This is a genomic window from Bradyrhizobium guangdongense (assembly GCF_004114975.1).
GTDB classification, from domain to species: domain Bacteria; phylum Pseudomonadota; class Alphaproteobacteria; order Rhizobiales; family Xanthobacteraceae; genus Bradyrhizobium; species Bradyrhizobium guangdongense.
Map to the genome: position 1 here is coordinate 230,686 of NZ_CP030052.1, position 230,686 is coordinate 461,371.

Genomic DNA, 230,686 nt, shown 5'->3' on the forward strand with positions numbered 1-230,686 from the left:
GCGAGCTGCCAGAGCACGATCGCAGCTATTTGGAAGGACGCTTGTCTGAAGAATGCCGCGCGCTTAGACGCCTGACAGACGCCGTTTTTCCCATCGCGCTTGGACTCCCGCGCAGAATTACTCTTTCCGTACGGTCAGCCGAGTAGAGTAGGCGGCTAGCACGTGGCTAAAATCCAGGTCACGCTGCCCGACTGTGCCATACCGTAAACCCAACGGCTCGCCACTCGTAAGCTAGTCCCCCGTGAAGTAACGCGAACAGCCTGAAGTTACGGGCTAGTTCGAGGAATGCCGGCGATTGATTTTGCCGGCAATCGCGATGGCGAGGCCGATTTCCTTGCAAGATCGAATGAGGTATTCCGTCGAATTCAATCGTGATCCTCTGCTCGTCGGAGTGCATGAGCGGAGGTTTTGATGCGGCCACGGGAGCGGCGCGAGACCGGCGAGCAGGATCTGTTTCGCTCCCTGCTCGATCAGATCATCGATAGAAAGCATTCGCTGGCGACGCTGGCGCGCACGGTGGATTGGGGCTTCCTGGAGCAGGCGTTCGGAATGGTCTACACGGACGGTCCTAGCCAGTCGCCGCTGCCGACGCGCTTGATCGCAGGGCTCGGGATCCTTAAGCACACCTATGACCTGTCCGACGAGGTCCTGTGCGAGCGCTGGGTGGAGAACCCCTATTACCAGTTCTTCTGCGGCGAGGAGTTCTTCCAGCACCGGCTACTGGTGTTCGATCACTCGTCGTTGAGGCGCTAGCGCAACCGTATGGGCGAGGAGCGGCTTCAGGCCCTGCTAAGAGAGCCTGTCGGTTGCCGTCAGGACCAAGGCGATCGAACCGTCGGAGTTCTCCCGGGTGATGGTCGACACGACGGTGCAGCCCAAGAATGTGATGTTTCGGACTGATGCCAAGCTTCTGAACCGAGCGCGCGAGAAGCTGGTGCGGCTGGCGCAGCTCACCCGGGTGCGTTTACTCCAGTCCTATGCGAGGGTGGGCAAGTTCGCCCAGATAAAACATTAGCGCTACGCCCATGCCAAGCGGTTCAAGCGTGCCAGGCGGGCGCTGAGACGATGCGTACCTATTTCGGCCGGGTAATGTGTCATTGTCAAGCTCACATTTTTGAACTCTCCAACGGCAAGGTGGTAGCGCTCGTGCCGTCGCAGCTGGTCAGGGTTGCGGAGACGGCACGGGCGCGGGTGATACATGGTTTGCCGGCCAGGCTTGGGATCGCTCGGACCGGTTGACGTCGTCGCTGGGGTCATGGTCCTTTCCGAGGTCGCGCAGCGCCTCATGATGATGTCCGGGTCGGGTGCCTCAACGTCTGCAGCGGAGTACGGTCAAGCCGCCACCAGCCGAATGAACGAGGTCGCCACAACACCGTCCCAGCTGGACATCGCCAGTCCGGCGGACCGGACCAGGAACTTCACAAATCGGATCAGGCTTCCTTCGCCTGGCCCCAGTCGAACGATGTGCCGTCTACCCAGATACAGTGAAGAACTAGGGCGATCTTCCGCGCGATAGCAACCTTTGCCTTTCTCATGCCAATCCGCTTGGCAAGCTTCATTCCCCAAGCCTTGAGAGAAGACCATTTCTTCGTCCGATAAAGCAGAACTGTCGCCGCTTCGAACAGGTAAGTTCGGAGAAGACGGTCGCCCCATCGGGATATCTTGCCATTGATATCCGTTTCGCCAGACTGACTGCGCCGCGGTGTAAGACCCAGATAGGCGCCGACGCTCGATGCTGATCGGAATCGCGATGGGTCATCGATCGTATGCCGGAACGTCAAGGCAGTCACCACACCAACACCAGGAACCGTCATTAAGCGACGCGTCGTCTCATCCGACCTCGCAAGCTGTCGGACTTCATCGTCGAACTTGCTTTGCTGCTTGCAGATCTGCTCATGGATCGACAGAAGCGGCGCGATCACACCGAGGAGCTGATGACCGTCAGCCAACAGGTCACGGACCAGATTGCGGAACTGCAGGCCTATCGCGCGTGGAAACAGCAGCCCGGATTCTTTGATCAGGCTGCGGACCTGGTTTTCGATATCTCGACGAATGGCCACGAGCCGGGATCTCGCGACGAGTATCGCGCGAATCTTCTGACTTTCCTCGCTCTTGACTTTGACTTCTCGATACCAGCCAACTCGCACCAGTTCGGCCAGACCTCGAGCATCATTCTGATCGCTCTTGTTCATGCGTACCGACAAGGCCGCGTGGGCATGCCGAGCGTCGATGCAAACCACCGGAAGATCGACCCTGCGAAGTTCATGCCACAGCCAACTCGCCATCGCGCCGGTCTCAAAGCCGATGCGCTCCGCCTGTGGCGCCCGCTTGCGAAGCAGTGCCGTGAGCGCCCCCGGGTCGGACTTGGCCTTCCCCTCGAACAAGACCTCGCCCTCTTCATTGACCACGCACATCGAAGTTTCTTTTTGCGATACATCGAGTCCGACATATTGCTTCATGACAGGTTCTCCGAATCGGTTGATTGCGAGAGCTCGATTCTAATGGAGCTTTTCGTGCCCACGAGCGCTGACCGCAATTACGTCATCGTTTGCAATATTGACCCCCCGTATTGCCTCACCTGAGGATGTTACTTTCGCTTGACGGATGTAGACCCCACTGTCAGCCGGTCCGAGGTTGCGTCATTGCTCGCAGGATCGGAGGGACTGGGGGACGTCGCGGAATGCCCATCACACGCAGCGGCGGCCCCAGTCCCGGGATCACCGGCCAGTGCCGCACCCTCAGCCGTGCGCGGGATGATCGTCTCGGCTGCTTTGCGTCTGAGCGATCGCAACAATCGCTGCACGATGGTGTGCTGCGGCGGACCGAATTGTTCGGGGCGTTGTTCAGCGAGGCGACCGAGAATTGCCAGCGCGGTTAGACGGGGCTCGGCCGCCAGCCAGCGCTCGATGTCGGCGAGGTGCGGATCGAGCATTGATGGCATTCTCATGCGCTTTTTGTATGGCTTGTGCAGACGCCGATGGATGATGCGCTGCTCCCCCAAATGCACATCATTGCCGAGCCTCTTCGCGAACGCTGCTGCGTTCGTTGTCGGTACCGGTGGGCTGGCTGCTGCCACGAGCTTGCCCGCTCGGGCGTCGACGCGCGTGCCGAGCTCCGCCTGGGCGTCTCTCATCTCGGCCAGCAGGGCCACAGGATCGAGCGTGCGATAAAGCTCTCGAAGACGCCGTTTGACGACCTTGCTCAACCTCGGATGCGCCAGTGCGCGTTCATAGGGCGTGGCTGGAACATGATAGCGCTTGATCACTTTGGCGCCCTCGCGTCGCTTGTCCTTCAGCTTGGGGAATGTCCGAAGTTTTGTGTAAGCGATCGACGACGGCAATCAGGATAGAAGGCAAAGGTAGCCGTTGCCCGGAAGATCGCCGTAATCCTGCACTGTATCTGGGTCGACGGCACATCGTTCGACTGGGCCAGGCGAAGGAGGCCTAACCCTATTTTTTAAGTTCCTGGTCCGGCCTGCCGGACTGGCGATGTCCGCTGGGACGGTGGTCGTGGCGACGGCTCCAGCATCTGCTGGTGGGCTTCGATCGGAATGCTGCTGTATGTTGGAGGGCTCTCGAAAAGATCCCCCTGACGACGCAGTTGCCCAGTGTCGCCCGATCAAGCCGCAGGCCCTGGCGCGCATAGATCTCGGACTGGCGGTAGAACGGCGTATGGTCGCCAAACTTGGAGACGATGTAGCGCGGCAATCTGGGTAGGAGGTGCGCGGCGATCAGGATGGCGAGGCAGTGTCGCGGCCTGATGATGATTGCCGCGATGATTGTCGCGCGCAAGAGTTTTGTTGAACTCTGATTGTCGCGCAGCGTCAATCAGCGACGGTTTTAGGTGTCGCGTGCGATGGCGGCCGTCCTGGACCGCGTTTTCGTTCGAGGGCGGTCCGTCTGCGATAGCTCTCGACGTTCATCTCGACGATGGTTGCGTGGTGAACGAGGCGATCGATAGGCGAGGGTCATGGCGGGATCCGGGAAGACCCTGTTCCATTCGCCGAATGGCTGATTGGCGGTGATCAGCATCGAGCGGCGCTCGTAGCGTGCACTGATGAGCTCGAACAGCACGCTGGTCTCGGCCTGATCCTTGGTGACGTAAGCGAGATCATCAAGGATCAGGAGATCGAAGCGATCGAGACGATTGATGGCCGCCTCGAGGGTGAGCTCGCGTCGCGCCAGCTGGAGCTTCTGCACGAGATCGGTGGTGCGGGTGAAGAGGACGCGCCATCCGTTCTCGATGAGGGCCAGGCCAATCGCTGCCGCCAAGTGGCTCTTTCCGCCGCCGGGCGGGCCGAACAACAGCAAATTGGCGCCCTTGCCCAGCCAGCTGTCACCGGCGGCGAGCGCCATCACTTGCGCCTTCGAGATCATCGGCACGGCTTCGAAGTCGAAGCTATCGAAGGTCTTTCCGGCGGGCAAACGTGCTTCGACAAGGTGTCGTTCGATCCGACGGCGTCCGCGTTCGGCGATCTCGTGCTCGGCGATGGTCGCGAGGAAGCGGCCGGCCGGCCAGCCTTCCTTGTCGGACTGTTCGGCAAATTGCGCCCACAGCACCTTGATGGCAGGCAGACGGAGCTCATTGAGCAACAGATTGAGGCGCGCGGCATCAACCGTGTTCGTTACGCTCATGCGGCACCTCCGGTCTCGGCGGTACCGATGAGGCATTTGTAGGTCGCAAGCGGCACGAGCTGCACCACGACGTTCGGCAGGTTGGCGGGATCGGGGGCGAAGTGAGCACCTAGCCGGTTGAGGTCGGGCAGTCGGCCGGCCTCGAGGTCGGCGGTGAGCTGACCGGCGAGTTCGGTCTCGCAGCCGCGTTCATGAGCGAGCGCGAGGAGATCGACCATGATCCGGCAGGCTTTTTTGTCCGGCAAGCGTTCGCGCAACCGATCGAAGGTCTTCCGATAGGCATCGCGCGGGAACAGCCGATCTCGGTAGACCAGATTGAGAAGCGCCATCGGCTTGCGCCGCAGGGAATGGATCACGTGCCGATAATCGACGACCTGGTCGTACTTGCCATTGGGATGCGGCCGCCCACGCGGCAGGGTGACGAGATGGGTGCCGCCGACGAACACGTCGAGACGATCATCGTAAAGGCGCACCCGCAGCCGGTGACCGATCAGGCGCGATGGCACCGTGTAGAACACCTTGCGCAGGGTGAAGCCGCCGGACGATGTCACGCGGACGATCACCTCTTCGTAGTCGGAGGTGCGGCGATCGGGCAGCTCCTGCAACACCATGCGCTCGCTATCGATCCGCTTGGCGTTGCGGGCATTGCGGCGGCTGACGATCTCGTCGATGAAGCCGCGATAGGTGGCAAGATCGTCGAAGTCGACAGTTCCGCGCAGCAGCAAGGCGTCCGCGATTGCTCGCTTGAGATGACCGTGGGGCCCTTCGATCGAGCCATTCTCGTGGGCGACGCCTCGATTGTTGCGGGAAGGCCTCATGCCGTAGTGGGCACAAAGGGCCTCGTATCGCTGCGTCAGATCGTCCCGTGCATCACGATCGAGATTGCAGAATGCGGCCGACAGACTGTCGGTCCGATGCTCCCGCGGCGCCCCACCGAGCGACCAGAGGGCATTCTGCAGGCCTTCGGCCAAGGCAACGAAGCTCTCACCGCCAAGCACGACGTGGGCGTGCTCGAACCCGCAATAGGCCAAACGGAAGTGACAGAGACGATGATCGAGCGGGACCCCCGCGATCGTCACACCCAACTCGCCCATGTCTGTGAAGTCGGAGAGCCCTAGTTGGCCAGGCTCGTGGGTTTGGCGGAAGATCACCTGCTGCTCCTCGCCGTGGATCGCCCGCCAGGCACGGATACGGCGTTCCAGGGTACGACGGATACCGCTGCCGAGATCCGGATGACGTCGGAGCATCTCCTTGAACACCGCCACCGGGCGTAAGCCAGGGGCCGCCTTCAGGATCGGGACGATCTCGGTCTCGAACACCTCGCTCAACGGGTCCGGTCGTCGCCGGCCGCGGGGCGCCTTCCTTTGCGATGGAAGTCGGGGGTCTCTCTCGATCCGATAGGCGGTCGACGTACTGAATGACGCCTTGGCCGCCGCCACTGGCGGGCTATCGGTCTGACGGTACTTCATGTAGAGCCTTCTGTGGTTGCCGCCCGCAATGCAAGAAGTTTCTGACCCTTTGGCGTGTGATCGAGTGCGGTCTTCTGTCAGGCCTTCCTTTACGGCATTTTCAGAAGCCGCTGGCCGGTATGGTGATCCGCGGACCAGGTCCAATTCTCATCTCCGAGCACGTCGGCTCTTTGGCTCTAGCTGGTTTCCTGATCCAGATCTGTTCGATCGTTGCGCCCATTCGGGTCGTCGCCTTCTCACACCCCCTTCGCCAACGTCAGGCTATTTCGTGCTGCATGCAGTCATGCCGTCACTGCCTGCGCTGGGTTCCGATAATCCTCCTTCCGGGTGAGCATGGCCCAAATCGTCCGAGCCATCTTGTTCGCCAAGGCGATCGCCACAAGCATGCGCGGCTTCCTCGCCAGCATCTGCGCCAGCCAGGATCCGCTAGGGATCGACTTGCGCCCGAGCCAGTTCAGCCGCGACATCGCCCCAACGATGAGCAACTGGCGAATGTCCGCCTGTCCTTCCTTCGAAACGCGTCCGAGCCTTTCCTTTCCCCCTGAGGAATGTTGCCGTGGGACCAAGCCGAGCCAAGCCGCGAAGTCTCGGCCACGTCGAAAGGCCGCCATGTCGGGCGCGAAAGCCTCGATCGCGAGTGCGGTCAGCGGGCCGACCCCCGGCATTGTCTGCAGCCGCTGCGCCGTGACCGTCCGCGTCGCCAACTTCTTGAGCTGCTCTGCCTTGGCATCGATCCGCTCCGTCTTGTAGGCGATCTGATCAATGAGACTCCGACATTCCTCGCGGACCAGTTCTGGTAGATCGCTGTTCGGATCTTCGAGGATTGCGTCAATGCGTTTAAGTTGTTCGATTCCTTGCGGGATGATATGGCCGAATTCGTAGAGAACAGAACGCAGCGCATTCACCAGATCGGTGCGCTGATGAACAAGGCGCTTCCGAGCCCGAAAGAGCACTGCCCTGGCCTGCTGTTCTTCCGATTTCGGCTCGACGAAGCGCATCTCGGGGCGCTGTGCCGCGATCACGATTGCTTCGGCATCAGCCGCGTCGTTCTTTTGGCGTTTCACAAAAGGCTTCACATATTGCGGAGCGATCAGTTTCACTTCATGGCCGAGCTTGACCATCTCCCGTGCCCAATAGTGGGCGCTGCCACAGGCTTCCATCACCACCACTGCCGATGGGTGGCCCGCCATGAACTTCCGAAACTGAAGCCGCGACAGTTTCTTTCGAAATTTCAAGTGTCCCGCCATTGACGCCCCGTGGAGCTGAAACACATTCTTGGCTAGATCCACTCCGATCACCGTATCCATCAATTTGCCGTCCTCTTCGCTTCGGGGTTCAAACACTGCGTTCTTGGCACATTACGATGCCGTCTGGGGAGGGCGGCAACCATCCCATCTCATCTGGTGATCTGTGATGTGTCGGCCGGGCACGCGAGTGATTCCTCTTGGCGGAAGAACCACTTGCATAATCCCGACCGGCCGCGATCACCAGTCGGCGCGGTCCTCCTAGGGATCGCGCCGACGCTGGGCTCGTAACTCCGGTCGGGCTACGCCCTCCCTACGTCACGAGCCCAGCGAAACTCTCTCACCTTGATTGACGCTGCCTTCCATCCTGATCGCCGCGCGACAAGACGATCACGTGCGCAATGGCCGCTTCGGTCGGCGGCCCGCTGAGTACGACGTGCTCCGGCGCATGCGCCTGCACGACAGTGCCGGAGTAGCGGCGGCAGATGTATTTCGGGCGGCGTGTGACCAGCACGCGCCATTGCGCCGGGATCACGTCAAGGCGCTTGCTGACGTCCTCGCCGATCTTCGTCATGGTCCGCAACCGCACGGGCAGAGCGTGCTCGCAGGCTCGATGATCCGTTCCACGCGCGGCAAATGGGCAGGCAAGCAGCCGCGATTGCGATGAGAACCTTGATCCGGTACGCTCCGCGATCGGCCCTTGATCACAGCCTCGGCTCTCTCCTGCGCCGCGTCCAGGATGCCTTGCGCGATCTCCACGTCTTCCAACGGTAAATGATACTGATCTGGCCGCAGCTTCTCGGATTTCGCGCCGAACCTGTCGCGCCGCAATTCGCCGAGGATGACCTCCAGCCGACGCTGCGCTTCCTCCGACGCCGCCAGCGCCCCCTGATGCTCGCTCAAGGCCGCCCGCGTTTGCGCCAAAAGGGCTTTCAGTTGTTCATTTTCGTCGCGCAGCGCCGCGATGCTCATGCGCTATTTCGAGCACATCGCCGCCGCGCGTGCCACGCTCAAAATAGCTGCCGAGTCATTCTGCCGCAGTTATCCCGCCGCCTGGGGGCGCCGTGCTTCTTCCGGGCGGACCAACCTCCAATCCAGCCCCTCGAACAGTGCCGCGAACATCGCCGGTGATATCCGCATCACGCCGTCTGCGATCGTTGGCCAAACGAACTTGCAACCTTCAAGACGCTTGTGCACCAACACCAGGCCCGTTCGATCCCAGACAAAAGTCTTGATCCGGTCCGCTCGTTTCGATCGGAACGCGAAGGCGCCTCCGCTGAATGGATCAAGACGAAGTATCTCCTGCACTTCGCCGTAAGCCCATCGTGGCGACAGTGGAAGTCGATCGGCCGGTTGCAATGTAACTCTTATCAGCAGCGGCCGCGATCATCGTGACGCTCGCACCTTGCGGATCACCCCGGACAGCTGCTCGCCATCTGTCGCCGTATCCGTCTGCAACACGACATCGTCGATTGCGGCGTCTCAAGCTTGATCGCGGAACTTGACACTCCTCCGACGCATCTCCCACGATCAGCGGCGCGAATGTCGGATGCGACTCGGATAAGTCGCCGAGAGTCTGTTATCCCGTGTCGCGGTGGCCGAGGGGCGCGCAAGCACGGAGCGACGCGCTAGCAGATCTACGATTGGCGACGGCAGTTTCGGGAGCGAGGCGTGTTGCCGCCGTGCGAGGCGGCTCTCAGCCTCCGAACGCACGCGGCGCCCCGAAGGTCCTCCAAGAACCTCCAGCCGGCTCACCGACCTCGCCGATGAGACGTCCAAATGGACATCCTTTTTGCCGTCTAATCCCATCTAAACCTCGATCCAAGCCGGACGCTTCTTCGCACAGCTATCCGCTCTCGCTAAGCGCTTACGCGCTCTCGTTCCGCATTCAACAAAAGCCTATAACGGCGTATACATCCGGGCCGCAGCCGGCACGCACTGTCAGCTATCATTTGCTACACGAGCCAACACGCAACATCGAGCGCCGCAGGCGCCTTCGTTCGCCTCGAATTCCGACGCCTGCGCGCCATGCTCGCACTATCTCTTCACAACCTGACACTACGTCAGGTTCGGCTCTGCTATCGTCGAGCTCTGTTGCACTTCAGGTACAGCAATTCGCGTAAGCGCTGATACAACGGCCACACTGGGGGCCATTAAAGAGAGTAACAACCGAAATGAAAAAGCAGTCACTCGTTTGCGCGAGCATTCTTGCGATGGCCGCTGCGACGTCCGCGTCTGCCGCAGATCTCGCCGCGCGTCCCGCATTTCCGAATACGCCGACGCCCAGCCCGGCTGTCATCGCGCTCTACGACTGGAGCGGCTTCTATGCCGGCGTCAATGGCGGCTGGGGCTCGAGCCATAACTCCTGGGATTTTCTCGGCTCTATCCCCGAGGGCTCTCACGACGCAACCGGCGGCACAGTAGGGGGCCAGATTGGATATCGTTGGCAATTCGGCAATACCGTGCTCGGACTCGAAGGGCTGGGCAACTGGGCCGATCTCAGCGGCTCAAACGTTAGCATTGCCAACCCGGGCACCACCAATCACACAAACATCGACGGTTTCGGCTTGCTGACCGGCCAGATTGGCTATTCGGCCGGCAACGTACTGCTCTACGCCAAAGCGGGCGCGGCTGTGGTAGGGAGCACTTATCGGATCACTAATTCGGCTGGCTTTCTGGGCGACGCGGATACCACACGTTGGGGAGGTACGGCCGGTGCCGGTCTTGAGATTAGCCTAACACCGAACTGGTCAGCTGGCATCGAGTACGACCACGTGTTCATGCCGGCTAGTGACGTTAGCTTCGCAACAGGACTAGGAAACGACCGCATTCGTCAGGACTTTGATCTCGTCACCGCCCGCCTCAACTACAAGTTTGGCTGGCCACTCGCGAGCAAATAAGGATCTCAGTTTCTCAATCAATGATCGAGGGCCCCGGCGCCTGCCGGGGCTCTTTGTCCAGGGTCATCGTCCTGTATCGCCGTCGGCCTTTCAATAGGTGTTATCAGCTCTCTTGATCCATGAGGGCTGCGTATAATTAGGCTCGCTTCGCCCGGCGATCACGGTCTGGCCTCCGACGAGTCCCTATATCGCCGCCTCAAGCTCGATGTTGGAAGCTTGATATTGCCACGGCGAGCCGTCCGGCATCGGCAACAGTGCGCATGCCAGCCGTATTCAAGCCGCGCTTAGTGAATGGCCTCCTGACCAAACCGCAACAGCGTCGCACCGGCTCGACGATTCTCCCTCGCTCGACGAGGGACTACCAACGCTGAGAGGTTTAATATTCCGCATGGTGGAGTATGTCACGTGCACCAGCCATATTCATGGACAAAGTGAAGGTGCGATCATGAATAACTCTGCCGACCCCTCACGTACTCTTCGAACGTTAGAAACGTTGGAATCCAACGTTCGCCTGTACTCGCGTCTCTTCCCAGCGTGCTTTAGTCATGCGCGCGGGCCCTTTCTGCTAAGCGAGACGGGCGAACGGTTCATCGACTTCTTTTCCGGGGCTGGAGCGCTCAATTACGGCCACAACAATCATCAGCTAAAGGCAGCTATTACAGAATATCTGGGATCTGATGCTGTCGTTCACGGCCTCGATATGGCCACTCCGGCCAAGGTCGACTTTATGGAGACTTTCAACTCAGTTATTCTTCGTGAGCGGGGCTTGGATTATCGATTTCAATTTACTGGACCTACAGGTGCCAATGGCGTTGAGGCGGCATTGAAGCTGGCGCGTAAAGTAACCGGGCGCCACAACATCATTTCATTCACACGTGGTTATCATGGCCTCAGTCTCGGCGCCGCGGCTGCGACCAGCAGTCGCTTTCTTCGCGAAGCCAGTGGAGTCCCCCTGTCCGGCGTCACGATAATGCCCTATGATGGTTATCTTGGAGATGAGATTGATACGGCGGAGCACCTGCGGAACATATTGCTGGACTCTAGCAGCGGCATCGATGCGCCAGCCGCCATTCTCCTTGAAACAGTACAGGGGGAGGGCGGCATCAACGTCGCTCAAAAGGAATGGCTACGATCCGTACAAGCCCTAGCGGCAGAGATTGGAGCCATATTTATCGTCGACGATATTCAGATGGGTTGCGGCCGTACTGGCGATTTCTTCAGCTTTGAGTTCGCCGAGTTGTCACCAGATGTCGTAATATTGTCGAAGTCCTTAAGTGGATATGGTCTGCCGTTATCCATGTTGTTGATCAAAGAGGCAATTGATATATGGGAACCGGGAGAGCACACGGGCACCTTTCGAGGAAATAACCTAGCGCTTGTCTCTGCAACTGCAGCTTTGAATATCTACTGGCGCACTGAGATCTTTTCGCAAAGCATTTATCGACTGGGAACGCTGATGCGTCACCGGCTTAATGCTATTGCGCGCGCGCATGGAGACCACTTCACTGTCCGCGGCCGCGGAATGGCGCTCGGCTTTGATTGCCGAAATACTCACCTCGCTGAGACTGCAGCACGCAAGGCGTACGATAGGGGCCTCATCATTGAACGATGCGGCCCGGCGGACGAGGTCATCAAATTCTTTCCTCCGCTAACGATCGACCCGGAGACGCTGACTAAGGGTTTGGACATCTTTGAAGATAGCTTAGCGGAAGCAGCCCCGCTCTGACATGACATCTGCATCGGGCCTCGCTGCCTCGGCGAGGCCTCACGCCAGACGCTTGATCACCGCGGCAGGCTAGCACCTGTTCCGCATCTCGCTGGTGCTACACTTCGAGTACCACGACCGTCTAACTCTTGTTTCTCCCTGAACATGTTCCAGCTTCAGTCGACTAGCTCCCTGGGGACGGGCCTAGTCGTCGGGCAGGTCGCCTACCCGCATCACACTGCGGCCCAGGTCAACCTGGACTCGGATACGGATACGCTAACCGCCCGCACTCACGGTGAGCCCGGCTACAGAACCAGTAGGCTAACGAAGGCCGTTTGCATGTTGGGCGCGCGGTAATTGGTTGCGCATCACTTGCCTGGCAGGCACCTGGCAGATCGTGCGTTCTGGCGTTGCGTAACTCAACTGCCCAGTAGCGGAATGCACTTATCGAAGGATCGGTCCGCTCGGCGATGGTCATCGTGACAAGCCATCTCAAGACTTCTACAAGGGAGGTGAAGTTGCCGCTGACGACTCATTTCCGCGGTGAGTAGCCGGCTCTCCCGACCTGCAGCGCGGTATATCGCCAATCAGGAGGTGATGGCTAGTGAGGTGCTTCCACCCCACTAGTGCGGAGCTCTGCATGGACCCTCTGAGCACAGTAAGAAGCGGCCTCAAGATCTCGCAATTCGTATGTCTTTGGCTTGGACCCGGTGAGCGCTAAAACAACAATCTTCTGCGCACTCCTCACGGGGTGGATGCCTTCCCGATGCAGAGCGGTAAGCGCGGCCTCCGCGTCATGCGTCAAATACCCCTCGGGGCTTTCATCCTGCTCGAGATCGATCCACATGATACCAAGCCTTCGTAAAACGTCTTCAGCATTACGTTTTTCGAAGACGCTTTGAAATGCAACCCGTGTTGCTGACGGGTTGATGACCACGCAAACCCCGCCTCCTGCGTCAGTCACCAAAGTACCGGCCATCTCATTCGGCAGTAACGATTTGCAGGAGATGGCTATTCTCCGGCCGGCAGCATAGTCGATTGCGCCATGGTGAAGCACTTTCGCCCCGCAGCGTGCTATCCGACTTGCGTTGGCATAGGAGACTGTCGGGAGCAGCCTTGCTTGCCTCACAATCCTCGGATCGGCGGAGTAGATGCCACAGACATCCGAGTAGACTTCGCAAACGCCACTTCCCACCATATCGGCGGCTATTACCGCAGTCAAATCCGAGCTATTGCGGCCGAGCATTGAGACCCGTCCACCTTCATCCAGACCCTGCGCTCCGGCAAGGATTACCACGCGGCCATAATCGAGCGCCTTTAGCAGCGGTTTGTTGTCGACCTCCTCGATGACCGTCCTACCTAGAACCAAGGATGTCTTGATTCCAATCGAATAGCCAAAGAGCGATGATGTCGGCACCGAGTGTCTTTGCAATGCTGCCTCAAGAAGTCCAGCGGAAATCATTTCTCCCGCTGTCAGGACGGTGTCCAAGGCAACGGTGCTGCAGATTTCATTCACAGAGAGCGCTAGAGACTTCAGTACGTCCGTCTGGCCGTGCATCGCGCTAACGACGACCACGACTTGCCGCGCGTCATTTGCAAGCCTATCTACTATATGTCTGGAGACAGCGCGGTACGCCTCCGCATCACGAAAGCTCGATCCCCCAAACTTCATTACTTTGATTGACATGCGCCGTGGCCCAACGTGCGAGATCACTTGCTTTAACTCACCCGGCGCCGCATTAGATCAGACGACGAGCCGCTTCGCGCGCTCGACATCCGGCTGCTTCTTGAGAGCTGCTCCTCGCGCTAGGCTTGTCATCGTCGCAGCAATAGCTGTACCACGAGATAGCTCACGATTAGCGCCGCCCGGCATCTCGCTGGCGGCTTGGGCGTGTTGCGGCAGCACAGGACGATGCACCTAAACAATGGCGCGCTAGTTGCCTGAGACCTCCATCCCGCGTTGTTCGATGTCGCCCATCTTGATTGTTGCGGTTGCCACAAAGGTCGATCGGGCCGCTAGTTCACACACCGCAGCGAGCTCCGTCGTACTGCATCACTACCTGAGATCATCAACAAGGGACATGAGCGGCATCCGGCGTACTGGCTTGGCACACCTCTTGCTGATGCTTCCACTGAACAGATCTCGGGAGGCCTCTTGCTCAGTCCGTTGAATGATGTCCGGCACGCCGCGTTGTTGCTGCCCGGTCTCCGGCACTTGCCGCCCCAGACCTGCGATGGAGCGACGTGTTTCGCCCGGTTCACTCGAACGGGCGACCCACTGCGCCGAGCCAGAATTTGGCCAAATACGGCCTTGCACGGAAGAGCTCGCCTCTGGGAACGCGTTCCCAAGATGGTGCTGCGACCGCAGCGGCAAGCGGAGCGTTGCAAAAAGCGCTCCGGACCCTATGCCACCCTCGGCGGGGACAGCACCAAGCGATTATATGCGCTCTACCTCAGCCCGGGCCCCGCCGGGACACAAAGCCCTCGCTTTTTTTCAGCTGGAGCGACCACCGCCGGTAAGCAGTCCGGTCCTGCGCCTGTTAACAATCGAGGCGCGCCAATCGTGTCAGGCCAAGAACGTATTGTGTGGAAAGGCCGGACGATGACACACGCCTGCGGCGTAGGTCGCCGCGACAACTTCGATGCGAAACCCGGCAAAAACTATGGCCTCTGGCAATCAGAACGCAGATTCTATTTGCCAACTGGACAGTTCATTGTCGTGGCGCCCTCGTCTCGGTTCACCAGAACCAGACTATCAACAGCAGGCCGCATCCTTGGCCTCCCCACAGGCGGCCATCAAACATTCTATGAAGATAGAGCGAGAGGGGACTCTGCGCCTGTAGGGCGGGAGATCGCCTTGCGCTTCCATATCCACAACCGTCTGCGTGCCGAACATCAATTGGTAACTCGCATACAGACGCCGTACATCAGCCGGGGAGAGACCTTACAATGAGCCTGGGATATCAGCAGAATGTTCGGCAATCGCAATCAGCCGTACTATCGCCGCGCCTGGCGAAGGCGATAAAGCTGCTGAAATTGTCTAATCTCGATCTGGCTGATTTCGTGGAGGAGGAGCTCGAGTGCAATCCATTGCTGGAGCGCGACATAGACATGCTGACGCAAGAGGATGCCGGAACAACGACCGACCTCTTCAGCGAAGCCAGCGGTCCGGACGACGCTAGTGATCTTGACAGCGACGCGTTCGACAATAGCCAACAAGACGGCTTGAGCGTAGACCCTGGCACTCGCCCCGAGCTCGACGCGGCGCCCAGCCCGGAGCTTGACGATCTTCATTCCGAGCCATTTGATGAGGACATTCCTCAGAATTCGGACCAAGATCGGCTGGACGTCGGCACAGAGGCGTCCCGCAGCCGATCTTGTCAGGAAGACTATAATCTAGAGGCGTGCGTACCGAAAGAGATCACCCTCCGCGATCATTTGACCGAGCAGCTCGGACTCGCGCTGACGTCGCCCACAAAGCGACTCATGGGACGCTATCTAATCGACCTCGTCGATGACGCCGGATACTTGCCGCAAGACCTAGGAAATGCCGCCAAACGGCTGGGGGCCTCGCAAACAGATGTTGATCTCGTTCTGGCAACATTGCAGACGTTTGACCCTCCTGGCGTCTTCGCTCGTTCTTTGAAAGAATGTTTCGCGATCCAGCTGCGCGAGCGCAACCGCTATGACCCAGCGATGCAGGCACTGGTTGAGAACCTCGCTCTTGTACCTGAGGGGGTTCCTGCCCTGCGCAGCGTTTGCGGAGAGAGCGATGAGGACATCGCCGATATGATTGCGGAACTTCGGTCACTCGACTCGAAGCCGGGACATAAGTTTGGTTCGGTGCGCCTGGAACTTTTGATCCCAGATGTCTTTGTTCGCCGGGGTCATCACCACAATTGGGTAGTCGAGCTGAACAGTGAAGCGTTTCCCAGCATTTCGCTGAATCAGGTTTATTATCGCGATTTCAAGGGCAAAATGCGCAACCGTAATGACAAGGCCTACCTGGCCAATAAGTGGTCTGATGCACGCTGGCTGGTAAGTTCACTTGAGAGACGTGCGAACACAATCTTGAAAGTTGCGAGCGAAATTGTGCGTCAGCAACATGACTTTTTCTCCTACGGCGTAGAGCATCTACGACCCCTCAATCTGAAAGCAGTGGCCGACGCCGCGGGGGTGCATGAGTCCACCGTTTCACGCGTAACGAACAACAAGTACATGGCCTCCAATCGTGGACGGTTCGAGCTCAAATACTTCTTCAAACCATCCATTGCTTCAGCCGTCGGCGAGACGGCTCACTCGGCAGAGGCTGTTCGCCACCGCATTAAGAGGCTCATCGACTCCGAGGCCCAAGCATCAGTGCTCTCAGATGACGCAATCGTCGAGCTATTGCGTTCCTCTGGGATCGATATAGCGCGCCGGACGGTCGCAAAATACCGTGGCAAAATGGGCATCCCTCCGTCCGTGGAGCGACGGCGCCAGAAGCAAGCTGCTCTCGGCTATGTTTCCTCAACGACTCCGCTCAATTCCCCAGACCGTACGGAGGCGGCTTGATCCTATTGAAGGATTTCGTTCACAGCGGCGGAGAAACGCATAGTTGAGCTGTCAGGCAGGACCATCAAGCTTGCTAGGCGCCGGGGATTGCCCCCAACCGCCTAAAGCCCTTAGATTGAAGACGGCCAATTGGGGCGTTAAGTCGCCCCGACGGCCGTTCTGCTAGGCTCAGGGGCAACGGCTGCATCCTTTCGCAGCCCCGATGGCCCCGCGTGAGCGTGATCCTCTCTCAGGCTGCTACGCGATTTTCATAAGCAAGAAATGGGTTGACTGGTTTAAGCAGGGCATCCGAAGCATCGATTGGAGCTCTGCCGCTAAATTGCTTGGTCAACCCTGCACTGATGAACCATAAGATGCCATCGGCGAGCATCCTGTGGGACGCTTGAACACTTCGTCTCACAAGATCGCCGTGTTGATGCCTAGGCCGCTCCTCGACGGGTAGATACCGCGCCTCAAATGCTGAGAAACGAAGAGACGTTCGATCCAATTGACGCAAGCTCCGCTGCCAGCACCCTGCCGGGGCATGGTGTAGCTGACGGTAGGTTACCTGCGATTTTCCGGCAGGCGGGTCGGAAGGCATCAGCCTGCCACGTCGGGCAGACCGACGATGAATTCATCGCTTAATGGCGCGATGCTTTCCGGCGTCATGTAGCGGGCGCCTGGACCGCACATTCGTCGTTCTGCTCGACAGGGTCGCATCGATTAGGTCGGCGATTGCGTCTCCGTTAGGGAAGATGCCGACGACCTCGGATCGCCGCTTGATCTTGCCGTTGAGGCGCTCGATCGGATTGGTAACCGGTATTTGAGTTTCTCGGTGCCGATGTCCCGCTGCGATATTCAAGATAGTGGCGTATGGTGCAACCATCGGGAGAGAGGCACCGGGAGCACCAAGGTGCGGGCAGGCCGATGCATACGATCAGCCACGAGCTCGGGTTAGTAGCTGGCCGCCTCTGCGACCAGCCCGGTTGCGCTGAGAGCGCGCATCCGTAGTTGTCGTGTCGCCCGTAGCTCCCGTCATGTGGTCTGATTTGGCAGGAGGTGCAAGTGCGACGGGTGATTGACATCGACGTCCGAACCTCGGAGAGGTGGTGGTTTGGGAGGATGGCAGCCTCCGACATGCGGGCCGTATTGATATAGACGCGGACTGCGTTGGACGGTTTTGGCAAGACCCTGCTGGCCAGTGATGCGGTGGTGGTCGAAGCGACCGCGAACAGAGTGGCGGTGTCGCCGGTTCTGGCGTCGTTCGTGGCACGCGTGATTGTCGCCAATTCGCATCAGGTGAAGGCGATCGCCCAGGCTCAAGTCGAGACCGACAAGATCGATGCCGGCACACTCGCGTGTCTGCAGGCGCCCGCGGCACCTGCCGCAGATCCGGACGCCTGACGCAGAGACGGAACGCAAGCGTCGGCTAGCGGCGCGGCGCTACCAGGTCGTGCGGCATCGCGCGGCTCAAGAACGAGGTGCAATCGATCCTGCACGCGCACCTGATCCCGAAGTGCTCCAGGCCTGCTCGCGGTCCCCGAGATCGTCCGCGCCACTTGTCGGGCCAAGCGCGCGTCCGCCGGGTTTCAGCAACGGTGCGCTTGATCTAACACCAGGCAGTACGATTATTGTTAGTTTTGCGCCAGCTGCCCATGTTAGATGTCCAACGATGGCAGCATGGGCGCTGCAACTGCTGCCGCGCATACCGTCATGGACCGCCTACATGCGGCAAGAGCCTCTCCCTCATAGCGCCAGGACCTATCTCAGGAGATTGAGCGTCACTCTCAAGCTTCTGGGCAACGGCCCAAATGTTCTGCGGCCGAGGCAATGCTGCGAGCAGGAGCATAGTCTCTCCCACACTCCTACATCACCAGAACCAAAACGGCAGAGCAACCTAGTCGGCAGTTGGTCCCGTTGTCATAAGGCGCGGCACGCTACTTGCTTAACGGCCAATGAGAATAGATGCATTGGTCTCTCGCGAGAACAGGTGCTCGATGACTTTTGTCAGGATACTTCTGCCAACACTTTGGCGCCGAGGCGCTGCAATCGCAAGCGGCGGTGCATCTTATATCCGAAGTAGCGACATGAGCTCTCGCTTGGATTCCATGCGAGCGGCCACAGCTGCCCCCACTAGCGCCGTGTCCGCTTTCACCGCCGTAGATCTCATCCAAACCGACCGGCGCACTTGCTCGACCGCTTTGCGCCGAGCGGTGCGCCTGACGGCGAATGACGGTCACCACCACCTTTCACTCTTCTTCCAACCTGCGTCGCTCGGACATGCGATAATGACGCCTTGCGTTGAGCAACGGCAAGCTGACAGTGCACCAAAGTCCGCAATCTTGTCGCGCCGCGATCGCACTTTTCATGGAGCACAAGCGAGCGCATCAAGTGAGATACGCAATTGTATGGCATACCGACGGCTTTTTACCTTCTTTCGCAATCTTACATTGTTCTACAGCGCCCTTGCGTGCGGCATGAGCTTCGCTGGCTGAGTGCGTACTTTTTGTTAGCTTTTGAAGACGCCGGAGTTCGACACATGGCAACAGGTATCGTGAAATGGTTCAACGCAAGAAAGGGATATGGCTTCATCAGACCGGATGACGGAGGTCCGGACGTATTCGTACACGCCAGCGCGGTCGCAAAAGCCGGAAGAAGCGACTTAGCCGAAGGCATACGAATTTGCTACGAGCTCAGGACCAGTGCGGCAGGCCGAACCTTTGCAGAGGACCTCAGCATCCCCTAGACCCTTTGTCCGCCCTGTGAGGTGACGGGCGGCCCCGCGGCAAGCTCCTATCGAGGGTTGCGCCGGATGGTCCGGCGCCGAACCCCAAGCATGGGGAGCGGGCCTGATGAACCATAGCATTTTCGTAGGGCTGGATGTACACAAGGCAACGATTTCGGTTGCGATGGCCCAAGGAGTGCGCGGCGAGGAAGTTCGCAACTTAGGGATCATCCTAATCGCGCCGACCAATCAACAAGCGGGCAAAGAGCCCAGGTCAAGCTGTGCATCCTCTATCACCCCTTGTCGGCGGCCAGCAAAGCCGGGGTGATCGTCACCACCGCCATTGCACGCGAGATGGTCGGCTGCCTGTGGGCGACGCTCTTCAAGTAAGAACTCGGCCCGGCCGCGTGTGAAGAGCGCTGGTCGAGCGTATCGGTGCCAGGGCGGGAGGCAGGGCGCGGTGGGGACTCCTCGTATGAGCCGGCATTGTCGACGCTCGCTCGCAGATCTCGCCGCAAGTCCAGCACGGGACCTATTTGACGCTGGATCGAACGAAGCCACGTCTTGTGAGCGTGTAACTATGGGGGCTTGATCTAGGCTGTAGCGCGGCAATCTGGGTAGGAAGTGCGCGGCAATCAGGATGGCGAGGCGTGTCGCGGCCTGATGATGATTGCCGCGATGATTGTCGCGCGCAAGAGTTTTGTTGAACTCTGATTGTCGCGCAGCGTCAATCAGCGACGGTTTTGGGTGTCGCGTGCGATGGCGGCCGTCCGGGACCGCGTTTTCGTTCGAGGGCGGTCCGTCTGCGATAGCTCTCGACGTTCATCTCGACGATGGTGGCGTGATGAACGAGGCGATCGATAGCGGCCAGGGTCATGGCGGGGTCCGGGAAGACCCTGTTCCATTCGCCGAATGGCTGATTGGCGGTGATCAGCATCGAGCGGCGCTCGTAGCGTGCACTGATGAGCTCGAACAGCACGCTGGTCTCGGCCTGATCCTTGGTGACGTAAGCGAGATCATCAAGAATCAGGAGATCGAAGCGATCGAGACGATTGATGGCCGCCTCGAGGTTAAGCTCGCGTCGCGCTAGCTGGAGCTTCTGCACGAGATCGGTGGTCCGGGTGAAGAGGACGCGCCATCCGTTCTCGATGAGGGCCAGGCCGATCGCTGCCGCCAAGTGGCTCTTTCCGCCGCCGGGCGGGCCGAACAACAGCAAATTGGCGCCCTTGCCCAGCCAGCTGTCACCGGCGGCGAGCGCCATCACCTGCGCCTTTGAGATCATCGGCACGGCTTCGAAGTCGAAGCTGTCGAAGGTCTTTCCGGTGGGCAAACGTGCTTCGACAAGGTGTCGTTCGGTCCGACGGCGGCCGCGTTCGGCAATCTCGTGCTCGGCGATGGTCGCGAGGAAGCGGCCGGCCGGCCAGCCTTCCTTGTCGGACTGTTCGGCAAATTGCGCCCACAGCACCTTGATGGCAGGCAGACGGAGCTCATTGAGCAGCAGATTGAGGCGCGCGGCATCAACCGTGTTCGTTACGCTCATGCGGCACCTCCGGTCTCGGCGGCACCGATGAGGCATTCGTAGGTCGCAAGCGGCACGAGCTGCACCACGACGTTCGGCAGGTTGGCGGGATCGGGGGCGAAGTAAGCACGTAGCCGGTTGAGGTCGGGCAGTTGGCCGGCCTCGAGATCGGCGGTGAGCTGATCGGCGAGTTCGGCCTCGCAGCCGCGTTCATGAGCGAGCGCGAGGAGATCGACCATGATCCGGCTGGCTTTTTTGTCCGGCAAGCGTTCGCGCAAGCGATCGAAGGTCTTCCGATAGGCATCCCGCGGGAACAGCTGATCTCGGTAGACCAGATTGAGAAGTGCCATCGGCTTGCGCCGCAGGGAATGGATCACGTGCCGATAATCGACGACCTGGTCGTACTTGCCATTGGGATGCGGCCGCCCACGCGGCAAGGTGACGAGATGGGTGCCCCCGACGAACACGTCGAGACGATCGTCGTAAAGGCGCACCCGCAGTCGGTGACCGATCAGGCGCGATGGCACCGTGTAGAACACCTTGCGCAGGGTGAAGCCGCCGGACGAGGTCACGCGGACGATCACCTCTTCGTAGTCGGAGGTGCGCCGATCGGGCAGCTCCTGCAACACCACGCGCTCGCTATCGATCCGCTTGGCGTTGCGGGCATTGCGGCGGCTGACGATCTCGTCGATGAAGCCGCGATAGGTGGCAAGATCGTCGAAGTCGATAGTTCCGCGCAGCAGCAAGGCATCCGCGATTGCTCGCTTGAGATGACCGTGGGGCCCTTCGATCGAACCATTCTCGTGAGCAACGCCTCGATTGTTGCGGGAAGGCCGCATGCCGTAATGGGCACAAAGGGCCTCGTATCGCTGCGTCAGATCGTCCCGTGCATCACGATTGAGATTGCAGAATGCGGCCGACAGACTGTCGGTCCGATGCTCCCGCGGCGCCCCACCGAGCGACCAGAGGGCATTCTGCAGGCCTTCCGCCAGGGCGACGAAGCTCTCGCCGCCAAGCACGACGTGGGCGTGCTCGAACCCGCAATAGGCCAAACGGAAGTGATAGAGACGATGATCCAACGGAGCACCCGCGATCGTAACACCCAACTCGTCCATGTCTGTGAAGTCGGAGAGGCCGAGTTGGCCAGGCTCGTGGGTTTGGCGGAAGATCACCTCCTGCTCCTCGCCGTGGACCGCCCGCCATGCACGGATCCGACGTTCCAGGGTACGACGGATACCGATGCCGAGATCCGGATGACGCCGTAGCATCTCCTCGAACACCGCCACCGGGCGTAAGCCAGGTGCCGCCTTCAGGATCGGGACGATCTCGGTCTCGAACACCTCGCTCAACGGGTCCGGTCGTTGCCGGCCGCGGGGCGCCTTCCTTTGCGATGGAAATCGGGGATCTCTCTCGATCCGATAGGCGGTCGACGCACTGAATGACGCCTTGGCCGCCGCCACTGGCGGGCTATCGGTCTGACGGTACTTCATGTAGAGCCTTCTGTGGTTGCCGCCCGCAATGCAAGAAGTTTCTGACCCTTTGGCGTGTGATCGAGTGCGGTCTTCTGTCAGGCCTTCCTTTACGGCATTTTCAGAAGCCGCTGGCCGGTATGGTGATCCGCGGACCAGGTCCAATTCTCATCTCCGAGCACGTCGGCTCTTTGGCTCTAGCTGGTTTCCTGATCCAGATCTGTTCGATCGTTGCGCCCATTCGGGTCGTCGCCTTCTCACACCCCCTTCGCCAACGTCAGGCTATTTCGTGCTGCATGCAGTCATGCCGTCACTGCCTGCGCTGGGTTCCGATAATCCTCCTTCCGGGTGAGCATGGCCCAAATCGTCCGAGCCATCTTGTTCGCCAAGGCGATCGCCACAAGCATGCGCGGCTTCCTCGCCAGCATCTGCGCCAGCCAGGATCCGCTAGGGATCGACTTGCGCCCGAGCCAGTTCAGCCGCGACATCGCCCCAACGATGAGCAACTGGCGAATGTCCGCCTGTCCTTCCTTCGAAACGCGTCCGAGCCTTTCCTTTCCCCCTGAGGAATGTTGCCGTGGGACCAAGCCGAGCCAAGCCGCGAAGTCTCGGCCACGTCGAAAGGCCGCCATGTCGGGCGCGAAAGCCTCGATCGCGAGTGCGGTCAGCGGGCCGACCCCCGGCATTGTCTGCAGCCGCTGCGCCGTGACCGTCCGCGTCGCCAACTTCTTGAGCTGCTCTGCCTTGGCATCGATCCGCTCCGTCTTGTAGGCGATCTGATCAATGAGACTCCGACATTCCTCGCGGACCAGTTCTGGTAGATCGCTGTTCGGATCTTCGAGGATTGCGTCAATGCGTTTAAGTTGTTCGATTCCTTGCGGGATGATATGGCCGAATTCGTAGAGAACAGAACGCAGCGCATTCACCAGATCGGTGCGCTGATGAACAAGGCGCTTCCGAGCCCGAAAGAGCACTGCCCTGGCCTGCTGTTCTTCCGATTTCGGCTCGACGAAGCGCATCTCGGGGCGCTGTGCCGCGATCACGATTGCTTCGGCATCAGCCGCGTCGTTCTTTTGGCGTTTCACAAAAGGCTTCACATATTGCGGAGCGATCAGTTTCACTTCATGGCCGAGCTTGACCATCTCCCGTGCCCAATAGTGGGCGCTGCCACAGGCTTCCATCACCACCACTGCCGATGGGTGGCCCGCCATGAACTTCCGAAACTGAAGCCGCGACAGTTTCTTTCGAAATTTCAAGTGTCCCGCCATTGACGCCCCGTGGAGCTGAAACACATTCTTGGCTAGATCCACTCCGATCACCGTATCCATCAATTTGCCGTCCTCTTCGCTTCGGGGTTCAAACACTGCGTTCTTGGCACATTACGATGCCGTCTGGGGAGGGCGGCAACCATCCCATCTCATCTGGTGATCTGTGATGTGTCGGCCGGGCAAGCGAGTGATTCCTCTTGGCGGAAGAACCACTTGCATAACCCCGCCGGCCGCGATCACCAGTCGGCGCGGTCCTCCTCGGGATCGCGCCGACGCTGGGCTCGTAACTCCGGTCGGGCTACGCCCTCCCTCCGTCACGAGCCCAGCGAAACTCTCTCACCTTGATTGACGCTGCCTTCCATCCTGATCGTCGCGCGACACTAGGCGCCCGTCGGCGCGATTGACTCGATGTCCGCGAGCGAGTGTGGCCGCCGGTTGTCGCTGAACTGGCAGCAAAGAACGCTGCCTATACCGGGACGCGACTTGCACGAGCGGCTCAGGCGCCACAGTTTGCTCGTTTTGACCGATGGCGGCGACGGTGCGAGGAACGCGATGCTCCAGCTGAAGCGGCAGGCCTGCTGTAGAGTGAGGGCAGCTGTGCTACGTCTGATTATGGGATCAACACCAGAACGCAACTGACGTCCCCGTCTGTCAGACTCGGGACAGTTGTCGCACTAACATGGCGTCGCGACGCTCTCGCAATGGTGCTCAGAATCCCCTAACTCATTTATACGTGTCAGAACTGTCATGCTCCCGCCGATGGCATCGGACTTGCTGATCCTCTCCTTGAGAGGCTTGCCCGGAGCTACTCCGGGGAGGTTTATTTGGCCCTGGAGGGGAATTGTAAATGGCGGAGAAGGCGTGCTCGAGATGCGGTCGATATCAATAAGATCAGGCTACGCGCTGACCAATACGTCCATTATCCAAGATACTGTTCGACCGATCCCACCTTCGGGCGCTCACGACCGCCTAAAACGGTAAAGCATGGAGCGCGCGGTGATCTTGGCACTCTGCGTGGCCGCTCTCGCAGCCGGTGGAGTGCTGCTTTCGTTCGCCAAGCAAGCGCTATACGTCTTGGCATTGGGGTAGGAAAGTAGCGTAGCGATCATGTGGCTGTGGCACTTGATTGGCGGCAGCCAATATTTGGATCAGCAGCACTGGCTGCGCAGGCCGCCAGGCGGGAGCTTTTTGACGACATCTTGGAGCCGACTGTCGAAACGACCGTGATAAGGAGTCGAACGATGAGCAGCTGGAAGTCCCTATTGAGCTGTACGGTGGTGGGAGTCCTGATGGTTGTCCAGTTGGAGCTGGCGACGGCAGCGCCGATGCCGAGGAGTGTCGGAGTCGTGCAGGCCTTTCCTGGAGGCACGACCACGATGTCCCCTGTCTCTCACTGCAACTGCGAACGGAGGATCTCCAGTCTTGCAAGAGCCGAACTCTTCCGTGGCGCAAGTACGAGCGGCGGCTGTTATGGCCCTTATTGCGTATATGCGGAGCCGCCTTATGGATACCCTCCGGTCAGTTATGGCTGCAGTCCGTACCATACCGGCCCGCGGTCGTACCCGTTCCGCGCATATCCCTGCCACGGTTATAGGCACGGTTGTTACGGACGCCACTGTTGTTATCGCCAGTACGACTGCCCGGATTTGTGACCGACCGGCGAGACGAAACTGTCGGCTACTGGTGAAGCGGATCTATAGCAAGGAGCAATATAAATGACCCCGATGTATGGTCCGGCCGTGCGTTGCAAGTGGTTTCGCCGAGCTGGCGGTGAGCGGTCTTGCATCAATGTATCCGGCCTTTGATTGGAGCATTTGCTCCGGCCACCATGGATATCAGCGCGCGTGCGTTCTCGTTAGCGGACAGGCCTCGATTGGACCATTCGGGTCACCAGTGTTCGCATGCGCCGGGAAGACCGAACCTCCATCTCGTCTCATCCTCTCGCAGACCTCGGCTGGAAATTATTGATAGGGGCTTACGTCATCGCTTGCTCCTCATTTTGCTCAGTTCCTTTGTTCGAGCCAAGGGCCGTTCCTTCGTCCCGGCCCGCAGAACGTCGATCGCGTCGCGCGCAGGGGCGGTCAAGGCCAGCCGTCGCGCTTGGCTTGCGGCTGGCTCCGGCGTTGCCAGGCTGCGCCTTGACCGCGCCCAGCACGGCGCGAGGATCAAGCGGGTCGGACGCCTGCATCGTCAGTCCTCGTCAGCTCGAAGGCGCGTCCTTTGGCCAGCACCGCCCAGGCGATGCGGGCAAGCTTGTTGGCGAGCGCGATCGCGAGCACGTTGTGGTGCAACCGCCTTTTGGCGGCTTCGATCCAGGACTTGAGCCCATAACTTTCCCAGTTCTTTATCCTGACCAGCACAACGCACGCCGCCTGCACGAACAGAACGCGCAGGTAGCGATTGCCGCGCCTCGAGATTTTGCCGAGGATCGTGCGGTCTCCCGTCGAGATCTGCTTGGGCAAGCCAAGCGCCGAAGTCGCGGCCTTTGGAGAATACGTCTCCGGTGCCGATCGCGGCCACCATGGCGCTCGAAATGATCGGCCCGATGCCAGGCACCGTCATTAGGCGCGAGCATGCCTGATCTTGACGGGCCAATGCTTCAATCTCGCCGGAGAGGCCATCGATGCGCTGATCCAGCCGGTGCCAGTCGCCTGCCAGCTCCTCGATGACACGCAACATGCGTGGCGACAGGGCATCGGCGCGCGTCGCAAGGATGGTGGGCAGTTCGGTGCGCAAGAAGCCGATACCTTGGCGCACGGCGATCCCGCGCTCCAACATGAAGGCGCGAATCTGGTTGATGATGCCGGTGCGTTGCGATACCAGCCGCTCGCGCACCCGGTGCAGCGCCTGCAGATCCAGTTGCTCCGCGGTCTTGGTCGCCACGAACTTCATCGTCGGGCGCTGCACGGCTTCGGCAATCGCTTCGGCGTCATTGAAGTCGTTCTCCTGTCCCCTGCTATAGGGGCGGACATATTTGGCCGGCATCAACCTCGCATCGTGACCAAGCGATGCGAGTTTGCGGCTCAGGTGATGTGCGCCGACGCAGGCTTCCATACCGATCAGGCAACGCGGCAGATTTGCGAGCCGCGCCTCCACTTGCCCACGCGGTCACTTTTGACGCAGAACGATGGCGCCGCGCGCATCGTGGCCGACGACGTTGAACGAGTTCTTGCCGATATCGATGCCGATCACGGCGATCGCGGTATTGGGTGTCTGAGACATGGTGTGCTCCTTGTCTTTGCCGCCCCTTACCAGCTTCGCTTGCTGGCGGGGGCAGGAGGCCCATTAGCGGAGCTCGGAAGAGGAGGCGAACATGCCGTCGATATCGGGAGAATCAGGCTCCGCGATGACCAATATGTCCGTGAGTTTATTCGAACCTGATAACGACGTTCCAGGCGGCAAGCAATTGTAAAAGAGAACGCATGGAACACGTGGCGTCTAGGCACTCCGGGGCGTCGCTCTGTCGAGGAATGTCTTGGCCATCTCGCTGTCAGTCATGCAGGTATACGTCGGCATTCATCTCCAGTGCCGGATCGAGGTCTGCATCCAGGTGCATCTCCGGCGCCGACATGCTCCGGCAACACTATCCATGCCTGTTGCGAGTGACTGTCGAGTTACGAAGAACTCATGACCGCACATGGACGCATGGAGCACGCAGAGCATGCTTTGCTGATCGCCGTGCTGGCGCTATTCCGGTATCCTGGGCGATCTCGGACAAGCTCGGTAAGAGTGCACAAACCGAAGCGATCAGCAAACCTGTGGACGCCGTCATCGACTGGGCCTTGTTCATGGCCAAGACCAGCCGCCGCACAATGGTGGAGATGGTAGCTGAGCTGGAATCTCCTGCGGCGTCTATGTCACGCGTTCGCCGAGCTTCGACAAGCCAGGCCGATCGCCAGGACGGGCACTACGTTGGGGCCGGCAGCAATCACGCCCTCCCGCTCGATGCCGTCGGGAGCGCTGACCTAAGCGATGTGAGGTTGATACTTTGTGCCTCCGTTATGAAAAGGCTTGAATCGCACCTAGCGTCACATTGTACGATCCTGGAATGAAGTCGAGACCTCTGGTGAACCAACGCCGGCTACTCCTTAGCACCTGGGATGGCATACTTGGCTGTGGAGTTCTCGTATCTGTTCTAGTGGAAACCGGATGAAACGCGCGCTTTTGACTACGGCCGCACTGCTTTTGTTGGTAGGCACTGCTTCAGCCCGCACGCAAGAGGGCCCACCGGAAGGCGCGCAGGAGCCCCCCGCCCGGGAGACTCCCTGGGACCCTGATGACCCGGGTGCGGCGTGCCGCCGGGTGCCGGTTCCTTGTTCTGAGGAAGAGAGAATTAAACATCCAGGCCGGCTGATTTGCGGCCATCAACGGCGCGGCAACTGCCGCACCTGACAAAGAGAGCCCGCCGACGACCGTGCAACTTGATCGATCGGCCGCTATTTGGACTTGTGTTAGTTACCGCCGTCCACATCGAGCCTCGACGTCAGCACACCGAGGCCTACTCACCGCGCCGCAACCTAATCTCGGCAGAGGCTACACTTATCGATGCGGAGATTCCGTTCCGGACAGCAGGGACCATAAGAGCCCGTCGATGGGGATAGTGCTCTAGGGTTGGGTGATGGCTCCGCGACAGCTGCAATGTCGCGGTCGATCTCTTGCGCAAGCGAGGCCAGTTCGCTCCTCGCAGTATCCACGATCCATTGATCGAGACCGAAAGCATCTTTGCCCCCATAACAAAGCCGTGAGCCGTCGAGCGAGCTCGCCGGCGGTGACGAACTTGCATTCCAGATGACTACTGTCCTGACTCACAAGTTCGCAATCGTAAAATCGCATTGGATTCGCTTGGTTGTGCCAGAGCTGGGTGCTGGAATAGCGACGAAGGATTTGATGTCGGTCCAGCTACTTGCGCCCCTGATATTGAGCGATGATGAGCGTGCCGCACTGACGTCACTGACGAAGCGGCGGAACACGGCGCAGGCGCTGGCTCTGAAAGCCCGGATTGTGTTGACCTGCGCGGAGGGAGGACAGAACAAGAAAGTGGCGGCCAAGCTGCGCCTGGAGCGGCGGGACGGTAGGCAAGTCGCGCCACCGTTTTTGTAGAGCAGCGCGTGGCCGGGCTTCACGACGAGCCGCGTTCCGGGGCTCCGCGCACGGTTGATGATGTCCGAATCGAAGTCGTGACCGTGCGAACGCTGGAGAACTGCCCCGCCACGCATTGGAGCTCCCGCAGCATGGCAAAGGCGAGCGGTCTGTTGGTGTCGACGGTTCAACGCATCTGGCGGGCCTTCGGGCCAGCCGCATCGGATGGAGACGTTCAAGCTCTCGACAGACCCGTACCTACTGGCCAAGGTCCGCGACGTCGTCGGCTTTACGTCTCGCCGCCGCAGCACGCCATCGTCCCGTGTGTGAGCGACAAATCCCAAATCCAGGCTCTGGATCGCAGCCAGCCGATGTGGCCGATGCGACCTGGCCAGCCGGCCCGAAGGAGCCATGACTACAAAAGGCATGGCACCACCTCGCTGGTCGCGCCCTCGATATTGCGACCGGACGGGTCATCGGCAAGTGCTACCGACTTCACCGCGCCGCCGAATTTTGCAAGCTCCTCGACGAGACCCAGCCCGCGCCGGCTCGACGTCCATCTCGTCATGGACAACTACGCCACGCACACGACCCCGCTGATCCGGCGATGGCTAGTTAAAAGGCCGCGTTGGCATGTGCACCTGACCCCGACCAGCTCGTCATGGCTCAATCAGGAGCGCTTCTTCGAGCTCCTGACCGACAAGAACATCAGGCGCAGCGTCTATCGGAGCATTGCCGCCGTCAGGGCCGACATCGCTTCATTCATCGAACGGCACAACGCCGATCCAAAACCATTTCCATGGACCAATTCAATCGAGCGCTTCTGCCGATCCAATGCTCTGGTTCAGGACACTAGACTTGCAGCAGCACCCAGTGTGGGGCTCTGCGCATTTGGCCATAACGTTAATCATGGGCATGTACTCGAAGAGCGACCAAACACAGTTCGGCCCGCCGAACGGAATCGAGGCAAGAATGTGTCGACCCACGATCACGAGGATAAGTCTGGCCAGACCGCCCAACTGCTCGCAACGGCCAGGCCACTGAATGCCGAAGTGATACTTCATTGAAAACAAGAACGCCGCGGCATTGCTTGGTCGATTTCGGACAAGTCTGTCGAATTAGCCACACATCGGTGTCGCAACGGGTGAATACATAAGCCTTCCCTTCACCAGCCACGTGACTGCCGCCGGTCAGGATCGCGGTCGCTATACGGACCTCGTTTGCGATGGCACAACTATTGCTACCCCTTTACTCTGACACTCCATCTAACAATCGAGGAAGTACATGAAAGAGGCCTTCTCCGTAAACGAGAACAAGGACGAGTGCGTGGACGAGTGCGTCGACGAGTGCGTGGACCAGTACATGGATCACGAATTCCATCTTAATGCTGCGCTGTGGGCGCGGAGCGGCACGACCTTCCTCCCAGTCTCTGACGCTTCCTTGGAATTGCCAGCAGGTGCTTATCGCTGCCGCGAAAATAGTTGCACCGTTTTTTTCGAAAAGGTGCCGACTGTAACTGACACGCTCTTGAACTTGCCGGACACCGCCGCGGAGAGGCTTTTGGTCGAGTTCGACAAGTTCTGGGCTCTGCGCGAGAAGTACGTCGAGTACGGCTTCACGCACAAGCGCGGCATGCTCCTGTGGGGCCCTCCCGGTAGTGGCAAGACCTGCGCAATCGGACAAATGACACAGGTCGTTGTCCGAGATCATAATGGCGTAGTTGTCTTTATCGATCGCCCGCAACTGGCTAGCGCGTGTGTCGGTCTGCTGCGTCGCATTGAGCCCGAGCGGCCCGTGGTCATGGTTATGGAGGATCTGGACGAGCTCGTGGAAAGATGGGGCGCTGAGCACTTTCTTGCGTTGCTCGATGGCAACGCGCAAACTGCGAACGTGCTGCACGTTGCGACCACCAACCACCCTGACCGTCTGGACAGGCGCTTTGTCGATCGCCCTTCTCGCTTTGACACCATCATGGAAGTTGGTATGTCGTCCGCCCAGACCCGCCGCGCCTACTTCAAAGCCAAGGAGCCATCGCTTGACGATGCTACGCTCGACCGCTGGGTCGAGCAAACCAAACGCTACAATATAGCACATCTGCGAGAAGTCATCATTGGCATTAAGCTCTATGGCCAGAATGAGCGATCAGTGTTCGAAAGGTTGAATAGCATGCGTCAGAATCGCTTCGACTGCGAGAGCGAGGACAAAGAATGATGTCTTACTCCTAAGCTATGGCGACGCTGATCCTGTTTTAGGACCCGAATAGCTCGGCCGGAAGGTGGTGGCTCGGCACGCGTCATCCGGGTGTCAACTCGGGGGACGGACAATGGAGCCCTGCCGCCTGAGGCAAACGTACGCTACGCTCCATTGATCCTGACGAACCTCTGGCGGGGGTACGGTCACCCTGCGGCACGTTTCGTCGGGCCTTCCGCTGGCGCTACCGAAGCACGGACGCGTCGATCAAAACAGCGGTCTTCGAGCTTTGAATACCCGGGAAGGAGTACGTAGCTTGATCGTTCCCGTCATTAGTGTGACCGTCGCACTTCAAACATGATGCGGAGCCGAACCATGGCGGATGAGCAGCGAGCTTCTGTCCAAACTGCACGCAGGATACTCTATTTTACAAGGTCCTACTAACCCTTCAGCGTCGCCTTAACTCTTCGCGAAACGAGCAGGCGAACGCGCTGCTGCTTGCATCGGCCGTCAGCACAGCACGAACTGACGACGTCGCAAATGCCTAGTAACGAAAGGAGCCGGTCATTGCGCAACCCCGGCCAGCTCCACGGCCGGCCTTCTCCTCCGTTCCCCCCGGGGGCGAATTTGCACGGGGCAACCACCGCACGTTCGGGAGCCTCCACATACGCTCTCACCCTGACCGTCGCGCTAGGTCGTTCTCGATCCGATCATGAGAGACCGTGAGATATCGTATGGAAGAGTTCACTCCTGCGCGCCTTTTGCTTCGTGGTCTCAATCCAGGAGTGTATAACGATGCCTGCCCTGCGGGCCAGCCGAGAGGCCTCAATCAAAACCACGGCGCCAACTCGCCCTTCGCAAATGCGGCGAGCAGCTTCTCGAACCCGCGACGCGCGGTGCCACCACCAAAGCGACCGAGATCATGGTCGATCACGCTCACCTCGCTCCAGCCAAGCTGCCGCGCACCGTCACCTAAGCCTTACTGCCGGCGCGGTCCACTCGGTTGTTGATAACCTGGTCGTCCGCCGACTGACGAACGTGCACGATGGCCCGGCGAGGAGCGTGCTCAGGCGTGTTCTTGCTCACCGCTGTCCTCCTCATGTCGTTTGCGTCGGTCACCCCGTCGGTGAGCGATTCGGTAGGAAGCTCCTTCAACAGCTCCAGCGTTGCTGGCAAGTTTCAATCGGAATGCTGCTGCATCTTGGAGGGCTCTCGAACCGATCTCCCTGTGAGGTGACGCGCTCGCCACGACGACGTCCCCACAAATGGGACGAATAACCCTAAGAGGAGGATAAAACCGCGTCGACAAGAGCGCGCACCTCCAGCGACCGTCCACCGCAAGCCGCGGAGCAGGGATCAATCGGAAGGACGCGGTGGTGCACCGTCCATGCCGGCAGGAGCGTTAACATCCCATCAGGTTGCCTGATAACTAAATCGGTCTCACCCTCAAGCCGCTTGCAAGGTGACAACGACGACTAACGCTGCGCATTGCGGATGGAACGGGGAGGATCTCAATCGGGCTCCTAGACATCGGCCAACGCTGGTTGCCCCGGGGACTGGCAAGACTAACCTCGCGATCGCAATTGCCCGCAGCTGTGTCCGCGCTGGCGCCCGTGGCCGCTTCTACAAGGACGTCCACCTCCTCAACAGGCTAGGAGCCGAGGTCCGCGATGGCCGCCAAAGACGGCTCGCCGATCACCTGACCCGGTTGGACTTCGTTGTTCTCGACGAGCTCGGCAATCTGCCATTCGCCCAATCCGGTAATCAGCTCCCTGTTCCACCTCATCGGTCGCCTACGAGCGCACTCGTGCTGGTGACCACCAATCTGGTAGTCGGGAATGGCCGAGCGTCCTTGCGGACACACCAAGATGACCACCGCGCCGCTCGACCACCTGAACCTTCATTAGGATATTATCGAAAGCGGAATCGACAGTTGGCGCTTCAACAGTCGGGAAGAAGATCACGCCCGAACGCGCGCTCCCCGCGTCTCCGCAACCCCGAAATTGTGAACGTTAATCGACATTCCGACATTCCGAACTTGACGGCCACTTCTCGCCTTAGGGGGAAAACCATCGCATTCGCGTTCAAGACGCACCGCCCACCGAATCTCCCTTATTCGGCAATAGTCAGGAAGCGGACGCCGGAAGCGTACGACTCGCCCACGCTCAGCCTTTAGGGACCAGGGCCGAGAGTTAAACCCGCCGAAGATGTTCGGCGACCGCTTCATGATCAACGATGTGCGACTTCGCCCGAGCGCCTCAACTGGAAACAGCTTTCACTTGAAACTGCGCAGTAAGATGAGCGCGTCGGCAGGATTTGGCCGCCAAGATTAACTGCACTGAACATCAAGGAGCCTCCGTCAACGCACGCGTGCATCGCAATTGCAAGAGTTCCGATTAGGACGTAACGTGTACCGCGAGTGCAGGCGATTATCTCAGACTCACCAATTCCGTTGAGGTGCTTTCCGCAAAGAGTGGTCGCTTTCATTTCCTTGTGTCGTCAAGTCCTTCGAGCGCTGCAATGAGGCAGTTGATCAATGTCATTGTGGTAAATGGTTTAGCGAGAAGGCAAATACCGCCAGCTTCGATTGCGCGGGCGCGAACTGATCTCTCTGCATTGGCCGTAATGAAGATAAACGGCGTTTGACGACCGTCGTTTCGCATTTGCCGTAGCAGCTCAAGCCCGTTCATGAAAGGCATCTGGATGTCGGCGATTACACACGACGTGGCAGCCAGCACCTCCGAGCGTAGAAACTCTGGGGCGGATGCAAACACTTGAACGTCGTAGCCGCGAGAGGACAGAAGGTTGTTCGTGGCGGCACGAACGGACGGATCATCGTCAATGATCGAGATGAGATGAGGCATTATAAGCGGAAAGCCTTTAGCTGCAGCGCTATCCAACCGAGAGCCGCCGCTCGTACTCAGGTTTGCACGTTTCCATTTGAGCGGGACAGGCCCAGCAACTCAATCATTCTTATGAGATCGGCGAGCGACTTAGCGCCGACTTTGCGCATGGCTTGGCCACGGTGGACTTTGACGGTGATCTCGGCGAGGCCGAGCTCACCCGCTACTTGCTTGTTCAAGAGCCCTGACGCAACCAGCGTCAGAATATCACGCTCTCGCTGCGTCAGACCTTCAAAGCGTGAGCGCACGCCGGCTCGCATCTTCTCAAGCTCTCGCCTTTGTCGATCTCTTTCGATTGCAATCTGGACTGCGCGAAGCAAATCCCGATCGCGGAAAGGCTTTGTCAGGAAATCAACCGCCCCCCCTTTCATTGCCTGTACCGTCATTGGAACATCCGCATGACCCGTTATGAAAACAATTGGCGTATGCATATTCGCGCTAGCGAGACCGGATTGCAGCTCGAGACCGCTCAATCCAGGCAACCGAACATCGAGCACAAGGCAGCTCGGCCCCTCGGGGCGGTCCGCTTTTAATATCTCCGCGGCGGAGGCAAAGTCCTTCACTTTCAAACCCGCCGATTGGAAAAGGTTCGTAAGAGCCTTCCGTATCGAGGCATCGTCGTCGACAATCAGCACCACTGCTTCGTTGTGATCCGGCACCAATTGCGATGCTTGCAAGCGCTCGTTCACGTGCCATCCTTTCAAACAGAACCATGGCAAATCCAAAAAACCTAGATTCTCGGCCTTATAACGGCTCTGCTTGGTCCGGGATGAGGGCCGATTACTGCTCTCGCCCAAAACCTACGGACTTCCGATTATAGGCCCGCTCCGGTATACACAAGTATGACCCGGGCCCTCACTGCTTTCTTCTCGAGCTACCCCTCCGAATTCGGCAATTCAACCTGACGTAGAGAACAAAGCCGCAAACGAGCGCGACCAGCCCAGACTTCCCGCTCAGGACTTCGCCTGCCCGAAGATCACCGTGCTCCGATATTCCTGGCACACCTCGATCGACAGTACCACGTTCCAACATACCAGCAAAATCAACAACCTGAATCCTTGCCGCATGAGGTGGCAAGGTACCTTGCAGCCGCCACTTGGGTTGTACAGGTCGAGGCAACTTGTTTCAGCTGAAACGGCCTGATTGAGGCAGATAGGGCAAGCCGGCGCTCCTGCGACTACCCGCTGAGAGGCGAGCATTTACACCATCTTTGCTTGCATTGCGCATACGTCACACCTTTTGGCGTTGGATTCCGACGCGGTACTCGCAACTGGCTTACCTCCTTAATCTCGGAGTGACGAGAGTGGGGTCGTGTCCCAGGGAGTGGTGTAGCTCATTAGCAAAGCCGCTCGCGACGCGCGCTCCCCCATAGCGCTGTAGCGAGCGAGCGGCTTTGCGAGTGGTCACCGATGATTCGTCGGTAAGGTTTGGATTGCGACAGCCAACCTGACTCGAGGAACCACCGATGACCGACGACATGATGAACCTGCGCACGCTCGTAGAGAAGATCCCCGATGCTGATCTGTTGCGCGAGATGATCGGCTTTGCTGCCCACCGGCTGATGGAGCTGGAGGTCGAGGGCCTGACCGGAGCCGCGTACGGCGAGAAGAGCCAAGAGCGGCAGGTCCAGCGTAACGGCTACCGCGATCGGAGCTGGGAGACCCGCGCCGGCACCGTCGAGCTGCGCATTCCCAAGCTGCGCAAAGGCTCCTACTTCCCCGGCTTCCTGGAGCCGCGGCGGATGGCCGAGAAGGCGCTCACCGCGGTGGTGCAGGAGGCCTATGTCCACGGCGTCTCGACTCGCTCGGTCGACGACCAGATGCAGGCGAAGGGCATGAGCGGCATCTCCAAGAGCCAGGTGTCGCGGCTGTGCGGTGAGATCGACGACAAGGTGAAGGCCTTCCTCAACCGCCCGATCGAGGGCAATTGGCCCTATCTGTGGATCGACGCCACCTATGTGAAGGTGCGCCAGAACGGGCGCATCATCTCGGTCGCGGTGATCATCGCGGTCGGCGTCAACAGCGACGGAAGGCGCGAGGTGCTCGGCATGGACATCGGCCCGTCCGAGGCCGAGACGTTCTGGACCGCGTTCCTGCACAAGCTGGCGCGGCGGGGATTGCGCGGCGTCAAGCTGGTGGTCTCCGACGCCCACGAGGGGATCAAGGCGACCGTGGCCAAGGTGCTCAACGCCTCCTGGCAGCGCTGCCGCGTGGGGTCGTTGAAGAAGTGGCCCATAGATTCGCGCGATGCAGCGACCGGCCTATCATGGCCCTCGCGTCAAAGCCCGCGCTACGGCGCGATCTGAAGCCGCAAACGCATTTTGAGGGACAATCCAAGACAGAATAAGCGCAAGGAGAGCGGTTGCCAGCCGCTTGAGGTTGATGGCGGCGGCCGTCAGGTAGGCCTGGATCTTCATATTCGGTAGACCGCGCCGTACGGCGCGCGCCAGCCCATGCCAAGTTTTGGCTTCGCCGTGGAATCCCTCTGAGCGCCAGCGATGGCGTTGATAGAGATGTCGATCCTGCTTACTCCATCGCTCGCGACGGCGGCGGGCGCGCAGCAGTGCCGGATAATGGTCACCGACAACGACCGCTTTGTTAACCCGCCCTTTGGATAGGCAATCCCGCTTGAGCGGACACCGGGTGCAATCCTTCGCCTTCGCGTAAAAGAAACGGCCGTGCTTGATGGGCCGCGCGGGGCGCAAGATACGTCCTCGCGGGCACTTCAAGATGTCGTTCTTGGCATCGTACCGGAAGCGTCTGAGCGGTACGCGACTCTTGATTGGTTCGGCTTTAGCTGGGATGAGGGCATCAATGCCGCGCCGCTCGAGCGCGCCGTAGACTTTAGCGTAGGCATAGCCCGCATCGGCGGTGACGACCTTGATGTCGATGCCCGTAATCGCTTCGATCTCATCGACTTGCGGCTCGATCATCTCTCCTTCGTTCGTTTGTTCAGTCGTGACCGCGACATCCAGAATGACACCGACCTTGTCATCGACGGCAGTGTGCTGCTTGTAAGCGGGTTCCAGCCGCCGGTTTCGGGCATTCGTAGCCATTGTCGCATCGGGATCAGTCGTGCAGACCTTTTTGTACTTCCCGCTTTGCCGGCCCTTTCTCTCATCCTCGCTTTCATCTTCGCTTTGATTTTCGCTCAGCACATCCACCGCATGCTGCTCGGTGAGGCTATCCCAACTCACGTTGGCGCGGATTAGCGACGCATCGATGTGAACCACTTCGGCTGTTGCGATCTTGGCCTTCAGACAGGCCTGGACCGTGCGTTTAAAGATCCTACGGAATCGCTCTTCGCCCCAGCGCTGGCGGATGCGCGTCAGGCTGGAATGGTGCGGTAGCCGCTCATGCAGGCCATAACCAGCAAACCAGCGAATGGCGATGTTAACCTGAGCCTCTCGGATCAGCTTGCGATCGTGTACGATGCCGGTGAGCAGACCCGCGAGCATCAGGCGGACCGCGGCCTCCGGATCGACGCCCGGCCGACCGTCGTTCGCGCTATAGCGGTCGGAGACCTCTTCCCTTAGCCAAGATAGGTCGAGCACACGATCGACCCGTGCCAGCACGTGCTCATCTGGGACGAGCTGTCTGAGCGAGCCAGTGATGAAGAGCTCCAACTGATCCCGCTCCTTGCGCCCCAGCATCTCGTTTGCTCCGCCAATCGCGAATCGCCGACGAGAACGGAATCAGCCAATTGCAGCTTTTTCAACGACCCCCGCGTGCACTTCATGCGCAACGCGCTGGCGCATGCCGGCAAGAGCGGCCGGCGCGTCGTCTCCTCCTTCATCGCCACCGCCTTTGCCCAGGACCATGCCGAGGAGGCGCGGGCGCAATGGCGGCGCATCACCGACCAGCTCCGCCCCAAGCTCCCGAAGCTCGCCGCCTTCCTCGACGAGGCCGAAACCGACGTGCTCGCCTACATGAGCTTCCCAGCCGCGCATCGCGCCAAGCTGCACTCGACGGATGAGATGGACAAGCGATTTCTTCAGACCGAGACGACGACTGCGAAAATCGCTGTAAGTCCATTCTTTTGTTCGGTCGCGCGGGTCATTCTTCCGTCCCGGCCACCGATCACGCAGCCGCCGCGCGCAGGGGCGGTCAAGGCTGGCCGCATTTGCGGCTACCGCAAGGCTTGGCCATGATCCGCCCGAGCACGGCGGCTGCGTGGAACGGGACTGGCCCGGCTGGAAGTTGCCGTCAGCTGCGATTATGATTGTTGGGCGCGGGCGACCTCGTGGCGAAGCGTGACGCGTCGGCTGCAAGCGTCACCGGACTGCCCTATTTTGTCTTGCCGAACTGAGGCGCCCGCGCGCCGGTTTTTGGCCGCCGCGCTTTCCATTGCGACATGAACCGTTCGTAGCTTCGCTCCGCCTGGGCGGCAATCGACATCTCGCCATCGCGCAGCGCCTTGATGTTGCAGGTATAGGCTGGTCCACGCCGGTTGCCTTTCTGTTGCGGATGTCCGGCTTGAAGTTGCATCGCGCGGGTCTTATTGGCGACCATCGCTGGGCGGGCCCACAGGTAATCTTCGCCCCTTGTCAACAAATGCCAGCAGAGCACAGTGAGCTTCCGAGCCACGGCGACCGCGGCGATCTGGTGGCCACGCCGCGCACGGATGCGCACGAAAAACGCATGCAGTGGACCGGGCGCCTTGGCCGCTGCCCAGGCCGCCTCAACCAGTATGGCGCATGCGTGACTGCGGCCGATCTTGCTGATTCGACCGTGATGGGCGGCTCCCAGTCCCGACTGCCGCACCCTCGGGTTCAGCCCGAAATAGCTCACCAGCTTCTGCGGGCTGCTGAACCGGCTGATGTCGCCGATCGCCGCCACGATCCCGGTAGCGACTGTCACATTCACGCTGGTGATCGTCATCACTCTGTTGACCGCGGAATCGTCGATGGCGTCCTGCGCGATCTCGCGGTCGAGCAGGGCCAAGTCCTCCGCCAGCCGGTCGAGCTCACGAACGTGCCGATCGATCGCCGCGCGCTCATCGTCCGGAAACTGTTGAGCGGCCAGCCACGCCCGGCCGCGGGCATTGAAAAGATCGGCATGCGAGCACTTTGGGATCAGGTGCGCATTCAGGATCGAATGCACTTCGTTCTTGAGCCGCGTGCGATGCCGCACGACCTGGTAGCGCCGCGCCACCAGCCTGCGCTTGCGTTCGGTCTCCGCATCAGGCGTCCAGATCTGCGGCAGGGAGCCCGCCGCCTGCAGGCTGGCGAGTGTACCGGCGTCGATCTTGTCAGTCTTGACGTGCGCCTGAGCGATCGCCTTCACCTGCAACGGATTGGCGATAGTCACCCGCGCCACGAATGGCGTCAGCACCCGCGACACCGCCATGCTATTTCCAGTCGCCTCGATCACCACTTCGTCGGTCGACCGCAGACTCTTGCCCATCCTTCAAGGGCGGCCCGGGTCATGTCGACCCGGCCCGCATGTCGAAGGATGCCGTCTTTCCAGATTACCACCTCGCCGAAGGTTCGGTGAACATCGATACCAATCACGCGTCGCATCTGCGCGTCCTCCCTTCCGTTGATTATTGCGGGAGCGGCGGGCGACACGACAACTACGGACTCGCGCTCACGGCGCAACCGGGCAAGTCGCAGAGGCGGCCAGCTACTAACACGAGCTCTCGGCTCATCGTGTGTATCGGCCTGCCCGCACCTTCGTGCTCCCGGTGCCTCTGTCCCGATGGTCGCACCATACGCCACGATGTCGAACACCGCAGCGGAACGTTGGCACCGAGAACTCTCATACCGGTTACCAATCCGCTCGAACGGGTCAATGGCGAGATCAAGCGCCGCACCGAAGTGGTCGGCATCTTCCCCAATGAAGACGCCATCGACGCCTCGTCGGTGCGATCCTGCTCGACCAGAACGACGAGTGGGCGGTCCAGCGCGGCCGCTACATGACACTGGAAACCATCGCCCCGTTGGGCGATGATCCCGCCGTCAGCTTCCCGGCAATCGCCAGCGACCGATCCGGCCCATGCCGGCGAACGCGGTGACCCGCACTCAGCTACACCACGCCACGGAACACGATCTCGAATTGGTCGCAAATCATAAGAGTTTGTCGCTGATCTCGTAGCTGCAGAACTCCAAGGCCGGCCCCAATTAGACTCGAGCCAGGCTGAGTGTCAGCGCTTTTGGGTTGAGGCGCAAGGGAGAGCATCAATTTTGCCCCACGCATCGTCGCGCGGCTCTGGGCTCTTACATCATCACGCGCCCAATCGAGACCGTAACTCCACGTCCCACTGATTGGGCCGCACGAACGAGTACGGTCCATCAGGAACTTGCTGCGAGGTCCTCGAAGCAGCACAGTTCTTCGAGTAACAGAACGTAACAGCTACTCGTTGCACTACAAGCTTCTACTCTGTTGAAGCGAACCAGCGGACACTTCGCTTCTGATCGAGGCAATCAAAGGCAGCCGCGAGGATGAGCGACGGCATGCCACAATACCCATGCTCCTACCTAACACAACGGCAGACAGCGCTTCGAGATCGCCGAGAGAACAAGTCGATTCGGCTCCATCAACGAGCCCTCGTTTGAGACCCGACAAGCGGTCCTTTGGCACCCCTGCAAAGCGAGCTCGCGAACCAGCCCCTTGCGCGCGGATTAACGGCTCGATCATCCACCGCTAAACGCGCCATCTTCTCGCAGATCACAAGACGTTCGGCGTCACGGAGCATGGAGCGAACTGCGACCATGCAGCAAGGACACAGCGCTTTGCACGGCACGTGCCGCGAATCACAAATAGGTTGGCCTAAGGCCCACTCTCATCTGTTATCGTCTACGATCGTCGGGGCGGTCCGGCAGCAGCTGGTCGTGCCGAACCCGCCCCTAACATCACCACAAGGGAGGCGGGATGGTGATGCTTCTTTGTAGGCAGCAAGAGCCGTGCCTCGACTAACCAAGAGAGAAGAGGGGGACACGCTGAGAGGCGACAAGATGAACTCACTGCCCTGCATGCCGTCGCATAGAAGTAAGTTGCCAAATGAGCGTCGAGTTCTGGCCAAGACTAGATAAATTCCATGCGATGGACAGGCAGCCCGACCACGGAACGCTCTTCTGGCATTTCCTTCGAAGCGAGCCCACCGGCCATGACCACCGTTCCGCAACCATCCTTGTATTTCCCGGGGAGCGAGGCCAGCCGAGGTACGGTTGCGATGGCATTCGCGCAAGCGGTAGTCACCGCTGAGATCAGGAGCGAAACGAGCGGCCGAGGACGGTGGGCCGGCCGAGCCGGGTCCCTTTTCGTACAGAGGCGTTGGATAGCGCGCATGCGACGTTTTTTTGGGGGCACACCTCTGTGCTCCTCGTCTGAAACGAAACACCTCACCGCGCCAGCCGTGCTCGGCTGACTTGAATGAGCTAAAGCGAGAGCCCCTTGGGTCCCAACAACTGTTTGTTTTAGATCGCTCCATAACTAGCGTTGATCTCTCACAATTTGTCTTGGCTCAGCAGAGTGACTGACAAGACGCTTACCTCCCAATATTCCGCTAAAGCAAGGCCTCGCTAGACGGCGTAAATCGCCGCATCTGAGCACCGTATACGCTGGTGTTATTAGCCGCTTGACGGTGCCTTCGATACCGCTGAGAGCGGGCACCACGCTTAGCCCGGGCATGCGGCGGCCAAGAGATCTCACGATAGAACATTGCAGCGCGCCCGACTGTCATGCCCGAAGATCGGCGATCGTCTTTTGAGAACGGAACCCAAATCAACACACCTGATTCAAACGTGCCGCTTAGGTCAGGGTCTCTCGGCCAGAGCCGCTCCTAAGCGATAACGGATTTCCTCAGGAAGTTAGCGAGCTCTGGGCAACTGCGCTCGCGTGGCATCCGATCGATACCCCTTGGGCCATTTCGGCTGACCCATAGTCCCTGTTTCATTGTGATCGCCTGCTCGCGATCACAAGCGAAGACTTCCATCTTCAAGAACAGAAGTCACCGCTCTCGCCCATCAGCTGTGCATTACCCGCTAGTTCTATTGTGCTCCTAAGCACGCGCATCACCACGGCATTCTTAACAACAATCGTAACATGGCGCCTGCATGCAGCTGGTCGACCCAGCGGCACGCAACTTGCTCACCGAGCATAAAAGCGTTGGAGATCCACATGAGCAATGGCTTCGTAGCTTGTCCCCACTCAGACACCGAACAGCGGCGCATACGCAATAGGAACACCGCAAGAAAGCGCGTCAAACCCGGTCATAGAGTTGTGAATGCTCACGACAACCGCGCGACGCTGACCTCGCGATTACCTAAAAAGTTACGTCTTTGCGTTCATCCGAGCCTATGTGGACGCCGCACGCGCCTTAAACAAAGCAGGGCCTTTAGGCAGCACGTCGTTAGTTTTGCTCGCCGGCTTCCGCAGCGCCGGTCCGCCGGATACATCCCGCTCGTCCTGCACGAGTCGGAACAAGCGGCGCATCACACCGTAGGAGCGACGCCACCGCCCGCACCCAGTCTTATGCCAAAGCGCCAAGAAAGGCAGTCGCTACTACCGTCTCGGAGTGAGGACCTACAACCAAGCCCGCTGGTCCTCATCTCGGCGGCCACCGGGAGACGGATGACAGTCGATATCAGTCGGACCGCTCGTCTACCCCGCAATCAACTCCCCAAGCATGAACCCATCGCGTGGCAGCTATGAACTACGACTTGATCAATTGCGCAGCCAACACGCAGTCGCTTTCACCTCTGTTCCAAATGCTGGTAAGCAAAGCAGGAAAGCTGGGCTTCGGTTCAGTAGCATATGCGGCAGTAACATACGCCCCGCCCAAACGCCTTCGTGAAAGTCCTGCCCCCATGATCGCCTCGAACTTTCCATCCCACTGGAGTAAGCCCTACGCAGAACACGAATACGGCAATATAGACCCCGCAATTCATCGATCACGGCGTTTTTCACGCCCAATATGCTGGGAGGAGCTGTCTGCACGATGTCGATTGCTGCCAGAAGAGCAACGCGCACTGGATTTCTACAAAATAGCGGGCTTTAAGCGCGGCATAAGCGTTCCCCTTTTCGCAGCGCAGGGCCATGTATCCGTGGCGCTGTTTGCCTCCGAAAGCGATCGGGCTGATCCGAAAGGCTCCTTACTTCACCTCGCCGCACTGGCCTCTCAATTCCACATCGGTTATGGCCTTATCGCGCCCCTACCAGATGAGAACCGATATCTGAATGTTACTTTCACTCCACGTGAAAAAGAGATCCTCTTGCACGCGGCGGAAGGCAGGTCTTCCTGGCATATCGGCCGGCTCCTCCACATCAGCGGGAATTCAGTCGACTTCCACATGAAGAACATTATGCGAAAGATGGGTACAAGTACGCGCACTGTGGCAATCAGAGAAGCCTACCGCGCCGGCCTTATTCACTACGCTTCCCCAACGAACGAGGAGTGCCGCTTCTCAAAGGGACATACAGTGAAATCGAAGAACCGTACTTTGGCAAGGCAATGAAGCATGGCCGCTGCCGGGTGCCCACAAGTTCAGACGATCCCCTGAGCTTTTCTGGTCCTGATCCGACGGATGCCCGGCGCGCGAACTGCTCAGAGAATAATTCCGGTGCTACCGATCCAACGCTGCGCTTGGTCACGTCCGGCTAAGTGAGAACAACCATAGCTTGCACCCGAAGTGATGGATAGTTCGCTTACAATGCTCGACACTGCGCCGCCTAACTTGCGTGGGAGATCAACACGTTCGCTGCGCCCCGATTTCTCAGGCTCATGCCGCGCGGCAATTAGGGTGGAAGCTCCCCACCCAGATTGTCGCGCTATACAGGCTCACTTGCTTTCAAGCGAGAGGAACGGTTGATGCGACTGCGAACAGATACTCCCGATCCATCATGCGCTCGCAAGTCCCGACTGTTCGCGGATCAATCCTTGCTGATGATGCAAATGCGACGCTGGCACATTCAGGCGCTTCCCCCGGGGTGGCGATAAAAGATGCCGCCGAAGACATGCCGCTCTTCACGAATGAGGCTGGCACGGCCGCCGACTAGCGAATGCATCCCAGAAGTGCTTGTAAGCCTTGGCAAGACCGGTGCCTTCCTGATATTGTTCGCGTAAATAGGACACCGGAGCAAGTATGGCAAAACAGGTAAAAAAGAAGATTGCGCGACGCGAGTACAGTAGAGCGGACGTGAAGGAACTCCGCGCCCATTCAAGGGCCAAAACACCGGTCATTCAAATTGCAAAGCTTACAAAGCGTACCGTTGGGTCGCTGCGTCAGAAGGCGCGAAAACTTGGCTTGCCTCTCGGTCACCGGCGCTAATCAGGGTCCTAACTCGATGGCTCTCTATTATTATCCCTCTCGTAACCACGCCATTGATGATGGCATTAGCTAGTGATCCGCCCTTCAGGGGGCCTGCGCCCGAAGCAGCAGTCGTGGGCAACGACAAACCTTCGCTATCGGGCCAGTGCAATTCTCTCGTGTTCCATGTGGATTGGAACGTGCGGGGTCGTTCCCGTATTCCACAACATCTCGGTAAATTCGTCGCCCCCCGGGCAGGATGCTGCATCTCGTTCACCCTTGAAGGGAAGGGCGCAAATAGAGCTTGAGCCCCCCTAACCCGATTTGGCGGTTTCGCGATCGCATTTGATGTCTGTATCTCGTCTGGCTTGCCCAATCACAAGCGTCACATTATGCAACTCTCAAAGCATGGTGCCCCGCGGACCACACGAGCTCTGCGCCTGCCGTCACGACATCGCGTTTTGACGAGTTGAGTCTGGATTAGTGCGCTGCATCGCTCGGCTCTCACGAGCTTATCGTGGTGCGGTGATCCATTCATGTGTGTCTACCTTACAGCGATCAGGCGCGAGCATCTCCTGCAAATGGGACGCTATTTAACTTGCTCAGCCGCGAATTCGTCTCTCTTATCTTTCTGATATCCCCTGGAGCTCGCGTACGGTTTTCGATTTAATCCACCAGGTGTGTGCGGCTACCAAGTGGGTTTCAGATAGGTCGGGTAAGAGTGGATGATCGCGCTAGCTCCTGTCACCATGCGCACGGCTCTGCGGGGCTGGTTGAGCGATCCACGAGCCGAATAGCCGGCACTAGCCGAGCCGCGGCAGCGAGGGAGAGCCCCGGCAACTAACCGGATCTAGTGACTTTTATCGCGGGAAAGGCCCCCCGTCCGCCAGCGGCGGGCTCGCCACAAAGCCGTGGGACCGTGCCACGACCCTTGTCGAGGCGTGGCCCAACGCGAGCCGTCGCTGGACTTTGTGCAAGACAGGTTCTCCAGTGGATCTCAGGATGGCGCGTCGCCCGCGAACTGACGGCGATCGTCGAGCGACGCGACAAGCCAGGAATGATCGTGTCCAACCACGGCACAAGTGTAAGCGGCAGGGTGAGGCCGTCAGATGGCGTGGTTCCATGGCATAAGGGCGTGGATTTCGCTGCTCAGCCAGCCGTTGGCGATACGCTGAAGCGTGAGAGCAAGCCAGCGAGCGGATCGACGTTGTTCTTCTTCGCTGTCTGCAACAGTGTCGCGATGGTCGCCCAGGTTCGTCTGCCGCCGTCGCTGCCGGCAAACAGACTATTCTTTCTCGTAATTGTTTGTGGCCTGATGGCGCGCTCGACGATGTTGGAGTCGAGCTCGATGCGACCATCGGTCAGGAAGCGTTCGAAGATGGCACATCTGGCGTCACGACGCTAAACGCTTCTGTCCCAAACGGAGGCCACACGGCCAATAGCGATCCGAGTAGCGCTCCGGCGACACTCCCAGATCCTTCGAAGGCCGCGCACAATCCACTGAATCGCTGCGGCGATGACAACAATTCCCGCCCCTAGCGCCGCAGCGATTGCGATTCTAACTGATAGCTCGAAAGGTCTTTCAAACGAAATAAAGTCCATCAAGCGGAACACGGCGCCCTGGATCAGATAAAGGACCAGCGTACGCTGCCCAAGACCTACCGCAACGAAGAGAACCACGCGACTAGAACAGCCAAAGCGCCAGACCTGCAGCAACACTTCCATTGCAATTGCCGAGGCAGATGCAGAGCCAAGAAACATAAGCAACACTTGCTTTGTATCGTGAACCAGTACTAGGTTGTTGTAGGCGTAGGTTGTTTTGTTCCAGTTGAAATAGCACGCACAAGCCATTCCACTAAGCAAGACCATCAAGAGCGATTTGTATCGTGAGATTATGGCCGTCCGCCATTCCTTCGAATGAGCGAACACGACTCCAAGGCAAAAGAATGGGTAAGTGTATCGCGCCAATGGCACTATCGAAACTGTCAACGGAGTGAGGGCAACAAAGATCGCTGACGTGCCAATCACCCAGGCCGATACCCGGCCGCACAACGCGAAAAGACTCCTCATGACGAGGAATGAGGCAAATGTGGTCCAAATGAACCAATATGAGCCTACTAGCTCCTTCGCAAGGTCAAACAGTACATCACGCAGGCTTGTTGGCACTGACCCCGTAGCTAGCTTGAACGCCCCCAACTTGATTGCTTCGAGAAGCGTGCCGCAAAATAGCGCCGGCAGCAACAATTGCTTCACACGATCAGCGACGCTGCGCGACAGCGACTTGTAAACTAGCGCTCCGTGGGACAAATAGCCGCTTATCGCCATGAAGAGCGGCATGTGAAACATGTAGATGAACTTGAAGTAAGGCGAATGCCAATATTCGTTATTTCTACAAATAACGTATTGTATCAAATGTCCGATGATCACCAAGATGATGAGCATGCCTTTAGCAAAATCAAGGCTTAGGTCTCGCGGCGCTCCTTTGAGCGCCTGCGAACTACACTCGGTTGATTGTGCTGAGCAATGAAACATGATGCCTCGGCATGCGATTTACGACCCGCGGAGCGCCAGTTGGGCTGACCCGATCGGGCTCGAAGGCTTCCCGACCGATTGGTGCACCCTCCGACGAAACTGACGTAATCATTGCGACGAATGCGACAATTCCGCCGTTCCGTTCCTCGTCTTTGCTCATCTTTCCAGATTGGTACAATCGGTTGTATTGATGCGACACATCCAGATGGTGAATGATGTGAGACGATCGCCGCCCGGCCACCGTTACCAGAGCTCTTGCACAATTAGTCGTCTTGCTACCCGCAATCAATCGGCTGCGTTTACGCACCCCATGGTCTCCGCAATAATAAGGCTCTCCTTGAACAGTAACACTCGTGGCACGCAGTTTGCTCTTTTAGGGCAAAGCTCACGAGAATAGGGGAGGTCCGCATGCACACTTCGTCTGCATGATCCAGATGCCCGGGAATAACCAGATTCCTCATCCCGTTACTATCATGCGCCACGCAGCCTGATCGATCTCGAAGAAGAACGCAGTCTTCTCTAGCGAGGCGCCCTTAGACATTGGATGCAGGAACGTGAAATAGTGAAGTACCTGCGCTTACGCCCACAGACCCTCTTGGCGGAACGCTGCGACTGGGAGATGAAGGTCGTGATTTTGGATCACCTAGACTGGGAGCGTGTAAGGCAGCTATTGCCCGCTGACCGGTGGCGACGAGGCTGCGCAAAAACAGCTCAATCGCTGGCTCTTTTTGGTTTGATCCACGACAGCCTAAAAATACTCGAATGAACTCGGGATCGGCCTGAGGCGAAACCGCTTAAGCCGCCTTCCTGAGCACGCCCACATGCCCCAATAACATGCCGGCCACTATGCCTCACTGGCGCTGCCAACGCCAAAGCTCGTTCTGCACACTGGGAGCCGATCGCCAGGAAGGATGGAGACATGACCAAACCCATTGGAGGCGTCGGGCGCGCCGAGCAGCCGCGTGCCGGAGCCCGCTCACATAAAATGCTATATGTCCAGGTTTTGGCGGCAATTGCTCTCGGCGGCATCGTCGGCTGGCGCTGGCCGCACCTGGCCACTAATGACTGGATCAAGGCGCTGGGCGAGGGCTTCATCAAGTTGATCAAGATGGTGATCGCTCCGATCGTCTTCTGCACCGTCGTCTCCGGCATCGCCCATATCCATGATGCCAAGAAGGTCGGACGCATCGGCGTGAAGGCGTTGGTCTATTTCGAGGTCGTCTCCACCTTCGCGCTCATCATCGGCCTCATCATCGGCAATGTCGTGAGGCCGGGCGCGGGCTTCGGCAGTGCGGCGGCCAACGCGCAGGCGGTCGCCAACTACGCCAAGCAGGCCGAAGGCCAGAAGTCGGTCGACTTCATCCTGCACATCATTCCCGACACCGTGGTCGGCGCCTTCGCGCAAGGCGAGATCCTGCAAGTGCTGCTGTTCTCCGTCCTGTTCGGCTTCGCTATCCTGGGGCTCGGCGAACGCGGCCATTTGATCCGCAGCTTCATCGATGATGCCGCGCATGCGGTGTTCGGCGTGATCTCGATCGTAATGCGCGCGGCGCCGGTCGGCGCCTTCGGCGCGATGGCCTACACGATCGGCAAGTTCGGGACCGGCGCGATCCTCAATTTGATGGGCCTGATCGCGACCTTCTACGTCACTGCGGCCCTATTCGTGCTCCTGGTGCTCGGCATTATCGCGCGCCTTGCCGGCTTCTCGATCTTCAAGTTCCTCGCCTACATCAAGGACGAGCTGCTGATCGTGCTCGGCACCTCGTCCTCGGAGAGCGCGCTGCCGTCCTTGATGGAGAAGCTGGAACGTCTCGGCTGCTCAAAATCGGTGGTCGGCCTCGTGGTGCCCACGGGTTATTCGTTCAATCTCGACGGCACCAACATCTACATGACGCTAGCGACGCTCTTTATCTCGCAGGCGCTCGGCTACGATCTGACGTTCAGCCAGCAACTCACGATCCTGCTCGTGGCGATGCTGACCTCGAAGGGGGCCTCTGGCATCGCCGGTGCAGGCTTCATCACGCTGGCGGCGACGCTCGCGGTCGTAGATCCACGGCTCGTGCCGGGCATGGCCATCGTGCTGGGCATAGACAAGTTCATGAGCGAATGCCGCGCGTTGACCAACCTCTGTGGCAACGGCGTGGCCTGCGTGATCGTTGCCTCGTCCGAGGGCGAGCTCGACCGAGAGACCTTTAATGCGGCTCTGAGCTATTAGTTGCAGCCGTTATGGCCGTCATCTCGCACCCTGTCATGGCGCGGCGGCCTGCACGGTGCACAAGTTGGTATGAACATAGGTCTTGAAACCGAGCACCGGAGCCGTTCACTCGGCAGTATGTCAACGGCCATTGATGCCATCTTTGTAAGTGACGTGCCATCGTGGTGTCGCACATCAACTTAGAGAGGGCAGGGCATCGGGTCCCCACCTAAGTTTGAATGACCATAATCATCGCGAGTGCGGGTGGCCCCGTACGCCCGGCAGCACGCGGCCAGACCCCAGGCGCCACCATCGGACGGTGATTGCGCGTGTGTTGTATTTAAATGACCTTTTCGCTGGCCTCTGGAGGCCAACTATCCATTAGCCAAATATAGCCCATCATTGAAATCGATTGTACAGCCGAGGGTGGGCCGCGCAATAGTAAGCAGCAGCTCGGTGCGAGCTCGCAAATAGAGATCCCTCAATGAATATTAGGGCGCAGAACGCTACCGGAAACACGATTGTTGATACGCTCCTATTTGCCTACTGCTTGGCCAGATCTCACCGATTGTGGACGCTCTATCCAACCATAGGGTTGCCTGTCTCGCCTCCGATCGCGTGCTCTCGGGTAGCCGCACCGTTTCCTCGACCTCGCAATTTCCACTTGTGAACGCGGCTCTGAGCCAAAGGCTACTTACCCCGGTCAATGATCCGCCAGAGCCTCGCAACAGAGCTGCCATTGCCCTCTCAACGTTGTTACTCGTTACTCGACGAGTGCCCTTATTGAGCAACCCGCCAGCACCTCCCAGGCTCCTGGTTCCACCGGTTAACACACATCGCAACGAAAAGGATAAGGACAGATGCTAGAGTCGTTACCTACACTGGAAATACACCAGAAGATCGTTTCTCATCTTCGGGTCACATGCCCGGTTATCTTGGACATTGGATGCAATGATGGTAGCGACACACAGCGATTTCTTGAGCTGTGTCCAGACGCCAGCGTATACTGCTTTGAACCTGACCCTCGCGCAATAGCTCGCTTCAAGGAGAATAAGCGTCTGGCTCGACCCAACGTGGCGCTCATGCAGCTCGCCATCAGTGATCGAAACGGTACCATCGAGTTTCATCCGAGCAATGGGGACGGAGATGCGAGGGGGTGGGACTTATCGGGCTCCATACGTAGACCCAAAAATCACCTTTCAGAATATGATTGGGTTCGCTTTGATGACTCGATTCTGGTCGAGACCCAGCGACTGGATGACTGGAGCGGCGAAGCTGGTCTCAGCGGCCCTGTTGATCTAATCTGGATGGATGTTCAAGGAGCTGAGTCGGACGTAATCGCTGGCGGTCAGAAAACCCTGGGCAGAACACGGTTCATCTACACCGAGTATAGTGACCGCGAACTGTACGAAGGCCAGCTTTCACTGCGCTCCATCCTTGACCTCCTTCCCGCGTTCGAAGTGGTTACTCTGTATCCGCGAGAGATTGAGGGCGACGTTCTGCTTAGAAACAAGGTGCTCCGGTCTGTTTGAGGAAAGCCACGCTCGGCAGAGTGGATGACCGACATGCGCGGTTCGCGGGCTTGTTTGTACCGCAGCACTCCTATCGCGGGGCCGACGATGAAGTGGCAAGTTGCCGAAGCTTTGTTTGCATACCGCCTAGGGTGGCTCGTTGGCTATCCAAAGCGCGCCAGGATACGGCTCAGACAATTCCCAGCCCGGAGGCATGCATGGGCAGATCGCAGGTGGCGCATAGATCGATGCGTTCCCGTGGGAGATGCTCCGCCAGTGGCCGGCGGGCTGGCTTGCGGCGCTCGAACGATGGCACCGCCATCTTGTCCGCAGCCACCTGAGACCGGTCTGGACTGCCCAGCTTTTTCCTCCAGGCCAGCGAGCTGCAGCTCGAGCCAGTCCAGCAATGCGCCTCGCTCCGGAGGACTGTCCGAACTGCTCGTGCTGGAGCTTCTTGAGCGTGAGCTTCTCGATCTCTCGATCAGCTAGGTCCCCGCTTGCCTTCCGCCCCGCCGGCGAACCGGACTTACGTCCGCCGCGCAGGCTGTCTGCAGCGTCCGAACCGCTGATCGCGCAACCGATTTAACTCCATTGAGCGCGGCAACTCCAAGATGGTGGTCAACGACAACAGCGAGGCCGACAGCAATGGCATCATGTCGTGGGCTGATCAGAGCCGCCTAGCCTGGCACTAAATGGGGCCCGGCAAGCCTATGCAGAATGCGCATCGAAGACTTCAATGGCCAGCTGCGGGGCGAGCCGCTGTTTACGTCCCTGCCCAGGCCCGTGTCGTGCCTGGGTGCCGGCGGGCCGATTACAACGACGCGCGACCACACTCCCAGCTCGGATGGAAGACCCCGTTCGGGTTCGTCTTCACCTGCCGGGATCTGGCACTGCGCTATGCGAAGGCTCCGCGTCAGCTTGTCGCGCGGCGATCAGGATGGAAGGCAGCGTCAATCAAGGTGAGAGAGTTTCGCTGGGCTCGTGACGTAGGGAGGGCGTAGCCCGACCGGAGTTACGAGCCCAGCGTCGGCGCGATCCCGAGGAGGACCGCGCCGACTGGTGATCGCGGCCGGCGGGGTTATGCAAGTGGTTCTTCCGCCAAGAGGAATCACTCGCGTGCCCGGCCGACACATCACAGATCACCAGATGAGATGGGATGGTTGCCGCCCTCCCCAGACGGCATCGTAATGTGCCAAGAACGCAGTGTTTGAACCCCGAAGCGAAGAGGACGGCAAATTGATGGATACGGTGATCGGAGTGGATCTAGCCAAGAATGTGTTTCAGCTCCACGGGGCGTCAATGGCGGGACACTTGAAATTTCGAAAGAAACTGTCGCGGCTTCAGTTTCGGAAGTTCATGGCGGGCCACCCATCGGCAGTGGTGGTGATGGAAGCCTGTGGCAGCGCCCACTATTGGGCACGGGAGATGGTCAAGCTCGGCCATGAAGTGAAACTGATCGCTCCGCAATATGTGAAGCCTTTTGTGAAACGCCAAAAGAACGACGCGGCTGATGCCGAAGCAATCGTGATCGCGGCACAGCGCCCCGAGATGCGCTTCGTCGAGCCGAAATCGGAAGAACAGCAGGCCAGGGCAGTGCTCTTTCGGGCTCGGAAGCGCCTTGTTCATCAGCGCACCGATCTGGTGAATGCGCTGCGTTCTGTTCTCTACGAATTCGGCCATATCATCCCGCAAGGAATCGAACAACTTAAACGCATTGACGCAATCCTCGAAGATCCGAACAGCGATCTACCAGAACTGGTCCGCGAGGAATGTCGGAGTCTCATTGATCAGATCGCCTACAAGACGGAGCGGATCGATGCCAAGGCAGAGCAGCTCAAGAAGTTGGCGACGCGGACGGTCACGGCGCAGCGGCTGCAGACAATGCCGGGGGTCGGCCCGCTGACCGCACTCGCGATCGAGGCTTTCGCGCCCGACATGGCGGCCTTTCGACGTGGCCGAGACTTCGCGGCTTGGCTCGGCTTGGTCCCACGGCAACATTCCTCAGGGGGAAAGGAAAGGCTCGGACGCGTTTCGAAGGAAGGACAGGCGGACATTCGCCAGTTGCTCATCGTTGGGGCGATGTCGCGGCTGAACTGGCTCGGGCGCAAGTCGATCCCTAGCGGATCCTGGCTGGCGCAGATGCTGGCGAGGAAGCCGCGCATGCTTGTGGCGATCGCCTTGGCGAACAAGATGGCTCGGACGATTTGGGCCATGCTCACCCGGAAGGAGGATTATCGGAACCCAGCGCAGGCAGTGACGGCATGACTGCATGCAGCACGAAATAGCCTGACGTTGGCGAAGGGGGTGTGAGAAGGCGACGACCCGAATGGGCGCAACGATCGAACAGATCTGGATCAGGAAACCAGCTAGAGCCAAAGAGCCGACGTGCTCGGAGATGAGAATTGGACCTGGTCCGCGGATCACCATACCGGCCAGCGGCTTCTGAAAATGCCGTAAAGGAAGGCCTGACAGAAGACCGCACTCGATCACACGCCAAAGGGTCAGAAACTTCTTGCATTGCGGGCGGCAACCACAGAAGGCTCTACATGAAGTACCGTCAGACCGATAGCCCGCCAGTGGCGGCGGCCAAGGCGTCATTCAGTGCGTCGACCGCCTATCGGATCGAGAGAGATCCCCGATTTCCATCGCAAAGGAAGGCGCCCCGCGGCCGGCGACGACCGGACCCGTTGAGCGAGGTGTTCGAGACCGAGATCGTCCCGATCCTGAAGGCGGCACCTGGCTTACGCCCGGTGGCGGTGTTCGAGGAGATGCTACGGCGTCATCCGGATCTCGGCATCGGTATCCGTCGTACCCTGGAACGTCGGATCCGTGCATAGCGGGCGGTCCACGGCGAGGAGCAGGAGGTGATCTTCCGCCAAACCCACGAGCCTGGCCAACTCGGCCTCTCCGACTTCACAGACATGGACGAGTTGGGTGTGACGATCGCGGGTGCTCCGTTGGATCATCGTCTCTATCACTTCCGTTTGGCCTATTGCGGGTTCGAGCACGCCCACGTCGTGCTTGGCGGCGAGAGCTTCGTCGCCCTGGCGGAAGGCCTGCAGAATGCCCTCTGGTCGCTCGGTGGGGCGCCGCGGGAGCATCGGACCGACAGTCTGTCGGCCGCATTCTGCAATCTCAATCGTGATGCACGGGACGATCTGACGCAGCGATACGAGGCCCTTTGTGCCCATTACGGCATGCGGCCTTCCCGCAACAATCGAGGCGTCGCCCACGAGAATGGCTCGATCGAAGGGCCTCACGGTCATCTCAAGCGAGCAATCGCGGACGCCTTGCTGCTGCGCGGAACTGTCGACTTCGACGATCTTGCCACCTATCGCGGCTTCATCGACGAGATCGTCAGCCGCCGCAATGCCCGCAACGCCAAGCGGATCGATAGCGAGCGCGTGGTGTTGCAGGAGCTGCCCGATCGGCGCACCTCCGACTACGAAGAGGTGATCGTCCGCGTGACCTCGTCCGGCGGCTTCACCCTGCGCAAGGTGTTCTACACGGTGCCATCGCGCCTGATCGGTCACCGGCTGCGGGTGCGCCTTTACGACGATCGTCTCGACGTGTTCGTCGGGGGCACCCATCTCGTCACCTTGCCGCGTGGGCGGCCGCATCCCAATGGCAAGTACGACCAGGTCGTCGATTATCGGCACGTGATCCATTCCCTGCGGCGCAAGCCGATGGCACTTCTCAATCTGGTCTACCGGGATCGGCTGTTCCCGCGCGATGCCTACCGGAAGACCTTCGATCGCTTGCGCGAACGCTTGCCGGACAAAAAAGCCTGCCGGATCATGGTCGATCTCCTCGCGCTCGCTCATGAACGCGGCTGCGAGACCGAACTCGCCGATCAGCTCACCGCCGACCTCGAGGCCGGCCAACTGCCCGACATCAACCGGCTACGTGCTTACTTCGCCCCCGATCCCGCCAACCTGCCGAACGTCGTGGTGCAGCTCGTGCCGCTTGCGACCTACGAATGCCTCATCGGTACCGCCGAGACCGGAGGTGCCGCATGAGCGTAACGAACACGGTTGATGCCGCGCGCCTCAATCTGTTGCTCAATGAGCTCCGTCTGCCTGCCATCAAGGTGCTGTGGGCGCAATTTGCCGAACAGTCCGACAAGGAAGGCTGGCCGGCCGGCCGCTTCCTCGCGACCATCGCCGAGCACGAGATTGCCGAACGCGGCCGCCGTCGGACCGAACGACACCTTGTCGAAGCACGTTTGCCCACCGGAAAGACCTTCGACAGCTTCGACTTCGAAGCTGTGCCGATGATCTCAAAGGCGCAGGTGATGGCGCTCGCCGGTGACAGCTGGCTGGGCAAGGGCGCCAATTTGCTGTTGTTCGGCCCGCCCGGCGGCGGAAAGAGCCACTTGGCGGCAGCGATCGGCCTGGCCCTCATCGAGAACGGATGGCGCGTCCTCTTCACCCGGACCACCGATCTCGTGCAGAAGCTCCAGCTAGCGCGACGCGAGCTTAACCTCGAGGCGGCCATCAATCGTCTCGATCGCTTCGATCTCCTGATTCTTGATGATCTCGCTTACGTCACCAAGGATCAGGCCGAGACCAGCGTGCTGTTCGAGCTCATCAGCGCACGCTACGAGCGCCGCTCGATGCTGATCACCGCCAATCAGCCATTCGGCGAATGGAACAGGGTCTTCCCGGACCCCGCCATGACCTGGCCGCTATCGATCGCCTCGTTCATCACGCCACCATCGTCGAGATGAACGTCGAGAGCTATCGCAGACGGACCGCCCTCGAACGAAAACGCGGTCCCGGACGGCCGCCATCGCACGCGACATCCAAAACCGTCGCTGATTGACGCTGCGCGACAATCAGAGTTCAACAAAACTCTTGCGCGCGACAATCATCGCGGCAATCATCATCAGGCCGCGACACGCCTCGCCATCCTGATTGCCGCGCACTTCCTACCCAGATTGCCGCGCTACATCAGCTCCCGTCGCTACGACCCCAATCGGGAATCCAACAGCCAGAGTGTACTCAGGGCTGGATAATCGTTGGGGGTCAGTCAAAGTCTACGGCTGCTGATGTAGTTCCAGAAGTTCCAAATGGGAGTCGCCAAGTTCCATGCCTTTGTCGGAACGAGCCGCCCGTCCAACAGTCAAGCACGGATGACGCCAGACTGGGGACAGACGCCGGCACTGTCGTCCCCGGAATGTCTACTGAAGGAGCAACAACGGCTCACATCTAGGGCCAAGTAATCTCACCCCACGCGCCAAATTGCTACCTCTCGGTAACATGGCATGATCCAATCCGTCGGGCAGGAATGACAAATTGGGGTTCGCTTGCTGGCTGTGGGCCCATCCGGTTTGGACCGTGCAAACCACAGCCACGGCAATCGAGGACGACGAACCGTCCGTGATGACGACTACCGCATCCTGCTCGCATCTCGACAAAAGCTCGACAAGTTCACAAACCTTCATCTTCCTAACCAACTTCTCGCCATCTAACCTCCTACTACAACAGCTTCTGTCTCTCTTTGACATTTCGCATTGCTCGGCTGACTGATCCGCCCTCAGTCGGTCGTCACTCTCCTGTTAAATACAGAGCCCACCTCGAGGTCATCGGACCTCGCCACCTTGCGAGGCACCACCACTCGCTCGTTCAGCGCCCGGAAAGCCCGCCGAATGAGCAGACCTGGAGTACTCACCCGCGCCGCCTGGGACAACCATGCTTCGAACACTTGATGTGCCCGCTCGACTGCACTAGGTGCAGCCGAGCGGGCATCCGCTTCACAGGCGCTCGACCTGGCGCCGCAGCGCCTGTCCAGAGAGGATCATGGGCTTCAGCCCACCGAAAGGTTTATCACTCTTATCCTAAGAGGTTCATGGGCCGCCTCCCGCCATAAGTTCGGACCGGAGAATAGTCGCCGTGTTCAAGGCCGCAACAAGCGGGAGATCGCCAAAGGCCACTTGGCAGAGAAGATAGTTAGCTCCCGCTTGCTCCAGGTGATCAATAAGGACACTTCGCACAGAAGCGGCGGTTCCGACAACGCACAATTCACTTTCAATTGCTGCTTCGAAGGTTGGCGGAAGGTTCGGAGGGGCAGGTACCCCGCTGAGATCATAAAGGACCCTAAAGCTCGTGAGCCATCTGTCGTAAGCCGCTGCAGCTAGCGAATACGCATGAGCTTCCGAAGTGTCTGCTACAATCATGCGAAGCAAACCGACAAGCGGAGCCCCTCCGCGCCAATTGCACGCGCGGTACGCGTCAGTCGATTTCCGAACCATAGAGGCCGGGCCAATGCTCGCGATATTGGCACCGATCTCAGCGGCCGCTCGCGCAGAGCCGGGCTGGCTCACGGGAATCCAGGTCGGTGGATGGGGACGCTGATAAGGCGTAATTGCTAACGGCACTTCGTGGAGGCGATAATGCTGACCTTCGTAGGACAAGGTCCCGCCTCGCATCGCTCTGGTCAAGATCTCCATTCCTTCGGAATACAGCTCGCGAGCGCTCTCTGCGCTAACCCCGAAGTACCCCAATTCAATCGGTAGAGAGCCCCACCCGATACCGAGCTCAAGACGACCGCCGCTCAAATGATCCAGCATGCATGCCTCTTCATAGGCCCGAAGGGGGTGCTGAAGGCTTAGCAGCATGACCATCGGCCCGATGCGGAGCTGCTTCGTACGCTGCGCAACGCTCGACAGAAATACGTTAGGCGAGGGCGATCGCCCGTGCGGTGTGCAATGGTGCTCGGCAAGATGGTACGCGTGGTATCCCAACCGGTCACACGCTTCGGCCAACACCAGTCGATCGTTATACTGCTGCGATAAGTCGAGACCGTCTTCGTCCAAGTGGTCAAAGATTCCAAGCCGTATTCGACGTGATACATTTGTCACGTTAGTCCTCCCGATTTGACGAAATCGTTCTCATTAATCAGATCAGCCCCCCAGCAATGCCACTGACCACAGATAAACAGGTGTCCATCTGCTCCGCCGCACCTATTGAGATTCTTATGAAGCCCCCAAGGTCCCCCTCGGGAAACACCGCAACGTTCACATTCTTCCTCTCTAAGGCTTGCTGCCACCATCTACCGTCGTACCCAAGCGGTACGCGAGCCAATACAAAGTTTGCATGTGATGGCAGGACATAGAATCCAAGCGCCGACAGCGCCACCATAGTTCTCTCCCTTTCCTGAACAATGCATTCAATGCACTGATCGTAGGCATTACGATGCTCGAGGATGCTGACGCCAACGGACTGGCTAATCACGCTCATGTTGAAAGGGTTCTGTATGCTACGCAGTCTTGCAATCACCCGCGGGTTACCGAGGCCAAAGCCGATGCGAAGGCCCGCTGCAGCGTAACTCTTCGAAAACGTCCTTAGCAGCAGAAGATTCTGATATCGGTCGATCAGACCCAGTGCATTGTCTGGAGCAAAGTCGACATACGCCTCATCGAGCACGATAAGCTGATCCGTTTCAGCGACCAGTCGCTCAATTTCCGCGATCTGAACGAATGTCCCTGTTGGGTTATTTGGGTTGGCGAGCACGATGAACTTTGCGTCTCCTGCCGCCTGCCGAACACTTTGGCTCGCCGGCAGAGCATTGTGATCGGCCCAATCAACTTCAAGCAAGCGCGCTCCGTTCACCGCCGCCAATTTATGATTGAACGAAAAGCCGGGCGACAACATTCCGACAGTATCGCCAGCGGCAAGAAACCCCCGGTAAATAAGTGCGAGAATCTCCGATGAGCCATTTCCTGCGATCACCTGCTCGACAGAGACCCCATAGGCTCGCGCGGCCGCTGATCGTAAGCCGCCGCTGTCCTCCTCCGGATACCTATTGTGGGTTCCAATCGCGGCAAACGCAGCCCGCATGACTACGTCAGGCATCGGGAACGGGTTTTCGTTCCTGTTGAGGTTCACGCATGGCAGCGAGTACGCAGCGATCCCGGCGGATCTGCCTTCCGCGAGACTCCTGTCTGCCATAGCATGTCGATGAAGGTATTCCTCGTCACCTGACATCCAGATCCTCCTCTATGCAGCCCGACATCCGCCTGCTGCCGCAGGTCGCGCTGCTTTCCCTATCTCTGTTGCGGACCAGCCGCACCTCACCTCTTGGTTTGTTCAAAGCCGGTCACAGTGCCCCACATTGGGCTCTATGGGTTCGGTTGAAGACACTCGAGGCTGTCACACAGCAAGGCGTCAAAATGCAGCCCTAACCGACAGCATCTAGCGCGATCGCCATAGCCATTGCTTACCAATCGAGCTCACTCGGCACGCCTGTGCGCTTCCACCTTTTCCGTGTACAACCTGACCCTGCGGTCGATTCAAGTGGTTTATCCCAAGGCCGCTCCTGCAGACCGACATTAATCAGCTGGAAGCACACACAATCCGAACCAATAATGCCGCCGTTCACAGATCACTCCTTTCGCCACAGGGCCGCCAAAAGCAAACCGCCTGCCCCCCGGCCTGTTCAAATGACCTGTTGAGCCTCTGCCGCTGAATGCCGCACCGATCAGAAACAGCCCGGTGCCACACCGCACATTGGCTCCGGATATTACCGATCTCCCTTGTTGCACCCGTGAACCTCCTCCGAATTGATGGACACCTGTAGTAGGCTCGAAGAGCCAGGAGGTGTCGGATGGAAGGACGTCAGCGTCGGTCGCTTACGGACGACTACAAGCGGCAAGCGGTTGATCTCGTAACATCGAGTTGGCGCTCGATCGGATCTGTTGCCAAGGAGCTTGGCTTGCGAGAGTCCGTGCTGCGGCGGTGGGTGGAGCAGCGAGGGGTTCGGCTGCAGCCGACGGCGGCGGCGCGGCGCCCCACGACGCGGGCGACGCTGCCGTCGGCGGACCACGCGGCAGAGATCGCGCGTTTGCAGCGAGAGAACGAGCGGCTGCGCATTATGCCTGGCGCTCGCGCCCGGGGAGCCGACGATCTGCTGCCAATCGTGACCTCGTCGACGACATCAGGCGGGTCCACCGCGACACCCGCGGGCGTTATGGCAGCCCGCGTATCCATGCCGAGTTGAAGGATCAGGGCCGCGGGGCGAGCCGTGGTCGCATCGAGCGGTTGATGCGGCGTCACGGCAGCAGGGCCATCATGGCGCGGCCACGTCGGGTGCGGACCACCGACAGCCGCCACGACCTGCCGATCGCCCCCAATCTGCTCGACCGCAACTTCATCGCCACTGCGCCGAACCGGATCTGGCTGGCCGATATCACCTACATCGAGACCGATCAGGGCTGGCTCTATCTGGCTGCCGTCATGGATCTGTACAGCCGCAGGATTGTCGGCTAGGCGATGGCGGATCATTTGCGCGCCGAGCTGGCCTTGGCGGCGTTGCGGATGGCGATCGCGGCGCGGCGGCCAAGTGCCGGCCTGATCCACCATTCCGATCGCGGCGTTCAAGGCGGATTCAAGCGGTCGTCGCAACACAGATTGTGTTCACTCACGATAGCAACTCGTCAAGGGCCTCTGCCGGCGTTTTCTAACCCAGGGTTTTTCTCGGTCGAGCATTGAGGGCCGCGGCCACAGCGGCGATCTCGTCGGCGCTGTGGCCGCTCAGGTCGGTGCCTTTCGGGAAGTACTGACGCAGCAGCCCATTTGTGTTCTCGTTGGTGCCACGCTGCCATGGGCTTTGCGGATCGCAGAAGTAGATTTGGACACCCGCGTCGATCTTAAGACGATCGTGCTGAGCCATTTCAGCTCCCTGATCCCAGGTCAGCGAACGACGCAGCTCTTCGGGCAAGCTGATGATGGTGCGCGTAATCGCGCCGCGCACCGCTTCAGCTCCGTGCCCTGCGAGAGCAGGCCCATTCTTCATGCGCGGAGCTTCGCCATGCCCCGCAACCCGGGGAAGATGCAGCAGCATCGTGAAGCGCGTCGTACGCTCAACCAGCGTGCCGATCACCGAGCTGCCAAGACCAAGGATGAGGTCTCCCTCCCAGTGACCGGCACCGCGCGATCGGCCGCTTCGGCGGGGCGTTGTCGCTTAAACTCGCTCCTCTAGGCGGGGGCACCTGAGAGCTTCTCCGTGCCCGGGCCGAGGAGCCTGCGTTTTTTCAAGTCTCCGGTCCTACGCGCCCCAGGTCCGTCTCCGTTCTGCCTCATAGCAGCCAAACCCCTTTGTAAGGAGCCGCGCCGACGTGACGGATTTGAATACAAGCTAAGGGACCACGTTGCATATGCCAGGCCGCATCTATACTCCCGAAGACCTCTTAATGCTCGGACGTCTTCTTGATGAGGCCGTCGTTGCGCTCCCCGATTGCATGCGAACTCCTGCGAATCGCACAGCACTCGCGACGCTCATTCTTGAACGCACGTCCGCCGCGGACGATCTGCGTTCATTTGTCAGGCTGATGCAGCTTGTAGCGCCCTCAACGTAGTTCAGGCCGGATGCGCTATTAGCGCAATATTGCGCTACATGGCCTGCCGCAACACCCGCGTATCGCAAGCTTCGTTCGATCTACGACACGCCGCCGCCCTGCCAGGCAAGCGGTCCGAAAGCGCTTGAACCTCCCCTGGCGTCAGGTTGTACAGGTCCGGCTATGAACAGGCCTTCATTCTATAAGCGTCGGTGGCGGCGCATTGGTGAACTTGCAGATGCCACCGGCGTCACGGTGCGGGCATTGCGTCACTATGAGCAGACAGGACTGCTCACTGCTTCTCAGCGTACGTGCGGCGGCCATCGCATGTACGACGCCGACAGTTTGACACGCGTTTACCACATAGTCGCACTTCGCCGGCTCGGCCTTTCGCTTCAGGAAATCCGGAGCGCTCTTGAAGGACGCTCGTCTCTTTCGCGTTTGTTGAGCGAGCAGCTGGAACGTGCAGAGCGCGAAGTGATGCGCGCAACCGCCGTCCGCGATCTGCTGCGCCGCCTCGCTCAGAATGTCGACGCAGATGTCCGGCTAGACGAGCTACCCAACCATCTGAACCGACCTCCGGGTAAAGTCGACATGTGAGTACCTCTGCTCGAACGGCGCGCTCGGCGGCAATCAGAGTGGGGCCGTCGCCTGTCTGGACGCCGCTGCGCGACACCGTTTCCGACGACCAACAAGGGCATGCGGGTCATTTGCTGCGGCCAACCCGTGTCACGTGGAGGCCAGTAATTGAAGGCTTAGCGCGACATGCTCCGCCGCGTCTGAACGGCCCCAATTGGGGGACGCGCTACTCAGGAGCCAGGCTTGGTTCCTCCTGTGACGAACCGAGGCGAGCGGCTTCCTCAAGCAAGACCTGGCGCATCCACTTGCTTGCAGGCTCATTGTTGTGCAGTGCAGGCCATTGCAGCGTCTCCGTAAAGCCAGGCAACGGCAGGGGAAGCTTTGCAACGCGCAAGGGTAGCGATTTTGCGAAATGCCGCACCAACGTTGCCGGCATGGTCGCTACCCGGTTCGTCCCGACGAGCATGTGGGGCATCATGCTGAAGCCCTGAACCACGACCTCCACGCGCCGCTTAACTCGATGCTCCTGCATGAACCATTCGTCGATTGACGGGACGCGAGAACGGCCGAACCGGACAGCAACGTGCCCCATGGACATGTAGCTTGAGAACGTCAGCGGTCGCGCCAATCGCTTGTTGGAACGGCAGCCCACGCAAACCAGCGTCTCATCAAATAGCGTGGCCTTCGGATGCTCATCCGTCGTGTACACGTCGGGAAGAATGATAAAGTCGACCGCACCCCGCTGAAGGGGGTGGTCGAATGGATCGGCCAGTGGCATCAGCTCGAATTTGATGCCGGGCGCCTCTCGCGCGACGCGCTCAATCACCTTGCGAATAAGCACGATAGCCGCGAAATCGGACATGCAAAGGCGAAAACGGCGATTTGATTCGTCCGGCCTAAAGGGCTCGCGAGACGTGATGGAAAGCTGAATGTGCAGTAACGCTTCGCGAGTAGGTGAGGCGAGAGCCTCTGCGCGTGGGGTCAGGACAAGTTCACGGCCGCTCATCGTGAACAACTCGTCCTTGAAATACGCACGCAGGCGGGCGACCGCCGCACTCATTGCGGGCTGGCTCAAGTTGATGCTGCGTGCTGCTGCCGTCAAGTTACGCTCTGCTATCAGGGCATCAAGAGCGACGAGCAGATTTAGATCTAGGCCACGAAACCGCATTGTTCATTCATCCGCAGTGTAGATGTAACTCATCTAAACAATCGATTTTACCCGCGCGCGCCACGATGGAATAAAAGTGACGTGTCCGACGCAACACGTTAGATTTTGGAGACCACGATCGTGGCGCTGCGCATTGAACATAGTGAACCGCGAATCATAGCGACACCGCCCCAGGCATTTCTTGAAGCTCACATATGGTCTCAGCCCTGCAGACCCCTTGGTCTCGCGACCCAGTTATCAAGCGGCAATGGGCTCTTTACAACGATCAATCGGACAGCGCGCCCCATCCAATCGACACCACCATGCGTGCCCCTTGCAAACAGCAACAGGCGCTATCCCAGTTCGAGCGCGCCATGTCTTACATTAGTAGCCCGTACCAGTTCACACATTCAAACCACCTCGATCACCCCATCAAACATCTTTAAGGCGAGTAATACATCAGAGGTGCTTTGTCTCGCAACTCGCAGGACGCCGATATGTCCGCGAAAGGACGCCGATATACCATCGTATATTGTACAACCTGACCGCACCCACCTTCTTTCTAGCAGGATTCCTGTAGGGCTCCCGCGGCCTGCTACGCATTGCGCCGCATTCCCAAGTCGTTCTTCGCCGAACCGCAGGAGAGCGCCTGCAGCAGCCCCGTGCGCTCGATTCCGTGCGCACCCTGCTGTAGCGCCTCACCTCATGCATACACGGCAATGAAGCCAAACGTAGGAGATGGGTCGATGCGCCCCCCAATACAGTGGCGGACGTGCTGGGAGAATGAGTTGGAGCTATCGGATCATATCCAGCTCTCGGCATTCTTACGAGCGGCTTACGGACCGACCGGAACGTTCAATGCACGTCCCTTTGAGGGCTATCGGAGCTGGGCGGGTGCGAGGCCCGAGCTCCGATGTGTCGGCTACGACAGCAGGGGCGTTGCGGCTCATCTTGGCGCGCTGCGACGGTTCATCAAGGTCGGCGATGCCGACGTGTTGGTGGCCGAACTCGGATTGTACGCGGTACGCCCCGACCTAGAGGGTCTGGGAGTGCCACACTCTGTACGCGCAATGTATCCTACACTACACCTGATGGGCGTTCCTTTCGGATTTGGCACAGTCCGTCATGCGCTCAAAACGCACATCACGAGGTTGCTCGATCGCCCAGGGCTGGCCTCGATCATTCCGGGTATACGCGTCCGTTCTACGCTGGCGGAGGTCTATCCTGCTTTGCCGCCCACGCGAACAGACGACGCTCTTCTCGTCGTTTTGCCTGTCGGAAAGCCGTTGAGCGAATGGCCGCCCGGAACGACAATTGAGCGAAACGGGCCCGAACTGTGACAGGCCTCTCTATGCACTTAACAAGCGTTGGCGATGGCAGGCAGTATGCTGACTCACCAAGCGTCCACTTGACGTTCGACGACGGGCCGCACTCTTTTTATACCCCGCACATCTTAGACATCCTCTCCCAACATAACGTGCCGGCGACGTTCTGCGTCATCGGCAGATATGCAGCAGAACATCCGCACATTACGCGCAGGATAGTTTCCGACGGACACGAACTCGCAAACCACACCATGAACCATCCCGATCTCTCGAAATGCGAGCCAACGAAAGTCGCGTCGGAGATTGCACACGCGAACTGTGCCATTAAGTCGGCTTGCCCGGAGGCTCGGCTCCGACATGTGCGTGCGCCATATGGGCTCTGGACCGAACATGTGCTCTCCTGCGCCGCGAGCGCTGGGCTCGGCGCACTTCACTGGTCTGTAGACCCTCGCGACTGGTCTCGGCCTGGTGCGGATGCGATCGTCAGCGCGGTACTGAGCTCCATCCAACCTGGAGCCATTGTTCTTTTGCACGATGGCTGCCCTCCCGATGAACGCAATTGGGGTCATGATCAAAGGCTGCGCGATCAGACAGTATGCGCCGTCAGCCAGCTAATTCCCGCATTGCACAGTCGCGGCTTTGCAATTCGTCCCATTCCTCACTTTCACTGAGACCAGAATGAGCCTGCTTGTGACCGCCAGCACTGCCGCGATTGGATCATACACAATCCTTTCAGCGTTTTATAAGAGCGCTCAAATGATCTATGCAATAAAGAGCCGGGCCTCATCGCCGCCACTCACGGACGTCGATCACGAAACGATGCCCAGTGTCGACGTTATCGTTCCTTGCTACAATGAAACGCCAGACACCCTGTCGGCGTGCTTAGGCTCGATTGCCGCCCAGGATTTTACTGGACGACTGCGCGTCTATGTCGTTGACGATGGCTCTCAAAACCTCGCTGCTGTCAAAGCTGTCCACGACGCTTACGCGCAAGATACACGATTTCGCTTTATCATTCTGCGAAAGAACGTAGGCAAGAGGAAGGCGCAGATTTGTGCCATCCGGCAGTCATCTGGAGACCTGGTTCTCAACGTCGACTCTGATACGACGCTCGCAGTCGATGTCGTCACAAAACTAGCAGCTAGCATGCACGAGCCGGAAGTTGGTGCCGCTATGGGCCATCTGGTCGCGACCAATCGGGATCGCACTTGGCTCACGCGGCTCATCGACATGGAGTACTGGCTTGCTTGTAACGAAGAACGCGCTGCACAAGCCAGCTTCGGTGCTGTTATGTGCTGCTGCGGACCCTGCGCCATGTATCGCCGTTCGGCTCTTACATCGCTGCTCGACAAGTATGAAACGCAATATTTCCGCGGGAAGCCCAGTGATTTCGGCGAGGATCGTCACCTCACAATACTTATGCTGCAGGCAGGGTTTCGAACTGAATACGTTCCAGATGCGATAGCCGCAACCGTCGTTCCCGACAGGCTCGGACCTTATTTGCGTCAACAACTACGCTGGGCACGCAGTACGTTCCGCGACACGCTGCTAGCACTGCGGCTGCTGCCTCATCTTAATGGCTATCTCACATTAGATGTTATCGGACAGAACCTTGGCCCTCTTCTTTTGGCTCTGTCCATAATGACCGGGCTCGCTCAGCTTGCGACCACGCACACCATACCATGGTTGACGATCGTTGCTATTTCATCGCTAACGCTGATGCGGTGCACCACAGCGGCGATTCGTGCTCGTGAGGTGCGATTTCTTGGCTTCGCGTTGCACACGCCAATCAATCTGTTCCTAGTGCTTCCCTTGAAAGCCTATGCATTGTGTACATTGGATAACAGTAACTGGCTCTCCCGTACGACGCCTCCGGCATCACTCTGCGGGGCTCCGGAAACGATCCACGAACGTGACGCCTGTCACCATGATGCCGCTCGGCGACAGCCGGCAGCGCTGGCGGTCACCGGGGAGGGGACCACCCGTTAAGGCGCTCCAACGCTCGGCCTGTGATCTAGGACCGCGCTCAAACGCGGCGAAAACAAGCGCACTAAAGTAAGGAAGGGTGAATGACATTCGATAAGGTACTGCGCTTGCTCGAGCGGGAGATGGAGGCGGACGACCCGTGGCGGCTCAACGCGAACCCATTCGAGCAAGAGCGCCACGCGCACTTGCTCCGTCTGTGCCTCGCGGAAGGCGCGGTCGGTAACGCGCTTGAGGTGGGTTGCGCAGCGGGCGTCTTCACGGCAAAGCTGGCGCCCCACTGCCAGCAACTCGTAGCAATCGACGTTCTGCCGCGTGCGATCACTCGAGCAAGGGAGCAAGCTCAATGGCCTCATATCGCCTGGCACATCTCTGACGTGCGGGACCTCAACGCAACTAATCCATTCGACCTGATCGTGGTGGCGGAAGTGCTTTATTATCTTGAAGATACCGGCCAGATGGGTGACGCCATCGAGAAGCTCACGCGAATGCTGGCGCCCAGCGGACGGCTCGTTTTCGGATCAGCGCGTGACGCCTCTTGTCAGCGTTGGGGGCATCCTGCGGGTGCCGAAACAATGCTTGATGTTTTGAATGAACATCTGGTCGAGACTGAGCGCGTACAATGCCGTGGCGCGAGCATCGACGAAGATTGTTTGATTGCGTCTTTTCGCACTAAGTCGAACTTGCCAGACTAGTGCATTCGCTGCGGCGAACACGGAGTGACTATGCGAATCTGTGGAATCAAGCTGACACATGACGGAGCGGTTGCCGTTGTGGAAGATGGGCGCTTGCTCTTCTGCATAGAGCAAGAAAAGAGAGCCAATAATCCACGCTATCAAGCCATCACCGACCTCTGCGCAGTCACTCTCGCGCTGGCCGAACACGGCTTAAGGCCCACGGATGTTGACCGATTTGTCATCGACGGCTGGGACGGGCTGACGCACTCGCAATTTGATGTCCTAAGTGAAGGGGTGCCGCTCACCATTAAGGGAGCGCCATATATCGAGTCCCACGAAAACACGCTCCTCACGCCCTATGCCGGGTCGGGCCTCGTCCTCGATCGGGTGCCTTTACGTTATCATAGCTATGCTCACGTAGCCGGCCACGTGGCCGGCGCTTACTGTACCAGTGCTTTCGCCAAAGCCCGAGCCCCTGCATTGTGCTTAGTGTGGGACGGCTGCATCTTTCCGCGCCTGTATCATGTAGATCCGACCGGAGCCCGCTTCCTCGACACTCTTTTCCCTTTCATCGGCCATGCCTATGCTATCGCTGGGCAGCACTTCGGGCCCTATCGTCAAGCCAGCAGGGCAGGCTGGGATCTTGGTGTCGCAGGTAAGCTTATGGCGTATATCGGGCTAGGCGCTCTCGATGAGGGCATTCTGGCAGTCTTTCAAGAGATGTATGAAGCGTGTCTAGCCGGTCCTTCCGAGCGTGCTCGCGCTTACCGTGCCAGCATAAACGATCCTGAAGCCTTACTTGCCGCCACTGACTGGTTTTTCGAGGCATGCGGTCGTCGGCTCACCGGTACGCCTTCCGAAGATGTACTCGCATCTTTTCACGTTTTTCTGGAGCGGCTGCTGGAGCAAGAAATAGGACTTGCTCTGCTACGGCACTCAGGTCTTCCGGGCTTACGGCACCTGTGCATCGCTGGAGGGTGTGGACTTAATATAAAGTGGAATAGTGCTCTGCGCGCGACGGGATTGTTTGATTCAGTTTGGGTACCCCCGTTTCCAAATGATAGCGGCTCAGCAATTGGCGCGGCTTGCGCCGCCATGGCCGAGCCAAACGCTTTGACTCCTTTGGAGTGGTCAGTTCACAGCGGACCGGCCTTGACCGGAAGCAACCCATCAGGCCAATGGGAGGCTTTGCCCTGTACCATCGTAGAGCTTGCGGCTCTCATCGCTACAGGCAAGCCCGTAGTGTTCCTCACCGGCCTCGCGGAGCTCGGACCCAGAGCACTCGGCGGCCGCAGTATTATTGCGGCTGCAACCTCCAAGGAGATGAAAGACCTTCTGAACGATATCAAGCTACGGGAACGATTTCGTCCCGTCGCTCCTATTTGCCTCGAGGACCGGGCTGCTGAAATTTTCGATCCCGGCAGCCCAGATCCTTACATGCTCTTCGACCATCAAACCCGTCGCGAATGGCGGACAAAAGTTCCCGCTATCGTGCACCTGGATGGTTCTGCCCGATTGCAAACAATCTCCCGAACGTCTCCGCAAAAGATCGCTGCTCTTCTGGTCGAGTATGAGAAACTTACAGGAATTCCGCTGCTCTGCAACACGAGCGCCAACCATCCTGGCCGGGGGTTTTTTCCTGATGTTGCTAGCGCTTGTGACTGGGGTCGCGTCGACCATGTTTGGTGCGACGGCTTTCTCTGGCAACGATCCGTCGAAGCTGGTCTGACATTATCCAATTCCGCTCTGGTCACTGACTAAGACAGCCTATGTCCAATCCAGCGATTCAACTGACTGACGTCCAAAAGACTTATCATGATCGAGGCGTCGTACGGGGTCTGACCTTTAGCGTCGCTAAGGGAGAGTGTTTCGGGCTACTCGGTCCAAATGGGGCGGGTAAAAGCACGATCGTTCGGATGATCCTCGGCCTCATATCGCCCGATGCCGGCCGGATCACTGTTTTGGGTGAGCAGGTGCCGGCACGCGCCCGTTTGGCGCGCGCGGGCATCGGCGTCGTCCCACAAGTTGATAATCTCGAGGATGCGTTCACTGTGCGCGAAAATCTCCTCATATTTGGACGGTACTTTGGACTGAATACGCGCGAAAGTGAGGAGGCTGTGCCTTCGCTGCTCGAATTTGCGCGACTTGAGGGTAGAGCAGAGTCACGGGTCGCGGATCTGTCCGGCGGCATGAAGCGACGTCTCGTGCTGGCCCGTGCCCTGATCAACGATCCACAACTGCTCATCATGGATGAACCCACGACCAGCCTCGATCCCCACGCCCGCCACTTGATTTGGGAACGCCTGCGTCTTCTGCTCGCTCGAGGAAAGACTATCCTGCTGACGACCCACTTCATGGAAGAGGCTGAACGACTTTGCGATCGCCTCTGCGTGCTAGAGAATGGACGTAAGATCGCCGAGGGTGCGCCCAATGCTCTGATCGACTCTCAGATTGGCTGTGATGTCCTCGAGGTCTACGGCGGAAACCCACTCGAGCTCCGTGCGATAATAGAGCCTCACGCTTCGCGCATCGAGGTGAGGGGAGAGACGCTGTTTTGCTACGCGCCGGATCAGGCGGCGGTGCGGCTTCGGCTTCGTGGATGCACCGGTCTGCGCCTTCTGGAGCGGCCGCCTAACCTGGAAGACGTCTTCCTGCGGTTGACGGGACACAGGATAGACGCATGAAGACGATATCCAAAGCAGCCTTGCCATCGGACGCACTCAGTTGGATCAGCGTGTGGCGCCGCAACTATCTGGCATGGAGGAAGGCCGCCGCTGCTTCGCTGCTTGGCAACTTGGCCGACCCGTTGACCAACCTCTTGGGTCTCGGCTTTGGGCTCGGCCTGATTGTCGGCAATGTAGACGGTCACTCATATGTCGATTTCTTGGTCGGCGGAATGGTGGCAACCAGCGCTATGACCGCGGCAAGCTTCGAAACTCTGTACGGAACGTTCGCTCGCATGCGCAGCCAACGAACCTGGGACGCAATGATGTGCACTCCGCTCACGCTGGGTGATATCCTCCTCGGTGAATTGGTTTGGGCAGCAAGCAAGGCCACTTTGGCGGGCACCGGAATCGCGCTTGTTGCTACGGGGCTTGGCTATGGCACCTTATTATCCACGTTCTATTGTTTCCCCGCTCTCGCCCTCACCGGCCTTGCGTTCGCGAGCGCGGCGCTCGTCGTTGTCGCGATTGCCCCAAGCTACGACTATTTTGTGTTCTACCAGACTCTCATCTCGACCCCTATGGTGTTCCTATCCGGGGCAGTCTTTCCCGTTGCGCACCTTCCGCCCGCTCTCCAGTTGGCTGCAGCCGCGTTACCTTTGGAACATTCGATTGCGCTAATACGGCCTGCAATGCTCGGGCTACCACTCGATAGCATCGGCGCGCATGTTGGTGTCCTTTTCGCTTACGCAGTACTGCTCTTCTTACTGTCGGCAAAGCTATTTCGGCGACGCTTATCACACTGACGATGCCCAGCCGCTTAATGAACGCACACCCTGTTTCTCGGCCTGCGCTTGCCGGCCTATTCGCGTTCAACGTCGCGGACGTTTCATTACCCGGCCGCCCTAAAGATCATGATTACTACCACACTTGCTGGAGGATAGAATGCTGTGTCTTGGATTGAGCGGCGGATTGGATAAGGTCCATGAATATCGACCTGCACTCTCGCACACATTCTTGCATGATGGCGCAGCTGTCATGGTGCGTGACGGGCGTGTGTTAGCCGCGGTTGAAGAAGAACGCCTAAACCGAATTAAGCATTCCAACAAATTTCCCGCCCAGGCCATCCGCTACTGCCTGGCTGCTGCGGGAGCGCAATTAAAGGACATCGATCGCATCGCATTCTATGCAACCGAGTCCTATTGCAACGCGATGCTTCGGCTTTTGTTTGGTTCGGAGACGCAGAGTGGCATCCCTCTCGACGCCAGAACCCTTCTACAGCTTATGCTATCGCAGGAGTTTGATACAGAGATCGAGCCATCGCGCTTGTCATTCGTCAGTCACCATCATGCGCATGCAACAAGTGCTTTTGCTGTGTCCGGCTATGACGAAGGTCTAGTCTTGGCAATCGACGGCGGCGGTGATTTCCTCTCCGGGATGGTGGCCATTGGATCGGGAAGTCGTCTTACTCAACTACATACCTTCCCAGAGGACGGTTCCCTCGGATTGTTTTACTTAGAGGCAATCAAGTGCCTCGGTTATGGCTTGTTCGACGAGTACAAGGTTATGGGCCTTGCTCCGTACGGGGACTCCTCGCGTTTCCGAGAACTATTTCAGCAATTCTACGAATTAAAGGAGAACGGTGGCTACAAGATACATTTGAACGACATCGCTCCGGCGTTAGAGCACGACATACACGTTCGCGGCAAGGGAATGCCGTTCACCCAAGAGCATAAAGATGTTAGTGCAGCCTTGCAGGAGGCCTTGGAACGTATTGTTTTTCATGTTCTCAGGCATTACCGTGAGGTGACCGGCATGAAGCGGCTATGCTTGGCTGGTGGTGTCGCCCACAACTGCACCATGACCGGTAAGTTGCTCTATACAGGACTATTTGATGATATCTTCGTGCAGCCCGCGGCGCACGATGCTGGATGCGCACTCGGCGCTGCTCTCATGGTTTCCGAAGAACAAGGACGTCCCGCACCCCGTGAGCGGCTTCAGCATGTCTATTGGGGCCCGGCACTTGGGGATGACCATGCTGTAGAGCGAGAGGTTGCTGCATGGCGCGGGCATATCGACGTGCAAAGAAGCGCGAACGTGGCGAGCGTGGTAGCTGAATGGATAGCCAACGGTTCGGTTGTTGGCTGGGTCCAAGGCCGCTCCGAATTTGGACCGCGCGCCCTCGGTAACCGCAGCATTGTTGCTGACCCCAGACCAGCAAAGAATAAGGACCGCATAAACGCCATCGTTAAAAAACGCGAGGGCTACCGGCCGTTTGCACCTTCCGTATTGGAGGAACATGCCGCTGAGTTTTTCGATCTTCCTAAGACCGCGGGAGCTTTTCCGTTCATGAACTTTGTCGTTCAAGTTCGTGATTGCAAGCGAAGTGTGCTTGGTGCGGTTACGCACGTCGATGGTACAGCACGGCTGCAGACGGTGTCACGTAGATCGAACCCGCGGTACTGGGAGCTGATTAATCAATTCCACAAGCGGACGGGCGTCCCTGTCCTCCTCAATACATCTTTCAACAACAATGTCGAACCGATCGTGCAGTCGGTTACCGACGCAATGGTCACGTTCCTTACGACAGATCTTGACGCCCTCGTGATCGGATCGCTTCTCATCACGAAGCGCGTCGCCACGCCGGAGGACTGGGCTGCGCTCCGCGTTTCCTTACCGGCCTACACTTCACTTCGCCGTACCCCGGATCACGTCACCGCAGAGTGTCGGGAGATCGTCTGCGAGACTTATACCACCTTCTCCGATGGCGGCGCTGTGCGCATCTCGCCCGATCTATTCGAGTTGCTGCATGGAATCAAAGGGGACGCCGCCCTCGGCGAGCTTCTCGCTCACGTAAAGGGCGAGCGGCGCGACGCAATCATCCTTGAACTTCGGCAGTTGTGGGAAAAGCGCCGCATCTGCTTGCGTCCCGCCGCCAACAATCTGGGAGATCTGCGCGATCAGGCGCATGCGACTTGATAGGTATCTCTTTGTCTAGCTAGCGAACGGCAATCCATAACCGACCTCTTGGTCGCGAAGCGGACAAGCTCTCGCAACCTAACATACGGCTCGCGACGGCCTGGCGGACGATAACACTGCCGGTACTTTCCTGCCGTCCAGGGTGAGCAACTTATTCAACTGCCGGAGCAATGGATTCAAGATGACTCATCAACAGCGCTTCGTCATTTCCAGGCGTCGCACCGGTTTCGGCGATTGCTTATGGTCGCTCGCGTCAGCCTGGCAATACTCCAAGCGAACAGGGCGCACTTTGGTCATTGACTGGCGCGGATCTTGCTATCTCTCTGACCCCTTTACAAACGCCTTCAGCGTGTTCTTTGAGCCGCTCGACAACATCTCGGGCGTACCCGTTATCTGCGACGATAAGATCAATCAACTCTGCTTTCCTGGGCCGTTTTTTCCACATTGGTGGAACAGGCCTGCAATTGACGGCGTTTACCGGTCGGATGACCAAATTTTCCACGAGCGTGATGAGCTGCGCAGGTTGTTGGTAACGTCAAGGGATATCCAGGCGAATACTATCGTTTGTGACGCTTGCTTAATGTGGGGCTGTGATCAGGAGGCCGAGCGCAACATATTCCAAAGCATCACACCACGCCAGGAGATCAGGCGTCGCATCGACGATGTTTACCATCGAGCGTTTGAGGGGCACGATGTAATCGGGATACACGTTCGGCACGGGAACGGTGAAGATACTATGGGTCATAGGCCTTATTGGACCGACCCACGAGTCGCTATGGAGCAGGTATGCGCTGCAGTTGAACGGGCAAAAGCATTGCATCATACACGACCGACAAGGCTCTTTTTGTGCACTGACAGTCCCAGCGTCGCTGATCACCTTTCGGCTGTCTATTCTGAGCTCTTCAGCATTCCCAAACGCTTCCGAGCGAACGATGCTGGCCCGCTGCACACTGCAGATCTTGGAGTCGAGGGCGGATTCGCTGCTCTCGTGGAAATGTACCTCCTGGCCTACTGCCATACCGTTATCCGATTTCCGTCGACAAGTGCTTTCTCGCGCTACGCAAGCCTAGTCGTCCCCCAAGTAATCGAATTTAGCTTGGACGATCCAAGCCACTTGATCTTAGCCGAAAGGTCATCCGCCGAGCACGCGCCAGATGCGCGCTCTCTCGCCGGTCCTCACGAGCGGCGGCCAGCGAAGCCGGCCTTTTGATGCTTGCCACAGGACGTCAAGCCCCACCAGCGCCAAGAAAGGCTTAAATGAGCCTAGCACTTACTTCAGCAGTCACCAGGTACAACGCCTCGGTGCCATATCTGGACATCGGTTCGAAGCCATCCAATGGACTCCGCGCGAAGCGAGGGTGCGACACTGCTGTCGTAATGTCTCACCGACCTATGCCGTTCTCCGACGGAGCCGGCTCGGTTCGTATCCCAAGCACCTTGTTTGGTGAAGGCGAGTGCTGCGGATGAAGGTGCGGCGGGAGTAGATTTCTCAAATGAGTTACCGATGCCCATACCTGGAGATAAGGTGGTCACACATTGTGCTGGACCTCTCTATGCACACGAGGGAAGGGCGCCGAGCTCACCTCGCGCGGGTTGATGCCGGATGCAGGCCTCCCAGGATCGTTAATTCAGGCCCCAACGTACTTGGTATTCCTTGCTGCTTTCACCACACAGCGCCTTGCCAACTTCTCCACGGCTGAGAGATGGTGGAGCCAGGGCGCGCCGCCACACTTCCCCGGAATATGAGCACTAGCGCCATAGTAGGTTGACCACGCCGGACGATATGTCAGAGGGACAGGCTTCGGCCGTTGCTGGAAGTCGGTAGGCCCCTGAGGCATTTGGGAGCATTTGTGAATATGGCTGAGCGCGTCGCTCTCATCACCGGCGTAACCGGGCAAGACGGGGCTTATCTCGCCGACTATCTACTGTCGCTCGGCTATGTTGTGCACGGCATCAAGCGCCGCTCGTCCTCGTTCAACACAGCGCGCGTCGATCACCTTTACCAGGATCCGCATGTCGGCAAGGTCCCGTTCCTGATGCATTACGGCGACATGACGGATTCGACCAATCTGATCCGCCTGATACAGCAAATCCGGCCGACTGAGATCTACAATCTCGCCGCCCAAAGCCATGTTGCCGTCAGCTTCGAGAGCCCGGAATATACCGCTAATGCGGACGCAATCGGGGTGCTGCGCCTCCTGGAAGCAGTCCGCATTCTTGGAATGGAGAGGCACACGCGGTTCTATCAGGCTTCGACCTCGGAGCTTTATGGCCTGGTGCAGGAGATTCCGCAGAAGGAGACGACCGCATTCTATCCACGCTCGCCTTATGGCGTCGCAAAGCTGTATGGCTACTGGATTACGGTAAACTACCGCGAAGCCTATGGCATGTTCGCCTCCAACGGTATTCTGTTCAACCATGAGAGCCCGATCCGTGGCGAGACCTTCGTGACCCGCAAGATCACGCGTGCCGTCGCGCGCATCGAGGTCGGCCTGGAAGATGCGCTCTATCTTGGCAATCTCGAAGCCAAGCGGGATTGGGGCCATGCCCGCGACTATGTGGCGGGCATGCATTTGATCCTGCAGGCCGATAAGCCAGACGACTTCGTGCTTGCCACCGGAGAGATGCATTCCGTGCGGGAGATGGTCGAGCTGGCCTTCGCGCAGGTCGGCCGCCGCATCGAATGGCGGGGCGTGGGCGTCGAGGAAACCGGCCTCGACGCTAGAAGCGGCAAGACCGTGGTCCGCATCGATCCGACCTATTTTCGCCCCACCGAGGTTGATCTTTTGGTCGGCGATGCCAGCAAGGCGCGCACCAAGCTCGGGTGGAAGCCAAAGCGGAGCTTTGTCCAACTGGTTCAGGAAATGATGGCGAGTGATCTGGCCGAAGCAAAACGGGACGCCGACAATGGCAGCCACTTCCTTTGAGCTGAAGGTCACACGCGTCTACGTCGCCGGTCATCGCGGCATGGTCGGCAGCGTGCTGGCGCGCCGGCTCGCGCAGGAGGAGGTTGAACTTGTGACTGTCGACCGGCACGGTCGACCTCTGCAACCAGGCCGCCGTATTCGACTGGTTCGCAAAGAAGACGCCGCAAGTCGTTTTTCCTTGCCGCGGCCAAAGTCAGCGGTATCCTCGCCAACAATACGCGGCGCGCTGAGTTCATCTACGATAATATTGCCATCGCGCCGAACGTGACCCATGGCGCGCATCTGAATAGCGCCGAGAAGCTGATGTTTCTTGGCTCCTCCTGCATCTATCCGAAGCTGGCGCCACAGCCGCTTCGCGAGGACTCACAGGCCAGCTGGAGCCGACCAATGAGCCCTACGCCATGCAAAGATCGCCGGGATCAAGATGGCCGAGGCCTATCGCAGCCAGTATGGCAGCGACTTCGTCAGTGTAATGCCGACTACTCTGTACGGCCTTGGCAACAATTGTCATCCAGAATACAGCCACGTCGTAGCCGCGCTGATCCGGCGCTTTCACGAAGCGACGCTTGCCGGCGCGAAAAACGTTGTGGTCAGGGACACCGGCTTGCCACGCGCAAATTCCTTTATGTCGACGACATGGCGAATGCCTGCCTCCGTTTGATGAAGCGCTATTCTGAGTCCGAGCTCGTCAATATCGGGAGCGGCGAGGACATCATCATCGCCGAGTTCTCCCGCCTCGTCGCCGAGGTCATCGGTTATCGAGGCGAGATCAGCTTCGACACCTCGCGTCCCGGCGGCATGCCACGCAAGCTGCTCGATCTCCGCCGCCTTGACAAGCTCGGCTAGCGGGCGACGACGTCGCTTCGCGACGGCTTGATGCGCGCCTATGAATCCTATCAGGCGTTCACTCGGCTCCCGCCGCAAACCTAGATACGATTACCACAAGCAGGAGTTAGCCGCAGGGAGCAGGAACGACATGCCACACGAGGCTGCCACGCGGTCGTGGCGATGATGCTCACGATCATCTAGGCGCTCATTCTATCGCGTGATGCCTGGGTCTCGGTGTCGTTCGACTCGTCCTGCTGTCCCATGACGCACCCCCTCAGGGTGGAACCGCGGACGAGCTCTATCCTGAGACGCCGCTCTGCGATTCGCTTCTTGGCAACGGTAGTAGCAATGAGAGGCGCTCCGTGGTTGCGGACCAACGCGCACCATCGCCTTACACTCCCTCGTTTGACCTTCTCGCCATTGCGACGTGCCGGTTCCAGACTCAACCGCCCTGACGGCCCTCGTCAGCGGACGTTTCGTAATCGGCCATGCTGACATACCGGGCGCCCTCCAGTGGAGACACGGGATCAGTCGCATCAAGCCGTTGAGCGAACACGCGGAGGACCGCGTCACCGGCCGCGCAAAGCGCCTTTGCCCGACCGCCTCACTCTGCCATTTTGCATGCAGCCTGTCAGTAAATCACTCTAGGTCGACGGCACCAATGCTTCGTCAATAGGCCTCCGACCGTGAAACCACCGCTTACGGGCGCGGTGTTGACGGCTCGAGGCGACCGAGTCAGCCGGCCATTGCGAATGCTTCGTCAGCGTCCTGCGAATCCGGCACAGCTTTAAGCGTCGGAGCGACGCGCTGCGGCCAAAGGAGGTCAAGGAGCACGACGACCTCGCAAACCAGTCTGGTGCCTGATTACGTGTCTCGAGCGAAACGTCCCGGCTCCTACAGCTGCCTCTACAGCTGTTACGGCCATTGTTCTCGCGTAAATCACAGTACCCGGACCTCGTCCGAACGCACTTTTGCCCGACTACGGCTGAGCTCGCATGCCGCGCCTCTCGCAGCCCTCCCAATGGGCAGCAGCGCGCTGAAAGCGATTTGCGGTGGCACCTTCATCGGTACACCAGTCCAGGACGAGCGGAGCGAGCTGCATGACCACGACTTTGAAAGAAGTCCGATTGTCACCAATCGGAAATGGCGGCCCTCGCAGCTTCGCCGAACCTGTTCACCTGAGCCTAGATGCTGCCCGCAGTAGGGACCGGCATGGACGACAGACGACCTGCTATCTCTGAAAGCACTCGAGGATCATTTGCATAAGATGCGCCAATATGGCGCACTCCTTGCGTTAAAGGACCTCACATATTCAAACTGGCGACGCTGCACCGGAGCAAATCTCTCGTCCAGGGCTGACTCTTTAATCATGGTTGGCCTTGTCGTCGCTGCACGAAACGTTGTTAGGTCCGCGACAGCGCAGGCGCCACGGCCGGCGTAACAACGATCGGCGGAAACCGGACAATATGACTAGCGACATTTTGTCTTCAACATCACAGTTCAAGTCACCGGGAGCGGAGGCCTCTCGCAGCGACGCTCAATGGGCACACCCGAAAGTGCCTGAGATCCTGCTGCGCATAGCGGAACAACTCGCCGCGCCCTTTCGGCTCGAGCTTCGGCTGGAGGCCGTCGTCGCGTTAATACAGTCTCAGCTTCAGATGCAACATTGTGTGGTCTGTCTGCATGCCGGTCACAACGCTCCGGCGATTGCCGTGGGCGCGGGCTGGACTGAAGGGAGCGATCAGCGTTTTCGACTCCGCCTGCCGCAAGGAGCTGTCGAGCGCGTGCTCAATACGGCCACACCCCTTATAATAACCCCTACGCAACCGAACAATTCCCAGACCACAAGCGATTCAGGTTCATCTGACGCCACGGCACATAGTCGATTGTCGTTCATCGCCGTTCCAATCGCTGTCGAGAGCACGACCGTCGGGGTGCTCTCGGCCGAGCTGTTCCGGGACGGGTCCCCATCGTTAGATCCCAATTCACACGTGACCCTTCTCCTCGCTATCGCGAACATGCTCGGCCACTTTCTGAGGTCATACCTCTCCACGGCCCACGATGACAGCGAGCCGCCTCTTGCGACCGATGGCAACCAGACAACGTTGCCGCAGGATGATCAAGCCGAAGCGGACCGCAACCTAACGCTACCTGGCGTAGTTGGTCGCAGCCCGGCCCTGCGCAAGCTCCTCCGCAAGATCAATGTGGTCGCTAAATCAAATGCAACGATACTCTTGCGAGGCGAGTCCGGTAGCGGAAAAGAGGTTGCTGCACAAGCGATCCACGACCTATCGCCCCGAGCCAACCGCCCATTCGTCAAACTAAACTGTGCGGCATTATCGGAGACTATTTTGGAATCTGAGCTGTTTGGACACGAGAAGGGCGCCTTTACCGGAGCCATCAATTCGCGCAAAGGGCGCTTCGAGCTGGCTGACAAAGGCACGCTGTTTCTCGACGAGATTGGTGAAATCTCACCTTCTTTTCAAGCGAAGCTGCTGCGAGTGCTACAACAGCAGGAATTTGAGAGAGTCGGCGGTACACACACGATAAGAGTTGACGTTCGACTCATAGCAGCGACTAACAAGGATCTAGAGGTCGCCGTTTCGCAGACACAATTTCGCGCGGATCTCTACTACCGTCTGAGCGTCATCCCTTTGCTTGTCCCACCATTGTGTGAGCGCCGCGACGATATTCCGTTGCTCGCTACTGAATTTCTTCGCACGTTCAACTCCGAAAACGAGCGCTCGTTGACTTTCGAACCAAGCGCGTTCGACGTATTGAAAAGTTGCGAATTTCCCGGCAATATTAGGGAGCTTCACAATTGCGTTCAGCGGACTGCCACCATGGCGGCCGGTCCAGCGATTAACAGTCGCGATTTCGCCTGCAAATCCGATGGTTGCTTCTCCGCTCGACTTTGGAAGAGTAAGCAGCCGCTATCGATGCCGTCACAACCGCTGCCGCATACGGGGCCATGCGATGCTTCATCCGAACCCGCTCACGGAACCACGCTCTCGCACCTGCAGGTTACGAGAGGTGAGCGAATAATTGATCGCGAGCACCTTATCGCGGCCATGGAAAGGGCGGGCTGGGTACAGGCGAAAGCAGCACGGCTACTCAAACTGACGTCGCGCCAAATAGGCTACGCACTCAAAAAACACGGAGTCGAGCTAAAGCACTTATAATCACCCTTGACTGCAACCGGGGGATCGTTTGAAAGCACAGGTTCACGCTTCAGCTTACCGGGCCACTAAGGCACGAGCAAATCACACGCAGACTCCGCCGGATGCTTCTCGTAAGATAGACCGCTTTCAAGGCAGAGGCGCAGTTCAACCGATCATCTACACCACGGTGCGCCAGCGACAGCTCACACCGTTGCTCATCTGATGCTTTCGTGTGGCGGCCCACCTTGACTAACCACTTAGCGACTCTGCTCATCTAGCACCCGACCACACTGGTTCAATGAATTCGCTCCGCCAGGCGCCTTTACTTCGACGATACATCAGGCCCCTTAGGCTGGATACTCGCTTGCAATCCGACGCCACGTACATCTCCTGGACACGCTGCTCACCGTGCGTCGAACGCCGGACGTAACCGACCGCGCTACTTAGTGTCAGCCAGCGCCAACACCGTACGACAATCTATATGATCGCCGGCTCACTTTGATACACCACTCGGCCGCTCGCGGGTTGACAGAACCAAGCGGCATTCCGCACTCACACCGGCCACGTTTGACTTCAGACACGAAGTGATTGCGTTCGCATCAGGTATGGCCGCGCTACAGAGCCGAAAGACGTCGGCGATACACGCCTGCTTTTCCTGTTCCGTGGGTAGAGGCCCGCCGGCTTTGGCGTACATGAATGACAACGAGTTTAGCGCGGCAACAATACTAACCGTTAGCATATAGTACTTGAATCTGTCGCTCCAGCAAGATGAGTTGAGCTGCCTTCGACGCATGATATCCTCTCAAGGTAGGTCGGCTTAGGTGGACACGGTGTGCTATAACGTTTGTAGGTCGCAAGTCGACGACTTCGAGTGCTACCGAGAGGGTATGGCTCGAACGGTTGCTTAGTGGGCCATCGTAACCTGATTGAATCCATCTGCACGGACGATGACCATCAATTCATTGATCCCGGTTTATCGACCGCACGGCCAATCCAAACCACGAGCAGCGCCCCTGTTTGTGGAGCCGCCCGATCTGGCTCACGATGCCCGGTACATCGCCCAAAGATAACACCATTGCGGCCTCGCGCGTCTCGTCTCGAACTGCTCATTTGCTTCACATCGTACAATCTCTCGCTGCGTCCGATTCAACCCCTCTCTTAACCAACTGAGCACATTTGTAAGCAGCCGTGCCCGCGCCCCACACTCGCCGCCCCGGTTCAACGAGCCGGCACCTCAGAGAGTTCTCAACGGCCACCATCATTGCCTCGGGAGCTGTATCTCGCAATCAACAGCCAGCACCGGCCACGTTGGCCTGACTATAGCGCCCGCTTTTCGCAATGCCCTTTCGCTCGGACCTACACTTAGATCGGCGCGGGTCGTGGACAGAGCGCACAGCTGATCCGTTGGATCTGCGCAGGATCTTCTTGATTCTCTCGTTACGTCACGTTGTACGCATCATTCGCCGAATTGCGAAAGGGACACTTCGATGCTTCAGCAGAAATTCACGTTCATCGGGAGCACGCGATCGCGTCAACTTCCATCGCCACTCTCCATTGATCGGCGTGCTTACAACTCAGGTGGGCACGAGCCACGTTCTGACAGTGTGCGCGAGGAGGCGCAGTACGTCTGGCAATTGTGCCTTTCCCCTCAAGAGCGGATAACGTACATTCGAAACAATCGCTCGTATTTTGCTTTTGACAGCTATCGAGAGATGATCGAGGTTGTCCGCGGCCGTCGCTTCAGCGGTTGCGCGCCGCAACTTGTGAATTGGCGCCGCCGATTCAGAGCGGGAGTATGGCGCTTCGCCGCACTGTACTGCCTTGCGACATGGATATTTATTTTTTTTGCGCTCCGCTTGCTTCTCTCCTGATGGCAATACTGCGAGGTTTCCGATCCATAGACCATGAGCGGGCGTACGGCCGTCCGCTCTGAAGCGATTCTCCAGAGAGCCAGGGAGGAGGCGGCGATCCAACATGCGCAGCACCGGAGCGCAGAAAGGTTGTCTGCCCGCTACGACACTATGCGATTGCAACCCGCCCTGCCCAGTCGACTAACAGAAAACGTCAAAGCCGAGCACATCGGCATCTCCTCACAACGCGAGCAATCGCGGCTGCGCTACTTCGGAAACGATGTTAGGTACAGTCACATCTCTTCGGCGGCGGCAGCAATCGCAGCGACGCACTTGATGAAACGATTAAACTCGACTTTGGTTTCAGATGTCCGGCCGAGGATAAGTTTAGCTATATCTGTTCTATGGCATTGCGTCCGCAAACTCGGAGTTAACGCCGATACCGCTTTGTCAAAAAGATGGCCCAATCTCAAGAGCCTTTCCGGCTCATAGATGTCGCTCATTTCTACCGGAGCACGGTTAGCGAAGCGATCCGTCGCCTCAGTAGTGACGCATTTGACTTTGGAAACAATCCCGAGCTGCGCGAGTATGAGTTGATTTGTCAACTCAGTGAGATGGCGGGTTGCTTCGCCTGGCGCTTCACCTCCGCCCACTAACCTGCCAATCTCCGCAACTTGCGCTTCGATATTTTGCCTGAGACGTTCCTGAGAATCGCTCGGGTCAGCCGCATCAGGCGGGTCAGCAAGCGATTCGAGGTGGGGCCGCCGGGAAGGTAAGGGGCTTGTAAACAGTCGCCACCACGACAGATAGTGCCTCAGTTTCGGCAACCACAACGTTAAGGCCTGATCTCCCATGCTGATTTGTTCCGCCGAGGTCGAGTTTCTGGTACTGTTCATCATCATCATCACGTCCACCCGTTATATGGTTCTGTACCAGGACGCGCGCCGTGAGTGAAACGGCTAGTCAGCGTATAACGCACGCCATGCGGCCCCTGCGACCTGAGTACCAGGCTTGATCGACATCAGTGAAATCGATTGTTCTGATAGAGCGCATTCATATTCTGAATTGGTCGGCCGCACTGACATCGAGGCCATGCAGCGAACGCCTCCTCCCACCCGCTCGCGTCTGCCTTTCCCCCAAGACACGCTTTTTGCAAATATGGCAGAACAAATGGTGGTGCAGCATTGCGAGCATGGCCAGCGCTATGCAGTGTTTGGTCCAAGGCGCTCTACGGACGCAGGGAGCGGCGCTGGCCGTAGCTCTGATCCGCCGCAATCGCATTCGAGCGATTAGGGCCGTAACCTCCTGTCCGCGCCAACGTAACTCGTCACGATCTCTCGATCGCTCCGAACCTGATCGCGCTCGACTTCACCACCACAGCTCCACACCGGCTCTGGCTGGCTGACATCACCTATATCCCGCCTGTCGAGTGCCGGCTGTATCGCGCCGCCATCACCGACCGGTTCGGCCGCAAGATGGTCGATCGGCCCATGTGCTATCACATGCGGGCTAACTCCCCTGTGCTGTGATAACGACGATCCGCCAGCAGCCTCTGACGGACTGATCCATGATTGAGGTCGGAGCGAGCAGTACGTTCCACATATCGCGTGCGGAGCCCTGCGGCTGCGGGCTGTAGCGCGGCAATCTGGGTGGGAAGTGCGCGGCAAACAGGATGGCGAGGCAGTGTCGCGGCCTGATGATGATTGCCGCGATGATTGTCGCGCGCAAGAGTTTTGTTGAACTCTGATTGTCGCGCAGCGTCAATCAGCGACGGTTTTGGGTGTCGCGTGCGATGGTGGCCGTCCTGGACCGCGTTTTCGTTCGAGGGCGGTCCGTCTGCGATAGCTCTCGACGTTCATCTCGACGATGGTGGCGTGGTGAACGAGGCGATCGATAGCGGCGAGGGTCATGGCGGGATCCGGGAAGACCCTGTTCCATTCGCCGAATGGCTGATTGGCGGTGATCAGCATCGAGCGGCGCTCGTAGCGAGCGCTGATGAGTTCGAACAGCACGCTGGTCTCGGCCTGATCCTTGGTGACGTAAGCGAGATCATCTAGGATCAGGAGATCGAAGCGATCGAGACGATTGATGGCCGCCTCGAGGTTGAGCTCGCGTCGCGCCAGCTGGAGCTTCTGCACGAGATCGGTGGTCCGGGTGAAGAGGACGCGCCATCCGTTCTCGATGAGGGCCAGGCCGATCGCTGCCGCCAAGTGGCTCTTTCCGCCGCCGGGCGGGCCGAACAACAGCAAATTGGCGCCCTTGCCCAGCCAGCTGTCACCGGCGGCGAGCGCCATCACCTGCGCCTTTGAGATCATCGGCACGGCTTCGAAGTCGAAGCTGTCGAAGGTCTTTCCGGCGGGCAAACGTGCTTCGACAAGGTGTCGTTCGATCCGACGGCGGCCGCGTTCGGCGATCTCGTGCTCGGCGATGGTCGCGAGGAAGCGGCCGGCCGGCCAGCCTTCCTTGTCGGACTGTTCGGCAAATTGAGCCCACAGCACCTTGATGGCAGGCAGCCGGAGTTCATTGAGCAACAGATTGAGGCGCGCGGCATCAACCGTGTTCGTTACGCTCATGCGGCACCTCCGGTCTCGGCGGTACCGATGAGGCATTCGTAGGTCGCAAGCGGCACGAGCTGCACCACGACGTTCGGCAGGTTGGCGGGATCGGGGGCGAAGTGAGCACGTAGCCGGTTGAGGTCGGGCAGTCGGCCGGCGTCGAGGTCGGCGGTGAGCTGATCGGCGAGTTCGGCCTCGCAGCCGCGGTCATGAGCGAGCGCGAGGAGGTCGACCATGATCCGGCAGGCTTTTTTGTCCGGCAAGCGTTCGCGCAGGCGATCGAAGGTCTTCCGATAGGCATCGCGCGGGAACAGCCGATCTCGATAGACCAGATTGAGAAGCGCCATCGGCTTGCGCCGCAGGGAATGGATCACGTGCCGATAATCGACGACCTGGTCGTACTTGCCATTGGGATGCGGCCGCCCACGCGGCAGGGTGACGAGATGGGTGCCGCCGACGAACACGTCGAGACGATCGTCGTAAAGGCGCACCCGCAGCCGGTGACCGATCAGGCGCGATGGCACTGTGTAGAACACCTTGCGCAGGGTGAAGCCGCCGGACGATGTCACGCGGACGATCACCTCTTCGTAGTCGGAGGTGCGCCGATCGGGCAGCTCCTGCAACACCACGCGCTCGCTATCGATCCGCTTGGCGTTGCGGGCATTGCGGCGGCTGACGATCTCGTCGATGAAGCCGCGATAGGTGGCAAGATCGTCGAAGTCGACAGTTCCGCGCAGCAGCAAGGCATCCGCGATTGCTCGCTTGAGATGACCGTGGGGCCCTTCGATCGAACCATTCTCGTGAGCAACGCCTCGATTGTTCCGGGAAGGCCGCATGCCGTAGTGGTCACAAAGGGCCTCGTATCGCTGCGTCAGATCGTCCCGTGCATCGCGATCGAGATTGCAGAATGCGGCCGACAGACTGTCGGTCCGATGCTCCCGCGGCGCCCCACCGAGCGACCAGAGGGCATTCTGCAGGCCTTCCGCCAGGGCAACGAAGCTCTCGCCGCCAAGCACGACGTGGGCGTGCTCGAACCCGCAATAGGCCAAACGGAAGTGATAGAGACGATGATCCAACGGAGCACCCGCGATCGTAACACCCAGTTCGTCCATGTCTGTGAAGTCGGAGAGGCCGAGTTGGCCAGGCTCGTGGGTTTGGCGGAAGATCACCTCCTGCTCCTCGCCGTGGACCGCCCGCCATGCACGGATCCGACGTTCCAGGGTACGACGGATACCGCTGCCGAGATCCGGATGACGCCGTAGCATCTCCTCGAACACCGCCACCGGGCGTAAGCCAGGTGCCGCCTTCAGGATCGGGACGATCTCGGTCTCGAACACGTTGCTCAACGGGTCCGGTCGTCGCCGGCCGCGGGGAGCCTTCCTTTGCGATGGAAATCGGGGGTCTCTCTCGATCCGATAGGCGGTCGACGCACTGAATGACGCCTTGGCCGCCGCCACTGGCGGGCTATCGGTCTGACGGTACTTCATGTAGAGCCTCATCTGGTGATCTGTGATGTGTCGGCCGGGCAAGCGAGTGATTCCTCTTGGCGGAAGAACCACTTGCATAACCCCGCCGGCCGCGATCACCAGTCGGCGCGGTCCTCCTCGGGATCGCGCCGACGCTGGGCCCGTAACTCCGGTCGGGCTACGCCCTCCCTACGTCACGGGCCCAGCGAAACTCTCTCACCTTGATTGACGCTGCCTTCCATCCTGATTGCCGCGCGACAGCGGGCTGTACCCGATCGACGCGCCACAAGGGCGACTGCTTCTACAATGCTTTGATGGAGAGCTTGTCCACCACCCTGCCGAGCTCGTTCACGATCGTCAGGAGGAGACTCGTGCCGATGCACCGCGTGTATATCTCCGCGTTCGTTCGTGACTGCTACATTCCCGCCCGGCTCCATTCCACCATCGGATCGCCCCTCCGATCATCGCCTCAAAAGCCAAAGTGGCTACGATCCATCATTTAAATGGGCCCCATCCAAACACTCAATTTTACTAAGCTCGGACAAACGCGCATACGCGAGACGGGCATTCGACAAGCTGCGCGGGGCGCGACCCAGCTGTTTTCTGATCGGTCACTTGAGGGACTTCGATGCAAGCCAATTGCGTAAATAGGTCGTACCCTCCGGGTGACTGCGACGGGCAGACCGGAAGACAAAGGCAAATACGGTCATAGTATGCGGACGTAGCAGTACATTCGGATGGCTAAATGACCCGCCAGCGATTTCGTTCGACTCCGGGAATAGGGAGACGTCTGCGGTCGTCGCTTTCCACCAGCGCACTTCCGCCGGATGGCCATCCGTTTCACCACGCGGCAATTGCACCCGCATCTACAGGTTACGAGACTTGCACAGCCGTAGCGACCGCCCGCACTTGCCTGCCTATGAAACCAATGGAGTGGCAATGGCCGCCCGTTTCCGCTACCTAGCCGCAGTTTTCATACTTGCGGTCGGGCTGCTTTCCGCCGCGTCTCAGGCAAAGGATCGCCGCAATGTTCGCGAACCGGCCGCGCCTAAAGGGGTATGCGCGCGCCTAGACCCGTCAGGTGGAAATGACACTGCCAGATTGCAAGCCGCCATAGACCATTGCGTCCCAAGCGCCGCCGTATATCTAGGCCCAGGGCCGTTCCTTTCGGGTCCAATCGAAATGAAGTCCGGCACAACACTGTGGCTCGCTGGGGGCGCGATACTGACGGCTGTAGCCGACCCAAAAGCATACCAAAAGAGCTCGGGAAGCTGTGGCCACATCGATCGGAGCGGTGATGGCTGTCGGCCCCTCATCAGTTTCACGAAGACTAAAGGCGGCGGTCTCTATGGATACGGTACAATAGACGGCGGAGGCGGGACCTTGATGGCGGGCACGGCTGAGACTTGGTGGCAACTGGCCCGTCGTGCACAAAGTGAGGGCGCAAAACAAAACGCGCCTCGATTGATCCAAATGGACCGTGCTGAGGACGTCTCTGTTCATGGCATCACCTTGCGCAACGCAGCAAACTTTCACATTGCGATGAGCCACGTGGAACGTGCTACCATCTGGGCGGTCATCATTGATACACCCGCTGATGCCCGCAATACCGACGGAATAGACCCAGCCGCAAGCGAGGATGTGACGATAATCCACTCCTTTATCCGCACCGGAGACGACAATATCGCGATCAAGGCTGGCACAAGCGGCCCTGCACGCCACATTTCCATTTTAGACAACCAATTCGGCTGGGGGCACGGCATGTCGATTGGTAGCGAACTGAATTCCGGTGTCAGTGACGTGCTGGTTCGCAACCTGACCTTGGACGGCACGACATTTGGTCTGCGCATTAAAAGCGATCCCAGCCGAGGCGGCTTAGTTGAGCGGGTTAATTACGAGAATATATGTATGAGAAATAACAAATGGCCCATACACTTCGACACGCGCTACGGCCCCTTCGCTGGCAATAACTTGCCACTTTATCAACAGATCGTCCTAAGGCACGTCTATGGGACTGATGGTACGCTCGTAATGCGAGGCTTTGATCAACAGCATCCGCTCGATATTGCGATGGAAGATGTGCGCTTTTCTCCCCGCGCAACTTGGCAAGTGGAGAATGCAACAGTGACCGCGGTCAATGTATTTCCATCTCCGCCAGGTGCCGCCGCTACTCCACATTACGGCGCATCGAACCCGTGCGTAGTTGCCTTCCGCCCGTTCCCTGAAGCCACCAGTAGCAAAAACGGTGGCATTGAGCGCGACCCTCGGGCCGCAGCTCCAATCGATCGCTGACGATCACAAAGGATTGGCCGGTGTAAAAGCCGGATTGCATGGTTGCGGTCAGCTTCGTACCCGCCGTGCTTGGTACGCAACTCGCACCAGTGCTTCCTGATACTCACGCTCCCACACAGATGGTCCCAATTCGGGCCCGCCAAGACAGCCCGTCTGCAGGCCTGTCGCTAATCGGCACCGGCGCGCTGCTATTGCGGGCACTCCCGCTGCGTTCTATCGCGCTTGCGGGATCCAGCTCGTATCGTGCGAGAAGAATGTCTGGAGCGACCATTGCATTGCCTCCCGATCGCTTAGCTGGCGCGCATATCTTTCTCTTCCTCTAGGATCGGCACCAGTACCGGAGGATCTGTATTCAGCATAGTAGGCGTTCATTAAGCGGCGGCTCTTGCCCGGGTCCCATTCCACCCACCCCTCAGCCATGACCGGCGCATTAATCTGCGACGATAAGAAGATCACCGCAGCATAGGGACGCCATGGACGCCCAAGAGCAATGTCGCGCGCGCCCTTGTCGGCTGTCAGCGTGCAATGATCAAACACAAAGGCGCTGTCTTCGTCCGGGAAGGCTCTGCTTTGTGCGGTATAGACGACTGCGTGGTTTGCAACACCGTGTAGCTCACATTGCCTAAAGTAGGCCTTGGCGTTACCAAATATAAAATCGATATGGCCTTCGACGTAGCAGTTTACGAAGAACTGACGACTGGCGTTCCTGTTCGGCCCCTTGTTGACAAACAATGTGTCTTGCGCACCAAGTATTCTGACGTTTGCAAAAACATCCTTGTCGCCGGTGACAGAAAGTGCCACTGCCTGAGATGCTGGATTGCCCGAATTGGCAGAATAGTCGTTCCAAACAGTCAGATTTTCGAGCCGGAAGTTATCGCCCGACGCATCTAAGGTCGCGGAACGGACAGTCCCACCCGCAGTGACGGCGCTATCACCGTAGACAATCACCGCTTCATCCGGCCCACCACCGGCGCCCTTGATATTGACATTGGGTTTCGTCACTCTAACCTTTCCGCGATAGGTACCCGGCGCGACTACTATACTTCCACCAGCCTGAGGTAGCGCGTCTACCGCGTCTTGTATTGACCTATACGCGCCCTTTTCAGATAACGATACCTTCAGTTGCTCGGCATCGCCTGAGCGAACACTCGCAATCGTTGCCATTAATGCGACGACGCACAACACCATCTTCAACTCGATCTCCTCCTGTTTTGGCTTGCGGTGGGGCTTGATTATCCGCTTGCCTGGAATAGCGCAATGACACTGCTCGCGACCACTCTCCCAACCGGCTGAGCTACTCGTCGAACATGGCCGCGCGTATGTGGCGCACTTTAGATTCACGTGACTAGCTAGTCATCTGGAACGCAAGTTCGTCACATTAGTTGATAGCTGAACTTCCTCCCGAATGAGTGGACACCTGTAGTAGGCTCGTTGAGCCTGGAGGTGTTGAATGGAACGTGCACGACGGTCGTTTACTGAAGAGTACAAGCGCGAGGCGGCAGGATTGGTGGTGTCGAGCGGCCGCTCGATCGGGTCGGTCGCCAAGGAGCTCGGTCTGCGCGACTCAGTGCTGCGGCGCTGGGTCGATAAGCTCCGGCGCGAGCCGGCATCGGCGGCGTGGCGCCCCACCACGCAGGCGACGCCGATGTCGGCGGACCAGGCTTCGGAACTCGCCTTGCTGCGCCAGGAGAACGAGCGGCTGCGGATGGAACGCGACATTTTAAAAAACTGTCCAGCGTCGTGGCGCGCCTGCGCGGGATAGAAACAGCCTTGTGCTATCATTTAGCTCGGAGGGTAGCGGCCGGAGAGTGGTGACGCCGTTTCGACGGCGATCCCGATTAGGAAGATGACAAATTGGCATAGCCCAGACCCTCCAGCCCATCATCGGACGGAGGAGTTGCGATGCCTAACAGGACAACCGACCGCGGCCCGGACCTAAAGCTGGTCAACCTCGGCGCGGCCGCTATCGATATCGGATCAAAGATGCACATGGCCGCGGTAAACCCGGCCTGCACCGACAAGCCAGTGCGTGCATTCGGCACATTCACGCAAGACCTGCATGAACTGGCGGACTGGTTCAAGATGTGCGGCGTGACCAGTGTCGCGATGGAATCCACTGGGGTCTATTGGATCCCAGTCTACGAGATCCTAGAACAGCGCGGGTTTGAGGTCATTCTGGTCAACGCGCGGTACGCCAAGATTGTACCTGGCCGTAAAACCGATCTCAGCGATGCCGCTTGGTTACGCCAGCTCCACTCCTATGGCCTGTTACGGGGCAGCTTCCGACCCGATGCCGAGATCGCAACGTTGCGAGCCTATCTACGCCAGCGCGAGCGGCTCGTGGAATATGCTGCCGCCCATATCCAACATATGCAAAAGGCTCTGATGGAGATGAACCTGCAGCTCCATCATGTTGTGTCGGATATCACCGGCGCGACCGGCATGCGGATTATCCGAGCCATTGTTGCAGGCGAACGCAATCCCGACCTCCTGGCAACCTATCGGGACGTGCGCTGCCACTCATCGATCGAGACGATCCGCGCAGCGCTCGTAGGCAATGACCGCCACGAACATGTTTTCGCGTTAGCTCAATCACTGGAGCTCTACGACGTTTATCAGGCAAAGATGCTCGACTGTGATCGCAAGCTCGAAGTCCTGATCAGTGCATTGAACACCAAAGGAGCAAGACCGGTCGGAAACCTAGCCAAGCCGCGCGTAAAGACCAAGCAGGTCAACATCCCCACCTTCGATGTCAGGACCGCACTGTACGGAGTGCTGGGCGTCGATTGAGGCGGTGACGGCGACGGCTCGCAAGATTGCGGTTTTATTCTACAACACACTCCGGCACGGCATGAGCTACAAGGATCCTGGCGCCGACCAATATGAGCAGCAATATCGTAGCCGCGTCCTCGCCAACCTACAGCGCCGGGCGAAATCGCTAGGCTTCGTGTTGCAGGCCCTCCCGGGCGACGCCAATCCGGCTGTTTCTTAGGAAGTCGATCGCGATCTTTGCCGGAACCCGGACATGAGCTTTCGCTTCATCGAGGACCATCGCGACACCTATCCGGTGCGGCTGATGTGCGCCGTGCTCGAGGTCTCGCCGGCCGGCTACTACGCTTGGCGCGACCGCCCCGTGAGTGAGCGGACAAAATCCCATGCCGCGCTGCTGGCCGAGATACGGCAGGTCCATCAGGACAGCAGCGGCCGCTACGGCAGTCCGCGCGTCCATGCCGCCCTGCGCAGGCAGGGACGCAGCGCCAGCCGCGGCCGGATCGAGCGGACGATGCGCCGGCATGGCATCCGCGCCATCACCGCAAAGCCACGCCGTGTGCGCACCACCGACAGCCATCACGACCTGCCGGTCGCACCGAACCTGATCGCGCGCGACTTCACGGCGGAAGCCCCGAACCGGGTCTGGCTCGGCGACATCACCTACATCCCGACCGCCGAGGGATGGCTTTATCTGGCCGCCGTCATGGATCTGTTCAGCCGAAAGATCGTCCGCTGGGCCATGCGCGATCACATGCACGTCGAGCTCGCCTCCGCAGCCCTGACGATGGCAATCCGGGAGCGGCGGCCGCAGGCCGGATTGATCTGCCACACCGACCGGGGTGTGCAGTACGCTTCGCACGCTTATCGCAGCACCCTTATGGAGGCCGGCATGACGGCATCAATGAGCCGCAGGGCCGATTGCTACGACAACGCCCCGATGGAAAGCTTCTTCCATACCCTGAAGACCGAGCTCGTCCATCATCGCAACTACAAGACCCGCGCCGAAGCTCAACGCGATATCTTCGCCTTCATCGAGGGATTCTATAACCGGACAAGGCTCCATTCCGCACTCGGATATATCCCCCCGATCGAGATGGAGCTAAAAGCCGCTTAACCCGTCCACTTTATCGGGGGAAGATCAGATCCAGGTCAATGTGTTGGGCGCCGAACGTCGGCGGGATAGAGTTACTTCGAGTAGGTCTGCCCGGTCGAGGAAATCTTGCAGGCCGGGGAGAGGGTCTGCGGCATCATGCGGCTGGGATGGCTCATAGGTTCTGTTCACATGGTGTCGGATAACGCCCTATCGATCAGGACGGCGCAAATGACTTACATGCTAGCAGGCATCGGCTGGCGGAGTTCCACATTGAGTTAGCAGCCGCAGAGCGCAGGCTGAGCGCGGACTCTGTCGCTTCTTGCATTTTGGTGAATCCCACCGCGTCCAATTGCTTATTCACTGCGTCGCACAAATGTAGATCGCGACGCTGTTCGGGATCCCGTTCCCACCCCGAAAGCGGCGCTGGCAGCCGAGCGTGCGAAGGTTTGGCGATCGGCGCTGAGCCGTTCGCTGTGGCCTACGCCCAACAGCTACCTTACGGAAGAATGTCGGAACCAAAAGAACTCGAGCCATTTTCTGCGGCCACCACAATGTCTGAAGATCCTCGGCATTCATTCAGTTCCCGAGAACTGCCGGGCGCCGGGCCGGCCTTAGCGAGGCACCTATGTTGTATGCCGCATGAGAGCTCAAGCCCGCCGAACTCCCTGGGAAGCAGCGATCATCACTGCAGGATCGATGCGCCTTTGAAGACTGCTCAGAGACGTTCGGCGGATTTTGCCGGCGCGACGATCACGATGTTCGCGCGCCGGGGACCTTCAGATTGCCGATTGCAAGACACAATCGGTGGCTTGATCGGCGCAATAGCAAAATGGCAGCTCCTGGCTCGACGAACCCACGGCTTGACATCTGTACTACTAGCGCCACTCTTTCCGCTCGCTGGCCTCCGGCCCAAAGCAGCTTTTTTAATAGACAACTGTGAGACCTTCTCACTTATGATCAAAACGCCGATTGGCCATTCCACGCCCACGCGTCGAGCCTATCTAGCCGTCACTTGCACATGAACTTCGCCTCCAGCCGAGCTCTCAATGATTGCGCTTCAAAAGCACAAGGCCATAGCGGTCGGCCGGCTTGTCCGCAAGTCAGCGGCAACAACATCTTTGTGCAGCAGGAGACGGCCGTGATGCCAAGACATACACAACTACCAGGAACGAAGGCGGACACCCGATGGCATCGATGACGGTGCGTCGGGACGCTGCGGAGAAACTCTCTCGCTCGTGTCCTCGGGCGTCCTGTAGCGACCGCTGCGGCGCCGGGTACGCCAGCGTGACCCGAATCGGCGCTTACCAGTAAGCTGACAGGATCATACCCAATGAGCGCCGGTTTTCAGTTTCATGTAGCGGCCGTGCCGTGCCGTCTAGACGCCGTTCTGTTCAAGCGGGATCTGTCGACGAGCCTCGCTTGTTGGAGTGTGATGACGCGGCACGCCACGCTCCGAATCAAAGCGGCCCGCCTCGTCCTACACTCTACATGTCGCGTAAGCGACATCGAGCCGCGCACATCGCGACTACCGGCCAGGAGACGCGTGGCCCGGGTCCTGCAGGGCCACCTGCTAGCATCATTAGAGTGCGCCCGCCGAGGCGCTATCAGGAGCTTCGCGTGACCCTCAATCTGCTGGACCGCCAAAATGTAACAGATGGCGCGCCAGCGCCCGCCGCGTGCCCATCTAGCAATAAGCGGCGCACTCAAAATGCCGAGGGGAAGACGCTCGTATTGACTGGTGCTTCCCGCGGTATAGGCCACGCGACCGGCAAATTGTTTTCGGCAGCTGGATGGCGGATCATCACGTGTTCTCGGCAGCCATTCGAGGGTAGCCGTTGTCCTTGGGAAGCAGGATTGGACAACCATATTCAAGCCGAACTTAGCGACTCTCGAGCGTTGCAGCACGCGATCGCGGAGATCAAGGAGCGGCTCAATGGCGGCCCTCTGCATGCGCTTATCAACAATGCGGGCATTTCCCCGAAGGCCGCTGACGGCACCCGATTAAATTCGCTGAACACTCCGGTCGACACCTGGAAGAGCGTGTTCCATGTCAATTTGCTCGCACCCATCATGTTCTCGCAGGGGCTCTTCCATCAGCTAACGCTCGCTTCTGGTGCAATCGTGAACGTCACCTCGATCGCCGGATCGAGAGTGCATCCGTATGCCGGTACTGCCTATGCGACATCAAAGGCGGCACTTTCGTGCTTGACCCGCGAGATGGCGCATGACTATGCGCCTTACGGGATTCGCGTCAATGCTATTGCACCAGGCGAGATCAAGACAGACATTCTGTCGCCGGAGACAGAAACCAATTTGATCCCAACTATCCCGATGCACCGGGTCGGAACACCGGACGAGGTCGCGAAGGTTATCTTCTTCCTTTGCTCGGAGGCTGCCAGCTATGTCACAGGTGCCGAAGTGCCTGCAAATGGAGGGCAGCATGTGTGATCAGACACCAAGAAGAGTTACTCACGCGCGATCGATTAATTGGCAGCTCCCGCATGGAGCGTTGAGCGCTCGCGTTACTCCCGACTAGCAATTCCTGATTCCGCAGTTTCGATCCAACGGCCACGCCGTACGAGCCAGGATAGCGCCGTTGCTCGCACGCCGCGGCGCGACCGCGATGGCACGCCTCTCGCCTGAGAGATACCACGTTTTGGCCCACGTTCCATTCCGGCCGCAGGAACATTTTTTATGAGCTGCCACATAGACGCTAGCCCCGATGCCCAAGGGGCGGCGGCCAGAAGGTGAAATTTATTAAGCGCGGCCTTTATAAAACAAGTCCCGCTAATATGGCTCGACGGGGCATGTCACATTTCGAACAATGCTACGAGTAAGAACATATCAGCACGCGGCTACGTCCACTTTGCGACAATCGGGTGCATCGACGCTGTCTGCCTCCGACCTTTTTCCTTCCTATCCGTCGGCACACTTGTTGCAAACGCCTTCTAATGCAGCCTCGCGTTAATAGATCGCCAGAAGCGCGCGCCGCGCAAGGCGCCCGATCGTTCAAGCACCGCATCCGAGGAATTCGTATGAGCATAGTCACTACCCAGAGCGCCGCGGAGATGAAGGCCCGCAACAAGCAACTGATCGATGAGGCCTTAAAAATCTACCCGGAAAAGACCGCCAAGCGCCGCGCCAAACACCTGAACGTACACGAGGCGGGTAAGCACGATTGCGGGGTTAAGTCGAACCTGAAGTCGATCCCCGGAGTAATGACGACTCGCGGCTGTGCATACGCTGGCTCCAAGGGGGTCGTGTGGGGCCCGATCAAGGACATGATTAACATCAGCCACGGTCCGGTCGGCTGCGGCCAATATTCCTGGGCTGCACGCCGCAATTACTACATAGGCAAGACCGGAATCGACAGCTTCGTCACCATGCAGTTCACCTCCGACTTCCAGGAGAAAGACATCGTGTTTGGCGGCGACAAGAAGCTCGGTAAGGTCATTGACGAACTTCAGGAGCTCTTTCCGCTCAACCACGGCATTACGATTCAGTCCGAGTGCCCGATCGGCCTTATCGGCGACGACATCGAGGCTGTGTCGAAGGCGAAGTCAAAGGAACACAATGGCAAGACCATTGTACCGGTTCGCTGCGAAGGGTTTCGCGGCGTCTCGCAGTCGCTTGGCCACCACATCGCCAACGATGCGCTGCGGGACTGGATCCTGGACAGAGTGTCGCCGGAAGCGACACCCGCGTTCGAGTCAACGCCCTACGATGTCACGATCATCGGCGACTACAATATCGGTGGGGACGCTTGGTCATCGCGTATCCTGCTCGAAGAGATGGGCCTGCGTGTGATTGCGCAATGGTCCGGCGACGGCAGCCTCGCCGAACTGGAAGCAACGCCCAGGGCGAAGCTCAACCTATTGCACTGCTACCGTTCGATGAACTACATCTCCCGACACATGGAGGAAAAGTTCGGCATTCCATGGTGCGAGTACAACTTCTTTGGCCCTTCCAAGATCGCCGATTCGCTGCGCAAAATTGCCAGCTTCTTCGACGAACGCATCAAGGAAGGTGCCGAGCGTGTGATCGCCAAGTACCAGCCGCTGATGGCCTCGGTAATTGAGAAGTACCGCCCCCGCCTCCAGGGCAAGACAGTGATGCTGTTCGTCGGCGGCTTGCGTCCCCGCCACGTAATCGGCGCCTATGAGGACCTTGGTATGGAGGTCGTAGGAACGGGCTACGAATTCGGCCATCATGACGACTACCAGCGCACTGCTCAGCACTACTTAAAGGACGGCACACTGATCTATGACGACGTCACGGGCTACGAGTTTGAGCGTTTCGTCGAGACCATTCAGCCAGATCTCGTCGGCTCCGGCATAAAGGAGAAGTACGTCTTCCAGAAAATGGGCATTCCATTCCGTCAAATGCACTCCTGGGACTATTCCGGTCCTTATCACGGCTATGACGGCTTCGCGATCTTCGCTCGTGACATGGACATGGCAATAAACTCGCCCGTCTGGAAGAAACTCAAGGCACCTTGGAAGGATACTCCAGCGCCAGGCCTAATGGCCGCGGAATAAAGGAATGCACAGATCTGGCTCCGCCTATGCGAGAAGGCGGGCCAACCTAGTCGATAAACCAATCGCCGAAAAGGAGAGTGCCGCGTTGACACAGAATGCCGAACACGTCCTCGATCACTTGGATCTATTCCGAGGTCCGGAATATCAGCAAATGCTCGCCAAAAAGAAGGCGCTGTTCGAGAACCCGCATGACCAAAGGGAAGTCGAGCGGATCAGCGAATGGTCAAAGACGCGAGAATACCGCGAGAAGAACTTCGCGCGTGAAGCATTGACTGTGAACCCCGCCAAGGCCTGCCAGCCACTCGGTGCGGTGTTCGCTGCCTCCGGTTTTGAGGGCACGCTGCCCTTCGTTCACGGCTCACAGGGTTGCGTCGCATACTACCGAAGTCATCTTTCGAGACACTTTAAGGAGCCAAGCTCCTGCGTCTCTTCCTCGATGACTGAGGACGCCGGGGTGTTCGGTGGTCTAAACAACATGATTGACGGGCTCGCTAACGCTTACAACATATACAAGCCCAAGATGATCGCGGTTTCCACCACGTGCATGGCCGAAGTGATCGGGGATGACCTGAACGCCTTCATCAAGACAGCGAAGGAGAAGGGGTCAGTCCCGGCACAATATGATGTTCCCTTCGCTCATACACCTGCCTTTGTCGGCAGCCACGTGACCGGGTATGACAATGCGCTGAAGAGCATCCTTGAGCACTTCTGGGATGGCAAGGCAGGCACCGCCTCCAAACTAGAGCGCAAGGTGAACGGCAAGATTAATTTCATCGGTGGGTTCGACGGGTACACGGTCGGGAACATCCGGGAAATTAAGCGCGTCTTCGAGTTGATGGGAATCGAATATACTATACTCGCCGACAACAGCGATGTCTTCGATACTCCGACCGACGGCGAGTTCCGCATGTATGATGGCGGCACCACGCTGGAGGACGCGGCTAACGCGATCCATGCCAAAGCCACGATCTCCATGCAGCAACACTGCACCGAGAAGACACTGTCCTTCGTCGAGGGGCACGGTCATGAGGTTGCCGCCTTCAACTACCCCATCGGTGTCAGCGCGACGGACGAATTCCTAATGACTGTGTCCCGCATGACCGGCAAGCCGATCGCGAAGGCATTGGAGCGGGAGCGCGGCCGTCTCGTGGACGCCATGGCAGACTCCAGTGCGTATCTGCACGGCAAGAAGTTCGCGATCTACGGCGATCCGGATCTCTGCTACGGGCTCTCTTCATTCCTCCTGGAGCTCGGTGCAGAGCCGGCTCATGTGCTGTCTACGAATGGTGGCAAGGCTTGGGCAGAGAAAATGGAGGAACTGTTTGTTAGTTCACTGTTTGGCAAGAACTGCTCTGCATATCCCGGCAAAGATCTCTGGCACATGCGCTCCCTATTATGCACTGAGCCGGTCGATTACCTGATTGGCAACACCTACGGGAAGTACCTCGAGCGCGATACCGGGACGCCACTGATCCGCATCGGTTTCCCTGTGTTCGATCGGCACCATCAACATCGGTATCCCGTCTGGGGTTATCAGGGCGGCATAAACGTTCTTGTCAAGATACTGGACAAGGTCCTGGACCAGATGGACAGGACTGGAGCGGACTATAGCTTTGATATCATCCGCTGACGTAAATGATTTGGTCTAGCGCCGGCCAGAGCAGGGTCGACGGCCGGTGTCTAGCCAGAAAGATCCACGTCGCGGCACAAGGCTCGCGCGGCGGGTCGAAGAAAATAGGAGATACGTATGAGCGTCGACACGTCCGCCATCGAGGACGTCTTCAACGAGCCGGGTTGTGGCAGAAACGACAACAAGACGGCGGCCGAACGTACTATGGGGTGCACTAGGCAGTTGAAGCCAGGAGAGGCGGGCGGCGGATGCGCATTCGACGGCGCCAAAATCGCGCTACAGCCGTTCACCGACGTTGCGCATCTGGTCCACGGCCCAATCGCCTGCGAGGGCAATTCCTGGGACAACCGAGGCAGCGCCTCCTCAGGCTCCGATCTCTGGCGCCGAAGCTTCACGACCGACATGAACGAAACCGATGTAATCTTTGGCGGCGAAAAGCGCCTTTATCAAGCGATCGGGGAGGTGATCGGCAAGTTCGATCCGCCGGCTGTCTTTGTTTACCAAACCTGCGTGCCAGCCGCGATTGGCGACGACATCAAGGCCGTGTGCAAGGCTGCCGTGGCCAAGTTCGGTAAGCCTATCATTCCTGTAAATTCGCCGGGGTTCGTCGGGTCCAAGAACCTCGGAAACAAGCTTGCCGGCGAGGCGCTGCTTGAGCATGTGATCGGCACTGAGGAACCGGACTATACCACTCCCTACGACATCAATATCATCGGCGAATACAACTTGTCCGGCGAGTTCTGGCAGATCAAACCGCTGCTCGATGAACTTGGCATCCGCATCCTTTCTTGTATCTCCGGCGATGGGAAATATCACGAGCTGGCCTGTTCGCATCGCGCAAAGGCTGCGATGCTAGTGTGTTCCAAGGCGATGATAAACGTCGCCCGTAAGATGGAGGAACGCTACGGCATTCCCTACTTCGAGGGCTCGTTCTACGGCGTGCAGGATTCCAGCAACTCCTTGCGGACGATCGCGCGCATGCTGATCGAGCGCGGCGCGCCGCTGGAGCTTGGAGGGCGTACCGAGGCTGTCATCATGCGTGAGGAAGCAAGGGTACGCGCGGCGATCGAGCGCTTCAAACCACGATTCAAGGGTAAGAAGGTTCTGTTGATCACCGGCGGTGTTAAGTCGTGGTCGGTGGTCGCGGCGCTGCAGGAGGCCGGTCTAGAGATCGCCGGCACCTCCGTGAAGAAGTCCACCAAAGAGGACAAAGACCGCATCAAGGAGCTGATGGGCCGGCACGCCCTTATGATCGAGGAAGCGGCGCCGCGCGACATCTACAAAATGTTGATGAACTCCCGGGCTGATATGATGCTCTCCGGCGGCAAGTCGCAGTTCGTCGCGCTGAAGGCGATGATACCTTGGCTTGACATCAACCAGGAGCGTTCTCAGGCGTACATGGGGTATATTGGCATGGTCAAGCTGATGGAGGAGATTGATAAGGCGCTCTACAATCCAATATGGACCCAACTACGCCGTCCCGCGCCTTGGGACGAAGCGGAGGTCAATCGGCAGACCAACATCCCGCACACGGATTCGCACGCCGCAGAGAATTCCACCGCCGTGCGAGGTCATTCCAGCGCCGCCGGATTCAAGGAACGCGCCAATGCCTCGGGCAGGTGGGTCGTTGGGCACATTTCCGCTGCGCAGGCAACATGCGCCGTCCAGGCGTCGGAATAGGGCGTCTGCCAATGGCCATCGTCTCCACCTCCGAGAAATCCTGCACGGTCAATCCGCTCAAGATGAGCCAGCCGATCGGCGGCTCTTTCGCCTTTATGGGCCTTCGCGGCGCGATGCCGCTGCTACACGGCTCCCAGGGCTGCACCTCGTTCGGCCTGACCCTGTTCGTGCGGCACTTCAGGGAGGCAGTGCCGATGCAGACCACCGCAATGAGTGAAGTCGAGGCCGTGTTCGGCGGTCAGGAAAATGTCGAACAGGCGATACTTAACATCTACAATGGTGCGAAACCGGAAATCATCGGGATCAATTCGACCGGCCTGACCGAGATAAAGGGAGAGGACGTCGAACGATTCATTTACCTGATTCAGCAAAAGCACCCACAGCTCGAAAGGCTTCCGCTGGTTTACGTCTCGACCCCGGATTTCAAGGGCGCGTTCCAGGACGGCTGGGACAAGACGGTCGCACGAATGGTGGAAGTCCTGGTCCATCCCGTCGAGACGGGTCGGGCGCGGGATCCCGCTCGCATCAATGTTCTGCCGGGCTGCCACCTCACGCCAGGCGATCTCAATGAGCTGCGGACGATCCTGGAGGATTTCGGACTGAAACCATCCTTCCTGCCGGACCTGGCCGGTTCGCTCGACGGTCAAATTCCCGATGAGTTCACGCCCACCACGATCGGCGGCATCGGGGTCGACGAGATTGCGACAATGGGGCAGGCGGCATGGACGATCGCGATCGGCGCGCAGATGCAACGTGCGGCGGAGGCCATGTATGCGAAAACAGGCGTACGATTTCGCTTGTTCGAACGCCTCTGCGGCCTCGTTCCCAACGACGAGTTCATCGCGTTTCTGAGCAAGATCAGTGACCGGCCAGTTCCGCTAAAGTACCGCCGGCAGCGCGGCCAACTCGCGGATGCTATGTTGGATGCGCATTTCTACATCGGGGGCCGTAAGCTGGCGATCGGCGCCGAGCCGGACTTGCTCTTCGATCTCTCCAGCATGCTGTACGACATGGGTGCCAATATCGCAGTCGCCGTGACCACAACAGCCTCCCCCGTGTTGCAGCGTATCAGGACGGAGGAGGTCCTGATCGGAGATCTCGAAGATCTCGAGGAACTTGCCAAGACCCACGGCTGCAATCTCCTCATCACCCATTCGCACGGCCGCCAGGCGGCCTCGCGCCTTAACATCCCGTTTTTTCGCGCTGGCTTCCCGATGTTCGATCGTCTTGGCGCCGGCCACCAGCTCTCAGTCGGCTACCGCGGCACGCGCGATCTCATCTTCGGCCTCGCCAATCTTGTCATTGCCGATCGCGAGGCGAAGCACCAGCCGACGCCCGATACTTGGCGAAGCGTTGACCGCGACTTCAAGACCGTCCCGTCCTACCCGCAATAACCCAATAAGGAGAATAGATCTTGAAAGTCGCTTTTGCCACCCAGGATCTGAAGTGCGTGGATGCGCATTTCGGTTGGGCCAAGAACATCGCTATCTACGACGTCACTCCGGACGCTCACCGCATCCTTCAGGTCATCGAGTTCGGTGACGATCTCACGGAAGATGGCCGCAAGGATAAGCTGACGCGGAAAATCGACGCCATCAAGGACTGCACGATCCTTTATGTCGCTGCGATCGGCGGCTCGGCCGCGGCACGCGTCGTTGCCAACAAAATCCATCCGTTAACGGTGATCAAGCGCGAGGCGATCGAGACCCTCTGCATCAAGCTCGAAGATGCGCTGAAGGGCTCCCCACCACCCTGGTTGCGCAAGGCGCTCGGAGGTACGAGCAAAGCCCCCCTCCATTTTGACGACTGCAGGACGCTTCCATGACAGACGCTGCTTAACCCGCTTTCTCCCGCACTGCGACTCGAGTCGGCCGCGCTCGCAATCGAGAAAGCGACTGGCGTCATGATCTTGACGATACTTAGAGATGCACCTCGAAGAATTTGAGCGCATGGACCTGCTCGGCGGCCGGTTCATCGTCATCAACAAACAACCGCGCGACGTGAACCGCTTAGACTTCGACGATTTCGGCACGCTCGCAGCCACGGTTAATATGTCTGTCGGCCGAGCGGCGTAGGCCAATCGGACCTGCACGATCTATCGACGGCGCTTACGCCGAACTTGGCCTCGATCCTGAGCGTCGCGCAGAAGGCTCATGATGCCTTCACCAAGCTTGATCGCAAGCGCAAACAGAAGAGACAGAAAACAGCGCAAAATGATCGCAATCATGTCCTACGTAACCCGCGACGGACGCGCCTGGATACCGGACTATCTGGTATCAATCGATACCCAGAAGTGCATCGGCTGCGGCCGCTGCTATAAGGTTTGCGGCCGGCAAGTCATGACGCTGAAGGGCATCAACGAGGATGGCGAGGTCATCGGCCTCGATGATGATGATGGTGACTTAGAGAGGAAGGCCATGGTGATGCAAGACGCCGGTGCATGCATCGGCTGCGGCGCCTGTTCGCGGATCTGTCCTGCGAACTGCCAGACTCACACCCGGCCGCTTGAACTCGGGCCGGAGTGGACGAACCCGCAAGTCGATCCGCCGCCGTTTTAGGCAGCGTTCTTGGCCTCCGCAAGCCATCTGTCGGCCCGTGGGCGGCTCGGCGCCGGACATCACTGCGACGAACCCGATCGCACCCGTTCCCCCGCGTAACTTTTCTACTTGGAACTGTGAACACACCGAGCCCGGTGAACCTGACGACGGTCTGCTCTCTCGTGCGACCGTGCTCTGAGCCTCGAGGGCTTGTCCTTGAACAGACCGAACCCGCTAGCCGGCGTTGTGCGCCTGTACCACCATGCTCCGGTGCAAGTTGTTTTGCCGCAACCAGTGGGCAGCTCCTGAGCACGTTGTTCTTAGTGCTATGGAGCTTAGGTTAGCGCGGATGTGCTTAATGCCTAAGGCTCGGCAAACGCATCGCCGACAGCGAACTATTCGTCACCACGCCGATCATCGCTTACGACGCCCTGACCGTGACGCCCTAGCTTTGGGGTACGCCACGGCAGCGTTGAGACAACGAAAAAGAGCCGTTCGTGTCTGGTCCGATCGACCTCCAAGAAGGCGACGCGGGATGGGATGATAGTACACATCTATGGACGAGTCCGCCGACAGCGCCAGAGTTAGCGCCGCCGACCTGTCACAGGCGCGATGGTTTTCGGCCGCCTTAGTCCGCCGGCGTCGACGAACGTTTCCATACATGGGATTCCGGACTGCTGTGTGCGGTACGCCCGGTACAGCTGTGCCATTCCGCTTCTCGTGCGCCACCGAGGCCGGTTGTCGCAGATCCGACACGCGAGGCGGAGCAACGGGCGGTGGCGGCGAAATGCCAGTGATTTCCGTCTTCTGTGTGCTCTGGCACGAGAGTTGCGATCTGTTGAACGATCCATAACAGCGGGACGTGCGATGATTGATTTGACGGAGAGCGCGGTGAATGCGGTGAAGGCAGCGATCTCGATGGCGCCGCAACAAACGAGCGGTTTGCGCATCATAGTCGAAACCGGCGGCTGCGCCGGGTTCAAGTACGTGATGGCCCTCGCCGTGGAAGCCAATCCGGACGATACTGTTATCGAGCGTCACGGCGTCAAGCTGTTCGTCGATCGCAAGAGCCTGACGCACCTCAACGGCACCACCATGGACTTCGTCGTGGGTCTAGATGGCTCCGGTTTCACGTTTGATAACCCCAATGTGAACTCACACAACGACTAACGAAGTAGCGATGTGATGCACGCACTGCCCGAGTCCCTATGGAATCAGAGAGCATCGCATCCGCCGTGCGAAGAGCGCACGAGCAGCGGCTCCCGCAACCAGAAGTTCAGATCATGAAAGTCACGATCCGCCGCTCAACGGAGACCGGTCTGTCGATTTACGTGCCGAAGAAGGATCTCGAGGAGCCAATCGTCGAAGCCGAGCACGAGACGCTGTGGGGCGGGTGGATCAAGATCGCCAATGGCTGGGTGCTCGACCTGCCGCACATGGCCTCCGACACCCAGTTGCCCATCACGATCAGCGCCAGGAAGCGGGGCGGAGAGGGATAGGAGTGATGAATGCGCTCGCCCCATACACGAATTCGCCGGCCCCACCCCGGCGCTGAAGCACATCAGAAGACCTCACCAAGTCCGCCCATGCCCCGTGAGAAGGCACCCCTGCAAGCGCCTTCGCCAAGCCACATTCGTTTTCGCCGCTTAAGTTGCCGCCAATCAGAAGAGGCTAGTAAAATTGCGCAACGGGAAGCCCTCTTCGCCGGGCGCTGCCATTTGACCCCGCCCACCTGGCGTAGCCCGCACCGATCTCGGCGATGATCGCTGGTACGGTTTTTTTTATGGCAAGCCGCGAAAGAAGGATGGACCACAGTCATAAGGCGTGCTGCATCGGCTACGGTCTTCACGTTTTTCGCCTGCAGCAGAAAACGGGCAACTCCTGCGCACCTACCGGGCTGTTGAAGAACTCAGCCGCGTCTACAGCGAACGCAAAGTCGTCGCCAATGTGGATCTAGAAGTGGCTCATCGCCGACACATGACAACTCGGTGCGGGGCGATCCGTGGCGGGTGACTTGGCAGCCATCAAGGAAGCCCTTCAGGGCAGCGAAGGCACATTTGTTGTCGGGCTTGTCCTCGAAGGTGAGATGCGCCTCTTCGACAAGATCGAGAAACTCTCTGTCCCGGTTGTCCATCTTGACAATGTTCGTCAGCGACCGGCCAAGCCCCAGCCGAAGCCGTGCACCTTAGCCTTCAGCCCGGTCCCGCGATAAGATTCGGCAATCGCACCAGCTTGTAGGCGGTGGCAACGAAGATAGAGGCCCATTTGGCGCGCTCACCACCATGAAACCTGTCTCTTGCCCGGCAACCGTATTGATCCCGCCGAATGCCTCCCGACCCGCTTGCAGATGCGCTGGCTTACGGCTAGTGACCGACCCAAACTCAGAGCTACGGCCGCTGGTATTCTGTGAAACATGCGCGTCACGTTCATCGAGCGCGGCTCATTGACGAACTCTTCCGCATCGTGGGCCGGCCATTCAGCACGCGGCTCCATCATGTGCAGCGCTGCGATGCATTCGGCATGCCCGCCAGCATGAGGCAGGCGTCGGCCAGCCGGTCGTGGCGGTTCTGCATCAGCCCGTGTCCACAGTGGCGTCCTCTTGCCTTTGCCCTTCCTGCAGCGCGGTAGCGCCTAGCATCGGGACTGGTGGTCGACGCATGGAGGTCCTTCCAGCGTGTTTTGGCTATGGAAGTCGGGCCGGCGGCTCGCCAGAGTCGTCCTTCGGACTGCCGATTGAGCACCCGGCCGCCGTTTTTCGAGAACATCGAACATCCCGGACCACGTCGTCACCCCCGATTGCGACAAACCAGCGGACAGCGGGCGGGTATTCCAGCCGCTCTTCACAAGCCGTTCCGCGCGGATCAAATAAAACGCCTGCAACAGCGTCGCCCGCAGCAGCTTCACTCTGCGAGATCGCAGCCCGTCCAATCGTCGAATAGAGCGCAGCGCAGTCCCGCTCCAACGCCGACAGCGCCTCGTTCACAATCGTTAGAATCGCGGCGGATGATCACGCCGCACCCGCGTCTCCAGATCAAGCTAGCTATACAGCTCGCCCATTCGATTATCGCCGCGACCCAGGCACCATCTCCGAAGTTTGTCGGAGCCGCCAATGGATCACGGTACCACCATCAGCGGCGAGCGACTTTTTTTCAACGGCCTGCTAGAACGCGACGGACGCCCCTACGCTTGGCGGGCGTCCCCCTTCGGCGCGCGACCAAACGCTGTCTTTAGAGCGAACTCCTCTTTGCGCCCTGGGCTTCAATTCGATTCATTTTAATTTGCGCGCGCGGCCAGGTTCGGGCTGACGCTCTGGCTCATGATAGCCAGATACGATCGGTCGAACCGGGGATGCGCAGACCATTTTCGTAAAAGCGCTCTCTGGTAACGCCAAATTCGTCCATTTTCCAACGTGCGTCGGCTACCCGACATACTCGACTTCTGTAACGACCAATCTTGCAGGCGCAAACCAGCGCATGGACCCAACGCTGGCATAGAGGTTGCTGAAGGCCGTTCTAGAACGACGCATCAGACGCTTGGCAAGATCCGAGCTTCCAATCTATTCGGTCTCCAGGGAGAATGACCAAATGTACGCTTCAGCTCAACACGGCGCTAGCAGGAGCGATATCCTCACCGCTCTCGGCGATACCAAGCAGGTCGGGCGCAAGAGCTGCAGCACCTCAGGTTGTTGCGGTCAAGGAAAGTGCGGATCGCAAAAAGGGCAGGGAGATCTGCCGTCCGGACTCTGGGACAAAGTGAAGACCCATCCATGCTATAGCGAGGAGGCGCATCATCACTACGCGCGCATGCATGTCGCGGTGGCACCCGCTTGCAATATTCAGTGTAACTACTGTAATCGCAAATACGACTGCGCAAACGAGTCGCGCCCTGGCGTGGTCAGCGAGAGGCTGTCGCCCGAACAAGCTGTCAAGAAAGTACTGGCGGTCGCCTCGGCCGTCCCGCAGATGACGGTGCTCGGCATTGCTGGCCCGGGCGATCCGCTGGCGAACCCCAAAAGGACGTTCAAAACCTTCGAGCTAGTCAAGACCGCGGCCCCCGACATAAAGCTGTGCCTGTCCACAAATGGGCTTATGCTGCCGGATTACATCGACGCCATTTCCAATTTCAACGTCGACCATGTCACGATCACCATCAACACGGTCGATCCTGAGATCGGCACTCGGATCTATCCTTGGATCTTCTATAAGCACAAGCGTTACACCGGCCATGAAGCGGCTAAGATTTTGACTGAACGCCAGCTTCAGGGGCTTCAGATGCTCACCGAGCGCGGTGTCCTCACCAAAGTCAACTCTGTAATGATACCGGGGATTAACGACCATCACCTTGCGGAGGTCAACAAGGTAGTGAAATCGCGCGGCGGTTTTTTGCACAACATCATGCCGCTTATCTCCTCACCGGAGCACGGCACTGCTTTCGGCGCCAGCGGTCAGCGTGGCCCGAGCCCTCAGGAGTTGAAAGCCGTTCAAGACTCCTGCGAAGGCGAGATGATTATGATGCGGCACTGCCGTCAGTGCCGCGCTGACGCTGTCGGTCTGCTTGGCGAGAGCCGCACCGCCGAGTTCACCATCGAGAGGATCATGTCAATGGAGCTGAACTACGATATGGACACCCGTAAGGCTTACCGAGCCAAGGTCGAGAAGGAGCGCGCCGCTATGATTGTGGCAGGGCATGACGCGCTTGTCGGACTGGCGGATGTGTCAAGCGACATCAAGGTGCTGGCTGCGGTCGCGACTAAGGGCTCTGGTCTGATCAATGAGCACTTTGGCCACGCTGCGGAGTTCCAGGTTTACGAGCTCTCGAAGGCAGGGGCGAAATTCGTAGGCCACCGCCGCGTCGATGTCTATTGCCAGGGCGGCTACGGCGAGGAGGGCAGCTTGGCTTCGATTATCAGCGCAATCAATGATTGCCACGCAGTGTTCGTGGCTAAGATCGGCGCCTGCCCGAGGGAGGCCCTGATCAAGGCAGGCATCACGCCAGTCGATCAATTCGCCCATGACTTCATCGTCAAGTCGGCGATCGTGTGGTTCACAGCCTATCTGAAGAAAGTCAACAGCGGCGAGATTGCACACGTGCAGCGCATTCAGGCCGGCAGTCGCAACGCCACGGTTATTTCTGCAGCTTGAGGAGACATCAATGCCATTCAAGATCGTTTCTTCGCAATGTACGGGCTGCTCCGCCTGCGAGCTGGAATGTCCGAATGCAGCAATCTTTGAGAGGGATGGCTCTTTCGTAATCGATTCAAAGAAGTGCACTGAGTGCATCGGGCACTTCGACGAGCCGCAATGTGTGGCCGTTTGTCCTGTGGACAGAACCTGCGTCATCGATACCTCGCTACCGCGCTACCAAGCGCCTGCTAGAGGGGAAACAGCATGACCTTCATGGTCATACCGACAACGCGCCAATCGACGTCAAGAATGCCCCGCAGCGACCGCGGCATTGGAGGCAGCTTTCTGCTCGGGCGACTGCTCCCAGCCTGGCAGCCGCCCGAGCGTAACCGCTGAGCCCCGACCGGCGGGCCGGGTCGCCGAGCGGCGGCTCGAGATCCAGGAGCTACTGGAGCTCGACCCCAGCGATACAATCGACGCCAAGGTTTTGCTGAACGTGTTCGAGAGGACAGACACTATGATGAGTTATGGCGGCGTCGAGGCTCTCGACCGGAACGCCAGGTCGACGCAATCGTTGTCTGAATTGGCGGTCCATGGCGCGGGCGCCTACCAGATCAGTCGCGCTTAGGTGTACCATTGCTAGCACCGCACCGCCTTTTCCTCGCCCAGCGCCTCGACGAGGCCCACCCGCCATATTCGCGTATCGTCGCTGCGCAATCGCAGTAGGGCTCTCATTCTGGTCTTGCGTCACCTCTGCTGGGCGATCTCGTCAACAGATCCGCGGGCATCCCCTCAACGCCTGGCCGAGCAATTTGGTGTGCCGTCGCGAAACGCTCCGCATCGCGCGACGAAGATGCGAGTTCGAAAGCCGATCGAGAATGGCAGCCTGCAGCCGATCGTTGCCGGCGAGGCCGGCGAAAACTCAGATGCTAGCATGTACCGGCTAACACCGGAGCTCCCTGGAGGGATAATCAAGACGAGGCCAATGTCCACCCGGTCGTGGCCCAAGGCATTTTACGCATGGCTACCCGGCATGCTTACCTAACGCCACGCTGCAGTGCACTTGACGGCCCGCCATCCGACATCCATTTCAGCGTTACGGCTCGTGCCGTGGCTGGCGAGCTCATGGTGCGGGGCGAAAGCCATGATAGCCTCGTGCAAAACGCGCGCGGCCGCCGGCCACCCCTCCGCTGGAGCGAGGAAATGCGAGTATGAGCGACCACGTGAACGACGACGACTTTATCGAGCTAACGGCCCAGCCGTTTTTCAGCTATGGAGAGAAAGTGCGGGCAACGCGCACCATTCGAAATGATGGGACGTATGCTGGCAAGGAGATCGGCGAGGTTCTCGCTGTGAAGGGCGAGATCGGCTATGTCGTCTCGATTGGCACCTTCCTCCAGCGATTCTACATTTATGGCGTCGATTTCATCGAAAGCGGTCGCCGCGTCGGGATGAAGCGCAAGGAGCTTGATCGCGTTGCGCCGCGCGACGGCATCAGGCACGTCCAGTTACCGGACGAGTGCTGATAGTCGCGCTGGATTGACAATTGTTAGTCGCCGGCACGTAAGGGGCAGTCGATCGGCACCACGACCGCGTCTTTTCCAAGAATCGACCGACGATGTCTAGGCGCGCGCCGACCAACTAGGCGCATTATGTTGCTGACCGACACTATGCAGACCTGTCGATCCAAATCGTTGATTCCGCGGGTGGCGGTCGGTCGCCTCCCAGGCGAGAAAGCGGGCGGTACGCATGCGCTTGCGGCACGAAGGCATCACCGGATGCACATCGAAACATGAGAGGGCACACGAGCGACGCATCTACGTACGATTATTCCAGTGAGAACGTGCTTTTATGGAAGATCGCACACACGGCGGTGCTTCTGCACGGCAGGACAACGGCGGCCGGTGCACACTTCCGGCTCTTCGCTGGCCAATGGCCGGCCTGAGGCCTCGCGATCGACGCTCGCTTCAGCGCTCGTCAGCCAGGGGTAAGACCAGAATATCCCAGAGCATTGGCGTAACTAGGCGCCGCCGCATCCGACCCGGCTCGCTCTATCTCGGCTCTCGGGTTTCCCTGCCGCGGCCAGTCCAGCCATAACGTGACAGGCGTCTTCCTAAGGAAGCCGCACCATCGCTGTGCGGTCCATTGCTCGCGCCAGAAGCTCCTTCTTATCGCGCTTTGGCGAGGCGCCTGCAGTTCAGGTTGCCCGAACGTCTTCAAGCACCTGCATGATTGCAACAGCCGTTAGCGCCAGTATTCATCGCTTATCCGTGGCTTCGTCGCACTTGTCGACGACAGCGAGATGTTCGCGCCGGGAGCGCGCTTCCTGCCTTAGGCGATCGGTTTAACGCTGCGCTCCATCAAGAAGGCGCCGAACAGCAGCCGAGCAGGGTTCAGCCAGCCCACGCCCCTTTCGGGAGAGTCGGCCTCCGCCCGAGGCGAGGCTGTCGCTCTCGATTCCCGCATGCGACAGGCTCTGGGCGGCATAGCTGATCCACTTTCGTCCGTCACAGACATTGGACAATGGCTCCTTAACTGTCGCAATACCGATCTGCACCGACGCGTCTAAACGCTAGCGCCCAACCTGAAGCAACCTTTCCCCCGCCTATGGCGGCGCAGATACGCTGTGATCTTACCATGGCGGCGCTCCTTTGTCTGGATCCTCACACTGGCCTGACTTTCGTAGAGGCGACATCCCTTCCAACTTCGGCTCCGGGCGAACCACTTTGCGAGCGTACTCAGCGCCTTAGTCCGCGCGGAGCCAACGGCACACCAGTTGCACTTCGCATACAGCAACACGGTGGGAGCTGAGAGCTCGGCTGGCGGCTCCAAACTCTCCCTACCGAATCCTCGGGTCGCCGCTTCTGACGGTGGCTCAATGCGACGCGAGACTGCGCGGTGCTTTTGGCACCCGCTTAATGGAGATGAACATGTCGTCACTGAGGCAAATCGCATTTTACGGCAAAGGTGGTATCGGAAAGTCGACTACGTCCCAGAACACGCTCGCAGCGCTTGCTGAGATGGGCCACAGAATCCTTATCGTGGGATGCGATCCTAAGGCGGACTCTACGCGCTTGATCCTGCACGCTAAGGCGCAAGACACCATTCTCAGCCTCGCCGCCAGTGTCGGCAGCGTCGAAGACCTTGAGATCGAGGACGTCATGAAAATCGGATATAAGGACATCCGCTGCGTGGAGTCCGGTGGTCCAGAGCCTGGCGTCGGTTGTGCTGGGCGGGGGGTCATCACCTCCATCAATTTTCTAGAACACAACGGTGCCTATGAGGACATCGACTACGTATCCTACGACGTGCTCGGCGACGTCGTCTGCGGCGGCTTCGCAATGCCGATCCGCGAGAACAAGGCGCAGGAAATCTACATTGTGATGTCCGGCGAGATGATGGCCATGTACGCCGCCAATAACATCTCCAAAGGCATTCTGAAATACGCCCATTCAGGCGGCGTCCGTCTTGGGGGGCTTGTCTGCAACGAGCGTCAGACCGACAAGGAGCTGGAGCTAGCGGACGCGCTGGCGAAGAAGCTGGGAACTCAGCTCATCTACTTCGTGCCGCGAGACAACATCGTGCAGCATGCTGAGCTGCGCCGCATGACGGTGCTGGAGTATGCGCCGGACTCCAAGCAGGCGGATCATTATCGCAACCTTGCATCCAAGATACACAACAACGGCGGGAAGGGCGTTGTTCCGACCCCGATCAGCATGGACGAGCTGGAGGATATGCTGATGGAACACGGGATCATGAAGGCGGTAGACGAGAGCCAGATCGGCAAAACCGCGGCCCAGCCCGCGACGCCATAAGGATCCTGCCGGTCTCCTCGTCTCATGGGGCCGGCTATCCAGCGGTCTTTCCAATAGCGGCGGGGCATTTCTTGGCTGAGGTGCAAGCGAGTAACATGGAAGTGTCGAACTCTCGATCGGCTGAGCCGAGCGCCGTTGTGCAACAGGTCGGAATCGCGCTCTATCGACTGCTCACGGGCAGCAACCCAGCGGAAGCCGAAATCAGCGCCGACGATGATTTCGATCGTCATGCACTGGCCTCAATCCTGGTCGCTGCCGCGTTGGATGGCGGCTCGATCGTAGAACGCGTTGGAATTCCAGAGCATGCCCTGAGAAAACTGCTCGCCGGCTTTTTCCCGGCGGCCGCGGCCCGCGCCTTCACATGGATACCAAACTCATCCTCCGACGTCCATGACGAAACCGCTGTCCTGCGCGAGCTCCTGCTCGCGCAGCGTTCGACTGCCGGCGACGTCGGCCATTGGCTCGCGGCAATGGTAGCGCGACGTGCAATGGAGCCTCACCACCTCTGGCAGGATCTCGGGCTGCGCGGGCGTACGGAGCTGTCCCGTCTCCTGACGCGCCATTTCGCGCCACTGGCCCGCCGGAACACCGGGAATATGCGTTGGAAGCGCTTCTTCTATCGCGTGCTCTGCGAACGCGATAGTTTAGGTATGTGCAGGGCGCCAGTCTGCACCCAATGCGCCGATTTTGGTCGTTGCTTTGGCGAAGAGAGCGGTGAGAGCCGCCTGGTCGAACGCAAGCTGTAGCTGAGGTGGCACGTGCATTGCTCACTTCGATGATTGGAATGAATATGGAAAGACCCAGATGACGGCACCCCGCCCGACACCATCAGACCTTGATCAGTCCCGATCTCTCGTCGACCAACAACATCATCTCGACCGATGGCACACCAAGCGCCAACCTCCAGAAAGCAAGACGGTGCCGATCGCATCAGCGCTAATTTCCGCAAGCATCAACAACGCCACAGCTTCATGGGGAAGTGACGGCCTTGCGCGAACACCGGTCCGTCGTGCCAGCCAACTCGTCCGACGACGGTCGGCTCCGGACTACCAGCATCGGCCACTGTTGCCGACGCCCGGAGTGAGCGCGCCGATGCGGACTCGCGGCGTGCAGATCGCCACCAATTAGATCGCACCGGGCCGGACGTTGAGGCGCAACGCTCGCTCGGCATATCAGCGCACCCGCGAAGCAGACCCGGCCGGTAGAGACCGCAGAGTATGAAGGAACTTGAATGTCTGATGGAATTATCGCGCGCCTCAGCAAAGCCGCTTCTGCCGAAGAGTTCTTCGCTCTGTTAGGCGTCGACTACGATCCTAAAGTGGTCAACGTTGCGCGGCTGCACATTCTCAGGCGCATGGGCGAATATCTTGCTAAGGAGAGCCTTAGCGATCTGGCGGACGACAGCGTTGCTAAACGGTGCAAACTCGTGCTTGAGCGCGCATATTCAGATTTCGTCACGTCACCGCCGATTGAACAGCGCGTGTTCAAGGTCTTAAAGGACGCCGCGCCCGACACCAAGCCTGTACCCGTACTAGTGCAGATTGGTAACGAAATTGAACTGCCCTCTGTCGGACTGGCTACGCCTAGTCGCAGCGGCGTACTGCCCTCCGGGCGCCTAGCGGTTACACCCGAAACCTCCGCCGACTGAAACGTTCTCGTTCTCGTTGGTGTGATTGCCATTCCACTCTGAACTGTTTTGGGGAGATTAGTCTTGGAGAAGATCATGCACTTGCTCGTTTGCATCAAGCAGGTTCCAGACTCCGGACAGATCCGCGTGCATCCCGTGACAAATACCATCATGCGTCAGGGCGTGCCGACCATCATCAACCCGTACGATCTCTTTGCATTGGAAGCTGCCCTTGAGCTACGCGATCAGTTCGGCGGCGAAGTCACGGTGTTGACTATGGGCCCCCCTTCTGCCGAGGACAGTCTTCGCAAGGCGCTCACCTTCGGCGCGGATCGTGCGGTGCTCCTGACCGATCGCTTTTTCGCGGGCGCGGACACCCTAGCCACAACCTACGCTTTGGCGACAGCGATCCGTAGGATCTCGAGCGAGTTCGGCGCCCCTGACATTGTCTTCACAGGAAAGCAGACCATCGATGGAGACACCGCACAGGTCGGCCCTGGCATCGCAAAACGGCTTGGCCTGTTTCAGCTCACCTATGTTGGCAAGATCAGCGCACTGGACTTGCATGCCCGCACCATCGACGTCGAGCGACGCTCTGAGGGTGGCGTCCAGTTGCTTCGGACACGGCTCCCCTGCCTGGTCACGATGCTCGAAGCGACGAACCAGATCCGCCGCGGTGCGATGGCTGATGCGCTGCGCGCTGCCCGCGCGACGATCCTGAAATGGAGCGCGCAACAGGCGGGGGTTGATGACATTTCACAATGCGGCTTGCGGGGCTCGCCCACCGTCGTCAAGCGCGTTTTCGCACCAGCCGCCCGCAACGAGAAGGCCACGATGATAGAGCCTGACGAGCAGCCCGCGGAGGCATTGATCAACGCTATTTTCAGGTGCCGGCCGGCCCTCGAGATCGAGCTCGCGGCACTGGCGCGCGGCTATTGAGCTAAAGAAAGGCGCAACATGAATACCGCATCTGAAATCGGCGCTTCCCCTTCGAGTCGCGCCGCGGCTAAGAAGCAGCTGTCTGACCGCTTCAAGACCTACAAACATGTGTGGGTCTTCATCGAGCAAGAACGCGGCCAGGTCCACTCTGTATCCTGGGAGCTAATGGGCGTTGGCCGCAAGCTTGCTGACAAGCTCAAAGTTGATCTCGCCGCAGTGGTGATCGGGCAAGAGGGCGAGGCATCGCAGGCCGCCGCTACCGAGTCGTTCTGCTACGGAGCCGACCTTGTCTATATGGTCGCCGATGATCTGCTCAAGGACTATCGCAACGAATCCTATATCAAGGCGCTCACCAAGCTCGTCAATAGCTACAAGCCCGAGATCTTGCTCCTAGGCGCGACCACTCTAGGCCGCGACCTAGCAGGTTCAGTCGCAACGACATTGCGCACTGGTCTGACTGCCGATTGCACAGAGCTCGACGTCGATGCCGACGGTTCCCTCGCCGCGACGCGTCCGACCTTTGGCGGCTCGCTGCTATGCACGATCTATACGCTGAACTACCGTCCGCAGATGGCTACAGTCCGGCCGCGCGTGATGCCTGTGCCAGAACGCTGCGCGCGCCCGATCGGCCGCATCATCACCCTCCCGCTTGGACTTGTCGAGGACGATATCGTAACGAAGGTGCTGTCGTTCCTACCGGATCGCGATTCCGCACGATCCAATCTCGCTTATGCCGATGTTGTCGTTGCCGGAGGCCTCGGCCTTGGTTCGTCTGAAAACTTCCGGCTCGTGCGCCGGCTCGCCGACGTGCTAGGTGCCGAGTTTGGCTGCTCGCGCCCCCTGGTGCAAAAGGGTTGGGTCACATCCGACCGGCAAATTGGCCAAACCGGCAAAACCATCAGGCCAAAGCTCTACATCGCCGCCGGAATCTCCGGAGCCATTCAGCACCGCGTCGGTGTCGACGGCGCCGACCTTATCGTCGCCATCAACACCGAAAGGAACGCGCCTATCTTCGAGTTCTCGCATTTAGGCATTGTCGAGGACGCGATCCGGTTGCTGCCAATCCTGACCGAGGCGTTTCGCGCCCGGCTGTCGCCGCATTCGCGCGACCGGATCGCAGGATAGGACAAGGAGAGACCTCGTGACCGCGGAAACATTTGACATCATCGTCGTCGGGGCAGGTATGGCCGGCAATGCAGCGGCGCTCACGCTTGCCAAGCACGGCCTGAAGGTTCTTCAGCTCGAGCGTGGCGAATATCCCGGGTCGAAGAACGTGCAGGGTGCGATCCTCTATGCCGATATGCTGGAGGCGCTTGTCGCTAACTTTCGACAAGACGCGCCGCTTGAGCGGCATCTGGTCGAACAGCGCTTCTGGATGATGGATGACCGCTCTCACACCGGCCTGCACTACCGCTCCGACGACTTCAACGAAGAAAGGCCGAACCGCTATACTATCATCCGCGCTCAGTTCGATAGGTGGTTCTCGCAGAAAGTTCGCGAAGCTGGCGCCACGGTGCTATGCGAGACAACGGCAACCGAACTAATGCAAGATGCTAACGGCAAGGTGGTGGGTGTGCGGACTGACCGCGCCGATGGCGAGATCCATGCTGGCGCGGTGGTCCTCGCGGAAGGCGTCAACGGCCTTCTTGGCACGCGGGCCGGCGTACGCAAGCGGCCTACGCCGGACACGGTCGCACTCGCCGTGAAGGAGATGCACTTCCTACCGCGCGAAGTTATCGAGGCCCGCTTCAATCTTAAGGGCGATGAAGGGCTCGTCATTGAGGCTGCGGGCACCATCTCCCGCGGCATGACAGGCATGGGCTTCATCTACACCAATAAGGAATGCATCTCCCTTGGCATCGGATGCCTGGTCGCGCACTTCACAAGCACCGGGGAAACACCGTATGGTCTGCTCGATCGCTTCAAGCGGCATCCTTCGGTCGCTCCGCTGATCGAGGGATCGGAAGTCAAGGAATATGCCGCTCACCTCATTCCCGAGGGTGGCTTCAAGGCCATTCCGCAGCTATATGGCGAGGGCTGGGTCGTCGTAGGCGACGCCGCTCAACTCAACAACGCTATGCATCGCGAGGGCTCAAACCTCGCAATGACATCGGGGCGACTCGCGGCCGAAGCGATCATCCAAGTCAAGTCGCGCGGCGCCCCAATGACAGCGACGAATCTGTCAATTTACAAGACGATGTTGGACCATTCGTTTGTCATTAGGGACCTAAGGAAGTACAAAGACATGCCCGCGCTGATGCACACCTACTCCCGGAACTTTTTTCTGACATATCCGGAGCTCGTCTCGGAATCGATGCAGAATTTCTTGCGGGTCGACGGGACACCAAAGGCCGAAAAGGAAAAGCAATCACTAAACTCCTTCGTCAAGAGCCGTTCGTGGAGCGGCCTGCTCGGTGATGCCGTTCGCCTCGCGCGCGCTTGGCGGTAACGCTTCTCTCACACCCCCATGAGGGCTAACCATGTCGACCGACCGATCCGCGCGCGTCGAGGACAGGCTATTCTACAACCGCTACCTGCTTGATCCTGGGCACCCTCACATCAAGGTGCGGCCACACACGATGCCATCCTCGGAGCTCGTGAGCATGCTGACAACCTGCCCGGCTCACTGCTATGTAGCTAACGACAAGCACCAGATAGAAGTCGCCGTGGACGGCTGCATCGAGTGCGGCACTTGCCGCGTGATCTGCGAGGAGAGAGGTGACATCGAGTGGAGCTATCCGCGAGGTGGTTACGGCGTACTGTTCAAGTTTGGCTAATAATTCGGCTCAACGTAGCTGTGATCTTTCAGGAAGTGCCCATCCGTTCTGAACCGAGAAAGCTGAGTTTCCGAAGCTGCAGTGTTCTGGGAGAGACCGGATGAACACCCACAAGAATGCGCCGTTGATGCCCAAAGGTCGATAGGCGATGCTGCGGAGGAGTAGGCTGCCGCAAGCCGATGGCTGACCTGTGAAACATCTTGCCGAAGACGATTGAAAATAGGTCAAGCGGTTCCGCGCGGAAGGTGTTGCTTGGTTGCGCAATCGCTCCTCCAGACCCTTTCGTCGCCAAGTCCCGCCAGCCACATGTGCAGGCTTCGACGCATTGCGCCGACATCTACACCGGCACGCAGATCGCCGACCAGGTCGAAGTGTCGACGGCCGCCGTCAGCCATCCTCGTCGCTTAGAATTGAACCGGATCGCGAGGAGCTGACTGAGCGGGGAAGGCCGATATGAGCGTGAAAGCCCAGGCGAGATCATTCACATCGACATCATAACGCTGTGGCGTTTTTGGAGGGATCGGAGACGGCATTACCCGGCGCTCCCAGCCCGTCTACATTGACGACCACTCCCGTGTCGCCTTTTCCGAGATCAAGCCATTGGCGCCCAAGGGACGCTGCTGCCTTTCGGACGTCCCTAAGACCCGCGCGGCATTTTTGGTTCGGCGTGCAATAGACGTGTTTCTGTTGCCTAACCTCGTCTGCAATGTCCCCGGCCGCGCGCCGCAAGCCGTCCATCACCGGAACAGTTGCGCCCCTCCACGTGCTCAACGCCGCGGGATTTGGTTACGCGAAGAAGTACTCACACCATGATCGCGCAATCATCAAAACCTCCGGCCTGCTGATGTTGCCATTCAGAGAGACATTTTCTCTTTCTTAAATTGACCATTGACCCATTTCTGTCGTCTCCCCTAAGAAGCGCAGCTGCAACGAATGCGGATTGAACACAACCGGGGATCGCAGATGAGCCACATATCTCAAGCGCCCAGTGCGCGAGTGACGATTCCGCTCCTTCAACAATGGAAGGAGGAACGGCGGCGCATAACGATGACCACCGCCTATGACGCCGTGACAGCGCGGATTGCCGATTCCATCGTCGATATCCTCCTCGTGGGCGACAGCGTCGGCAATGTCTGTCTCGGCTACGACAATACCCTTCCGGTCAGCATGCCGATGATGAACTATCATCTGGAGGCTGTCGCGCGCACAAGACCTCGTGCGCTGCTCGTGGCTGATATGCCGTTTCTCAGCTTCCATGTCAGCCCGCAGGAAACTATCCGCAACGCAGGTGGCTTCCTGCAACGGGGAGCAGATGCCGTCAAGCTGGAAGGGGGCGCCAAGCGCATCGACATGATACGCGCGCTGGTCCAATGCGAAATCCCGGTGATGGGACACCTCGGCCTCACCCCGCAAAGCGTCAACGTCATGGGCGGCTTCAGGGTGCAGGGTCGCACGAGCGAGGCTGCATTGCAACTGCTCGAGGACGCGCACCGGTTAGAGCAAGCGGGATGCTTTGCGCTCGTGCTCGAGGGCATTCCGGCCGAGCTTGCAGCGCGTGTGACCGAGATCCTGAAGATTCCGACCATTGGGATCGGCGCGGGAGCGAAATGTTCGGGCCAGGTACTCGTGTTCCACGACGTGGTCGGATTGACGGAGGGGCACCGGCCGAAATTCGTGCGCCCCTATTCGAACGGATTTCAGGTCTTGCAGGATGCCCTCGCAAGCTGGGCGACCGATGTCCGGGAGGGCACATTTCCGGACGCTCAGGAGTCCTACCGTTTGCCGGAATCCCTGGCGGAGGTCGTCGCAAACTGGACGCCAGGCGAGCGGGACGGAATTTAGCGTCGTGCGCACCATAAAAACCGTCCGCGAGCTGCGCCGCGCCCTCGCTGGTCACAAACCGAATGGTCGCGTCGGATTTGTGCCCACAATGGGATACCTGCACGATGGTCATCTCGCGCTTGTTAAAGCGAGCCGGGCACGCTGCAACACCACGGTCGTCAGCATCTTCGTCAACCCGGCCCAGTTTGGCCCGAAGGAAGATCTCAGCGTGTATCCACGGGACTTCCCCCGAGACGAACGACTGTGCCGCGAGGCTGACGTCGATATTATCTTTGCTCCCGGGGCGGAGGAAGTGTATCGGTCGGGGTTCGACACCTTTGTCGAACCGGGTGCACCGGCACAGCCCCTCTGTGGCCCGTTCAGGCCCGGCCACTTTCGGGGTGTTACGACCGTCGTCTGCAAGCTGTTCAACATGGTGCAGCCTGATCTGGCGTTCTTCGGACAAAAGGACTTTCAGCAATGTGCCGTAGTGCGGCGGATGGTCACCGATCTCAATCTCCCGATCGAAATCGTCACCGTCCCGACGGTTCGCGATCCGGACGGGCTCGCCATGAGCAGCCGGAACCGCTATCTCAGCGCTCCTGAACGCAGCAGCGCCCTTTCCATCAGCCGCGGCCTTTTCGCAGCAAAGGCTGTCTTTCAGGCAGGCGAGCGCGATTCCATCCGGCTGTTGTCACTCGCCAGGCAGACTATAGAGATCGACGAGCTGCAATACCTGGAAATCGTCGATGCCGAAACGCTCACGCCAGCTACAAGCGAGCTGACGCGTCCTGCTGCGATTTGTGTCGCAGGTTATGTTGGCTCAACCCGGCTGATCGACAACATCCTGCTCGATACCACGGAGGCTCGCAGGCTGACCGCGCGGTGATAAGCGAGCACGATCTCCGTCGCGCCAGGAGGCAGGGCGGTGCTCCAGCGCGCGTGCTGATCCCAGCCGCGCTCACTGCGATGATGTTGCAGCTCGTTCGACCTTTTGCACCTTGAGTGCACGACGCTTCATTGTCGCCGTCAGCTTTTTTGCTTTTGCCGGGCGAGGTTTCTTTGGAAAAACGATGCCGGCTTGAGATAGCTCCTTCGGTCCGCGCTTCGTCATCATCATTCTCCGAACATATCTGGTTGATTTCGGGACGGCGCCGCAGCAGCTAACGCCGCACACCTGGCCGCTCGCCAGCTCGCGGCGGTGAAGCTGGATGTCGCGCGCCGCCTGGCGCGCTGAGCAGCAAAAACAAAGCCCTGTTAGCCTCATACCGGGCGGCCAGCCGGCTACGTTTTGAACCTGCCATGACCAGCATCCCTTCATCCGTCGAGAGCGACCAGAACCAGCCGCGGCCACGGCGAGTGAGCAAAATCTCATAATAGGGAAAACGGTCGGACATCGAATCCATTGTTCGTCTGCGCGCGGCGAGTTCCGGACCACCCGCTCGGCCGCGCCTGCCTAGCGGATGGGTTCACATCCAACCGTTGGGGGGCGTGCTGAACAGCTGGATCGGCCTGTTGCAATCCCGCTGCGGTGAAAATCATCAACAAATCCCAGTTCAACGCCGAATTCCGCCAGGACAGCCGGGTCCGTTCTTGCCCCTAGTTGCGCAATGTCGTCCGTGTTCGTTGACACCCGGCCTGGGTGCGTCATCCGGGCTAACAGTTTATATTGTCCTACTTTCAGACGAAAGATCAAATTTGCAACGTGCCTGCTCGTGCCCTTATTTTCCTTCACGTTTTCGGAGTCGCCCGTGTTGGACCCAGCGACGAGTGTCCTTCTCCGCGCCGTGCTTGATGAGGTCTGCCAGGAGATCTCCCGCAGTGAAACTGGCCTTCGTGCCCATGTCGCCTCCAAGTTGATCGAAGCCGCAACCAAGGGTGAGACAACAGCGGAGCGCCTAAGGCAGGTCGCGCTTGAGGCACTTCGCTCGACGCCGACGATGTGGCGCTAGGGAAGGGCGTGGCTGTGACTTTCAAGGTTCGTGTTGAACATCCTGGCCACCGGCAAAGACGGCCTCGCACAGATGCCGGATCTCAAGCAAATATACCAGGTTTAGCTACGGTGGATCCGATTAGGCCAAGCGCTCGAGAAGAATGATCGCATACTTGAGCTAGCCTTTTCTCAGAAGTTGATCGAGCGCATCGATCGAGATAGCGCGTCACCGAACAGAGCCCCGTGCCCTGGAGGCGATGGAAGTAAAGTCGCCTGCTGTCAGCGAGGGCACCAATATCAACAGCGCTTTTCTCGATGCGATTGTAGCTGGCGAGCCGCAGCGCATGACAACAAGCAAGCCGGTGTTCTAGCGACGCCTTTGGCTGCACGCGGATGGAGCCGGTCGCCAAGGCGGCCGGCAGCGGCCCGCACGTCTGCATCTAAACGCATCATACGCTCGTGAAGGTAAGATCGTGCTGAGGGGAAATTTAGCTAGGCCTTCCGGCCTTCTGAGGTTGGAGCGCGCTAATTTTGCTCGGGCGCATCTCATGCCTCGCCCTGGTTATTGGAACATGCTGGCTTCTGGGCGGTTCAATGAAAGGGCCCTTGTGCCCCCACGGTCCTGCCGCATACCCCCAAAGCCCCCCAAAGGCGGGACCGTGCCCCCGCGGAGTCCGCCATGGCATTCCCGACCGAAGAGCAGATCAAAAACAAGGCCCACGAGCTCTGGGAGAAAGCAGGCAGGCCGGAAGGGCGCGAACTCGAATTCTGGCATCAAGCCGAACGCGAGCTGCAGGAGCAGGCAGAGCGCGGCGCTCCGGAAAATGGCTCGCCTGACGCGATTTAGCCGCCGCCGTTTGGCACTCTCTACACGGGATCATGTTGTGCGTGCCCGCAAGACCGCCCGAGCGGAGTGAGCGACGAGCAGACGGGTGGAAACGGTTCGGCCGGGTTATTCGTCAACGTCAACTCTCATCTCGCGTGAGCTCTGCACGTCTGATTGGACGGGCCTCAAACCGCTGGCCATTCAGATCCACGTCCGTCTTCCTCTTCTTCAATGCCGGTCGTTGTCGATGGCGTCGTTCGTTCCGCGCTCGCTCGGCATGTTTTCTGGCTTGGAGCGCGGATCAATCGCTCACGCGCACATTAAAGCGCGATGAGAATGAGATGAATCCTCGTCGCGCTTTAGGTTATTGTTTGAGCCTCCGAAAACCGCTGCACACTTCTCGGGATCATGCTCTAGAAGTTTTCAGTGTTTTGGCAGTGGTGAGGATAACCCGAGCAGCCCCAGAATTTGAAATGGGTTGTGTGATTCTCCCGGATTTTCATAGAGCGACCGCAGGCGGGGCAGGTCTTGCGAGCAAATACCCGCTGGTCCTTCGCCAGCGTCATGATCCTGACTTCGCCGGCGCCGCTGGCGGCGAGTGTCCGGACACATTCCCCGGTGGTCTCCCCGGTCGTGTAGACATCGTCGATCAGCAAGATCTTGTTATTGTTCCATCTGAAATTAGAATGGAAAGCGCCTTTGATTGCTTCGGCGCGCTCCAGCGAATTCATCTGCTTGTAGCCCTCGATTTCCTTGACGACACGCAGGCCCTTCAGCTCCAGTTCGATGTCCTCATCGAAATGATCTGCTGCCTCATTGAGCAGCAATTCAAAGCGATTGCGCTGTTGAGAAGGCTTCATCGGAACCGGCACAACATAGTCCGGTGCCCAGTCGAGGGTTGCGATGGCTCGACCTACGGCCTCACCGAGAATCTTGGCGTGGGTATCATCACTCTTCAGCGACAACACGGCTGCGCTCACGCTTCGCCAATATAGCCGCGGCCAGGAATGTTCGCGTCTCAGCAAGGTGGATGCCTTCGACATGAAGACGTCCGGTGCACTGGAGGAAAGCTCGAAGATTGACGTAGGCCCCCATCGGACCGCAACAGAAGTCACCCCGGCATGGTAACTGGCTTCGATGTCACCGACATCATCACCGATGTAGAGCGTTTCCGTCGTCGCAGCCACGCCGACACGACGTAGCGCTTCCAGGATCGGCTCGGGGTCGGGTTTGTGGTTCTGGGTATTGCCGTAGCTGACCAGCACGTCGTAAGGGATGCGGAATTGCTGGAGGACTGAAGTCGCGTACCATTCAGGCGAAGAGGTGACGATGCCGATCCTCTGTCCGTCCGCCCTGAGAAGGGCGGGAAGCTCATGAGGCGCCGCGCGGCCTTGCGCGGGGAACGGCCGGATCAGATGCATATTCTGCCGGACATTGTCCCACATCTGAAAGCGACGTTGCTGCGCAATGGCCGAGCTATCGAAAAGCGTCATGTCGAGGTCAAACAGGAACATCCCAGCCGTTAGAGCATCGACATCTGCGTGGGTGACGACGGCGGAGCGACTGTTTGGGTTTCGCCACCAGCCAAGCGGCTTTCCAATAAGCCAAGCATGGAGGCGTAGTCTTCCTTGCTGGCTAGCGGCACAGCCACCGGGCGGTTGCCATACCTCTCGGCGAGTATGCGTCGGTAGTCACCTTCAGCCCGCACAGCTTCGGCGAAGCGGCTCGCGGGCAACTGCGTCATGGCCAAGATGCCCTGGCTCTTAGGCTCTGTGGCATGACGGCCCTGCGGCACTGGCGCAAACAGCACGCGGTCCTGTTGGATCGTGAAGCGCACCGTGTGCATCGAGCCGCCCTTGATGTCTGTCTGCATGACAAAGGTTGCTATCGAAAGCCCGCTTTGCAGGCGATCGCGCTGCACAAGATTGCGCGGGGATGGCGGCACGCCGAAAGGCTGCTCGCTGATCAGCGCGCCATCCTTTTCCAGAATCTCTTCGGCGAGCTTGCTATTCTGCTTCGGGTAAATGCCCTCAAGACCACCCGCCATCACAGCGACGGTCCGCCCGCCGTGATGCAATGCGCTTTGGTGGCTCAACGTATCGACGCCGATCGCAAGGCCACTCACGATCGCCCAATTGGCGCCGACCAGTGTCTCCACGATCCTATCGCTGACGATTTCGCCGAATTCGGACGGCTCGCGCGTGCCGATGCAAGCGACGCTGCGGCGCGGCGGAAGCTGGCCCTTCACAAACAGGATGGGCGGGCGATCGGCAAGAGAGCGCAGAGCCACTGGATAATCCGTATCGAAGATCGACAGAACACGCACCCCACGCCGATCCGCCTCGTCGAGCACTCGCTGTGCCTTCTCGCTGGCTTTAACAATGGCGGCGGGCTCCTGAAGGCATTCAGCCACCGCGGCCGAAACGACCGATCGAAGCTTCGCAGGCTCGGCGCCCAAAATCGCTTCAAGAAGCGAGAATCGTTCAGCGAGACGCTCGGCCGTAGCAGGGCCGATACCGCGCAAAGCGGTGAGTGTGAGAATGCCGGCTGCAGTTCGTGTCTCGGTGCCAATCATCGCATTCAACGCCTTTCAAATTGCCCTACTTCGGCGTTCTAGAACGACAGTCTCTCTTAAGGACGAGGATGAACGAGTCCGAGGTTAACGCAGTAAATGGCGAGCACCCTAGGAGATCGGCGGCGGCGAAGGATCAAGATTGCCGTGAACACGAACTTGCGCTTGGCATCCGCACATCGATGGACATCTGCACAATAGGTCATCACAGCGTAAGCAGGCAAGCCGGCCTACTCGATCAGCAGGTTGATAGAGCCGATCACCCGTGTTGAGGAAGCCTCAGCAACGAGAGTTCTTGTCTCGACGAATTAACGACGTCGATGTTGCGGTTAAGTTGCGTTGAGAGGATCTTCTCAAATGCTTCTTCCTCCTCATCCTTCCCGTTCCGCCATCAGCTGTGTGTGTCAACGAGCGAGTAGCTGGTGCTTCTGCCCCCGGCGGCATCTTTCTTAAGGATGCCATGTTCGATCAATTCCTCAATGTCCCTTGCCGCCGTCGCCTGGGAGACCTTCGTTAGCTTTGCCCACTTTGAGGACGTTAGCTTGCCCTCAAATCCATCGAACAGGCAATTAAGCACAGTTCGTTGACGTTCATTGAGCTGGCGAGCCGCATGACGATCCCAGAAGTCCGCTTTCTGGAGAATTCTCCCGAGAATGGCATCCGCGTTGTCAAAGGCGCGATCTAAGCAATCCAGGAACCACGCCATCCAATCGGTGATGTCGAGGTTTCCTTTCTGGATCCGCTCGAGAATTGAGTAGTAGTCGTTCCGCTCGCGCCGAATCTGCGCGGACATACTGTAAAACCTTTGCGGGCTCCGCTCTGATCTTGCCAGCGCAAGGTCAGCGATCGCACGCGCAATACGACCGTTGCCGTCTTCAAATGGATGGATGGTCACGAACCAAAGATGAGCGAGAGCGGCCTTCAACACGGGATCGATGCTAACGATATTACGGTTAAACCACTCCAAGAAGGTCTGCATCTGCGCATCGAGACGCTCGGCCGATGGAGCTTCATAGTGTACGCGCTCGCGACCCATCGGGCCCGAGACAACTTGCATGGGTCCAGTCTCGACCGTCCGCCACGCGCCGACGACTATCTTGGTCATACCGCTGCGCCCAGTGGGGAAGAGCGCGGCATGCCAGCCGAAGAGGCGTTCGGCAGTTAGCTCCTCGGCATAGTGTTCGGTGGCGTCGAGGATCATCTCGACCACGCCTTCGACGTACCGGTCGGCAGGGATAAGGCCCCCAATGTCCATACCAAGATGACGAGCGATGGAGGACCGAACCTGCGCATGATCGAGGATCTCACCCTCGATCTCACTCGACTTCACCACTTCTTCAGTGAGGGTCTGAAGAGTAGCCTCAGTTTTGAGGGGGAATCCGAGCCGCTCCATCCGGCCGAGCAGGCGGCCCTGCTTATGACGGACCGCCGCCAATCGGTCTGCAATCCGCTGCATATCCCAAGTGAATGTGGGCCAAGCAGGCAGTTCATGAATGTAGGCCATAATCTCATCATCTCTTGCAGAGATTATGCAAGCTAATCATTGCGCTGACAAGCTATTCTCTGCAACAAATGATGAGAAAATTGCCATAATCTCAGCAAGAGAATTCGGGGACCTGCGTAATGAGAGTCCGGAGAAGATAACCGTCTCGGGCGGGCGGTAATCGCTTCGAAGGGTTGGATCACACTTCGCCAGCGCCGGAGAAGAGCACCGTCGGCGGCGTTGCGCGGGGCGGCGGGAGGGACCGAACGCCTGGCGATCCCGGTCTGCTCTTCAGATCGTAACGCTGGGCGAGGTCGAGAAGCCGCCGCTTGGTGAATGGGTCGGCTTTCTCTGCTAGATCGCGCGCCCGCTGCGCAAAGCCACTATAGAACTCTTCCACGACGCCCCCCCGCAACATCACTGATAACCCGAATATCATTGCCGGATGCGCGTTCCGTCAAGGGCCTGCTGATGCGTCGGACGGATTTAAAGGATCTGCTTGAGCTCACGGCGCCAGAGAAACTAAGCTCACAGCGGAGGTGTAGCGCGGCAATCTGGGTAGGAAGCGCCTTCCATCCTGATCGCCGCGCGACACGGGGGGAAATCCGATCACAAGGCTCTACGCAAGCCGAAACCCTGTGCCCGACCTGCGGCAAGCCGATGACGGCCGTGCCTGACGACGAGGCGCCCGGCCGGCCGGGCTACGTCTGCCTCGCCTGCGGAGGCGATCCCCTGCACGATCCAGCTGCGCGGAAGTGGGCGGATAGCCCGCTGTGGCCGCCGTCCAAATAGCGCAACAACGAAACCGTCCCCGAGAGCTGGAGCCGACGGTCCTCTCATCTCGTCCAAATGCTTCGTCGTCGACTGCATTTCCAGCCTTGGTTTCATCAAACGAGCTGGCGGTGCTGTAGCAGCCGACGCCACCTCTAGGACGCAAATAAGGGCGCAGAAATATCAAATCAACGGCGGCGTTTCGCGTTGCCTTCGAGAGATGAACAAAGTTGTGATCGGACGCGTCTGTTGGTCAACGCTCGCCTCACATCACGAATCTCCAAGTGCATCCTCAAGGATGGCTTTCAATCGCGCAGCTCCCTTTGCCAGCTCGCCATCAAGATCTGATTTGACGGCAGCGGCATACTCCGCTCCGAGCTCAATGGGATGACCAGCGTCGTTCTGCTCCGGCGCACCTTGAGGCAGAAGCTGATAGGCCCTTATCCCGAGCGCATGGGTGTCATTGGCCCAAGCAGCGATGCGTGCCTCATCATAGGGAGCGGGCTCAACCGCCGGCAACGATGCACCGTCGATTGCGTCCGCATAGCTTCCCCACGAATAGGCCTGAAGGTCGATCAGAGAATCATCCCACATGCTGTGAAACGTCGATGCGCGCGTGTATGACGTTCCATCCGAGCGTTTGGCACGCAATATGACGTGCAACTTGTTACCACCCTGGTCGCCATCCCGTTCACTTGCGTGAAGCGGTTGCTCAAGATCACCCGCAAGATGAACCACCAGCTTGAGCGCACGCAGCCTGTCGTCCTTACTGCGCGAAGTGTCCTTTAACACCGCAATCGCCTCAGGCAGGCCCCGCACGATGCAAGTGCCCTGATTGTTTGCCTCATTGCAGTCCAGCGCGGAATCATAAGTGGCGCGGGCGACATCGATGTCGACGAAGTGCCAGCGATACGTGTTCTTCCCTTCTGCCGTGAACTTGTAGTCGTCAGCCCAGTTCGAGATCGACGCCAACGAGGTCTCTCCGATCAGGTCCTTGAGCTTGGTCGTGGCAGCCGGGGTGAGATGTCGCTGCGCGAGCTCAGCAATCACGGAATGCCCGAGCTGTCCCCACGCGAGCGCAGTCGACGTGCTGCCCGCCAGGATGGTAATGCAGGCGGGAAGTAGAACTCTAAGCTTTGTCACGGCAACCTCCAAAAAACGCATCGCATGTCAAACAGATGGTTGTGTCGGCTCTCGCCGCATCTCGCGGGCACGGCGGAACGTTTCCGCGGATTGGGCTGTCTCAACGCTTCCGATAGCGCTGCTCACCGCGCTCTGCCCTCGACCGGCGCCGGCGGATAGTTCTTCGAATCTGACTGACGAGATAAACGCCCCAAATGATCAGCATCTTGCCAACGCATTCCTTGCTCCCGCCAAGCCTTAAGGTACGTTGACAGGCGGCATGGCTTCCGTCGGACGCAACGCGACACTCTCACGCTGGTGTCCGCGCACGGCCAAGATAATTGCAAAGATGGCAAGGACAATCAGAGACCCACGCATGTCGAAAGGATACTCCCGAACTCTTATCGCAATTATGAAGCCGCTCACATCTACCTGGACGGAGGTTCTGGACCATCTTGTACGGCCAACGTCCAAGCAGCTTAAGTCGTATGCCAAGCCTTAAACGAGGCCTGCTGCTGCAACACGCCTCAGTCGTCTCGAGCAGTGTCCAAAAAATGCATTTTCAACGCGCAATAGCCGAAAAAGTGCGAGCAAGCGGGCTAACAACAGCCGCTCCAAACCTGCTCTGATTCGAAGCTGGCAGAGACAGCTGAGGCACTCATGCGCGAACATGATCTCATCTCAGGAAGCTTCCTGGGCCTGACTGGAGCGGGATTTGTCCTCCTGTGCGCAAGCCTGTTTGCATTCACCTTTTTATAGAGAACCGCTAGATCGGAGCCGGCGCGGATCAAGCCACAGTTACTTTGATGTTTCGGTCTGGGCAGAGACGTGCGCTGGCCTTCTGCTCTTCGACTTCTAATTGCAATGATTTTGTTTGAAGGCGCCGTCAGGCGGAGTCTTGATGCTCCCGACCAAGAGAGGAACCCGATTCGTCCGTTTTGAACATGAACATCGGATGACCCTCCTGGCAGCGGACGGGCGATGGTGGCGCAACTGTATACTAATCGAGGCGTCCGAAACTGGCGCCCGCGTTCTTATCGACGGATCGCCAGACGTGCTGCGATCACGGCATTTTTTCTTGCTGCTTTCAACGACTGGCTTGGCGTTTCGGCGCTGCGAATTGGTCAGGCTGGACGGTTCTGAGGCGGACATTCTGTTCAAAACCGGCAACGCACCTTGCTGAAGAGACGACGTGCGCACGGCCCGACTGGTTTTCCACCCTCACGCAATGGCCCGCACGGCGCCCGAGAACAGGCTGGCCGGGCGGCTCAAACCGTAGTGATCGCGCAGACTGCTGCCCGCATAATCACGGCGGAAGAGGCCGCGCTTGCGCAAGATCGGCACGACCTGTTCGGCGAACAGGTCGAACCCGCCCGGCAGCCACGGAGGCATGACGTTGAAACCGTCGGCTGCGCCGTTCTCGAACCAGGTCTGGATGTTGTCGGCGATCTTTTCCGGGGGGCCGGCGATGACCCAATGCCCGCGCGCACCGGCGAGGCGCTGCACCAGCTGGCGGATCGTGGGCTTTTCGCGATCGATGATGTCGACGATCAGCTTGAAGCGGCTGGCAACGCCATGCGCACCGTCGGTATCGATCAGGTGACGTGGGAAGGGGCCATCGAGATCAAAGCCGGCGAGGTCGAGCCCGGTCATCTGGCGGAGCTGGGCGAGCGAGAACTCCGGCTGGATCAGCGCGTTGAACTCGTCCTGAAGCCGGTCGGCCTCCGCTTGTGTGCTGGCGATGAACGGCGAGATGCCGGGCAGGATCTTGATCTGGTCAGGGCTGCGATCGAACGCACGCGCCTGCCGTTTGATGTCGGCATAGAACTCCTGCGCGCTCGCCAACGTCTGGTGCGCCGTGAAGATGGCCTCGGCAAAGCGCGCTGCGAAGGCGCGTCCGTCCTCGGAAGAGCCGGCCTGGACATAGACGGGCCGGCCCTGCGGCGTCCGTGAGACGTTGAGCGGGCCGCGCACGCGGAAGTATTTCCCTATATGGTCGATCGCGTGGATCTTGCTGGTATCAGCGAAAATGCCGGAGACGGGGTCATTGACGAGCGCATCGTCCTCCCAGCTGTCCCATAGCGCGGTGACGACATCGAGATATTCGCGCGCCCGCTCGTACCGCTCGTGATGCGGAGGATGCTCAGGCAGGCCGAAGTTCTGCGCTGCCTGTGGCGAGCTTGTCGTCACGATGTTCCATCCTGCACGCCCGCGGCTGAGGTGATCGAGCGACGCGAACAGCCGAGCGAGATTGTAGGGTTCGGTGTAGGTGGTTGAAGCGGTCGCGATCAGGCCGATGTGCGTGGTAGCCGACGCGATCGCGGCGAGAAGCGTGATCGGCTCGAGCCGGAAGCGCTGCGCGTAGCGGACGTTATCCGAGAGCACCGGCCCGTCGGCGAAGAAGACCGCGTCGAACTTGTGCGCTTCGGCGCGTTGCGCCAGTTCCTGATAGTAGGTGACGTCGAGAATGCGGTCCGTCGTCGAGGCCTTGTGCCGCCACGCGGCCTCGTGATGACCGTCCGGATAGATGAAGAAGTTGAGGGAAAGCTGGCGTTTGCTCATCATCTGGCTCGCAATGGTTGGTTATCTCCGGATCGCGGCGTCACCGCGCGCGTTGCAGTTGACTCTATGTCGATGCTCGCAAAGCTGTCGATGTAATGAATTTGCGTTGTTGTCGGCGAAGCGAGCATGAACGATACGAGCGCGTCGCTAGCGGGAGATGAGTGCGTTCGTGCTGGTGATCAAGGCAAATGAACCGCGTCGTTTCGTGCGTCCGTTGGCTCGATTTTGCTCGTCTTCGCGCATGTGAGGCGCTCGCATGGGCCGTCATGATCGCAAATCTTTCCGTGCTCGCCGTCCCAACGAAGCGATCATTGCGCGGCGCCGAAAACAACGCTGGTTTCGTTTCATTGACTGGAGCGCCATCGCTTTTACCATCGGCAACGTCCAAGCGAGGTCGTTCACCATGCGGCAATCCGATCCAAACATCGTTCGCAATGTGGCCCGGCTAATGGTGCTGTGCGCATCGCTTCGCACTGCGGCGATGGCGGAGAGCTGTACCGCCGGGATCCGCCTGCTGCCGACTGTCTAGCCGCCGACGTGATCCCCTAGGGCCAACCAGGAAACCACCCGTCACTGTCCGCCGCCGCCGGCATGACCGGCGTATGGCGGAGCTTTGTCCACGAATTCAATGAGAGATACGATCATGAGCAACCCGATCACCATCGACAACGTCATTCCGCGCGCCGATATCGTCAAACGTGCGGCCCGGCTCGGTGCCGAAATCCGGAACGTCAAATTATCAGGCGATTTGTCCGACGACGTCATTCGCGCCATCAATCATGTGCTGCTGGAGCACAAGGTCACCTTCTTCCGCAACCAGGGGCATCTCGACGATGCCGAGCAGGAGCGCTTTGCTATCAGGCTCGGTAAGCTCGTGCCGCATCCGACGGTCGGTGCGACCAAGGGCACTTCATCGATCCTGGAGCTCGATTCAGGTCGTGGCGGCGGTCGTGCAGACCAGTGGCACACGGACGTCACCTTCGTCGATGCCTATCCGAAAATCTCGGTGCTGCGTGGCGTTGTGATCCCGCCATACGGCGGCGATACCGTGTGGTCGAACACGGCGGCGGCCTATCTCGACCTGCCGGCGCCGCTGCGCAAGCTTGCCGACGAGCTCTGGGCGGTCCACAGCAACGCTTACGACTACGCGGTGAAGACGCCCGCGAGCGAAGCGGATCGCAAGCATTTCGACGAGGTTTTTACCGGCACGATCTATGAGACGGAGCATCCGGTCGTGCGGGTTCATCCCGAAACCGGCGAACGCACCCTGGTGCTCGGCAACTTCGTGCAGCGCTTCGTCGGCTTGCCGAAATATGATGGCCAGAAGCTGTTCGAGCTTTTCCAGTCCCACATCACCGCGCCCGAGAACACCGTACGCTGGACCTGGCAGGCCGGTGACCTCGCGATCTGGGACAACCGGGCAACCCAGCACTACGCCGTCAACGATTATGGCGATCAGCACCGCGTCGTCCGCCGCGCCACCATCGATGGGGAAGTGCCTGTCAGCGTCGACGGTCGTCACAGCGTGACGCGCGTCAAGGCGCCGAAGGCGCAGGCGCCCAAGGCCGCTTGATCTCCAACACTTGACCGGGTTTGACACATGAACTCTCTGTTTCAATTTTTTCAAGCGCGGCATCGTGCTGCACGGAGCGCCGCACGGCGGCTGCTTGTCAGCGCGCTGGCATTGGGCCTTGCCGCTCCCGCCTTCGCCGAGCCGCCGCTCGACAAGAGCGAGATCCGGTATCAGGGCTGGGCGGGGCAGGTGACCTTCATCGAGCTCGCCGACGACCTCGGCTATCTGGCGCCCCTGAAGCTGAAATGGGTCGGCAACACCATCAGCGGCCCACAGGACATCCAGACCGTGGTGACCGGGGATATCGACATCGGCGGGGCTTTCTACGGCGCGATCCTCAAGCTGATCGCGGCAAAGGCGCCCATCAAGGCCGTGGTCGGCTATTACGGCTCGGACGCCAACACCTATAACGGCTACTTCGTCAGGGACGACAGCCCAATCAAGACCGCGCGCGACCTGATCGGCAAGAAGGTCGCCGTCAATACGCTCGGTGCCCATCTGGAATTTGTGCTCCGCGAATATCTCGCCCGCAACGGCTTGACATCAGCGGAAGCCAAGCAGGTGACGCTGGTCGCGATCCCGCCGGTCAGCGGTGAACAGGCCTTACGCCAGGGCCAGGTCGAAGTGAGCACCCTTAGCGGCGTGCTGCGCGACAAGGCACTGGAGCGTGGCGGCATCCACTCGCTGTTCAACGACACCGGTCTGTTCGGCAATTTCACCGGCGGCTCCTACGTCCTGCGCGACAAGTTCATCAAGGACAATCCGGAGGCCTCACGCAAGCTGATCGAGGGCATTTCGCGCGCCATCGCTTGGGCGCAGTCGACGCCGCCCGAGGAGGTGCGCGCGCGCTTCGGGCGCATCATCGCGGAGCGCAAACGTAATGAGGACGCGACGCCGATCAAATACTGGAAGAGCACGGGCGTCGCGAGCAAAGGCGGGGTGATCTCGGATGCCGAGATCCAGGTGTGGATCGACTGGCTGGAGAAGGACGGTCTGTTCAAGCCGGGCCAGGTCAAGGCCTCCGAGACCTACACCAACGCCTTCAACTATTTCCGTCCCGGCAAGACGGCGGAGGCCCAGTGACCCAAGCGAGCCCGATCAAAATCAGCTTCGAACACGTCCGCAAGGAATTCGTGACGCGCGGCGAGGGAGGCGGCCCGTTGGGCCGTTTCACCGCCCTCGAGGACATCACGCTCGATGTTCGCACTGGTGAGTTCCTGGCCCTGGTCGGTCCCAGCGGCTGCGGGAAATCGACCCTGCTCGATCTGTTGGGTGGGCTGACGACGCCGACCAGCGGCCGCATCCTGCTCGACGGGCGGCAGATCAAAGGGCCCGGCCGCGACCGCGGCATCGTGTTCCAGCAATACGCGCTGTTTCCCTGGCGCACCGCCCTGGAGAATGTCGAGTTCGGGCTCGACATCGCCGGGCTGAAGGCCGCGCAGCGACGCGAGATCGCGCGGCATTTCCTCGACCTCGTTGGCCTGTCCGGATTTGCCAGCCGCTATCCGCACGAGCTCTCCGGCGGCATGAAGCAGCGCGTCGCGATTGCCCGCAGTCTTGCTTACGATCCCGAGGTGCTGCTGATGGACGAGCCGTTTGCCGCGTTGGATGCCCAGACGCGCGAGACGCTCCAGACCGAGCTGCTGCGGATCTGGCGCGCCACCGGCAAGACCATCGTCTTTATCACCCATGGCATAGACGAGGCCGTAGCGCTTGGCCAACGCGTGGCCGTGATGACCTCGCGCCCGGGCCGGATCAAGCAAATCTTCGACATTCCGGCCTCGCTGCGCAGCGAAGATGAGGACGTGCGTTCGCTGCCGGAGTTCGGTCAGGTCAGGCACGAGATATGGAGCCTGCTCCGGGAAGAGGTGCAGAAGGCGCAGCAGGGACAATCGAGCCGCCCCGCCGATGTCCGTCGCGGCAACAGTGACGTGAAGGAGATCGCGCATGTCTAGCCTTGAAACGCTGACGCTGCTGGAGCTCGCGCATGGGCGTCCGAACGCGTTGTCAGGCGGAGATCGCGCATCCCCACGGATCGCCGGCCGGCTTCATGCTGCCCTGCGCGCGCTCGGCGCATTGGGGCATCGCTCGCTGCTGCTCATCGTGCTGCTGTCGGTGTGGGAGGTTGCCCCGCGACTTGGGGTGGTCGATCCGGTATTCCTGCCGCCGTTCTCCGAGGTGATTGCCGCCGGCTGGCAGCTCGCACAGAGCGGCGAGCTCTATGACGACGTGTCAGCAAGCCTGCTGCGTGCCTTGAGCGGGTTTCTGATCTCGGTTGCCTTGATCGTTCCGCTTGGCCTTCTCGTCGGCTGGTACGCGCGGCTCGGCAATCTCCTGAACCAGTTCATCGAAATCTGCCGTAACACCGCGCCGCTGGCGCTGCTGCCGGTCTTCATCCTGCTGCTCGGCATCGGCGAGATGTCGAAGATCACGATGGTAATCTACAGTTGCGCCTGGCCGCTGCTGCTCAACACGATCGCCGCCGTCAAGCAGGTCGATCCGCTCCTGATCAAGTCGGCGCGCACCATGGGCGCGAGCCCGCAGCAATTGTTCCGCAAGGTCATTCTTCCGGCAGCGCTTCCGACCATCTTCGTCGGCATTCGCCTCGCCAGCGCCTCTGCCATGCTGGTGCTGGTCGCCTCCGAGATGGTCGGGGCGAAGGCGGGGCTCGGCTATCTCATCATCAACAGCCAGTACAGCTTCCTGATCCCGCAGATGTATTTCGGCATCCTGGGCATCACTGTGATCGGGCTGGCGTTCAACGCTGTGCTCGAGGTGATCGAGCGGCGCTTCATGCGCTGGAAGGCGCCGGTTTCGGCGTGAGCGCGCCAATTGTAATGGTTCGAACTTGGGGACGTGTTCAATGACCAACCAAATCCATCGCGCCGAGCGTAGGTCCGCACCTTCAGGATCGGTCGAATATGATGCAGACGTGCTGGTGCTGGGTGGCGGGCCCGCGGGCACCTGGGCAGCGGTAAGCGCGGCCGAACGCGGCGCGCGTGTTGTTCTCGCCGATAAGGGCTTTTGCGGCACCTCGGGCTCGACCGCGGCGGCGGGAACCGGCGTCTGGTACGTCGATCCCACGCCGACTGACCGCGAGGCGTCGATGGCGAGCCGCGAGAAGCTCGGCGGATATCTTCAGGACCGCCGCTGGATGGTCCGCACGCTCGATCTCACTTTTCAGCAGAGCAATCGCCTCGCCGAATGGGGCTATCCCTATCCCGTGGATGACCACGGCAAGTCGCAGCGCAACTCGCTGCAAGGCCCCGAATATATGCGCTTGATGCGCAAGCGGACCAAGCAGGCCGGCGTCACCGTCCTCGATCACAGCCCGGCGCTGGAATTATTGCTCGACGAGGCCGGGGCGGTTGCGGGCGCGAGCGGCCTGCGTCGCCAGAAGCAGGATCGCTGGACCGTGCGCGCCAAAGCGGTGGTGATTGCGACCGGCGGCTGTGCGTTTCTGAGCAAGACGCTAGGTTCGAACGTGCTCACCGGTGACGGCTATCTCATGGCCGCCGAAGCCGGCGCCGAATTCAGCAGCATGGAGTTTTCCAATCCCTACGCGATCTCGCCGGCGTTCGGCTCGGTCACCAAGACGCTGTTCTATGGCTGGGCCAACTTCACCTATGAAGACGGCAGCTGGTGCTGCATCCAAAGGCGGTCGTTCCGCGATTGCCCGAGCCCTGCTTCGGGGGGCCGGTCTATGCGCGGCTCGACAAGGCCGACGCGGACGTCCAGCTGCACATGCGGGCCTCGCAACCGAATTTCTTCCTGCCCTTCGACCGCACCGGAATCGATCCGTTCAAGGATCGTTTTCCGGTTACGCTGCGACTGGAAGGCACCGTGCGTGGCACCGGCGGCCTTCGCATCGTCGACGAGACCTGCGCAACCACCGTCCCCGGGCTCTATGCCGCCGGAGATGCGGCGACGCGCGAATTGATCTGCGGTGGCTTCACCGGCGGCGGCAGCCACAACGCCGCCTGGGCGATGACGTCGGGGACGCTGGCCGGGCAGGGCGCCGCGGACTACGCGCGGCAAGCCGCTGACGGTCGAGAGCTGTCCTCGGCTGGAACGGTCGGCCTCCGGAGCCGGTCGCGGCGCGCATTCGAGCCGGCCGCGCTGGCGCGAGCCGTCCAGGACGAGGTCTTCCCCTATGAGCTGAATTATTTCCGCGAGGCCTCACGGCTCGGTGGTGCGCTGGCGCGCCTCGATGCCGCCTGGCGCGATGTCTCGGAAGCAGGCGCTGCCGGCGCGGCCGAATTGCTCCGCACGCGTGAAAGCGCGGCGATGCTGGCCACAGCGCGATGGATGTACCGCAGCGCACTGGCGCGTCAGGAAAGCCGCGGCATGCATCGTCGTGACGATTTCCCCGAGCAGGACCATCGGCAGCGCCACTACCTGACATCGGGCGGCCTTGACGAAGTCTGGACCGCCGTCCGGCCCCATGCCGAGGCGGCTTACGCGGAGGCTGCGGAATGATCGAGGTCATCGATAGCGAGCGCTGCACCTCTTGCGACATTTGTGTCGCGGTATGTCCGACCAACGTATTCGACAAAACGGACGGGCTTCCGGTGATCGCGCGGCAGAGCGATTGCCAGACCTGCTTCCTCTGCGAGCTCTATTGTCCTGAGGACGCGCTCTACGTCTCCCCTTTTGCCGATGAGACAGAGCGGGTCGATCTTGTCACCGTCAAGGAGGCCGGGGTGATGGGCAGCTATCGCCGTGCCGTCGGCTGGACCGACGAGACGAGCAATCGGCGCAACGCTGATCGCAGCTACCTCCTCTTTGTGCATTGAGGACAGTGCATGCATTCGCTCCCGCTCCGCCATCAATGCGACTAACGTTGCGGCGTAGGTGCGTAACGCGATGGAGGCAACTTCGCTGGGATCGACGCATAGATCTGATAGAAACCGTCAATGACGGTCTACTCGCAACTCAAGAATTTCATATCCAGCGCCGGGCGAGGCTCGCCTGACCCCACAGTCCGCGCGCAGGGACTTCATCGAATTCAAATAACCAGTGGGAAGGAAGCGTCTCTCACTCTATTCTGTCAGAAACCCCGGCTATTCAAGCCTTAGAGCTCCTTGTAGATCGGGATCGTCTCGGTATGTGCATCGATGACTTCGATGACTTGTCGTTGCAGCGGGAGTTCTGTCTTGCGCTCCTTCCAAAGTTTCTTGAAGCGCTGCACCGTTTCCGCAGCCGTTTCGAGCGCAAGCGTCTCCGACATCTTCGCCTTGGCAGCCAGATGCGCCAGCTCGTCCTTTGAGAATTCGGCCATCTTCTTCGTGCGCGAATAGTTCAACGCCATCTTGTCGTCCGGGATGTACGCAATAGTCGAGAGCAGATCGTAGGCGGGCGACAGGACGGGTGTCCGCCCATCAGGGTAGATCAATGACCAGTTCTTCAGGTGCATGTCGGCGTTGCCGATCAGTGTGCTGAATACGAGTCGTCGGACGAACTCGGCGAGGTCGGCCTCACCAGTCTCAATGCCGAGGACACGCGCGATGCTTCGGTAATTCGCCTTGTCGTATTTTTCATCCGGAAAGACGCCGAATACCTGAGCGAAATCCTCCATGTGGACCGGAGCATCAGCCGTGCGGTCGAACCGCTTCACGGCAAACGCCCGCCCCTCGAGTTCGCCGATTCCGTCCGGAAGACCTTTGATTGCCTCGACGTCGATCAGTTGAAGCTCGGGCACATCCATGCCGATGTCCTTCGCCAGGGTCATCATGGAGTATTCGTTCTCAGGCACGCCGATATACTGATGTGACGGTAGCTTGACGATCCATGAACCGCCGACACCTTCGACCGGAATAGTGAGTCCGCCCTTCTTGGGATCATTCTTGAGCGCGGAGAACTTCAGCTGCACGCCCGCAAGCGAGAAGCGCATCATGTTCTGCCGTTTATCGGGCGTAAGATTCTCCTCGACCTGGGGGGGCAGCGCGTCTCCATCGGCCGGGTGGACCGACAGGGCACCCGGAAGGTCTCGGCCCAGCATCCACAGGAGGAAGAACTCGCGCCGTTCCTTCACGCCCGCCCGTTCCGCAAGATAGCGACGAAGCGGCCCTTCCGGCAGAAGATTGGAGAAGAATGGCGCGAGAACTTGTTGATACGGTTTGAACGAGGTGAGCAGATTCCCGAACGAGTCCTTGAAAGACAGGCTCAAGGTGGAACGGTGGGCGTCATCGATGTAGGTCTGATTGAAGGCGAGCAGCGAACGATCGCCCTGCACGAGTGTGAGAGTCGCGATCGGGGTATCGTGCAGGTGGACATTTAGAACGGATACGTCAGGCATCGTCGTCCTCATCGTCGAGAGCGTAGGCGGGGCGAGGGGCTTCTTCGGGATGAGCGACCCTGTTGCGTACACCCTGTAACGCGCCTGCAGAATCTTCCAGCAGAGCCCTGGGTATAGGTTCGACGCTATAGGGACGCAGGCTCTCGACGATATCTGAGACAAGTGCCAGGTCGGTTTTTGAAAGATGGACCTGTTTCAGAAAGCGAAAATATTCGGCGATGCGGTCGAGGGTGGCTGAACTGCCATAGCGTTTCCTTTGACCAGAGACGATGCGTTCGGCCTTGCTGAAGACATCCGACGATCCTTGTTCGGACGAGAATTCGGCAGCGTTTGATCGCAGTAAGCCCTCTATCGCGGGAAGAAGTTTCTTCGGCACAAGGACGAGCTCCAGGTCGAGCGCCCGCGCCATCTGCATGAAGCTCGACAGGCCCGGTTCGAGGCGACTGGTCTCGATTTGCGAGATGTGCGCCTGGGTCATACCCGCGCGGGCCGCCAGCGCGCGTTGGCTCATGCCCGCCTTTGCGCGCTGAGCGGAGGCGGCTTTGATGAGCTCTTCACTTTGGTAAGTCACAATATATTATCCTGATCAAATAAGTCATTCGATCTGTATTATATATCGAAACGCCGACATGTCTCAAGCTGACCGATCAGTATTGTTATCAAGCAGCCATCATGATAAGTAAAATTATCGATGAAGCGCGGACGAATTTCGCTTGCGCGCGGCCTTCGCCGGGCCGGCTCTTGACTAGGCCGCCCGGCCCAGGCCCTGCGGCGTTCCCGCCCGCGCAAGAAACTGCGAAAAACCTAGCTGCCTAGACGATCATCGCTGCCATAGCCGAGAGGCGAACGGATCCATCGTGGACCGATAACGAAAGAGACTTTGAGAGCCTCAGATCCATCAACCCGCTTTGCAAAGGCCGGAACTCATAAACACGAGGGAATTGCTTCCTTGCGAACCAAAATAAAGCCTCAGCGATCGCGGTGTGTTATGGTTTTTTGCAACAACCCAAAATATAACTAGCAAAATTAGCCTCTTAGTTTGGGTTCCATGAAGCGTAGCGATCTCAGCCGCACCATCCGGGAAACCCTAAAACGGCTTCCGCCACCCTACGATTCCCACTACGGGATCGTTCCACCGGCACCTCCAGAGGACGGCGTATTCGCCCCCGGTGCAGCGAAAGCCCTGGAAGCGGCACAAGCGGCATTCGGGACGGTCAACGCCATCCTTACCAGGCGCGAGGCGGTCAGTTCCTCGTCGATCGAAGGCACCCAGAGCACTCTCGACGAACTGCTTTCCGTCGAAGAGACGGGCGATGACGGCGCCCGCAACGAGGCACGCCAGGTCTGCAGCTACGCCGTCGCCCTCGATAGGTTTGTCCCGCGGGCCACCGAGCTTGGCTACGGCGTCTTCACTATTGATCGATCAAGGATCTCCATCGCGCGTGATGAAGGACGACCCGGATTATCAGGACGATCCCGGCGACTTCCGAACGCGCGTAGTCTGGATCGGCGGGAACAAAGACATCGCATATTCAAGTATAAATCCTCCACCCCCACCCGACGTGCCAGATTGCCTCGCTCAGGCGGTCGACTACCTCCGGAACGAGGGCATGCAGCAGATGACTCAAGGGTTCATCACGCGCATGGCCATTGCGCACGCCCATTTCGAAGCGGTACACCCCTTTCGCGCCGGCAACGGTCGCGTGGGTCGTCTCCTCCTCCCGCTCATGATGGCGGCGGAGAAGCGTGTACCGCTGTACCTTTCTCCCTACATCGAAAGCAAGAAGGGCACGTACTACGCATCCCTCAAGAACGCCCAGCAGCGGCTCGACTGGGAGCCGATCATCACGTTCATGGCCGACGCCGTGACCGCCACCGTTGAAGAGCTCATCCGCACCCGGCAGGCGCTGTCGGAGTTGTCCGAACGCTGGAGGGGTCGCCGGAAATTCCGTAAGGGTTTCTGCGGCTCTTCGGGCGCTGGACGAGCTTCACAACTATCCGGTCGTGACGGCGAAACGGCTCCGCGAACTTCTCGACATCTCTACCGCCCAGATCAACCAGGGCATCGCGCAGCTGGAAGAGGTGGGCATCCTACGGGAGCGGACCGGCTACGCGCGCAACCGCGTACGCCGCCTCGGAGGCGCTTGCCATCATCAACCGCCCGTTCGGCGAAGAGCCGGTTCTCGCAAACGTCAGTCCCGAGGTCGGTCCTGACAAGATCTCGGTCGGCCCCAAGGGGCCATAGAGCGAATTCCGGAAGATGGCTGCGGCTCAGAATCGAAGAGGCGCTCCGGCTGCTTCATCGAAATAAATCCGTTCTCTTATGCCGGTATTGGCGGATGAAAAATTTAGAACTGGCAAATTTGGAACTATGGGCAGGCAAACTATGCCGCGAGAGCTAAGCGGATCGTCCAGGTGGTCCACGGCCATGGATGCTCGCGTCATGTTCAACCGCGGCCTTCTTCGCATCCGTCGCAACTGGCCGACCACTGTCCACGCCGCCGGCCTTTATTCGGTATTGGCTATCCGTTGAGCCTACGGCTGGCCGTCTGACAACGAAATCGGCCCCCGCAACCGAATTGCTGCCGGAGCCGGAATTCACCTCGTCCAAATGCTTTCGCCATCAAACTGCAATCCCACGCCTCGTTCCATCGAACGTGGCTCACGGTGCTGTCGACGCAGATCAAGGCGCGCAGGCTCGGAGTGCCGAGGAGTCCGGGGGTGCAACGTAACAGTGCCGGGGACCACGCTCGTGCCGATCGGCAGAATTCAACCTGCGTCTCGGCATGTCGCTTTGAACAGCGTCAACATCGCATCGGCCCACATAGCGGTGCCCATTCCGCAATGCGTCCGTCTGATCGTATTGCGGTCTTTTTCGAATGAACTCAGAGCCTTGATTTAGGCTGCTTCTCCTATGAGTCTCTTCGCGGCCTGAGTTAGGAGGCCCGATCTCGTAAAGCCGTGCGCTTCAGCATATTTGTCGATCTGATTCAGAACGTCCTCAGGAAGGGTGACATTCACACGTATAGCCTTTGGTTGTTCGGGTTTGACCGACACCAAAATAGCTACCCCAGTTCGATGATCAGGATCTGCCATAACATCCTCTAGAGTAGAGGGCTCCGGAATGGCTTCTCCATCTTCAGCAAGACCCTCGATATGAAGGGTGAGGGCTTCCTCTGCCATAGCACGAGCGTCATCAAGGCTTTTGCCTGCCGTGATCACTCCGGGGAAGTCTGGAAATGAGACGCCGAAATCGCTGTCGGCATCCTTATGGATAAGACCAATATAGTTACGCATGGCGCTTACCTCAGTTTGAGACCTGACTGCTTTTCAATACTCTTCAGTGTCCCGAGTGGGACATCCCGTTCGGGGTGCGGAACAATTACGCGACCCTTCTTGAATGGATGTTTGAACTGCACATGGCTGCCTTTCCGGCCCACCTCAAACCATCCATCCCCTTGAAGGATCGAGATAATTTCCCGGCTTTTCATAGTGTGTATTTATACACACTATGTGTAGACTGTCAACCCAATGGTAACCGGTATGAGCTCCCACGTCTGCAGTGATCAGCCTGTGCGAGCGTAGCGGGTCGGCATCCAGTACTGACGCATGGCCTCGACGACGTCCGGAATGTCGGCATGGGCGTTGCGCAGGAATTCCTCGGTCTCGCGGCCTTTCCTTGGTGGTCCAAGCAGTGGACGCCCTTGATCGTCGACGCAATGCAGCAGGATGGGCAGGAGCAAGCCGTGGTGTATGTTGCTGACGTCGAGCAGTGGGCCCCAGGCTGATAGTCGCAACCGCATGGCGGCATGGAATCCCTGACACCACGGCCGCGCATCAACGTCGCCATTCGGCTTGCGGCCATGGACCGGTGCGAACCGATGTGGTGCGGTGGAAAGAACATTACTGATGTCGTTGTGGCGCAGCGCGACGGCCGAAATCGCGGCGAACTCCGGCGTGCCGCCATGGTTGAATGCGTCGGCGTCGATGGCGAGCAGCGGACAGATCCAGTCGAGCGGACTCATCGACACCGGCCCGGCCACGATCGCGGCGACATAGCCGTCGAGCATGGGAAGACTGGTGGCGACGGGATGCTGCTCGGCACGAGCCTGTAGCCAAGGCTCAAGTTCGTCGAGCGGCATCGCGGCTGCCGCCATCGATGATGAAGATGATGAACGGCGGCGGCGGGTCATGCGGCCACCCGTGCGCTGAGCTCGCGGGTCGCCTTCCAGTTCCAGGGGAGAAGTTCGTGCAGCTGGTGGCTCTTGGTCTGACCGGAGACGATGCGCTCCAGCACATCGGCCAGATAGGCCTGCGGATCGAGTTCGTGGAGCTTTGCCGTATTGACCAGCGACGCAAGGATTGCCCAGCTCTCGGCGCCGCCCTCGCTGCCGCTGAACAATGAGTTACGGCGCCCCATCGCAATCGGGCGCATTGAACGCTCGACGGTGTTGCTGTCGACCTCGACGCGGCCATCGCGGAGAAATAGCGTCAGTCCGTCCCAGTGATTGAGCGTATAGTTGATGGCCTCCACTAGCTTCGATTGGGAGAACAGGTGGTCGAGCATCGAGGTCAGTCGCGCCTTCAGCACCTCCATCAGCGGTGCGGACCTGGTGCGGCGGGCGGCAAGCCGCTGTTCGGCGCTCAAGCCACGGATCTCGGCCTCGATGGCGTAGACCGCTTGCAGGCGCTCGATCACTTCGTGAGCGAACGGCGACTGCATCGTCTTGTACACCTCGACGAATTTGCGTCGGGCATGCGCGAGACAAAAAGCCAGCTGGATCGCCCCGCCTTGACCGCGGGCAAGCGCTTTGTAGGCGGCATAGCCATCCACCTGCAGAATGCCGGAGAAGCCGGCCAATTGCCCGGCGATCTCCTCGGTGCCGCGGCCATCCGCAAACACATAGGCGACCGCCGGCGGCGATGGGCCACCCCATGGGCGATCATCCATCGCATGCGCCCAGAACTGGCAGATACGAGTGCGATGTCGTCCGGGATCGAGCACCGGCATCGGCGTCTCGTCGCAGAACAGCCGCGGCGAAGCCTGGATCGTCCGCAGCTGAAGCTCATAAAGACTCTTAAGCCACCATGCCGCACGCTTCACCCAGCCGGCGAGCGTCGCGCGGTCGAGATGAAGGCCCTGACCGGCCAGGATCTGCACCTGGCGGTACAGCGGCAGATACCAGGCGAACTTCGAGATCACCACGTGAGCCACGAGTGCCGTCGATGCCATGCCGCTGTCGATCAGACGCGGCAGCACCTTCGCCTGCACCACGCCGTCGGTGCAGCCGCGGCAGGCGTATTTGGGACGAATCGTGCGCAGTACCCGCAGGATCGCCGGGATCACGTCCAGTACCTCGCTCACATCCTCGCCGATCCGGTGCAGAAGGCCCTGGCAGCACGGGCACGCTGTCGTGTCTGGCTCGAGCACCTGCTCGCAGCGAGGCAAATGCTTGGGTAGCGCGCCGATGTTGCGCCTCGCCTTCTTGCGCGGCTTCCCAGCCGGCTTCGTCGCAGGCAAATCGTCGTTGGCTGGCGCAGGTGATGTGACGCCAGTCGCGAGATCGTCCAGTTCGAGCGCGAGCTGCTCGGCCACGATCGCCGCCAGCCGCTCTGAGCGCTTGCCGAAGATCATCTCCTTCAGCGTCTGCATCGCCACACGTAGCTTCTCGTTCTCGGCGTCAAGCGCGAGCACCATCTCGGCCAGAGCCGCTGCATCGGTCGGAAGAGCTTCGGGACGAATCGCCATGATCGAACGATATATCCGCCCATCACAGGCTCCAGCAAAATCTTCGCCTCTCAGCCGACAACGGCCGGCTGCTTCACAGGCTTGTGTGAAACACGCGTCCACTCAAGTCCGTCGAGCAGCATCGCGAGTTGTGTCGCACTCAGATGCACCACGCCGTCGCGGACCGGCGGCCAGGTGAAGTGTCCCTGGTGCAGCCACTTCGTCACCAGCACCATGCCGCTACCATCCCATGCCAGAAGCTTCACTCTGTCCGCGCGCTTGCTGCGGAACACGAAGATGTCGCCGCAATACGAGGTTCGCGTGCAACGCTTCGCTCACCAGCGCCGACAGCGTGTGCACCGACTTGCGAAAGTCGACTGGCTGTGCCGCCAGCACCACCTTGAGGTCAGACCGTAATGCAATCAACGGATGCCCCGAAGCGCCGATAGCACTGTCGAAAGCGTCGCCAGCTCCACTCCGGGCTCGACCCGGATGCGTGCCCCGCCCAGCTCGATCTCGATCATTCCGCCAAGCTTGCCTGGAGCCGATGCCATCTGCGGCGGCACCTTATGCGCGCACGCTAACCGGTCCGACTCGTCTGCCGTCGCCGGACCGCTCTCGGAAGCGATCCGGACCGGCACGAAGCCTGGCGCCTGAAAGCTCACTGCCGTCGCGAACTTGCGCCGCCACACCGTCAGCAACCCACGGACAACGCCATGGCGCCGAGCGACCTCGGAAATATTGGCCCCTTCCTCGAAGCTCTCGGCCACGATCCGAGCCTTCTCTTCAGCCGTCCAGCGCCGTCGTCGACGCTGCCCTGTGATCACCTCGATCCGACGATAGGAGCCGCTTTCCTGCCTGGCATCAAGCCTGGCTTCATGCATGGCATCTGCCATAGCCCACCTCCAAAAAACAGTTCATGCCAGGCTGTATCGCAGCTCATTCGCGCGATGCCCAGGTGGGGGGCTCATGCCGGTTACACCCAATGTTGACCCCAGGGTTCCGCCTTCGATACCGGAATTTCTGAGGCGGCGGTAACAGGACCGAATCTGCAGCGGGCTGGCGTGTGGCTCTAAGCGGTTGGCTGATACAGTGTTGGAAACCAACGATCGACAACCGCAGTTGGGAAGCCGAGCTTCACCGGCGAGCGTGTTGTGGACGAGACGAGGTAACCCTTTTCAATAAGGGAGTTGAGCACCGCCCGCGCCTGGCGCTCTTTGTAGCCGGTGAGGCCGCGCGCAGGGCCCCGAGCATATTCGCCCGCCATGACCGCTTCGCGCAGCAAAGGCCATGAACCCTTTGGAAGGCGCTTTGCACGCGTCTCCTCCTCGGTCCAAATCTCCATCCGCCTCAGTAATTCTTCCGGCTCCAAAAGCCCGGCCATGAAGTTGACCTGGTCAACACAGGTGGCCAGGAAGAATTTGCAGAAATCAAGAAGCCCTGCCATCGTAAGATTGCCTCGGCTATCGAGGTCGCCGCGACGCGGCTCGTCAGCAGCCTGCAGATAGGCGTGGTATTCCTCGTGAAGCCAAGTCAGTCGATTACCTCCACGCTTTCCTATTCGATCGCATCAAAGTCGATCGCCCCTTCGTCGCGGAGCTTGGAACCAACCAGCGCTCCGACGCGATCATGCGTGCCATCGTGAGCAGGACCAGGAGTCTTGGAATACCGCTGCTGGCCGAGGGTATCGAAACGGAGCAGCAATGGTCGTGGTTGCCCAAACTCGGCTGCAACGCAGCACAAGGCTATTTGATCGGTAGGCTAAAACTGCCACACGCCGTTTTGTCCCACATGATGAGTGGCAGGTCACGTCGACGAAAGATGGGGCTTGGGCACTCCGTGTAATGCACATTGTAGCATACCGTTCGGGACCGTGAAGATCATGAAGTCTGCTTGATTTGCCGATGACAGCAGATCTTTCTGGTCGCTTTCCGTGACGCGCCTTTTCTTATCATTTTTCGAAATAATTTCGATCGGGAAGTGGGCATTGCGACGACGGCGCCGGAAGGCGCGCGACCAAAAAATTCGACGGTTGCGGGCGAGGGGGCCAGACGGCTTGGCCGGCAGGTCACTACACCCCGAAACACGCCAGTTGGCTCATCATGGTCGAGTGCGAGATCAGCGTGTTTCAGCGCCAGTGTCTTGGCCGCCGCATCGACGACCCCAAAAGGTCCCGAAACGAGATCGCAGCATGGCAAAGCCGGCGAAGCAAAACTCGAGCTCGCATCAAGTGGATGTTCGCAACCTGACAAAGCACGCGCCAAACTCGGCCGCGCCTATCCAGCCACCGCAAAGAGTCAAAATCACTGAGCTGAACCACTAGGTGCTCGCGCATTTTAGTCGTTCCAAAAAACGTTAGGGTGATCCCGCTCAAATTTCGGAGTTTCAGTCGTTTCCGACACCGATAAGCCGGGCTAGTAAGAGCAATAACCAGAAGGCACCGTTCATTCGAACACTCCCTTCTTCTCTACGCCGAAACGACGCACTCCATCCTGCTTCGATCCGTCGCGGAACGAGGAGCGGAGCTCCTCGCCGGGGGCGCTCGGGAACGGCATGCATGCCTATCTGTAGGTTCAATCCTAATTCGGACTCCGTAACGATGAATTAGGACACCGCGGTTAGGCGGAGATCGTCGGGTGCTTCCTCAGTCCCACCCGACACAGCTTAAATGCGTATATCGGAAAAGGGAGGTCCCGGCGGCAAACCGGGGCTTTTTCGTTTGGCTCAAGGCGGTAAACACAAAAAGGCAAAAACGCCGCCCGCTTGAAAAACCGATGCGAGCGGCGTTTAGCCAGCCAAGGGAAGGTGATGCAAAATCCCAGCGAGCACTAGTATGCACAGACTGTAACACGATTTTGTGTCGGGGAAAGGGACACCCGCCAGACGAGTACCTGCTATCTCGCAGCAGGGTATTGTGTGTGAGCAGACTTGGTGGAGACGCACGCATTGCTAAGCGCTCATGTCACGGCATGCACAACGTCATATTCTGGCCGCCGCCAAAGCTCCCGCGTAAATACCCGCTCGATCACCTCGATTGCTCTCATCACTTCGGCCTTGCCGATATAAAGCGGGGTGATACCGAACCGCATGATGTCGGGCGCCCGAAAGTCGCCGATCACGCCATGGGCAATCAGGGCTTGCATCGCTGCGTAGCCCCTTTCAAATGCGAACGAAACCTGTGAGCCTCGCTCTTCATGCGAGCGCGGCGTCACCAGCCTGAGCTGCGGGCAGAGACGCTCGACTTCGCCAATCAGCAGATCGGCGAGCTCGAGCGAGCGAGCGCGGACTTCATGCATGTCGATGCGGTCCCAGATATCGAGCGAGGCTTCCAGCGCTGCCATAGCGAGCACGGGCGGAGTGCCGATCCTCATGCGCTCAATGCCAACTGCTGGTGCATAGCCGAGATCGAAGGCGAAGGGCTTGGCGTGGCCCATCCAGCCCGACAGAGCAGGCCGCGCGTGATCAGCATGGCGCGGCGCAATGTAGAGAAACGCCGGCGCCCCAGGGCCGCCGTTGAGATACTTGTAGGTGCATCCGGCCGCGAAGTCGGCGCCAACGCGTGCGAGATCGACGGGCAACGCGCCGGTAGAATGTGCGAGGTCCCAGACAGTGACGATGCCCAGTGCGTGGGCTCTTGCGGTGAGCTCGGCCATGTTATGACGCCGCCCCGTGCGATAGTCCACCTCCGTGATATAGAGCACCGCGATTTCCTCGGACAGCGATTCCTCTATCTCCTCAGGCCGAACGAGCCGCAATTGGTGCCCGCGTCCCAAGGTCGCGATCAAGCCTTCGGCCATATAAAGATCGGTCGGGAAATTGCCGGTATCCGACAACACGATTTTGCGATCACGATTCATCTCGAGCGCGGCGGAGAGCGCCTGATAGACCTTCAACGACAGCGTATCGCCAACGGTGACAGACCCAGTTTCAGCGCCAATAAGCCGTGCAATCCGATCACCCAGCTTGCGCGGCTGCACATACCAGCCGGCAGTATTCCAGGCGCGGATCAGCTCGACGCCCCACTGCTGCTGGATGACGCGGCCCATTCGATCAGCCGTGCTAAGCGGCAGCGGACCAAGCGAATTGCCATCCAGATATGTCACACCGTCCGGAATGTTGAACAGCGGCTTTGTCTGTTCGTAAACGCGCAATCTGTTTTCTGTAGTGCTCATAGGACCGTTCGGACGCGCCAGAGTTCCGGGAATAGTTCGACCTCCAGCATTCGCTTGAGATAGCTGACGCCGCCGGTGCCTCCCGTACCTCGTTTGAAGCCGATGATGCGCTCCACGGTGGTCACATGGTTAAAGCGCCAACGGCGGAAATAGTCCTCGAAGTCGACGAGCTTCTCAGCAAGCTCGTAGAGCAGCCAATGCGTTTCCGGCGCCTCATAGACACAGCGCCAGGCCTCGACCACTGCATCGTTGAGGCGATGCGTTTCACGGACATCACGTTCCAGTACGGAGCGCGGAATCGCAAGCCCCTTGCGGTTGCCGAGGCGCAGCACCTCGTCGTACAGGCTTGGGATTGTGAGCTCCCTCTCAAGAAGCCGTGTCGCCTCCGCATCATGCGCGTGCGGCTTCAGCATGGCTGGATTGCGATTGCCCAAAACATATTCGATGAGGCGGTACTGACGGGATTGGAAGCCGGACGACTGTCCGAGCTTCGCCCGGAAATGCGTATACTCGCTTGGCGTCATCGTGCGCAGCACGTCCCATGCGCTGTTCAACTGTTCGAAGATACGTGAGACGCGCGCCAGCATTTTCATTGCCGGCGCGACGGCGTCGCGTGCAATCGCGTCGCGGGCCGCACCCAATTCATGAATGGCAAGTCGCATCCAGAGCTCCGAGGCCTGATGCTGCACAATGAACAGCATCTCATCGTGCGCATCCGACAGCGGATGCTGCGCGCTGAGAATGGTCTCCAATCGCAGATAATCGCTATAGGACATCCGCGCAGCGAAATTCGTTTCTGCGCCTTCTGCTGTTGGATCGTAGTCATTGTTGGCCATCGCGGGCGTCCTTAGTCAGACCGATCAGACAAGGGGTGAGCTCTGACCAGGGATCTCTTAGTGGGACGACTGCGCCTGCAGGGGTTGCGATTTGGCTCGACGACGAGACGACTCGGAACCTCCCGCCTGATCCGGACATCCCCCATCAGCTCGGCTTGGCAACTTAAGCTGAGACGTTCACCGCCGCCCACCCGCGCTGCGAGCGTGCCAAATTGCGCATTCATCGTCGCTGTTCCATCATCTGCCGGTCGACGATTTATGCAGATCTTTCGAACTGCGGCTGCCAACGCAAGAGGTATGATTGCAAATATTGTACAAGCAGCGCCAGCATGGTTCCGACGATCATCATTATAAAGATCGCGACCATCATTTCGCTGGCATTGGCGCGTGCCTCTGCCTCAATGATGAGCTTGCCGAGGCCACGTTCAGCGCCGATAAACTCTCCGACGATCACGCCGACAAGTGCAAACGACACTGCAGGGAGCAGAGACGCGAACACCCAGGCCAGCGCAGACGGAATGACAACGGTACGCAAGATGGTCAGCTCGCTCGCGCCCAATAGGCGGGCGGCGGCAATTTGATCTCTGTCGACCGCCCGCGTGCCTTCGAACGTATTAAAGAACACGATGAAGAACACGACGAGTGCGGCGGTCACCACCTTCGACACATCGCCAAGGCCAAACATGAGAATGATCAGTGGCACGAGCGCGATGCGTGGGATCGAATTGAACGCCAGAATGAACGGTCCAAATATGCGCGCAAGAACGTCCGAGCGTCCGAGGAGGAGGCCAACGACGATGCCGGCGGCCGAGCCGAACAGAAATCCCCACCAAGTATTCTTCAGCGTGACAAGCGTCGCTATCCAAAGATTGTTATCGGCATTCCTGAAGCAGACCAGAAAATCCGATGGGTCGTTGAGGCAGCTAAGCCGCAAGAAGCTCTGCCAGATCAATGACGGCTTCGCCACGAAATACGGGTCGAGAATCTTGGGAACATAGGCTCTTGGCAGAACTGCTTTGCTCCATTCAAAGCCCCATTGCCAAATCACAAGCAGAAAAGCGAAAATTGCGATCTGCCAGAGCACGATCACCTGACGACGGGTAGCCATGATCAATCGGCCTTGGTACGGCGAAACTCTTCGCCAAGCGAATGCCAGATGTGAGAATACAGGCGGCCGAATTCGGCCGTTTCGCGCAACCCGACTGGATCTCGCGGACGAGGAAAGGGCACCTGGAAGTCATCCTTCAGCCGTCCGGGCCTTGCGGACAGGACGATGATGCGGCTGGCCAGTGTAAGCGCCTCGCCGAGGTCGTGAGTTACGAACAGCACAGTCTGCCGTTCGCGCTCCCAGATATCGAGCAATGTCTTGTGCATTTCCAGCTTGGTATGAGTATCAAGCGCGCCGAAAGGCTCATCCATCAGGAGAATTTCAGGTTCGAGGATGAGGGTGCGCATTAAGGCCACCCGCTGACGCATCCCGCCCGAAAGCATCCGAGGAAAGCTCTGGCCGAAGCCAGTCAACCCGGCCTTTCCAATCGCATCGGCAACCCGCGCGGAACGCTCCGTCTTCGTGATACCGGAGATTTCGAGCCCGTAGCCGATATTCTGCTCGACCGTTCGCCAAGGAAATAGTGTGTCGCGCTGAAACACGTAACCGACGTTGGAATTTACCTTGCCGGTATCAACTAAGTCGCCGTCGACGAGAATTCGGCCGCCTGAATGTGGCAAGAGCCCGGCCACCATGTTGAGGATCGTGCTCTTTCCGCAGCCGGAGGGGCCGAGCAAGGCAACGAATTCGCCTTGGCGAACCTCGAATGATACATTGTCGACGGCAGCAAAATCGCCTCGACCGGCGCTGAAGCGCTTAACTAGTCCTTGCACAGCAATCCGAGTGCGACCAGCGTCCGCATTCGTCGTTTCTCGGGCAACGGCGAGGCTGGGGCCAGGCGCGGACATCACTTGTATTTTGCCTTCGCTACATTGAGAAAGCTCATATCGACAACGTCCTCGTATGCAGTCTCCGGAATTTCTGTACCCTTGCGGGACCAAATTCTGCTGCCCCGATCATAGGCGGCTTTGTCGATGTTTCCGTCATATGCCCAAGTCAATTTGTCAAAGCCAAGCTCTGCGCTAACGGCGGTGGGATCGATTCCAGAAAACCACTTGGGCGCAACCAGTGCCTGGACTTCGGCGAGCGGCGTCGTTTTGACCCACTTCATCGCCCGATAAATCGCGTTCACGAAGGCCTGTACCGTCGGCTTGTCCTGCTCGATCGTGTCCGCCAGCGTGTAGACGACCAGCACCGGAACCGTGCCCCCGAAATCTTTCTCAAACATCCCCGGTTGGGAGGTATCGTAGATCAGAGTGCCAAAGCCCTTTTTCTTGATTTCGATGATCCAACTTGGCGGTGCCATGATGGCATCAAACTGCTTGGTTTCGAGAGACGGAAACATGATCTCCTGCCCGCCGCCAGCGACCCAATTCACTTTTCCGCCAAGCCCTCGTGCTTCAAACAGATAAGTGCCATAGACCCAACTGCCCGATCCGATGGCCGTGGCCGCGATGATCGGCTTGGCCCCGTCTGGGCGCTTGTAGGCCGCTAGCTTCTCGAGCGACGTGATGCCGCTTTCATAGAGGTCTTGCCGCACAACAACATTGGCGTACGAGCACGCCATTTCAGTTGCGAGCAGAATTTTGCATGCCTTGCCGCGCGCCGTGAGTTGAAGGGGGTGACTGGCGTCACCGTGGGCGAACATCGCTTGGTCCGAAGCGAGCATCTGGCGACCGAAACTGCCCGAGTTGCCTGTAATCAGTTTCGAATTGAGTCCTTCATCCCTGAAATAGTTCTTGAGCTCGGCGATCATGCCGATGGCATAGATTGGCGTTGTGGGGCCGAAGGCGAGGGTGACCGGCTTGCCTTGAGCGCGCGACTGGCTCGGCAGCAACGAGGTGCCCGCAAATGCGGAGCCCGAAACAAGGACTCGGCGCCGTGTGATGGTCATGCATTACTCCCCTGCTGCTTGTTGCGAACCAGGCGCTTAAGATCCGTCATACGGCCGACGAGGCGATTGTCCCCGCTTTTTCTAACGCAGCGATTTCGTTTGTCGAAAACCCGATATCGCCGAGGATGTCGTGTGTATGTTCGCCGACCTGAGGCGGGTCATTGCCATTTGCGAGGCGGCGGCCGTCGAGCGATATCGGCAGCAAGGGGGTTTTGGTGTTACGGCCATCGGGCAAGCGGATCTCGGTCAAACCACCCGATTTATTGAGGTGGGGATCGCTGAACAAATCACCCGGTTTGTTCACGGGCGCATAGGGCAGCTCAAGTTCTTCCAGCTTCGCGGCAAGTTCGGCCTTGTTCCAGCCGCCAAATATCTTGGCGACTTCCGGGATCAGCCAGTCGCGATGATCAACTCGACCTTGAGCCGTGATGAAACGCGGATCGCTCAGCCAGGCAGCCCGATCAAACGCGAGGCAGAACGCCTGCCATTGCTCCTCCCCAACGACAGTGACGAAAAGCTTTGATCCGTCCTTTGTATCGAACAGGTCATAGATCGGCCAAGGACTGTCCTTCACCGAGTACGGAATTGAAGGGCGTCCGGTGACGACCTCGCACATCATCGCCTGTGCCATTAGAAAGACGTTGTTCTCGAAGAGGGCGCTTTGGATGTAACGACCGCGGCCGGTGCGCTGTCGTTCGGCGAGCGCGGCTTGGATCGCGATCACCCCAAACATGCCACCCATGACGTCATTCACTGAGGCGCCCGCGCGCATTGGCTGGCCCGGCAGGCCGGTCATGTAGGCGAGCCCGCCCATCATCTGAACGACTTCATCGAGCGCAAGACGGTTCTCGTAGGGTCCGGGGAGATATCCCTTGAGTGAGCAATAAATCAGCCGCGGCGCGAATGCGGCCACTGAATTGTAGTCGAGACCGACCCTCTTCATCAAACCCGGTCGGAAGTTTTCGATCAAAACATCGCTGCGCTCAGTGAGCCGGCGCGCCACCTGTTTGCCTCCCGGGCTCGACGTGTCGAGCGCGATGCTGCGTTTGTTCCTGCTGTATGTCGCAAAAAAACCCGCGGCAGGCCCCTTGAAATAGCGAGTGCGATCGCCCTTGAGCGGCTCGACTTTGACCACATCGGCGCCCAGGTCGGCGAGGATGAGCCCACAGGTAGGGCCCATGACCATCTGACTGAATTCAACGACGCGCACGCCTTCGAGGGGGCGGGGAATTGTCGGCCCTGATGTGGGATTGCCGCCCATCATGCCACCCTCCGCAACACCCTTGGAATTCCAGCCTCGTGCAGATGACCTGTCAGGTGCTTCTGCTCAACGTGCCGGGCGAGAATTTCGCGTGTCGCCATCAACCGATCCAGATCGATCCCAGTGGAGAGGCCCATCCGTTCGAGCATGAACACGAGATCCTCAGTCACAATATTGCCCCGTGCGCCCGGTGCGAAGGGACAGCCGCCAAGCCCCGAAACAGCAGCATCGAAGCGCCGGACATCCGCTTCGAGCCCCGCGACGACGTTGGCAAGACCGGCGCCAAGCGTGTCATGCAGATGTAGCCTGAGCATCATTTTTGGGCCGGTCTCGTTGCGAACCGCGCGTACGATCCGCTTAACCTGCGTTGGGGTGCCGTAGCCGACGGTATCTGCTAGTCCGATCTCGTCCGCACCCGCCTCGGCGAAACCCTGCACAAGGCGACACACCGCGGCCTCACTGACGTCGCCTTCCATTGAGCAGCCAAAAGCTGTCGCTACAGCGCCCACAAGATGCGGCCGCTCAGGAGCTTTTTGCGCGTTGATCCTCGCACGAACTACACGGAATGCTTCGAGCTGTTCCTCAATCGTGCGGCGCACATTCGCCCGGTTGTGCGTTTCGCTCGCCGAGATCACGAAATACATGCTGTTGACTCCGGCCGCGAGCGCGCGCTCAGCACCTTTAACGTTCGGTACGACCGCGCCGATGGTCGTAGACTTATGGGTCAACGCGTGCGCAACAACTGCTCCAACGTCGCCGAATTGCGGCACGACCGTAGCCGGTACAAATGAGCCCGCATCGACCTCGCTCACCCCCGCGGCGACGATCGCACTGATCAGCTCGCATTTTGCGCCTGTTGGCACAATGACATCCAAGTTTTGAAGGCCATCGCGCGGTGCAACTTCGCAGATGTGCACATCCGGTGAATTGTCCATTGGCGCCCTATTGTATATTCTTGCATTAAAGAACAATATGTGACATCATCTGTCAATGAAGATTCCGAACCGCTTCGGGGGCCCCGGAACGAGGCTCTGCCGGTGGGCGGCCAGGACATGATCCGCTCGCATTCCGCGGAATTCTATTTTCGGGTGAGGTTTGCATGGATTATCCTGTTGGCTGAACTGCCTGGCGCTGCCTGTTCGCGCGCCGCGCGGCGATATTCATCGGGCGTCCGCTTCAGGGGTGCATCCCGACGGAATCCTTTCGCCCTGCGGTTCTGGCGTAAGCCAAATAGCGTTCTTGGTGAAACGGAAGCGCCGCACCAAGAATGCCTTTCGTCCACGAAGCCACGCCCGTGCCCGATTGAAGAGGCGCGCCAACTCCAGCCCTCATTGCATAGAGCCAATGAGCCGCACAAACGATCGTTCAGTAAGGAGAAGCTATGTTTCAAGCCCTGCCTGATCTGCCGGCCGACGCCGTGTTGGCGTTAGCCGAGGCATGCCGCAACGATCCTCGGCGGGACAAGATCGACCTGAGTGTGGGGGTCTATCGAAACGATAACGGCGTTACGCCCGTCCTGTCCGCGGTGAAGGCCGCCGAACATCTCTTGGTCGAGGGACAGGACACCAAATCATACGTAAGCCCACTCGGTGACACAAAGTTCGTCAGCCTTATCCGCGAGCTCGCGATCGGAAACATCGAGGTGGATCGACTAGGTGGCGTTCAGACACCTGGCGGCGGCGGTGCGGTCCGGTTAGCTTGCGAGGTCATAAAGCTGGCGGCACCCTTTAGCCGGATATTTGTGGGCCTGCCGACATGGGGCAACCACATTCCAATCTTTGAGGCCGTGGGATTGGAAATAGGTACGTACACCTATTACGACGTCATTTCTCAAACGCTTCGCTTCGACGAAATGCTCTCATCGCTCAAGAGCGCAAGGAGAGGGGATATCGTGCTGCTTCACGCGACTTGCCACAATCCATCGGGCACGGATCTTAGCCTTGATCAATGGCGGGCGATCGCGCAACTTGTGGAGGAGAGAGGCCTCATTCCTCTCATCGACTTTGCCTATCAGGGATTCGGTGATGGTTTAGAGCAGGATAGAGAAGGACTAGAAATAGTGCTGTCCAGCGTGAGCGAAGCGTTCGTCGCTTATTCTTGTAGCAAAAACTTCGGACTGTATCGGGAGCGGACCGGAGCGCTCTTCGTCTATGGCACGAACCCGGTCTCAGTAGGGCGGACTGTTCAAGCCATGGCTGCCCTAGCGAGAGTTAACTGGTCCATGCCGCCCGACCATGGTGCTGCGGTCGTCGGCACTATCCTGTCGAACACCGCCCTTCGTCAGGATTGGCTTCGCGAGCTCACGACGATGCGGGAAAGAATTTTAAAAATTCGTGCGGCCGTCGGACGGGGTATGCCCGAATTTTCTCAGCTCGGGGCGCAAAAGGGAATGTTCTCCACCTTACCCTTGCATTCTGCCACGATCGACCGTCTCCGCAAGGATGATGCGATCTATATCGTTGGAAACGGCAGGATCAATCTGGCCGGCCTTACAACTGACGACGTGCCACGCTTTGTCGACAGTGTCCGGCGAGCAGTTTAAGCTGTCGAAATGCAACTCGGAAACGGATCCGCCTGTGGCACCTATCTGAAGACGTACACCTTAAGCGGGCGTCGAATATGACGCATCATCAGAGCCGATGCATCAGCATACCGGCGGGCCTCCAGGACGTCGAGCAGCCTCAGGTGTTCCTTCACGTGCCGGCGCATGCCGTCGCGATCAGCGAAGCTTCGGTATGCAAACAAGCGACGAATCGAATTTACGCGCTTAAGTGACTCGACGAAGAAGGGATTCTTGGCACCGCGCGCGATCTCCTCATGGAAATCACATCCCCATTGAAACACTTCACCTATCGTGAATTTTTCCAGCTCGCCATCAAAAATGCGCAGCTGGCGCTCGCGAAGTCGCTCGATGACCTCTGGCGCCAGAGCGTAACCAGGTTGAGCAATTGCTGCTGGTTCGATCACCGCGCGGAACGCCATAACTTGTGTCTGCGCTTCGGGACTTGATACAGTTTCAGCAAAACGCCACCCGTAGCCCGGTGAGCGCGCGATCCACCCTTCCGCTGCGATCCGATCCAGCAGTCGTTGTAATTCGGTGCGTGTTAGATCGTAACGGCGCAGCAATTCGGCTTCCGTGACATCGGCGGGAAGGCGCTTTGCGACCACGTCCGTTGCAATCGTCGCGTAGGCCTCTTCCGCGCGGCTTACCGCCGCCAGTGTGGATTGTGCGGCTACGCTCGTAGGGTCTCTTGTCAAGACAAAGCCGCGGTGCAATTCACCGCGCGCGAACCCCGCCTCTTCTAGAGCCTTTAAGCCTAGGCGAATTGGCGCGCGCGACAGGCCAAGCGCATCGGCAAGCTTTTGCTCGATGAGGCGATCGCCGGTCTTCATCCCATCGCGACGGACAACGGACAAAATGAGCCCAGCCAAGTGCTCGGCACGACCGAGCGGGCTCTTTTTCTTGGGCCGTCGTGAGATGGGCGACAACGGCCGAGCATCTCGATTCAAAGGTCTTTCTTTCCCGTTTGCCAGCATGTGGATGTAACTCGTGGCCAAGAGCGAAGTCAACTTGGAGCTATTGTACTAAGGATGCGAACATTGCCGCTGTGGCAAGGCTCCAAGTCCGCCGCCTTCCAACTTAAGGAGGCGCAACGCGAAGTTTGGCGAAGCCAGTTGCGGCTTTCGGATGGACGCGTCTGATTTCGCGCTCAATCTCGTCGAGGCGCACTTCGATCCGGCGTACTCCTGGTTCGCGTCCTCCTTTCTACGTAGATGCATCGACAAACTCGGTAACAATCTTATGCGCGAGATGCTGGCATAGCCCTCCTAATCTTGAACGCCTCAAGCCCATCGAGGTAGATTGCGCGACCGTCAACACAAGCCTTCGTCCATGGATCGAGATGAAGCGTCGGCAGATAGAACAGCCGGCGTTCCAGTTCGATGTCCTCTGATGCGGTACTTCCGGCTGCGCTCATGGCACCCCTCAACGTAACCTAATTTTTTGCGAGCAGCGTCAGCTATTTCCCGGAAGGGTATTGCTGCGGCAAGATCGCCAAGAAAGTGCCAGATCCCGAGCTGTCGTTCCAGGAAAGCGGACTTGAGGATGTCAACCATCTGGTTCGGCTGCACCCGTCCTCGGAGCTTGGGTTGCGTCTATGGACTTCTGGCCTGGGCTGCCATTCTTAATGCCGCCCGACCCGCGGGCGCGTCTCACCGCGCCCCAAATACAACCCTCCGCGGACGCACACGCCTGAAGGGGCGGTCGGCTCGGCGAGCCACGGTGAGGAGCAGCCGAATAGTCGCCACTGGTCTGCTGATCTTTCACCGGGAAAATACGGGACCGACGGCATTCATCTCCTGCTGAAATGGCCAAGATTCTGGAGAGGGTAAGATCAAACCGGAAATCAAACGGAATATTTACGCTTCGCCGAAGTGGTCCGGTAACGCATAGAAACTATACTGCCGCTTGTCCGAGTGGCAGGTTGGAATGAACGAGATCGCAGTAACATTAGCTTCCGTCGACGCCTGCGTGAACGGGCGACGGACGCGATCGATCAGATTCCCCCCGGACATCGAACGGCAATTTGAAGCCGACATGCACGACAAGCGGTGTAAGCGCTTGACGATCGGACTGCTCGTTTCGGCTCCCCTCTATAACCTTTTTCTGCTCGGAGATTGGCTGCTGGTCCCGGACGTCGTGCGGCTGGCCATGTGGGTACATTTCTCAATAGTGACTCCGTGGATGCTATTGGTCGCCTGGCTCGTATCGCGCAAACCGAGGCCCTTCGTACGGGAGCTCCTAGCAGCCAGTGTTCCGCTACTCATCATCTTGCAGATCGACCTCGGTTTTGCCCTGACGGCGAGCGAGAGCGCTGCGCACTACCAGTACGTGGTGATTCCAACTTTGCTCTACACCAATGTCTCACTGCACAGACTCGAATTCCGCTTCGCTCGTGTCGTGACTGCCGCGATCCTGTTGCTTCACACCGCGTTCGTCATATCCGCAAGCTACATCTCCGCCCCGATAGCGGTGACCATCATCGTTCAGCTCCTCATCTGCGGTTACATCACTCTGATCGCAAACTATACAATGGAGCGCGATCTCCGTAGAGCCTACCTCTATTCGCTGAGAGATCGGCTCAGGCACGCCGATGCGGACGCCGCTTCACGCCGCGATCCATTGACGGGGTTAGCAAACCGGCTGCATCTTGATGATGAACTGTCGCGAGTTTGGTCTCGCCCCGAGTGCCGAGCATCGCCCGTTTCAGCTGTCATGATCGATATCGACCATTTCAAGCACTTGAACGATCGCTACGGACATGCTGCAGGCGACCTCTGCCTGAAACGAGTCGCCGCCATACTTCAGGCAGAGATACGAAGGACGGGTGACCTCGTCGCCCGATATGGAGGCGAAGAATTCCTGATAATCCTGCCGGATATGGCGATGATGGATGCCGTGCGGCTGGCCGAACGCATTCGCCGATCGATCGAAATTGCTGCGATCCCCAATGAAGGCCGGAGCCTCTTAGGCATCGTCACCGCCAGTTTTGGCGTCGCAGCTTGTTCGCCGTCGGATTTGTCTCCTCTGGAATTAATTGCTGCGGCCGATCACGCCCTGTATGCCGCCAAAGGCAAAGGACGTAATCAGGTCTGGCCTCCACTTGTGGCCGACGCCACCGTTCGCTCGTTGACTGAACCATTGACGTTTATGGCGTCGTCCTCAGAAGCAGCACGAGGGGTTTGATTTTCCTGCTTGGGCAAACCCGTGGGAAGCTGCGTAAGCCAGGGACATACGCTAAGCTCTCGATTGCTTCCGTGCCTCCCCCGATCCGGGCTGGGGTAGCCGATCTCGCGTCGAGTCTGATCCACTTGAGCAGTCATATTCAGATTCCAGGATCTGAAAAAGCGATACTCGCTCGCTGCACGGCAGAGACTTGGCTACGGCTCTGCTTTGCCAAATGAACCTGCGTATAACTGTTCAATCCTCTCGACTTCCTCTTGGGTCAGCGCCGCGAACTCATTGGCTCGTGCGCGGTTTGATAGCTTACCTTGATTTTGCCGAAGAAAGCCGAAGAGGTTATTCAGCGTCCTCTCGGGCATATCGACTAAACGCTCGACGCCGGCGCAGAACGTGTCGAACCCTTGAAGAACTCTGGCTTCATTCGGAAGATCTTTCTCAGTTCAGCTCTCGACCGAGCAGCCACTCATACAGGAACCAGATGCGACGCCTGTAAAGACCGGTCAGCTTCTGTTTGACCAGCTCGACGATTTCGCCTTCGGCCACAGCAAGAAAAAGCCGCTTCAGGACGGCAAGATCCACGCCCTCGTATTTCAGCGCAATGTTAGATGCGCCTCAAGGGAAGCTTCTGGGGCGTGCCGAGGTGTGTAAAGGCGCCAGCCATCCTGCTCTAGGATACGATGCTTGGTCCCGATCGCCGAGAGCGTCCGTGGAATTGGAGCGGAGAGGTGATAAGCGTCGATGAGGGCGGCATAGCCGGCCGGAGCACCGGCTTCGGGCAAACGCCGGTCATGAAAAATCGTCCCTGCTCCTGAAAACTGTGCGCTCAACGACATATTCCCGAAAGTTCAGCGGCATTAGAGGAGGCGGACGTCGCCGATCTTACGAGATGAGATTCTTCAAGGCCGGATAGCTCGCGCCGAACACGAAACCGTCCACGCTGCGGGAATCGAAGGCGAGCAACCAGAGACCTTGGGCTTCATTGCCTGAGAACCTGAGAATTTCAAAGGTGCAAAAGCTGCGCCGTTTGGCCCGGGATTTCAACCTCTTGGATTGATGCGGCACCTCCGGGCACCTTAGGCAGGCCCATCGCTGGTGAGATCCGTCTTTCAAAGGTCGAGCACAATCGAGCTAGCGGACCGGAACGGCAATGGGCGGCGCAATCCGCGCTCGAGCCTCATTGTAGACCTCAATGATGCCTGGCATGGCTACGGTTACAGCAACGCCGAACGGAACTTGCTCGTCTATCTTGCTGCCTCTGTCAGGCTCGCGTTGAATGATCAGCTCGATTTCAGAATCGACTGTCAGAGCCGGCGCCTTGTCGCCCAGCCAGCGCCGAGAGAAAACGGTCCCCTTGCTTGCCTGATTGACATCAGGCTGCGTCTTGGATGGCTGCACGCGGAACTGATCGATCTCATCTGAACTCGCCAAAAGCGAAAGCTTCACTGAGCGATACGATTGTCGACCGGGATGCACGGGCGTGAACCATGCAAGCGTTGCGGTCACCGAGTGGGGGAGAGATTGGCCGCTCATGCAAGCCGGTAACGGAACAACAACCGAACGTCTTGTCTCCTGCGCCAGCGTTCCGACGGCCCAAAACGTCGCCCTGTCGGAAGCGCAATAAATTGCATCGTCCGGACTAACAACGCCGTAGCCTAAGAAGCGCCGGATATTATCCTTCTGCCTGACGAATTGCTTTGCATCAGCTGGACCTAGCACGCTCTTGATGAGCTCGGCGCTATCTTGCGGCCACGAGGCTGTATGCACTAACAGCGCCTTGAGAAGCGCGGCGCGCTGATGGTGGGGCAGGGACAGAAAGTCCTGCCCGTACGTGTCTTCCAAAGCGTCATGAATTCTGTGAGCCGTCCTGGAGGCCAGAGCTGCCGCAGCACTTGTGCCGGAAGTGTAATGCTCCCAATTGCTGCTGCCCTCGCGCGGCGGAGCTGCAACCTTGAGCCCATGCGGTCGAGCAGGTCCACTTGGCCTTACAGCAAGCGCCGTTCCACTGGCCACCATGGTTAAATGCTCACGAGAGCCAGGCATCAAAATATCCGGTTTGACGCCGTTTGCAAATCCTGGACCCAATCCGCTGGATGGATTGGTGATGATCATCGGATGATACGGATCGACCCTGCCTCTAGCGCTACGGCGATCGGCTGCGCTAACGGCGTCGATATTGGCGGAGCCTACCGTGATCCCGTTCACTGTTTCCGACGGTGAAAGCAGCCGGCGAGAAGTGATCAATCGCGACAGCGCGGACAACGTATGTCTGGCCCGATCGGGCTGGTCCGTCGCTTCATAAGCAGCCATGGTGGGGATGGATGCTATCTCGAATGAGCCGGCGTGATTGCCGGCACTCACGCAGAACAGAATTCCATATCGATGGGCCAATCTGTCGACCAACCTCGCCCAGGGCGACAGCCGCCCATGAAATGGCTTTCGGACATTGCCGAGCGAAAGATTGACGATCACAACTGACGGAGCGCTCGGATCGTCGTTGCGCCGCATCGAGACCACAGCTTGATAAACCAGGTCGACAATCAGCCGGTCCTCAGGAAATTGATCAGCAGCCCCCAAGAGCGGTATGCAATGGATGCGGCGCGCCAGCGGCGGCTCATTGGTGTTTCGGTCGCCATGCACGATCAGAGAAGCCATAGCTGTGCCGTGAGCCCTTTCAGCCACGACGGCTGCGCCCTCTAAATCGAATTGATCGTCGACATTCATTCGATCACGAAGCAGAGGGTGCTGGGAAACGGGCACGCCATCCAATAAGGCCAAAATTGGTTGGCCTTCAGAAGGAAGCGGTCCCAGTCCGCCTTGGAGCTGACTGGCGTCTTCGACTTGCACCGGCGCAACAATACTCTGTGGCCGAATGTGCATGACCGGGTCCATGCCGCTCAACCCGGTCGCGGAGCGCTCGGTAATTTGCCGGATCGCGGCAACTGGCAGGTTAGCCAAAAGGGCATGATAGGCGATGTCCGGGATCCGGCACTGCGTCACAAGAGTGCCACCGACCGCCCTAATCTCGCTGATGACTCCTTGTTGGTTCGAAGCCGCCATGTCCTCCGACGATCGAAACACAAGCTCGATCTCAACGGGGAGAATTTCCTCATCTCCCATGAGCTCGATCTCGTGCGCAAGGATCTCTCGATCACCATCTTGAACACGATCTCCCGGCCCCCATACTCTGATGTCACGGAGCGTCGCAAAGACATCCCGCCAGGGTGCGAACCCCTCCCCAATTGCTTGCCCGGATACCCATCTCTTCCAGAGCGACAGGATGTTCTGCAAAGCCGTGACATCTGGCACAAGAAGATAGGCCTCAGGCGACTTGTCCTTCTCATCGCCCTCCAGCTCCTCTTCATCGATGAGCTCCAGACCAGGCACTCTTCGGATCGCATTCGCAAAATTCGCAACTGCCCCCCGAACCTCAAAAACCAGCAGCCGCTCTGGCGCCAGCGCGGACGGGTCTGATCGCAAAGTTAAGCCGCTTGGGTCTCGACCCAAGACTTGTTCGAGGCGACGGAAGCGGGGGCCAAATGCTGCATTCTGTGCAGCAGCCGTGAATTTAGCCGGCCTGGGGATCGGTTGCGGCCTGCCTTTTGGTCTTGCCGCCTGATTGCCTGGCGTCAGTCGCAGCAGAGGCTTCGTTGGATCGGCCGCCATGCAGGTTCTCTGGCTTTACTCTCGATGACCAAAATTCGAGTTCAGTCTTGACCGCAGAATCGATCGAGATCTCACCAAGACCAAGAATTTGTCGCCGTCGAACGTTCTGACAGAAATCAAGCACTTCAGCATAGGAGGTTGCGTCAATCTTTTGCGCGAGTTCAAAAGCCGACAGCGAAGGGCGCTCGGGCCAGCCCATATAAATTCGTTCTATGAAATGTGCGATTTCCGCAACTTGCGGAGCGGGAAATGCAATCTTTATCTGAAAACGTCTCCATACGGCTCGATCAAGCAATTCAGCATGATTCGTAGCCGCTATTGTTACCACGTAACTGGGAAGTTTATCGATCTGCATCAAGAGAAACGAAACAACGCGCTTGATTTCGCCCGTTTCGTGATCATCTCCACGCTCTTTTCCAATCGCATCGAACTCGTCGAAAAACAAAACGCAAGGTTGGGTTCGCGCATAGTCGAATAGCGCGCGAAGACGCGCGTTTGTTTCGCCTAGATAGCTTCCTACGAGCGCGTCGTACCGCACCACGAAAAACGGCAGAGAAAGGCCCTCTGCAATCGCTTCTGCAAAGGAAGTTTTGCCGTTGCCTGGAGGACCAGACAGGAGAACCCGATGCCGCGGCTCATATCCGCTTGCCCGCAGCACGTCTGCCCGCACATGCTCCTCGATCAGCTGCATCCCTTCGGCGCGCGCAGGCAAGGGTAAAACCAGCTCATCGAGAGATATGCGTGGCGTAACTTCTAAAATCGTGTCGCGCCCAGCAGCTTGCGGAGACCGCTGAGAGGCAACCAGACTTGGCGGCGTCACAGCTATCGTCTGCAGCGCTCGCTCAAGCCGATCGGCCAGCGCGTGATGACTCTTTGCGCGCTCATCAGCCACAATCGCTTCGACCGCCGAGCGCATCATTGGCCGATCGCCGGTCACACCGGCGCGCACGAGAGATATGAGTAAGTCGCTCTTGGCCATGACAGACAGCCTATTACAGGATTGCGCGCCCACGCTGCTAGAAATGGTCCCAGCTTGTGAACAACTCGCCGATAACCAAGGTTCCTTGCCGGGGTCGCTCGGCGAGCCTATCCGGCGGGGATTAACATATTGAAAAGCTGCAACAAATAAGACTTCTCGTCCGCCGTCATGACTGGTCGAGTCTGTTCTGCCTGCTCAAGCATTCCCCGTCATCCTGTTGACTGCCTGCCTCTGACAAAACTAGCCAGCCTTCATAGCTAGCGCCGACCGAAAGTCCGGCAGAGCCTTCGAGCACTCGCCTCGCGCGCTTTGGCGCTTTATGCCCATCCGAGAGGGGTCGTCAGGGGATTGTTCACTTTTTGTTCAATGCCGTCAAGTCGCAGTCCAATACCGGCGTTCGACCTGTTCCGGAGCGAGAATCGTGAGCAAATGGATCAAGCCCACCGGGGGCGCCGATGCTCGTATCCGTGCATAGTCGAGCTGCTGCAAGCAATGGATGACCCTAATCCCTAAAAGGCGTTGGAATCGCATGCGCTGAACTTTCTCGCGTCGATGCAAATATTCACGGCCGCCGAGCAAAGTAGCCCCCTATCGAAAGTCATGGTCCCGATTGACCTAAGCCGCAACACTTCCGCTCGCGGAGATCAGCAAATCCGCTGGAATATGGAAACGTTCGCGCAGACGCTTCACCATCGTCATGCTCAATTCGCGCTTGCCGGACATGACCTCACTGACGCGACTAGCAGTGCCCAGAAGCGGCACAAGATCAGCGCGCGTCAAACCATGTTGTTCCACCAGATAGGTTAGCAAATCGGGCAACGGCGGCGCTTTGCGCGGCCAGCGTGCGCGTTCATAAGCCTCGATAAGGCGAGCCTGAGCTACCATACGCGCTCGATCGGCAGCCTCGTTAGATTGCATCAGCTTGCCGACAAGCGCCTTGGCCGCCTCATGATCGGCCTGGTTCTGGATAATTATCAATGTTGCCTTCATCACACCGTCTCCGCGTCCACCTTGTCACAGTCTTCATGACTGCCGAAAAAGCGGATCATCAACACGCCATCACGATATTGAACCATGGCGATCAGGCGGTAGTCATTGGCCTTGATGTTGAACACCACGCGTCCGCCTTTCAGGATGCTTGCCTTGGGATGCGATCGCTTCACCTGTTGCGGCGTCCGCCAGTCCGAAGCCTCAGCAATTGCCAGCCATGCCCTGTATTGAGCGCGCGCTGCATCGATGCCCCGATGACCAGAGCGTTCGGCAAAATAGCGCTCACCAAGGTCCGTGCCGACCACCAGCATGAAGGGATACTACCGTCGATTTCCCAAAAATGGAAGAGGGGAATTTCCATTTTTGGGAAACGCATGCCGCCCGCCGACAGTAAGATAGTCTTGCCACTCGGGGCTAATTCACGATCCGATCGGCTCGCACTTTCGCGGCGAAGCCGAAGCCCGCCGCGAACGCTTCTAGGCACGCCCCGCGGTTGATAAATCAAAATCGCATTTCGAACTCAGAATGACGCGGTCAATTGCGACTGGACAATTTTGTGCGTTAGAAGCAAAAGAATCGTCTCGCCGCAGATGCTCTCAAGACTTCCGCTAGGGAAGATTGGGCGGCTGACCAATTCGCTCCAGATCGGCGAGACACTTGTCCAGGTTGCTTTTGGCGTCCTGCAGGAACCTGCTCGTTTCGGCAAGCCGCCTGAGATCAGGCTTGACCGGTCCCTCGCTCACAGCGCTCAGCTGGTGGCAAACAGTTGCAAGATCACCCGAGATGTCTTCGAGGACGAAGGCGAGGTTTTCCAGCGGCACGAGCTCCGAAAAGAAAGACTTCAAGGCGCTTTCGTCCTGGCCAGAGGGACCTTCGAATCTGACTTCGACCAGTGGCACCAACACCTCGCGGTTGTCGCGCCCGACCCTTCCCATGCTCATGATGAGCGAGCTGAACGTCGTCGAAACAAAGGTCAACCGATCGAGCAGGGTGTTTCCATACAATACTAGCGATTCCGATTCGCCTTGCGCCTGCTCCGTTGTCGAAGCCCCGAGATCCTCATTCGACATGCTCGGAGTCCTCTCCTGCGCTCAAGTGCAGCATACCCGAAGGGAACGAGACGGGCTTTGGACTGTTCACCGCCTCAATCGATGTGGAGGCGCCGTGACCTTCGGCTTTCTTCACCTGCACGACCGTCACCGACGAGCCATGATACGAGCTCTTCGTTCGCGCCTTCATATAGCCGGGAGCTGTCGGTGCCGGCGGATGAAGCAGGTAGTCCTCCATCACCTGACGGACGCCAAGCGGGTCACGCATCACTAGTCCCGCCGCATGCAACGTAGGATGCATCGGGCTCGGCAAATCAAACAGGCTGCGAAGAACGACATTTTCTTCAGCCGTGAGGGCAGGGTGGGTTCTGAGACCCATTTTCCTGCGCATAAGCTGCGCCAATTGGCCAGCGCCCCTTGCTGTGGGCCCTTCGTGCCTTTCAAGCGCCATAAGGCCATCGCGCGTCAGCGCGAAATGAGCAAACTTTCCAGCCGCCGTTCGTTCCACAAAACGCGCATTGGTCATCAGGCGAAGAATGCGGCTGAGATTGGCATCCTTCAGATCCAGTTTCTTAGCAATGACCGTCTTCTCCAGCTGACGCGACGGTGCATCCCGCAACAACCGAAGTATCTCGACGACATGCTGACGGTGCATGACCTCGCTTGGACGAGCAACCTTGGCGGTGTTGATCGACATCTGCAGAAGATCGTAAAACGCTCTGAAGCGCTCGGCATAGGCGGCATTCTTCGGCGCGAGCGAGGCGCTCACCCGACGCAGAATATCAAACCATTCCCGCAGCTCCGGATCGCGGCGCCGGCTCTCCAGAGAATTCCAGAGCCAAGCCCCAAGTGTTGCGTAAATACGCTCCAGGCTGCTTTCGGATCCCTCTTTAAGGAATTCCGAAATGACGCTCCGCGCCTCAGTCGCGGTGGCCTCGCCGCTCTCTATCTTTTCCAATGCTACGTCCGACATGGCCATACCCTACGTCACAACCCTTAAGATCATTTTACAACGCTTTACTCTGATTTTAGTCTCTGAATCTAGGGTGTCACCGGCCCCATTTGTAGGCAGTCCAAACGGTCTTTTGACCGAGTTCCCGGGCGGAAACAGCGTTCGGCTCTTTGAGGAGGGGTAATATAGTACCAAGCCGGCCATCCCCGTAGCGGTTGTGGGTGGGATGTTGCACGACAAAACTTCGCGTGCCGAACTTCACTTCCACCTGGCTCGCAGTCGTCTGGTGGCCCTGCATGGTGCGGTCGTTCCCCATCGAGGGGACCAGCATCACATCGACATCCAGGTCCCTGAAGGGCGTGTCGCAGACGTCACAGAAGTCGAGGCAAATTGCGACGCCAATCAGGGCGCCTTCAGTCGCAAGCACGCACATCCGCTCGCCAGCAGTTATGTTTTCGATCCCCCAGTCGTCATCGGCGTAAGGGGCGATCTTGTCGTAGACGAGCCGCTCCTCGCCATAACCGTCATAAATCCGGGCCCGATTCACAATCTCCTTGCCTGCCACCTCGTGCCACGTTCCCGGAATGACGATCTCCGGAGGCTCCAGCGGGTCGGCCACATCTCGCTCGCGGATGAACTTGACGATCTTTTCTCGCAGTCCTGGTGGTACCGTGAGCTCGGGCCAGACGATTGCGATGCAGTTCTCCTGCAACGCGTTCGCCATCTGAAGCAAGACCGCGTTCCCCGCCGCCGGCGCATCGACGCCGCTGACGATGAAACGCTTGTCCCCGTCTACCGTTGCGAACTCCGCCTCAAGCTTGAGCGCCTCGAAAAGGCAGGCGCCCATTTTCCAATTCGTGGGGTCTTGAGCGGCACTATGCAAGGTACGGCTATCGACCACCTCGACGGCATAGCCGTCAATGAAGGTGGGCAGGATCCGATGAAATAGCAGGCCTCGCTTTGAATAGGCTTGGCTCCGCCGGGCAGGGCGGCCGGCGCTCACGCCCTGTCGCGGAATGAACCAGCATCCGAGCGCCTCCAGGCGCCACTCGCCCGATGCAATCGGCCATTGCGACCGCCGCTCGAGCAGCACGCGGTCGATGGCCCGGATGAGACCTCCAAGCGACACAGCAACCTGCTCGGGGGTCTCCTCGGAAACGGACCAAAGGAGGCGGCCTTCTCCGACGCTGTCACCGAAACTCCGGGCAGATTCTTCAAGACGCCGCTCCGAAAGATTGCGGTAAGCCTTGTACACGCTCGGCGGCGCCTTGCGGAACAACTTGTCGAGCTCGATCAGAGCCTTCCTCAGTTCGTCCCTTCTGGCATGCGTCATCGAGGCCTGTGATTGAGCAAGCTCACCAGCTGCCTTCTTCCACTTGCCGAACTCCGTTGTCTTCAGGCGGCTGTCCGCAGGCCCAGGCAAACGACTCGTCCAAACGACTTCGCCAATATGTGCCATTGATAGGCGTACGGTTCGCTATTTGCAATCGGCCCGACTGTGACTTACGCGCGTCTCATCATCTAGCTGCGGGCGCAGTTGCTCTGAATGTCAGAACGCGCAGAAACTCTGCATCGAATTATACGATGGCAACGAAAAGCTGCATATGGCTTCCGATACTCTTGACGAAGCACGAGCAAAGCATTTCAATCTGGGCGGGAGATCCGCGCGCGAGCGACGCGAAGCGGACAGGGGGCACAATCGATGTGGAAGATCAGCCGGGCCGCGGCTTGCCTTGGCGCCTGCTTTGCGATGGGCGGATGCACCAGCCTGTACTATGTGCACGATCCGCAGACTGGCGTGATCACAGCCGGCGAACTGCCATATTTTCTCAAATCGATCCGGTGCGAGGTCGTCACCTTTTATCAGATCGAGCGCGAAAGGCGGAAGCACTACCTCAAGATCTACAAGACCAGGCCGGAAGAGGCGTTCGACCGCTTCGCCCATTTCGACATCGACCCGTTCCTATACGGCACCTTCTTCCTGGAACTGAAAGTAACCGATACCGGCGGTGTCGGGTCCGGCACCGCCTTCGACTATAAGCGCGTTCTAAGTGCCACCACCGCCGAAGTGACCCATGTCGGCCCCACGGCTTCGGCGCAGGACACCTACGACCTGATCTGGTCATTTCTCTTGAAACAGAATGCCGAGCTTGCGTCTGATACCTTGCCGCTGGCATCTAGCCCGGCAACATATGAGCGCGGCTGCTACCGGGGAACGCCGACCGAGCTCCTCGAGCTCGAAGCTCTCGCCGAAAACAAATATCCGGAACGGGCCGCTTTCAAGCGCATCACCGTCGATGCCTCCAAGCCATTGGCGGCCTGGCTGCGCGACAATGCAATTTTGATCGCCGCCAACAACCTGACGCCGGCTATGCCATCGGAAATAGCTGAGCCAGCGCAGATGACCTATACTTTTTCGATCCAAGTGACCGGAGGCATCGAGGCCAAATACTCCCTTACATCGGCGCGCTGGACACCGGCCGCCATCCAAGCCTCCGCATCTGCGCAGCAATTCAGCAATCTCGGTATCTACATCAATGGGCCGAATGCCGTCTTGGCCAACGGAGCAAAGTCTGGCTCGGCCAGCTATGCAGCCAAACAGCCGGCGCTCGGATCAAAGGACAATCCGATTTACACGACACCAATCCCGGGAGGGGAAAAGTCGCAGGAGTTGCCGGAGAGCGGGGGGGCCGCAGCCCGCCGGCCAAGGGCTGGTGGTGGCCCGCGGACGAACGGCTTTATCTTCGCGCCGGTGCCAGTCTTCCCGCCATCTCCAACGCCTACTCAATAAAACATGACTCGTTACTGCCTGCTCGGATTGCTGGTTCTTCTCGTGCTCCTCCCCTGCAGCAGCGCGAAGGCTCAGCCTGCGCTTCCCTCAGGGGTGTCGGAGATGGAGCTCTTCGGAACTGTGATCCGCAGCTCCAAATGGGACGTGAAGGAAATCCCGGTCTGCTGGGAAAACCTCAATCCTCATGACCAGAAATATGCAGAACTCGTCCGAAAAGCCGTGGCCGAGACCTGGGAAAGCGCAGCACAAGGAGGCGTTTGGTTCGCCAAGACCTGGCCTGCCTGTAAAGAGGGCGCAGCCGGCGTCCATGTGCGCATCGCCGACGAGGGCGCGCACACCGACGTCGTCGGCAAGTATCTCGATGGCAAGTCTTCGGGCATGACCTTGAATTTCAGCTTCAATCATTGGAGTAAAGGATGCATCAATAAGCGCGAATTCTGCATTCGTGCGGTCGCTGTCCACGAATTCGGGCACGCGCTCGGCTTTACTCACGAGCAGAACCGCGACGATGCTCCGGAACAGTGCCGCAACGAGAAATTTTCAGGATCGGTCGGCGACTACAAAGTCACTAAATACGACCCCAATTCCATCATGAACTATTGTAATCCAGCATGGAACGGAAGCGGACAACTCAGCCCACTCGATATCGCAGCCGTCAGAACGTTTTATCCGTCCTGACCCTCGCCTTGCTCTTTGTCATCTCCGGGCAGGCGCTAGCCGATCGCGCCGCGGTGCAGATCGCCGCGCGCTATAACGTCAGGACTGTTCATGTCCAGTTTGTCGGCGTTATGTACAACGGCAAGCAGGAAGTCGGAGGCGGCTCCGGCCTTCTGATCGGCGACAACCTCGTGCTCACCAACAGCCATGTGGTCGGACGCGAGGAAAACTACAAGAGCTTTGAGGTCGATGCTCGCCTTGGCTCGCGCAACGCAAACCCAATCAAAGTCAGCGCGATTCACCGCGACGACGCCAACGATCTTGCCCTTCTCGAGTTGGCCCAGCCGGCCAGCAACAGCGGCGGAGCATCGCGCTGCCCAATGCCGGTCATCAATGAAAGCCAGCAGGCCCCAATGGGAACCCAACTCTATCTGCTCGGCTATCCCCTCGACCTGGATCTGAGCATATCGAGCGGCCTGATCAGCAATCAAACCAGCCCAAATGGGCGCTGGCAAACCGATACTGTCATGAACGTCGGCAACAGCGGAGGTCCCGCGTTCAACGAGTTCGGCGCGCTCCTCGGTATCGCTGTCGGCGGCATCGTCAAATGGAACGATGCCCAGGTCAACGGAGTGAATTTCATCATTCCTGCCACGGTCATAGCCGCGAGTCCGCTCTACAAGCTGATTGCGGCTATCCCCCAACCATCCGTCTGCTGGACCAAATGGGTCGACACTACAATCTCATTCGAGAACTGGAGCAAGCTCAACTCGACCCATGTGCAGACGCAAGCCAATCAGGGCGTGAAAATTCCCGAGATCCTGGCCGGCGCGCTTCACACGTTGCTTCCAGAAGACCGGCGGCTCATCGTCAATGTTCCGCTATCGCAACTCGTCGAGCTCAAGCAGATCGAGCGCTCATACACCGTCGACAAGACCAAGGATGATCATCCCGTCGTGTTTGCCGAGCATTCGGCCGACTACGCCGAGACGTTCCCAGCCGAGCCGGGCTACCGTATCACCGGCTGCTCCTGGCATGTCGAGACGGCAAACGGAGCCGGCAACATTGCTTGCGCCATCAACGATGGCGGTGCAGAGGCGCGCTTCACCTACAAGCTGACCAGTGGACCCGCCGTCGATCGGTACCGTGGATGGCTCGGTGCTACCGTCAATCTATCTCAAGTTCTTGCGAAGTAAGGAGGAGGGGCCATGGTCGTCTCGACATTGCGAGCCGATTCTTCAAATGCGCTGCACTGGCTCTCGTCGTTCCGGCAGCTCCGCGCGGCTTTAATTGCTCTGGTCTGCATGTTTGTCGTCGGCTGCGCTCATCAAGCACCTATCTCGAGACCGTCAAAGCCCCAAGCCCAAAACACGCATCAGCACCACGGGCGTGCATTGACAGGATATCACCATCATGCCGCAAGGTATTACGGCCCGAGGTATTATGGTCCGAGACGCCATGATTATGGCTATCATCGCCCCACAACGGGTGAGGCAAGTGAGGAAGCACCTCCCGAGAAACCGACGCCAACTGGCGCCGAGGCTCCCAACAAGCCCGCCATCAAGGGCTTGGTGCCCGTTTATTTTGCGACCAACCGCGAGGTGATGGGAGGCCCGAATCTGCAGCTGAAACAGATCACCTATGATCGTTCGGCCACGAATACCTATGGCTGCGTGACTGTGAGCATACCGATCGTTCACAAGATGGGCGAAGTCGAAACGCCAAAGACATATCTGTACGGCATTTGGACAGAGGCCGAGCAGGACGGAAAGCACTTTCGAATCCAGACTCTATCGAAGCTCTCACGAGAGGAGTTTGCCTCCGCGATCGCCAATCCTGCCGACAGCCTGATGCTGTTCGTCCATGGCTACAATGTTCCTTTCTCGGATGCAGCGTTCAAGGCCGCTCAGATTGCCTTCGATGCAAATTACAAGGGCCGCGTCATGATTTATTCCTGGCCCTCGAAAGGCGGGTTGGCGGATTACGATTACGACCGCGAAAGTGCTTTGCATGCCACCGATGGATTGTTCGATCTTCTCAAGCTCATCAAGACGGAGGGGAACGTTTCGCGGATCATCCTGATCGCACACAGCCTTGGCAGCGAAGTGGTATTGGGCGCCTTGCAGCAGGCAGCGCTGAGCCAAACAGCGCTTGGCATTACCGAGCTGATTTTCGCAGCACCCGACGTCGACCGTGACCTCTATCTGGAGCGGGCTAACCAGATCAAAGCGGCCGCGGGTGCGGTGACCGTGTACGCCTCGTCAACTGATCTGGCTCTGCTCGCCTCGATGAAGAAGGCGCAGTCGAAATCGCGAATGGGCTATGTGACTAAGAGCGGTCCAACTCTCGTCTCGGGCATCGAGACGATCGATGTCTCTGCGGTCGGAAGCGAAATGTTCGCGCTCAATCATAGTACCTATTCAACGAGCCGGGCGGTCCTCGACGATATCGGCCGGATCATCTCCTCATCTAGCCACCTCAAGCCACCGCAGCGGACCCCAACTTTGCGCTCGATGCCTAACGAGCTCAACGCGACCTATTGGATGTATCCTTACTAGTCATCTGGAACGCAAGTTCATCACATTAGTTGATGGCTCGAATCTTTGTAGAGGAGAGCGCTTGTGGGGAATGCAGGTGTGAGAGGCCGGCCGATCGCGCCGTTAGTGCTCAGTCCGCAGGAGCGCACGTACCTAGAGAGGCAAGTTCGTCGTCATCGTGTCGCGCGGTGCTATCTGAGCGATGCCGCGCGATCCTGCGATGTGCGGATGGCCTGCCAAGCAAGTCTGTGGCTGCTGAACTCGGCATCCATGAACACACCGTTGGCAAGTGGCGCCGTCGGTTTTTTTAGAAGGATCGCTGTGATGGCCTGCTTGATGAAGCCCGCCCGAGCCGCCCTCGCACCATCGACGACGATCAGGTTGCTGAGGTAATCGAGCGGACATTGCGTACGACGCCGGCCGACGCGACGCACTGGTTGATCCGCTCGATGGCTGCGGAAACTGGCTTTTCCCACACCACGATCCGCCGAATGTGGTCGGCGTTCAGCTTGCAACCGCACCGTAGCCAGACATTCAAGTTGTCGAGCGATCCACTGTTCGTCGACAAGGTACATTGTCGGCCTTTATCTATCCCCACCGAACCGAGCCGTTGTCCTCAGCGTTGATGAGAAAGCCAGATCCTGGCACTCGATCGCGAGCAGCCGGTCTTGCCGATGATGCCTGGGATGCCAGAACGTCGCACGCACAGTTATGTGCGACATGGCACGACCACACTGTTTGCCGCGCTCGATGTCGCTTCCGGCTTTGTCATTGGCAAATGCTACAAGCGTCATCGGGCGGTCGAGTTCTTGAAGTTCCTCAAGGAAATCGACGCTCAAATCCCCGAGGGGCTTGCGGTCCACATCGTCATGGACAACTACGCCACCCACAAGACACCTAAGATCAAGGCGTGGCTCGCTCGCCGGCCGCACAACCATGTCCACTTTACGCCGACTTCCGCGTCATGGATCAATCAGAACGAGCGCTGGTTCGCTGAACTCACCAGAAAGCAGATCCAGCGAGGTGTTCACACCTCCGTCAGACAGCTCGAGGCCGACATCCGTACCTTCATCGAACTGCACAACAATAACCCGAGGCCCTTCAAATGGACCAAGTCTGCAGACCAGATCTTGGCTTCCGTCAAACGCTTCTGCCACAAAGCCCAGCAGACTTTATGCGGCGAACTTTAGATTCACGTGACTAGGGGGGCGTGCGCATTAATCCTCGTTGATGTGCGGCTCGTTCCTATTTCGAAGCCTTTATGTAACGGCAGCAAATGTCGCGCAGCTTTCGCGGAATCGAGCAGTCTTGCACGATAGTGAGAAGCGGGCCGTGGTGAGATCGGGGACCGTACATGCATGCGCCCGGGAAGACCACAGTTTGGATCGGGATAGCGCGCATCTCGTCGTACGAGTGCCGCTTACTCAGTTGATGGTAAAAGTCCGTTCGGGCTTTTGATGTTTGAGCGTGCGACGCTCCATCATAACAGCCAGCCTTTGCGCTTTTTAGGTCTTGCCGAAGGAGGCGCCCTCTGGGTCCTCTGGCCGGGTCCGCTCTTCAGCATGAAGCCCATCAGAATGAGAGCTGAATACAGGGCTGCGCCGTCACCGCACTTGATCGCGGGGCGAGCATCTCTGAGGGGCCGCTCAGTCCGTGGTGGCGGCGCAAAGATCCGGCAGGCCAAAAGCATGATGGGCAACGACTGCAGTGTCCGAACGGATCCTCCGCTATTAATACTTCCATTATAATGGGTTGATTCTTGAGCTCACCTGCCATATACATCCCTAAAGGGATTTGTAAATGGACCTGACTGTAGAAACTTTCATAGAAGGCACGTGGCACGAGGCGGCCATTGTCAACTTGGAAGCCCCCGAAAAGGGCTACACGACGCCTTCCAGAACTAGCTACGAAATGGGCTATTTTGCCAAGTTCGGCGCCATTCCATTTGCGGAAGACCGTCCCCTTAAAGGCGTACATGCTTACTCGATCAACGCCCCAGTCGATCTGGTGGATCGCGCAGCAAGCACCTGGCCAGCTTTTCTACTGGACCTAATTCCTCAAGGTCACCACGCCGAGAGGATCGCGCGATTTCTGAACCTTCCGGTCGAGGCGCCTTCTACCCAAGTCCATCTTCTCATGAGAGCTGCGAGTTCTCCCGTCGGCAATATTCGCATCAAAGAAGCATATGATCAGGAGGTCGAACGTCTTCAGGACATATCGGTCGCGGGAATCACTATGGAAGAAATTCTCGATCGGAGCGATGCGTTTCTCGAAGTTGCTGATCGCTTTTCCTTGCTTGCCTCGGGTTCGAGTGGGCTGCAAGGTGACTGGCCCAAGGTGTCACTGACTCGCTCCCGAGACGGACTTTGGTATCCGAATTCGATGGTCCCGGACGCGGACGCCCTCGAATTTATCATCGTAAAGCTTCTGCGTAGTGATGAGCCGGTGGATCAGCGGATCCTGGAGTCTGAATCGGGCTATTCGGTGGTCGCAAAAGAGTTTGGCGTCAACGTCGAACGCACGAGCACCTACGGCAATGGTGTGCTTGTCATTCCACGGTTTGACCGCAGGGTGACGTCGGGTGGTCTAATCCGCTACGGACAAGAGAGTCTGGTCTCTGCGATTGGCGTTGCGGAGTTTGCATTTCAGAGCAGGCACGAAACTTATCTGAAAACAATCCAACAGGTCTCGTCGTGTCCGCTGGAGGACACGACGGAGTATCTGCTGCGAGATGTCTTGAACCTGGCTATGGGCAATCCCGATAATCATGGTCGAAACGCCGCGCTTAGAAAATTCCCGGATGGAAGCATACGTCTCGCCCCCTTGTTCGATTTCGCACCAATGAAGATCGCGACAGCGGGCATCGTCCGTTCCACAAGGTGGGGGTGCATGCTCGATGGTGGAGGACAGGACACCAATCCTGATTGGAGGCTCGTCTGTGAGACAGTTTCTAGCCCCAAGGTGCCCGCCCACAAATTGATGTCCGCTTTGGCAGCTAAGGAAGATCTTCTCCGGGCCCTTCCAGAGATTGCAAGAAAGTGCGGCGTGCCGGTCTCCGTCGTGACGAATGCAATCATTCGCAACGAAGATATGGCGAACGGTGTTGCCAAACTGCGCAATGTGACAGATTAGGCGAGCCTCATGGCCAGATGGCGTAAACCTACGAAAGAGGAGATCCGAGATCGTCGCGCCGCAATTGCAGCCAAAGCGCGCGCGGGTACTCTCCGCTTGCCGGAGGCTGTCGCCGAGATGCGTCAAGCCCTCGGGCTCACCCAGATTGAGTTCGCCCGACTGTTTAAGCTGACACCGCGCCAAGTCGCCGACATTGAAAGAGGAGCGGCCAATCCTACTGCGCAAACGCTAGACAAAATAGGTCGCGCATTCGGTTTCCAAATCGGCTTTATTCCGATCGCTGCTGGGGCGACAACGGCCTCTCGCGAAGATGAGAAATCTGCCGGGCCACATTGATGATGAGCGCGTCTCGAACCGAATAGATTCTTCCGAATGGCCATTCGTGAGGAATCTCTTTGGCGTGTTCGCAAACGGTCCGTAATGCTCTGGAGTTTTGAGGAGGCGCAAATCCGGTACGCTGGTCTATTTCAAGATGACACTGCCGGTGTGCCGGGCGAGCCCTTGGCCGACCAAAGGAGCGACGCTGATCGCAAAAAACAGCGGCAAGAGGTTGCGTCGAAGTGCAATTCTGCGAGATCTTGGCCTCTTTTCATCCACCTTGGTCGCCTTCGAACATCTTCGGCCGGTCGGCTTCCCCGTGGCGTTGCTGCAAGATCTTCGTTCAAACTTGACTGGAGGACGAATGTCTTGAACTGAAGAACTGACCTCGTACCCAGGAGGACAATGTCATAATCTTGAGCCGTGGGGTTCACAAACAAAGACAGCGCTCCATATCCCCAGCGAAAGTCGCGAGGCTTTTCGCATAGGAGAGAAGCCGAGCCCGGGCTGGATGCGCGTTAAACCCAAGCTCGCTCCAAGAGATTCGTATCATCAAATGTCGTGGAATGCGTAACCATTTGCGTCTTTTCGTTTCCGCTAGCGTTCACCGGACGACAGAGCCTTGAATTGCCAAGGCTCCCACCACGAAACTGACGTCATCAGCTCTACGGCGATCGGCCAAAAGATGACGTGGGGCGACGCATCCATGGCCGCGCGACCCCGTCGAAGGCCTCGAATGCGTCGATATCGCTGACATAACGCAGCGTCAGCTGGATATCGTCGAGCCCTTCAAGCAATGCTGTCCGACGCGAAGGCGACACGACAAACGGTATCGATAGCGAACACGACATCCTGATCTCACATCGCTCAAGATCGACCTTAATTTCACGCCCGGGGTCTTTCGCAAGCGCGCCTAGGATTTGCTCATAGTCGGCTTTGGGCAATGTGATCGGAAGAACGCCATTCTTGAAGCAGTTCTCGAAGAATATTTCCCCGAAGCTCTCGCGATAACGCAGCGAATACCAAATTGCTTCAGCGCCCAGACTGCTGCTTCTCGCGAGCTGCCGCAGCCAAAGTTATCGCCTGCCACGAGGATCGAGCTGCTCCGAAATGGCGGAATATTCAGCACAAAGTCGGCGCGTTCGGATCCGTCGTCCTGAAATCGGCTGTTGGCGAACAGGGCCTTACCCAAATTAGCGTTCGCAGAACGCATGAAGCGGGCAGGGATAATTGCATCTGTATCAATATTCGGGTCCGCCAGCACTGCGGCGACACCTTCCAACGTCACAAACTTTTCCATTTGCCGCCTCTATGCGTGCGCGAGCTTGCGAACGTCGGTGATGACACCCGTCACGGCGGCCGCCGCCACCGATGCCGGACTTGCAAGATGCGTGCGGCTATTTGGTCCTTGGCGATGCTCGAAGTTGCGATTAGAGGTCGCCATGCAGCGCTCACCTGGCGCGACTTGGTCGTCGTTGATCCCCAGACACATTGAACACCCGGCCTCTCTCCAGTCGAAGCCTGCATCGAGAAATACTTTGTTTAGACCGAGGGCCTCAGCCGCGCGCTTGACCGACGTCGATCCAGGCACAACCAGCGCCCGCACGCCTTTGGCGACCTTGCGCCCCTTGACGATGGCCGCTGCCGCCTGAAGGTCCGATAGGCGGCTGTTGGTGCAGGATCCAATGAAGGCGACGTTGATCGGAATGCCTTCAAGAGGCTGATTAGGTTTGAGGCCGATATAGTGCAGCGCCTGCTCCGCCATGGCGCGACGGACAGGATCGCCAATCAACACGGGATCTGGGATGTTTTCGTCGATACCTACGACATCGCCAGGTGTTGTCCCCCACGTCACCTGGGGGGCAATCTCGCTACAGTTAACCCTGATTTCCTTGTCGAAGAGAGCTTGCTCGTCTGTGTTAAGAGTGCGCCACTGATCTAATGCGGCCTGCCAATGCGCACCTTTGGGAGCATAGTCGCGGCCAGCGATATATTCATACGTGGTATCGTCCGGCCCGATCATGCCAGCACGTCCACCAAATTCAATGGACATGTTGCAGATCGTCATCCTGCCTTCCATGGACATCGCACGAATGACGGGTCCGCAATATTCGATGGCATATCCGCGCGCCGCCTGTGTTCCCTCTTTGCCGATCAAGTAAAGTATGAGGTCCTTGGCACAGACATCCTTTCCCAGACGTCCGGCGAACGTCACCCGTAGCGCCTTTGGCTTGCGCTGAAGTACGGTTTGGGTTGCTAGAACGTGCTCGACATCGCTTGTGCCAAAACCCCACGCATAGGCACCGAGCGCGCCATTTGTTGGTGTATGGCTGTCTGCGCAAACAACAGTCATCCCTGGCGTGATAAGCCCGAGCTCCGGCGCCACGACGTGTTCGATACCCTGCCTGGCATCAGCCAAGTCAAACAGCTCAATTCCGTGTTCGCTGCAGTTCCGTTCCATCAAGGTGATTAGCTCGCGCCCCTCGGGGTTCGAATCGACCGTGCGCCCAGGACGTGTCGAAACGATGTGATCCGTGACACCGAAAGTGAGATCAGGTCGACGCACAGATCGCGAGGCGCGCCGTAGCCCATCAAATGCTTGTCCGCTCGCCGATTCCTGGATGATGTGGCGATCGACATAGAGCAAGAAGACGCCGTCACCCATTTCCCGGATGACATGACTGTTCCAGATCTTTTCAAAGATAGACCGCGGTTGGATCATGTTACACCATGGCCGAGTTGCTCCCACGCTAAGAGCGGGTAGGCTTCACGCCAATTGCGTGATCGGCGACACCGGTCTTGATGCAGGAGGAGCTCGTCGACTAGTAAGAAATTGCAATTTCGAGCGGATGAGGGCTTATGGTCCGGTCGCCCACTTTTTGATATTTAGTCCTTACCCCTTCAGGCCCGATGCACCGGTAACACGGGACGGCTCTCGACTGAGCAGTCGAAACTTCTCAACCCAAGACTTGGCCTGGAACGCCAATGCGCGAGCGTCAGTGGAAAGCGTGACGAATCGAAAGCCACGCGTGACCATGCGCCACGCTTGTTCGGGACCAGGTGCGAAAATGCCTGCAATCAGACCCTTCTTAATGCACCCCTTCAAAACGCGATCGATGGCAGCGTCCACCTCGGTATCAAACTCCTCCAGCTGCGGCTTCCTGTTCAGGGACAGCGAGAGATCGCCTGGTCCGATATAGACACCATCCAGACCTGGCACATCAAGAATACTCTCGATGTTGGCGACGGCTTCAGCGGTTTCAATCATAGCGATGACGCTGAGCTCCCGGTTCGCATGCGCAGCATAGTCCTCGCCATAGGCCGTCGCCGCACGGACGGGGCCTAAGCTGCGCTGGCCCATCGGTGGATATTTGCAATATTGGACGAGGCGCTCAGCGTCCGCTGCCGTGTTGACCATAGGGCATGTCACACCAAGAGCACCTGCATCAAGCGCTTTCATGATGATTGCCGGGTCGAGCCAGGGGATGCGTACCAACGGGAGCACGTCCACGGCCGTAATGGCTTGTAGCATCGCGACGGCGGCATCGTACCCGATGAGACCATGCTGCAGGTCAAGCGTGATTACGTCGAAGCCTTGTCGAGCATAAAGTTCTGCCGAAAACGCATCGGGGATCGCGCAATAGCCGTTCAGTAAATGGCCATTTTCGGCCATGCGGCGATTTAGTCCTCGAAAGGGGGCCATAAGGAAGCTTTCTTTGCTGTGAATATGACGACTGGCCTCGATATCCTGTTGACGGCTGCTGGCATCGGAATGTCGTCGACGCCGCGCGCAACAAGTACACCACTGACCGCGTGATCACTTGACTGCTCCGATTGCGCCGGCAACCGCGCCTTGTTGTGCGCCGGAGCGGATTAGACCCTCAAGAACTCTAGACAAGCTTTTGCAAAAGGTCTGTCGCCAGTGGCGAACTTCTCATGCGCTCGATTTGCCAGCTAGCTGGTGGCTACCGCAACATAGCGCTTTGGCGTCACGCCGTGGACACGCTTGAAGTGCTTCGTGAAGTGACTTTGGTCAACGAAACCGACCTCGTAAGCTACTTGTGCCGCTGGCTCTCCCTGAAGAAGAAGATCAGCGCCGCGCGCGACGCGCCGTTTTATCAGATAGGCATGGGGCGTTACTCCCAAATCTCTTCGGAATGCCCTAATCAGTTGAAAGATACTTGCGCCCGTCTGACGCTCAAGATCGCGAAGCGTAATCCTGATCTCAGGGCTCTTCTTAATAAACGCGAGCGCAACTTCTGTAATGCTTCCGTCAGGGTCGCCGGGCGGAGCAGAGAATGCGTCTGCCGATACGACTGCCGTTTCCATCCCACAAGTCATGTCCAACTCTTGCTGCAGTGGACGAGTTTCATCGCGGGGCTGAGGATGAAGGCGATCAGCATGCCGCGCAAAGCAAGTTAACTGATGACTTGCATGAGTTTTTGCGATATAAGCGAAAACCTAGGGAGAATAATGGGTTATGGGCCAATACTTGCCCATGAATGCGCTACGAGCCTTCGATGCTGCGGCGCGTCATGGCAATTTCAGTCGAGCGGCGGAAGAGCTTTGCATTACCCAAGGGGCCGTCAGCAGGCATATCGCGGTACTTGAGACCCACCTCGGAATAAAGTTATTTGTTCGTAAGCATCGTCGCATCGAACTGACGGAAGAGGCTCGACGATATCATAAGCGGCTTCAGGTTGCGTTTGACGAGATAAGGTCCGCGACGTCCGAGATCTGCGCGTCGTCAAAACACAATGTCCTAAAGCTTAGGTGTTTACCCACCTTTGCCATGCGCTGGTTGATCCCTCGCCTCGCGAGGTTTCGCGAGCAATATCCGCAGGTGGAAATTCAGGTCTCAACCTCACAACAATCCCCTGCCAATTTTGAAGCGCAAGGCATCGATGCCTCGATCGAGTACGGATTGGGCCAGTGGCCTGGGCTCGAGGCCAAACATCTGTTCGACGAACTGCTCATCGTCGTATGCGGCCCCAAGCTTGCGAATGGAATGCCGGTCCCGCGCTATCCGCACGAACTCGATCATCACGTTCTTCTCCATTCCTTGCAGCGCCCGGATTTTTGGCGGCAATGGCTCCAGACTGCAGGCGCGCCGCAGGTCCCGGCCAACACGGGCCTACGATTTGAAAACTCGGGGCTCGCGTGCCAAGCAGCTATCGACGGCCTTGGTATTGCAATTGTGCATCTTCCCTTGATTGAAAGGGATCTCGAAACCGGCCGACTGATCGCACCGTTCAATCTCATTGTCCGCAACCAGATGGCATTCTATCTCGCTTATCCAACCGAAAAGAGCGATTTGCCGGCACTTGTCGCGTTCCGCGCAATGGCTGCTCGGTGAGGCGGCGGCAACCGTCAGATCCATCGATCTGAAATGGACGGGAAAGAAGCGACTCTCAGCCCCGGACATGGACCTTGTGACATCCGCGTAATATAGCGTGAGCAGCCCTTAACTGGTCTGCCCTCCGCGACCTGCGACTAACAGTCCCGGCGTCCCGCAAGATTATACAAGAATGCACTCCTCTAATGCCCTCTATCTGGGCCGAACGATGGGCGCAGTCGTCGCCTTGCTTGCGGCGCATGGCGGTGCACAAATAGGGGGACGGAAACAATGAAGCGCTTCAGCTTGCTGGCCTTCGCGGCGGTTCTTGCCTCACTGTCCATTTCTACAGATGCGCATTCTGCCGAGGTCAAGATCGGCATCATCGGCTCTTTTAGCGGCCCCTATGCCGAGTGGGGCGTCCAATTCAAACGAGCCGTTGACCTCTATGTCGAGAAGCACGGAGGAAAGCTTGGAGGCCACACCGTTGAGGTCCTCTATCGTGATTCTGGCGGCCCAAATCCCGCTCGAGCGAAACAACTCGCTCAAGAGCTGATCACCCGAGAGGGGGTACAATTTCTCGGCGGTATGGACTTCACGCCTAACGCGGTAGCCGTTGCCGATGTTGTGACGCAAGCGAAAATTCCCTTCGTCATTTTCAACGCAAATACCGCAGATACCACACGTAAATCGCCATATTTTTTAAGAGTGGGCTGCACCATCTGGCAATTGGCGTATGGCATCACGCGCTATGCTATTGATCAGGGCAAGAAGAAAGCTGTTGTCTTTGCCGTCGACTACGCCCCCGGTCACGACGCAATTGCAGCTTATGATGCCAATTACGGCAAGCTCGGCGGCAAGATCGTCGATGTCGTAAAGGTGCCTTTGGATACAACTGACTTCTCCAGCTACTTCCAGCGGCTGCAGGACGCGAACGCTGACGTTCTATTTACGTTCGTCCCGAACGGGCCCATCTCCGTTGCACTGTTCAAAGGGTATTTCGAGCGCGGCTTGGCACAACGGGGCTTGCAGTACTTTGGCCTCGGTGAAACCGAGGAGGCACCCCTCGCGGCATTGGGACAAACCGGCGAACTGGCCATCGGTGTATATTCCTCTCTCTTTTATGGTCCTCATTCGCCAGAAAGCACCGCGAATAAGGAGTTCGTCAATGCGCTGGAAGCAAAATACGGGAAGGGCGCCATACCTAATATCGGGACCGTTGAGGCGTGGGACGGCATACACCTGATCGCCCATATGACCGAAGCAACCGACGGGAAACTTGATGGTGAAAAAGCCTTGGCGGCCGCCAAAGGGTACTCCTGGGAGAGCCCGCGCGGATCGATCCGGTCGAACGGGACCTGATCCAAAACGTCTATATCCGAAAGGTCGAGAAGATCGACGGCGTCCTCGTAAATAAACAGGTCGCCGTAATTCCGAATCTCAAAGATCCCTGGAAGGAGGCCAATCCTGCCTCGCGCTGACGACGTTTAGGCGCGCGAAAATAGGGGAGTAGAATCAGGCCGCATGACTCCAGGCCAATGCGGCGGGACGTAATGGCCATTGGCAGCATGCTTGTGATGCAGGCGGTGTTTGAGGGATCAAGTGAATAGCTACTGGACGACGGGTATATCGCTTTTGATCGACGGCCTGTCCTTCGGGATGATCCTCTTTCTGATCTCCTCTGGCCTGACGATCACGCTCGGCGTGATGCGTCTTCTAAACATTGCACATTGTGGTTTCGCCATGATCGGCGGTTACACTGCACTCTCGCTCGTCAATCATTTTGGCCTGGGTTTGCTCGCCGCGCTTCCGATTGCTGTTGCAATCACGGCGATACTCGGGGCCATTCTTGAACGGACCGTATATCGATGGATCTATGAGACGAGTGCTCTCGGTCAAATCCTGATGACAATTGGCCTCACATTCATAATGATCGCCTCGATCAACGCCGGTTATGGCTCGCTGACGCATACATTACCAACGCCTGAATTCCTGGCGGGAGCATGGCATTTTGAAGAGATATCGATTTCTGCTTACCGTAGCTTTCTTTCAATCGTCAGCCTGACAATCGCAGGCCTGATTTGGTACGTCATCGAACAGACCGATTTTGGCGCCCGCTTGCGCGCCTCCGTCGATAATCCGCGCATGGCTCGCTGTGTCGGGATCAATGTGCGGCGGGTGTTCGCTCAGACCTTCGTTGCTGGGTGCGCGTTAGCGGCCATAGCCGGCGTACTTGGAACGCAGATGCTGCCGCTGCAGCCATACTATGCCACGAACTATATGGTCATGGTTTTGATCGTCGTTGCGGTTGGCGGCTTTGGCAGTCTCAAAGGATCGCTTATCGCCGCGCTCGGCTATAGCATCTTCGATACCTATTTTCGCTATCTCTTTCCGGCGGCCGGCGCTTTCGGCATCTACATTCTTCTGGCCCTCATTCTGTCCATTCGACCTTTTGGGCTTTATGGCCGTGCTTAAGGTAACTCCCTCAAAGGACACACCTAAACGGGACATCGCCGCGTCCTTTGGATCCCACCGCTTGGGACTTAGCGATGCGCTGGTGTGGGCGCTTGCAATTTTCGCTTATTTCTTCTTGGGCGCCTATCACCAGCTCGGCACCCAAGTCATCATCATGATCATCTTGGCTCTGTCGCTCGATCTCGCCATCGGTTACTCTGGAATCGAAAGTTTAGGTCATGCCGTCTTTTTTGGTATCGGAGCCTACGCCGCCGCCCTTTTTGCGCTCAATGTTTTATCTGAACCCTTGACCGGCCTTGTGGTAGGAGGGCTAGCTGCCGGCGCGTTCGGCTTCGTCACGGGTTTGCTGGTTCTTCGTGTTCGCGGCTTGACTCAAGTCATCCTCACGATCGCCATTGGTGCCGTCGTCCTCCAAGTTGCGACAACCTGGAAATCAGTAACGGGCGGAGATGATGGCCTTGCGGGGTATCAGGTCGCACCCATCTTGGGACGTTACTCGTTCGACCTCTATGGCCATACTGCCTATCTCTATTCGCTTTGCGTGCTGGCCTTCGTGTTTGCCCTTGCCCGGATCTTGGTAAACTCGCCATTTGGATATGTTCTGCGTGGGATACGCGACAACGACCAACGCATGCGCATGCTAGGCGTACCGGTCGCCGCACGGTTGCTTCTCATCTATTCGATTTCGGCAGCAATAGCGGGTGTGGCCGGTGCAATTTCCGCACAAGTCACCGGGCTTGTCGCAACCGACTCACTCTCATTCCTGCTATCCGGAAACGTCCTCATCATGTTGCTAATCGGCGGGATGGGGCGCCTGACCGGCGCATTCATTGGGGGCATTATTTTCGTCATTTTTTCTGATCGGGCCGCGGCGATAGACCCCTTCAATTGGTTGTTTATGCTGGGTGGACTCCTCATTCTCGCCGTCAGGTTTACACCTCAAGGCGTTGGTCCCTGGATTGATCGTATGGGTGGCTATCTCCTCGATCGCAGGCGGAAACCATGAATGATACGGTCCTCGAAATCGTCGGTCTGCACAAAAGCTTCGGTGCTCTCGCCGTCACGCGTAATATCAACTTCCGCCTTGAGATTGGTGCAAGACACGCTCTGATTGGTCCGAATGGCGCAGGAAAGACCACCCTTGTAAATCTCATCACGGGAGCGTTGGCTCCATCCTCTGGGTCGATCCGACTTGAAGGACGTGACATCACACGGTATTCGCCGCAACGCCGAGTCTCTCTGGGGCTCGCGCGAACGTTTCAAATAAACTCGCTATTCCCGTCCATGACGGTGGTCGAAAATATTGCCCTCGCGGTCGTTGCAAATATGCATATCGACGCAAAACTGTGGGGCGCGCTCAATAGGCGCAAGCAGGTTCTGATCGAACTCGAGCGGCTCCTAGACGTTTTTAACCTCAGTGGTTCGGCATGCCAATTGATTTCCAATCTCGCATATGGTCAACGGCGGCTCGTTGAGCTCGCGCTGGCGCTGGCTCTCAAGCCAAAGGTGCTCATTCTCGACGAACCTGCTGCTGGCTTGCCGAAAGAAGACAGCGGAAAACTTTCGGAATTGCTGCGGCGGTTGCCCGCCGACCTCGCAGTCATCGTCATCGAGCACGACATGCAGATCGTTTTTGGTTTCGCTGACCGTATCACGGTGTTGGCAGAGGGAAGCGTGCTGACGCAGGGAACCCCGTCCGAGATTCGAGCAGATGCTAAGGTACGAGAGGTTTACCTCGGACAGGCGCGCAATGACTGATTTGCTGAGACTGGAAGCTGTCACCGCAGGATATGGCTATGGCGCCGCGGCTATTGAAAACGTGGCTCTTTCGCTCCCGAGAGGGTCGTCATTGGCCGTGTTGGGACGCAATGGTGTCGGCAAGACGTCCCTGCTTGCGACCATTATGGGCCTAACGCAAATGGCCTCCGGCAAGATCACATTTGACGGCGGCGAGATCGGAGGCATCGATACCTACGAGCGGGCTCGCCTGGGCCTCGGTTACGTGCCTCAGGAACGAGAGATCTTTCCTTCCCTGACGGTAGAGGAAAACCTTTCCGTTGCAAGGGTTGATCGGGGAAAGTGGAACATTGAATCCGTGTTTGAGCTATTCCCCCGGCTTGCTGAGCGACGGCAGAACTTCGGAAATCATTTGTCGGGTGGAGAGCAGCAGATGCTGGCTGTCGGCCGAGCGCTCGTCAGCAATCCCGCTTTGCTTATTCTCGACGAGCCGTTCGAAGGATTGGCTCCGGTCATTGTTGACCAGCTTGTGGAAGCGCTCAAACGCATCAGAAAAGAAAGCGATATGACGTTTATCCTCGTAGAACACCATGTTGATCTAGCGCTGTCACTAACGGTCCAGGCCCTAATTCTGGATCGAGGCCAAGTGGTTTGGAACGGCAAAAGCAACGATCTGGCGGGCAATAAGTCCGTTCTATCGAGCCTCGTTGGCATCAGCTAGGGAGGTAGACGACCTCCGATTACATACCTACCGGCAACGATACCAGTGCCGAGGTTACGGTACGGGACAATTGCCTCCATCGACATTAATGGCTGTTCCCGTTACGAACGAGGCTAGGTCCGAGGCTAGAAAGCAGGCCACATTCGCAACCTCGGTCACAGTTCCAAGCCGACCGAGACGCACGCTCTTTCCTTTCTGCAAAACGAAGTCTTCGTAGCTCGCTTGCGGTGCGGTGGACCGGTGCATTCGTTTCCACTGGTCGGTTTCGATCGATCCAAGGCAGATGGCGTTGATAAGGACGTTATCCGGCGCGCATTCGTTAGCCAGCAGCTTCGTCATGGATAGGCCGGCCGCCCGGCTCAGCGCCGACGGAGCGGCGCCGGTACCGGCCTTTGCCGCAATGCTGAGAATATTGACAACTCGTCCCCAGCGTCTTGCTCGCATTCCAGAGAGGCAACGCTGAGTTAAGTAAAGTGCCCCTCCGACTTTCAGCATGAAATCGGACTGGAGTGCGTCCCACTCAACTCCCGATATTGGCTCGTGGGCAGCGTTGCCTGCGTTGTTAACGAGGACGTCAACATGACTGAAGTCGGGGGAGAGCCTCGACCAGGCCTGGTCAATCTGCAATTTGTTTCCGAGATCACATGAGATTCCAATCACGCGCTGACCGGTTGTGCTACTTATCTGGTCGGCGGTATCACTCACTTGTTGTTTATCTCGGGCGAGAATTGCAACAGAAGCGCCGGCCTCGGCGAACGCCAGAGCTATCGCTCGGCCAATGCCTCGGCTTCCGCCCGTTACGATTGCGGTTCGGCTTTTCAGCGAAATCTGCACTAAACTATCCTTGCTTGCTCTAGCACCGAGATTTCCATCGCAGCAGTCCGAAAATGCGGAACCGCGGACGAGTTACGTGGCGGGCGCAGAGGCCTGGGACCGGGCAACTTTGTCGAGCGCCTGCCAGTCTCGAAGTCCGACCGCCTCAGCAAAGGCCGCGCGAGCCGCCGGAAAATCGGCCAGTGCCGGGAGAGGGGACCCGTCGGCCGTGGACAACAACAACCCTGCGAGCGCGCTCGCCATCGCTTCTGTGGTCCGCAGCATCAAATAACTCGGATAAGCGATAAGATCGTAGCCCATCACAAAGAGATCTTGTGCCCGCGGCAGTTGCGCTTTCCCATCTTCAGTTAGGGCAAGCAGCTGGTGTTTCCCCCGGAAGGCACTCCCAACCGTCACGAGATCGTCATGTGCTTTCAATCCTGGAATAAATACACCATCCGCGCCCGCGGCTAAGCTGCGCTCCGCTCGCTTTAGGGCGCCATCTAGGCCAAGCGTTGTTAAGGAGTCCGTGCGGGCGATAATCAACATGTCGCCTGAACTGCGGGCATCAACAGCTGCCCGAAGCTTTGTTTCGAATTCTGCCATCGCGACAACAGCAGGAGCAGGATTATCGCCGGGTTGCTTGCTCGGGCGAGCCTGGTCCTCCAGGATCACGGCGCCAACACCAAGCGCCTCGTACGCGCGGATCATGCGAACAACGCTCTTGATGTCACCGTAGCCGTCATCGCCATCGGTGATGAAGGGTAGATCGGAGGCCGCCGCAATATCCTGAATACCGGCGACCATCTCGCCAAGCGCCGCAATGCCTAGGTCCGGCAACCCGTAACGGGCAGCAAGCATTGCCGACCCACCAATTGCAAACGCTTTGAACCCAGCCCGCCCTATCAGCCGGGCGGCAAAAGCATCTTGAGCAACCGGAAGGACGAGCGGTCGTCCGGCTTCCATGACCTTGCGCAGAGGAATACGAGCTTTCAAAAGACACCCAATGATGCGAGTACGGCAACGACGCGAGTCCGACAACCGTGAAAGCGGTTAGTGAAGGTCGCTCCAGTGCAGAAGACCATCGTTGGACTCAGCACGTTTCATAAAGCACGTGTACTATCAACCGACAGGCGCCGGCATCACTAGGAGAAAATTGCACGATGGGCTGCCCCGATAGCATTGCAATTTCTTGCTAGCGGATCAGCGCCTAAAACCCTGTACTCGCGCAAAATCCTGTGGCGACACGGCGGGCCTCAGGGCTAGTACTGCTCAAGCCAGAGGAGAACGTCGCACTCTTCTTTCATGGACGAGGTCGCATGACGAGTGGCCACCTTAGCTAGCCAAAGGGTGCGCCATGCCATAGTGCACTCAGCCAAGCGCGTGGTCTCTTGGTTCGCTGGGTCAGTGTCCGACGTGACGACATGGAGTAGATCTCGACAGGCGCCAAGGCCGGTCGAGCCTGGCCTTTTACTCAACCGAGCTCGCAAGGCACACATCTGGGCAGCTCAGACTAATGTTGCGTCCCGATGCGTGTGGCCGGTTCTGTCAACAATCCCATTCAATCGACCAGACACGGAGACTTCCACGATGACAGGACACACCAAACAGGAGCCTCGCCTGGCGGGAGGCGAAGATGCGTCCCTCCGGGGCAAGGTTGCGATCGTAACGGGCGCAAGCCGAGGCATCGGTGCTGCCATTGCGCTCGAGCTCGCGCAAGCAGGCGTCGATTCCGTTATCGTCGCCCGGGATGAGGCCATGCTCAACAGCGTTGCCGAACGCGCACGATCATTTGGAACAAGGGTAGAGGTCGTTGCTGGCGACCTGCGAAACGTGGAAACCGTTTCCTGGACGATCGACCGGGCCTTGGCCGCTTTTCAGAAGATTGATATTCTTGTCAACAACGCCGGTGCGACCACGCGGGGGCACTTCCTGGAGCTGCCCGATAGTGATTGGGAGGATGGTTTCGGCCTAAAATTCTTTGGTGCAATGCGCCTCTGTCGGGCGGCCTGGCCTACACTTGTTCAGACGAGTGGATCCGTCGTGAATATCGCCGGTGCAGGCGGCCGAACACCCGACATCTATTTCGCTATCGGTTCGCCAGTGAATGCCGCACTCAATAGTTTCAGCAAATTCCTCGCCGAGCTTGGCATTAGGGACGGCGTGAGGGTCAATTGTATCAATCCCGGCTTGGTGAGGACAGACAGATTGACAAAGCGCCTGACGCTGGAGAGCCGCGAACGACGCATCGACCCTGCCGAAATGGAATATCAGCTCAGCCGCGAGTTGCGCATTGCGCGAATCGGCGAGCCTGAGGATATCGCGGCGCTGGTTAGATTTGTCTTGTCAGATCGCGGTCGTCTCCTGCAAGGGGCTGCTATCGATGCGGATGCAGGTCTGACAAAAACGCTTTAGATTCGCCTAACCGCGCAACTCTGGTTCGTCGGCCCCACTCAGGGAGAATGCCGAGGTTCAGGTCGCGCGTATAACCAGGGCTGGCACGCTCGGCTCTTCTGCTGGAAGTCCTCAATGTCGGCGACGAATCTTAGCGTTTGACCAATCTCGTCGAGGCCCTCTAGCAGCGTTGCGCGACGGGCAGTTGGAATGTTAAAAGCGATTGTCCTGTCGTTCGGTAATTCGATGGTGCAGCTTTCGAGATCCACCGACATCGTCGGATCGTTCGTGGTCGCCAGGTGGTGATGGATCTCATCAACCTCTGCCTGCGGTAACGTGACGAGTAGCAGCCCGTTCTTGAACGAGTTTTCGTAAAAAATGTCGCCAAAGGTGGGTGCAATCACGCAGCGAATACCGAACCGTACCAGGGCCCAAACCGCGAACTCGCGGGAGCTGCCACAACCAAAATTGGCTCCCGCAACAATAACTTTGCTCTTGCGAAAGGGGGCGCGGTTCAAGATAAAGTCCGGCACCTCTTGGCCTTGCAGATCATACCGCCAGATCGCAAACAGGCCTTCCCCCGGATTGCTCTTCAAGCTGCGTTGCCAAGCGACCGAAATGATCGCGTCTGTATCGATGTTAGGGCGCGGGAAACTGGCCGCGACACCCTCGACACGTGTGTATTTCTCCATACGAATTCTCCGGCGGCCTAGGTTAAGTACCTTCTGACGTCCGTTACCGCCCCGGCAATCGCAGCGGCGGCCACCGAGGCGGGACTGGCTAGGTGGGTGCGACTCTTTTGGCCTTGGCGCCCCTCGAAATTGCGGTTCGACGTAGAGATGCAACGCTTACCGGGTCCTACAAAGTCATCATTGATGGCGACGCACATGGAACATCCGGCCTCCCGCCACTCAAACCCAGCTTCCAGGAAGACTTTGTCGAGCCCCAGAGATTCAGCGGCATGTTTAACCTGCGCTGAGCCGGGTACCACAAGCGCGCGTACATGCGAAGCGACCTTGCGCCCCCGCACGACTTCGGCGGCAGCCTCTATATCGGAAAGGCGGCTGTTGGTGCATGAACCGATAAACGCCACGTCGACGGTGAGCCCTTCGAGAGACTGACCGGCCTCAAGACCGAGATAAGTCAGCGAACGGTCCATTGCGGCGCGACGCGCAAGGTCGTTAACCGCCGCGGGATCAGGAATCGGATCGCTGACGCTGCCAACATCCTCGGGGGTCGTCCCCCAGGTGACCTGCGGGCCGATGCTCGTGCAATCAACATCGACCTCTCGATCGAAAACCGCTTCTGGGTCGGTCGGGAGCGAACGCCAGTAAGCCAATGACTGTTCCCACATTTCTCCCTTGGGCGAATAAGGCAGATCGTGGAGATATTCGAATGTGACGTCATCGGCAGCTATAAGTCCAGCTCTCGCACCGAACTCGATCGACATATTGCAGATGGTTTGGCGTTCTTCTATCGACAAAGACCGTATGACGCTGCCGGCATATTCCACAGCGTAGCCACGTCCCGCCGCAACGCCGATCTGACCAATCAATCTCAAAATGAGATCCTTGGCGTATACCCCTCGGTTGAGCTTGCCTTCGAAATTGATACGCATGCGTTTCGGCCGCCGCTGGACGATTGTCTGGGTCGCGAGCACATGCTCCACCTCGCTGGTGCCAATGCCCCAAGCCCAACAACCAAGTCCTCCACACGTTGCCGTATGGCTGTCGCCGCATACCAGTGTTGTGCCGGGCAAGACGATGCCGAGCTCAGGTGCGATTACATGGACAATGCCTTGCCGAGGATCGTCAACATCAATGAGTTCAATCTTATGAGCCTGACAATTTTCACGTAACAGCTGCACGAATTCCCGACCACCAGCGAACGTCTCTCCCGTACGACCTTTCGCCGTGGAAAGGATGTGATCGACAACAGCATAGGTCAGTTCGGGATTACGGGTCTTGCGGCCAGCACGCTTCAAGCCCTCGAAGGCGGCAGCCGATGTGCATTCATGAACCATGTGCCGGTCCACATGAAGAAGAAACACGCCATCTTCAATCTCCCGGATAACATGCGACAGCCAGATCTTGTCGAACAGAGTTTCGCTGTTTGCCATGGCGCTAATCGACTTGTCCCAAGGGGCTTGAATTCTCACGAGGTGAGCGAGCCGTACACGAGCTTTGGGAAGTTAAGAACCTCGGACATTGCCCAATAGGAGAAAATTGCAAACACCCCTTTTGCCCGGCTAGCAAATCGATGCTGTGCGTCAGATGCGCTTAAGTACTCGCGGTCCACGCAAAATAGAACGATCGGCCTGCATCAGGCCTGCGCTATCTACAAGAGCAACTTTCTGGAAACGCGGAGCGAGCCAACGGGTATTGCCTGCGCAAACAACTACGCCGGGCACAACGATTGCAAGAGGCGAAAGCTGCCTATTGACGTCCGTTCGGATGATCTTCTTGGCGAGCCAAACCGAAAGGTTCCAATATAGGCTGATCGCTTGTCCGGAACAGAATCGATTTCTCATACGCAATATATTCGCACCACGACCAAGCCGGCTCTGCGATCACATCGCGCTCTGACCATTCGTGCTTGACGCCATCGATAATGGTGGCACCGCTTCCCTTCGCAACAACACAAAGACTACTCGATGTGCGTCGTCGTGCCTTCGAGTGGAAGCCTTTACGGAATCCGTTCACGTGACAGGCGATTGTCGGCATGACATGCCCACCCGTGATAGGATTTACGTATTCGTAAACGACACCCTCGTACGGGTCATCATCGTCGCGGTCCAGTCCGGCTTGTATCATTGCTTCGGCGGCAGCCCATTTGTACACCAACTGGGGCGAGGCCGGCGGTTGCGCGCGCGTCCGACCTTGTAGCATTCCGAGCGCGCCAATATCTTCGTAAGAGCCCACAGTATTGGTATAGGGTTCTAAGGATTTGCTAGGATGCATCTCGAAACAATCGGCTCGCATGTATGAAACGAATGGGGTATCGAGCGCATCGAACCAAACCATTGGCTCCGTCCCGCCATTGTGCGCGTGACTATGCCAGCACCCTCCAGGCGTGAGCAAAAGATCAAGCTCGTGCATATCCGCGCGCGTGCCATCGACGACCGTGAACGCACCACTTCCCGACAAGATGAAGCGCAGCGCTGAATAGGTGTGCCGGTGCGCCGGTGCGACTTCGCCAGGTAGGATCATCTGCAACGCGCCATTGAGCGTAGGCGTTGCTGCTGCGGACCGTGGCATCCCGGGATTCTCAAACAGAAGAATTCGGCGCTCAGTGCCCGGCCCGGCCAATGATGTCTTAACAGCTTCCTCGAACTCAGCGTGCAAGTCGCGCCACCGCCATACATGGCCGCGCGCCTTGTAGCCCATCTCTTCGGCGACCCCGCTGGTATTCCAGATGGGAATGATACTCAGCCGCTTCATACGATCGGCCCGCTCGGCTGTGGGATCGGCATGTTTCGGATCTGGCTGAGCCGTGCTGTTCGACATTTTGGTTCCTCAACTTTAGTTCGAGCTTGCCGCCACGCTGCGGTTGATTAGACCTGCCGGCTAGCATGAAATTGCAGGACGAGGACTGCGCCTCCTCTAATTTTTGGCTATGCGCGGTGATCGGAGCATTTCGTCCGCCGACCAATCGCCGGCCTCGATCAGGAGCGTCATTTCGCCAATATCCTGTACGCCAACGACGACGCGGTCGCCCGGTACAATTTCGGATACTCCTTCGGGAGTGCCGCTCATGATGATGTCGCCGGGATGAAGTGTATAATAGGCGGACGCGAACGCGATCAGCTTGGGAACCGACCATATGAGGTGTCGCGTATTCGATCGCTGCTTCTCCTTGCCGTTTATGCTCAGATAAAGGTCAAGAACCCCGGGATCGGGAATCTCATCTCGCGTAACCAACCAGGGTCCCAAGACGGAATAGGTGTCGATTGATTTCCGCAGGCTCCGCTCTTCGGGACCACGGACAACCGCGTCGACAGCAACGGCGTACCCAGCGACATACTGCAAGGCGTCTGCCTGCGGGATGTTGCGACCCCGTCGACCTATAACAACACCCAACTCGGCTTCGGGGTCGTGCCTTCGCGTCGGATCGCCCAGTCTGATCAGCGATCCCGGGCCCACTAGCGAACTATTGGCCTTCAAAAAAAGACCGGCTCTGTCGATCGTCTGAACCTCCGATCGGCCCTGCCGCAATTCTTGATTGTTCGTCCCCTCGTCGAGATGGAGCTGATAGTTGACAGGGGCAGCGATGATCTTAGACGGATTAGCGACGGGGCTATCAAGCCGAACCGAGCTCACGGGAATGCGTCGAGCGCGCCCGGCCAGCTCCTGTGCCTTGGCGATGACGCGGTCCAAATGCTCGATCATGATGTCGTGCTGCGGAAACGGCCACTTGAGGCTGGGCAGCACGTCCAGCGCCTCGGTAACGACGAGAATTTCGCCATCTCGCACGATACCAAGCTGATTTCCATCGAAACGACAGAGCCGCATATTATTCTCTCCTATCCAGATAGAGCGGTTAGGGCAGCCAAGCCGCCGGCTTATGCCCTAACCCTATGGCGTCGCCCCGACGTAAGTGTTGGAGTGGGCGTGGCGCCGAATCGCGCGAAAGAACTCGTCCGTCTCCGGCAGAAACTCGAACAGCGCAAAACTATGAATGCTATCGTCGAACAAGTGCAGTTCGGCATCTCCGCCCGCCGATTTAGCAGCAGCGACCAATGCACGAGCGTCGTCAGCGAGGGCTTCTCCACGCGCCGCAAAGACGCGCATCGGTGGTAGCCCGGCAAGATTTCCGCGAAGCGGCGAAATGGCGGGATCATCGGGCTCTCGGTCTTGGATGAACGCACCAGCCAAAGTCAGTAGTCGCCGCCGGGTCATCCAGGGCTCGGTTCGTCTATTGCCGTCGATACTGGCCGCCGTCAGCGTGAGATCGGCAAAGGGCGACAGGAGATAAAGGGCGGCGGGCCGAGTGACATTCTCGTGACGGAGCTTTGCGGCGAGACTTAAAGCAAGACCACCGCCCGAGCATTCGCCACTGACTGCAACTGGGTCTGCGCGCCGCGAAAGCCACGCAAAGGCCGCTCGCACATCCTCCTGCATTTGCATTGGCGTATGTTCCGGGACAAGTCGGAACTCGGGTACCAACGCCCAGCCACCGATCGCGCGCGCTAGACCAGCTGCAAGCAAAACCGAGCTCTTAGCCGAACCAAACACATATCCTCCCCCATGAAGATGAAGAACGGCAGGACCACTTTTCCCGCCGGGGGGAATGACGCATAACGCAGGCACCCCGTCGCAGTCGACGGTTTCTACCGACACATCCTCTGGCAACGCACATAGACTCGACATGAACCGCTCGTAAGCAGCCCGTTCGCTCATCCAGTCTTCATCTTCGAACTTGAGAGCATTCGACCAAAGATCGAACGCGCGGGCGGCGGCCGGCCGCGACGGCCGCACCAATGGACTGGCGTTAAACAGGTCGAATGGCTTGTTTGATTCGGCGACTTCATCATAGCCATAGAGCCACGCAAACCGCTCATACCCAGCTTGGTCGAGCTTCAGCATGCCCCGCCCCATCCGTCCGTAAGCCGCCTGACGCTCGGGTGCCTTTTCATGAAATGCCGTAAGATCGCCGCGACTTTGGTGAAGCAACCGAGTGGTCCGCGGCTTCCGCCGCGCTTGAAACTCGGAAAAAGCGGCTTCCAAGTTGCTCCCGCTCCGGTGCAAACAAGCCGCCAACGCCACCGAATCTTCGAGCGCCATCGCCGCACCGGAGCCGGATGTCGGCAGCACCGGGTGGGCCGCGTCGCCAATCAGAACTATTCGCCCGCGATGCCATTCTGGCAGGGGATAACGATAATTGATCGCCGTGATGAAAGCTTCGGTTACAGCCTCAGTGATCTCTCGGACGTCTTTGCAGGCGTCCTTAAATGAGGCGCGCAAATCCGCGACATCCCCAGCTGTGGCCCAGTCCTCACGATGGATCTCATCGGCAGGTACGTAGAAGGCTGCATAAAACTGTTTGCCGCGACGAATCGGATAGCAAACCACGTGGCGACCCGCACCGCTCCACACATTGGTATCCAATGTTAGCGCTTTGCTGAGAAGCGTCGTTGGTAGAACGGTCCGCCAGGCGAGGAGGCCCGTAGATATCGACTCGCTTTCTCCAAAAATTGCGCTTCGCACCTTGGAACGCAGGCCATCGGCTCCGATTAGGAGATCGCCAAGAACAGCCTCACCCCTCTCGAGAATGACGGTAACACTTCGATCATCTTGCTTCACATCGACAACAGAGCAGTTGAGCCGGATCTCCGTTCCGTCCAAATGTCTTGCAAGAGCGTCGATCAAATCGCGGCGATGCGTCTTGTAAAGCGGGGCGCCATACAGCTTGGCTCCCGCTTCGCCCAGTTGGGTGCGATTGCGTACCTCACCGCTCACCATATCATAAAATGTAATCGTCTCGGGCGGCTCATCCGAGCGCTTTATCTCCGCCGCAATGCCCAGCGATTCAAGAACGCGCATAGCATGAGGTCCAAGGACAACACCTGCTCCAACCTCGCTTAACTCCGCCGCTCGCTCGATGACGGTCACGTCGATGCCGTTACGACGCAAAGCAACCGCCGTAGCCAGTCCGGCCACTCCGGCTCCGACAATCAGGGCACGCATAGCCATCCTCCCGTAGTTGGACATCTGTGACCGATATCCTTTATTCGCAGGTTAAGCTCACCAGTCGTCGAACCGACCAGAGCGCTGCGGGTTAAGGCGAGCTTTCCGGGCTACTCACTGCCCGGTCAATCATCGACCTACGTCGCGCTGCCGCCTTGTCATTTTGGTAAACGTGTTTCCTATTCTGTCGTTTGTCAAGCAGCGCCCAGTCCTGGCGGCAAACCCCAAGCCAAACTCTTTCCGTCGCACAAGTATGCGGCGCAGTATTGTCCTATTCCGCTAGTCGCACCGATTGTAAGTTCCGGCGATACCCTCAAGCCCTGCGGCATGCATACGCCCGCCGCTACACAACTTTTGCTGACCTATGAAACAGCTGATCTCTCCTGTTCGGTGCAGCTTTCCACTATGCGGGGCCGTTCAAAGCGCACCGCCGCCACATAGCAGTGCGACGTGCACCAATCGATGCGACCCTGCTGCGAGCGAGGTTAAACAATAATGGCTGGCCGTCTGGCTGGACGTCACATTTTGATCTCGGGCGGCGGAAGCGGAATCGGCCATGCCACCGCCATGCGATGCGCCGAGGAAGGAGCGGTGGTGACTGTTGTCGGACGGCGGCTCGATTGCTTGAAAGAGGTCGCCAGGTTGACGCGAGGACACGCTATTGCGGCGGATCTTACCGACGAGGCGCAAGCATTTGCCGCGGTGAACGACGCCGCGGCCCTTATGGGCTGTCTCGATGGTATCATCAATTGCGTCGGCAATGCCGAGGCCGCTGTTCTAGAAGATATCGACTTAGCTCGTTGGGACGCGAGTCTTCGCACCAACCTTACGTCTCACTACCTGGTCTGCAGAGCAGCATTGCCACATCTTCGAAAGACTCGAGCAGCAGCCATCGTCAACGTGTCGGCACTGGCAGGTATACGACCCGGTGTAAGCAGCGCGGCGTACGGAGCCGCAAAGGCCGGCGTCATCCAATTTACCAAGACACTTGCTGCCCAGTTGGCGCCCGATATACGAGTGAACTGCGTCTGCCCGGGGGCCGTCGATACTGAGATGATGGACCGATTTTTGGCCGGAAAGTCAGCCTCGCAACAAGACGCTTTTCTGGCGAGGTACGCGCTGAGGCGGCTGGCAATTCCCCTAGAAATAGCAAATCTCTTGCTGTTCCTGGTCAGTTCGGAGGCTCAGTACATCACAGGCAGCAACTATGTCTGCGACGGAGGTCGGGCCTATCAGTGATAGGGAGGTCCTACCGAACGGAACTTGTCACCTGTCCAGTCGACACTGGATCATGACGGCTAGGCTAAGGCTGGCACGCTTGGATAAGGCGACCAGCCTAATTTGCAGATGAGATCGGGCCTAGACAGGCCCGCGATGGCTCGGTGTCGACAGAGCAGGCATGGCGCGCTGCCAAGCCCGCTCAGCCCTTTTGAAAGATCTGACAGTGCGAACCGCGGGTCGGACCGCTTGAACTAGGTCGGCAGCCGCGAATTCGCGGGGACGATCCGCGGCGGCCCCAGAGCGCCACGCTGGGTGCGCGGCTTCTTCACGAAGTCTGCAAACTCGGCATCGACGCCGTATGGCCAGCTGCGCTTGAGAGGGTCCTCCACTAACGTCGTCAGCCGACCGAGCCCCGTTATTTCCTGAACGATGGTATCGCCATGCTGCATCGGACCTAAACCCTGACGGTTGCAGCCTGTCGCGATTATATCGCCTGGGAAGAACGTATTGAACATCGAGGCCTTGTGAATGAGCGCCGGGATTCGATGGGCCATGTCACTTGTGTGGTAGTCCTGCCGTAGCTCGCCGTTGGCCCAAAGCCGGACCTGCAGATCGTGAGGGTCCCGCACTTCATCCTTTGTCACGACCAAGGGACCAAGAGGCGCAAACGTATCCCAATTCTTTTGCGTGAAAAATGACATCTGACCGTTCGACAATATGCCGCGTGCGGACCCGTCTTGAACGATCGTGTATCCAAAAACATAATCCAACGCTTCGCTCTCCGAGACGTCCTTGCAGGTCTTGCCTATGACCACGCCTAGTTCCAATTCGTGATGGACGATGGTCACTTCGACCTTAGGAAGAATCATTGTGTCGCCATCGCCAATGATCGCAGATGGCGATTTGTGAAAGAACTCAAGATCGCTGATATTGCCTTCGATCCCCTCTTTATAGTTCGCTGCGGCGCACAGAATTTTAGATGGTCGCGGCAGCGGCGCTCTCAGCCGCACTTCGGAGACTGGGCGGCCCTTCGTGCGCGACACGTAATCCTCCAAGAGCGGCCGGTAGGTCGCCCAGTTAGTCATCAGACCTTCCATCAGGTATTGAGGCCCGCATTTCGCGAGCGCGGAAACCGGCTTTGTGATGTCGACAATTTCATTCTCTTTGATTGCCCCGGGTATGAACTCGTTGAACAAAGCTAGTTTCATCGAAGTACTCCTCGCATCCCGCTGAAAGCCGCCGCCTAAGGTGCATAAACCAAGGCGCATCCGACGCTGCACGTCGCGACCGACGCAATGTCACTAGGCGTCAAACCCACCAATCAAAATAGTATGGAATTTTGCAAGCGCTGGAACAGCGCAATTTTTTACTCGAATTGCACAGCGAAGCACCGAATACTCTGATGTAAAGCATGGCAGGTCGGGGCTTGCATGACGGTAAGGAGAGCGGCCTCGGAAAGGCGACCGGACCGTAGCTCGCGGCCAAGTCTCTGACGGGAGGGGAGTGAAGGAGCGAGCCCGCCACCTGCGCTCGGCTTCACCTCGTCTGCGGCCATTGGCTTCCATGACCGAATGTGGACGCTGCGGCGCGGCGTGTCGAGCGGCAAGCCAATGATTGGACTTCCACAACATTCGTCCAACTGCTGGCTCTTGCGAGACCAATGCTCCTAAGTTGGCGGCTCGGCTAGGCCGCCCAGGCGCCGCGAAGCTGCTTGCGCGGCGGCGCGGAGCTTCTTTTGAAGTGCAGGTTCGCTATTGATGGACGAACCATGGACTGACCCAAAAAACGTGAGGGCCATTGGCACACGGCCGCGATGATCGAAAATCGGCGCTGCTGTGGTTTCCAATCCTAGTCTGATGACTGTGGGAAATACGGGGTCGAGCAGACCATTGCGTTGCTGCGATGGAACCGATGCTGAGAGACCGAACTCGCGAACCGCCGCACACATGCGCGTCACGTCCTGGCGCCGAATCTGCTGTTCGGGGTTCTCGCGATTCCACACGGCAAGCTCTTGCTTCACCAGCGGGGCAATTTCCCCTCCCTCGCGATAGGCCATGAGCACGCGCCCGGTTGCCGACCATAAGAGCGGGAGCACGCGGCCTTCGTCGATCCGGAAATGATAGCCCAAGCGTCCGGATTGCCAACGCACCACCGTCGGACCAAATGAGCCCCAAACGGAGAGATGTCCGTCAAAGCCGGTCTCCTCACTGAAGGCGACGAGCGCATCCACGCCGATCCGAATGTGATCCAATTGACCGAGGGCAACCAATCCTAATTCGACAACGGCTTGCCCCAAAGCGTAATGGCCTGATCTGACGTCCTGCTCCATAAAGCCCGCCGCGAGCAGGCTTGACAAATACCTATGAGCCCGGCTCGGGCTGAGTCCGCTGACGGTGGCAACATCCTTAAGCGGAAGCGGCCGGCGCTCCTTCGCGATCGCCTGTAGCATTGATAGACCAACGAGCATGGCACGGATGCCGTTGCCGGCCTCTTCCCCGTCCTCCCGTTCACGCAGCGGCATTCCCTTTGACCGGAGCCTGCCGCCAGCTGGAAGGCCCTTAGCTTTTTTCGGATCCGAGCGGAGGTTCTTTTTTCGGGCCATGTCTTTGATAGCGGTGGCTGCGCCGTGGTTCGGATCAAGATCGTTATTCGGTTCCGTGCCGTGCTTCAAGCGGCGGTCGGTTGAGACTTGGGGAGCGAGTGGCTAAAAGCCCGAGAGAAACTAACCGGCCGCTGGGCTGTTTCAAGCGCCAGGCACAACTGGGCAGCCTATCAAGATTACTGCCGGCTGAATGGCCGTGTGAGAGCGCAAACTTTGGTAGCTCCTCTGCTGGAGTAGCCGATCTGGAAGCGCAAAAGAGCCGATGTCGCCCTGCGCGGTGGCAGGTTTTGCTAGGCTACGTCGGATCAACAAACCGGACCGATGATCGTGACAGCGACGATATCGCGGGCCGTGCCGAGCCTGGAAGGACACGAACCGACGTCACGAACGTCGCACGTAGAAGGCGCCCCAGCCAAGGCCGAGCGTCACGGCTATGGCCGAGCCCAACAACACGCCCAATTTTGCTGCCCTTAAAAAACCTTCACTGGAGAAGGCCAGCATCGAGATGAAGATGGACATGGTGAAGCCGATGCCCGCTAGCAGTCCGACGAGAAAGACGCCGCCCCAAGAAACCCCGGGAGCAAGGCAGCAGAACCCCGATCGTACGGCGATCCAGGCCGCTCCGAAAATGCCAAGCGGCTTTCCCACTATCAAAGCAAGTGCGGTGCCCATCGTCACCAGCAGGCCGGCAGCGGGTAGATCCGCGCCCTTTATGCTGACCCCCGAATTCGCCAGCGCAAACATTGGCATCACTCCGTAAGCTACCCACGGATGAAGTACCATCTGCACGCGCGACGCGGGCGGCAAAATCTCACGGTGAGCTATGCGAAGGTCGCGCAACGGCTGCTGCAACAAATGCAGATCTCCTGTTTTCATCGCATCGCCAGTTTTCAACTGTCCGAGCGCTTGCGACGCCACCTCCAGCGGAGGTTCTCGCATCGCTATGGGGCGAGCCGGAGTCATCAACCCGAGCACCACTCCAGCAAGTGTTGGGTGGACCCCGGCAACGAACAATCCGACCCAAACCAACAAACCTGGCACCACATATGGCGATGCCGCACCGATCCCCATCCGCTGGAATCCCAAGACCCCGAGAACGCCAACGGCTGCGATAGCAAGGCCGCCTAATTGCAGAGTTTCGGTGTAAAAGACGGCGATGATCAAAATCGCAATGATGTCGTCGATGATCGCTAGAGCGAGTAGGAACACTCGCACATTGACCGGGATTCTTCGTCCAAGCAGGGCGAGGACGCCAACAGCAAAGGCGATGTCCGTCGCGGTCGGCACGGCCCAGCCGTGTCCCCGAGCAGCATCATTGTTGAGGCTTAGATAGATAAGCGCGGGAACGAGGACGCCACCGGCCGAAGCAATCAGCGGCAGAACGGCCTGGTCAAAGCGGCTCAGTGCGCCCTCATGAACCTCCCGCCGAATCTCCATGCCCACAACAAGGAAGAAGACGGTCATCAATGCGTCATTCACCCAGAAATGCAGCGACTGGGAAAAGACGTACTCACCAAGGCCAATGGTGACAGGGAGAGTCCAAAAGAGGTGGTAACTCGGGGCCGCGGTCGAATTCGCCCAGATCAAGGCCGCGGCTGCTGCAACGAGAAGCACCGCGCCGCTTACTGCCTCAATATGCAGAAATCGGTTAAGTGTGTTCGCAGCCTGTTCTGCCAATCGCTGAGCTGTCGGAAGATCGCCGAATTTAGGATCGTGGTTCATAGGCGCAGATCGTCCGCGTGGCGGCCCGACCATCGCGTTACCTGACGCCGCCCCAATGCAGCGAACACCCATGCGTCCCTATACAGGGTAATGGTGGCAATTCAACGTCGGGACGAGACCCTGGAACAAGGGCCAGCGGCAGATGGCTGTAAACTGCCGAGGGTCTTCATTTTGACTGTGCTCTAGATGCCTTGGCTGGCTCAGTGGCGCGCGACAATTCGCCGGCCAATTTTCGATAGGCTTCCATAGCCGTCAGCTTCAGGTCGCGCGAGAGTCGAATGGCAGATAGCAGGCAGAATTGGCGATGATTGCTCTGTGCCGGCTCCGGCAAACGGAAACGATCAACAAAATCGACCAAGTGTAGGTTGATGGCCGCTATCTCTCCTTCAACGAGCTCGATTTGCCGGTTGAGCACGGCCACAGCTTCACTGGGCGGAAGCAACCGCAATGCCGCCATCTTTACGCTGAACTCGTCCCGGACAGGCACATGGGTCGGACCTTTTCTCGCCCACTCCTTGAGAGCTTCGAGGCCGCGCTCCGTAACCTCGTAGACCTTCTTGTCCGGTTTGCTTTCCTGCGCAATGTCCTCGAACGTGACATAGCCGTGTTCCGCTAGCAGCTGCAGCGTCGGATAGACTTGGCTGTGCTTGGCCTCCCACATGTAATTGCGCGGGGGGCCCATCAATTGAGTCAGCTCATAACCGGTATGAGGATGGTGGGCCAAGCTCGTCAGAATGACATAACCAAGCGTCGGAATTGCTGGAGGAGTTGCCGCAGGGGCCTTCCGTTTTACGGTCGTCTTCTTCTTCGCCATCGCTAGTTCCAAGCTCGCCTAATCTCCAAGCACAATCACGCTCTTACGGAGCATTCAGTGACCTTGCCCTGACCCTGCATAGTCTGGAGGGCGAGCTTTTACCATCGGCAACATTTGACATATGCACATTCGCCTGTTACTCACATATGTAATATATGACATATGGAGGAAATCGATGCTTCCCGGCGTCGAATGCCCACTAAGCCCCGTTGCGCAGCCGGCGTTCGGGTTATTGCGAGGGCCTCTGAAGAATGAGTGGCATGCCCGCAGAGGGACGTTCCGGAGAGCAGCGCGCCCGGCCAATTCTCAAAAATGCAGGGCAGGGGCATGCCTCTTGGAAAGCCTCGGTCGCTGCCGAAACACCACCTCTAGCGCCGCAGCCCATTGACCGGTGCGGCCAGACGGTCTCCGGCGAGCAGTTCAATTCAGGAGGAATGTCCGTGGAAACGATCGATACGCCCGTCTTGATAGTCGGCGGAGGGCCGGTCGGCTTGTCGCTTGCAATCGATCTCGGTTGGCGCGGTGTCGAAGCGCTGCTCATAGAGCAGGAGCGGCCGACGGCCCGGATGGTTCATCCTCGCATGGACAATGTCGGCATTCGCACTATGGAATTCTGCCGACGCTGGGGAATTGTCGAGGCCATCGAAATGGCCGGGTTTCCTCGCGATCTGCCGGTCAGCATCGTCTATGCGACGGGGGTCCTCGGCCACGAACTGGCGCGCGATGTCTACCCTGATAAAGCGCACGCGGTCCCGCCACCGTTTAGCCCGCAAAAGCACGAGCTATGCCCTCAAAATTTTTTCGACCCCGTACTCCAGAACGCAGCTTCGAGCTACTCGACCAACCAGTTGCTGTATCAGCACCGCCTAGAGGAATTCGAGGACAAGGGCGACCACGTCATCGCTCACGTGCGCCCGCTGCTTGGTGGCGAACCACTATGCGTGCGTGCGCAGTACCTTGCCGCCTGCGATGGGGCAAGCAGCACAGTCGCACAGCGACTCTCGCTTGGTCCGACAAACAGCAAGGTATTGAGTTGTAGCACGAACATCTTCGTTCGGTGTCCGGCTCTGGCGCAGAAGACGCTCGCCCAACGGGCGTATCGGTACGTGTTAGTCGGGCCTGAGGGGGTTTGGGGAAGCTTCGTCAATATAGACGGGCGCGATACCTGGCGGCTTCAACTGCTCGGCGACGAGACCTGGCCCAATTGGAGCGAGGCGCAGATCAACACTTTTGTGCGACGAGGAATCGGAGCCGATGTTGACTACGAGGTGCTCTCTTGGTTGCCGTGGTCCCGTCGTGAGATCACTGCGCCGAAGTTCAGCTCCGGGCGCTGCTTCCTCGTCGGCGATTCGGCCCATCAGCTCTCTCCGACCGGCGGATACGGCATGAATACGGGCATTGCCGAGGCGGTTGATCTGTCATGGAAGATCGCAGCTGTGTTGGAGGGGTGGGGCGGCCCCACACTCCTGGAAAGCTACGACACAGAGCGGCGCCCGATCGCCATGCGCAACGTGTCGCAGGCGTCCGCGAACCTAGCCGCGATGCGCTCGGTTCCTCCAGAGCCGATGCTGCTCGACCAAGGCCCTGCGGGCGAGACGGCGCGGCGCGCAACAGGAGCCTATACCCAGCAGGCCATGCAGCGGGAATGGAGGTCGTTCGGAATTCATCTTGGGGCGGTCTATCGCAATTCGCCGATCGTCGTCGCTGAATCGTTCGAACGAGCCGAGCCCGATGTCGCGAACTTCGTGCAAGTAGCCGAGGCCGGCGGCCGCGCACCTCATGTTTGGCTCTCGCCGGGCCACTCCACGTTAGACTTATTCGGTCGTGGGTTCGTGCTGCTGGAGTTCGCATCGGAGGTGGGTGCTGCTGTGGGCGGTCTGACCCGTGCGGCGCACGCGGTTGGGCTGCCAATCCGTCATCAGCTCATCCCGGAGCCAAACACCATCGCCGTCTACGGGCGCCGCTACGCTTTGGTCCGCCCGGACGGACACATCAGCTGGATTGGGGACGCTATTCCTGAAGAGCCGGCGCGGCTCATTGATCGCATCCGCGGCGCGGGCGGCGTGCAGGGCACGTCGGCATTAAGAACGCTTCCCTTGAGCATGGGCAGCGTGGCCTCATGAGTCTGACCGGCAAAACCCTGTTCATTACCGGCGCAAGCCGAGGCATTGGGCTCGCCATTGCGCTGCGAGCCGCGCAAGACGGCGCCAACGTTGCAATTGCAGCCAAGACTGTCGAGGCGCACCGGCATCTTCCCGGCACGATCTATTCTGCCGCCGAAGCCATCGAGCGAGCTGGGGGCAGGGCGTTGCCGCTGGCCGTCGACGTCCGTGATGAATCCTCCGTCGAGGCCGGCGTTGCCCAAGCGGCAAAGACGTTCGGCGGCATCGACATTTGCATCAATAATGCATCAGCGATCCATCTGGCCGGCACCCTACAAACGGATATCCGGCGCTTCGACTTGATGGCTCAAGTCAACGCACGCGGGACCTTCATCACTACCAAGGCATGCCTTCCGCACCTGATGAAGGCAGCTAATCCGCATGTCTTGATGATATCTCCGCCGCTTGACATGACGCCCAAGTGGTTCGCGCCGCACACCGCCTACACCATGGCGAAGTTCGGCATGAGCATGTGCGTGCTCGGCATGAGCGCGGAATTTGCCGATCGCGGTATTGCTGTCAATGCTCTCTGGCCCCGAACCGCCATTGCGACGGCTGCCATCCAATTTGCATTGCTCGGAGAGAACGGAATGCGTCATTGCCGCAAGCCGGAGAGCATGGCCGACGCAGCCCATGCCATCCTCTCAAAGCCTGCGCGCGCCTTCACGGGCAACTTTCTGATTGACGACACGGTGCTCTATGACGAGGGGGTGCGCGAGTTTACGCATTATAGCGTGGATCCGGCGCTGCCTTTGATGGGAGACATGTTCGTTCCGGGCGACTTGCCGGCCCCACCCGGCGTGCAGATCAGCTCCGCTATCGATACCGCACGGAGCTAATGCCGGCGTGCCGGAAAGTCTTTTGCGCCAGCGCATCCAATGGAGTTGCGAATGAGTAATTCCTCTATCTCGCTCGATGATCGTTATTCCAAGCGCGGCGGAACAGTTCTCCTCGGCGGAGTGCAGGCGCTCGTCCGCCTGATGCTATTACAGGCCGAGCGAGATCGGATGAATGGCTTGTCGAGCGCGGGTTTCGTCAGCGGTTATCGGGGTTCACCCCTTGGTACGCTCGATGCCGCGTTTGCCTCTGCGAAGCGGCTAACGAGCGACCAAAAGATTGTGGTGCAGCCGGCGGTCAATGAAGAACTCGCGGCCACCGCCGTGGCCGGTACGCAGCAGATCCATCAATCACCCGGCGCCCGGGTCGATGGTGTTTTTGCGTTGTGGTACGGCAAGGGCCCTGGACTGGATCGCGCGGCGGACGCGATTAGGCACGGCAACTCGCAAGGTTCTTCGCCGAACGGCGGGGTGGTCGTCGCCGTGGGTGACGATCATCTGGCAAAATCCTCAACGGTCGCCTGCTACAGCGACGAGACTGTCGCCAGTCTCCTCCTCCCGCTGCTCTACCCGGCTGATCCCGGCGAGATCGTCAGCTATGGACTCCACGGCTTTGCCATGTCGCGGCTGACGGGATCTTGGGTTGCGCTAAAAGTGCTGACGGAAGTGGCCGACAGTACACGCACCGTGCCGGCCGCAGAATTAGGTAATTTGCCCGTTCGGCCCGACGTCACTGTGCCGGACATTGGCCTGCATAACCGCTGGCCTGACTTGCCGCTCGATCAGGAACGGCGGCAGCATGAATTCCGTTTGCCGGCTGCGCTTGCTTATGTCCGGGCAAACGGTCTCGATCGCGTCGCGGTGAGGCCTAAGGACGCGCGGGTCGGTTTCGTCGCGGCCGGCAAATCTTGGAATGATTTGCGCGAAGCACTCGACCTGCTGGGCCTTCACGATTCACGGCTGATCGAGCTCGGGCTGGCTCTCTACAAGCCGGCGATGATCTGGCCGCTAGAGCCTCAGGGCCTCACAGCCTTTGCCGAAGGCCTGCAGGAGCTCGTCATCGTGGAGGAGAAGGCGCCGCTGATCGAGCGCCAAGTAAAGTCTATACTCTACGGCCGGTCACAGGCTCCCTCGGTTTGGGGCAAATGTGGACCGGAGCAACACCCGATGTTTTCTGCAACGGGCGATCTAACGCCCGAGCAGATTGCTGTCCAGATCGCGGCGGTCATCGCAAGGATATCCGGTGATCAGGTCGTAGCAGCACGAGGCGAACGCTTGCGCCGGCACACGAACCAACGCGGATTTGCAGATGTGCCCGCATCCCGGCGTCCATTCTTCTGTTCCGGGTGTCCGCATAACCGGTCGACAGCCGTGCCAGATGGCAGTCGAGCTCTCGCTGGGATTGGCTGCCACGGTTTAGCCGCGCGCAATCGCCCTGACACGTTCAGCTATTCCCAGATGGGCGGCGAGGGAATCCACTGGCTCGGCCTCGCTCCGTTCACCGACGAATCGCATGTGTTTTCGAATATGGGCGATGGCACGTATTTCCATTCAGGCCTGCTCGCAATCCGCCAGGCGGTCTCTGCTAAGCTGAACATCACCTACAAGCTGCTCTACAACAGTGCTGTCGCGATGACAGGCGGTCAAGCAGTCGATGGCGACCTTTCCCTCGAGCGGCTTCTGCGCCAGCTCCGGGCCGAGGGCGTCAGCACAATAATTTTGGTCACCGATGATCTGGCGTCCTATCGTGAGCATGCCGAGGTCCACTCCCTGGCGGGAGAGGTGGTGGATCGCGACGAACTTGATGCCGTACAGCTCAAATTGCGAGCCCAACCGGGTGTAAGCATCATCGTATATGACCAGATGTGTGCTACCGAGCGCCGGCGGAAACGCAAACGTGGCCAACTGAAGGAAACCAGCCGCCGCGTCTTCATCAATCAGCTGGTCTGCGAAGGCTGCGGCGATTGCTCGATCAAGTCAAACTGCCTATCCGTGGAGCCGGTCGACACTCCACTAGGTACGAAGCGAAGAATCAATCAATCGAGCTGCAACACCGATCTCAGTTGCATTCGAGGCTTCTGTCCCAGTTTCGTAACTGTCGAGGGTGCCCGTGTGAACCGCGGGCCAAAACCGCAGCTTACGATCGACCAACCATTGCTGCCCCTGGTGAGCGCTGCGCCGCCGCAACACAGCCGCATTCTTCTTGCCGGCGTAGGTGGGACCGGAATCGTGACGACGAGCGCGGTGCTGGCAATGGCCGGACACCTGGCAGGTCGAGGGGCCGCGGTGCTGGACCAGATCGGAATGGCTCAGAAGGGCGGGGCGGTTACAAGTCACGTTCATCTTGGCGGCCCCATTCATGCTTTGCGGATTCCAGCGGAGCACTGTGACCTTCTCCTGGCTTGCGACCAGATCGTCGGCAATGCATCGGACGTGATGGCATCTCTCAACCGAGGGCGGAGCCGCGTCCTCGCCAATGCTGACGTGTCCATCACTGGAGATTTCGTCACTAATCGTCAGGCCGTCGTGAATTCGAGTTTGCTGACGAGACGGCTGAGCACACAAGTTGAACCGGAACATTTCGCGGTGTTTCCCTTCACGGCTTTGGCACAATCTTTGTTCGGCGATTCGATCGCCGCCAATTTCATGATGATCGGGTGCGCTTATCAGAAAGGCTGGCTTGGCCTTAACCTTGAGGACCTCCACCAGGCGATCGAACTCAATGGCGCCGCCAAGGAGGCAAATCTCGCTGCGCTTGAGTGGGGGCGTCGGTTAGCTTCCGACCCTCAATTCGTCTTTGTTGCAGCAGGCCTGGCCGAAAAGACTGAGCAGCGCACCCCTGAGGCGGAGATCCAAGATCTTACGACATTTCTTCGCAACTATCAGAGCAATGACTACAGCCAGCGTTTCCTTGATGTCATCAACCACATCCGTGAGGCGGAGACTAAGGTTCATACTGGCCATTCGCTAACGCTGGCTGCTGCGCGATCCCTGTTCAAGCTGATGGCCTACAAGGATGAGTACGAGGTTGCCAGACTCTATACGAGCGGAGAGTTCGAGCGGGCAGTCCGATCTCAGTTTGATAGCTTCGCAAAGCTGTCAATCTATCTTGCACCGCCTTTTCTGTCTCGCCGCGACAAGACAACGGGAGAGCCGCGCAAGATCCGGTTCGGAGCTTGGATCTTGCCCGTCTTCAGAATCTTGGCGGCCTTGAAGATCTTGCGCGGAACACCCTTCGACGTCTTCGGAAGGAGCGCCGAGCGCCGCACCGAGCGTGCTCTGATCGCCGAATTCATCGATGCCTTGAACCGCTTACCCCGTCGATTGTCAGCGGCATCGCTTCCACAGGCTGTCGCCATTGCTGAGCTACCGCTCGAGGTGCGTGGCTTCGGCCACGTGAAGCAAAAGGCGATCGAATTGTTCCGGCGGCGCCTTGGGGAGGCGCTCGCAGGTTACGAAAATGCGGCGCCTCACTTGGACGCTAGCGCGCGCACTACGCTAAAGGCATGAAAACCGAGGTGACAAATGACGAAGCGTTTCCCTGACGATCCGATTTATCATGGCTTCGACGCTCCTGGCCGTGTAGAGGCACACGTGTTCGATCTTGACGTTGAAGGACGCATTCCAACCGATCTCGACGGCACCTTTTTCGTGTAGCTCCCGAACCACAATGGCCGCCGAGCTTGGCCGTGACATCTTTTTTAACGGCGATGGCATGGTTGGCGCCTTCCGTTTCAAGGATGGTCATGTCGACTTTACGTCGAAATATGTCCTGACCGACAAGTTCGTTGCGGAGCGGGCGGCGCGCCGCGCCCTCTACGGCGCCTACCGCAATCCGTTCACTGACGATCCATCGGTTGCCGGTACTATCCGAAGCACGGCCAATACCAACGTCGTCGTTCACCATGGGCTGTTGCTCGCGCTGAAGGAGGACGGACCGCCGGTCGCGATGCGGCCAGATACGCTTGAAACGATCGGTAACTACCGTTTTGACGGAAAGATGACCAGTCAGACATTTACGGCTCACCCCAAGATCGATCCGACCAATGGCGAGCTGATTGGCTTTGGTTATGCCGCCAAGGGTGTGACGACCACCGATATCGCCTATTACGTCATCGATCGCGGCGGACACGTGGTGCATGAAGCTTGGTTTAATGCGCCGCGGGCAGCGATGATACACGACTTCGCCGTGACGGAAAACTATGTCGTCTTTCCCGTGAGCTCGCTGACGTCGGACATCGAACGCCTGAAGCAGGGCGAACCGGCCTTTGCCTGGCAGCCGAATGTGGACCAAATCTATGGGGTTCTGCCCCGCCGCGGCAGCGGAAAAGATATTCGTTGGTTTACAGTGCCGACGAACGGCTTCCAGGGCCACACCATCAATGCATGGGACGAAGGACACAAAGTCTATCTCGACCTGCCCGTCGTCAATGACAACGTGTTCTGGTTCTTCCCAGAATATAGTGGGCACGTGCCTGATCCCCGGTCCCTGCGTCAAGCCATGACGAGATGGACATTTGATCTATCTAGCAACAGCCCCGTTCCTCAGGCCGAGATCTTTACCCAAACGATGGGCGAGTTCCCCCATGTGGACGAGCGTTACGCCACGCGGCCCTATCGTCATGCCTTTCTCGCCCTTATCGACCCCTTCGCTCCGTATGACGCGGATCGCTGTGGCCCGCCCTCGGTCAACGCTTTCCTCAACGGCCTCGCTCACCTGGATATAGCGACCGGAAAGAGCGAGCGCTGGCTACCCGGTCCCACCTCGTCTGTCCAAGAACCGGTGTTTGCTCCCCGATCCCCTAATGCGCCGGAGGGAGACGGCTACGTCATTGCGCTCGTCAACAGGCTCGACGAAAGGCGGAGCGGCCTCGTCATCTTGGACACTCAACATTTTGCAGATGGCCCGGTCGCAGTCGCTCACTTACCGCTGCGGCTACGCAACGGCTTGCACGGCAACTCGGTGCCTTCAAGCGAGCTCACTGCACCAAACTGACACGGCTCCACTACGGACAGCAACCAGCTGACCTCAGCCACAGGCAACCACAAGAGGATGTAACATCTCTTGTGGTGACCTGCCTGTGGCTGATTTCGCTCGTGAGGCGACCGTCGCGCCAGGGACGGCGATCTTGGACGGCCTTGCATGTTGCCGCTTCAGCATGACGGGCGTTTGATCATTCACGAACAAGCGCCCGCGCTCAACTCCAGACAAATGCTGCATGGCGCCATATGTAATAGTTGACATATCGTCGAGCCCTGATAACCTAGAACTATAAGTCAAAAGTGTCATATGAGGAATCTGTCCCCATGAGCGTCCAATCGCTACCCGCCGACCTGCACAAGGCAACCTCCGCGCTGCCTTCGCCGCGCGTTTCGGAGATCGTTCTGCAAACTGCACAGTACGAGCTGATGCGCGACTGGTACTCATCTGTGCTGGGATTGAGCTGGAGCATCACAAATCCTGGCGGTGCCCCGGAAAACCGGCGCCGTTTCGCCGGCTCGCCCAAACAGACCCGAGCTAGCGACGTGCGATCCTGTTTCATGTTCTTGGACCGCTCGCCGGTTCATGGGCAGGTCCTGGCGCTATTCGAGCTGCCAGAGCTATCCGACTCGCCCAGCCGCGATCCCGGCTTGAATCACTTTCAATTTCGTCACGCAAATCTGGCGGCGCTGCTGGATCGCGTGGAATTGTTGCTCGGCGCTGGTCTGCAAGCCCACCGCGCTTCCAACCACGGTCCAGTGACAAGCTATTATTTCTCAGATCCAGACCAGAACGTCGTTGAGCTTTGCTGCAACAATTTTGACGACGCCGAGAAACTCAAGGCCTTCATCGACTCTGACGCTTTCAAGAACAATCCCTCTGGCATTGATGTCGACCCGAAGGATTTCTTGGCGCGCTTCCGCGCCGGCGAGCCATTAGACCAGCTGCTTAAGATCTGAGGGCCCATGCAGCGGGATAGGCTAGAACGAGCGGCGGATATCCTCGAGGCTCAAGCGACGGTCTTGAGCTTCATGGAGCATTTTGACTATGGCAATGCCGAGGCCGCTGCAGGGCTCTTCACAGAAGATGGTGTCTGGCACCGCGGCGATGGCCTTGTACGCGGCAAGGGCATGCTTGTTGATCTTATCAATCGCCGCGATCGCAACCTGGTCGTCCGACACCTGATCTCCAACATCAGATCGGAATGGCTGAACGAAGATCGCATTCTTATTCACGCGTACGTAACTCTGCTCAGCCAGCGCAGTGAGACCACTCCTCAACAGTTTCCTCTGCCATTTGATGGCGTAGCAGGATTTGGCCGTTACGAAGACGAGCTGCATCGGAGCGACGGGCGCTGGTTGATCGCAAGAAAGAAAACGGTGACCGAACTCAAGAAAAAATAAAACATGAGCTGAAAAGGGGAGGAAGATGATGACGAGCGTTAATACGCCTGCGCTGCCGGCCGTTGGCGACCTGTCGCCGCAGGTTCAGCTACGTGGAATAGAGGCAACAAAGGTCGTGCTCGGTTCCGGAATTGGCATGTTGACCAATTTCGGGCCGATCGTAATCTATACTTTCGGAACATTCCTGCTGCCAATTGTCAACGATACGGGCTGGTCGAGGGCCAGCGTGGCTGCCGCTCTTGCGCCAGCTGCTCTCTGCTCCGGCTTCTCGCAGCCAATCGTCGGGTGGCTGGTCGACCGATATGGGCCGCGCGTCTTTGCAGGCTTTTCTTTCGCTTTGTTTGCGCTCGGCCTGATTGCACTCGGTCAACTTCCACGTGATCCCTTAAGTTTTGCAATCTTTATGGGCCTGCTCGGACTCCTTGGCGCGGGGCAAGGGATCACGGCTTTCACCTACATAGTCACTCGGACTTTTTCGACCTTTCGTGGGTTTGCGCTCGGCATCATTAATGCAGCCTCGGCCGCCGGCATCATGTTAATGCCCGCGATCGCCACCTTTTCCATTGCAGAATACGGCTGGCGCAACAGCTACGCAGCGATCGGCGCTGGGGTCGCAATCCTTGGCGCAGTAGCCGTCATCTGGCTCATTCCCGGCAAGGAGCGCTTTCAGAAGTCCGCCGCTTCCGCGCAATCCTCCAAGCTTGTCTTCGGTGAGCTTTTGTCTGCTCCAATTTTTTGGATGCTTGCGTTGGCATTCCTACTGATGACGCTCGCCATTCAAGGTATGATTGTCCACATGACACCGTTGTTGATCGATCGCGGCTTTCGGCCCGTCGATGCGGCGGCTGTGATGGCGACATACGGCATGACGATGCTGGTAGCCCGCTTCTTGCTCGGGTCCATGCTTGATCGATGGTCTCCACGGTTGGTAGCGGTCGTTGGTTGCCTCGGTCCTGTGGCTGCCGGACTGCTGTTGGTCTCGACACGGCAGACTTCTATGGTTTATTTGGCCGCAGCTCTTCTTGCGCTTGGAGCGGGAGCAGAGTCGGATCTCATCCCATACACTGTCGCACGGCAATTCGGCGTTGCCCAGCTGGGGCAAAAGATCGGGCTGTTTATCGTCGTGTTCGCCATTGGCGTAGCCATTGGCCCGCTGATGTTTTCCGCGGTTCAAGCCTTGCGGGGAAACTACGACATCGCGCTCATCGCCAGTAGCGCCCTGATGCTGGCGGCGTCAGTCATCTTTGCTTTGATCCCATCCGCCTCGTTAAGCCAAAACGGCGAAAAGAGCGGCTGAGTCAGCCTTCATCAGCGCCTCAAAAAAAGAAGGTATCTCAATGAAAGTAGCTCGATTTGCTCGGAATGGCTCGGTCAGCATCGGCCTTGTGAAGGGCGACGGCATCATCTCCCTGTCGCCGTTTGATAAAGGCCTATCTGATATCGATGAAGTAGTGGCTGCGGAAGGCTGGGCTCGCGCAGAAAAGCTTATGACACGCGAGCCTGACCTGAAGATTGGTGACGTTGAGTTTCTTCCTCCCCTGTCTGCTAGGGCCAGGGTGTTCTGCGTTGGCTTCAACTATAAAGCTCACGTAGACGAGACCGGAAACGAGGCGCCTGCTTACCCGACTTTTTTCCAGCGAACGCACGAGAGCTTCGTTGGGAATCGCCAGCTGCTGCTTCGGCCTAAAGTGTCTGAGCGCCTCGATTACGAGGGGGAGCTTGCTCTCATCATCGGCCGGACGTGCCACAGAGTGGAGGAGGGAAGGGCGCTCGACTACGTCGGCGGGTACACCTGTCTAAACGAGGGCAGTGTCCGAGATTACCAAAAACACTCTGCCACTGGCATGACGGGCAAGAATTTCGATTCGAGCGGATCCATAGGACCCTGGATCGTGGCGGCGACTGACGTCCCGCATCCGGACCGCCTCGCGCTTTCCACGCGCTTAAACGGCGAGGTGGTTCAACAGGCATCGACGAGCCAGCTGATCTATGGGTTACCGCGGCTTATAAGCTATCTGTCCAGTGTTCTCAGGCTCCTGCCAGGCGATATCATCGCGACCGGTACTCCAGCAGGAGTTGGGTCGCGTCGCGTTCCGCCGCGTTGGCTGCGCGCTGGCGACCGGGTCGAGGTGGAGATCTCAGGCGTCGGAATTTTGGAAAACGCGGTGATCGACGAACCGACGTGAAAGCTCGCCCGAAAGCGGCCGCTTAAAACCTTCCCGATAGGCGGACCCAACAATCTGCTTTCAACAACGGCCCGCGGTTAAGCGCGCCAATACGACCTTACCAATTCAGCGCACGGAGGTGTTCATGCCCGCAGCCATGATGAAAGCTGTTCAAGTCGAAAAGCCGGGAGGACCCGAGGTCCTCAAATACATCGATCTGCCAATTCCCACACCGGCGGCTGGGCAAGTCCTCATTCGGACCGACACCATCGGGGTCGGGAAATACGATGCGCTGGTCAGGACTGGACGCTACCCGTGGCCCGTGGAGTATCCGGAGGTGCCGGGGATCAGTGTAACCGGCTATGTTGAGCGGGTGGGAGATGGTGTTGAAGGCTTCTCCCCGGGCCAGCCCGTTCTCGCATGGAAGTTTTCTCGCCGATGTTACGCCGAATATGTCGCCTGCGATGTCCACGAGATCACGAAGCTGCCTGAAGGCATAGACATTGAGGGCGCGGTCGCAATTCCCGACTATCAGGTCGCATGGGGCATGTTGAATGACGCTGCAGATCTGCGCCGGGTAAAGGTCGCCTCCATCAACGGAGCTACTGGCGGCGTCGGCTGCGCCATGATCGATCTTTGCCGCGCTGCTGGGATACAGCTGATAGCTGTCTGCCGGGCCCCGAACAAGGCAGCGTTCGCCTTGGAGCGGGGTGCAAGCTATGCGATCGACAGCAGCTCTGAAGCGGTTGGTGCCCGGATCTTGGATATCACCAAAGGTACGGGCGTCGACTTGATGTTCGACCAATTGGTCGGTCCGGATTTCCGCGACAACATCAAGCTCGTTGCTCCCTTGGGACAGATCGTCACGTTCAATGCGCTGTCGGGACTTCCATCGTCCGACCTATTCGCGGACTTGCGCAAGAACATGGACCGCAGCATCTCAGTGCGTGCTTATAGCGTTCACGTCTACGATCCATTTCCTCAAGAGCGCGTACGGATTGCGTCAGAGGTCTTCAAACTCGTGGAAGCAAGAGCCATCAATCCGTCCGTGACGGTGCGATTGCCGCTTAGGGAGGCTGTGCAAGCGCATCGAATGCTTGATGGCCGGGAAGTTATGGGCAAGCTGGTGTTAAAGCCGTAGCGAGGGATGCATCACCGCACACCCGAGACGCCGTGATTCGCCGCCTTCCATTTCCTGTCGATGGCAAGGAGATGCGGCGCAATCGACGACACGACAATTCTATACATAGGCATACCGCCACCAAGATGCGTCCCGGACTTAATGATGAATTAGCGAGAGCGCGATAGGTTCTCGGAAACTTATGCGAAATGTGGGGTACGCATGCGAATCGGAAAGCTCTTTGCGCTGTCGATGCTGACGGTGACCACGTTTGCGGTTATTCTCGGCGCCGAGGTTCTGCTTCCGCAGACGCGCATCTTCGTTAGTCGCTCCGAATCCATCAAAATGGTCGAGGCTTTCGGCGCGGTGCTGATGGTCAGTCAACACCTGGCGGGCCTTCGTACACCCTACATCACGATCTTTCAGGAAACGCCCGCCACGCCGACCCAGATCGAAGCGATGGGCAAGGCGTCGAGCGCCGCCGATGCGGCCTTCGACCTGGCCCGCAACAGTTTGCTGGCCCTTGATGGTGGCGAACCGATGATCCAAAGCCTGGACCGTACCGGGCGCCGTTTCAAGGATGTTCATGCGGCGGCCGATCGGGCCGTGCGCGTATCCCTCGGATCGCGCGATAGTGCGGTGGTCAAAGAACTCCTTCCCACTGTTGCCGAGATGATCGGCGCGATCGAGCCGATCCTGAATCGGCTGGAGGGGCAGGTGGTCAGCGCCGATTCTTCACTTGCAACGCTGCTGAGCCTGGCGCGAACCGCGCAGGATTTGCGGGTGACCGCCGGCAGCCACGCCTCGCCACTGTCGCCGGCCTTGAGCGCCTCGCGTCCGCTCACTCCCGCTGAATTTGCGCTGATGGATCGTATGCAGGGCCGCTTAGATGCCGACCGAGAACGCATCGAGGGCACGATCGACCAGCTCGGCAATCCGCCCCGCCTTGCCACGGCCATGAAAGCGGCCGTCGAAGCCTATTTCGGAAAGGCGATTCCGGTCGTCGAGAAGGAAATGCCGGCGGCCAGAGGCGACGGCAAATACAGTCTCAGTCCCTCCGACATGGCCAAGGTCATTGTGCCCGCTATCCAGATGTTCTTCGGCGTCCGCGATGCCGCCTTGGCCGAAGCTGCCGAGCGCGCCTCGGCGGTCCGTGACGGCGCGCTGGGGATGCTGGTGCTTGCAGGAGTTGCAGTGCTGGCCCTGCTCGGTACGCTCGCTGGCGTGACCATAATGCTGCGCCGACGCGTGGTGACGCCGCTAGGCCAGCTTGCGGAGGTGATCGGCACTCTTGCGGCCGGAAACCATGACGTCGAGATCCCATCGACCGGCCGGAATGATGAAGTCGGCCAAGTTGCCGGCTCGCTACAGCATTTCAAAGACAAGCTAGTCGCCCAAAAGGCTGCCGACGCCGCGGCCGCCAGCGAAGCCGAGGGCAAACTCAAACGCGGCCAACGCTTGGACCAGATTGCGCGCGAATTCGAGGCCATGATCGGCGATGTGATCAGGACCGTTTCGTCCGCCTCCGCGGCGTTGGAAGCGTCGGCCGGTATGCTGACTAGCACGGCCGAGCAATCCAAACAGATCACGGCTGCCGTGGCTGGCTCCTCCGAACAAGCTTCGACCAACGTGCAGACCGTGGCGGCGGCCGCCGAGGAGATGTCGTCGTCCGTCGACGAGATTGGTCGCCAAGTGCAAGATTCAGCCCGCATTGCTGGCGAAGCGGTGCTGCAGGCGGGACGGACCAACGAGCATGTCGCCGAACTCGCCAAGGCGGCCCGTCGGATCGGCGACGTAGTCGAACTCATTAGCCAGATCGCAAGCCAAACCAACCTATTGGCCCTCAACGCCACTATAGAAGCGGCACGCGCCGGGGAGGCCGGCCGCGGGTTCGCGGTGGTGGCGTCGGAGGTCAAGGCTCTGGCCGAGCAGACGGCCAAAGCAACCGACGAAATCGGTCAGCAGATAACAGGCATTCAGAGCGCAACCCAGGACTCGGTCGGCGCGATCAAGTCGATCGGAGACACCATCGGCCGCATGTCAGAAATCGCCTCCACGATCGCGGCGGCGGTTGAGGAGCAGGGCGCGGCAACGCGCGAAATCTCCCGCAACGTGCAGCAGGCGGCGCATGGTACCCGACAGGTTTCGGCCAGCATCGTTGATGTACAGAGGGGCGCCAGCGAGACCGAAACGGCGTCATTCAACGTGCTCGCCGCCGCGAAGTCACTGTCCGGCGAAAGCAACCGGCTAGAGACCGAGGTCGCCACATTCCTGGAAGCGATCCGCGCAGCCTAACGGGCCTAACACGGATCACCTGTCCTCGCCGGAACTCTCCGGGCTGAACGTCTCATTGCTCGTCTTGAACGGGCACTCACCACAAGGTCACCTGGACACACCGTCGATAGTCATGTCGGGATAGCACTCAATATGTTTGCCTCGAGTTCGTTGCGGAAACCCCGCAGACTCTGATCGTCCGCTGGATAACAATTGAGTGACAGGTCAGCACCCACACTAGTCACGACCGCCGCCTCACAAACTTTGCTGGCGGTGCAGCTGTGAGCCGTGTCGTGGAAACGTTGCGATCACGACGTGGCTGGGCAGCCTCCTACTTCCTTTTGGTAAACTCAGGCGGCGACGACATTCTCTTTTTCGCCCGTCGATCGGCTACTAATTCAGCAGCCTGCTAGGCGTTTTCGGGACACATCACTGCGCTAATGACGGCGATCAGCTCCTTGCGGAATTGCTTGTCGTCTTTAGCAACCGGCGCAAATCGCGCGATGAATTGCCGGTTAGCCATGGACATCGACATCGCGCCGAGGGCGGCAAAGAATCGCAAGTTCGGATCGACTTTCCGGCTGTTGCCACTCCGATTGACTGCTGCGATCAAGGGTACCAAGGTTTCTCGGAGTGGCTTAGTTAGGGCATTGTGAAAGAACTCAAATCGCTCGCTCTGGTCGATCCCGGCAACCTCGTTGATGACAAATCGCGCAAATTGCGGCTTACGCTGGCCCACATTGATCAATTGTTCAATCGTAAGCTCTAGGCGCTCCCTCGAAGACACTTCTGCCCCATCCGATCGCACGGATGCGAGCAGAGCCATCGCCTCCCCCGAAAACGACTCGATTACGGCCTTCCATAGTTCGAGTTTTGATCCGTAGTGGTAAGAGATCAGGGCGACATCAACTTTCGCGGCAGCAGCGATTGAGCGGAGGTTTGCCTTTTCGAAACCGTGCTCGGCAAATGCGTCGAGCGCTGCATCGAGAAGGTTGTCGGCCTCTAGTTCTGAGCCCTTCCGTGGTCGACCGCGCGTTCTCACGGCTTTTCGAGACATCCCTCCTCCTCCATCGACCATTCCGACCTCTTGACGTTTAGAACGATGCAACTAAATATTCAACGCCTGTTGAATATTACGCCTTGGAGTTCTTTGGCGGGGCGCTCAGACAACTTGAAACTTTGAGTTAAATCAGCATGTTGCAAATGCCCAGCGAAGAAGGGGACCTAATGCCGCGGCTGGCCAACAGGGCGCAATTCCGCACGTCGCTCGCGCTCGTCGCGACCGTGCTTACAGCGTTCCCGAACTCGATGGCGCGAGCGGGTGACAAGTCTTCGGCGCTGTTGCGCGTGACCGTCGCCACCGCCCGCCGGCAACACATCACGCCAGACCTTCCCCTCACTGGGACGATCCAGGCTCGCATCCTTTCGAACATTGCATTTCAGACCAGTGGACGAGTTGTCCGTCGCGACGTCGAGGTTGGGCAGTATGTCAAAGCAGGTCAAACTCTCGCGCATCTTGAACGGACCGAGCAGCAGACCGATGTTACCAGTGCTGAAGCAGCGCTGAATGCTGCGAATGCGCAGTTGCTGGAAGCCCAACGAAATTTCGAGCGACAACAGTCTCTGCTTAGCAGTGGCTCTACCACACGTGAGCGATTCGATCAGGCGTTAGCCACGCTTCGAACAGATGAGGCGCAGGTCAACAGCGCACAAGCTGCCCTGAATACGGCACGCGAGCGGCTAACCTACACGGAATTGAAGGCAGGACGGGACGGCATCATTGTCTCACGTAGTATCGAAGTCGGCCAGGTTGTGCAGGCCGGACAGACGGCTTTCGCCCTTGCCGAGGATGGCCCGCGGGATGCGGTATTCCAAGTTCCCGAGATTCTTGTCACCAATCCGCCAAACGACAGGACTGTCGACATCACCTCGCAATCGATGCCGAATGTAACTGTTGCCGGCTCTGTGCGCGAGATCTCGCCGATTTTGGATCAGGCCACCGGCACCGTTACGCTCAAGGTCGCGGTCGAACGAGCGCCGGCCGATTTGACACTCGGTTCGGCCGTCGTCGGTAGAGCCCGTTGGGAGTTATCGCCTGCCTTTGTCATTCCATCGAGCGCGCTGTTTGCAGCCAACGGTAAGCCCGCAGTCTGGATATTGGATAGCGAGAACAAGGCCCGGCTTCGCGGGGTCGTCGTGCAGGAATATCTCACTGGAGCGGTCGCGTTGGCCGCCGGATTGGAAGAAGGCGAGCGTGTCGTAACTTCCAGCGTACAACTGCTGTATCCAGGGAAGGTTGTCGCGGTCGCCTACGGAGCCGAGCCATGACGTCGCCCGCACCCACGGTCTTGCGGCTGCTACTTTTCGCCTGCGCCGCGGCGCTTTCCGGGTGCGAGGAGAAGAGCCTCGAATCGCCCGTCATTCGTCCCGTGCTCACCATGGTTGTGCAACCGGCCTCGTAGAGGATCGACACCTTCACCGGAACGGTGCAGCCTCGGTACCAGGCCGAGCTTGGCTTTCAAACAATGGGGCGAATGAGCTCGCGCGACGTCAATGTGGGAGATCTCGTTGCCAAGGGGCAAAGACTCGGGTCCCTTGATTCGACCGTCGCGCAGCTCGCGATCGTCTCAAGCCAGGCCGATCTGGCCAACGCTCGAGCGGTCCTTGCCAATGCCGAGGCCACTCTGGAACGAAAGCACAAACTGTTCAGCACGGGCAGCGGGACACAGGCGGACCTCGATGCGGCAACAGCAGCCCAGCAGAGCGCCCAATCACGCGCCACGCAAGCTGAGGCGAGTCTGCAGAAGGCGACCGAACAACTCGGCTACACGACCCTAAACAGCAGCTATGACGGTGTCGTCGTCTCCTGGTCCACGGAAATCGGCCAGGTCGTCTCGGTAGGCCAGACGGTTGTCACCATCGCTCGCCCAACTTTTCGCGACGGTGTGTTCGACATACCGGACGACCGAATTGGCCAATTCATCGAAGGTTCATCCTCTCGGGCATCGCTCCTCGTCCAGGATAGCATCGCAGCCAAGGCGGTCGTCCGTGAGATCGCGCCGCAGTCGGACTCCTCGACCAGAACTCGGCGCATTCGGTTCACCATCGAAGATCCACCTGAAGCGTTTCGGCTGGGAACCACGATCCGCCTCGCGGCTGCACAGGAGGGCCAAATGGAGATTCCGGTTAGTGCTCTTTTGAAAATCGAAGGTCAGGACGCCGTCTGGATCGTGGGAGCAAACAAGAGGGCTCTAGCACGTCCTGTGATGCTCGGCGCCCACAGGGGAGACCGCGTGGCAGTTACATCCGGCTTGTCGATTGGCGATCGCGTCATCACTGCCGGCGTGCATTCCCTCTCCGAAGGACAACTCGTCAAACTTTTGCAAGAGAATCAGTCGTGACCTCCTTCAATCTATCTGAATGGGCCCTAAAGCATCGCTCGTTCGTTTGGTTCCTGATGATAGCGTCCGCGATAGCGGGCCTGCTCGCCTACCGCAGCCTCGGTCGCGAGGAAGATCCTCCGTTCACCATCAAGACTATGGTGATCCAGCAACAATGGCCCGGCGCGACGGTTGACGACATGCTCAATCAAGTGACCGACCGGATTGAAAAGGAGGTGAAACAGATCGGCGCGGTCGACTACGTCAAGAGCTACACGACGCCCGGTCAGACCACGATTTTGGTCAATCTGAAGGACACCACCAAGCCAAAGGACGTGCCGTGGCTATTCTATGAGGTCCGCAAACATGTTCAGGACATCCAGTACACCCTGCCTTCAGGCGTAGGCGCAGCCTCCTTCAACGACGAATTTGGCGATGTCTTCGGCAACATCTACGCGTTTACGTCCGACGGACTCAGCCCACGGCAATTGCGCGACTATGTCGAGCGGGTGCGCTCGGAACTTCTCACCGTGCCAAGCATCGGCAAGATCACGGTGATCGGAGCACAAGATGAGGTCATCTATCTCGACATCTCCACGCGCAAGCTGGCGGCACTCGGTCTTAATATGCAGTCGCTCATCAAGACACTGCAAAATCAAAACACAGTGCAGCCGTCAGGCGTCGTACAAGCGGGCCCAGAACAAGTTTCGCTGCGCGTAAGCGGTCAATTCGCTTCGGAAGAGGCCCTTCGAAGCACCAACCTGCGCATCGACAACCGCTTCCTTCCGCTTAGCGACGTCGCGACCATCACCCGTGGATATCGCGATCCACCCGATCCGCTATTTCGTGTCGATGGAAAGCCTGCGATCGGGCTCGGCATCGCGATGATGGCCTCTAGCAATGTGCTTCAATTTGGTGAGGCGCTGAGAGCAAAGATGCGCGACATCTTGGCCACGCTTCCGGTAGGCGTCGAACTCCACCTGGTTTCCGATCAGCCGAAGATAGTTGAGCAGGCAGTCGGCGGCTTCACCGAAGCGCTCGTTGAGGCCATAGCCATCGTGTTGGTGGTAAGCCTGATCAGTCTTGGAGTGAGGGCAGGGCTGGTGGTCTCGTTCTCAATTCCGCTCGTGCTGGCGGTCGTGTTCGTCATCATGCAGTATTTTGGAGTAACGCTGCAGCGCATTTCCCTAGGTGCGCTGATCATCGCGCTTGGACTGCTCGTCGATGATGCAATGATAACAGTCGAGATGATGGTGCACCGCCTTGAGCGCGGGGACAATCTCTATAACGCAGTGACCTTTGCTTACACCTCGACCGCATTTCCGATGCTAACCGGAACCCTGGTAACTGTCGCAGGCTTTATCCCGATTGGGTTCAACGGCTCATCGGCTGGCGAATACACCTACACTCTGTTCCTCGTAATCGCAGCATCGCTACTAACCAGCTGGGTGGTAGCCGTTCTGTTCGCTCCACTGATCGGCGTCATGGTCCTTCCAAAAACCATGAAACATCACGACCATATCGGTGTCGGCCGGCTATCCCGCTACTTTGTCGTTCTACTGGAGGCCGCGATGCGCTTCCGCTGGGTCACAATCGGCGGAAGCCTCGGTCTGCTCGCGGTGGCAATCGTCGGTATGGGATTTGTGCAGCAGCAGTTCTTCCCGTCGTCAGACCGGTCCGAGCTGCTCGTCGACTTGACGCTTCCGCAGGGCAGCACGATCCTTGAGACCAAGAAGCAGATCGACCAGTTCGAAAAAGGGCTGGCCTCCGATCCTGACGTCGAAAGCTGGAGCTCTTATGTTGGGCAAGGTGCGATCCGCTTCTATCTGCCACTCGACCAGCAGATGGCCTTTAACTATTTCGGCCAGGTGGTCGTCGTAGCCAAGTCACTTGAAGCTCGCAATCGGATCGAAAGCAGATTGCGAAAGACCGCGGCCGATCAATTCATCGGGATCGACGTCTTCATCCACCCGCTCGACCTTGGACCTCCGGTTGGACGTCCGCTGCAATACCGCCTCAGCGGGCCGGACATCCAGCAATTGCGCGCCAAGGCACTGGAGATCGCCAAAATCATGAGCGACAACCCGCATCTTGACCCTCCGACATTTGATTGGAACGAGCCAGGCAAGGTCGTTCAAGTCGAAATAGCGCAAGACAAGGCGAGGCAGCTCGGGCTCGACTCCGTCGATGTTGCCTCGATACTGAACGGCCTTGTCGGCGGGACGTCCATTACACAGATGCGCGATAGCATTTATCAGGTCAACATCGTTGGGCGCGCCGCAAACGACGAACGCAGCCGAATCGAAACGCTGCAGTCGTTGCAGATCCCGACTGGCAATGGACAGGTGGTCCCGTTGCTCTCGTTCGCAACACTTCGCTATGACCTGGAGCAGCCCATTATTTGGCGACGCGACCGTGTCCCAACAATCACGATTCGAGGCACCATCCACGATGGCACGCAACCGGCAACTGTCGTCCAACAGCTTGCGCCGGCTATCGAGACCTTCGCCGCGAACCTGCCGGCGTCGATGAAGATCGCAACCGGAGGCGCCGTCGAGGAGAGCTCAAAGGGTCAGGGTCCAATCGTTGCGGTCGTGCCTGTGATGCTGCTTGCGATGGCGTTCTTCATTATGGTCCAGCTGCAAAGCTTTGCGAAGCTGTTCCTTGTCGTAAGCGTGGCTCCCCTCGGCTTGATCGGCGTTGTGTTCGCTCTCCTCGTATCCGGAAAACCGATGGGTTTTGTCGCGATTCTCGGTACGTTAGCCCTTATCGGGATCATCATTCGCAATTCGATTATCTTGATGGCGCAGATCGACGAAATGCTTGACGAGGGTCACGATCAATGGTCGGCAGTCGTGCTGGCAACACAGCATCGCATGCGGCCAATCCTGCTGACGGCCGCCGCAGCAAGCCTCGGCATGCTTCCGATCGCGCCGCAGGTCTTCTGGGGTCCTATGGCGCTATCGATGATCGGTGGCATCATGGCTGCGACCTTCCTGACTCTCTTTTTCTTGCCGGCGCTTTACATCGCCTGGTTCCGTGTAGAAGCCCCACTAAAGGACTCTTCTTCGCGCCAGGAGGAGCCCAGCAGGCTCGCCAGGGCCAGCTCACCATAGGGAAGCCCGAGCGCGATGCCACAAGGCCTTTGGCGTCCTGCTTGGTAACCGCCACGCTCCGCGCCGGTTTGTACCGGGAGTTCGTGATGCCTTTCCCTGCACCGGATCCGACCGTAGAGCTCTTCGGGCTTGGCGATCCGGTGCACGACGATCGGCGATTGCCGGCAGCGTCGCACGACGTTCACCGCGCTTTCACAATCCACGAGCGTCGTGAAATGATGTCACCGCCGTAGCTGTCGAGCTACCGAGTGATGGTCCTTAGGAGAATCAAACAATCGATCGCGAGACCGAGCACCAGAACGACGTTAAAAAAGCTCGCCACATCATCGTCCTGAATGTCTCTCCCGTAGCGTCCACGGCTATCGAAAGCGCAGCGCCACTGAATTGATCAGGAGCGTGGCACATTGGTCTCGTCTCAGAATGCCGGTGACGCGTCGAACTCGGCCCAGCTACAGTCGACGTGGCTCGGACGTGCGTTTCCGACCGTGCTTATGAAAGCGCACGGCGCAACATGGGTATGGTCGAGAACAAGACCACTGCTAGCAATGTCGTAGACCTTCTTATCAGGTCTGCTCTCCTGCCAGACGTTGTCGAATGCGACGACATCAGCCGTCCCAATCGGCGTATTCTCGTGGGCACAACAAAAGCCCCAAGCTTCAAATCTGGCGCTCTTTGCGGTTCTGCATAGTTGCCGGCCACGCGCATCCATACGTCAGATTTGACATATATGTTCATGCCTGCTAGCCAGTAAGTAATAAATGACATATGGAGGAAGGCCGTGAATTGCCGCTCGGGGGTGGACGCACCTGACCTGTTCGGAATGACGTCCGAACTCTGCACCAAACGCTCTGACCGGTGCTGGGTATCCTCAATTGCTGATCAACGGTGAAGCCATTTTCGCAAGCAGCTGCGCTTTGTGCAGATGCCATTGGTAATTGGCCGCGATGGCTAGTTGAAGCAACGGGCAATCGTCCCGTCTAGAGCTCTCATCCATGATGCTCTCGATGGATAGCAAAGCACTCTGTGAGGCGCGCGCCGGCAGCTCAAGAGTTTCGATGGCAGTGGGGAGCGAGCGTCGCGGCTCTCCATAGCTGTCGGATGCCTTCATCATGCCTGCATCGGTGCGGAGCTGCAATTCACGAGGGCCGACTATCATACGGGAGGAAAAAATGGCGCAGATTAACTCGTTGGGGTCAAAGATTTCATTAGTGACAGGGCACATGGCTGGGATGATAGACCAGCCCGCACTTCCGATTTGGGTCGGTGTTCTGATCTCGGAATATGCGTTTTCACCGGCGCGAGCGGGGGCGCTTCCGACCCTCTTTCTAGGAGCCATGGTCTTTGCAAGCGTTACACTATCGCCATTCTTCCATCGCGCTCCGGGGCGCTGGATGCCGACGCTGGGCTTCGGCATCAGTGCCGGGACCTTCTATGTGATGGCCGGCTTCACCGAATTTAGCATTCTGGCAGTTGGCCACTTCGTCGCTGGATTGGCGACAGGAGTCGCACGGATAACCCACATCGTGTCTTTGCAATGGGGGGGTTAACGCTTGGAGTCTTCGCGGTAATATTGCTCGGCGCATCGGCGACTCTCATCACGAAATTCGGTCCACCAGCCATCTTTGAGGTCTTTGCCGCAGTTACGGCCGTGGCAGCCGCAATAGCGACTTTCTTCTTTCCCTCTGCTTCCATCAGCGAAGACCTCGTCAGGGATGCCGCTGGATTCACACGCCCTGTGTGGTTCATTATCACTGGAATCGTCCTGATGTCGCTCGTCCAGGCAATGATATTCAGTTTCCTACAACCGATGGGCACCGATCGCGGACTGTCGCCTGTCCAGATCCAAAGCGTTCTGGTCACGTTAGGTCTGGTGGCTATGACACCGACCCTGCTCGCCGCGTTTCTCCAAAAGCGGCTTCCGCCGATGCGGGTCGCGATGACTGGAACCCTGCTGCAGGGAGCGGTAGCTGTCCTAATCTCTTGCTCTAGCGGTTTCTTGCCGTATGCGGTCGGAGCGGTCGTTTTCCCGTTCATAATGTTGTTCACGCATACTTTTGTCTTCGGGCATCTCGCGCGCCTTGATCTCACCGGGCGCGCGGTTGCTGCGACCCCAGCCATGTTGGTCGGCAACATGATTGGACCGCTCCTGGGCGGGACATTGGTCCAGACGACTGGCTATCTTGGTCTCGGGTCGGCGGCAGCGGCCGTCGATCTCATTGCTCTCTGCTGCTTCATTGCTGCATCACAGAGAGCCACATCCGCTATCCAGCCGTTGCCGCAGCTAAACCAGTAGGCAGATCTCTTGGCTTGCCGGAGCCTGACGAGAGCCAACGCTACGCGCGGATTCGAAATGCTGAAAGACGTTGAGATGCCGATCTAGTTTCTGCGAGCAGCCAAGTTCTCATTCGCTTTTATCCAATTCGACGCAACCCCTTTGGCAAATTCCCCAGGTGCCTGGCACCGGTGCGAGCGAGAGATGTCGAAAGAGGTATAGGGGCCGGGCTCAAAGAGGCCTCTCCGCCAATACGTTCTCGCGGGGACGCTCTCTCGCCGCTGTTACGCCGAATAGGGTGATTGCGTCAGGCACAATCACGACCCTTTCCGCGACATGCACATAAGGCGCAGTCGCCATGATCGCTTTTGCCGAGAGGGCGGCATTCAGCTGATAATGATCCGCCGGCTCCGGAGACGGCATGGTTCGAATTGGAGCAGGGTTGCGAGCTTTGCTATCGACAACAACATCTCGGATGTCAGTCTCGGTTCTTCGAGTTGACCAAAGGTGTGAGCATTAATCTGATGTTTGACCATTTCGTTGTTCGGTTTTCGCGACGACACTCGCTGGTCGCATCGTTAAGTCAGATATTAACGTTCAACACAAGTCCGGACGTTCTTTCCTCGGAGCTGCGCAAGAACATCGACGGAGGCACCTCCGTCTAAGCTCGCATGAAGTGCGAAGTCTACGATCCTTTCGCCGAATAAAGTGACCGCATCGCCAGGGAAGTCTCATCGCCTAGGCGGCCATCGCGCCATCCGTGATCACGTCGATGCCGACTAAGGTTCGATAGGGCAATCGTGGTAACTTCTTCCTACCTTCTTGTTTGCCGCTACTGCTCGGCGGTTGCCACGGCGAATTCTTCGCGTTCATACCTTTCAATCAGGCAATCGGCGAGCGCGGTACACACCTCGCCGCCCCGCATTCGGGAATTCCGCTTTGCTGAGCAGAAACAGAAAAACATAAGGTTGGTCCACCGGCAGGTAATATGTAAGGATTGCCATATGCGATAACCTGATGTATTCTTACTATAAGTCAAAACTGACATATAGGAGGATCCGTCCGATGGGCTTAGTCCGCCTGTTCGAGCAGTCGAAGGCTCCGTCAGGCTCAAGTCGGAGCGTCCGGATTGTGTGTGCTGGTCTTAAGGATCAGCCAACATTTGGTTCGCTTGACCGAGTAGCTCATTTCGAGCGACGTCCCGATTGGTCGCCTGTTTCCGCGCGCTTTCGATTTTTCTCACTCAAGTCGATGCACAGCCGCCGGCAAGCTCCTCCCGCAGCTTGCGCAGGGCCCCGGCACGAGTTGTCGCGGCACCGCATTTTGCAAGAGCGCCGCCTAGGTGCTCAATCGCCTTTGCAAAATCAGTTTGAAGTTCGTGTCTGCGCTACTGGTTGCGCGCATTGGGGAAACGCCGGTCGACTCCCTGCGTATGCGATGCGGCTCTTTGTACAAGCCGAGCTCCGCGCCAAGCCGCGAAGTCATGGAATGGCGGAGTAACGATCATGAAGAAGGGCTACAAGTGGATCAACAGGAGGATCGAGCAACTCGATCCGCACGTCGATTATGCTGAAATTTGGCGGCTATCCAGCTGTTACGGCCTGACGGATTTCATACAGAATTTTTCGTATTGTTTCACATTTCCCAACTTCGTAGTGACTGAGTGGGGCGCTCGGGCCGTTTGGCGCGAGGATGGCGGAAAGCTTCTTTATAGAGCCACTCATCGCGCCGAACAGACCGGAATCAACAACACAACCTGGTGGTATTACGGTCCTCAGGACGATCGCACCATCAAATCCGTCGAAAACATCAACAAGCTCCACGCCCATTATGCCAAACAGTACCCGGGCGATTTTTCTGATCACGAAGATTAGATCTACACGCTTGCCTTCACGGCGATCGCCATGGATCTGGCATTCAAGGCGATGGGATTGAAGGGCTTCAACGAGAAGCAAAAATAGCAGCTCACAAGTTTTGGGGTGAGATGGCAAAGCTATTCGTCGCCGAAGGTGGCGTACCTTTACACGGGTATCCTAAGGACTGGGACGGTCTCGTTGCATTTTGCCGGGATTTCGAAAGCAGGGAGCGATCAGTGACCGAGAGAGGGAATCTGATCGTCAACGCGCTCTTCGATCAGTTCAGCTATCGCTATTTTCCGCCAGGCTTGCGGTGGTTGGGTCACCAGATGTTGCGATCAATGGCGCTGCCTTCGACGCTGAAGGCGCATGGCATTCCGCCGGCGCATCCCTTGGCTCAAGTACTCATACCGCGATCGTTGGGCTGCGTGGCCTGGATTGCAAAGACGCTCCTTCCTGATCCGCGGATCAGCTACATGGAACAAAGGAGCAGTATGCCGGCGGAAAACAGGAAGAAGCTGCGTAATCGGATCAATGTCCTTGATGAACAGTTTCCATCCTACTTTATCGGACGTCATGCCGAGGATCAGGCATGGGCTGGCTGTCCCTATCATGCTGCGCTGAAGTGCACCTGGACAATCCGCCCCCGCCGTTCAGGTGAGGGCTCTTGAGAAGCAGTCGAGCGTGCTCGACGCCAATTGACCCGGGACATTTTGGAGAATGAAAGAAATGGTTAGCGACAACATCGTGGCAGGCTCGGTGCTGACTGGGCAATTCTTCACGGGCGAATGGTCATCTAGCAAATCCGCCTTTGAGGCAGTCGAACCTGCGACCGGTGCGGTGATTGGTAAGGTTGGTCTTGCAAGCGCGGTCGACATTGGGAGCGCTTCTGCGAATGCACGGCAGGCGCAGGTCTCGTGGGCCGCGACGGCGCCAGATGCACGCGAAAACATACTTCTAAAGGCGTGCGAAGTCGGCGAGCGTTATAGGGATGACATCGTCACCTGGATCATGCGAGAGAGCGGCGCGGTCCGCTTGAAGGCTGAGATCGAGCTCGCAGGTACGCTCAAAGCAATCCGGCTTGCGGCTGCGATGCCCTCGCAAGCTCAAGGGAACGTGCTTCCAAGCCCGGGAGGGCGCATCAGCTTCGTGCGGCGACGCCCACTCGGGGTGATCGGCGTGATATCACCCTTCAATTTCCCGCTCTACCTTGCCGAGCGCGCCATTGCGCCGGCCCTGGCCGTCGGAAACGCGGTGGTAGTCAAGCCGGATCTGCGGACTGCTATTTGTGGTGGCTTCGTTATTGCGCGCCTCTTCGAATTGGCGGGTGTGCCGAAAGGCGTTCTTCAGGTGCTGCCCGGTCGAGAGGATGCTGGTGAGGCTCTGTGCAAGGACCCCAATGTGGCGATGATCCAATTTACCGGGTCGAGCAGGGCGGGGCGAATGGTCGGACAGGTGGCTGGACAGCATCTCAAGAAGGTGTCCCTCGAACTTGGCGGCAAGAACTCACTTATCATCCTAGACGACGCAGATCTGGATACCGCCGTTCGTGCCGCCGCCTTTTCGGCGTTCTTTCATCAAGGACAAGTTTGCATGAGCGCTGGACGCATTCTCGTGCAGAGAAACATCTTCGACGCTTTCAGCGATGCGCTCGTCAGATATGCGAAGACTTTGAAAGTTGGCAACCCTCTCGACCCTTCCGTTGCCCTCGGTCCGATGATCAATCAGCATCAGCTAAATCATGCACTAACCCTGATTGACCGCTCCGTCACCGAGGGAGCTCGGCTGCTAACGGGAGGCAAGGCGGAGGGCCTGTTTCTTCAGCCCTCCGTGCTGGCGGAGATCTCACCCACCAATCCGGCCTATCGTGACGAGCTCTTCGCTCCGGTCGCGGTGCTTGTCCCATTTGAGACGGATGTACAGGCCGGGCAAATGGCGAATGATACCGAATATGGGCTCTCTGCTGTGATCATCTCGCGCAACATCGGCAGGGCAATGGCAATTGGCGAGCAATTACGAACGGGTTTGCTACACATCAATGATCAGACGATCAACGACGATGTGGTCAATCCCTTCGGCGGCTCCGGCACATCGGGCAATGGCACATCGATCGGCGGTATCGCTAACTGGGAAGAGTTCACTCAATGGCAATGGGTGACGATCAAAGCTGAGCTGCAGCCCTATTCACTCTAAACTCGACACTCGATCACTGACTGAATGACCAATGCGCCCGTGGCGCTGATTGTTTCTCTAAGTTCCCGGCGGAGTGTTCACCAAGCTCCCTCCCACTTGGCCGTACTCTACTACCAAGAGTACGGCCTCTCTTTTCGGATCAAGGCAAGATCTGTTCGAAGGCTATCGAGTTGATCCGGACTCGTAAAGCTCGATCAACGTCTGTCTTCGACACACGCAAATCTTTTTTGGGTAGATTGGCCAAAGCCTTGGCCATCCCGATCTTAGCTTTGAGCAATAGCAGGAAGCGCTCGCTCGCGGCGGCTTGACCTGCCACTGAATTTTCATCCAGCAGCAGTTAGAGTCTCGGAGTTCGCGCCAAGTGAGGCTGCTGCGCGCGCGTGGAGAAAGAGTGCGGTTGCTACGATTAGGTGAAGCCCAAAGCGGAAACGCCAATGGTATCGCTATAGCGCACCGAAACCTGATCTCGCCCTGCACGCTTGGCGCGATACAAAGCTTCGTCTGCAAGGCCAAGTACTTTCGACAATCCCTCGCTTCCCTTGGAAACCGCCAGCCCAATGCTAACCGTGACCTTGGTCAAGGCACCATTTCGGGCAACTTCTCTCTGCCCGCAAGCCTGCCGCAACTGCTCAGCGAGTAAAACTGCATCGCTCGGAGATACGCCCAACAGCAGCGCCGCGAATTCTTCGCCTCCATGCCTGCCAATCACGAGGCTATGCTCCTTCGCGAACGACTTGAGCACGTCCCCGATTTCAACCAGCACCGCATCACCGAAATCATGACCGTATTGATCATTTATGCCCTTGAACCGATCGATATCCATCATCAAGCCTATAGCGGGAAGGTGACGATCGTATGCCTCTGCGAGAGCCTTGGCTGCAACCTCGTTAAATCCTCTTCGATTCAAGAGACCGGTGAGTTGGTCAACTCTCGAAAGTCTTAGGAGCTCGGCCTGGGTCGCGATCAACTTTTGCTGCAGCAGGTTGCTGCGCAGGCTCATGGCGCCTCCAATTCCAATGGAGGCGAGCGTACCAAGCAGAGCGACGCAACCTGTCGCATAAAGGCTGCTCACGTTGCCCTCCGGTCCGAACAGATAGGCGTATGCTAGCCAAACCAGCGGAACAGTTAAGACAAGCCCGATCGCAACGTCGCGAACCGTCCGACGGTACACATCTCCCAACGTCATTAAGGGATCATTCATCAATCGCGCTCCGTGACTTTTTGAAAGCCTAGGAGGGATCGACTGGTCGTCATCTTAAAATGCTTGGGGACTTAACAGCGTTACTAACAGGAGGTTAAATTCGGAGCCAGAAATAGGCATTGACGCTCTCCTGTCGAGTCGCCTGCCGGCACGCGCCCGGCGCAGGCCCGCTGCCACGACCGGTATGCGCAACATGCATGGGCTAATTTCCACTATTGGCAGGCCTCTAGACCGCCTGCAGCTTCCTTGAAGCCAGAAACTGCGTGAATCGCAAAGCCGAGCCATCGTCTGCCGAGCAGACGCGTCTCTAAATTCAAGCCTTGGCGCCGCTCTCGCGCGTTTGCAGCGCATGGTAGCGCAACTTCTTCCGTGTCTCGTCGAGGCGATCGCCGCGCAGCACGGCTTCGCGGATCTTCTCCTCTGCGGCTGCGATCTGTCCGGCGACTTCGATCACCTCTTGGACGCGGCTCGCCGGGATGCAGATCACGCCGTCGCCATCCCCGACCAGCCAATCGCCAGGCGCGATGCGGATACCGGCAATTTGCACGGTCACATTGTAGGCGTCGGCAGTGACGCGATCCTTGCCAGTCCGCATCGTGTTGGCCCGGGCATAGATCGGATAGTCGAGTTCGATGCTGCGGTCGATATCGCGGCAGACGCCGTCAATGACGGTGCCGCCGATGCCGCGGCGGTCGGCGACCAGGGTCAGAATGTCGCCCCAGACCGTGGCGTCCATGCGACCGTCATTGTCGATGACGACGATCTGGCCGGGCTGCACATCATCGATATAGTCGCCGACCGAACCGCCGCTCTGGCCGGTCGGTAGCATTCGGATCGTAAAGGCCGGGCCGGCAAGACGCATCGAGCGCGCAAACGGCATGATCCCGAGACACTGCCCCTCGATGCCCAGTCGATCCAGTGCATCTGACAGGGTCGTCACCCCGAATGTCTTGAGGTTTTCAGCCGCGTCCTGTGTCATTTGCTGCGCTACCCTTTCAGCATATCTTCGTAGT

The 230,686-nt window shown here is 58.6% G+C and carries 167 protein-coding genes and 31 pseudogenes (1 of these 198 cut by a window edge); 116 read left to right on the forward strand and 82 right to left on the reverse strand.

Annotation, left to right across the window (positions count from 1 at the left end):
- Nucleotides 1–411 precede the first annotated feature (411 nt).
- Nucleotides 412–1,092: pseudogene (locus X265_RS36750) on the forward strand (transposase); the annotation flags it as partial.
- Nucleotides 1,093–1,430: 338 nt separating this feature from the next.
- Here the strand turns inward: X265_RS36750 and X265_RS36755 are convergent.
- Nucleotides 1,431–2,459, reverse strand: coding sequence for an IS110 family RNA-guided transposase (locus X265_RS36755; protein ID WP_128929876.1), 1,029 nt, complete (start codon nucleotides 2,457–2,459; stop codon nucleotides 1,431–1,433).
- Nucleotides 2,460–2,587: 128 nt separating this feature from the next.
- A complete protein-coding gene (locus X265_RS36760; RefSeq protein WP_128955123.1) occupies nucleotides 2,588–3,265 on the reverse strand; it encodes a hypothetical protein in 678 nt (225 codons plus the stop codon).
- An 84-nt stretch (nucleotides 3,266–3,349) separates the two neighbouring features.
- Between X265_RS36760 and X265_RS41720 the strand changes: the two are divergent.
- Nucleotides 3,350–3,460, forward strand: a pseudogene (locus tag X265_RS41720) (IS110 family RNA-guided transposase); the annotation flags it as partial.
- Nucleotides 3,461–3,592: 132 nt separating this feature from the next.
- Here X265_RS41720 and X265_RS36765 read toward each other — a convergent pair.
- From X265_RS36765 to tnpB (X265_RS42420), 6 genes and pseudogenes are all read right to left on the reverse strand, one after another.
- Nucleotides 3,593–3,695: pseudogene (locus tag X265_RS36765) on the reverse strand (IS66 family transposase); the annotation flags it as partial.
- 140 nt (nucleotides 3,696–3,835) lie between these two features.
- Nucleotides 3,836–4,634: pseudogene (gene istB, locus X265_RS36775) on the reverse strand (IS21-like element helper ATPase IstB); the annotation flags it as partial.
- Nucleotides 4,631–6,103 (reverse strand): IS21 family transposase, encoded by a 1,473-nt coding sequence (istA, locus tag X265_RS36780; protein WP_128955187.1) that lies wholly within the window; start codon nucleotides 6,101–6,103, stop codon nucleotides 4,631–4,633. The pseudogene istB (X265_RS36775) and the gene istA (X265_RS36780), both read right to left, overlap by 4 nt.
- Nucleotides 6,104–6,384: 281 nt before the next feature.
- Nucleotides 6,385–7,410 (reverse strand): IS110 family RNA-guided transposase, encoded by a 1,026-nt coding sequence (locus X265_RS36785; RefSeq protein WP_164934317.1) that lies wholly within the window; start codon nucleotides 7,408–7,410, stop codon nucleotides 6,385–6,387.
- 283 nt (nucleotides 7,411–7,693) lie between these two features.
- Nucleotides 7,694–8,319, reverse strand: a pseudogene (locus X265_RS42415) (transposase domain-containing protein); the annotation flags it as partial.
- A gap of 69 nt (nucleotides 8,320–8,388) precedes the next feature.
- Nucleotides 8,389–8,655, reverse strand: a complete 267-nt coding sequence (tnpB, locus tag X265_RS42420; RefSeq protein WP_367401008.1) for an IS66 family insertion sequence element accessory protein TnpB — start codon at nucleotides 8,653–8,655, stop codon at nucleotides 8,389–8,391.
- Between the two features lie 866 nt (nucleotides 8,656–9,521).
- Between tnpB (X265_RS42420) and X265_RS36805 the strand changes: the two genes are divergently transcribed.
- Both X265_RS36805 and ectB read left to right on the forward strand, forming a co-directional pair.
- Entirely contained in the window at nucleotides 9,522–10,247 is a 726-nt protein-coding gene (locus tag X265_RS36805) for an outer membrane protein (protein ID WP_128955124.1), read from the forward strand.
- Between the two features lie 445 nt (nucleotides 10,248–10,692).
- A complete protein-coding gene (gene ectB / locus X265_RS36810; protein ID WP_128929879.1) occupies nucleotides 10,693–11,973 on the forward strand; it encodes a diaminobutyrate--2-oxoglutarate transaminase in 1,281 nt (426 codons plus the stop codon).
- Between the two features lie 580 nt (nucleotides 11,974–12,553).
- Here the strand turns inward: ectB and X265_RS36815 are convergent.
- On the reverse strand, nucleotides 12,554–13,639 hold the full coding sequence (locus X265_RS36815; RefSeq protein WP_128955125.1) for an amino acid kinase family protein: 1,086 nt from the start codon (nucleotides 13,637–13,639) through the stop codon (nucleotides 12,554–12,556).
- A 1,262-nt stretch (nucleotides 13,640–14,901) separates the two neighbouring features.
- On the opposite strand from X265_RS36815, the gene rpoN reads away from it, so the two are divergent.
- The gene (rpoN, locus tag X265_RS36820; RefSeq protein WP_128969531.1) at nucleotides 14,902–16,506 is read left to right on the forward strand and encodes an RNA polymerase factor sigma-54; all 1,605 of its coding nucleotides are present in this window, start codon (nucleotides 14,902–14,904) and stop codon (nucleotides 16,504–16,506) included.
- 579 nt (nucleotides 16,507–17,085) lie between these two features.
- On the opposite strand, the pseudogene X265_RS36825 reads toward rpoN, so the two are convergent.
- Nucleotides 17,086–17,347: pseudogene (locus X265_RS36825) on the reverse strand (transposase); the annotation flags it as partial.
- 203 nt (nucleotides 17,348–17,550) lie between these two features.
- Between X265_RS36825 and X265_RS36830 the strand changes: the two are divergent.
- A pseudogene (locus X265_RS36830) lies at nucleotides 17,551–18,005 on the forward strand (IS110 family transposase); the annotation flags it as partial.
- A 1,019-nt stretch (nucleotides 18,006–19,024) separates the two neighbouring features.
- Nucleotides 19,025–19,231: a cold-shock protein gene (locus X265_RS36835; protein ID WP_128929882.1), complete on the forward strand. Its 207-nt coding sequence runs from the start codon at nucleotides 19,025–19,027 to the stop codon at nucleotides 19,229–19,231.
- Nucleotides 19,232–19,937: 706 nt separating this feature from the next.
- Here X265_RS36835 and istB (X265_RS36850) read toward each other — a convergent pair.
- The 4 genes and pseudogenes from istB (X265_RS36850) to X265_RS36865 form a co-directional block, all read right to left on the reverse strand.
- Nucleotides 19,938–20,750 (reverse strand): IS21-like element helper ATPase IstB, encoded by an 813-nt coding sequence (gene istB, locus X265_RS36850; protein ID WP_206736872.1) that lies wholly within the window; start codon nucleotides 20,748–20,750, stop codon nucleotides 19,938–19,940.
- Nucleotides 20,747–22,219, reverse strand: coding sequence for an IS21 family transposase (istA, locus tag X265_RS36855; protein WP_128955127.1), 1,473 nt, complete (start codon nucleotides 22,217–22,219; stop codon nucleotides 20,747–20,749). The genes istB (X265_RS36850) and istA (X265_RS36855) overlap by 4 nt, the downstream gene beginning before the upstream one ends.
- A 281-nt stretch (nucleotides 22,220–22,500) precedes the next feature.
- Nucleotides 22,501–23,526, reverse strand: a complete 1,026-nt coding sequence (locus X265_RS36860) for an IS110 family RNA-guided transposase (RefSeq protein ID WP_164934317.1) — start codon at nucleotides 23,524–23,526, stop codon at nucleotides 22,501–22,503.
- Nucleotides 23,527–25,631: 2,105 nt separating this feature from the next.
- Nucleotides 25,632–26,688, reverse strand: a pseudogene (locus tag X265_RS36865) (IS110 family RNA-guided transposase).
- 1,665 nt (nucleotides 26,689–28,353) lie between these two features.
- On the opposite strand from X265_RS36865, the gene X265_RS36875 reads away from it, so the two are divergent.
- The 4 genes from X265_RS36875 (at nucleotide 28,354) to X265_RS42425 (ending at nucleotide 32,911) form a co-directional block, all read left to right on the forward strand.
- The gene (locus X265_RS36875) at nucleotides 28,354–28,566 is read left to right on the forward strand and encodes a hypothetical protein (RefSeq protein ID WP_188637460.1); all 213 of its coding nucleotides are present in this window, start codon (nucleotides 28,354–28,356) and stop codon (nucleotides 28,564–28,566) included.
- A 359-nt stretch (nucleotides 28,567–28,925) separates the two neighbouring features.
- On the forward strand, nucleotides 28,926–29,612 hold the full coding sequence (locus X265_RS36880; RefSeq protein ID WP_237867167.1) for a transposase: 687 nt from the start codon (nucleotides 28,926–28,928) through the stop codon (nucleotides 29,610–29,612).
- A gap of 217 nt (nucleotides 29,613–29,829) precedes the next feature.
- Complete coding sequence (locus tag X265_RS36885) at nucleotides 29,830–30,756, forward strand: AAA family ATPase (protein ID WP_128955128.1); 927 nt, start codon at nucleotides 29,830–29,832, stop codon at nucleotides 30,754–30,756.
- Nucleotides 30,757–32,197: 1,441 nt separating this feature from the next.
- A complete protein-coding gene (locus X265_RS42425) occupies nucleotides 32,198–32,911 on the forward strand; it encodes an ATP-binding protein (protein WP_128929887.1) in 714 nt (237 codons plus the stop codon).
- 307 nt (nucleotides 32,912–33,218) lie between these two features.
- On the opposite strand, the gene X265_RS36895 is transcribed toward X265_RS42425, so the two are convergent.
- Both X265_RS36895 and X265_RS36900 read right to left on the reverse strand, forming a co-directional pair.
- Nucleotides 33,219–33,599, reverse strand: coding sequence for a response regulator transcription factor (locus tag X265_RS36895; RefSeq protein WP_128929888.1), 381 nt, complete (start codon nucleotides 33,597–33,599; stop codon nucleotides 33,219–33,221).
- Between the two features lie 56 nt (nucleotides 33,600–33,655).
- Nucleotides 33,656–34,327 (reverse strand): response regulator transcription factor, encoded by a 672-nt coding sequence (locus tag X265_RS36900; RefSeq protein WP_164934295.1) that lies wholly within the window; start codon nucleotides 34,325–34,327, stop codon nucleotides 33,656–33,658.
- A gap of 776 nt (nucleotides 34,328–35,103) precedes the next feature.
- Here X265_RS36900 and X265_RS36905 point away from each other — a divergent pair.
- Nucleotides 35,104–35,850: pseudogene (locus tag X265_RS36905) on the forward strand (IS256 family transposase); the annotation flags it as partial.
- Nucleotides 35,851–35,901: 51 nt separating this feature from the next.
- On the opposite strand, the gene X265_RS36910 reads toward X265_RS36905, so the two are convergent.
- The gene (locus X265_RS36910; RefSeq protein ID WP_128929889.1) at nucleotides 35,902–37,290 is read right to left on the reverse strand and encodes a transposase; all 1,389 of its coding nucleotides are present in this window, start codon (nucleotides 37,288–37,290) and stop codon (nucleotides 35,902–35,904) included.
- Between the two features lie 72 nt (nucleotides 37,291–37,362).
- Between X265_RS36910 and X265_RS36915 the strand changes: the two are divergent.
- Nucleotides 37,363–37,612: pseudogene (locus X265_RS36915) on the forward strand (transposase); the annotation flags it as partial.
- A 312-nt stretch (nucleotides 37,613–37,924) separates the two neighbouring features.
- Here X265_RS36915 and X265_RS36920 read toward each other — a convergent pair.
- Nucleotides 37,925–39,141, reverse strand: a pseudogene (locus tag X265_RS36920) (IS110 family RNA-guided transposase).
- 252 nt (nucleotides 39,142–39,393) lie between these two features.
- Between X265_RS36920 and X265_RS36925 the strand changes: the two are divergent.
- From X265_RS36925 to X265_RS42430, 3 genes and pseudogenes are all read left to right on the forward strand, one after another.
- Nucleotides 39,394–39,653: pseudogene (locus tag X265_RS36925) on the forward strand (transposase); the annotation flags it as partial.
- 2,635 nt (nucleotides 39,654–42,288) lie between these two features.
- Nucleotides 42,289–43,095 (forward strand): helix-turn-helix transcriptional regulator, encoded by an 807-nt coding sequence (locus X265_RS36930; RefSeq protein WP_128929890.1) that lies wholly within the window; start codon nucleotides 42,289–42,291, stop codon nucleotides 43,093–43,095.
- 1,614 nt (nucleotides 43,096–44,709) lie between these two features.
- Nucleotides 44,710–45,013 (forward strand): annotated as a pseudogene (locus X265_RS42430) (IS3 family transposase); the annotation flags it as partial.
- Here the strand turns inward: X265_RS42430 and X265_RS36940 are convergent.
- Nucleotides 44,993–45,279: pseudogene (locus X265_RS36940) on the reverse strand (transposase domain-containing protein); the annotation flags it as partial. The pseudogenes X265_RS42430 and X265_RS36940 overlap by 21 nt on opposite strands.
- Before the next feature lie 9 nt (nucleotides 45,280–45,288).
- Nucleotides 45,289–46,419, reverse strand: coding sequence for a nodulation factor fucose acetyltransferase NolL (gene nolL / locus X265_RS36945; RefSeq protein WP_128929892.1), 1,131 nt, complete (start codon nucleotides 46,417–46,419; stop codon nucleotides 45,289–45,291).
- A gap of 985 nt (nucleotides 46,420–47,404) precedes the next feature.
- Here nolL and dctA point away from each other — a divergent pair.
- Both dctA and X265_RS36955 read left to right on the forward strand, forming a co-directional pair.
- Entirely contained in the window at nucleotides 47,405–48,634 is a 1,230-nt protein-coding gene (gene dctA, locus X265_RS36950; RefSeq protein ID WP_206733223.1) for a C4-dicarboxylate transporter DctA, read from the forward strand.
- 839 nt (nucleotides 48,635–49,473) lie between these two features.
- Nucleotides 49,474–50,145, forward strand: a complete 672-nt coding sequence (locus tag X265_RS36955) for an FkbM family methyltransferase (protein ID WP_128929894.1) — start codon at nucleotides 49,474–49,476, stop codon at nucleotides 50,143–50,145.
- 169 nt (nucleotides 50,146–50,314) lie between these two features.
- Here the strand turns inward: X265_RS36955 and X265_RS42435 are convergent, their stop codons facing one another.
- Nucleotides 50,315–50,503 carry a transposase domain-containing protein gene (locus tag X265_RS42435; protein ID WP_465251698.1) on the reverse strand — a complete coding sequence of 63 codons (189 nt, stop codon included), beginning with the start codon at nucleotides 50,501–50,503 and terminating at the stop codon, nucleotides 50,315–50,317.
- A 214-nt stretch (nucleotides 50,504–50,717) separates the two neighbouring features.
- Between X265_RS42435 and X265_RS42535 the strand changes: the two are divergent.
- The 4 genes and pseudogenes from X265_RS42535 to istB (X265_RS36980) all read left to right on the forward strand — a co-directional run.
- Nucleotides 50,718–51,032: pseudogene (locus tag X265_RS42535) on the forward strand (integrase core domain-containing protein); the annotation flags it as partial.
- Between the two features lie 331 nt (nucleotides 51,033–51,363).
- The gene (locus X265_RS36970) at nucleotides 51,364–52,389 is read left to right on the forward strand and encodes an IS110 family RNA-guided transposase (RefSeq protein ID WP_164934317.1); all 1,026 of its coding nucleotides are present in this window, start codon (nucleotides 51,364–51,366) and stop codon (nucleotides 52,387–52,389) included.
- Between the two features lie 281 nt (nucleotides 52,390–52,670).
- Nucleotides 52,671–54,143: pseudogene (gene istA, locus X265_RS36975) on the forward strand (IS21 family transposase).
- Nucleotides 54,140–55,024, forward strand: a pseudogene (gene istB, locus X265_RS36980) (IS21-like element helper ATPase IstB); the annotation flags it as partial. The pseudogenes istA (X265_RS36975) and istB (X265_RS36980), both read left to right, overlap by 4 nt.
- Nucleotides 55,025–55,972: 948 nt before the next feature.
- Here istB (X265_RS36980) and X265_RS36990 read toward each other — a convergent pair.
- Nucleotides 55,973–56,986 carry an LLM class flavin-dependent oxidoreductase gene (locus X265_RS36990; protein ID WP_128955129.1) on the reverse strand — a complete coding sequence of 338 codons (1,014 nt, stop codon included), beginning with the start codon at nucleotides 56,984–56,986 and terminating at the stop codon, nucleotides 55,973–55,975.
- A gap of 37 nt (nucleotides 56,987–57,023) precedes the next feature.
- A complete protein-coding gene (hisC, locus tag X265_RS36995; protein WP_232995662.1) occupies nucleotides 57,024–58,076 on the reverse strand; it encodes a histidinol-phosphate transaminase in 1,053 nt (350 codons plus the stop codon).
- Nucleotides 58,077–58,731: 655 nt separating this feature from the next.
- Here hisC and X265_RS42445 point away from each other — a divergent pair.
- The 3 genes and pseudogenes from X265_RS42445 (at nucleotide 58,732) to X265_RS42455 (ending at nucleotide 59,393) form a co-directional block, all read left to right on the forward strand.
- A complete protein-coding gene (locus tag X265_RS42445; protein ID WP_128929899.1) occupies nucleotides 58,732–59,124 on the forward strand; it encodes a transposase in 393 nt (130 codons plus the stop codon).
- A pseudogene (locus X265_RS42450) lies at nucleotides 59,058–59,198 on the forward strand (IS3 family transposase); the annotation flags it as partial. The gene X265_RS42445 and the pseudogene X265_RS42450, both read left to right, overlap by 67 nt.
- The gene (locus X265_RS42455; RefSeq protein ID WP_167506288.1) at nucleotides 59,196–59,393 is read left to right on the forward strand and encodes a DDE-type integrase/transposase/recombinase; all 198 of its coding nucleotides are present in this window, start codon (nucleotides 59,196–59,198) and stop codon (nucleotides 59,391–59,393) included. The pseudogene X265_RS42450 and the gene X265_RS42455, both read left to right, overlap by 3 nt.
- Before the next feature lie 151 nt (nucleotides 59,394–59,544).
- On the opposite strand, the pseudogene X265_RS37010 reads toward X265_RS42455, so the two are convergent.
- Nucleotides 59,545–60,083, reverse strand: a pseudogene (locus X265_RS37010) (IS30 family transposase); the annotation flags it as partial.
- A 560-nt stretch (nucleotides 60,084–60,643) separates the two neighbouring features.
- On the opposite strand from X265_RS37010, the gene X265_RS37020 reads away from it, so the two are divergent.
- Complete coding sequence (locus tag X265_RS37020; protein WP_128929901.1) at nucleotides 60,644–61,060, forward strand: MerR family transcriptional regulator; 417 nt, start codon at nucleotides 60,644–60,646, stop codon at nucleotides 61,058–61,060.
- A gap of 205 nt (nucleotides 61,061–61,265) precedes the next feature.
- Here X265_RS37020 and X265_RS37025 read toward each other — a convergent pair whose 3' ends face one another.
- Nucleotides 61,266–62,207, reverse strand: a complete 942-nt coding sequence (locus tag X265_RS37025; protein ID WP_128929902.1) for a LysR family transcriptional regulator — start codon at nucleotides 62,205–62,207, stop codon at nucleotides 61,266–61,268.
- 725 nt (nucleotides 62,208–62,932) lie between these two features.
- Between X265_RS37025 and X265_RS37030 the strand changes: the two genes are divergently transcribed.
- The 13 genes and pseudogenes from X265_RS37030 (at nucleotide 62,933) to X265_RS37095 (ending at nucleotide 80,600) form a co-directional block, all read left to right on the forward strand.
- The gene (locus tag X265_RS37030) at nucleotides 62,933–63,526 is read left to right on the forward strand and encodes a NodA family N-acyltransferase (protein WP_128929903.1); all 594 of its coding nucleotides are present in this window, start codon (nucleotides 62,933–62,935) and stop codon (nucleotides 63,524–63,526) included.
- Between the two features lie 11 nt (nucleotides 63,527–63,537).
- Complete coding sequence (gene nodB / locus X265_RS37035; RefSeq protein WP_128930191.1) at nucleotides 63,538–64,182, forward strand: chitooligosaccharide deacetylase NodB; 645 nt, start codon at nucleotides 63,538–63,540, stop codon at nucleotides 64,180–64,182.
- Nucleotides 64,183–64,189: 7 nt separating this feature from the next.
- A complete protein-coding gene (nodC, locus tag X265_RS37040; protein WP_128929904.1) occupies nucleotides 64,190–65,500 on the forward strand; it encodes a chitooligosaccharide synthase NodC in 1,311 nt (436 codons plus the stop codon).
- An 80-nt stretch (nucleotides 65,501–65,580) separates the two neighbouring features.
- Entirely contained in the window at nucleotides 65,581–66,189 is a 609-nt protein-coding gene (locus X265_RS37045) for an SAM-dependent methyltransferase (protein ID WP_128929905.1), read from the forward strand.
- Nucleotides 66,190–66,219: 30 nt separating this feature from the next.
- Nucleotides 66,220–67,932: a nodulation protein NodU gene (gene nodU / locus X265_RS37050; RefSeq protein WP_128930192.1), complete on the forward strand. Its 1,713-nt coding sequence runs from the start codon at nucleotides 66,220–66,222 to the stop codon at nucleotides 67,930–67,932.
- Between the two features lie 8 nt (nucleotides 67,933–67,940).
- Nucleotides 67,941–68,855: a nodulation factor ABC transporter ATP-binding protein NodI gene (gene nodI, locus X265_RS37055; protein ID WP_128929906.1), complete on the forward strand. Its 915-nt coding sequence runs from the start codon at nucleotides 67,941–67,943 to the stop codon at nucleotides 68,853–68,855.
- A complete protein-coding gene (locus X265_RS37060) occupies nucleotides 68,852–69,640 on the forward strand; it encodes an ABC transporter permease (protein ID WP_128929907.1) in 789 nt (262 codons plus the stop codon). The genes nodI and X265_RS37060 overlap by 4 nt, the downstream gene beginning before the upstream one ends.
- A 139-nt stretch (nucleotides 69,641–69,779) precedes the next feature.
- On the forward strand, nucleotides 69,780–71,813 hold the full coding sequence (locus X265_RS37065) for a carbamoyltransferase family protein (RefSeq protein ID WP_128929908.1): 2,034 nt from the start codon (nucleotides 69,780–69,782) through the stop codon (nucleotides 71,811–71,813).
- A 181-nt stretch (nucleotides 71,814–71,994) separates the two neighbouring features.
- Nucleotides 71,995–73,023, forward strand: a complete 1,029-nt coding sequence (locus tag X265_RS37070) for a nodulation protein NodZ (RefSeq protein WP_128929909.1) — start codon at nucleotides 71,995–71,997, stop codon at nucleotides 73,021–73,023.
- Between the two features lie 646 nt (nucleotides 73,024–73,669).
- On the forward strand, nucleotides 73,670–74,740 hold the full coding sequence (gene gmd / locus X265_RS37075; protein WP_128929910.1) for a GDP-mannose 4,6-dehydratase: 1,071 nt from the start codon (nucleotides 73,670–73,672) through the stop codon (nucleotides 74,738–74,740).
- A pseudogene (locus tag X265_RS37080) lies at nucleotides 74,721–75,670 on the forward strand (GDP-L-fucose synthase family protein). Before gmd ends, X265_RS37080 begins: the two are co-directional and overlap by 20 nt.
- A 1,364-nt stretch (nucleotides 75,671–77,034) precedes the next feature.
- Nucleotides 77,035–78,750 (forward strand): nif-specific transcriptional activator NifA, encoded by a 1,716-nt coding sequence (gene nifA / locus X265_RS37085; RefSeq protein WP_128929911.1) that lies wholly within the window; start codon nucleotides 77,035–77,037, stop codon nucleotides 78,748–78,750.
- Nucleotides 78,751–80,216: 1,466 nt separating this feature from the next.
- Nucleotides 80,217–80,600, forward strand: coding sequence for a hypothetical protein (locus tag X265_RS37095; RefSeq protein WP_128929913.1), 384 nt, complete (start codon nucleotides 80,217–80,219; stop codon nucleotides 80,598–80,600).
- A gap of 272 nt (nucleotides 80,601–80,872) precedes the next feature.
- On the opposite strand, the gene X265_RS37100 is transcribed toward X265_RS37095, so the two are convergent.
- From X265_RS37100 to istA (X265_RS37115), 3 genes are all read right to left on the reverse strand, one after another.
- A complete protein-coding gene (locus X265_RS37100) occupies nucleotides 80,873–81,484 on the reverse strand; it encodes a hypothetical protein (RefSeq protein WP_128929914.1) in 612 nt (203 codons plus the stop codon).
- Nucleotides 81,485–82,339: 855 nt separating this feature from the next.
- The gene (gene istB, locus X265_RS37110; RefSeq protein WP_208764263.1) at nucleotides 82,340–83,152 is read right to left on the reverse strand and encodes an IS21-like element helper ATPase IstB; all 813 of its coding nucleotides are present in this window, start codon (nucleotides 83,150–83,152) and stop codon (nucleotides 82,340–82,342) included.
- Complete coding sequence (gene istA, locus X265_RS37115) at nucleotides 83,149–84,663, reverse strand: IS21 family transposase (RefSeq protein WP_430648578.1); 1,515 nt, start codon at nucleotides 84,661–84,663, stop codon at nucleotides 83,149–83,151. The genes istB (X265_RS37110) and istA (X265_RS37115) overlap by 4 nt, the downstream gene beginning before the upstream one ends.
- 1,119 nt (nucleotides 84,664–85,782) lie before the next feature.
- Here istA (X265_RS37115) and X265_RS37120 point away from each other — a divergent pair.
- Nucleotides 85,783–86,892: a glycoside hydrolase family 28 protein gene (locus tag X265_RS37120; protein ID WP_232995663.1), complete on the forward strand. Its 1,110-nt coding sequence runs from the start codon at nucleotides 85,783–85,785 to the stop codon at nucleotides 86,890–86,892.
- Nucleotides 86,893–87,105: 213 nt separating this feature from the next.
- On the opposite strand, the gene X265_RS37125 is transcribed toward X265_RS37120, so the two are convergent.
- A complete protein-coding gene (locus tag X265_RS37125) occupies nucleotides 87,106–88,080 on the reverse strand; it encodes a pectinesterase family protein (RefSeq protein ID WP_128930193.1) in 975 nt (324 codons plus the stop codon).
- 262 nt (nucleotides 88,081–88,342) lie between these two features.
- Between X265_RS37125 and X265_RS37130 the strand changes: the two genes are divergently transcribed.
- From X265_RS37130 to X265_RS40915, 15 genes and pseudogenes are all read left to right on the forward strand, one after another.
- Nucleotides 88,343–88,654: a transposase gene (locus X265_RS37130; protein WP_128929916.1), complete on the forward strand. Its 312-nt coding sequence runs from the start codon at nucleotides 88,343–88,345 to the stop codon at nucleotides 88,652–88,654.
- A gap of 140 nt (nucleotides 88,655–88,794) precedes the next feature.
- A pseudogene (locus tag X265_RS37135) lies at nucleotides 88,795–89,884 on the forward strand (IS110 family RNA-guided transposase).
- 9 nt (nucleotides 89,885–89,893) lie between these two features.
- A pseudogene (locus X265_RS37140) lies at nucleotides 89,894–90,778 on the forward strand (IS3 family transposase); the annotation flags it as partial.
- Between the two features lie 1,596 nt (nucleotides 90,779–92,374).
- Nucleotides 92,375–93,205 (forward strand): SDR family NAD(P)-dependent oxidoreductase, encoded by an 831-nt coding sequence (locus X265_RS37145; protein WP_232995639.1) that lies wholly within the window; start codon nucleotides 92,375–92,377, stop codon nucleotides 93,203–93,205.
- Between the two features lie 587 nt (nucleotides 93,206–93,792).
- Nucleotides 93,793–95,295 carry a nitrogenase molybdenum-iron protein alpha chain gene (gene nifD / locus X265_RS37150; protein WP_128929919.1) on the forward strand — a complete coding sequence of 501 codons (1,503 nt, stop codon included), beginning with the start codon at nucleotides 93,793–93,795 and terminating at the stop codon, nucleotides 95,293–95,295.
- Nucleotides 95,296–95,380: 85 nt separating this feature from the next.
- Entirely contained in the window at nucleotides 95,381–96,925 is a 1,545-nt protein-coding gene (gene nifK / locus X265_RS37155) for a nitrogenase molybdenum-iron protein subunit beta (protein ID WP_128929920.1), read from the forward strand.
- Nucleotides 96,926–97,042: 117 nt separating this feature from the next.
- On the forward strand, nucleotides 97,043–98,605 hold the full coding sequence (nifE, locus tag X265_RS37160) for a nitrogenase iron-molybdenum cofactor biosynthesis protein NifE (RefSeq protein ID WP_128929921.1): 1,563 nt from the start codon (nucleotides 97,043–97,045) through the stop codon (nucleotides 98,603–98,605).
- Nucleotides 98,606–98,616: 11 nt separating this feature from the next.
- Nucleotides 98,617–99,999 (forward strand): nitrogenase iron-molybdenum cofactor biosynthesis protein NifN, encoded by a 1,383-nt coding sequence (nifN, locus tag X265_RS37165; RefSeq protein WP_128929922.1) that lies wholly within the window; start codon nucleotides 98,617–98,619, stop codon nucleotides 99,997–99,999.
- A 20-nt stretch (nucleotides 100,000–100,019) separates the two neighbouring features.
- Nucleotides 100,020–100,430, forward strand: coding sequence for a nitrogen fixation protein NifX (gene nifX, locus X265_RS37170; RefSeq protein ID WP_128929923.1), 411 nt, complete (start codon nucleotides 100,020–100,022; stop codon nucleotides 100,428–100,430).
- A 100-nt stretch (nucleotides 100,431–100,530) separates the two neighbouring features.
- Nucleotides 100,531–100,680 (forward strand): DUF269 domain-containing protein, encoded by a 150-nt coding sequence (locus X265_RS37175; protein WP_232995640.1) that lies wholly within the window; start codon nucleotides 100,531–100,533, stop codon nucleotides 100,678–100,680.
- A gap of 11 nt (nucleotides 100,681–100,691) precedes the next feature.
- Nucleotides 100,692–100,925: a CCE_0567 family metalloprotein gene (locus X265_RS37180; protein ID WP_128930194.1), complete on the forward strand. Its 234-nt coding sequence runs from the start codon at nucleotides 100,692–100,694 to the stop codon at nucleotides 100,923–100,925.
- Nucleotides 100,831–101,163, forward strand: coding sequence for a ferredoxin III, nif-specific (gene fdxB, locus X265_RS37185; RefSeq protein WP_128929924.1), 333 nt, complete (start codon nucleotides 100,831–100,833; stop codon nucleotides 101,161–101,163). Before X265_RS37180 ends, fdxB begins: the two co-directional genes overlap by 95 nt.
- Before the next feature lie 846 nt (nucleotides 101,164–102,009).
- On the forward strand, nucleotides 102,010–102,312 hold the full coding sequence (locus tag X265_RS37190) for a HesB/IscA family protein (RefSeq protein ID WP_128929925.1): 303 nt from the start codon (nucleotides 102,010–102,012) through the stop codon (nucleotides 102,310–102,312).
- Between the two features lie 113 nt (nucleotides 102,313–102,425).
- Nucleotides 102,426–102,641, forward strand: a complete 216-nt coding sequence (nifT, locus tag X265_RS37195; protein WP_128929926.1) for a putative nitrogen fixation protein NifT — start codon at nucleotides 102,426–102,428, stop codon at nucleotides 102,639–102,641.
- A gap of 515 nt (nucleotides 102,642–103,156) precedes the next feature.
- Nucleotides 103,157–103,354 (forward strand): hypothetical protein, encoded by a 198-nt coding sequence (locus tag X265_RS40915; RefSeq protein ID WP_164934261.1) that lies wholly within the window; start codon nucleotides 103,157–103,159, stop codon nucleotides 103,352–103,354.
- Nucleotides 103,355–103,476: 122 nt separating this feature from the next.
- On the opposite strand, the pseudogene X265_RS37205 reads toward X265_RS40915, so the two are convergent.
- Nucleotides 103,477–104,172, reverse strand: a pseudogene (locus X265_RS37205) (transposase); the annotation flags it as partial.
- Between the two features lie 554 nt (nucleotides 104,173–104,726).
- On the opposite strand from X265_RS37205, the gene nifB reads away from it, so the two are divergent.
- The 13 genes and pseudogenes from nifB to panC all read left to right on the forward strand — a co-directional run bounded on the left by nifB (nucleotide 104,727) and on the right by panC (nucleotide 118,133).
- The gene (nifB, locus tag X265_RS37210) at nucleotides 104,727–106,283 is read left to right on the forward strand and encodes a nitrogenase cofactor biosynthesis protein NifB (RefSeq protein WP_128929927.1); all 1,557 of its coding nucleotides are present in this window, start codon (nucleotides 104,727–104,729) and stop codon (nucleotides 106,281–106,283) included.
- Between the two features lie 10 nt (nucleotides 106,284–106,293).
- Nucleotides 106,294–106,533 (forward strand): 4Fe-4S binding protein, encoded by a 240-nt coding sequence (locus X265_RS37215; protein WP_128929928.1) that lies wholly within the window; start codon nucleotides 106,294–106,296, stop codon nucleotides 106,531–106,533.
- Between the two features lie 943 nt (nucleotides 106,534–107,476).
- Entirely contained in the window at nucleotides 107,477–107,791 is a 315-nt protein-coding gene (locus X265_RS37220) for a nitrogen fixation protein NifZ (protein ID WP_128929929.1), read from the forward strand.
- A 1,404-nt stretch (nucleotides 107,792–109,195) separates the two neighbouring features.
- Complete coding sequence (gene nifH / locus X265_RS37225) at nucleotides 109,196–110,080, forward strand: nitrogenase iron protein (RefSeq protein WP_128929930.1); 885 nt, start codon at nucleotides 109,196–109,198, stop codon at nucleotides 110,078–110,080.
- Between the two features lie 95 nt (nucleotides 110,081–110,175).
- Nucleotides 110,176–110,826 (forward strand): nitrogen fixation protein NifQ, encoded by a 651-nt coding sequence (locus X265_RS37230; protein ID WP_128929931.1) that lies wholly within the window; start codon nucleotides 110,176–110,178, stop codon nucleotides 110,824–110,826.
- A gap of 485 nt (nucleotides 110,827–111,311) precedes the next feature.
- Nucleotides 111,312–111,623: pseudogene (gene nifW / locus X265_RS37235) on the forward strand (nitrogenase stabilizing/protective protein NifW); the annotation flags it as partial.
- Nucleotides 111,624–111,803: 180 nt separating this feature from the next.
- On the forward strand, nucleotides 111,804–112,646 hold the full coding sequence (locus tag X265_RS37240) for an electron transfer flavoprotein subunit beta/FixA family protein (RefSeq protein ID WP_128955188.1): 843 nt from the start codon (nucleotides 111,804–111,806) through the stop codon (nucleotides 112,644–112,646).
- Between the two features lie 18 nt (nucleotides 112,647–112,664).
- Entirely contained in the window at nucleotides 112,665–113,771 is a 1,107-nt protein-coding gene (locus X265_RS37245; RefSeq protein ID WP_128929933.1) for an electron transfer flavoprotein subunit alpha/FixB family protein, read from the forward strand.
- Nucleotides 113,746–115,095, forward strand: a complete 1,350-nt coding sequence (locus X265_RS37250; RefSeq protein WP_283810024.1) for an FAD-dependent oxidoreductase — start codon at nucleotides 113,746–113,748, stop codon at nucleotides 115,093–115,095. The genes X265_RS37245 and X265_RS37250 overlap by 26 nt, the downstream gene beginning before the upstream one ends.
- A gap of 31 nt (nucleotides 115,096–115,126) precedes the next feature.
- Complete coding sequence (locus tag X265_RS37255) at nucleotides 115,127–115,423, forward strand: ferredoxin family protein (RefSeq protein ID WP_128929935.1); 297 nt, start codon at nucleotides 115,127–115,129, stop codon at nucleotides 115,421–115,423.
- Between the two features lie 200 nt (nucleotides 115,424–115,623).
- Nucleotides 115,624–115,857, forward strand: a complete 234-nt coding sequence (locus X265_RS37260; protein WP_128929936.1) for a hypothetical protein — start codon at nucleotides 115,624–115,626, stop codon at nucleotides 115,855–115,857.
- Between the two features lie 529 nt (nucleotides 115,858–116,386).
- Nucleotides 116,387–117,265, forward strand: a complete 879-nt coding sequence (gene panB / locus X265_RS37265; protein ID WP_128929937.1) for a 3-methyl-2-oxobutanoate hydroxymethyltransferase — start codon at nucleotides 116,387–116,389, stop codon at nucleotides 117,263–117,265.
- Between the two features lie 4 nt (nucleotides 117,266–117,269).
- Complete coding sequence (gene panC / locus X265_RS37270) at nucleotides 117,270–118,133, forward strand: pantoate--beta-alanine ligase (protein WP_164934262.1); 864 nt, start codon at nucleotides 117,270–117,272, stop codon at nucleotides 118,131–118,133.
- A 72-nt stretch (nucleotides 118,134–118,205) separates the two neighbouring features.
- On the opposite strand, the gene X265_RS40920 is transcribed toward panC, so the two are convergent.
- Entirely contained in the window at nucleotides 118,206–118,364 is a 159-nt protein-coding gene (locus X265_RS40920; protein WP_164939081.1) for a hypothetical protein, read from the reverse strand.
- A 1,492-nt stretch (nucleotides 118,365–119,856) separates the two neighbouring features.
- Between X265_RS40920 and X265_RS37280 the strand changes: the two genes are divergently transcribed.
- A complete protein-coding gene (locus tag X265_RS37280) occupies nucleotides 119,857–120,024 on the forward strand; it encodes a DUF2934 domain-containing protein (RefSeq protein ID WP_128929940.1) in 168 nt (55 codons plus the stop codon).
- Nucleotides 120,025–120,416: 392 nt separating this feature from the next.
- Here X265_RS37280 and X265_RS37285 read toward each other — a convergent pair whose 3' ends face one another.
- The 6 genes from X265_RS37285 to X265_RS37315 form a co-directional block, all read right to left on the reverse strand.
- A complete protein-coding gene (locus X265_RS37285; RefSeq protein WP_128929941.1) occupies nucleotides 120,417–121,517 on the reverse strand; it encodes an HAD-IA family hydrolase in 1,101 nt (366 codons plus the stop codon).
- 8 nt (nucleotides 121,518–121,525) lie between these two features.
- Nucleotides 121,526–122,578, reverse strand: coding sequence for a DNA-processing protein DprA (locus X265_RS37290; protein WP_128929942.1), 1,053 nt, complete (start codon nucleotides 122,576–122,578; stop codon nucleotides 121,526–121,528).
- A 388-nt stretch (nucleotides 122,579–122,966) separates the two neighbouring features.
- Nucleotides 122,967–124,079: a Fic family protein gene (locus tag X265_RS37295; RefSeq protein ID WP_128929943.1), complete on the reverse strand. Its 1,113-nt coding sequence runs from the start codon at nucleotides 124,077–124,079 to the stop codon at nucleotides 122,967–122,969.
- Between the two features lie 178 nt (nucleotides 124,080–124,257).
- A complete protein-coding gene (locus X265_RS41765) occupies nucleotides 124,258–124,458 on the reverse strand; it encodes a hypothetical protein (RefSeq protein WP_128929944.1) in 201 nt (66 codons plus the stop codon).
- A 641-nt stretch (nucleotides 124,459–125,099) separates the two neighbouring features.
- Complete coding sequence (locus tag X265_RS37305) at nucleotides 125,100–125,972, reverse strand: S1/P1 nuclease (RefSeq protein ID WP_164934264.1); 873 nt, start codon at nucleotides 125,970–125,972, stop codon at nucleotides 125,100–125,102.
- Between the two features lie 1,200 nt (nucleotides 125,973–127,172).
- On the reverse strand, nucleotides 127,173–128,516 hold the full coding sequence (locus tag X265_RS37315) for an LLM class flavin-dependent oxidoreductase (RefSeq protein ID WP_128929947.1): 1,344 nt from the start codon (nucleotides 128,514–128,516) through the stop codon (nucleotides 127,173–127,175).
- A gap of 253 nt (nucleotides 128,517–128,769) precedes the next feature.
- On the opposite strand from X265_RS37315, the gene X265_RS37320 reads away from it, so the two are divergent.
- From X265_RS37320 to X265_RS37350, 7 genes and pseudogenes are all read left to right on the forward strand, one after another.
- On the forward strand, nucleotides 128,770–129,042 hold the full coding sequence (locus tag X265_RS37320) for a hypothetical protein (protein ID WP_128929948.1): 273 nt from the start codon (nucleotides 128,770–128,772) through the stop codon (nucleotides 129,040–129,042).
- A gap of 114 nt (nucleotides 129,043–129,156) precedes the next feature.
- Nucleotides 129,157–130,086: a TauD/TfdA dioxygenase family protein gene (locus tag X265_RS37325; RefSeq protein WP_128929949.1), complete on the forward strand. Its 930-nt coding sequence runs from the start codon at nucleotides 129,157–129,159 to the stop codon at nucleotides 130,084–130,086.
- 27 nt (nucleotides 130,087–130,113) lie between these two features.
- A complete protein-coding gene (locus X265_RS37330) occupies nucleotides 130,114–131,169 on the forward strand; it encodes an ABC transporter substrate-binding protein (RefSeq protein ID WP_128929950.1) in 1,056 nt (351 codons plus the stop codon).
- Nucleotides 131,166–132,041 carry an ABC transporter ATP-binding protein gene (locus tag X265_RS37335; RefSeq protein WP_206733218.1) on the forward strand — a complete coding sequence of 292 codons (876 nt, stop codon included), beginning with the start codon at nucleotides 131,166–131,168 and terminating at the stop codon, nucleotides 132,039–132,041. The genes X265_RS37330 and X265_RS37335 overlap by 4 nt, the downstream gene beginning before the upstream one ends.
- A complete protein-coding gene (locus X265_RS37340; protein ID WP_128929951.1) occupies nucleotides 132,034–132,909 on the forward strand; it encodes an ABC transporter permease in 876 nt (291 codons plus the stop codon). Before X265_RS37335 ends, X265_RS37340 begins: the two co-directional genes overlap by 8 nt.
- Before the next feature lie 40 nt (nucleotides 132,910–132,949).
- Nucleotides 132,950–134,565 (forward strand): annotated as a pseudogene (locus tag X265_RS37345) (FAD-dependent oxidoreductase).
- On the forward strand, nucleotides 134,562–134,882 hold the full coding sequence (locus X265_RS37350; RefSeq protein WP_128929952.1) for a 4Fe-4S dicluster domain-containing protein: 321 nt from the start codon (nucleotides 134,562–134,564) through the stop codon (nucleotides 134,880–134,882). The pseudogene X265_RS37345 and the gene X265_RS37350 overlap by 4 nt, the downstream one beginning before the upstream one ends.
- 278 nt (nucleotides 134,883–135,160) lie before the next feature.
- Here X265_RS37350 and X265_RS37355 read toward each other — a convergent pair whose 3' ends face one another.
- Together X265_RS37355 and X265_RS37360 are read right to left on the reverse strand one after the other, a co-directional pair.
- Nucleotides 135,161–136,384, reverse strand: a complete 1,224-nt coding sequence (locus X265_RS37355; RefSeq protein WP_128929953.1) for a type II toxin-antitoxin system HipA family toxin — start codon at nucleotides 136,382–136,384, stop codon at nucleotides 135,161–135,163.
- Nucleotides 136,377–136,895 carry a helix-turn-helix domain-containing protein gene (locus tag X265_RS37360; protein WP_249798546.1) on the reverse strand — a complete coding sequence of 173 codons (519 nt, stop codon included), beginning with the start codon at nucleotides 136,893–136,895 and terminating at the stop codon, nucleotides 136,377–136,379. The genes X265_RS37355 and X265_RS37360 overlap by 8 nt, the downstream gene beginning before the upstream one ends.
- A 537-nt stretch (nucleotides 136,896–137,432) precedes the next feature.
- Here X265_RS37360 and X265_RS41770 point away from each other — a divergent pair.
- Both X265_RS41770 and X265_RS41775 read left to right on the forward strand, forming a co-directional pair.
- Nucleotides 137,433–137,693: pseudogene (locus tag X265_RS41770) on the forward strand (Fic/DOC family N-terminal domain-containing protein); the annotation flags it as partial.
- 136 nt (nucleotides 137,694–137,829) lie between these two features.
- Nucleotides 137,830–138,786: a Fic family protein gene (locus tag X265_RS41775; RefSeq protein ID WP_232995664.1), complete on the forward strand. Its 957-nt coding sequence runs from the start codon at nucleotides 137,830–137,832 to the stop codon at nucleotides 138,784–138,786.
- 496 nt (nucleotides 138,787–139,282) lie between these two features.
- On the opposite strand, the gene X265_RS37370 is transcribed toward X265_RS41775, so the two are convergent.
- The 7 genes and pseudogenes from X265_RS37370 to X265_RS37400 all read right to left on the reverse strand — a co-directional run bounded on the left by X265_RS37370 (nucleotide 139,283) and on the right by X265_RS37400 (nucleotide 143,559).
- Nucleotides 139,283–139,681: a type II toxin-antitoxin system HicB family antitoxin gene (locus tag X265_RS37370; RefSeq protein WP_128929955.1), complete on the reverse strand. Its 399-nt coding sequence runs from the start codon at nucleotides 139,679–139,681 to the stop codon at nucleotides 139,283–139,285.
- Nucleotides 139,682–139,686: 5 nt separating this feature from the next.
- A complete protein-coding gene (locus X265_RS37375; RefSeq protein WP_128929956.1) occupies nucleotides 139,687–139,875 on the reverse strand; it encodes a type II toxin-antitoxin system HicA family toxin in 189 nt (62 codons plus the stop codon).
- A gap of 75 nt (nucleotides 139,876–139,950) precedes the next feature.
- Nucleotides 139,951–140,577 (reverse strand): UPF0149 family protein, encoded by a 627-nt coding sequence (locus tag X265_RS37380; RefSeq protein ID WP_232995571.1) that lies wholly within the window; start codon nucleotides 140,575–140,577, stop codon nucleotides 139,951–139,953.
- A complete protein-coding gene (gene tnpC / locus X265_RS37385; protein WP_128929539.1) occupies nucleotides 140,574–142,133 on the reverse strand; it encodes an IS66 family transposase in 1,560 nt (519 codons plus the stop codon). Before tnpC ends, X265_RS37380 begins: the two co-directional genes overlap by 4 nt.
- 50 nt (nucleotides 142,134–142,183) lie before the next feature.
- Nucleotides 142,184–142,538 (reverse strand): annotated as a pseudogene (tnpB, locus tag X265_RS37390) (IS66 family insertion sequence element accessory protein TnpB).
- Nucleotides 142,535–143,008, reverse strand: a complete 474-nt coding sequence (gene tnpA, locus X265_RS42460; RefSeq protein WP_128929538.1) for an IS66-like element accessory protein TnpA — start codon at nucleotides 143,006–143,008, stop codon at nucleotides 142,535–142,537. The pseudogene tnpB (X265_RS37390) and the gene tnpA overlap by 4 nt, the downstream one beginning before the upstream one ends.
- A 176-nt stretch (nucleotides 143,009–143,184) precedes the next feature.
- Nucleotides 143,185–143,559 carry a hypothetical protein gene (locus tag X265_RS37400; RefSeq protein WP_188637391.1) on the reverse strand — a complete coding sequence of 125 codons (375 nt, stop codon included), beginning with the start codon at nucleotides 143,557–143,559 and terminating at the stop codon, nucleotides 143,185–143,187.
- A gap of 68 nt (nucleotides 143,560–143,627) precedes the next feature.
- Between X265_RS37400 and X265_RS37405 the strand changes: the two genes are divergently transcribed.
- Nucleotides 143,628–143,957: an EAL domain-containing protein gene (locus X265_RS37405; protein WP_128930197.1), complete on the forward strand. Its 330-nt coding sequence runs from the start codon at nucleotides 143,628–143,630 to the stop codon at nucleotides 143,955–143,957.
- A 224-nt stretch (nucleotides 143,958–144,181) separates the two neighbouring features.
- Nucleotides 144,182–144,422, forward strand: a pseudogene (locus X265_RS41785) (IS630 family transposase); the annotation flags it as partial.
- 647 nt (nucleotides 144,423–145,069) lie between these two features.
- Here the strand turns inward: X265_RS41785 and kynU are convergent.
- From kynU to X265_RS37440, 7 genes are all read right to left on the reverse strand, one after another.
- Nucleotides 145,070–146,284: a kynureninase gene (gene kynU, locus X265_RS37410; RefSeq protein ID WP_128929957.1), complete on the reverse strand. Its 1,215-nt coding sequence runs from the start codon at nucleotides 146,282–146,284 to the stop codon at nucleotides 145,070–145,072.
- Nucleotides 146,281–147,120, reverse strand: a complete 840-nt coding sequence (kynA, locus tag X265_RS37415) for a tryptophan 2,3-dioxygenase (RefSeq protein WP_128929958.1) — start codon at nucleotides 147,118–147,120, stop codon at nucleotides 146,281–146,283. Before kynA ends, kynU begins: the two co-directional genes overlap by 4 nt.
- Nucleotides 147,121–147,376: 256 nt before the next feature.
- Nucleotides 147,377–148,228: an ABC transporter permease gene (locus X265_RS37420; protein WP_128929959.1), complete on the reverse strand. Its 852-nt coding sequence runs from the start codon at nucleotides 148,226–148,228 to the stop codon at nucleotides 147,377–147,379.
- Nucleotides 148,229–148,230: 2 nt separating this feature from the next.
- Nucleotides 148,231–149,076, reverse strand: a complete 846-nt coding sequence (locus tag X265_RS37425; protein ID WP_164933581.1) for an ABC transporter ATP-binding protein — start codon at nucleotides 149,074–149,076, stop codon at nucleotides 148,231–148,233.
- Nucleotides 149,076–150,122 (reverse strand): ABC transporter substrate-binding protein, encoded by a 1,047-nt coding sequence (locus X265_RS37430; RefSeq protein WP_128929961.1) that lies wholly within the window; start codon nucleotides 150,120–150,122, stop codon nucleotides 149,076–149,078. The genes X265_RS37425 and X265_RS37430 overlap by 1 nt, the downstream gene beginning before the upstream one ends.
- Nucleotides 150,123–150,168: 46 nt before the next feature.
- Entirely contained in the window at nucleotides 150,169–151,383 is a 1,215-nt protein-coding gene (locus X265_RS37435) for a CaiB/BaiF CoA transferase family protein (protein WP_128955189.1), read from the reverse strand.
- Nucleotides 151,383–152,318: a hydroxymethylglutaryl-CoA lyase gene (locus X265_RS37440; RefSeq protein ID WP_128929962.1), complete on the reverse strand. Its 936-nt coding sequence runs from the start codon at nucleotides 152,316–152,318 to the stop codon at nucleotides 151,383–151,385. The genes X265_RS37435 and X265_RS37440 overlap by 1 nt, the downstream gene beginning before the upstream one ends.
- A gap of 446 nt (nucleotides 152,319–152,764) precedes the next feature.
- Between X265_RS37440 and X265_RS37445 the strand changes: the two genes are divergently transcribed.
- Nucleotides 152,765–153,925, forward strand: coding sequence for an amino acid aminotransferase (locus tag X265_RS37445; protein WP_128929963.1), 1,161 nt, complete (start codon nucleotides 152,765–152,767; stop codon nucleotides 153,923–153,925).
- A 41-nt stretch (nucleotides 153,926–153,966) separates the two neighbouring features.
- Here the strand turns inward: X265_RS37445 and X265_RS37450 are convergent, their stop codons facing one another.
- The gene (locus X265_RS37450) at nucleotides 153,967–154,776 is read right to left on the reverse strand and encodes a GntR family transcriptional regulator (RefSeq protein ID WP_232995542.1); all 810 of its coding nucleotides are present in this window, start codon (nucleotides 154,774–154,776) and stop codon (nucleotides 153,967–153,969) included.
- Nucleotides 154,777–155,872: 1,096 nt separating this feature from the next.
- Between X265_RS37450 and X265_RS37460 the strand changes: the two genes are divergently transcribed.
- On the forward strand, nucleotides 155,873–157,129 hold the full coding sequence (locus X265_RS37460; RefSeq protein ID WP_128929965.1) for a GGDEF domain-containing protein: 1,257 nt from the start codon (nucleotides 155,873–155,875) through the stop codon (nucleotides 157,127–157,129).
- Between the two features lie 435 nt (nucleotides 157,130–157,564).
- On the opposite strand, the pseudogene X265_RS37465 reads toward X265_RS37460, so the two are convergent.
- The 8 genes and pseudogenes from X265_RS37465 to X265_RS37500 form a co-directional block, all read right to left on the reverse strand.
- Nucleotides 157,565–157,959, reverse strand: a pseudogene (locus X265_RS37465) (Fic family protein); the annotation flags it as partial.
- A 295-nt stretch (nucleotides 157,960–158,254) separates the two neighbouring features.
- Nucleotides 158,255–160,789 (reverse strand): S8 family serine peptidase, encoded by a 2,535-nt coding sequence (locus tag X265_RS37470; RefSeq protein ID WP_128929966.1) that lies wholly within the window; start codon nucleotides 160,787–160,789, stop codon nucleotides 158,255–158,257.
- Entirely contained in the window at nucleotides 160,692–161,768 is a 1,077-nt protein-coding gene (locus X265_RS37475; protein ID WP_128929967.1) for an AAA family ATPase, read from the reverse strand. The genes X265_RS37470 and X265_RS37475 overlap by 98 nt, the downstream gene beginning before the upstream one ends.
- Nucleotides 161,769–162,383: 615 nt before the next feature.
- Complete coding sequence (locus tag X265_RS37480; protein ID WP_074274398.1) at nucleotides 162,384–162,758, reverse strand: helix-turn-helix domain-containing protein; 375 nt, start codon at nucleotides 162,756–162,758, stop codon at nucleotides 162,384–162,386.
- A complete protein-coding gene (locus tag X265_RS37485; protein WP_128929968.1) occupies nucleotides 162,758–163,069 on the reverse strand; it encodes a type II toxin-antitoxin system HigB family toxin in 312 nt (103 codons plus the stop codon). Before X265_RS37485 ends, X265_RS37480 begins: the two co-directional genes overlap by 1 nt.
- A 297-nt stretch (nucleotides 163,070–163,366) precedes the next feature.
- Entirely contained in the window at nucleotides 163,367–163,828 is a 462-nt protein-coding gene (locus tag X265_RS37490; RefSeq protein WP_128929969.1) for a hypothetical protein, read from the reverse strand.
- Nucleotides 163,818–164,780, reverse strand: a complete 963-nt coding sequence (locus tag X265_RS37495) for a helix-turn-helix domain-containing protein (protein ID WP_128955131.1) — start codon at nucleotides 164,778–164,780, stop codon at nucleotides 163,818–163,820. Before X265_RS37495 ends, X265_RS37490 begins: the two co-directional genes overlap by 11 nt.
- A gap of 76 nt (nucleotides 164,781–164,856) precedes the next feature.
- Nucleotides 164,857–166,218, reverse strand: a complete 1,362-nt coding sequence (locus X265_RS37500) for a carbon-nitrogen hydrolase family protein (RefSeq protein WP_128969532.1) — start codon at nucleotides 166,216–166,218, stop codon at nucleotides 164,857–164,859.
- A 243-nt stretch (nucleotides 166,219–166,461) separates the two neighbouring features.
- Here X265_RS37500 and X265_RS37505 point away from each other — a divergent pair, with 243 nt between their 5' ends.
- The 7 genes and pseudogenes from X265_RS37505 to X265_RS37540 all read left to right on the forward strand — a co-directional run bounded on the left by X265_RS37505 (nucleotide 166,462) and on the right by X265_RS37540 (nucleotide 174,212).
- Entirely contained in the window at nucleotides 166,462–167,550 is a 1,089-nt protein-coding gene (locus tag X265_RS37505; protein ID WP_128955132.1) for a hypothetical protein, read from the forward strand.
- 102 nt (nucleotides 167,551–167,652) lie between these two features.
- On the forward strand, nucleotides 167,653–168,228 hold the full coding sequence (locus X265_RS37510; protein ID WP_237864942.1) for a matrixin family metalloprotease: 576 nt from the start codon (nucleotides 167,653–167,655) through the stop codon (nucleotides 168,226–168,228).
- Between the two features lie 8 nt (nucleotides 168,229–168,236).
- On the forward strand, nucleotides 168,237–169,403 hold the full coding sequence (locus tag X265_RS41790) for a S1 family peptidase (protein ID WP_232995545.1): 1,167 nt from the start codon (nucleotides 168,237–168,239) through the stop codon (nucleotides 169,401–169,403).
- A 12-nt stretch (nucleotides 169,404–169,415) separates the two neighbouring features.
- Nucleotides 169,416–170,765, forward strand: coding sequence for an alpha/beta hydrolase (locus X265_RS37525; RefSeq protein ID WP_128929974.1), 1,350 nt, complete (start codon nucleotides 169,416–169,418; stop codon nucleotides 170,763–170,765).
- A gap of 63 nt (nucleotides 170,766–170,828) precedes the next feature.
- Nucleotides 170,829–171,934: pseudogene (locus X265_RS37530) on the forward strand (IS630 family transposase).
- Nucleotides 171,935–172,544: 610 nt separating this feature from the next.
- Nucleotides 172,545–173,876 carry a type II toxin-antitoxin system HipA family toxin gene (locus X265_RS37535; RefSeq protein WP_128929975.1) on the forward strand — a complete coding sequence of 444 codons (1,332 nt, stop codon included), beginning with the start codon at nucleotides 172,545–172,547 and terminating at the stop codon, nucleotides 173,874–173,876.
- A 9-nt stretch (nucleotides 173,877–173,885) separates the two neighbouring features.
- Complete coding sequence (locus tag X265_RS37540) at nucleotides 173,886–174,212, forward strand: helix-turn-helix domain-containing protein (protein WP_128929976.1); 327 nt, start codon at nucleotides 173,886–173,888, stop codon at nucleotides 174,210–174,212.
- A gap of 647 nt (nucleotides 174,213–174,859) precedes the next feature.
- Here X265_RS37540 and leuD (X265_RS37545) read toward each other — a convergent pair.
- The 4 genes and pseudogenes from leuD (X265_RS37545) to X265_RS42465 form a co-directional block, all read right to left on the reverse strand.
- Nucleotides 174,860–175,494 (reverse strand): annotated as a pseudogene (gene leuD / locus X265_RS37545) (3-isopropylmalate dehydratase small subunit).
- Between the two features lie 9 nt (nucleotides 175,495–175,503).
- Nucleotides 175,504–176,913 (reverse strand): 3-isopropylmalate dehydratase large subunit, encoded by a 1,410-nt coding sequence (gene leuC, locus X265_RS37550; protein WP_164933598.1) that lies wholly within the window; start codon nucleotides 176,911–176,913, stop codon nucleotides 175,504–175,506.
- A 174-nt stretch (nucleotides 176,914–177,087) separates the two neighbouring features.
- On the reverse strand, nucleotides 177,088–177,867 hold the full coding sequence (locus tag X265_RS37555) for an HpcH/HpaI aldolase family protein (protein ID WP_206733115.1): 780 nt from the start codon (nucleotides 177,865–177,867) through the stop codon (nucleotides 177,088–177,090).
- 281 nt (nucleotides 177,868–178,148) lie between these two features.
- The gene (locus tag X265_RS42465) at nucleotides 178,149–178,535 is read right to left on the reverse strand and encodes a helix-turn-helix transcriptional regulator (protein ID WP_128929979.1); all 387 of its coding nucleotides are present in this window, start codon (nucleotides 178,533–178,535) and stop codon (nucleotides 178,149–178,151) included.
- Between the two features lie 139 nt (nucleotides 178,536–178,674).
- On the opposite strand from X265_RS42465, the gene gcvA reads away from it, so the two are divergent.
- The 6 genes from gcvA to X265_RS37590 all read left to right on the forward strand — a co-directional run bounded on the left by gcvA (nucleotide 178,675) and on the right by X265_RS37590 (nucleotide 184,462).
- Complete coding sequence (gene gcvA, locus X265_RS37565) at nucleotides 178,675–179,550, forward strand: transcriptional regulator GcvA (protein ID WP_128929980.1); 876 nt, start codon at nucleotides 178,675–178,677, stop codon at nucleotides 179,548–179,550.
- 270 nt (nucleotides 179,551–179,820) lie between these two features.
- Nucleotides 179,821–180,891: an ABC transporter substrate-binding protein gene (locus X265_RS37570; RefSeq protein ID WP_128929981.1), complete on the forward strand. Its 1,071-nt coding sequence runs from the start codon at nucleotides 179,821–179,823 to the stop codon at nucleotides 180,889–180,891.
- 240 nt (nucleotides 180,892–181,131) lie between these two features.
- Nucleotides 181,132–182,004 (forward strand): branched-chain amino acid ABC transporter permease, encoded by an 873-nt coding sequence (locus tag X265_RS37575; RefSeq protein WP_128955133.1) that lies wholly within the window; start codon nucleotides 181,132–181,134, stop codon nucleotides 182,002–182,004.
- A gap of 61 nt (nucleotides 182,005–182,065) precedes the next feature.
- Nucleotides 182,066–183,010: a branched-chain amino acid ABC transporter permease gene (locus X265_RS37580; protein WP_206733114.1), complete on the forward strand. Its 945-nt coding sequence runs from the start codon at nucleotides 182,066–182,068 to the stop codon at nucleotides 183,008–183,010.
- Entirely contained in the window at nucleotides 183,007–183,762 is a 756-nt protein-coding gene (locus tag X265_RS37585) for an ABC transporter ATP-binding protein (protein ID WP_128929984.1), read from the forward strand. Before X265_RS37580 ends, X265_RS37585 begins: the two co-directional genes overlap by 4 nt.
- Nucleotides 183,755–184,462: an ABC transporter ATP-binding protein gene (locus X265_RS37590; RefSeq protein WP_128929985.1), complete on the forward strand. Its 708-nt coding sequence runs from the start codon at nucleotides 183,755–183,757 to the stop codon at nucleotides 184,460–184,462. The genes X265_RS37585 and X265_RS37590 overlap by 8 nt, the downstream gene beginning before the upstream one ends.
- A gap of 54 nt (nucleotides 184,463–184,516) precedes the next feature.
- Here the strand turns inward: X265_RS37590 and X265_RS37595 are convergent, their stop codons facing one another.
- Together X265_RS37595 and X265_RS37600 are read right to left on the reverse strand one after the other, a co-directional pair.
- Entirely contained in the window at nucleotides 184,517–185,296 is a 780-nt protein-coding gene (locus X265_RS37595; RefSeq protein ID WP_128955134.1) for an SDR family NAD(P)-dependent oxidoreductase, read from the reverse strand.
- A 72-nt stretch (nucleotides 185,297–185,368) separates the two neighbouring features.
- Nucleotides 185,369–186,271: an isocitrate lyase/PEP mutase family protein gene (locus tag X265_RS37600; RefSeq protein ID WP_128929987.1), complete on the reverse strand. Its 903-nt coding sequence runs from the start codon at nucleotides 186,269–186,271 to the stop codon at nucleotides 185,369–185,371.
- Nucleotides 186,272–186,865: 594 nt separating this feature from the next.
- On the opposite strand from X265_RS37600, the gene X265_RS37605 reads away from it, so the two are divergent.
- A complete protein-coding gene (locus X265_RS37605; protein WP_128929988.1) occupies nucleotides 186,866–187,690 on the forward strand; it encodes an SDR family NAD(P)-dependent oxidoreductase in 825 nt (274 codons plus the stop codon).
- A gap of 38 nt (nucleotides 187,691–187,728) precedes the next feature.
- Here the strand turns inward: X265_RS37605 and leuD (X265_RS37610) are convergent, their stop codons facing one another.
- The 5 genes from leuD (X265_RS37610) to X265_RS37630 form a co-directional block, all read right to left on the reverse strand.
- The gene (gene leuD, locus X265_RS37610; RefSeq protein ID WP_128929989.1) at nucleotides 187,729–188,361 is read right to left on the reverse strand and encodes a 3-isopropylmalate dehydratase small subunit; all 633 of its coding nucleotides are present in this window, start codon (nucleotides 188,359–188,361) and stop codon (nucleotides 187,729–187,731) included.
- Nucleotides 188,362–188,378: 17 nt separating this feature from the next.
- Nucleotides 188,379–189,788 (reverse strand): 3-isopropylmalate dehydratase large subunit, encoded by a 1,410-nt coding sequence (gene leuC, locus X265_RS37615; RefSeq protein WP_128929990.1) that lies wholly within the window; start codon nucleotides 189,786–189,788, stop codon nucleotides 188,379–188,381.
- Between the two features lie 316 nt (nucleotides 189,789–190,104).
- Nucleotides 190,105–191,175 carry a cupin domain-containing protein gene (locus X265_RS37620; protein WP_128929991.1) on the reverse strand — a complete coding sequence of 357 codons (1,071 nt, stop codon included), beginning with the start codon at nucleotides 191,173–191,175 and terminating at the stop codon, nucleotides 190,105–190,107.
- 96 nt (nucleotides 191,176–191,271) lie between these two features.
- Entirely contained in the window at nucleotides 191,272–192,180 is a 909-nt protein-coding gene (locus X265_RS37625; protein WP_128929992.1) for a fumarylacetoacetate hydrolase family protein, read from the reverse strand.
- 63 nt (nucleotides 192,181–192,243) lie between these two features.
- A complete protein-coding gene (locus X265_RS37630) occupies nucleotides 192,244–194,355 on the reverse strand; it encodes an FAD-dependent monooxygenase (RefSeq protein ID WP_164933583.1) in 2,112 nt (703 codons plus the stop codon).
- 495 nt (nucleotides 194,356–194,850) lie between these two features.
- Between X265_RS37630 and X265_RS37635 the strand changes: the two genes are divergently transcribed.
- Complete coding sequence (locus X265_RS37635; protein WP_128929994.1) at nucleotides 194,851–195,594, forward strand: SDR family NAD(P)-dependent oxidoreductase; 744 nt, start codon at nucleotides 194,851–194,853, stop codon at nucleotides 195,592–195,594.
- A 233-nt stretch (nucleotides 195,595–195,827) separates the two neighbouring features.
- On the opposite strand, the gene X265_RS37640 is transcribed toward X265_RS37635, so the two are convergent.
- The 4 genes from X265_RS37640 to X265_RS37655 all read right to left on the reverse strand — a co-directional run bounded on the left by X265_RS37640 (nucleotide 195,828) and on the right by X265_RS37655 (nucleotide 200,714).
- Complete coding sequence (locus X265_RS37640) at nucleotides 195,828–196,784, reverse strand: fumarylacetoacetate hydrolase family protein (protein WP_164933584.1); 957 nt, start codon at nucleotides 196,782–196,784, stop codon at nucleotides 195,828–195,830.
- A 458-nt stretch (nucleotides 196,785–197,242) separates the two neighbouring features.
- Nucleotides 197,243–198,247, reverse strand: a complete 1,005-nt coding sequence (locus X265_RS37645) for an IclR family transcriptional regulator (RefSeq protein WP_128929996.1) — start codon at nucleotides 198,245–198,247, stop codon at nucleotides 197,243–197,245.
- A gap of 312 nt (nucleotides 198,248–198,559) precedes the next feature.
- Complete coding sequence (nhaA, locus tag X265_RS37650) at nucleotides 198,560–199,900, reverse strand: Na+/H+ antiporter NhaA (RefSeq protein WP_128929997.1); 1,341 nt, start codon at nucleotides 199,898–199,900, stop codon at nucleotides 198,560–198,562.
- 166 nt (nucleotides 199,901–200,066) lie between these two features.
- The gene (locus X265_RS37655; protein WP_128929998.1) at nucleotides 200,067–200,714 is read right to left on the reverse strand and encodes a PadR family transcriptional regulator; all 648 of its coding nucleotides are present in this window, start codon (nucleotides 200,712–200,714) and stop codon (nucleotides 200,067–200,069) included.
- A 440-nt stretch (nucleotides 200,715–201,154) separates the two neighbouring features.
- Between X265_RS37655 and X265_RS37660 the strand changes: the two genes are divergently transcribed.
- From X265_RS37660 to X265_RS37705, 11 genes are all read left to right on the forward strand, one after another.
- Complete coding sequence (locus X265_RS37660; RefSeq protein ID WP_164933585.1) at nucleotides 201,155–202,837, forward strand: FAD-dependent oxidoreductase; 1,683 nt, start codon at nucleotides 201,155–201,157, stop codon at nucleotides 202,835–202,837.
- Nucleotides 202,834–203,715 (forward strand): SDR family oxidoreductase, encoded by an 882-nt coding sequence (locus X265_RS37665; RefSeq protein WP_128930000.1) that lies wholly within the window; start codon nucleotides 202,834–202,836, stop codon nucleotides 203,713–203,715. The genes X265_RS37660 and X265_RS37665 overlap by 4 nt, the downstream gene beginning before the upstream one ends.
- A gap of 51 nt (nucleotides 203,716–203,766) precedes the next feature.
- A complete protein-coding gene (locus X265_RS37670; RefSeq protein ID WP_164933586.1) occupies nucleotides 203,767–207,222 on the forward strand; it encodes an indolepyruvate ferredoxin oxidoreductase family protein in 3,456 nt (1,151 codons plus the stop codon).
- A 15-nt stretch (nucleotides 207,223–207,237) separates the two neighbouring features.
- Nucleotides 207,238–207,369 (forward strand): hypothetical protein, encoded by a 132-nt coding sequence (locus X265_RS42170; RefSeq protein WP_276575769.1) that lies wholly within the window; start codon nucleotides 207,238–207,240, stop codon nucleotides 207,367–207,369.
- A 13-nt stretch (nucleotides 207,370–207,382) separates the two neighbouring features.
- Nucleotides 207,383–208,708 (forward strand): carotenoid oxygenase family protein, encoded by a 1,326-nt coding sequence (locus tag X265_RS37675; protein WP_206733113.1) that lies wholly within the window; start codon nucleotides 207,383–207,385, stop codon nucleotides 208,706–208,708.
- Nucleotides 208,709–209,019: 311 nt separating this feature from the next.
- Nucleotides 209,020–209,652 carry a VOC family protein gene (locus tag X265_RS37680; protein ID WP_128930002.1) on the forward strand — a complete coding sequence of 211 codons (633 nt, stop codon included), beginning with the start codon at nucleotides 209,020–209,022 and terminating at the stop codon, nucleotides 209,650–209,652.
- 6 nt (nucleotides 209,653–209,658) lie between these two features.
- The gene (locus tag X265_RS37685) at nucleotides 209,659–210,096 is read left to right on the forward strand and encodes a nuclear transport factor 2 family protein (protein ID WP_128930003.1); all 438 of its coding nucleotides are present in this window, start codon (nucleotides 209,659–209,661) and stop codon (nucleotides 210,094–210,096) included.
- A gap of 25 nt (nucleotides 210,097–210,121) precedes the next feature.
- Nucleotides 210,122–211,393, forward strand: coding sequence for an MFS transporter (locus tag X265_RS37690; protein ID WP_128930004.1), 1,272 nt, complete (start codon nucleotides 210,122–210,124; stop codon nucleotides 211,391–211,393).
- Nucleotides 211,394–211,433: 40 nt separating this feature from the next.
- The gene (locus X265_RS37695) at nucleotides 211,434–212,282 is read left to right on the forward strand and encodes a fumarylacetoacetate hydrolase family protein (protein WP_128955136.1); all 849 of its coding nucleotides are present in this window, start codon (nucleotides 211,434–211,436) and stop codon (nucleotides 212,280–212,282) included.
- A gap of 124 nt (nucleotides 212,283–212,406) precedes the next feature.
- On the forward strand, nucleotides 212,407–213,402 hold the full coding sequence (locus X265_RS37700) for a quinone oxidoreductase family protein (protein ID WP_128930006.1): 996 nt from the start codon (nucleotides 212,407–212,409) through the stop codon (nucleotides 213,400–213,402).
- 201 nt (nucleotides 213,403–213,603) lie between these two features.
- Nucleotides 213,604–215,676 (forward strand): methyl-accepting chemotaxis protein, encoded by a 2,073-nt coding sequence (locus X265_RS37705; protein ID WP_128930007.1) that lies wholly within the window; start codon nucleotides 213,604–213,606, stop codon nucleotides 215,674–215,676.
- A gap of 388 nt (nucleotides 215,677–216,064) precedes the next feature.
- On the opposite strand, the gene X265_RS37710 is transcribed toward X265_RS37705, so the two are convergent.
- Nucleotides 216,065–216,712, reverse strand: a complete 648-nt coding sequence (locus X265_RS37710; RefSeq protein WP_164938227.1) for a TetR/AcrR family transcriptional regulator — start codon at nucleotides 216,710–216,712, stop codon at nucleotides 216,065–216,067.
- 170 nt (nucleotides 216,713–216,882) lie between these two features.
- Here X265_RS37710 and X265_RS37715 point away from each other — a divergent pair, with 170 nt between their 5' ends.
- The 3 genes from X265_RS37715 (at nucleotide 216,883) to X265_RS37725 (ending at nucleotide 222,151) form a co-directional block, all read left to right on the forward strand.
- A complete protein-coding gene (locus tag X265_RS37715; protein ID WP_164935433.1) occupies nucleotides 216,883–217,983 on the forward strand; it encodes an efflux RND transporter periplasmic adaptor subunit in 1,101 nt (366 codons plus the stop codon).
- Between the two features lie 137 nt (nucleotides 217,984–218,120).
- Nucleotides 218,121–219,056 (forward strand): efflux RND transporter periplasmic adaptor subunit, encoded by a 936-nt coding sequence (locus X265_RS37720; RefSeq protein ID WP_128930010.1) that lies wholly within the window; start codon nucleotides 218,121–218,123, stop codon nucleotides 219,054–219,056.
- Nucleotides 219,053–222,151, forward strand: a complete 3,099-nt coding sequence (locus X265_RS37725) for an efflux RND transporter permease subunit (RefSeq protein WP_128930011.1) — start codon at nucleotides 219,053–219,055, stop codon at nucleotides 222,149–222,151. The genes X265_RS37720 and X265_RS37725 overlap by 4 nt, the downstream gene beginning before the upstream one ends.
- An 868-nt stretch (nucleotides 222,152–223,019) precedes the next feature.
- Here X265_RS37725 and X265_RS37730 read toward each other — a convergent pair.
- Nucleotides 223,020–223,262: a hypothetical protein gene (locus tag X265_RS37730; protein WP_128930012.1), complete on the reverse strand. Its 243-nt coding sequence runs from the start codon at nucleotides 223,260–223,262 to the stop codon at nucleotides 223,020–223,022.
- Nucleotides 223,263–223,320: 58 nt separating this feature from the next.
- On the opposite strand from X265_RS37730, the gene X265_RS37735 reads away from it, so the two are divergent.
- The 5 genes from X265_RS37735 to X265_RS37755 all read left to right on the forward strand — a co-directional run bounded on the left by X265_RS37735 (nucleotide 223,321) and on the right by X265_RS37755 (nucleotide 228,472).
- Complete coding sequence (locus tag X265_RS37735; RefSeq protein WP_128930013.1) at nucleotides 223,321–223,698, forward strand: hypothetical protein; 378 nt, start codon at nucleotides 223,321–223,323, stop codon at nucleotides 223,696–223,698.
- A gap of 23 nt (nucleotides 223,699–223,721) precedes the next feature.
- Entirely contained in the window at nucleotides 223,722–224,444 is a 723-nt protein-coding gene (locus X265_RS37740; RefSeq protein WP_128930014.1) for an MFS transporter, read from the forward strand.
- Nucleotides 224,445–225,928: 1,484 nt separating this feature from the next.
- Nucleotides 225,929–226,297 (forward strand): hypothetical protein, encoded by a 369-nt coding sequence (locus tag X265_RS37745; RefSeq protein ID WP_128930015.1) that lies wholly within the window; start codon nucleotides 225,929–225,931, stop codon nucleotides 226,295–226,297.
- A gap of 110 nt (nucleotides 226,298–226,407) precedes the next feature.
- The gene (locus tag X265_RS37750; protein WP_128930016.1) at nucleotides 226,408–226,950 is read left to right on the forward strand and encodes a hypothetical protein; all 543 of its coding nucleotides are present in this window, start codon (nucleotides 226,408–226,410) and stop codon (nucleotides 226,948–226,950) included.
- 49 nt (nucleotides 226,951–226,999) lie between these two features.
- Entirely contained in the window at nucleotides 227,000–228,472 is a 1,473-nt protein-coding gene (locus X265_RS37755) for a benzaldehyde dehydrogenase (protein WP_232995548.1), read from the forward strand.
- A 406-nt stretch (nucleotides 228,473–228,878) separates the two neighbouring features.
- Here the strand turns inward: X265_RS37755 and X265_RS37760 are convergent, their stop codons facing one another.
- The 3 genes from X265_RS37760 to X265_RS37770 all read right to left on the reverse strand — a co-directional run.
- On the reverse strand, nucleotides 228,879–229,673 hold the full coding sequence (locus X265_RS37760; RefSeq protein WP_128930017.1) for a GGDEF domain-containing protein: 795 nt from the start codon (nucleotides 229,671–229,673) through the stop codon (nucleotides 228,879–228,881).
- 313 nt (nucleotides 229,674–229,986) lie between these two features.
- Nucleotides 229,987–230,652, reverse strand: coding sequence for an RraA family protein (locus tag X265_RS37765; RefSeq protein WP_128930018.1), 666 nt, complete (start codon nucleotides 230,650–230,652; stop codon nucleotides 229,987–229,989).
- Nucleotides 230,653–230,668: 16 nt separating this feature from the next.
- Nucleotides 230,669–230,686 carry the end of an RraA family protein gene (locus X265_RS37770; RefSeq protein WP_210326182.1) on the reverse strand. The gene runs 603 nt beyond the window's last position, so only the last 18 of its 621 coding nucleotides appear in the window; its start codon lies beyond the right edge, outside the window — the gene reads right to left on this strand; the stop codon is at nucleotides 230,669–230,671.

Coding starts and splice junctions, on each gene's coding strand:
- X265_RS36755 (WP_128929876.1), bottom strand. CDS start 2,459: ATGAAGCAATATGTCGGACTCGATGTATCGCAAAAAGAAACTTCGATG.
- istA (WP_128955187.1), bottom strand. CDS start 6,103: ATGAAGTACCGTCAGACCGATAGCCCGCCAGTGGCGGCGGCCAAGGCG.
- X265_RS36785 (WP_164934317.1), bottom strand. CDS start 7,410: ATGGATACGGTGATCGGAGTGGATCTAGCCAAGAATGTGTTTCAGCTC.
- X265_RS36805 (WP_128955124.1), top strand. CDS start 9,522: ATGAAAAAGCAGTCACTCGTTTGCGCGAGCATTCTTGCGATGGCCGCT.
- ectB (WP_128929879.1), top strand. CDS start 10,693: ATGAATAACTCTGCCGACCCCTCACGTACTCTTCGAACGTTAGAAACG.
- X265_RS36815 (WP_128955125.1), bottom strand. CDS start 13,639: ATGTCAATCAAAGTAATGAAGTTTGGGGGATCGAGCTTTCGTGATGCG.
- rpoN (WP_128969531.1), top strand. CDS start 14,902: ATGAGCCTGGGATATCAGCAGAATGTTCGGCAATCGCAATCAGCCGTA.
- X265_RS36835 (WP_128929882.1), top strand. CDS start 19,025: ATGGCAACAGGTATCGTGAAATGGTTCAACGCAAGAAAGGGATATGGC.
- istB (WP_206736872.1), bottom strand. CDS start 20,750: ATGAGCGTAACGAACACGGTTGATGCCGCGCGCCTCAATCTGCTGCTC.
- istA (WP_128955127.1), bottom strand. CDS start 22,219: ATGAAGTACCGTCAGACCGATAGCCCGCCAGTGGCGGCGGCCAAGGCG.
- X265_RS36860 (WP_164934317.1), bottom strand. CDS start 23,526: ATGGATACGGTGATCGGAGTGGATCTAGCCAAGAATGTGTTTCAGCTC.
- X265_RS36875 (WP_188637460.1), top strand. CDS start 28,354: ATGTCGGTCCAGCTACTTGCGCCCCTGATATTGAGCGATGATGAGCGT.
- X265_RS36880 (WP_237867167.1), top strand. CDS start 28,926: ATGCGACCTGGCCAGCCGGCCCGAAGGAGCCATGACTACAAAAGGCAT.
- X265_RS36885 (WP_128955128.1), top strand. CDS start 29,830: ATGAAAGAGGCCTTCTCCGTAAACGAGAACAAGGACGAGTGCGTGGAC.
- X265_RS36895 (WP_128929888.1), bottom strand. CDS start 33,599: ATGCCTCATCTCATCTCGATCATTGACGATGATCCGTCCGTTCGTGCC.
- X265_RS36910 (WP_128929889.1), bottom strand. CDS start 37,290: ATGCTGGGGCGCAAGGAGCGGGATCAGTTGGAGCTCTTCATCACTGGC.
- X265_RS36930 (WP_128929890.1), top strand. CDS start 42,289: ATGAACTACGACTTGATCAATTGCGCAGCCAACACGCAGTCGCTTTCA.
- nolL (WP_128929892.1), bottom strand. CDS start 46,419: ATGTTTCATTGCTCAGCACAATCAACCGAGTGTAGTTCGCAGGCGCTC.
- dctA (WP_206733223.1), top strand. CDS start 47,405: ATGCTATATGTCCAGGTTTTGGCGGCAATTGCTCTCGGCGGCATCGTC.
- X265_RS36955 (WP_128929894.1), top strand. CDS start 49,474: ATGCTAGAGTCGTTACCTACACTGGAAATACACCAGAAGATCGTTTCT.
- X265_RS36970 (WP_164934317.1), top strand. CDS start 51,364: ATGGATACGGTGATCGGAGTGGATCTAGCCAAGAATGTGTTTCAGCTC.
- hisC (WP_232995662.1), bottom strand. CDS start 58,076: ATGGCAGACAGGAGTCTCGCGGAAGGCAGATCCGCCGGGATCGCTGCG.
- X265_RS42445 (WP_128929899.1), top strand. CDS start 58,732: ATGGAAGGACGTCAGCGTCGGTCGCTTACGGACGACTACAAGCGGCAA.
- X265_RS42455 (WP_167506288.1), top strand. CDS start 59,196: ATGGCGCGGCCACGTCGGGTGCGGACCACCGACAGCCGCCACGACCTG.
- X265_RS37020 (WP_128929901.1), top strand. CDS start 60,644: ATGAACAGGCCTTCATTCTATAAGCGTCGGTGGCGGCGCATTGGTGAA.
- X265_RS37025 (WP_128929902.1), bottom strand. CDS start 62,207: ATGCGGTTTCGTGGCCTAGATCTAAATCTGCTCGTCGCTCTTGATGCC.
- X265_RS37030 (WP_128929903.1), top strand. CDS start 62,933: ATGCGCCCCCCAATACAGTGGCGGACGTGCTGGGAGAATGAGTTGGAG.
- nodB (WP_128930191.1), top strand. CDS start 63,538: ATGCACTTAACAAGCGTTGGCGATGGCAGGCAGTATGCTGACTCACCA.
- nodC (WP_128929904.1), top strand. CDS start 64,190: ATGAGCCTGCTTGTGACCGCCAGCACTGCCGCGATTGGATCATACACA.
- X265_RS37045 (WP_128929905.1), top strand. CDS start 65,581: ATGACATTCGATAAGGTACTGCGCTTGCTCGAGCGGGAGATGGAGGCG.
- nodU (WP_128930192.1), top strand. CDS start 66,220: ATGCGAATCTGTGGAATCAAGCTGACACATGACGGAGCGGTTGCCGTT.
- nodI (WP_128929906.1), top strand. CDS start 67,941: ATGTCCAATCCAGCGATTCAACTGACTGACGTCCAAAAGACTTATCAT.
- X265_RS37060 (WP_128929907.1), top strand. CDS start 68,852: ATGAAGACGATATCCAAAGCAGCCTTGCCATCGGACGCACTCAGTTGG.
- X265_RS37065 (WP_128929908.1), top strand. CDS start 69,780: ATGCTGTGTCTTGGATTGAGCGGCGGATTGGATAAGGTCCATGAATAT.
- X265_RS37070 (WP_128929909.1), top strand. CDS start 71,995: ATGACTCATCAACAGCGCTTCGTCATTTCCAGGCGTCGCACCGGTTTC.
- gmd (WP_128929910.1), top strand. CDS start 73,670: ATGGCTGAGCGCGTCGCTCTCATCACCGGCGTAACCGGGCAAGACGGG.
- nifA (WP_128929911.1), top strand. CDS start 77,035: ATGACTAGCGACATTTTGTCTTCAACATCACAGTTCAAGTCACCGGGA.
- X265_RS37095 (WP_128929913.1), top strand. CDS start 80,217: ATGCTTCAGCAGAAATTCACGTTCATCGGGAGCACGCGATCGCGTCAA.
- X265_RS37100 (WP_128929914.1), bottom strand. CDS start 81,484: ATGATGATGATGAACAGTACCAGAAACTCGACCTCGGCGGAACAAATC.
- istB (WP_208764263.1), bottom strand. CDS start 83,152: ATGAGCGTAACGAACACGGTTGATGCCGCGCGCCTCAATCTGTTGCTC.
- X265_RS37120 (WP_232995663.1), top strand. CDS start 85,783: ATGAAGTCCGGCACAACACTGTGGCTCGCTGGGGGCGCGATACTGACG.
- X265_RS37125 (WP_128930193.1), bottom strand. CDS start 88,080: ATGGTGTTGTGCGTCGTCGCATTAATGGCAACGATTGCGAGTGTTCGC.
- X265_RS37130 (WP_128929916.1), top strand. CDS start 88,343: ATGGAACGTGCACGACGGTCGTTTACTGAAGAGTACAAGCGCGAGGCG.
- nifD (WP_128929919.1), top strand. CDS start 93,793: ATGAGCATAGTCACTACCCAGAGCGCCGCGGAGATGAAGGCCCGCAAC.
- nifE (WP_128929921.1), top strand. CDS start 97,043: ATGAGCGTCGACACGTCCGCCATCGAGGACGTCTTCAACGAGCCGGGT.
- nifN (WP_128929922.1), top strand. CDS start 98,617: ATGGCCATCGTCTCCACCTCCGAGAAATCCTGCACGGTCAATCCGCTC.
- X265_RS37175 (WP_232995640.1), top strand. CDS start 100,531: ATGCACCTCGAAGAATTTGAGCGCATGGACCTGCTCGGCGGCCGGTTC.
- fdxB (WP_128929924.1), top strand. CDS start 100,831: ATGTCCTACGTAACCCGCGACGGACGCGCCTGGATACCGGACTATCTG.
- X265_RS37190 (WP_128929925.1), top strand. CDS start 102,010: ATGATTGATTTGACGGAGAGCGCGGTGAATGCGGTGAAGGCAGCGATC.
- nifT (WP_128929926.1), top strand. CDS start 102,426: ATGAAAGTCACGATCCGCCGCTCAACGGAGACCGGTCTGTCGATTTAC.
- nifB (WP_128929927.1), top strand. CDS start 104,727: ATGTACGCTTCAGCTCAACACGGCGCTAGCAGGAGCGATATCCTCACC.
- X265_RS37215 (WP_128929928.1), top strand. CDS start 106,294: ATGCCATTCAAGATCGTTTCTTCGCAATGTACGGGCTGCTCCGCCTGC.
- X265_RS37220 (WP_128929929.1), top strand. CDS start 107,477: ATGAGCGACCACGTGAACGACGACGACTTTATCGAGCTAACGGCCCAG.
- nifH (WP_128929930.1), top strand. CDS start 109,196: ATGTCGTCACTGAGGCAAATCGCATTTTACGGCAAAGGTGGTATCGGA.
- X265_RS37230 (WP_128929931.1), top strand. CDS start 110,176: ATGGAAGTGTCGAACTCTCGATCGGCTGAGCCGAGCGCCGTTGTGCAA.
- X265_RS37240 (WP_128955188.1), top strand. CDS start 111,804: ATGCACTTGCTCGTTTGCATCAAGCAGGTTCCAGACTCCGGACAGATC.
- X265_RS37245 (WP_128929933.1), top strand. CDS start 112,665: ATGAATACCGCATCTGAAATCGGCGCTTCCCCTTCGAGTCGCGCCGCG.
- X265_RS37255 (WP_128929935.1), top strand. CDS start 115,127: ATGTCGACCGACCGATCCGCGCGCGTCGAGGACAGGCTATTCTACAAC.
- panB (WP_128929937.1), top strand. CDS start 116,387: ATGAGCCACATATCTCAAGCGCCCAGTGCGCGAGTGACGATTCCGCTC.
- X265_RS40920 (WP_164939081.1), bottom strand. CDS start 118,364: ATGATGATGACGAAGCGCGGACCGAAGGAGCTATCTCAAGCCGGCATC.
- X265_RS37280 (WP_128929940.1), top strand. CDS start 119,857: ATGGCATTCCCGACCGAAGAGCAGATCAAAAACAAGGCCCACGAGCTC.
- X265_RS37285 (WP_128929941.1), bottom strand. CDS start 121,517: ATGTTCCTGTTTGACCTCGACATGACGCTTTTCGATAGCTCGGCCATT.
- X265_RS37290 (WP_128929942.1), bottom strand. CDS start 122,578: ATGATTGGCACCGAGACACGAACTGCAGCCGGCATTCTCACACTCACC.
- X265_RS37295 (WP_128929943.1), bottom strand. CDS start 124,079: ATGGCCTACATTCATGAACTGCCTGCTTGGCCCACATTCACTTGGGAT.
- X265_RS37315 (WP_128929947.1), bottom strand. CDS start 128,516: ATGATGAGCAAACGCCAGCTTTCCCTCAACTTCTTCATCTATCCGGAC.
- X265_RS37320 (WP_128929948.1), top strand. CDS start 128,770: ATGGGCCGTCATGATCGCAAATCTTTCCGTGCTCGCCGTCCCAACGAA.
- X265_RS37325 (WP_128929949.1), top strand. CDS start 129,157: ATGAGCAACCCGATCACCATCGACAACGTCATTCCGCGCGCCGATATC.
- X265_RS37330 (WP_128929950.1), top strand. CDS start 130,114: ATGAACTCTCTGTTTCAATTTTTTCAAGCGCGGCATCGTGCTGCACGG.
- X265_RS37340 (WP_128929951.1), top strand. CDS start 132,034: ATGTCTAGCCTTGAAACGCTGACGCTGCTGGAGCTCGCGCATGGGCGT.
- X265_RS37350 (WP_128929952.1), top strand. CDS start 134,562: ATGATCGAGGTCATCGATAGCGAGCGCTGCACCTCTTGCGACATTTGT.
- X265_RS37355 (WP_128929953.1), bottom strand. CDS start 136,384: ATGCCTGACGTATCCGTTCTAAATGTCCACCTGCACGATACCCCGATC.
- X265_RS37360 (WP_249798546.1), bottom strand. CDS start 136,895: ATGAGCCAACGCGCGCTGGCGGCCCGCGCGGGTATGACCCAGGCGCAC.
- X265_RS41775 (WP_232995664.1), top strand. CDS start 137,830: ATGAAGGACGACCCGGATTATCAGGACGATCCCGGCGACTTCCGAACG.
- X265_RS37370 (WP_128929955.1), bottom strand. CDS start 139,681: ATGCGTAACTATATTGGTCTTATCCATAAGGATGCCGACAGCGATTTC.
- X265_RS37375 (WP_128929956.1), bottom strand. CDS start 139,875: ATGAAAAGCCGGGAAATTATCTCGATCCTTCAAGGGGATGGATGGTTT.
- X265_RS37380 (WP_232995571.1), bottom strand. CDS start 140,577: ATGACCCGCCGCCGCCGTTCATCATCTTCATCATCGATGGCGGCAGCC.
- tnpC (WP_128929539.1), bottom strand. CDS start 142,133: ATGGCGATTCGTCCCGAAGCTCTTCCGACCGATGCAGCGGCTCTGGCC.
- tnpA (WP_128929538.1), bottom strand. CDS start 143,008: ATGGCAGATGCCATGCATGAAGCCAGGCTTGATGCCAGGCAGGAAAGC.
- X265_RS37400 (WP_188637391.1), bottom strand. CDS start 143,559: ATGGCAGGGCTTCTTGATTTCTGCAAATTCTTCCTGGCCACCTGTGTT.
- kynU (WP_128929957.1), bottom strand. CDS start 146,284: ATGAGCACTACAGAAAACAGATTGCGCGTTTACGAACAGACAAAGCCG.
- kynA (WP_128929958.1), bottom strand. CDS start 147,120: ATGGCCAACAATGACTACGATCCAACAGCAGAAGGCGCAGAAACGAAT.
- X265_RS37420 (WP_128929959.1), bottom strand. CDS start 148,228: ATGGCTACCCGTCGTCAGGTGATCGTGCTCTGGCAGATCGCAATTTTC.
- X265_RS37425 (WP_164933581.1), bottom strand. CDS start 149,076: ATGTCCGCGCCTGGCCCCAGCCTCGCCGTTGCCCGAGAAACGACGAAT.
- X265_RS37430 (WP_128929961.1), bottom strand. CDS start 150,122: ATGACCATCACACGGCGCCGAGTCCTTGTTTCGGGCTCCGCATTTGCG.
- X265_RS37435 (WP_128955189.1), bottom strand. CDS start 151,383: ATGGGCGGCAATCCCACATCAGGGCCGACAATTCCCCGCCCCCTCGAA.
- X265_RS37440 (WP_128929962.1), bottom strand. CDS start 152,318: ATGGACAATTCACCGGATGTGCACATCTGCGAAGTTGCACCGCGCGAT.
- X265_RS37445 (WP_128929963.1), top strand. CDS start 152,765: ATGTTTCAAGCCCTGCCTGATCTGCCGGCCGACGCCGTGTTGGCGTTA.
- X265_RS37450 (WP_232995542.1), bottom strand. CDS start 154,776: ATGAAGACCGGCGATCGCCTCATCGAGCAAAAGCTTGCCGATGCGCTT.
- X265_RS37460 (WP_128929965.1), top strand. CDS start 155,873: ATGAACGAGATCGCAGTAACATTAGCTTCCGTCGACGCCTGCGTGAAC.
- X265_RS37470 (WP_128929966.1), bottom strand. CDS start 160,789: ATGGCGGCCGATCCAACGAAGCCTCTGCTGCGACTGACGCCAGGCAAT.
- X265_RS37475 (WP_128929967.1), bottom strand. CDS start 161,768: ATGGCCAAGAGCGACTTACTCATATCTCTCGTGCGCGCCGGTGTGACC.
- X265_RS37480 (WP_074274398.1), bottom strand. CDS start 162,758: ATGAAGGCAACATTGATAATTATCCAGAACCAGGCCGATCATGAGGCG.
- X265_RS37485 (WP_128929968.1), bottom strand. CDS start 163,069: ATGCTGGTGGTCGGCACGGACCTTGGTGAGCGCTATTTTGCCGAACGC.
- X265_RS37490 (WP_128929969.1), bottom strand. CDS start 163,828: ATGTCGAATGAGGATCTCGGGGCTTCGACAACGGAGCAGGCGCAAGGC.
- X265_RS37495 (WP_128955131.1), bottom strand. CDS start 164,780: ATGTCGGACGTAGCATTGGAAAAGATAGAGAGCGGCGAGGCCACCGCG.
- X265_RS37500 (WP_128969532.1), bottom strand. CDS start 166,218: ATGGCACATATTGGCGAAGTCGTTTGGACGAGTCGTTTGCCTGGGCCT.
- X265_RS37505 (WP_128955132.1), top strand. CDS start 166,462: ATGTGGAAGATCAGCCGGGCCGCGGCTTGCCTTGGCGCCTGCTTTGCG.
- X265_RS37510 (WP_237864942.1), top strand. CDS start 167,653: ATGGAGCTCTTCGGAACTGTGATCCGCAGCTCCAAATGGGACGTGAAG.
- X265_RS37525 (WP_128929974.1), top strand. CDS start 169,416: ATGGTCGTCTCGACATTGCGAGCCGATTCTTCAAATGCGCTGCACTGG.
- X265_RS37535 (WP_128929975.1), top strand. CDS start 172,545: ATGGACCTGACTGTAGAAACTTTCATAGAAGGCACGTGGCACGAGGCG.
- X265_RS37540 (WP_128929976.1), top strand. CDS start 173,886: ATGGCCAGATGGCGTAAACCTACGAAAGAGGAGATCCGAGATCGTCGC.
- X265_RS37555 (WP_206733115.1), bottom strand. CDS start 177,867: ATGGCCGAAAATGGCCATTTACTGAACGGCTATTGCGCGATCCCCGAT.
- X265_RS42465 (WP_128929979.1), bottom strand. CDS start 178,535: ATGACTTGTGGGATGGAAACGGCAGTCGTATCGGCAGACGCATTCTCT.
- gcvA (WP_128929980.1), top strand. CDS start 178,675: ATGGGCCAATACTTGCCCATGAATGCGCTACGAGCCTTCGATGCTGCG.
- X265_RS37570 (WP_128929981.1), top strand. CDS start 179,821: ATGAAGCGCTTCAGCTTGCTGGCCTTCGCGGCGGTTCTTGCCTCACTG.
- X265_RS37585 (WP_128929984.1), top strand. CDS start 183,007: ATGAATGATACGGTCCTCGAAATCGTCGGTCTGCACAAAAGCTTCGGT.
- X265_RS37590 (WP_128929985.1), top strand. CDS start 183,755: ATGACTGATTTGCTGAGACTGGAAGCTGTCACCGCAGGATATGGCTAT.
- X265_RS37605 (WP_128929988.1), top strand. CDS start 186,866: ATGACAGGACACACCAAACAGGAGCCTCGCCTGGCGGGAGGCGAAGAT.
- leuD (WP_128929989.1), bottom strand. CDS start 188,361: ATGGAGAAATACACACGTGTCGAGGGTGTCGCGGCCAGTTTCCCGCGC.
- leuC (WP_128929990.1), bottom strand. CDS start 189,788: ATGGCAAACAGCGAAACTCTGTTCGACAAGATCTGGCTGTCGCATGTT.
- X265_RS37620 (WP_128929991.1), bottom strand. CDS start 191,175: ATGTCGAACAGCACGGCTCAGCCAGATCCGAAACATGCCGATCCCACA.
- X265_RS37625 (WP_128929992.1), bottom strand. CDS start 192,180: ATGCGGCTCTGTCGTTTCGATGGAAATCAGCTTGGTATCGTGCGAGAT.
- X265_RS37630 (WP_164933583.1), bottom strand. CDS start 194,355: ATGCGTGCCCTGATTGTCGGAGCCGGAGTGGCCGGACTGGCTACGGCG.
- X265_RS37635 (WP_128929994.1), top strand. CDS start 194,851: ATGGCTGGCCGTCTGGCTGGACGTCACATTTTGATCTCGGGCGGCGGA.
- X265_RS37640 (WP_164933584.1), bottom strand. CDS start 196,784: ATGAAACTAGCTTTGTTCAACGAGTTCATACCCGGGGCAATCAAAGAG.
- nhaA (WP_128929997.1), bottom strand. CDS start 199,900: ATGAACCACGATCCTAAATTCGGCGATCTTCCGACAGCTCAGCGATTG.
- X265_RS37655 (WP_128929998.1), bottom strand. CDS start 200,714: ATGGCGAAGAAGAAGACGACCGTAAAACGGAAGGCCCCTGCGGCAACT.
- X265_RS37665 (WP_128930000.1), top strand. CDS start 202,834: ATGAGTCTGACCGGCAAAACCCTGTTCATTACCGGCGCAAGCCGAGGC.
- X265_RS37670 (WP_164933586.1), top strand. CDS start 203,767: ATGAGTAATTCCTCTATCTCGCTCGATGATCGTTATTCCAAGCGCGGC.
- X265_RS42170 (WP_276575769.1), top strand. CDS start 207,238: ATGACGAAGCGTTTCCCTGACGATCCGATTTATCATGGCTTCGACGCT.
- X265_RS37675 (WP_206733113.1), top strand. CDS start 207,383: ATGGCCGCCGAGCTTGGCCGTGACATCTTTTTTAACGGCGATGGCATG.
- X265_RS37680 (WP_128930002.1), top strand. CDS start 209,020: ATGAGCGTCCAATCGCTACCCGCCGACCTGCACAAGGCAACCTCCGCG.
- X265_RS37685 (WP_128930003.1), top strand. CDS start 209,659: ATGCAGCGGGATAGGCTAGAACGAGCGGCGGATATCCTCGAGGCTCAA.
- X265_RS37690 (WP_128930004.1), top strand. CDS start 210,122: ATGATGACGAGCGTTAATACGCCTGCGCTGCCGGCCGTTGGCGACCTG.
- X265_RS37695 (WP_128955136.1), top strand. CDS start 211,434: ATGAAAGTAGCTCGATTTGCTCGGAATGGCTCGGTCAGCATCGGCCTT.
- X265_RS37700 (WP_128930006.1), top strand. CDS start 212,407: ATGCCCGCAGCCATGATGAAAGCTGTTCAAGTCGAAAAGCCGGGAGGA.
- X265_RS37705 (WP_128930007.1), top strand. CDS start 213,604: ATGCGAATCGGAAAGCTCTTTGCGCTGTCGATGCTGACGGTGACCACG.
- X265_RS37710 (WP_164938227.1), bottom strand. CDS start 216,712: ATGTCTCGAAAAGCCGTGAGAACGCGCGGTCGACCACGGAAGGGCTCA.
- X265_RS37715 (WP_164935433.1), top strand. CDS start 216,883: ATGCCGCGGCTGGCCAACAGGGCGCAATTCCGCACGTCGCTCGCGCTC.
- X265_RS37730 (WP_128930012.1), bottom strand. CDS start 223,262: ATGATGAAGGCATCCGACAGCTATGGAGAGCCGCGACGCTCGCTCCCC.
- X265_RS37735 (WP_128930013.1), top strand. CDS start 223,321: ATGGCGCAGATTAACTCGTTGGGGTCAAAGATTTCATTAGTGACAGGG.
- X265_RS37745 (WP_128930015.1), top strand. CDS start 225,929: ATGAAGAAGGGCTACAAGTGGATCAACAGGAGGATCGAGCAACTCGAT.
- X265_RS37750 (WP_128930016.1), top strand. CDS start 226,408: ATGGCAAAGCTATTCGTCGCCGAAGGTGGCGTACCTTTACACGGGTAT.
- X265_RS37755 (WP_232995548.1), top strand. CDS start 227,000: ATGAAAGAAATGGTTAGCGACAACATCGTGGCAGGCTCGGTGCTGACT.
- X265_RS37760 (WP_128930017.1), bottom strand. CDS start 229,673: ATGAATGATCCCTTAATGACGTTGGGAGATGTGTACCGTCGGACGGTT.
- X265_RS37765 (WP_128930018.1), bottom strand. CDS start 230,652: ATGACACAGGACGCGGCTGAAAACCTCAAGACATTCGGGGTGACGACC.